Source organism: Escherichia sp. E1V33 (genome assembly GCF_004211955.1).
Lineage (GTDB): Bacteria > Pseudomonadota > Gammaproteobacteria > Enterobacterales > Enterobacteriaceae > Escherichia.
Map to the genome: position 1 here is coordinate 57672 of NZ_RHJI01000005.1, position 230686 is coordinate 288357.

The 230686-nt window shown below is 50.5% G+C and carries 209 protein-coding genes, 3 tRNA genes, 3 pseudogenes and 2 CRISPR repeat arrays (2 of these 217 only partly in view); of the genes and pseudogenes, 92 read left to right on the forward strand and 123 right to left on the reverse strand.

Features of this window, described 5'->3' with window-relative positions; genetic code table 11:
• From flgK to flgB, 10 genes are all read right to left on the reverse strand, one after another.
• A protein-coding gene (gene flgK / locus D9742_RS04780) for a flagellar hook-associated protein FlgK (RefSeq protein ID WP_130236155.1) crosses the window boundary here: on the reverse strand, nucleotides 1-647 show its beginning. It extends 997 nt beyond the left edge of the window; 647 of the gene's 1644 nt are visible here — the first part of the coding sequence; its start codon is at nucleotides 645-647; the stop codon falls past the left edge of the window.
• Nucleotides 648-712: 65 nt separating this feature from the next.
• A complete protein-coding gene (flgJ, locus tag D9742_RS04785) occupies nucleotides 713-1654 on the reverse strand; it encodes a flagellar assembly peptidoglycan hydrolase FlgJ (RefSeq protein ID WP_130236156.1) in 942 nt (313 codons plus the stop codon).
• Nucleotides 1654-2751 carry a flagellar basal body P-ring protein FlgI gene (flgI, locus tag D9742_RS04790; RefSeq protein ID WP_130236157.1) on the reverse strand — a complete coding sequence of 366 codons (1098 nt, stop codon included), beginning with the start codon at nucleotides 2749-2751 and terminating at the stop codon, nucleotides 1654-1656. The genes flgJ and flgI overlap by 1 nt, the downstream gene beginning before the upstream one ends.
• 11 nt (nucleotides 2752-2762) lie before the next feature.
• Complete coding sequence (gene flgH, locus D9742_RS04795; protein WP_130236158.1) at nucleotides 2763-3458, reverse strand: flagellar basal body L-ring protein FlgH; 696 nt, start codon at nucleotides 3456-3458, stop codon at nucleotides 2763-2765.
• A gap of 43 nt (nucleotides 3459-3501) precedes the next feature.
• Nucleotides 3502-4284, reverse strand: a complete 783-nt coding sequence (gene flgG / locus D9742_RS04800) for a flagellar basal-body rod protein FlgG (RefSeq protein ID WP_000625837.1) — start codon at nucleotides 4282-4284, stop codon at nucleotides 3502-3504.
• A 137-nt stretch (nucleotides 4285-4421) separates the two neighbouring features.
• Nucleotides 4422-5177: a flagellar basal-body rod protein FlgF gene (gene flgF, locus D9742_RS04805; RefSeq protein WP_130236159.1), complete on the reverse strand. Its 756-nt coding sequence runs from the start codon at nucleotides 5175-5177 to the stop codon at nucleotides 4422-4424.
• Between the two features lie 19 nt (nucleotides 5178-5196).
• A complete protein-coding gene (flgE, locus tag D9742_RS23210; RefSeq protein ID WP_130236160.1) occupies nucleotides 5197-6402 on the reverse strand; it encodes a flagellar hook protein FlgE in 1206 nt (401 codons plus the stop codon).
• 24 nt (nucleotides 6403-6426) lie between these two features.
• A complete protein-coding gene (flgD, locus tag D9742_RS23215; protein WP_064528545.1) occupies nucleotides 6427-7122 on the reverse strand; it encodes a flagellar hook assembly protein FlgD in 696 nt (231 codons plus the stop codon).
• Nucleotides 7123-7133: 11 nt separating this feature from the next.
• Nucleotides 7134-7538, reverse strand: coding sequence for a flagellar basal body rod protein FlgC (flgC, locus tag D9742_RS04820; protein WP_001196460.1), 405 nt, complete (start codon nucleotides 7536-7538; stop codon nucleotides 7134-7136).
• 3 nt (nucleotides 7539-7541) lie between these two features.
• On the reverse strand, nucleotides 7542-7958 hold the full coding sequence (gene flgB, locus D9742_RS04825) for a flagellar basal body rod protein FlgB (RefSeq protein WP_130216143.1): 417 nt from the start codon (nucleotides 7956-7958) through the stop codon (nucleotides 7542-7544).
• 155 nt (nucleotides 7959-8113) lie between these two features.
• On the opposite strand from flgB, the gene flgA reads away from it, so the two are divergent.
• The 3 genes from flgA to flgN all read left to right on the forward strand — a co-directional run bounded on the left by flgA (nucleotide 8114) and on the right by flgN (nucleotide 9563).
• Complete coding sequence (gene flgA, locus D9742_RS04830) at nucleotides 8114-8773, forward strand: flagellar basal body P-ring formation chaperone FlgA (RefSeq protein WP_130236161.1); 660 nt, start codon at nucleotides 8114-8116, stop codon at nucleotides 8771-8773.
• Nucleotides 8774-8848: 75 nt separating this feature from the next.
• A complete protein-coding gene (flgM, locus tag D9742_RS04835) occupies nucleotides 8849-9142 on the forward strand; it encodes a flagellar biosynthesis anti-sigma factor FlgM (protein WP_130236162.1) in 294 nt (97 codons plus the stop codon).
• A gap of 4 nt (nucleotides 9143-9146) precedes the next feature.
• Nucleotides 9147-9563 carry a flagella biosynthesis chaperone FlgN gene (gene flgN, locus D9742_RS04840; protein ID WP_130236163.1) on the forward strand — a complete coding sequence of 139 codons (417 nt, stop codon included), beginning with the start codon at nucleotides 9147-9149 and terminating at the stop codon, nucleotides 9561-9563.
• A 39-nt stretch (nucleotides 9564-9602) separates the two neighbouring features.
• Here the strand turns inward: flgN and murJ are convergent, their stop codons facing one another.
• The 4 genes from murJ to rimJ all read right to left on the reverse strand — a co-directional run bounded on the left by murJ (nucleotide 9603) and on the right by rimJ (nucleotide 13415).
• Nucleotides 9603-11138 carry a murein biosynthesis integral membrane protein MurJ gene (gene murJ / locus D9742_RS04845; protein WP_130236164.1) on the reverse strand — a complete coding sequence of 512 codons (1536 nt, stop codon included), beginning with the start codon at nucleotides 11136-11138 and terminating at the stop codon, nucleotides 9603-9605.
• Between the two features lie 109 nt (nucleotides 11139-11247).
• A complete protein-coding gene (locus D9742_RS04850) occupies nucleotides 11248-12171 on the reverse strand; it encodes a Gfo/Idh/MocA family oxidoreductase (RefSeq protein ID WP_130236165.1) in 924 nt (307 codons plus the stop codon).
• A gap of 1 nt (nucleotide 12172) precedes the next feature.
• Complete coding sequence (locus tag D9742_RS04855) at nucleotides 12173-12820, reverse strand: YceH family protein (RefSeq protein ID WP_130236166.1); 648 nt, start codon at nucleotides 12818-12820, stop codon at nucleotides 12173-12175.
• Nucleotides 12821-12830: 10 nt separating this feature from the next.
• The gene (gene rimJ / locus D9742_RS04860) at nucleotides 12831-13415 is read right to left on the reverse strand and encodes a ribosomal protein S5-alanine N-acetyltransferase (protein ID WP_130236167.1); all 585 of its coding nucleotides are present in this window, start codon (nucleotides 13413-13415) and stop codon (nucleotides 12831-12833) included.
• Between the two features lie 235 nt (nucleotides 13416-13650).
• On the opposite strand from rimJ, the gene mdtH reads away from it, so the two are divergent.
• The 10 genes from mdtH to D9742_RS04910 all read left to right on the forward strand — a co-directional run bounded on the left by mdtH (nucleotide 13651) and on the right by D9742_RS04910 (nucleotide 21077).
• Nucleotides 13651-14859, forward strand: a complete 1209-nt coding sequence (mdtH, locus tag D9742_RS04865) for a multidrug efflux MFS transporter MdtH (RefSeq protein WP_130236168.1) — start codon at nucleotides 13651-13653, stop codon at nucleotides 14857-14859.
• Nucleotides 14860-14922: 63 nt separating this feature from the next.
• The gene (gene grxB, locus D9742_RS04870; protein ID WP_130236169.1) at nucleotides 14923-15570 is read left to right on the forward strand and encodes a glutaredoxin 2; all 648 of its coding nucleotides are present in this window, start codon (nucleotides 14923-14925) and stop codon (nucleotides 15568-15570) included.
• Between the two features lie 133 nt (nucleotides 15571-15703).
• Nucleotides 15704-16264 (forward strand): lipoprotein, encoded by a 561-nt coding sequence (locus D9742_RS04875; RefSeq protein ID WP_032183927.1) that lies wholly within the window; start codon nucleotides 15704-15706, stop codon nucleotides 16262-16264.
• A 105-nt stretch (nucleotides 16265-16369) separates the two neighbouring features.
• Nucleotides 16370-17416: a dihydroorotase gene (gene pyrC, locus D9742_RS04880; protein WP_130236170.1), complete on the forward strand. Its 1047-nt coding sequence runs from the start codon at nucleotides 16370-16372 to the stop codon at nucleotides 17414-17416.
• A gap of 74 nt (nucleotides 17417-17490) precedes the next feature.
• The gene (dinI, locus tag D9742_RS04885; RefSeq protein ID WP_001217771.1) at nucleotides 17491-17736 is read left to right on the forward strand and encodes a DNA damage-inducible protein I; all 246 of its coding nucleotides are present in this window, start codon (nucleotides 17491-17493) and stop codon (nucleotides 17734-17736) included.
• Nucleotides 17737-18020: 284 nt separating this feature from the next.
• A complete protein-coding gene (bssS, locus tag D9742_RS04890) occupies nucleotides 18021-18275 on the forward strand; it encodes a biofilm formation regulator BssS (protein ID WP_000414435.1) in 255 nt (84 codons plus the stop codon).
• A 114-nt stretch (nucleotides 18276-18389) separates the two neighbouring features.
• Nucleotides 18390-19508 (forward strand): N-methyl-L-tryptophan oxidase, encoded by a 1119-nt coding sequence (gene solA / locus D9742_RS04895; RefSeq protein ID WP_130236171.1) that lies wholly within the window; start codon nucleotides 18390-18392, stop codon nucleotides 19506-19508.
• 47 nt (nucleotides 19509-19555) lie between these two features.
• Nucleotides 19556-19669: a YceO family protein gene (locus D9742_RS04900; protein ID WP_001253741.1), complete on the forward strand. Its 114-nt coding sequence runs from the start codon at nucleotides 19556-19558 to the stop codon at nucleotides 19667-19669.
• Nucleotides 19670-19931: 262 nt separating this feature from the next.
• On the forward strand, nucleotides 19932-20498 hold the full coding sequence (locus tag D9742_RS04905) for a cytochrome b (RefSeq protein WP_130236172.1): 567 nt from the start codon (nucleotides 19932-19934) through the stop codon (nucleotides 20496-20498).
• A 3-nt stretch (nucleotides 20499-20501) separates the two neighbouring features.
• Nucleotides 20502-21077 (forward strand): YceI family protein, encoded by a 576-nt coding sequence (locus D9742_RS04910; protein WP_130236173.1) that lies wholly within the window; start codon nucleotides 20502-20504, stop codon nucleotides 21075-21077.
• Nucleotides 21078-21118: 41 nt separating this feature from the next.
• Here D9742_RS04910 and D9742_RS04915 read toward each other — a convergent pair whose 3' ends face one another.
• Entirely contained in the window at nucleotides 21119-22171 is a 1053-nt protein-coding gene (locus D9742_RS04915) for a rhodanese-related sulfurtransferase (protein WP_130236174.1), read from the reverse strand.
• Between the two features lie 223 nt (nucleotides 22172-22394).
• On the opposite strand from D9742_RS04915, the gene lpxL reads away from it, so the two are divergent.
• The 3 genes from lpxL (at nucleotide 22395) to D9742_RS04930 (ending at nucleotide 25170) form a co-directional block, all read left to right on the forward strand.
• On the forward strand, nucleotides 22395-23315 hold the full coding sequence (gene lpxL, locus D9742_RS04920) for a kdo(2)-lipid IV(A) lauroyltransferase (RefSeq protein ID WP_130236175.1): 921 nt from the start codon (nucleotides 22395-22397) through the stop codon (nucleotides 23313-23315).
• 171 nt (nucleotides 23316-23486) lie between these two features.
• Nucleotides 23487-24713, forward strand: coding sequence for a multidrug efflux MFS transporter MdtG (mdtG, locus tag D9742_RS04925; protein WP_130236176.1), 1227 nt, complete (start codon nucleotides 23487-23489; stop codon nucleotides 24711-24713).
• 82 nt (nucleotides 24714-24795) lie between these two features.
• A complete protein-coding gene (locus D9742_RS04930) occupies nucleotides 24796-25170 on the forward strand; it encodes a MysB family protein (protein WP_064670271.1) in 375 nt (124 codons plus the stop codon).
• Here D9742_RS04930 and D9742_RS04935 read toward each other — a convergent pair whose 3' ends face one another.
• From D9742_RS04935 to mdoG, 3 genes are all read right to left on the reverse strand, one after another.
• A complete protein-coding gene (locus D9742_RS04935; RefSeq protein WP_064528511.1) occupies nucleotides 25171-25398 on the reverse strand; it encodes a YceK/YidQ family lipoprotein in 228 nt (75 codons plus the stop codon).
• A 172-nt stretch (nucleotides 25399-25570) separates the two neighbouring features.
• A complete protein-coding gene (gene mdoH / locus D9742_RS04940; protein WP_130236177.1) occupies nucleotides 25571-28114 on the reverse strand; it encodes a glucans biosynthesis glucosyltransferase MdoH in 2544 nt (847 codons plus the stop codon).
• Nucleotides 28107-29642 (reverse strand): glucans biosynthesis protein MdoG, encoded by a 1536-nt coding sequence (mdoG, locus tag D9742_RS04945; RefSeq protein ID WP_130236305.1) that lies wholly within the window; start codon nucleotides 29640-29642, stop codon nucleotides 28107-28109. The genes mdoH and mdoG overlap by 8 nt, the downstream gene beginning before the upstream one ends.
• Nucleotides 29643-30035: 393 nt before the next feature.
• On the opposite strand from mdoG, the gene mdoC reads away from it, so the two are divergent.
• Nucleotides 30036-31193 (forward strand): glucans biosynthesis protein MdoC, encoded by a 1158-nt coding sequence (gene mdoC / locus D9742_RS04950; protein WP_130236178.1) that lies wholly within the window; start codon nucleotides 30036-30038, stop codon nucleotides 31191-31193.
• A 7-nt stretch (nucleotides 31194-31200) separates the two neighbouring features.
• On the opposite strand, the gene clsC is transcribed toward mdoC, so the two are convergent.
• The 6 genes from clsC to csgB form a co-directional block, all read right to left on the reverse strand.
• Nucleotides 31201-32682, reverse strand: coding sequence for a cardiolipin synthase ClsC (gene clsC, locus D9742_RS04955; RefSeq protein ID WP_130236179.1), 1482 nt, complete (start codon nucleotides 32680-32682; stop codon nucleotides 31201-31203).
• Entirely contained in the window at nucleotides 32624-33157 is a 534-nt protein-coding gene (gene ymdB / locus D9742_RS04960; RefSeq protein ID WP_064528503.1) for an O-acetyl-ADP-ribose deacetylase, read from the reverse strand. The genes clsC and ymdB overlap by 59 nt, the downstream gene beginning before the upstream one ends.
• A gap of 93 nt (nucleotides 33158-33250) precedes the next feature.
• On the reverse strand, nucleotides 33251-33562 hold the full coding sequence (locus D9742_RS04965) for a type 1 fimbrial protein (protein ID WP_130236180.1): 312 nt from the start codon (nucleotides 33560-33562) through the stop codon (nucleotides 33251-33253).
• A gap of 117 nt (nucleotides 33563-33679) precedes the next feature.
• Nucleotides 33680-34012, reverse strand: a complete 333-nt coding sequence (gene csgC / locus D9742_RS04970) for a curli assembly chaperone CsgC (RefSeq protein ID WP_130236181.1) — start codon at nucleotides 34010-34012, stop codon at nucleotides 33680-33682.
• 73 nt (nucleotides 34013-34085) lie between these two features.
• On the reverse strand, nucleotides 34086-34547 hold the full coding sequence (csgA, locus tag D9742_RS04975; RefSeq protein ID WP_130236182.1) for a curli major subunit CsgA: 462 nt from the start codon (nucleotides 34545-34547) through the stop codon (nucleotides 34086-34088).
• Between the two features lie 40 nt (nucleotides 34548-34587).
• Nucleotides 34588-35043 (reverse strand): curli minor subunit CsgB, encoded by a 456-nt coding sequence (csgB, locus tag D9742_RS04980; protein ID WP_130236183.1) that lies wholly within the window; start codon nucleotides 35041-35043, stop codon nucleotides 34588-34590.
• A 757-nt stretch (nucleotides 35044-35800) separates the two neighbouring features.
• On the opposite strand from csgB, the gene csgD reads away from it, so the two are divergent.
• Genes csgD through csgG form a run of 4 tightly spaced genes read left to right on the forward strand, consistent with a single transcriptional unit; the run spans nucleotide 35801 to nucleotide 38143 of the window.
• Entirely contained in the window at nucleotides 35801-36451 is a 651-nt protein-coding gene (csgD, locus tag D9742_RS04985; protein ID WP_064528493.1) for a biofilm master transcriptional regulator CsgD, read from the forward strand.
• 4 nt (nucleotides 36452-36455) lie between these two features.
• Nucleotides 36456-36845: a curli production assembly/transport protein CsgE gene (gene csgE / locus D9742_RS04990; RefSeq protein ID WP_130205465.1), complete on the forward strand. Its 390-nt coding sequence runs from the start codon at nucleotides 36456-36458 to the stop codon at nucleotides 36843-36845.
• Nucleotides 36846-36867: 22 nt separating this feature from the next.
• Nucleotides 36868-37284: a curli production assembly/transport protein CsgF gene (gene csgF, locus D9742_RS04995; RefSeq protein WP_064528489.1), complete on the forward strand. Its 417-nt coding sequence runs from the start codon at nucleotides 36868-36870 to the stop codon at nucleotides 37282-37284.
• A 25-nt stretch (nucleotides 37285-37309) separates the two neighbouring features.
• Nucleotides 37310-38143, forward strand: coding sequence for a curli production assembly/transport protein CsgG (gene csgG, locus D9742_RS05000; protein ID WP_130205462.1), 834 nt, complete (start codon nucleotides 37310-37312; stop codon nucleotides 38141-38143).
• A 99-nt stretch (nucleotides 38144-38242) separates the two neighbouring features.
• Here the strand turns inward: csgG and D9742_RS05005 are convergent, their stop codons facing one another.
• The 4 genes from D9742_RS05005 to ghrA form a co-directional block, all read right to left on the reverse strand.
• Complete coding sequence (locus D9742_RS05005) at nucleotides 38243-38734, reverse strand: DUF1097 domain-containing protein (protein ID WP_130205460.1); 492 nt, start codon at nucleotides 38732-38734, stop codon at nucleotides 38243-38245.
• A gap of 101 nt (nucleotides 38735-38835) precedes the next feature.
• A complete protein-coding gene (gene ycdY / locus D9742_RS05010; protein WP_064528484.1) occupies nucleotides 38836-39390 on the reverse strand; it encodes a molecular chaperone YcdY in 555 nt (184 codons plus the stop codon).
• 21 nt (nucleotides 39391-39411) lie between these two features.
• Nucleotides 39412-40149, reverse strand: a complete 738-nt coding sequence (gene ycdX, locus D9742_RS05015; protein ID WP_130236184.1) for a zinc-binding phosphatase — start codon at nucleotides 40147-40149, stop codon at nucleotides 39412-39414.
• A gap of 54 nt (nucleotides 40150-40203) precedes the next feature.
• A complete protein-coding gene (gene ghrA, locus D9742_RS05020) occupies nucleotides 40204-41142 on the reverse strand; it encodes a glyoxylate/hydroxypyruvate reductase GhrA (protein ID WP_130236185.1) in 939 nt (312 codons plus the stop codon).
• Nucleotides 41143-41375: 233 nt separating this feature from the next.
• Between ghrA and D9742_RS05025 the strand changes: the two genes are divergently transcribed.
• From D9742_RS05025 to D9742_RS05035, 3 genes are all read left to right on the forward strand, one after another.
• Nucleotides 41376-41463 (forward strand) — tRNA-Ser (locus D9742_RS05025).
• 787 nt (nucleotides 41464-42250) lie between these two features.
• A complete protein-coding gene (locus D9742_RS05030; protein WP_130236186.1) occupies nucleotides 42251-42628 on the forward strand; it encodes a hypothetical protein in 378 nt (125 codons plus the stop codon).
• A gap of 208 nt (nucleotides 42629-42836) precedes the next feature.
• Nucleotides 42837-43697, forward strand: a complete 861-nt coding sequence (locus D9742_RS05035; RefSeq protein WP_130236187.1) for a hypothetical protein — start codon at nucleotides 42837-42839, stop codon at nucleotides 43695-43697.
• 113 nt (nucleotides 43698-43810) lie between these two features.
• Here D9742_RS05035 and phoH read toward each other — a convergent pair whose 3' ends face one another.
• From phoH to D9742_RS23120, 6 genes are all read right to left on the reverse strand, one after another.
• On the reverse strand, nucleotides 43811-44599 hold the full coding sequence (gene phoH / locus D9742_RS05040; RefSeq protein WP_205712866.1) for a phosphate starvation-inducible protein PhoH: 789 nt from the start codon (nucleotides 44597-44599) through the stop codon (nucleotides 43811-43813).
• Between the two features lie 620 nt (nucleotides 44600-45219).
• Nucleotides 45220-46491 (reverse strand): iron uptake transporter deferrochelatase/peroxidase subunit, encoded by a 1272-nt coding sequence (efeB, locus tag D9742_RS05045; protein ID WP_130236189.1) that lies wholly within the window; start codon nucleotides 46489-46491, stop codon nucleotides 45220-45222.
• A 5-nt stretch (nucleotides 46492-46496) separates the two neighbouring features.
• Nucleotides 46497-47624, reverse strand: a complete 1128-nt coding sequence (gene efeO, locus D9742_RS05050; RefSeq protein WP_130236190.1) for an iron uptake system protein EfeO — start codon at nucleotides 47622-47624, stop codon at nucleotides 46497-46499.
• A gap of 57 nt (nucleotides 47625-47681) precedes the next feature.
• Nucleotides 47682-48512, reverse strand: a complete 831-nt coding sequence (gene efeU / locus D9742_RS05055) for an iron uptake transporter permease EfeU (protein WP_097765881.1) — start codon at nucleotides 48510-48512, stop codon at nucleotides 47682-47684.
• A 219-nt stretch (nucleotides 48513-48731) separates the two neighbouring features.
• Entirely contained in the window at nucleotides 48732-50240 is a 1509-nt protein-coding gene (gene putP / locus D9742_RS05060) for a sodium/proline symporter PutP (protein WP_130236191.1), read from the reverse strand.
• A gap of 146 nt (nucleotides 50241-50386) precedes the next feature.
• Complete coding sequence (locus tag D9742_RS23120) at nucleotides 50387-50605, reverse strand: hypothetical protein (RefSeq protein WP_157912535.1); 219 nt, start codon at nucleotides 50603-50605, stop codon at nucleotides 50387-50389.
• A gap of 57 nt (nucleotides 50606-50662) precedes the next feature.
• Here D9742_RS23120 and putA point away from each other — a divergent pair, with 57 nt between their 5' ends.
• Nucleotides 50663-54625, forward strand: coding sequence for a trifunctional transcriptional regulator/proline dehydrogenase/L-glutamate gamma-semialdehyde dehydrogenase (gene putA, locus D9742_RS05065; RefSeq protein WP_130236192.1), 3963 nt, complete (start codon nucleotides 50663-50665; stop codon nucleotides 54623-54625).
• 39 nt (nucleotides 54626-54664) lie between these two features.
• Here the strand turns inward: putA and rutR are convergent, their stop codons facing one another.
• Entirely contained in the window at nucleotides 54665-55303 is a 639-nt protein-coding gene (gene rutR, locus D9742_RS05070; RefSeq protein WP_000191701.1) for an HTH-type transcriptional regulator RutR, read from the reverse strand.
• Between the two features lie 287 nt (nucleotides 55304-55590).
• Here rutR and rutA point away from each other — a divergent pair, with 287 nt between their 5' ends.
• Genes rutA through rutG form a run of 7 tightly spaced genes read left to right on the forward strand, consistent with a single transcriptional unit; the run spans nucleotide 55591 to nucleotide 61034 of the window.
• Nucleotides 55591-56682 carry a pyrimidine utilization protein A gene (gene rutA / locus D9742_RS05080; RefSeq protein WP_001612785.1) on the forward strand — a complete coding sequence of 364 codons (1092 nt, stop codon included), beginning with the start codon at nucleotides 55591-55593 and terminating at the stop codon, nucleotides 56680-56682.
• On the forward strand, nucleotides 56682-57374 hold the full coding sequence (gene rutB, locus D9742_RS05085) for a peroxyureidoacrylate/ureidoacrylate amidohydrolase RutB (RefSeq protein ID WP_001307708.1): 693 nt from the start codon (nucleotides 56682-56684) through the stop codon (nucleotides 57372-57374). Before rutA ends, rutB begins: the two co-directional genes overlap by 1 nt.
• Before the next feature lie 11 nt (nucleotides 57375-57385).
• Nucleotides 57386-57772 carry a 3-aminoacrylate deaminase gene (gene rutC / locus D9742_RS05090; RefSeq protein ID WP_001126780.1) on the forward strand — a complete coding sequence of 129 codons (387 nt, stop codon included), beginning with the start codon at nucleotides 57386-57388 and terminating at the stop codon, nucleotides 57770-57772.
• 7 nt (nucleotides 57773-57779) lie between these two features.
• On the forward strand, nucleotides 57780-58580 hold the full coding sequence (gene rutD, locus D9742_RS05095) for a pyrimidine utilization protein D (RefSeq protein ID WP_130236193.1): 801 nt from the start codon (nucleotides 57780-57782) through the stop codon (nucleotides 58578-58580).
• A 9-nt stretch (nucleotides 58581-58589) separates the two neighbouring features.
• Complete coding sequence (locus D9742_RS05100; RefSeq protein ID WP_130236194.1) at nucleotides 58590-59180, forward strand: malonic semialdehyde reductase; 591 nt, start codon at nucleotides 58590-58592, stop codon at nucleotides 59178-59180.
• Between the two features lie 10 nt (nucleotides 59181-59190).
• Entirely contained in the window at nucleotides 59191-59685 is a 495-nt protein-coding gene (gene rutF, locus D9742_RS05105; RefSeq protein WP_001028095.1) for an NADH-dependent FMN reductase RutF, read from the forward strand.
• Between the two features lie 20 nt (nucleotides 59686-59705).
• The gene (gene rutG, locus D9742_RS05110; RefSeq protein ID WP_130236195.1) at nucleotides 59706-61034 is read left to right on the forward strand and encodes a pyrimidine utilization transport protein G; all 1329 of its coding nucleotides are present in this window, start codon (nucleotides 59706-59708) and stop codon (nucleotides 61032-61034) included.
• 82 nt (nucleotides 61035-61116) lie between these two features.
• Here the strand turns inward: rutG and D9742_RS05115 are convergent, their stop codons facing one another.
• Complete coding sequence (locus D9742_RS05115) at nucleotides 61117-61290, reverse strand: general stress protein (protein ID WP_001273658.1); 174 nt, start codon at nucleotides 61288-61290, stop codon at nucleotides 61117-61119.
• Between the two features lie 372 nt (nucleotides 61291-61662).
• Here D9742_RS05115 and wrbA point away from each other — a divergent pair, with 372 nt between their 5' ends.
• The gene (wrbA, locus tag D9742_RS05120; protein WP_001151442.1) at nucleotides 61663-62259 is read left to right on the forward strand and encodes an NAD(P)H:quinone oxidoreductase; all 597 of its coding nucleotides are present in this window, start codon (nucleotides 61663-61665) and stop codon (nucleotides 62257-62259) included.
• A gap of 20 nt (nucleotides 62260-62279) precedes the next feature.
• The gene (locus tag D9742_RS05125; RefSeq protein ID WP_001143120.1) at nucleotides 62280-62507 is read left to right on the forward strand and encodes a YccJ family protein; all 228 of its coding nucleotides are present in this window, start codon (nucleotides 62280-62282) and stop codon (nucleotides 62505-62507) included.
• A gap of 38 nt (nucleotides 62508-62545) precedes the next feature.
• On the opposite strand, the gene agp is transcribed toward D9742_RS05125, so the two are convergent.
• The gene (gene agp, locus D9742_RS05130) at nucleotides 62546-63787 is read right to left on the reverse strand and encodes a bifunctional glucose-1-phosphatase/inositol phosphatase (protein WP_130236196.1); all 1242 of its coding nucleotides are present in this window, start codon (nucleotides 63785-63787) and stop codon (nucleotides 62546-62548) included.
• Nucleotides 63788-63936: 149 nt separating this feature from the next.
• Nucleotides 63937-65370: a gluconate:proton symporter gene (locus D9742_RS05135; protein WP_130236197.1), complete on the reverse strand. Its 1434-nt coding sequence runs from the start codon at nucleotides 65368-65370 to the stop codon at nucleotides 63937-63939.
• Nucleotides 65371-65642: 272 nt separating this feature from the next.
• Between D9742_RS05135 and D9742_RS05140 the strand changes: the two genes are divergently transcribed.
• The 5 genes from D9742_RS05140 to cbpM all read left to right on the forward strand — a co-directional run bounded on the left by D9742_RS05140 (nucleotide 65643) and on the right by cbpM (nucleotide 69653).
• Nucleotides 65643-66557, forward strand: coding sequence for a LysR family transcriptional regulator (locus tag D9742_RS05140; RefSeq protein ID WP_130236198.1), 915 nt, complete (start codon nucleotides 65643-65645; stop codon nucleotides 66555-66557).
• 50 nt (nucleotides 66558-66607) lie between these two features.
• Nucleotides 66608-67861, forward strand: a complete 1254-nt coding sequence (locus D9742_RS05145) for a D-amino acid dehydrogenase (RefSeq protein WP_130236199.1) — start codon at nucleotides 66608-66610, stop codon at nucleotides 67859-67861.
• Nucleotides 67858-68214: a RidA family protein gene (locus D9742_RS05150; RefSeq protein ID WP_130236200.1), complete on the forward strand. Its 357-nt coding sequence runs from the start codon at nucleotides 67858-67860 to the stop codon at nucleotides 68212-68214. The genes D9742_RS05145 and D9742_RS05150 overlap by 4 nt, the downstream gene beginning before the upstream one ends.
• Before the next feature lie 213 nt (nucleotides 68215-68427).
• Nucleotides 68428-69348, forward strand: a complete 921-nt coding sequence (cbpA, locus tag D9742_RS05155; protein ID WP_130236201.1) for a curved DNA-binding protein — start codon at nucleotides 68428-68430, stop codon at nucleotides 69346-69348.
• Nucleotides 69348-69653 carry a chaperone modulator CbpM gene (gene cbpM / locus D9742_RS05160; RefSeq protein ID WP_034167804.1) on the forward strand — a complete coding sequence of 102 codons (306 nt, stop codon included), beginning with the start codon at nucleotides 69348-69350 and terminating at the stop codon, nucleotides 69651-69653. Before cbpA ends, cbpM begins: the two co-directional genes overlap by 1 nt.
• Before the next feature lie 154 nt (nucleotides 69654-69807).
• Here cbpM and torD read toward each other — a convergent pair.
• Nucleotides 69808-70220 (reverse strand): annotated as a pseudogene (gene torD, locus D9742_RS05165) (molecular chaperone TorD); the annotation flags it as partial.
• 140 nt (nucleotides 70221-70360) lie between these two features.
• On the opposite strand from torD, the gene D9742_RS05170 reads away from it, so the two are divergent.
• Entirely contained in the window at nucleotides 70361-71434 is a 1074-nt protein-coding gene (locus D9742_RS05170) for a 4Fe-4S binding protein (RefSeq protein ID WP_130236202.1), read from the forward strand.
• A 48-nt stretch (nucleotides 71435-71482) separates the two neighbouring features.
• Here the strand turns inward: D9742_RS05170 and D9742_RS05175 are convergent, their stop codons facing one another.
• The 4 genes and pseudogenes from D9742_RS05175 to cspG form a co-directional block, all read right to left on the reverse strand.
• Nucleotides 71483-71656 (reverse strand): addiction module toxin, GnsA/GnsB family, encoded by a 174-nt coding sequence (locus D9742_RS05175; RefSeq protein WP_130205410.1) that lies wholly within the window; start codon nucleotides 71654-71656, stop codon nucleotides 71483-71485.
• Nucleotides 71646-71881, reverse strand: a pseudogene (gene ymcE / locus D9742_RS05180) (protein YmcE). Before ymcE ends, D9742_RS05175 begins: the two are co-directional and overlap by 11 nt.
• On the reverse strand, nucleotides 71850-72038 hold the full coding sequence (locus D9742_RS05185; protein ID WP_130236306.1) for a cold-shock protein: 189 nt from the start codon (nucleotides 72036-72038) through the stop codon (nucleotides 71850-71852). Before D9742_RS05185 ends, ymcE begins: the two are co-directional and overlap by 32 nt.
• A 10-nt stretch (nucleotides 72039-72048) precedes the next feature.
• Complete coding sequence (cspG, locus tag D9742_RS05190; RefSeq protein WP_000066493.1) at nucleotides 72049-72261, reverse strand: cold shock protein CspG; 213 nt, start codon at nucleotides 72259-72261, stop codon at nucleotides 72049-72051.
• A 284-nt stretch (nucleotides 72262-72545) separates the two neighbouring features.
• On the opposite strand from cspG, the gene cspH reads away from it, so the two are divergent.
• Nucleotides 72546-72758 (forward strand): cold shock-like protein CspH, encoded by a 213-nt coding sequence (gene cspH, locus D9742_RS05195; RefSeq protein WP_130236203.1) that lies wholly within the window; start codon nucleotides 72546-72548, stop codon nucleotides 72756-72758.
• Here cspH and D9742_RS05200 read toward each other — a convergent pair.
• The 10 genes from D9742_RS05200 to hyaA all read right to left on the reverse strand — a co-directional run bounded on the left by D9742_RS05200 (nucleotide 72746) and on the right by hyaA (nucleotide 82542).
• The gene (locus tag D9742_RS05200) at nucleotides 72746-74056 is read right to left on the reverse strand and encodes an AppA family phytase/histidine-type acid phosphatase (protein ID WP_130236204.1); all 1311 of its coding nucleotides are present in this window, start codon (nucleotides 74054-74056) and stop codon (nucleotides 72746-72748) included. The genes cspH and D9742_RS05200 overlap by 13 nt on opposite strands.
• 81 nt (nucleotides 74057-74137) lie before the next feature.
• Nucleotides 74138-74230, reverse strand: coding sequence for a cytochrome bd-II oxidase subunit CbdX (gene cbdX, locus D9742_RS05205; RefSeq protein ID WP_032161491.1), 93 nt, complete (start codon nucleotides 74228-74230; stop codon nucleotides 74138-74140).
• 12 nt (nucleotides 74231-74242) lie between these two features.
• Nucleotides 74243-75379 carry a cytochrome d ubiquinol oxidase subunit II gene (appB, locus tag D9742_RS05210; protein ID WP_130236205.1) on the reverse strand — a complete coding sequence of 379 codons (1137 nt, stop codon included), beginning with the start codon at nucleotides 75377-75379 and terminating at the stop codon, nucleotides 74243-74245.
• 11 nt (nucleotides 75380-75390) lie between these two features.
• Complete coding sequence (gene appC / locus D9742_RS05215; RefSeq protein WP_130236206.1) at nucleotides 75391-76935, reverse strand: cytochrome bd-II oxidase subunit 1; 1545 nt, start codon at nucleotides 76933-76935, stop codon at nucleotides 75391-75393.
• 136 nt (nucleotides 76936-77071) lie between these two features.
• Entirely contained in the window at nucleotides 77072-77929 is an 858-nt protein-coding gene (locus D9742_RS05220; protein ID WP_130236207.1) for a hydrogenase expression/formation protein, read from the reverse strand.
• Complete coding sequence (gene hyaE / locus D9742_RS05225) at nucleotides 77926-78324, reverse strand: hydrogenase-1 operon protein HyaE (RefSeq protein WP_130236208.1); 399 nt, start codon at nucleotides 78322-78324, stop codon at nucleotides 77926-77928. Before hyaE ends, D9742_RS05220 begins: the two co-directional genes overlap by 4 nt.
• Nucleotides 78321-78908, reverse strand: a complete 588-nt coding sequence (hyaD, locus tag D9742_RS05230) for a hydrogenase 1 maturation protease (protein ID WP_130236209.1) — start codon at nucleotides 78906-78908, stop codon at nucleotides 78321-78323. The genes hyaE and hyaD overlap by 4 nt, the downstream gene beginning before the upstream one ends.
• Nucleotides 78905-79615 (reverse strand): Ni/Fe-hydrogenase b-type cytochrome subunit, encoded by a 711-nt coding sequence (hyaC, locus tag D9742_RS05235; protein WP_130236210.1) that lies wholly within the window; start codon nucleotides 79613-79615, stop codon nucleotides 78905-78907. Before hyaC ends, hyaD begins: the two co-directional genes overlap by 4 nt.
• 18 nt (nucleotides 79616-79633) lie before the next feature.
• A complete protein-coding gene (hyaB, locus tag D9742_RS05240) occupies nucleotides 79634-81427 on the reverse strand; it encodes a Ni/Fe-hydrogenase large subunit (RefSeq protein WP_130236211.1) in 1794 nt (597 codons plus the stop codon).
• The gene (gene hyaA / locus D9742_RS05245; protein ID WP_130236212.1) at nucleotides 81424-82542 is read right to left on the reverse strand and encodes a hydrogenase 1 small subunit; all 1119 of its coding nucleotides are present in this window, start codon (nucleotides 82540-82542) and stop codon (nucleotides 81424-81426) included. Before hyaA ends, hyaB begins: the two co-directional genes overlap by 4 nt.
• Nucleotides 82543-82946: 404 nt before the next feature.
• On the opposite strand from hyaA, the gene D9742_RS05255 reads away from it, so the two are divergent.
• The 3 genes from D9742_RS05255 (at nucleotide 82947) to tusE (ending at nucleotide 84312) form a co-directional block, all read left to right on the forward strand.
• Nucleotides 82947-83034, forward strand: a tRNA-Ser gene (locus D9742_RS05255).
• Nucleotides 83035-83232: 198 nt separating this feature from the next.
• A complete protein-coding gene (gene yccA / locus D9742_RS05260; protein WP_000375136.1) occupies nucleotides 83233-83892 on the forward strand; it encodes an FtsH protease modulator YccA in 660 nt (219 codons plus the stop codon).
• 90 nt (nucleotides 83893-83982) lie between these two features.
• The gene (tusE, locus tag D9742_RS05265; RefSeq protein WP_000904443.1) at nucleotides 83983-84312 is read left to right on the forward strand and encodes a sulfurtransferase TusE; all 330 of its coding nucleotides are present in this window, start codon (nucleotides 83983-83985) and stop codon (nucleotides 84310-84312) included.
• Here tusE and yccX read toward each other — a convergent pair.
• Entirely contained in the window at nucleotides 84309-84587 is a 279-nt protein-coding gene (gene yccX, locus D9742_RS05270; RefSeq protein WP_000048252.1) for an acylphosphatase, read from the reverse strand. The genes tusE and yccX overlap by 4 nt on opposite strands.
• A gap of 94 nt (nucleotides 84588-84681) precedes the next feature.
• On the opposite strand from yccX, the gene rlmI reads away from it, so the two are divergent.
• Both rlmI and hspQ read left to right on the forward strand, forming a co-directional pair.
• Nucleotides 84682-85872 carry a 23S rRNA (cytosine(1962)-C(5))-methyltransferase RlmI gene (gene rlmI / locus D9742_RS05275; protein ID WP_130236213.1) on the forward strand — a complete coding sequence of 397 codons (1191 nt, stop codon included), beginning with the start codon at nucleotides 84682-84684 and terminating at the stop codon, nucleotides 85870-85872.
• 57 nt (nucleotides 85873-85929) lie between these two features.
• Nucleotides 85930-86247 (forward strand): heat shock protein HspQ, encoded by a 318-nt coding sequence (hspQ, locus tag D9742_RS05280; protein WP_130236214.1) that lies wholly within the window; start codon nucleotides 85930-85932, stop codon nucleotides 86245-86247.
• Nucleotides 86248-86291: 44 nt separating this feature from the next.
• Here the strand turns inward: hspQ and D9742_RS05285 are convergent, their stop codons facing one another.
• Nucleotides 86292-86705, reverse strand: a complete 414-nt coding sequence (locus D9742_RS05285; RefSeq protein WP_064528416.1) for a CoA-binding protein — start codon at nucleotides 86703-86705, stop codon at nucleotides 86292-86294.
• A 172-nt stretch (nucleotides 86706-86877) separates the two neighbouring features.
• On the opposite strand from D9742_RS05285, the gene D9742_RS05290 reads away from it, so the two are divergent.
• On the forward strand, nucleotides 86878-87540 hold the full coding sequence (locus tag D9742_RS05290) for a DUF2057 family protein (protein ID WP_130236215.1): 663 nt from the start codon (nucleotides 86878-86880) through the stop codon (nucleotides 87538-87540).
• Between the two features lie 95 nt (nucleotides 87541-87635).
• Nucleotides 87636-88094: a methylglyoxal synthase gene (gene mgsA / locus D9742_RS05295; RefSeq protein ID WP_130236216.1), complete on the forward strand. Its 459-nt coding sequence runs from the start codon at nucleotides 87636-87638 to the stop codon at nucleotides 88092-88094.
• Nucleotides 88095-88125: 31 nt separating this feature from the next.
• Here mgsA and helD read toward each other — a convergent pair whose 3' ends face one another.
• Nucleotides 88126-90180 carry a DNA helicase IV gene (gene helD, locus D9742_RS05300; protein WP_130236307.1) on the reverse strand — a complete coding sequence of 685 codons (2055 nt, stop codon included), beginning with the start codon at nucleotides 90178-90180 and terminating at the stop codon, nucleotides 88126-88128.
• Nucleotides 90181-90302: 122 nt separating this feature from the next.
• Here helD and D9742_RS05305 point away from each other — a divergent pair, with 122 nt between their 5' ends.
• Both D9742_RS05305 and yccS read left to right on the forward strand, forming a co-directional pair.
• Entirely contained in the window at nucleotides 90303-90749 is a 447-nt protein-coding gene (locus tag D9742_RS05305) for a YccF domain-containing protein (RefSeq protein WP_130236217.1), read from the forward strand.
• A 9-nt stretch (nucleotides 90750-90758) separates the two neighbouring features.
• Nucleotides 90759-92921, forward strand: a complete 2163-nt coding sequence (gene yccS / locus D9742_RS05310; protein WP_130236218.1) for a YccS family putative transporter — start codon at nucleotides 90759-90761, stop codon at nucleotides 92919-92921.
• On the opposite strand, the gene D9742_RS05315 is transcribed toward yccS, so the two are convergent.
• A complete protein-coding gene (locus D9742_RS05315; protein ID WP_130236219.1) occupies nucleotides 92884-93513 on the reverse strand; it encodes a TfoX/Sxy family DNA transformation protein in 630 nt (209 codons plus the stop codon). The genes yccS and D9742_RS05315 overlap by 38 nt on opposite strands.
• A 217-nt stretch (nucleotides 93514-93730) precedes the next feature.
• Here D9742_RS05315 and sulA point away from each other — a divergent pair, with 217 nt between their 5' ends.
• On the forward strand, nucleotides 93731-94240 hold the full coding sequence (gene sulA / locus D9742_RS05320; protein ID WP_130236220.1) for an SOS-induced cell division inhibitor SulA: 510 nt from the start codon (nucleotides 93731-93733) through the stop codon (nucleotides 94238-94240).
• 356 nt (nucleotides 94241-94596) lie between these two features.
• Complete coding sequence (ompA, locus tag D9742_RS05325; protein WP_064528817.1) at nucleotides 94597-95649, forward strand: porin OmpA; 1053 nt, start codon at nucleotides 94597-94599, stop codon at nucleotides 95647-95649.
• Nucleotides 95650-95723: 74 nt separating this feature from the next.
• Here ompA and matP read toward each other — a convergent pair whose 3' ends face one another.
• Nucleotides 95724-96176: a macrodomain Ter protein MatP gene (matP, locus tag D9742_RS05330; protein ID WP_064528401.1), complete on the reverse strand. Its 453-nt coding sequence runs from the start codon at nucleotides 96174-96176 to the stop codon at nucleotides 95724-95726.
• Nucleotides 96177-96361: 185 nt separating this feature from the next.
• On the opposite strand from matP, the gene D9742_RS05335 reads away from it, so the two are divergent.
• Together D9742_RS05335 and fabA are read left to right on the forward strand one after the other, a co-directional pair.
• A complete protein-coding gene (locus D9742_RS05335) occupies nucleotides 96362-98122 on the forward strand; it encodes a Lon protease family protein (protein WP_130236221.1) in 1761 nt (586 codons plus the stop codon).
• A 68-nt stretch (nucleotides 98123-98190) separates the two neighbouring features.
• Nucleotides 98191-98709 (forward strand): bifunctional 3-hydroxydecanoyl-ACP dehydratase/trans-2-decenoyl-ACP isomerase, encoded by a 519-nt coding sequence (fabA, locus tag D9742_RS05340; protein ID WP_000227926.1) that lies wholly within the window; start codon nucleotides 98191-98193, stop codon nucleotides 98707-98709.
• 69 nt (nucleotides 98710-98778) lie between these two features.
• On the opposite strand, the gene rmf is transcribed toward fabA, so the two are convergent.
• From rmf to rlmKL, 6 genes are all read right to left on the reverse strand, one after another.
• Nucleotides 98779-98946 (reverse strand): ribosome modulation factor, encoded by a 168-nt coding sequence (gene rmf / locus D9742_RS05345; RefSeq protein ID WP_000828648.1) that lies wholly within the window; start codon nucleotides 98944-98946, stop codon nucleotides 98779-98781.
• 255 nt (nucleotides 98947-99201) lie between these two features.
• Complete coding sequence (pqiC, locus tag D9742_RS05350) at nucleotides 99202-99765, reverse strand: membrane integrity-associated transporter subunit PqiC (protein WP_130236222.1); 564 nt, start codon at nucleotides 99763-99765, stop codon at nucleotides 99202-99204.
• Nucleotides 99762-101402, reverse strand: coding sequence for an intermembrane transport protein PqiB (gene pqiB / locus D9742_RS05355; protein ID WP_130205377.1), 1641 nt, complete (start codon nucleotides 101400-101402; stop codon nucleotides 99762-99764). The genes pqiC and pqiB overlap by 4 nt, the downstream gene beginning before the upstream one ends.
• A 4-nt stretch (nucleotides 101403-101406) precedes the next feature.
• The gene (pqiA, locus tag D9742_RS05360; RefSeq protein WP_130236223.1) at nucleotides 101407-102660 is read right to left on the reverse strand and encodes a membrane integrity-associated transporter subunit PqiA; all 1254 of its coding nucleotides are present in this window, start codon (nucleotides 102658-102660) and stop codon (nucleotides 101407-101409) included.
• A 205-nt stretch (nucleotides 102661-102865) separates the two neighbouring features.
• On the reverse strand, nucleotides 102866-104773 hold the full coding sequence (locus tag D9742_RS05365; protein ID WP_130236224.1) for an ABC transporter ATP-binding protein: 1908 nt from the start codon (nucleotides 104771-104773) through the stop codon (nucleotides 102866-102868).
• An 11-nt stretch (nucleotides 104774-104784) separates the two neighbouring features.
• On the reverse strand, nucleotides 104785-106893 hold the full coding sequence (rlmKL, locus tag D9742_RS05370; protein WP_130236225.1) for a bifunctional 23S rRNA (guanine(2069)-N(7))-methyltransferase RlmK/23S rRNA (guanine(2445)-N(2))-methyltransferase RlmL: 2109 nt from the start codon (nucleotides 106891-106893) through the stop codon (nucleotides 104785-104787).
• A gap of 242 nt (nucleotides 106894-107135) precedes the next feature.
• Between rlmKL and ycbX the strand changes: the two genes are divergently transcribed.
• A complete protein-coding gene (gene ycbX / locus D9742_RS05375) occupies nucleotides 107136-108245 on the forward strand; it encodes a 6-N-hydroxylaminopurine resistance protein YcbX (protein ID WP_130236226.1) in 1110 nt (369 codons plus the stop codon).
• On the opposite strand, the gene zapC is transcribed toward ycbX, so the two are convergent.
• The 9 genes from zapC to D9742_RS05420 all read right to left on the reverse strand — a co-directional run bounded on the left by zapC (nucleotide 108242) and on the right by D9742_RS05420 (nucleotide 116856).
• Nucleotides 108242-108784 carry a cell division protein ZapC gene (gene zapC, locus D9742_RS05380; protein WP_064528385.1) on the reverse strand — a complete coding sequence of 181 codons (543 nt, stop codon included), beginning with the start codon at nucleotides 108782-108784 and terminating at the stop codon, nucleotides 108242-108244. The two genes, ycbX and zapC, sit on opposite strands and share 4 nt — an antisense overlap.
• 173 nt (nucleotides 108785-108957) lie before the next feature.
• Nucleotides 108958-109968: a quinone-dependent dihydroorotate dehydrogenase gene (gene pyrD, locus D9742_RS05385; RefSeq protein WP_130236227.1), complete on the reverse strand. Its 1011-nt coding sequence runs from the start codon at nucleotides 109966-109968 to the stop codon at nucleotides 108958-108960.
• 110 nt (nucleotides 109969-110078) lie between these two features.
• A complete protein-coding gene (locus D9742_RS05390; RefSeq protein ID WP_130236308.1) occupies nucleotides 110079-110777 on the reverse strand; it encodes a fimbrial chaperone in 699 nt (232 codons plus the stop codon).
• On the reverse strand, nucleotides 110770-111282 hold the full coding sequence (locus tag D9742_RS05395; RefSeq protein ID WP_240780462.1) for a fimbrial protein: 513 nt from the start codon (nucleotides 111280-111282) through the stop codon (nucleotides 110770-110772). The genes D9742_RS05390 and D9742_RS05395 overlap by 8 nt, the downstream gene beginning before the upstream one ends.
• A 7-nt stretch (nucleotides 111283-111289) precedes the next feature.
• Nucleotides 111290-111832 (reverse strand): fimbrial protein, encoded by a 543-nt coding sequence (locus D9742_RS05400; protein ID WP_130236229.1) that lies wholly within the window; start codon nucleotides 111830-111832, stop codon nucleotides 111290-111292.
• A gap of 10 nt (nucleotides 111833-111842) precedes the next feature.
• Nucleotides 111843-112913 carry a fimbrial protein gene (locus tag D9742_RS05405; protein WP_130236230.1) on the reverse strand — a complete coding sequence of 357 codons (1071 nt, stop codon included), beginning with the start codon at nucleotides 112911-112913 and terminating at the stop codon, nucleotides 111843-111845.
• Nucleotides 112904-115504 (reverse strand): fimbrial biogenesis usher protein, encoded by a 2601-nt coding sequence (locus D9742_RS05410; protein WP_130236231.1) that lies wholly within the window; start codon nucleotides 115502-115504, stop codon nucleotides 112904-112906. Before D9742_RS05410 ends, D9742_RS05405 begins: the two co-directional genes overlap by 10 nt.
• A 24-nt stretch (nucleotides 115505-115528) precedes the next feature.
• Complete coding sequence (locus D9742_RS05415; RefSeq protein WP_130236232.1) at nucleotides 115529-116230, reverse strand: molecular chaperone; 702 nt, start codon at nucleotides 116228-116230, stop codon at nucleotides 115529-115531.
• Between the two features lie 86 nt (nucleotides 116231-116316).
• Nucleotides 116317-116856, reverse strand: a complete 540-nt coding sequence (locus tag D9742_RS05420) for a fimbrial protein (protein WP_130236233.1) — start codon at nucleotides 116854-116856, stop codon at nucleotides 116317-116319.
• Between the two features lie 354 nt (nucleotides 116857-117210).
• Between D9742_RS05420 and ssuE the strand changes: the two genes are divergently transcribed.
• The 5 genes from ssuE to ssuB are packed head-to-tail and all read left to right on the forward strand — an operon-like array spanning nucleotide 117211 to nucleotide 121447.
• Entirely contained in the window at nucleotides 117211-117786 is a 576-nt protein-coding gene (ssuE, locus tag D9742_RS05425) for an NADPH-dependent FMN reductase (protein ID WP_130236234.1), read from the forward strand.
• The gene (gene ssuA, locus D9742_RS05430; protein WP_130236235.1) at nucleotides 117779-118738 is read left to right on the forward strand and encodes an aliphatic sulfonate ABC transporter substrate-binding protein SsuA; all 960 of its coding nucleotides are present in this window, start codon (nucleotides 117779-117781) and stop codon (nucleotides 118736-118738) included. Before ssuE ends, ssuA begins: the two co-directional genes overlap by 8 nt.
• Complete coding sequence (gene ssuD, locus D9742_RS05435; protein WP_130236236.1) at nucleotides 118735-119880, forward strand: FMNH2-dependent alkanesulfonate monooxygenase; 1146 nt, start codon at nucleotides 118735-118737, stop codon at nucleotides 119878-119880. Before ssuA ends, ssuD begins: the two co-directional genes overlap by 4 nt.
• An 11-nt stretch (nucleotides 119881-119891) precedes the next feature.
• On the forward strand, nucleotides 119892-120683 hold the full coding sequence (ssuC, locus tag D9742_RS05440) for an aliphatic sulfonate ABC transporter permease SsuC (RefSeq protein WP_130236309.1): 792 nt from the start codon (nucleotides 119892-119894) through the stop codon (nucleotides 120681-120683).
• The gene (ssuB, locus tag D9742_RS05445) at nucleotides 120680-121447 is read left to right on the forward strand and encodes an aliphatic sulfonates ABC transporter ATP-binding protein (RefSeq protein ID WP_001090494.1); all 768 of its coding nucleotides are present in this window, start codon (nucleotides 120680-120682) and stop codon (nucleotides 121445-121447) included. The genes ssuC and ssuB overlap by 4 nt, the downstream gene beginning before the upstream one ends.
• Before the next feature lie 196 nt (nucleotides 121448-121643).
• Here ssuB and pepN read toward each other — a convergent pair whose 3' ends face one another.
• Nucleotides 121644-124256, reverse strand: coding sequence for an aminopeptidase N (gene pepN / locus D9742_RS05450; RefSeq protein ID WP_130236237.1), 2613 nt, complete (start codon nucleotides 124254-124256; stop codon nucleotides 121644-121646).
• A 265-nt stretch (nucleotides 124257-124521) separates the two neighbouring features.
• Between pepN and pncB the strand changes: the two genes are divergently transcribed.
• The 4 genes from pncB to aspC all read left to right on the forward strand — a co-directional run bounded on the left by pncB (nucleotide 124522) and on the right by aspC (nucleotide 130343).
• Nucleotides 124522-125724: a nicotinate phosphoribosyltransferase gene (gene pncB, locus D9742_RS05455; RefSeq protein ID WP_130236238.1), complete on the forward strand. Its 1203-nt coding sequence runs from the start codon at nucleotides 124522-124524 to the stop codon at nucleotides 125722-125724.
• Between the two features lie 168 nt (nucleotides 125725-125892).
• Nucleotides 125893-127293: an asparagine--tRNA ligase gene (gene asnS, locus D9742_RS05460; RefSeq protein ID WP_130236239.1), complete on the forward strand. Its 1401-nt coding sequence runs from the start codon at nucleotides 125893-125895 to the stop codon at nucleotides 127291-127293.
• Between the two features lie 605 nt (nucleotides 127294-127898).
• Nucleotides 127899-128969 (forward strand): porin OmpF, encoded by a 1071-nt coding sequence (gene ompF, locus D9742_RS05465; RefSeq protein WP_130236240.1) that lies wholly within the window; start codon nucleotides 127899-127901, stop codon nucleotides 128967-128969.
• A 183-nt stretch (nucleotides 128970-129152) separates the two neighbouring features.
• On the forward strand, nucleotides 129153-130343 hold the full coding sequence (aspC, locus tag D9742_RS05470) for an aspartate transaminase (RefSeq protein ID WP_130236241.1): 1191 nt from the start codon (nucleotides 129153-129155) through the stop codon (nucleotides 130341-130343).
• 49 nt (nucleotides 130344-130392) lie between these two features.
• On the opposite strand, the gene gloC is transcribed toward aspC, so the two are convergent.
• The 7 genes from gloC to cmoM all read right to left on the reverse strand — a co-directional run bounded on the left by gloC (nucleotide 130393) and on the right by cmoM (nucleotide 141150).
• On the reverse strand, nucleotides 130393-131040 hold the full coding sequence (gloC, locus tag D9742_RS05475) for a hydroxyacylglutathione hydrolase GloC (RefSeq protein ID WP_130236242.1): 648 nt from the start codon (nucleotides 131038-131040) through the stop codon (nucleotides 130393-130395).
• A 26-nt stretch (nucleotides 131041-131066) separates the two neighbouring features.
• Nucleotides 131067-131615, reverse strand: coding sequence for a YcbK family protein (locus D9742_RS05480; protein WP_130205347.1), 549 nt, complete (start codon nucleotides 131613-131615; stop codon nucleotides 131067-131069).
• 180 nt (nucleotides 131616-131795) lie between these two features.
• Nucleotides 131796-133643, reverse strand: a complete 1848-nt coding sequence (gene ldtD, locus D9742_RS05485) for a L,D-transpeptidase (RefSeq protein WP_130236243.1) — start codon at nucleotides 133641-133643, stop codon at nucleotides 131796-131798.
• A 257-nt stretch (nucleotides 133644-133900) separates the two neighbouring features.
• Nucleotides 133901-138361, reverse strand: coding sequence for a chromosome partition protein MukB (gene mukB, locus D9742_RS05490; protein WP_130236244.1), 4461 nt, complete (start codon nucleotides 138359-138361; stop codon nucleotides 133901-133903).
• Nucleotides 138361-139065: a chromosome partition protein MukE gene (mukE, locus tag D9742_RS05495; protein ID WP_010344468.1), complete on the reverse strand. Its 705-nt coding sequence runs from the start codon at nucleotides 139063-139065 to the stop codon at nucleotides 138361-138363. The genes mukB and mukE overlap by 1 nt, the downstream gene beginning before the upstream one ends.
• Nucleotides 139046-140368, reverse strand: coding sequence for a chromosome partition protein MukF (gene mukF / locus D9742_RS05500; RefSeq protein ID WP_064528351.1), 1323 nt, complete (start codon nucleotides 140366-140368; stop codon nucleotides 139046-139048). The genes mukE and mukF overlap by 20 nt, the downstream gene beginning before the upstream one ends.
• Complete coding sequence (gene cmoM, locus D9742_RS05505) at nucleotides 140365-141150, reverse strand: tRNA uridine 5-oxyacetic acid(34) methyltransferase CmoM (RefSeq protein WP_130236245.1); 786 nt, start codon at nucleotides 141148-141150, stop codon at nucleotides 140365-140367. The genes mukF and cmoM overlap by 4 nt, the downstream gene beginning before the upstream one ends.
• Nucleotides 141151-141285: 135 nt before the next feature.
• On the opposite strand from cmoM, the gene elyC reads away from it, so the two are divergent.
• Nucleotides 141286-142065, forward strand: coding sequence for an envelope biogenesis factor ElyC (gene elyC / locus D9742_RS05510; RefSeq protein ID WP_130236246.1), 780 nt, complete (start codon nucleotides 141286-141288; stop codon nucleotides 142063-142065).
• Here elyC and D9742_RS05515 read toward each other — a convergent pair.
• From D9742_RS05515 to D9742_RS05580, 14 genes are all read right to left on the reverse strand, one after another.
• Nucleotides 142042-142935, reverse strand: a complete 894-nt coding sequence (locus D9742_RS05515; protein ID WP_130236247.1) for a YcbJ family phosphotransferase — start codon at nucleotides 142933-142935, stop codon at nucleotides 142042-142044. The two genes, elyC and D9742_RS05515, sit on opposite strands and share 24 nt — an antisense overlap.
• 153 nt (nucleotides 142936-143088) lie before the next feature.
• Nucleotides 143089-143835 (reverse strand): 3-deoxy-manno-octulosonate cytidylyltransferase, encoded by a 747-nt coding sequence (gene kdsB / locus D9742_RS05520; protein WP_064528339.1) that lies wholly within the window; start codon nucleotides 143833-143835, stop codon nucleotides 143089-143091.
• Nucleotides 143832-144014, reverse strand: a complete 183-nt coding sequence (gene ycaR / locus D9742_RS05525) for a protein YcaR (RefSeq protein ID WP_000350058.1) — start codon at nucleotides 144012-144014, stop codon at nucleotides 143832-143834. Before ycaR ends, kdsB begins: the two co-directional genes overlap by 4 nt.
• A gap of 51 nt (nucleotides 144015-144065) precedes the next feature.
• Complete coding sequence (gene ycaQ / locus D9742_RS05530; RefSeq protein ID WP_130236248.1) at nucleotides 144066-145298, reverse strand: crosslink repair DNA glycosylase YcaQ; 1233 nt, start codon at nucleotides 145296-145298, stop codon at nucleotides 144066-144068.
• A gap of 36 nt (nucleotides 145299-145334) precedes the next feature.
• Nucleotides 145335-146321: a tetraacyldisaccharide 4'-kinase gene (gene lpxK / locus D9742_RS05535; protein WP_130236249.1), complete on the reverse strand. Its 987-nt coding sequence runs from the start codon at nucleotides 146319-146321 to the stop codon at nucleotides 145335-145337.
• Nucleotides 146318-148066: a lipid A ABC transporter ATP-binding protein/permease MsbA gene (gene msbA, locus D9742_RS05540; RefSeq protein ID WP_064528332.1), complete on the reverse strand. Its 1749-nt coding sequence runs from the start codon at nucleotides 148064-148066 to the stop codon at nucleotides 146318-146320. The genes lpxK and msbA overlap by 4 nt, the downstream gene beginning before the upstream one ends.
• A 36-nt stretch (nucleotides 148067-148102) precedes the next feature.
• Entirely contained in the window at nucleotides 148103-150367 is a 2265-nt protein-coding gene (locus D9742_RS05545; protein ID WP_130236250.1) for a ComEC family protein, read from the reverse strand.
• Between the two features lie 205 nt (nucleotides 150368-150572).
• Entirely contained in the window at nucleotides 150573-150857 is a 285-nt protein-coding gene (gene ihfB / locus D9742_RS05550; RefSeq protein WP_000167336.1) for an integration host factor subunit beta, read from the reverse strand.
• A 159-nt stretch (nucleotides 150858-151016) separates the two neighbouring features.
• Complete coding sequence (gene rpsA, locus D9742_RS05555; protein ID WP_000140327.1) at nucleotides 151017-152690, reverse strand: 30S ribosomal protein S1; 1674 nt, start codon at nucleotides 152688-152690, stop codon at nucleotides 151017-151019.
• 110 nt (nucleotides 152691-152800) lie between these two features.
• Entirely contained in the window at nucleotides 152801-153484 is a 684-nt protein-coding gene (gene cmk / locus D9742_RS05560; protein ID WP_000125014.1) for a (d)CMP kinase, read from the reverse strand.
• 172 nt (nucleotides 153485-153656) lie between these two features.
• Nucleotides 153657-154421, reverse strand: a complete 765-nt coding sequence (gene ycaL, locus D9742_RS05565; RefSeq protein WP_089571423.1) for a metallopeptidase YcaL — start codon at nucleotides 154419-154421, stop codon at nucleotides 153657-153659.
• Nucleotides 154422-154589: 168 nt separating this feature from the next.
• A complete protein-coding gene (gene aroA, locus D9742_RS05570; protein WP_130236251.1) occupies nucleotides 154590-155873 on the reverse strand; it encodes a 3-phosphoshikimate 1-carboxyvinyltransferase in 1284 nt (427 codons plus the stop codon).
• A gap of 70 nt (nucleotides 155874-155943) precedes the next feature.
• Nucleotides 155944-157032 carry a 3-phosphoserine/phosphohydroxythreonine transaminase gene (serC, locus tag D9742_RS05575; RefSeq protein WP_130236252.1) on the reverse strand — a complete coding sequence of 363 codons (1089 nt, stop codon included), beginning with the start codon at nucleotides 157030-157032 and terminating at the stop codon, nucleotides 155944-155946.
• A gap of 198 nt (nucleotides 157033-157230) precedes the next feature.
• Nucleotides 157231-157923, reverse strand: coding sequence for a DUF421 domain-containing protein (locus tag D9742_RS05580; RefSeq protein ID WP_130236253.1), 693 nt, complete (start codon nucleotides 157921-157923; stop codon nucleotides 157231-157233).
• Between the two features lie 129 nt (nucleotides 157924-158052).
• On the opposite strand from D9742_RS05580, the gene ycaO reads away from it, so the two are divergent.
• From ycaO to pflA, 4 genes are all read left to right on the forward strand, one after another.
• On the forward strand, nucleotides 158053-159813 hold the full coding sequence (ycaO, locus tag D9742_RS05585) for a 30S ribosomal protein S12 methylthiotransferase accessory factor YcaO (protein ID WP_130236254.1): 1761 nt from the start codon (nucleotides 158053-158055) through the stop codon (nucleotides 159811-159813).
• A 405-nt stretch (nucleotides 159814-160218) separates the two neighbouring features.
• The gene (gene focA, locus D9742_RS05590) at nucleotides 160219-161076 is read left to right on the forward strand and encodes a formate transporter FocA (protein ID WP_000642546.1); all 858 of its coding nucleotides are present in this window, start codon (nucleotides 160219-160221) and stop codon (nucleotides 161074-161076) included.
• Nucleotides 161077-161130: 54 nt separating this feature from the next.
• A complete protein-coding gene (gene pflB, locus D9742_RS05595; protein ID WP_001292820.1) occupies nucleotides 161131-163413 on the forward strand; it encodes a formate C-acetyltransferase in 2283 nt (760 codons plus the stop codon).
• A 191-nt stretch (nucleotides 163414-163604) separates the two neighbouring features.
• Complete coding sequence (pflA, locus tag D9742_RS05600; RefSeq protein ID WP_000111043.1) at nucleotides 163605-164345, forward strand: pyruvate formate lyase 1-activating protein; 741 nt, start codon at nucleotides 163605-163607, stop codon at nucleotides 164343-164345.
• 206 nt (nucleotides 164346-164551) lie between these two features.
• Here the strand turns inward: pflA and D9742_RS05605 are convergent, their stop codons facing one another.
• Both D9742_RS05605 and D9742_RS05610 read right to left on the reverse strand, forming a co-directional pair.
• The gene (locus D9742_RS05605; protein WP_130236255.1) at nucleotides 164552-165982 is read right to left on the reverse strand and encodes an amino acid permease; all 1431 of its coding nucleotides are present in this window, start codon (nucleotides 165980-165982) and stop codon (nucleotides 164552-164554) included.
• Between the two features lie 208 nt (nucleotides 165983-166190).
• Nucleotides 166191-167339, reverse strand: a complete 1149-nt coding sequence (locus D9742_RS05610; RefSeq protein ID WP_130236256.1) for an MFS transporter — start codon at nucleotides 167337-167339, stop codon at nucleotides 166191-166193.
• Nucleotides 167340-167652: 313 nt separating this feature from the next.
• On the opposite strand from D9742_RS05610, the gene ycaC reads away from it, so the two are divergent.
• Nucleotides 167653-168279: an isochorismate family cysteine hydrolase YcaC gene (gene ycaC, locus D9742_RS05615; RefSeq protein WP_012133028.1), complete on the forward strand. Its 627-nt coding sequence runs from the start codon at nucleotides 167653-167655 to the stop codon at nucleotides 168277-168279.
• A gap of 35 nt (nucleotides 168280-168314) precedes the next feature.
• On the opposite strand, the gene dmsC is transcribed toward ycaC, so the two are convergent.
• From dmsC to lrp, 8 genes are all read right to left on the reverse strand, one after another.
• Nucleotides 168315-169178, reverse strand: a complete 864-nt coding sequence (gene dmsC, locus D9742_RS05620; protein WP_130236257.1) for a dimethyl sulfoxide reductase anchor subunit DmsC — start codon at nucleotides 169176-169178, stop codon at nucleotides 168315-168317.
• Nucleotide 169179: 1 nt separating this feature from the next.
• On the reverse strand, nucleotides 169180-169797 hold the full coding sequence (gene dmsB / locus D9742_RS05625) for a dimethylsulfoxide reductase iron-sulfur subunit DmsB (RefSeq protein ID WP_000213094.1): 618 nt from the start codon (nucleotides 169795-169797) through the stop codon (nucleotides 169180-169182).
• A 10-nt stretch (nucleotides 169798-169807) separates the two neighbouring features.
• Entirely contained in the window at nucleotides 169808-172252 is a 2445-nt protein-coding gene (gene dmsA / locus D9742_RS05630; RefSeq protein WP_130236258.1) for a dimethylsulfoxide reductase subunit A, read from the reverse strand.
• 238 nt (nucleotides 172253-172490) lie between these two features.
• Nucleotides 172491-173783, reverse strand: a complete 1293-nt coding sequence (gene serS, locus D9742_RS05635) for a serine--tRNA ligase (protein ID WP_000886683.1) — start codon at nucleotides 173781-173783, stop codon at nucleotides 172491-172493.
• 90 nt (nucleotides 173784-173873) lie between these two features.
• Entirely contained in the window at nucleotides 173874-175217 is a 1344-nt protein-coding gene (rarA, locus tag D9742_RS05640; protein ID WP_130236259.1) for a replication-associated recombination protein RarA, read from the reverse strand.
• A 10-nt stretch (nucleotides 175218-175227) separates the two neighbouring features.
• Nucleotides 175228-175839, reverse strand: coding sequence for an outer membrane lipoprotein chaperone LolA (lolA, locus tag D9742_RS05645; protein WP_130236310.1), 612 nt, complete (start codon nucleotides 175837-175839; stop codon nucleotides 175228-175230).
• A 158-nt stretch (nucleotides 175840-175997) separates the two neighbouring features.
• Nucleotides 175998-180062: a DNA translocase FtsK gene (gene ftsK, locus D9742_RS05650; RefSeq protein ID WP_130236260.1), complete on the reverse strand. Its 4065-nt coding sequence runs from the start codon at nucleotides 180060-180062 to the stop codon at nucleotides 175998-176000.
• A gap of 134 nt (nucleotides 180063-180196) precedes the next feature.
• Nucleotides 180197-180691: a leucine-responsive transcriptional regulator Lrp gene (lrp, locus tag D9742_RS05655; RefSeq protein ID WP_000228473.1), complete on the reverse strand. Its 495-nt coding sequence runs from the start codon at nucleotides 180689-180691 to the stop codon at nucleotides 180197-180199.
• Between the two features lie 555 nt (nucleotides 180692-181246).
• On the opposite strand from lrp, the gene trxB reads away from it, so the two are divergent.
• The 6 genes from trxB (at nucleotide 181247) to D9742_RS05685 (ending at nucleotide 189825) form a co-directional block, all read left to right on the forward strand.
• A complete protein-coding gene (trxB, locus tag D9742_RS05660; protein ID WP_130205283.1) occupies nucleotides 181247-182212 on the forward strand; it encodes a thioredoxin-disulfide reductase in 966 nt (321 codons plus the stop codon).
• A 121-nt stretch (nucleotides 182213-182333) separates the two neighbouring features.
• Entirely contained in the window at nucleotides 182334-184100 is a 1767-nt protein-coding gene (cydD, locus tag D9742_RS05665) for a cysteine/glutathione ABC transporter permease/ATP-binding protein CydD (protein WP_130236261.1), read from the forward strand.
• Nucleotides 184101-185822 carry a cysteine/glutathione ABC transporter ATP-binding protein/permease CydC gene (gene cydC, locus D9742_RS05670; protein ID WP_130236262.1) on the forward strand — a complete coding sequence of 574 codons (1722 nt, stop codon included), beginning with the start codon at nucleotides 184101-184103 and terminating at the stop codon, nucleotides 185820-185822. It abuts the gene before it with no gap.
• 44 nt (nucleotides 185823-185866) lie between these two features.
• A complete protein-coding gene (aat, locus tag D9742_RS05675) occupies nucleotides 185867-186571 on the forward strand; it encodes a leucyl/phenylalanyl-tRNA--protein transferase (protein ID WP_130236263.1) in 705 nt (234 codons plus the stop codon).
• A gap of 283 nt (nucleotides 186572-186854) precedes the next feature.
• On the forward strand, nucleotides 186855-187073 hold the full coding sequence (gene infA / locus D9742_RS05680) for a translation initiation factor IF-1 (protein ID WP_001040187.1): 219 nt from the start codon (nucleotides 186855-186857) through the stop codon (nucleotides 187071-187073).
• Nucleotides 187074-187141: 68 nt separating this feature from the next.
• A CRISPR array of direct repeats spans nucleotides 187142-189394; the repeat unit is 28 nt; unit sequence TTTCTAAGCTGCCTGTACGGCAGTGAAC.
• 343 nt (nucleotides 189395-189737) lie between these two features.
• A tRNA-Ser gene (locus D9742_RS05685) sits at nucleotides 189738-189825 on the forward strand.
• A 667-nt stretch (nucleotides 189826-190492) separates the two neighbouring features.
• Here D9742_RS05685 and D9742_RS05695 read toward each other — a convergent pair.
• The 13 genes and pseudogenes from D9742_RS05695 to D9742_RS23340 all read right to left on the reverse strand — a co-directional run bounded on the left by D9742_RS05695 (nucleotide 190493) and on the right by D9742_RS23340 (nucleotide 208258).
• Nucleotides 190493-191506: a fimbrial protein gene (locus D9742_RS05695; RefSeq protein WP_130236264.1), complete on the reverse strand. Its 1014-nt coding sequence runs from the start codon at nucleotides 191504-191506 to the stop codon at nucleotides 190493-190495.
• An 11-nt stretch (nucleotides 191507-191517) separates the two neighbouring features.
• Nucleotides 191518-194004 (reverse strand): fimbrial biogenesis outer membrane usher protein, encoded by a 2487-nt coding sequence (locus D9742_RS05700; protein WP_130236265.1) that lies wholly within the window; start codon nucleotides 194002-194004, stop codon nucleotides 191518-191520.
• Between the two features lie 14 nt (nucleotides 194005-194018).
• Complete coding sequence (locus tag D9742_RS05705) at nucleotides 194019-194699, reverse strand: fimbrial assembly chaperone (protein ID WP_130236266.1); 681 nt, start codon at nucleotides 194697-194699, stop codon at nucleotides 194019-194021.
• 53 nt (nucleotides 194700-194752) lie between these two features.
• Nucleotides 194753-195298: pseudogene (gene yehD / locus D9742_RS05710) on the reverse strand (fimbrial protein YehD).
• 381 nt (nucleotides 195299-195679) lie between these two features.
• Nucleotides 195680-196234: a type I-F CRISPR-associated endoribonuclease Cas6/Csy4 gene (gene cas6f, locus D9742_RS05715; RefSeq protein ID WP_130236267.1), complete on the reverse strand. Its 555-nt coding sequence runs from the start codon at nucleotides 196232-196234 to the stop codon at nucleotides 195680-195682.
• A gap of 10 nt (nucleotides 196235-196244) precedes the next feature.
• The gene (csy3, locus tag D9742_RS05720; RefSeq protein ID WP_130236268.1) at nucleotides 196245-197246 is read right to left on the reverse strand and encodes a type I-F CRISPR-associated protein Csy3; all 1002 of its coding nucleotides are present in this window, start codon (nucleotides 197244-197246) and stop codon (nucleotides 196245-196247) included.
• 10 nt (nucleotides 197247-197256) lie between these two features.
• Entirely contained in the window at nucleotides 197257-198180 is a 924-nt protein-coding gene (gene csy2 / locus D9742_RS05725) for a type I-F CRISPR-associated protein Csy2 (protein ID WP_130236269.1), read from the reverse strand.
• Nucleotides 198177-199484, reverse strand: a complete 1308-nt coding sequence (gene csy1, locus D9742_RS05730) for a type I-F CRISPR-associated protein Csy1 (RefSeq protein ID WP_130236270.1) — start codon at nucleotides 199482-199484, stop codon at nucleotides 198177-198179. Before csy1 ends, csy2 begins: the two co-directional genes overlap by 4 nt.
• Before the next feature lie 326 nt (nucleotides 199485-199810).
• Nucleotides 199811-203044, reverse strand: coding sequence for a type I-F CRISPR-associated helicase Cas3f (gene cas3f / locus D9742_RS05740; protein WP_130236271.1), 3234 nt, complete (start codon nucleotides 203042-203044; stop codon nucleotides 199811-199813).
• Nucleotides 203041-204024, reverse strand: coding sequence for a type I-F CRISPR-associated endonuclease Cas1f (gene cas1f / locus D9742_RS05745; RefSeq protein ID WP_130236272.1), 984 nt, complete (start codon nucleotides 204022-204024; stop codon nucleotides 203041-203043). The genes cas3f and cas1f overlap by 4 nt, the downstream gene beginning before the upstream one ends.
• Before the next feature lie 171 nt (nucleotides 204025-204195).
• Nucleotides 204196-205244: a CRISPR direct-repeat array (repeat unit 28 nt; unit sequence TTTCTAAGCTGCCTGTACGGCAGTGAAC).
• Nucleotides 205245-205457: 213 nt separating this feature from the next.
• Complete coding sequence (clpA, locus tag D9742_RS05750; RefSeq protein WP_130222134.1) at nucleotides 205458-207734, reverse strand: ATP-dependent Clp protease ATP-binding subunit ClpA; 2277 nt, start codon at nucleotides 207732-207734, stop codon at nucleotides 205458-205460.
• A gap of 30 nt (nucleotides 207735-207764) precedes the next feature.
• Nucleotides 207765-208085: an ATP-dependent Clp protease adapter ClpS gene (gene clpS / locus D9742_RS05755; protein ID WP_000520781.1), complete on the reverse strand. Its 321-nt coding sequence runs from the start codon at nucleotides 208083-208085 to the stop codon at nucleotides 207765-207767.
• Between the two features lie 98 nt (nucleotides 208086-208183).
• On the reverse strand, nucleotides 208184-208258 hold the full coding sequence (locus D9742_RS23340) for a hypothetical protein (protein ID WP_214251107.1): 75 nt from the start codon (nucleotides 208256-208258) through the stop codon (nucleotides 208184-208186).
• A gap of 149 nt (nucleotides 208259-208407) precedes the next feature.
• On the opposite strand from D9742_RS23340, the gene cspD reads away from it, so the two are divergent.
• Nucleotides 208408-208632 carry a cold shock-like protein CspD gene (cspD, locus tag D9742_RS05760; protein ID WP_064530179.1) on the forward strand — a complete coding sequence of 75 codons (225 nt, stop codon included), beginning with the start codon at nucleotides 208408-208410 and terminating at the stop codon, nucleotides 208630-208632.
• Nucleotides 208633-208704: 72 nt separating this feature from the next.
• Here cspD and macB read toward each other — a convergent pair whose 3' ends face one another.
• A complete protein-coding gene (macB, locus tag D9742_RS05765) occupies nucleotides 208705-210651 on the reverse strand; it encodes a macrolide ABC transporter ATP-binding protein/permease MacB (RefSeq protein ID WP_130236273.1) in 1947 nt (648 codons plus the stop codon).
• Nucleotides 210648-211763, reverse strand: coding sequence for a macrolide transporter subunit MacA (gene macA / locus D9742_RS05770; RefSeq protein ID WP_130236274.1), 1116 nt, complete (start codon nucleotides 211761-211763; stop codon nucleotides 210648-210650). The genes macB and macA overlap by 4 nt, the downstream gene beginning before the upstream one ends.
• 151 nt (nucleotides 211764-211914) lie before the next feature.
• Here macA and D9742_RS05775 point away from each other — a divergent pair, with 151 nt between their 5' ends.
• A complete protein-coding gene (locus D9742_RS05775) occupies nucleotides 211915-212871 on the forward strand; it encodes a VirK/YbjX family protein (protein ID WP_130236275.1) in 957 nt (318 codons plus the stop codon).
• Here the strand turns inward: D9742_RS05775 and D9742_RS05780 are convergent.
• Complete coding sequence (locus D9742_RS05780) at nucleotides 212868-214526, reverse strand: ATP-dependent endonuclease (RefSeq protein ID WP_130236276.1); 1659 nt, start codon at nucleotides 214524-214526, stop codon at nucleotides 212868-212870. The genes D9742_RS05775 and D9742_RS05780 overlap by 4 nt on opposite strands.
• A 425-nt stretch (nucleotides 214527-214951) precedes the next feature.
• On the opposite strand from D9742_RS05780, the gene aqpZ reads away from it, so the two are divergent.
• The 8 genes from aqpZ to D9742_RS05820 all read left to right on the forward strand — a co-directional run bounded on the left by aqpZ (nucleotide 214952) and on the right by D9742_RS05820 (nucleotide 225322).
• The gene (gene aqpZ, locus D9742_RS05785; RefSeq protein ID WP_130236277.1) at nucleotides 214952-215647 is read left to right on the forward strand and encodes an aquaporin Z; all 696 of its coding nucleotides are present in this window, start codon (nucleotides 214952-214954) and stop codon (nucleotides 215645-215647) included.
• A 495-nt stretch (nucleotides 215648-216142) separates the two neighbouring features.
• A complete protein-coding gene (gene lysO, locus D9742_RS05790; RefSeq protein ID WP_130236278.1) occupies nucleotides 216143-217042 on the forward strand; it encodes an L-lysine exporter LysO in 900 nt (299 codons plus the stop codon).
• A 143-nt stretch (nucleotides 217043-217185) separates the two neighbouring features.
• A complete protein-coding gene (hcp, locus tag D9742_RS05795; RefSeq protein ID WP_130236279.1) occupies nucleotides 217186-218838 on the forward strand; it encodes a hydroxylamine reductase in 1653 nt (550 codons plus the stop codon).
• 11 nt (nucleotides 218839-218849) lie between these two features.
• Nucleotides 218850-219818, forward strand: a complete 969-nt coding sequence (hcr, locus tag D9742_RS05800) for an NADH oxidoreductase (RefSeq protein WP_130236280.1) — start codon at nucleotides 218850-218852, stop codon at nucleotides 219816-219818.
• 193 nt (nucleotides 219819-220011) lie between these two features.
• On the forward strand, nucleotides 220012-221730 hold the full coding sequence (gene poxB / locus D9742_RS05805; RefSeq protein WP_130236281.1) for a ubiquinone-dependent pyruvate dehydrogenase: 1719 nt from the start codon (nucleotides 220012-220014) through the stop codon (nucleotides 221728-221730).
• 36 nt (nucleotides 221731-221766) lie between these two features.
• Complete coding sequence (ltaE, locus tag D9742_RS05810) at nucleotides 221767-222768, forward strand: low-specificity L-threonine aldolase (RefSeq protein WP_130236282.1); 1002 nt, start codon at nucleotides 221767-221769, stop codon at nucleotides 222766-222768.
• Between the two features lie 10 nt (nucleotides 222769-222778).
• The gene (locus tag D9742_RS05815; protein ID WP_130236283.1) at nucleotides 222779-224209 is read left to right on the forward strand and encodes an SDR family oxidoreductase; all 1431 of its coding nucleotides are present in this window, start codon (nucleotides 222779-222781) and stop codon (nucleotides 224207-224209) included.
• A gap of 99 nt (nucleotides 224210-224308) precedes the next feature.
• Nucleotides 224309-225322, forward strand: a complete 1014-nt coding sequence (locus D9742_RS05820) for an NAD(P)-dependent oxidoreductase (RefSeq protein WP_130236312.1) — start codon at nucleotides 224309-224311, stop codon at nucleotides 225320-225322.
• On the opposite strand, the gene D9742_RS05825 is transcribed toward D9742_RS05820, so the two are convergent.
• Together D9742_RS05825 and D9742_RS05830 are read right to left on the reverse strand one after the other, a co-directional pair.
• The gene (locus tag D9742_RS05825; RefSeq protein ID WP_130236284.1) at nucleotides 225319-226149 is read right to left on the reverse strand and encodes an N-acetylmuramoyl-L-alanine amidase; all 831 of its coding nucleotides are present in this window, start codon (nucleotides 226147-226149) and stop codon (nucleotides 225319-225321) included. The two genes, D9742_RS05820 and D9742_RS05825, sit on opposite strands and share 4 nt — an antisense overlap.
• Entirely contained in the window at nucleotides 226146-226469 is a 324-nt protein-coding gene (locus D9742_RS05830; protein ID WP_001160732.1) for a heavy metal-binding domain-containing protein, read from the reverse strand. The genes D9742_RS05825 and D9742_RS05830 overlap by 4 nt, the downstream gene beginning before the upstream one ends.
• Nucleotides 226470-226594: 125 nt before the next feature.
• On the opposite strand from D9742_RS05830, the gene D9742_RS05835 reads away from it, so the two are divergent.
• The 6 genes from D9742_RS05835 to artJ form a co-directional block, all read left to right on the forward strand.
• Nucleotides 226595-227110: a lipoprotein gene (locus D9742_RS05835; protein WP_130236285.1), complete on the forward strand. Its 516-nt coding sequence runs from the start codon at nucleotides 226595-226597 to the stop codon at nucleotides 227108-227110.
• 217 nt (nucleotides 227111-227327) lie between these two features.
• Entirely contained in the window at nucleotides 227328-228056 is a 729-nt protein-coding gene (gene artP, locus D9742_RS05840; RefSeq protein ID WP_130236286.1) for an arginine ABC transporter ATP-binding protein ArtP, read from the forward strand.
• A 17-nt stretch (nucleotides 228057-228073) separates the two neighbouring features.
• Complete coding sequence (gene artI, locus D9742_RS05845; protein ID WP_105273391.1) at nucleotides 228074-228805, forward strand: arginine ABC transporter substrate-binding protein ArtI; 732 nt, start codon at nucleotides 228074-228076, stop codon at nucleotides 228803-228805.
• A gap of 6 nt (nucleotides 228806-228811) precedes the next feature.
• Nucleotides 228812-229528, forward strand: coding sequence for an arginine ABC transporter permease ArtQ (gene artQ / locus D9742_RS05850; protein ID WP_130236287.1), 717 nt, complete (start codon nucleotides 228812-228814; stop codon nucleotides 229526-229528).
• Complete coding sequence (gene artM, locus D9742_RS05855) at nucleotides 229528-230196, forward strand: arginine ABC transporter permease ArtM (RefSeq protein ID WP_000464489.1); 669 nt, start codon at nucleotides 229528-229530, stop codon at nucleotides 230194-230196. The genes artQ and artM overlap by 1 nt, the downstream gene beginning before the upstream one ends.
• A gap of 290 nt (nucleotides 230197-230486) precedes the next feature.
• Nucleotides 230487-230686, forward strand: the beginning of a protein-coding gene (gene artJ, locus D9742_RS05860; protein ID WP_130236288.1) for an arginine ABC transporter substrate-binding protein ArtJ. The gene runs 532 nt beyond the window's last position; the window shows 200 of its 732 coding nt (coding positions 1-200); it begins with the start codon at nucleotides 230487-230489; its stop codon lies off the right edge, out of view.

The following is a 230686-nucleotide window of genomic DNA, read 5'->3' on the forward strand; positions in this document are numbered from 1 at the left end:
TCAACGCCAACGATCTGGTTTAATTCACTCACCAGTTGATCGCGTTGATCAAGGAGATCATTGGGTGAAGCCCCTGCTCCCACACCTGTTAAACGGGAGATCTGATCGTTCAGGCTGGCGATTTGTTTGGCATAATTATTGATCTGGTCGACGCTGGCACCTATTGCGATATTGACCTGTTTGTCCTGGTCGCGCAGATACTGGTCGGTGGTTTTAAACTGATTCACCACACCTTCCGCCTTGCCAATCAGCGCCTGCCGCGCAGCCGGATCTTCTGCGTTACTGACCAGCGTTTGCAGACTGGTGAAGAAGTCCTGCATTTGCGTTGCCAGCGACGTGGTGCTGCCAGAGAGCATATTGTCGATTTTCGACATCTGCTCATAACGGGAAGTCAGGCCACTACTCTGAGTCTGCGCCGCACGTAACTGATTGGTAATAAACGCATCGTATTCACGCTGCACGCCAGAAACATAGACGCCATTGCCTACCCAACCGCCCGCACCTAACGTACTGTTAGCCTGCGCCATAATGGTGGTTTGTCGGGTATATCCGGCAACGTTATAGCTGGAAATATTATTACTCGCCGTATTTAACGCCGCCTGGGCAGCGTTAAGTCCGCTCATGGCGTTATTAATCAAGCTGGACATGGAGGTTCCTTATAAGCCTTCAATTACCAAGCATTATCGGCAGACACCCGCCGGACTTGAATTATTCAGAACAGATTATCGATACTCATACTGTAGGTTTTGCTCACCTTGTCGCTTACCGATTTCAATTGCTGAATCATATTGGTGAGTTTGCGGGCATACTCAGGATCGGTGGCATAACCTGCATCCTGTAATGCCTGCGCACCCTGCTCGGCGCTGGCCGCGCGAGTCACGGCGGCGTAGCGTGGATTACGGGTTAAAAGCCCAACGTAATCTGACAATGCTTCGAGATAAGAACTGTAAACACGAAACTTCGCCTTTACTTTCTTCGCTTCGCCGTTTTCATATTCGGTGGTAGTGATTTCAGTAACGGGTCCTTTCCAGTTACCTGACGCTTTTACACCAAACACGTTGTAGCTCGGCTCGCCGTTTTCGCGACGAATTTGCCGTTGTCCCCAGCCTGATTCCAGCGCAGCCTGGGCAAGGATAAGATGATGCGGCACACCGCTTTGCTGGCTTGCCAATTGAGCTGGCTGCGAGAGCTGTGCAAGGAACGCTTTGCTGTCACCAGGCAGCAAAGCATCGTAATTGCGCGGTACCGCTTTTTGCACCATCTGCTTGAGGGCTTTATTTTGAAAACTCATCACCGTTTCAAGTGGGAATTTCATTGGTCCCGCAGGCATCTCTTCTGCTGGCAGTGGCTGCTCTGGCGTCATCTGTTTTACCATCATCTCCGCAAGTCCCAGACCTTTGCCCGCCGTCATCTGTTGGGCTATCTGCTGGTCATACATGCTGGTGTAGAGCCGGGTGTTCTCGCTGCTGAACAGGCCATCTTTCGGTAAGGCTTCACGCATGCTTTTTAGCATCATCTGCACAAACATCCCTTCCACCTGGCGAGCTACCGGGCGAATATTTGCTGCTGGATCTTCGCCCGCCTTCGCTTTCAGATCGTTAAGTGATTGTGAATCCCAGGCGGCGCTCGCCAGCAGTTTACTGTCGCTAATCATCAGATGATTTCCAGTTTTGCCCGCAGACATCCCGCGCTTTGCATAGATTGCAGTATGGACATTAAATCCATTGGAGTGGCTCCCAAGGCGTTGAGCGCGCGCACCACGTTATTGAGGCTGGCGCTGGAACGTACGGTTTGCAGCGAACCGCCGCTCTGGCGTAAGTCGATCTGCGTTTGTGGCGTTACCACGGTCTGTCCGCCACCAAACGGTGTATCTGGTTGGCTGACATTGGCCTGACGATTTACCGTAACCGAGAGATTGCCCTGCGCCACCGCGCAGCTATCGAGGGTCACTTCACGATTCATCACCACCGAACCAGTGCGCGAGTTAATCACTACTTTGGCGTCCTGCGGGACGACATTGACCTGCATGTTCTGGATATCGGCAAGGAAACGTACCTGGGAGCTATTACCACTCGGCACGCGAACCTGAATAGTTCGGGCATCTAACGCCGTGGCACTACCGAATCCTCGGGTGCGGTTGATGGTATCGGCGATCTGCTGCGCCATCGCGAAGTCTTCGTCATTTAGCTGCAAATTGAGGGTATTGCCAGCGCCGAATTGGCTGGGCAATTCGCGCTCAATAATCGCACCGTTGGTAATCCGCCCACCATTCAGTTGGTTAACCTGGACGCTGCTGCCTCCCGCCGATGCCCCTGCGCCACCAACCAGAATATTGCCCTGCGCCAGCGCATAAACCTGGCTGTCGACACCCTTAAGTGGTGTCATCAACAACGTACCGCCACGCAGACTTTTGGCATTACCCATGGAAGAAACCACCACATCGATGGTTTGCCCCTGGCGTCCAAATGGCGGAAGTGACGCTGTCACCATCACCGCAGCGACGTTTTTTAGCTGCATATTGGTGCCAGTCGGAACGGTAATTCCCAACTGTGAGAGCATGTTATTAAGCGTTTGAGTGGTAAACGGCGTCTGGGTCGTCTGGTCGCCCGTACCGTCAAGGCCAACAACAAGACCATAACCAATCAGCGAGTTTTGCCGTACGCCCTGTACGCTGGTGAGATCGCGGATGCGGTCAGCCTGTGCAACGGTCGCGACCAGCAGAAGAATGAATACAGAGAGAAATTTAATCACCACAGCCTCACTTACATTGGCGACAGGTTAAGGAAGAAGCGCTGTAACCAGCCCATGTTTTGTGCTTCGTTAATGTAGCCATTGCCAACGTACTCAATGCGCGCGTCTGCCACCTGGGTTGACGGTACAGTGTTGCTGCCACTGATAGTGCGTGGATTGACCACGCCGGAGAAACGAATAAATTCAGTCCCCTGATTAATGGCGATCTGTTTTTCGCCCACCACATGCAGGTTGCCGTTGACCAGCACCTGATCAACCGTCACGGTCAAGGTGCCGCTAAAGGTATTGCTGGCATTAGCCCCGCCTTTGCCATTGAAGCTATTACCGCCAGAGGCATCGACATCGGCACGGGCATTACCGAACAGCCCTTGTAAATAGCGCGGCACAGTATCAAACCCGAAGTTAGTTTTTCCGTCACGACTGGCATTGGCGGACGAACTCTTGCTGGCGCTGACATTTTCCTGCAACACAATAGTCAGCGTATCGCCGATATTACGTGGTCGACGATCTTCAAATAACGGCTGATAACCATAATTAATCGACTGGGCAGACTGAAAAATGGAACCATTGGCGACGGGCGTCGGGCCGGGGACAGGTTGTGCCGTGGTCACTCCCTGCACCAACGGGGTAGACGGGATCCAGGCGCAGCCGGTCAGTGAAAGCACCAACAAGGTGGAAATGCCGTATTTTTTTCGCATGGCTATCATCTTCAAAAATCAATAAACCGGTAAGTTGCCCTACCGGTATGCTTTAGAGTTGCGTCAGTTTTTGCAGCATCTGGTCGGTGGTGGATACCGCTTTACTGTTGATTTCGTAGGCGCGCTGTACCTGAATCATGTTGACCAGTTCCTCCGCCACGTTGACGTTAGACGTTTCAACATATCCTTGATACAACAGCCCCGCGCCGTTCAGGCCTGGCGTACTTTCGTTCGGTGCGCCGGAGGATTGTGTTTCGGTGTAGAGGTTTTCACCAATGCTCTCCAGGCCAGTGTCGTTCATAAACGTGGTGAGATTGAGTTGTCCAACCTGGACCGGAGCGGCCTGGCCTTGCTGGGTAACACTGACCACGCCATCACGACCAATGGTAATGCTTAACGCATTCGCCGGAATGGTGATTGCTGGTTGCACCTGAAAACCGCCCGCCGTCACCAGTTGCCCGTTCTGATCCACCTGGAAAGAGCCGTCGCGGGTATAGGCTGATGAGCCATCCGGCAGCATGACCTGGAAAAAGCCCTGCCCTTTAATCGCCACATCTTTGCTGTTATTGGTTTGCGACAGGTTGCCCTGACTGTGTAAGCGTTCAGTGGCGACCGGACGCACCCCCGTACCGATTTGTAACCCGGATGGCAAGGTAGTTTGTTCGGAAGACTGTGCGCCAGGCTGGCGAATGGTTTGATAAAGCAGATCTTCAAACACCGCCCGCTGGCGCTTGAAGCCATTAGTACTGACGTTTGCCAGGTTGTTGGCAATGACGTCCATATTGGTTTGCTGGGCGTCGAGGCCCGTTTTGGCGATCCATAATGAACTGATCATAAAATGTCCTGTAGTGGATTGCTGACAAGCAGAACAGAAGCACGCGGCGATGCGAATTTCCCCTCACCCTAACCCTCTCCCCAAAGGGGCGAGGGAATAGTCCGCGCGCTTTTATTGCAATGTCATCAATCGTTCAATTAACTCATCGACAGCAGTTGGTTGGCGCGGCCAGCGTTATCATCGACGCTGCTTATTACTTTCATCTGCATTTCAAAACGCCGCGCACTGGCAATCATGTCGCTCATTGCCGAAACAGCATTAACGTTGCTACCTTCCAGCACGCCCGACATCACCCGTAACGTCGGGTCAGCCTGTAACACCGGACCACGCGTGGCCTGACTTTCCGCACTCAAACGGAAGATCCCGTCATCACCACGCTGCACTTCACTGCCCATGGCTTTCACCAGTTTCAACCGTCCCACTGGCGCAACGGTATTTGCCGGATCGCCCGGATTGAGCGCCGAAATGGTGCCATCGGCGGCGATAGTAATTTCCGCCCCTTCCGGCACGGCAATCGGCCCCGCCTCGCCAATCACCGGATACCCCTGAATCGTCAGTTGTCCACCAGGATCAACCTGAATGCTGCCGTTACGCGTATACCCCTCGCTGCCGTCAGCGGTTTGCACGGCCAACCAGCCGTCCTGTTGTAATGCAACATCCAGGGGACGCGAGGTGTAATCCATCTTGCCGGGCGTCATATCTGCACCAGGCGTAGATGCCGTCACGAGTGTGCGCGTGGGCAGAGAAAGTCCTTCAACCGGCACCGCACGTAAGGCGTTTAATTGCGCGCGAAAACCAGGCGTGGAGGCATTCGCCAGATTGCTGGCGGTCACCGCTTGTTGATTCAGCGTCTGACTGGCGGCGCCCATTGCGGTATAGATTGCGTGATCCATCGAGCTATCCCGTCAGCAATTAGCGTAAGTTAACCAGCGTGTTGAGGATCTGGTCCTGAGTTTTGATGGTCTGGGCGTTAGACTGATAGTTACGCTGGGCGACAATCATATTGACCAGTTCTTTGCTGAGATCGACGTTAGACGCTTCCAGGGCGCCGTTAGTCAGCGCGCCAAAATTGCCGGTCCCGGCGGTTCCCAATAGCGCTACACCAGAAGACTGAGTTGCAGACCAGACGTTGTCGCCCTCTGATGCCAGTCCTTCGTTGTTGGCAAAGTTAGCCAGCACAATCTGCCCCAGCAATTGGGTTTGTTCGTTCGAATAGTTCCCGACTACCGTGCCGTCATCGTTGATTTGATAACTCACCAGATCGCCCGGTTTGTAACCATTCTGGGTGGTCGCCACAATATTGTTGGCGCCAGTGTTTTGCTGCATAGAATTAAGGAAGCTGAGGGAAAATGTTGCAGGATCCGCGCCATTAATCGCGCCAGTGGTAATATCCTTTGTTGGATCCGACGTCAGAACACCATTGGCATCAAATTCCAGTGTTGTCGCTATCGTTGCAATGCTGTTTGGAGCACTACTATCCTGGGTGTAGACATTCCAGGTATTATCCTGGGTCTTCACAAAGTAGACGCTCATGTCATGGGCATTACCCTGACTGTCATACACCGTTACCGAACCTTTTTTGTTATAGCTATCGGCATCACTGACGCTGAATGGTGTCACGGTAGGAAGCGTATCACTGGAGTTAAGGTTAATCTGCATGGACGCCGTGGTCGTGGACTTCGCCGCCATCAAGGTATTTGGAATTGAAATACTGCCCGGATTCGCCCCTTGCTGGATGGTCGGAGGCGTACCGGTTGCCGGATACCCGGTCAACTGTAAACCTTGCATATTCACAAGGTTACGGTTTTCATCCAGTTTGAATTGCCCGTTACGGCTGTAAAACACCGAACCGTTACTGTCTACCAGACGGAAAAAACCGTTCTGGCTGATAGCGACGTCCAGGCCACGGCCAGTATTTGTGGTCGTGCCATCGGTAAAATCTTGAGTGATGCCAGCAACTTTTACCCCCAGTCCCACTTTCGAACCAGCAAACATATCAGCAAAAGAGGCCGTGCCGGATTTAAAGCCATAGGTGGCAGAGTTGGCGATATTGTTGCCAATAACATCGAGATTGGTGGCGGCAGCGTTTAATCCGCTAACCGCTTGAGAAAAGGCCATGACTGACTCCTGAAATGTGAAGGCTTAAATTATTTGCCGTACTTCGTCGAGGGTGGTGGTGCCGTAAGTGCCGAGATCCAGCGTGTTACCGTTATTGCCGCGAATCACGCCCTGTACCAGCGCAAACTGCAATGGCTGGGCAACCAACTGTGTACCGCCGTTGCTGGCACTAATTGCCACGTTATAAGAACCGTTCGGCGCGGTCGTACCATCAGTCAACGTGCCGTCCCAGGTGAAACTGTGGACTCCGGCGCTGAGTTCACCAATATCAATGGTGCGCACAACCGCGCCATTTTTATCGGTTATGGTTGCGGTCACTTTGTCTGCAGCTTGTTGCAGCTCAACACCAAACGGCGTGGTGGTGGTCACCGCCCCTTCTTCACTGCCAGTACCGGCAAGAATGGTGGTGCCGGGGATCATCACGCCGTGACCAATCAGGTTGCTGGCCTGTAGCGACTGGCTGTTATCAATCTGCCCGGAAATCGAACCGAGTGTGGTGTTGAGCTTTTCAATCCCGCTGACCGTGCTGATTTGCGCCAGTTGTGACGTCAGCTCATTGTTTTCCATTGGATTGGTCGGATCCTGGTTTTTCAGTTGCGCCACCAGCAAAGTCAGAAAGCTGCTCTGTAAATCTGCGGCGTTACTGCCCGTAATCGAACTACTGCTGGTGGTGCTGACGCCGGTATTTGTCGGATCGGTGGTGGTTACCGCAATGGACATGGCTTTCTCCTTTATTGACCGAGCGTGAGGGTTTTCAGCATCATGCTTTTCACCGTATTGAGTACTTCAACATTGGCCTGATAGCTGCGCGACGCCGACATGGTGTTAACCATCTCGCCTACCACATCGACGTTCGGCATTTTCACGTATCCCTTCGCGTCGGCCAGCGGATTACCCGGTTCATAGACCAGTTTGTCCGGGGCCTGACTTTCAATCACGTCAGCCACTTTGACTCCGCCCGTCGCAGCCCCTGGCGCGGCGTTCACCTGGAACACCACCTGTTTTGCCCGATACGGCTGACCATCTGGCCCCGTCACGCTATCGGCGTTGGCCAGGTTGCTGGCGGCCACGTTCAGACGCTGAGACTGAGCGGTTAACGCCGAACCGGCGATATCAAAAATATTCAGCAGTGCCATCCGTTAATTTCCGCTTTGTAATACGTTCATCATGCCTTTGATTTGCCCGCTCAACGCGCTAAGGCTCATCTGGTATTGCAGGCTGTTATCGGCAAACTGGGTGCGTTCGCGATCCATATCCACGGTATTGCCGTCCAGTGAAGGCTGGTCAGGAATACGGTATTGCAATTCGGTGGCTGGAGGTGATAATGCCTGTGCTGGAATATGCTGCGACGAGGTCAGCGTCAGCGCGACCACGCTGGTTTCATCCCTCCCGCGCTGCATCACTTTTTTAAGTTCACTGGCAAAATCCATATCGCGCGCCTGATAACCAGGGGTATCGGCATTGGCGATATTTGCCGCCAGCACTTCCTGACGCTGGGCGCGCAGATTGAGCGCCTCTTGTTGAAAACGTAAGGCGGCGTCGAGCTTATCGAGCATATCTCCTCCGCAGGTATCAAAATTCTGCCGTCAGCTTAAAGGCTTTACGCGCGCGTTATCGGCGGAATAAAAGCAAAATGGGTTGCTATTTATGCCGTTGATGGTCATTGCGTACGGGTACAATTCAGGCTGTAAAAATGGCTGGGGGGGCAAAAATGCTGACAATAATGCGCTGTGTGGCGATCGTCACGATGTTGTTTAGTCCATTTAGTGCGGCTGGCGATTTCCCCTCACAGTTGCAAACCTTTTTCGTTGCGCAACTGGCAGGGCTAAGTGATGAGGTCCTCGTCTCTATTCGTACCGCACCCAATTTATTGCCGCCGTGCGAACAGCCGCTGCTTTCCATGACTAATAACGCCCGACTGTGGGGCAATGTTAATGTGCTGGCACGCTGCGGCAACGATAAGCATTACGTGCAAGTGAATGTACAGGCGACAGGGAATTATGTTGTTGCAGCAACGCCTGTTGTGCGTGGGGGAAAGCTTGACGCTGGCAGTGTAAAACTTAAACGCGGCAGACTGGATACACTACCGCCGCGTACCGTTCTGGATGTTAATCAACTGGTTGATGCGGTTAGCCTGCGCGATTTGGTCCCCGAACAACCTATACAGTTAACAATGCTGCGTCAGGCCTGGCGGGTAAAAGCAGGACAACGCGTTAACGTGATTGCCAGTGGCGATGGGTTCAGTGCAAATGCTGAAGGTCTGACGCTGAATAACGCTTCCGTCGCGCAAAAGGTCCGCGTGAGAATGACATCGGGTCAGGTAGTCAGTGGCGTAGTGGATGCCGATGGGAATATTCTTATAAACCTGTAAGCTATTAAAGATTGCCCGTCCATTGCCGATAAATAAGCAACAAATGATAAAAGCGCCCTCAATGAGGAATAAACCATGAGTATTGACCGCACTTCCCCCCTGAAGCCTGTAAGCACCGTTCAGCCACGCGAAAGCAGTGACGCTCCGGTAGCCAATACCCGCGCAGCAAAAATGACGTCTACCGCCAGTACTAGCGTCAAGTTAAGCGATGCGCAGGCAACACTGATGCAACCGGGCAGCAGTGATATCAATCTTGAACGCGTTGAAGCATTAAAATTGGCGATTCGTAATGGTGAACTAAAAATGGATGTCGGCAAAATTGCCGATGCGCTGATCAACGAAGTGCAACAAGATTTAATGAGTAAATAATCAGATGCCGCGTCTTGCTGAGATTCTCAACCAGATGTCTGTGGTGCTTAACGATCTCAATTTAGTGATGGTCGAGGAGCAGCAACATCTCTCTATGGGACAGTTCACCGGTAGCCAGTTGCAACATATTACAGAACAAAAAAGCTCAATGCTGGCGACTCTGGATTACCTGGAACAGCTGCGTCGACAGGCACCGGATACAGAAATAAGTGAAGATATTGCGCAATGCTGGCAGGAAATCACCGAGAAAACGCAGCAACTGCGCCAGTTAAATCAGCATAACGGCTGGCTACTGGAAGGGCAGATTGAGCGCAATCAACAGGCGCTGGAAATGCTGAAACCGCATCAGGAGCCGACACTGTACGGGGCGAACGGTCAGACCTCAACACCCTGGCGCGGTGGTAAAAAGATTTCTATTTGAAGATTTTCTCCGGCCTGCGATGCAGGCCGGAATTCAATGTTAAGCAGTACGACGAGCAAATTCTTTCACTTTGAAGCCCAACACCGCCAGTGCGGCAAAGTATGCTGCAATTCCCGCGACAACGACAGCCATCAAACGCAGTAAACGCCAGGGCATCGTGCCCAACGACCAGTCCGGCATAATATGCAACATGCCTAAAAGCACACCTGACATCACCAGTACCGCCACAATTAAACGCAGCAGAAACGCAATCCAGCCGGGTTGTGGGGTAAAGATTTTCTGCTTACGCAACTGCCAGTAAAGCAGCGAAGCGTTCAGACACGCCGCCAGACCAATGGAAAGCGACAGTCCGGCATGTTTCAACGGGCCAATAAACGCCAGGTTCATCAATTGCGTCAAAATCAGCGTGACGATGGCAATTTTCACTGGCGTTTTAATGTCCTGCCGTGAATAAAAGCCCGGAGCCAACACTTTCACCACAATCAGGCCAATCAAACCTACCGAGTAGGCGATTAAAGCCCGCTGGGTCATCAGCGCATCAAAGGCGGTAAATTTACCGTACTGGAACAGCGAAACGGTTAACGGACCGGAGAGGATGCCCAGCGCTACTGCGCTTGGCAGCGCCAGCAGGAAACAAAGACGCAGCCCCCAGTCCATCAGACGGTTGTATTCATCGTGATTACCGCTGGCAAAACTTTTCGACAGCGACGGCAGCAAAATGGTCCCCAGCGCCACACCCAGCACACCGGACGGAAACTCCATCAAACGGTCGGCGTAATACATCCACGACACCGAGCCAGAAGCAAGAAATGAGGCAAAAATAGTGTTGATGATTAAGGAGATCTGGCTCACAGAGACGCCAAGAATCGCCGGCCCCATCTGTTTCACTACGCGCATCGCCCCGGCATCGTGGAAGTTAATGCGCGGCAATACCAACATGCCGATCTTCTTCAGATGTGGTAACTGATAAACCAGTTGCAGGATGCCACCCACCGTAACTGCCCACGCCAGCGCCAGCACCGGTGGATTAAAGTACGGCGCAGCAAACAGCGCAAAGCCAATCATGCTGATGTTGAGCAACGTCGGGGCAAATGCCGGAATCGAGAAACGGTTCCAGGTATTCAGAATCGCCCCCACCAGCGATGCCAGTGAAATCAACAAGATATAGGGAAAGGTAATCTGTAATAGCTGGGTGGTAAGCGCGAATTTGTCGGCAGTATCCGCAAAGCCCGGCGCGGTTACCATTATCACCCACGGCGCGGCGAGCATACCGGCGACCGTCACAACTGCCAACGCCAGCGTCAGCAGGCCAGAAACATAAGAGACAAAGACCCGCGTGGCATCTTCACCCTGCTTGCTTTTATATTCCGCCAGAATCGGCACGAAAGCCTGGGAGAATGCCCCTTCAGCAAAGATACGGCGTAACAAGTTAGGAAGTTTGAACGCGACAAAAAAGGCGTCGGTTGCCATCCCTGCGCCAAATATTCTGGCGACAATTGCGTCACGTGCGAAGCCAAGCACACGCGAAAACATGGTCATCGAGCTGACGGCGGCCAGCGATTTTAATAAATTCATCGGTGTTCTAATCCAGACCCACGGGCAAAACGCCTGCAAGGCAGGCGCTGAAAGAGGCGAATAGTCTACCTGGATTATAGTGAATTGCTACCGCCAGATGTTACAGGGTTTATTCACTCATCGCATCGCGCCAGAGCTTATCAACGATGCGCTGTGCCAGCACCGCCTGTTCACCAGCGGTTTGCGGAACTGTCTGATTTTGCACGCATTCAATGAAATGGCGCGCACAACCGACAAATCCACGCTGCTCGAGGGTACTTTGCCAGCCAGGAATCGGTTTATGCACCACGCCCTGCCCGCGCTCCTCACGCCATTCACGCATATCGGTGATGTCGATTAATGCCCCTTCAGTCACTGCCTGCAACGCTTCACGCTGACTTCCGGCACGGCGATGCATACAGGTGGTGATTTGTAACGGACCGACAGAAAAATGGTGCTCGGCAAACAGCATTTCGCCTGACTCATTGGTCAGCAACGTACCGCTTTCGAGAGTTGCATTGCCGCCAGACAACCATAGCGCGGTATCAACCACATGCAAATAATCATCCAGCAAGGTGAAATAAAGATCGTGTGGTCCGACGCTATTGGTACGATGTTTATCCATTCTTAGCGAGGACGCGCTGGCAAGCTGTGTTTTTAACTCACAATACAGCGGCGCGAAACGGCGGTTAAAGCCGACCATCAGTGTCAGTTTTTTGCGCGCTGCGAGTTCAACCAGTCGCTCGGCATCGCGCAGATTTTCCGCCAGTGGTTTATCGACACAGACATGTACACCTGCATTTAATAACGCACTGACCACATCAAAATGACTGGCGGTGCTGGAGTGGACAAATACCGCATCGCAACTGGCGGCAAGGTTAGATAACGAATCGGCGTAAGGAATGCGCCAGCTTTCACAAATTGAGATGGCTTTCTCACGCGTTGGCGACCACGCCCCCTGAAGCGTCCAGTCAGACGCCGCTGCCAGCACCGGCAGCCACGCTTTTTGCGCGATGCCACCCAACCCCACTACGCCGATACGTAATTTTTTCACGCTAGTCTCCCAGATGGGCCAGCAACGAATCAAGACGCAGTTTCAGTTCTGCCACCTCGATTTCCAGGGCTTCGACGCGGGATTGTAAATCGCCGCCAACCACGTCCGTCGTTTCCGTAAGCACTGGCTGATCATCCACCTCGCCACTGAAAAGATGCATATAGCGGCTTTCACGTTTACCCGGTTCGCGAGCCAGACGAACGACAAAAGGCCCATCTTCGCGATTAGCCAGTTGTTCCAGCGTCGTTTCTACTTCCGCCATATCGCTGAATTCATACATCCGCGCTGCGCGACTGCGCAGTTCACCCGGCGTCTGAGCGCCTCGCAACAACAAAGTGGTAATTAATGCGACTTCCGCGGCGCTAAGTTTCAGGTCACCAAACTCAGAGTTGCAGAAACGCTGTTCATATTTGGTGACTCGATTACCAAAGCCACTCACCGTGCGCAGATAATGGCGTTTTACCAGATTATCCAGTTGCTCCTGCACCTCGGATTCGCTCAGATTCATTACCGGTTCACGGTTTGTTTTCTGGTTACAGGCCGTTACCACGCCATTCACGGAAAGTGGGTATTGCTCCGGCGTCGTCACCTGTTTTTCCAGCAAACAGCCAATCACACGGGCTTCCAGTGCGGTAAGTTTATACTTCATGAAATTCTCCTTAGCGGCCGGGCGTCCAGTCCGGGGTGGTTAATGCCGTCAGTACGTGATCGCGCCATTTTCCATCAATCAACAAATAATCTTTCGCATAGCCTTCTTTTTCAAACCCCAACCGCGCCAGCAAATCACCGCTGCGTTTATTGTGCGGCATATAGTTGGCCATAATGCGATGAATATGTTGGGTACGTTGCATATAGCGAATGGCGGCGGTCAGAGCTTCAAACATCAGTCCTTTACCCTGCCATTTTTGTCCGATCGAATAACCGAGATAGCAGGCGTGAAAAGAGCCGCGTACCACATTGGAAAAATTGGCTACGCCAATTATTTCTTTCTCGTCCGGGTCGAGCAATGCAAAGTAAAAGGCAGAGCCCTGTTTATGAAATTCGTTAATCATGCTTAACCTGGCCTGCCAGCCTGAAGGATAGCAGTGGCTTTCATCGCGCACTGGCTCCCAGGGCTTCAGGAAATGGCGATTCTCTGCGTAATAATCCGCCAGTCGCCAGGCATCACGTTCATGCACCAGACGCACGACCAATCGGTCGGTGGTTAAGCGCACTTTTGGCACGTTACTGCGATAGCCAAACATTCTATACCTACTCCTTCCCGTAACGTCTTTAATACGCTGTAAGTATTACTATACCTGCGCAACCAAAGCCTGTGAAAAGTCCAAAATGCCATTTTCTGCATTATTCACATATTTGATAAAAACTCTCTATCAAAGCGACGTTTTGATAAAAAAATATTGTCCCCGATATGATGGGAAAAATCTTAGCGACAATGCAGAATAGAAAGTGCTCATCTTTTATTTCCCGGGAGGGGAAATGTCGCGCGTGTCGCAGGCGAGGAACCTGGGTAAATATTTCCTTCTCGTCGATAATATGCTGGTCGTGCTGGGGTTCTTTGTTGTCTTCCCGCTGATCTCAATCCGCTTCGTTGATCAAATGGGCTGGGCTGCCGTAATGGTTGGTATTGCCCTCGGTCTGCGTCAGTTCATTCAGCAAGGTTTAGGCATTTTCGGCGGTGCTATTGCCGACCGTTTTGGCGCTAAACCGATGATCGTTACCGGTATGCTGATGCGCGCCGCCGGATTCGCCACCATGGGCATCGCCCATGAACCCTGGATGCTGTGGTTTTCTTGTTTGCTCTCGGGCCTCGGCGGTACGTTATTTGATCCGCCGCGTTCGGCGCTGGTGGTGAAATTAATTCGTCCGGAACAACGGGGCCGTTTTTTCTCCCTGTTGATGATGCAGGACAGCGCTGGTGCGGTCATTGGCGCGCTGTTGGGGAGTTGGTTATTGCAGTACGATTTTCGCCTGGTCTGCGCCACGGGGGCAATTCTGTTTGTATTGTGTGCAGCATTTAACGCCTGGTTATTACCCGCGTGGAAACTCTCTACCGTTCGCACGCCAGTCCGCGAAGGCATGGCCCGCGTGATGCGCGATAAACGTTTTGTCACCTATGTCCTGACACTCGCGGGCTACTACATGCTGGCTGTACAGGTGATGCTGATGCTGCCGATTATGGTCAACGACGTTGCCGAAGCGCCCTCCGCCGTTAAATGGATGTATGCCATTGAAGCGTGTTTGTCGTTAACGTTGCTCTACCCTATCGCCCGCTGGAGTGAAAAGCGTTTTCGTCTGGAACACCGGTTGATGGCGGGGCTACTGGTGATGTCATTAAGCATGATACCCGTGGGCATGGTCAGTGGCCTGCAACAACTTTTCACCCTGATTTGTCTGTTTTATATTGGCTCGATCATTGCCGAACCTGCGCGTGAAACTCTTAGCGCCTCGTTGGCGGATGCACGAGCGCGCGGCAGTTATATGGGGTTTAGTCGGCTGGGCCTGGCGATAGGCGGCGCTATTGGCTATATCGGCGGCGGCTGGCTGTTTGACCTGGGTAAATCCACGCAACAACCGGAATTGCCGTGGATGATGTTGGGGGTTATTGGCATCATCACCTTCCTTGCGTTGGGCTGGCAATTTAGCCATAAACGTGCCGCGCGTCGGTTGCTGGAACGCGACGCCTGATTTGATACTCCCCCCTGACTCCTCCATACTGAAAGTGCACTGACAGCCAAATGGAGGAGTCACGTGAAGCTATATATCTACGATCATTGCCCTTACTGCCTCAAATCCCGCATGATTTTCGGCCTGAAAAATATCCCCGTCGAATTACATGTTCTGCTCAACGACGATGCGGAAACACCCACCCGGATGGTCGGTCAAAAACAGGTTCCTATTCTGCAAAAAGATGACAGCCGCTATATGCCAGAAAGCATGGACATTGTTCACTATGTTGATAAGCTCGACGGCAAACCGTTACTGACGGGTAAACGCTCCCCCGCCATTGAAGAGTGGCTGCGCAAGGTCAACGGCTACGCCAATAAACTGCTGTTGCCGCGTTTTGCCAAATCGGCTTTTGATGAGTTTTCTACTCCCGCCGCACGCAAATACTTCATCGACAAGAAAGAGGCCAGCACGGGTAATTTTGCCGAGCTTCTCTCTCATTCTGATGGGTTAATTAAAAATATCAGCGATGATTTACGTGCACTGGATAAACTCATCGTCAAGCCAAACGCTGTGAATGGCGAGCTTTCGGAAGATGACATTCAACTTTTTCCTCTGCTGCGTAACCTGACGCTGGTTGCCGGAATTAACTGGCCAAGCCGCGTCGCTGATTACCGCGATAACATGGCCAAACAGACGCAAATCAATTTGCTATCATCAATGGCGATTTAATCCTGACCTGCCGTGGCAGCCTGTATTCGCGGGTTGCCGCTGTTTTCAGTTTTTTCTGCTGGCGAGTTTATCGCTGGTGACACATGCTGCGTTGTGTCAGGATATTGACGCAGAATTCATGTCGAGGACTACCATGAACAAGTTTTTATTTGCCGCTGCATTGATCGTCAGTGGCCTGCTCGTTGGCTGTAATCAACTCACCCAATACACCATCACCGAACAAGAAATTAACCAGTCGCTTGCGAAACATAATAATTTCTCAAAAGATATCGGTTTACCCGGAGTGGCTGACGCCCATATTGTTCTGACAAACCTGACCAGCCAAATTGGTCGCGAAGAGCCGAATAAGGTTACCCTAACCGGTGACGCCAATCTGGACATGAACTCCCTGTTCGGTAGCCAGAAAGCGACCATGAAACTGAAGCTGAAAGCGCTGCCAGTGTTTGATAAAGAGAAAGGCGCTATCTTCCTGAAAGAGATGGAAGTGGTCGATGCGACGGTACAACCGGAAAAAATGCAAACGGTGATGCAAACGTTGCTTCCTTATTTGAACCAGGCATTACGCAATTACTTTAACCAGCAACCTGCTTACGTCCTGCGCGAAGATGGCAGCAAAGGCGAAGCAATGGCGAAGAAACTGGCGAAAGGCATTGAAGTGAAACCGGGTGAAATAGTCATTCCGTTCACTGATTAATCACGTGGGCGCATTTGCGCCCTTTATTTTTCGTGCAAAGGAAAACGTTTCCGCTTATCCTTTGTGTCCGGCAAAAACATCCCTTCAGCCGGAGCATAGAAATTAATGACTGCACCATCCCAGGTATTAAAGATCCGCCGCCCAGACGACTGGCACCTTCACCTCCGCGATGGCGACATGTTAAAAACTGTCGTGCCGTATACCAGCGAAACCTATGGTCGGGCCATCGTTATGCCCAATCTGGCACCGCCTGTAACAACAGTTGAGGCTGCAGTGGCTTATCGCCAACGCATTCTTGACGCCGTACCGGACGGACACGATTTCACCCCGCTGATGACCTGTTATTTAACAGACTCTCTGGACCCCAATGAGCTGGAGCGTGGATTTAACGAAGGCGTGTTCACCGCCGCAAAACTTTACCCTGCGAATGCCACCACCAACTCCAGCCACGGCGTGACGTCGGTTGAGGCGATAATGTCAGTACTTGAGCGCATGGAAAAAATCGGTATGCCGCTGCTGGTGCATGGTGAAGTGACCCATGCTGACATCGACATTTTTGACCGTGAAGCGCGTTTTATTGAGACGGTCATGGAGCCGCTACGCCAGCGCCTGACCGCGCTGAAAGTCGTTTTCGAGCACATCACCACCAAAGATGCTGCCGACTATGTTCGTGACGGAAATGAACTATTGGCCGCAACCATTACTCCCCAGCATCTGATGTTTAACCGTAACCATATGCTGGTTGGCGGTGTGCGTCCGCATCTCTACTGTCTGCCGATCCTCAAACGCAATATTCACCAGCAGGCGCTGCGTGAGCTGGTCGCCAGTGGTTTTGATCGCGTTTTTCTGGGTACCGATTCCGCGCCACATGCGCGTCATCGTAAAGAGAGTAGCTGCGGTTGTGCAGGTTGCTTTAATGCGCCAACGGCGCTGGGCAGTTACGCCACCGTATTTGAAGAGATGAATGCACTACAGCATTTTGAAGCATTCTGTTCTTTAAACGGGCCGAAATTCTATGGATTACCGGTCAATGAATCGTTTATTGAACTGATACGCGAAGAGCAGCAAATTGCTGAAAGCATCACTCTGACAGACGATACACTTGTTCCTTTCATGGCTGGAGAAACTGTACGCTGGTCTGTTAAGCAATAAAAAAACGTAGCCACCTGTTGTCTTTAGCTTATTTTACCTGTATAAATAACCAGTATATTCAACAGGGGGCTATTATGCGAATTGAAGTCACCATAGCGAAAACTTCTCCACTACCCACTGGCGCCATTGACGCTCTGGCGGGTGAACTTTCTCGCCGCATTCAGTATGCGTTTCCGGACAATGAAGGTCACGTATCGGTACGATATGCTGCGGCAAATAATTTATCGGTTATTGGCGCAACAAAAGAAGATAAACAGCGCATTAGCGAAATTCTACAAGAAACGTGGGAAAGCGCCGATGACTGGTTTGTTAGCGAATAATATGCAGTGATGTTTGTTTTTGCCGGGTCGCCCCGGCTTTTTTATATTTTAAGATTGTTCGTACAATTTTTACACTTCCTCAAAATAATTGCACAATATGCTAAAAAAATATGAATGACATGCTGTTTTATTGTTCATATAAATCTTAAAAGAAAAAAAATATCTCACTACCCCTTTAAAATTTCGGTGAATAGCCATATTTATTGATATACTGAAGTTGCTTCAGATAAAAACGCATTGAACCTCGAATAACGTTGTCTAGTAACACGAATTAGGGGGCCATGATGGAAAAAAACAATGAAGTCATTCAGACTCATCCGCTCGTAGGGTGGGACATCAGCACCGTTGATAGCTATGATGCGCTGATGTTGCGTTTGCACTACCAGACCCCAAATAAGTCCGAGCAGGAAGGGACTGAAGTTGGTCAGACACTCTGGTTAACTACTGATGTTGCCAGACAATTTATTTCGATATTAGAAGCAGGAATCGCCAAAATTGAATCTGGTGATTTCCATGTCAATGAGTATCGGCGTCATTAACATGACATGACCATCCACCCAAAAGGCACCTTACCGGTGCCTTTACCATTTCTGGGTTGTATATCGTTTGTTACTTATTTACTCTGCTTAAACCATGAGAGCAGAGAGAAAAAAATGAAATACGATCTCATCATTATTGGCAGCGGTTCCGTAGGCGCTGCAGCCGGGTATTATGCCACCCAGGCCGGTTTGAAAGTGCTGATGACCGACAGCCATATGCCGCCACATCAACACGGCAGTCACCACGGAGATACCCGATTAATTCGCCATGCTTATGGCGAAGGCGAAAAGTATGTCCCGCTAGTGCTCCGTGCGCAAACCCTGTGGGATGAACTCTCCCGTCACAACGAAGAGGATCCTATTTTTGTGCGCTCAGGGGTAATCAACCTCGGCCCTGCCGACTCCGAGTTTCTCGCCAATGTCGCTCACAGCGCCAAACAATGGCAACTCAACGTCGAGGAGTTGGATGCGCAAACCATTATGTCTCGCTGGCCGGAAATACGCGTCCCTGACAACTATATCGGGCTATTTGAGGCCGACTCTGGTTTTTTACGCAGCGAGCTGGCGATTAAAACCTGGATCAAACTGGCGAATGAAGCTGGCTGCGCACAACTGTTTAACTGTCCGGTCACCGCAATTCGTCATGACGATAACAGCGTAACTATTGAAACGGCGGACGGCGAGTACCAGGCGAAGAAAGCGATCGTCTGTGCAGGAACCTGGGTAAAAGAGCTGCTACCAGAACTGCCCATCCAGCCCGTTCGTAAAGTATTCGCCTGGTATCAAGCCGATGGCCGCTATAGCGTGAAAAATAAATTCCCGGCCTTTACCGGTGAATTGCCCAATGGCGATCAATACTACGGTTTTCCGGCGGAAAACGATGCCCTGAAGATTGGGAAACATAACGGTGGTCAGGTAATTCATTCAGCGGATGAACGTGTTCCGTTTGCGGAAATCGACAGTGACGGTTCTGAAGCATTCCCGTTCTTACGCAGTGTGTTGCCAGGTATCGGCTGCTGCCTGTATGGAGCTGCCTGCACCTATGATAATTCGCCTGACGAAGATTTTATTATCGATACCCTACCAGGGCACACTAATACGCTGCTGATTACTGGTCTGAGTGGGCATGGTTTTAAATTTGCTTCGGTATTAGGGGAAATAGCCGCTGACTTTGCGCAAGACAAAAAAATCGATTTTGATTTAACGCCATTCCGGCTTTCCCGCTTCCAATAATCATCATCACGGCCTCTAAGTTGAGGCCGTTTTTACAGGAACTTTTAATGCGTCGTCTTGTGAACTATCTCATCAATAATATTCGCGAACATCTCATGCTTTATCTTTTTCTCTGGGGGGTATTGGCGATTATGGATCTCATCTATGTGTTTTATTTTTAATCACCAGGCGCTGACACAAACTGACAAAAATTTAATTACCCTTTCATTTGGCGTGAAAAATTGAATAACCTTATTCCAGTTGCAACTGGCATTCACCAGACATCCCTCCCCCTGAAACCACTAAACTTATGAAGGTTCTTTCATTATTAAATCAAAATTATTGAAATAAAAATAAATATCATTCGGATTGTTATTTTTAGGTTGCAATTCATCTCATGACAGGCCATTTTCATTGCCTCGTGAATATGTTCTGGATGCAGTTATGCAATTCATAAATTCCCCTCAACGTTATGGTGTTATTTCTGCCGCTTTACATTGGCTGACGGCAATTATTGTCTATGGCATGTTTGCTTTAGGTTTGTGGATGGTAACGTTAAGTTATTACGACGGTTGGTATCACAAAGCGCCAGATTTGCATAAAAGCATCGGTATTTTGTTAATGATGGGGCTGGTTATTCGCGTTCTCTGGCGTTTAATTTCTCCTCCGCCTGGCCCACTGAAAAGCTATTCCCCCGGTATACGTTACGGAGCGAAAGCAGGCCATCTGGCACTTTATCTTTTGCTCTTTGCTATTGGCATGAGCGGCTACCTTATCTCGACCGCCGATGGCAAACCCATCAGCGTTTTTGGTTGGTTTGAAATCCCCGCAACGCTTGCCGACGCCGGTACGCAAGCTGACTTAGCAGGCGCTCTACATTTCTGGTTTGCCTGGAGTGTCGTCGTCCTGTCAGTTATGCACGGATTTATGGCGCTGAAACATCATTTCATCGATAAAGACGACACCCTGAAGCGCATGCTGGGAAAGTCGTCATCTGACTATGGAGTATAAAAAATGAAAAAAAGCCTGCTTGGTTTAACCTTCGCTTCCCTGTTGTTTTCTGCCGGTTCAGCTATTGCTGCCGATTACAAAATTGACAAAGAAGGCCAGCACGCCTTTGTCAATTTCCGCATTCAACATCTGGGCTACAGCTGGGTTTACGGCACTTTTAAAGATTTCGACGGTACTTTTACGTTTGATGAAAAGAATCCGGCGGCCGATAAAGTCAATGTCACCATTAACACCACCAGCGTGGATACCAACCATGCCGAGCGCGATAAACATCTGCGCAGCGCGGATTTCCTCAATACAGCAAAATATCCGCAGGCAATCTTTACATCCACTAGCGTGAAGAAAGACGGTGACGAGCTGGATATCACTGGTGACTTGACTCTGAATGGCGTAACTAAACCAGTAACGCTGGAAGCGAAGTTGATTGGTCAGGGCGACGATCCGTGGGGCGGTAAACGTGCTGGCTTCGAAGCTGAAGGTAAAATTAAGCTAAAAGACTTCAATATCAAATCAGATTTAGGTCCAGCCTCTCAGGAAGTTGATCTGATTATTTCGGTGGAAGGTGTACAGCAGAAATAATGCTGAAATGTTGCCGGATGACGCGCATCCGGCAATGATGTTCATTCCGCAGGATCAGGTATGCCCAGTGTCGTATTCAGGCGCCCCCGCGACTTATTAAAGATTTTATTGCCATTTTCTCGCCCGGCTCGACGGCGTCGTTGTTCTTCTGGCGGTAATGCGCTCTCTTCGCAGCAAATCTCACTACAACACCCCTTGAATTTCTCAGCACACGTCGGACACTGGATAAACAGCAAGTGACAGCCATCATTTTTACAGTTGGTATGGCTGTCGCATGGCGTGCCGCACTGATGGCAATGCGCAATAATTTCATCAGAGATGCGCTCGCCCATCCGTTCGTCAAAAACGAAATTTTTGCCAATAAAACGCACTGGCAAGCCTTGTTCACGCGCCTTACGGGCGTATTCAATAATGCCGCCTTCAATATGCCAGACTTTATTAAAGCCGTTATGCTTCATCCAGGCACTGGCTTTTTCGCAACGAATGCCACCAGTGCAGTACATGACGATTTTTTTATCTTTATGCGTCTGCATCATCTCAACCGCTTTCGGCAGTTGTTCACGAAAGGTATCAGCCGGAATTTCCAACGCATTTTCGAAATGGCCGACTTCGTATTCATAGTGGTTGCGCATGTCGATAAAGAGCGTATCGGGATCATCAAGCATGGCATTCACTTCCGCCGCTTGCAGATATTCCCCGACATTGGTGGCATCAAATTGAGGATCGTCAATTCCGTCGGCGACAATCCGCTCGCGGACCTTCATGCGCAGCACCCAGAAGGATTTCCCGTCATCATCCAACGCGATATTCAGGCGTAAACCATCTAACGCAGGATCAAAAGCATAAAGCTGTGCACGAAATGTCTCGACGTTGCTCGCTGGTACACTAATTTGCGCGTTGATCCCCTCATGTGCCAGATAGACCCGGCCAAAAACATTCAACGAGGCAAACAGCTGATATAAAGCATCGCGGGTCACTTTAGGATCGGCAATATGGAAATATTTATAAAACGAAATGGTGGTGCGCGGTTCACTCTCGGCCAGCATTTTGGCTTTCAGTGCGTCGTTGGAAATGCGGTTGTGTAACACTGGCATGGTGTACGGTTCCTGCGGGATGAGAAAGTAAAATCCGGCGCATGATATAGCAATTATCGCAAATTAACATCCATACATTTTACGCTACATTTGTGCATTAAAAATTATTAATGGTTTACATACGCGGCATTTTCGCCCAGTCTTCAGCCTCAAATTTTGGTTGAGGGCGAAAAAATGCGACAATACATACAATTGCCCGTATAGGTTGAAAGACAGGATTGATATGACGAATCTACCCAAGTTCTCCACCGCACTGCTTCATCCGCGTTATTGGTTAACCTGGTTGGGTATTGGCGTACTTTGGTTGGTCGTGCAATTACCCTACCCGATTATCTATCGCCTCGGCTGTGTGACAGGACGACTGGCGTTACGTTTCATGAAACGACGCGCCAAAATTGTGCACCGAAACCTGGAACTGTGCTTCCCGGAAATGAGCGAACAAGAGCGCCAGCAGATGGTGATTAAGAATTTTGAATCCGTTGGCATGGGACTGATGGAAACCGGCATGGCGTGGTTCTGGCCGGAACGTCGGGTTGCCCGCTGGACGGAAGTTATCGGCATGGAGCATGTCCGTGACGTGCAGGCGCAAAAGCGTGGCATCCTGTTAGTTGGCATCCATTTTCTGACGCTGGAACTCGGTGCTCGACAATTTGGAATGCAGGAGCCAGGCATCGGGGTTTATCGCCCGAATGACAATCCATTAATCGACTGGCTGCAAACCTGGGGCCGCCTGCGTTCGAATAAATCGATGCTCGACCGCAAAGATTTAAAAGGGATGATTAAAGCCCTGAAAAAAGGTGAAGTCGTCTGGTATGCGCCGGACCACGATTACGGTCCGCGCTCGAGCGTTTTTGTGCCGTTGTTCGCCGTTGAGCAGGCGGCGACCACTACCGGCACCTGGATGTTGGCACGGATGTCCGGCGCATGTCTGGTGCCATTTGTCCCTCGTCGTAAGCCGGACGGCAAAGGTTATCAGTTGATCATGCTGCCGCCAGAGTGTTCACCGCCTCTGGATAACGCTGAAACCACCGCCGCGTGGATGAACAAAGTGGTCGAAAAATGCATCATGATGGCGCCAGAACAGTACATGTGGTTGCATCGCCGCTTCAAAACGCGCCCGGAAGGCGTTCCTTCACGTTACTAACCTTCTTTATGCCGGATGCGCAGCATCGCATCCGGCACATCAGCATCAAATCCCCTGATTTAGCGATAAAAGCTCTCTGCATTGCGTCACTTATAAGTCAGGCGCATAATTAGTGTGCTTATCTTTTATTCTCTTGTTCATCGCGCCCTGGCGCACCAACAGCGGATTGCTATGTCACCCTCCGAAAATGACACTCCCATAAACTGGAAACGAAACCTGTTCGTTGCCTGGCTTGGCTGTTTTCTTACCGGCGCCGCCTTCAGTCTGGTAATGCCGTTCTTACCCCTCTACGTTGAGCAACTTGGCGTTACGGGCCACTCGGCACTGAATATGTGGTCAGGGATTGTCTTCAGTATTACCTTTCTATTTTCCGCCATTGCTTCTCCGTTCTGGGGAGGGCTGGCTGACCGCAAAGGTCGAAAAATTATGCTTCTGCGCTCTGCCCTCGGGATGGGCATCGTGATGGTGCTGATGGGAGTAGTGCAAAATATCTGGCAATTTCTGATCCTACGAGCATTGCTGGGTTTGCTCGGCGGTTTTGTCCCTAATGCCAACGCGCTAATCGCCACTCAGGTCCCGCGCAATAAAAGCGGCTGGGCGCTGGGTACGCTCTCTACCGGTGGGGTTAGCGGTGCGCTGCTCGGCCCCATGGCTGGCGGCTTGCTCGCCGATAACTACGGCTTACGCCCGGTATTTTTTATTACCGCCAGTGTGCTAATACTCTGCTTTTTCGTCACCCTGTTTTGTATCAAAGAGAAATTCCAGCCAGTCAGCAAAAAAGAGATGCTGCACATGCGGGAGGTCGTGACATCGCTTAAAAACCCGAAGCTGGTACTTAGCCTGTTTGTCACAACATTAATCATCCAGGTCGCCACCGGTTCAATCGCGCCAATCCTGACACTTTATGTCCGCGAACTGGCGGGGAATGTCAGTAATGTTGCTTTTATCAGTGGCATGATTGCCTCGGTCCCCGGCGTGGCTGCGCTACTTAGCGCGCCACGGCTTGGCAAACTGGGGGATCGTATCGGGCCTGAGAAGATCCTGATAACGGCGCTGCTCTTTTCTGTTCTGCTGTTAATCCCTATGTCTTACGTCCAGACACCATTCCAACTGGGGGTTTTACGCTTTTTACTTGGAGCCGCCGATGGCGCGTTACTCCCCGCGGTACAAACGCTACTGGTCTATAACTCAACAAATCAAATCGCCGGACGAATTTTCAGCTACAACCAGTCATTTCGCGATATTGGCAACGTTACGGGACCATTGATGGGCGCAGCTATCTCGGCAAACTATGGTTTCCGCGCAGTGTTTCTGGTCACCGCAGGAGTTGTGTTGTTTAACGCGGTTTATTCCTGGAACAGTTTGCGTCGCCGCCGATTGCCCCAAGTGACAGGCTGATTTTTCGCCTTTCATACTTGCAAAAGCGCATAATCAGCTATTCTTTCCCTGAATACATCATCAAATCAAAGGGAGAATCGTGATGACTATGTACGCAACGCTTGAAGAAGCCATTGATGCCGCACGGGAAGAATTTCTTGCTGACAACCCCGGAATCGATGCAGATGAAGCAAATGTGCAACAGTTCAATGTCCAGAAATACATTCTGCAAGATGGTGACATTATGTGGCAGGTTGAGTTTTTCGCTGATGAAGGTGAAGAAGGTGAATGTCTGCCAATGTTCAGCGGTGAAGCTGCACAAAGCGTCTTTGACGGCGATTATGATGAAATTGAAATCCGCCAGGAATGGCAGGAAGAAAATACTCTGCATGAATGGGACGAAGGCGAATTTCAGCTTGAGCCGCCTCTGGATACTGAAGAAGGACGCGCTGCCGCCGATGAATGGGATGAGCGTTAATTACTCATATGGCCCATGTTGAATATCAATGGGCAGCAGTAAGGTATCAAAGACGAGGGAGAACGGCAGATCGAGGATCGTAACATAGCGCCATGCGGAGTCACGAACATCCCATTGCACCCCAGGGTAATATTGGTTGCCATGTCCCTGCCCCGGTATAGTGCGGCTAATAATGCTGCCACAGCCACTCAGTAAGGTAACCATGATGCCTACCACAATGAAACGCATTTGATACCTCTTTCCTAAAAAAATACCGGCATTACGCCGGTATTTTTATTGGCTCGTTGTTTTTGCCGGACGCGGCGTGAACGCCTTGTCCGACCTACAATATTTTGCAAACTCAATATATTGCAGGAACGATGTAGGCCTGATAAGCGTAGCGCATCAGGCAACTACGTTTTTATTGCGAAGCCGCATCCGGGTTACGCAATGCCTGTGGATTCAGCTTTATCCCTTCATAGTAACTCACCCATGAAGAATATTTCTCTGGCGAGTTCCATATGCGAAAATGCAAACGTGCCATCGTTACCGGGTCGCTCAAAAGCACCAGACGACGATCGCGGTTCAGCTTCTCTGGCGTCTCGTTCAGCGCCTGTTCAACGTGGCGGTCACGGGCGATTTCCAGCACCTTACTGGCGCGGTGACGCGCGGTCGCCATTGCCGTTGCCAGGGCGTTAAACGACGGGTTAAACACCGCGTGCATAAAGCCATCGTCGAGAGAACGTTGACGGTTCATCTCAAGGAAACGATCGGTGTCGACCAGCACTTGCGGCGGTGAATACTCTTCCGGGATCAGGAACAGTTTCCAGCGTTTAGCACGCAGACCCACGGTCGCACGACTGGAGATCACCGAAACAAACGGTGACAGGATCAGCGAGAAGACAATCGGCGCCAGCCAGAACAGGAATCTCAGATCCAGCCATGCCATGCCAACCGCCCACACCAGGCCCAGTAAAAGTTGCGAGCCGTGACGTTTAAACGCTTCTCCCCAGGACGTGGAGTCATCATCACGTTGCGGTGAATTCCACACCACCTCCCAGCCGAGGAAAGCGCTGACCACAAATACCGTATGGAACAGCATGCGCACCGGCGCCAGCAGTACGGAGAACAGCACTTCCAGCAGCAGCGACAAAGTGACACGCCAGAAGCCACCATATTCTTTAGTCCCTTTGCACCAGATGAGCAAAATACTCAACAATTTTGGCAGGAACAGCAGCACCATTGTTGAGGCAAACAGTGCAATCGCCAGTTCAGGACGCCATTGCGGCCACACAGGGAACAACTGCCGTGGTTGCAGGAAGTATTGCGGTTCGGTCAGCGCATGCACTACCTGCAATGCGGTCGAGAGCGCGAGGAACATAAACCACAGCGGTGCAGAGAGATAAGACATCACCCCCGTCAGGAACACCGCACGGTGTACCGGGTGCATCCCTTTGACCAGGAACAGGCGAAAGTTCATCAGGTTGCCGTGACACCAGCGACGGTCACGCTTTAGCTCGTCCAGCAAGTTTGGCGGCAACTCTTCATAAGAGCCAGGGAGATCGTACGCAATCCATACTCCCCAGCCTGCGCGGCGCATCAGTGCTGCTTCTACAAAGTCGTGCGAAAGAATTGAACCTGCAAAAGAACCTTCACCCGGCAACGGCGCCAGCGCGCAGTGCTCGATAAACGGTTTCACGCGGATAATCGCGTTATGCCCCCAGTAGTGCGACTCGCCGAGTTGCCAGAAGTGCAGACCGGCAGTGAACAAGGGCCCATAAACACGGGTCGCAAACTGCTGGCAGCGCGCGTACAGCGTATCCATACCAGATGCTTTCGGCGAAGACTGGATAATCCCGGCGTTCGGGTTGGCTTCCATCAGGCGCACCAGGCCGCACAAGCAATCACCGGTCATCACTGAATCGGCGTCCAGCACCACCATATAGCTGTACTGACTGCCCCAGCGACGGCAGAAGTCATCGATATTACCGCTTTTACGCTTTACACGACGGCGGCGGCGGCGATAGAAAATCTGCCCTTCACCGCCGACTTCAGCGATAAGCTCCATCCAGGCTTTTTGCTCTGCGACGCAGATATCCGGGTTGTAACTATCACTCAGAATATAGACATCAAAATGTTTAGCATTGCCGGTGGCTTTTACCGATTCCCACGTTGCGCGCAAGCCTGCAAAGACGCGATTCACGTCTTCATTACAGATGGGCATGATCAATGCCGTACGATGCTCAGGGTTTAGCGGTTCATCGCCAACGGTCGACGCAGAAATACTGTATTTATCGCGACCAATGAGCAGTTGCAGGAATCCCATCAACGCGGTCCAGAAACCGGCAGACACCCAGCAGAAAAGAACAGCAAAGAGGATCAGAATGCCGGTTTGCAGCATATAAGGCAGGAGCTGCATAAAGGAAACCCACAGATCCTGATCGACCATATCAACCGGATTAATAAACGCCCACCCCTGATACGGCAGAATCGTCTTCATATACCAGGTGGCGACAACGGTTTGCGCCAGTGTCAGGATAAGCAGGATATAACGACGGATTGTCCCGACGGTTCGCCATTTTTGCTCGCTTTCCTGTTCTTCTTTGGTCAACCGAGCCAGATAGCGCGGTGTCACATCGCGCCCGCGCAGACGATCCCAGAATCGCCCTACCGGGTTAGTTCGCCACGGATCGGGAAACATAGAGGAGCGTTTTGCTTTCGGCATTGCCTGAAGCTGATCGCGTCCTTCGTCGTCTTTAATTAACTGCCCATCAGCCAGTGAATCTGGCCAGGCTTGTTCAAGACGAGCCTTCACCGACCCTTGCGGGGAGTCATCCTCCCGCGCCCAGGTACGGTGTTCGGCATCCAGCGCCTGATGAACGGCGCGGATATCGGTCTTCGGCAATGCCGCTTTCTCACTTGCTGAGATGGGCATTGCGTCAATGTACTCAGTTGTTTTATTCATTGGCAGGTAACTGGTAGCTCCAGGTTTCACTCAACGTCTGATCGGCATTCACCAGTGCAGCACGCATTTCGGTGGTTTTCTTGGCATCTTTCACTTTGACGCGCATTACCAGACGCCAGCCTTTGGTGACCGGGTTATAACGCACTGTACTCTCTACAATCTCACCATTATCACCAATACTGGTTTGTGCGGTGACTGGCGTATCCGCTGGCAGTTTTTTCATTTCTGCACCAGTAAAATCGACCACAAAGGCGATAGTACCGTCAGGTTGACGAATCAGGTTTGATTGTTTCACATCCCCCGTTGAACGACGCGTCTGCTGTACCCAGGCGTTATCTGGCGCATGCAATTTGTCTTCGTCCCGGCTGAAAGTAATGGTGTATTTAAAGTTCATCTCTTTACCCGGTTCCGGCAGCTGGTCCGGCGTCCAGTAAGCGACGATGTTATCGTTAGTTTCATCGTTAGTCGGGATTTCTACCAACTCAACGCTACCTTTGCCCCATTCCCCTTTCGGTGTTACCCAGGCGCTTGGACGCAGATCGTAACGGTCGTCGAGATCTTCAAAACGAGAGAAGTCGCGGCCGCGCTGTAACAGACCAAAACCTTGCGGATTCTCCATAGAGAAGCTGCTAACCGCCAGATGTTTCGGATTATTCAGCGGACGCCAGATCCACTCGCCGTTACCGGCATGGATAGACAAGCCGTTTGAGTCGTGCAATTCCGGACGATAGTTATTCGCCGGAGACGGCTGGTTCGGTCCGAACAGGAACATACTGGTTAGCGGCGCAACACCCAGTTTGCCGACTTTGTCGCGCAGATAAATTTTAGACTGCACATCAACAACCGTGTCACGTCCCGGCATAACCACAAACTTGTAAGCGCCAGTCGCACGCGGCGAGTCAAGCAATGCATAAATGGTTAAACGTTTATCAGTTGGTTTTGGACGCTCGATCCAAAACTCTTTAAAGCGCGGAAATTCTTCACCGGATGGCAACGCGGTATCAATTGCCAGGCCGCGGGCAGAAAGGCCATAAACCTGACCTGCACCAATCACGCGGAAATAGCTGGCCCCGAGCATGCTGACGATTTCATCGTTTTTATCTTTGCTGTTGATCGGGTAAAGCACTTTAAAACCGGCAAAACCAAGGTCTTTTACCGTGTCTTTGTCATGCTGAACATCGCCGAATGTAAAATAATCCGGACTGTATTTGATTCTTTTTACTGCCGTTGCAGTAACTTCATTGATTTTGACCGGCGTGTCGAAGTACATACCCTGATGGTAGAACTCGAGCTTGAATGGGGTCTTCAGATTGTTCCAGTAGGCTTTGTCATGATTAAACTGGATCTGCTGATAATCCGCGTATTTCATGTCGCGGAAAACGGAGGGCAAGTTGCTTTTAGGCGTCTCATAGCCTTTTCCGGCTAAGGATTGAGCTTGCTTTGCAACATCGTCAATGCTGAACGCCCAGCTTGAAGAGGTATACAGGGTTAACATTACTGCAGCACTCAACCAACGCATTTTCATCATTTGTAGTTTATGTTTCATAATAAGTAAGCACTTCCCCCTTTGTGTGCTTATATCGATCCGATCTATTTTAATGGATAACCAGCCATTACGACAACAGAATCCCGGTGTTATTCAGCATGCTGGCTCATGGATTAAGCACTTGATTGCGGCCATTTTCACTTTCCGTGCTTCTCCTAAAGACAGAAGCAGCGAGTTCGTGTAGGGTTTGCCAGCAAATTTATTTATCAACTGTCTTACAGACGCTTCCATTTTGGTTAGTGGTAGTGGCTATGCCGCGCAAAAACACCCGTGAAACCTGTGCCAGATGCGGCCAGGTCGATGTTGTTATGGCAAAAGCCTAAAGGCATTACCCGGCAGGGATAAGACGAAAAATCCGAGATTAGTTAACCATATATGAATCCAGTACCCGCGCAGCGTGAATATTTCCTCGACTCCATCCGCGCCTGGTTGATGTTGTTAGGGATCCCTTTTCATATTTCTTTAATCTATTCAAGCCACACCTGGCATGTGAATAGCGCAGAGCCGTCCTGGTGGCTGACACTTTTTAACGATTTCATCCACTCGTTCCGCATGCAGGTATTCTTCGTTATTTCTGGTTATTTTTCCTACATGCTTTTTTTGCGCTACCCACTGAAAAAATGGTGGAAAGTTCGCGTCGAACGCGTGGGGATCCCGATGTTAACGGCCATTCCTCTGCTGACCTTGCCGCAATTCATTATGCTTCAGTATGTCAAAGGCAAAGCAGAAAGCTGGCCTGGTCTGTCATTGTATGACAAATATAATACACTGGCCTGGGAATTAATTTCGCACCTGTGGTTTTTACTGGTATTGGTGGTCATGACGACACTTTGCGTATGGATATTTAAGCGCATCAAATATAATTTAGATAATTCTGATAATAAAAATAAAAAATTCTCAATGGCTAAACTATCGGTGATCTTCTTATGCCTCGGCATCGGCTATGCGGCAATAAGGAGAACGCTCTTTATCGTTTATCCGCCTATTTTAAGCGATGGCATGTTCAATTTTATTTTCATGCAGACGCTGTTTTATATGCCATTTTTTATCCTTGGGGCATTAGCATTTATTTTCCCTAATCTTAAAGCCTTGTTTACCACACCTTCTCGTGGTTGCACGCTCGCTGCAGCAATGGCATTTGTCGCATATTTGCTCAATCAACGTTACGGTAGCGGCGATGCCTGGATGTATGAAACCGAGTCGGTGATTACGATGGTACTCGGCCTGTGGATGGTGAATGTGGTTTTCTCCTTTGGTCACCGCTTGCTCAATTTTCAGTCGGCGCGGGTAACCTATTTTGTAAACGCATCGCTGTTTATTTATCTGGTTCACCACCCTTTAACGCTTTTTTTTGGTGCATATATCACTCCGCATATCACATCAAATCTACTGGGGTTCCTCTGTGGTCTGGTATTCGTGGTAGGGATTGCGATAATTCTGTATGAAATTCATTTACGCATTCCGCTGTTGAAGTTTTTGTTCTCTGGAAAACCGGCCATTAAGCGCGAGAATGATAAAGCGCCAGCCCGCTGAGCCACAATTACAATAGCCATTCAACGGGTAATATTGACGCTAGTCTGACCAAAACCCGCTTCCAGAAACTGGTTGCGGGTTCTTTTTTAAGAATAATGTCTTCCTTCCCGTGACGATCGACCCAGTTAATCCGCCCCCAGCGATCCAAACGCAACTGCCAGGCCGCATCATACTGACTTTGAATAAAGCGTTTATCGATCAGTTGCGCCAGCGTTTCGCTCTCTATTACCAGGCCCATTTCAGTATTGAGCAATGTTGAACGCGGATCGAAATTGAATGATCCAATAAACACGGTTTTGCCATCGATACTGAAGGTTTTAGCATGCAGACTGGCACCGGAATTCCCGGTTATTCCACGGTCGTGCAGTGTACCTGGTTGTTCCCGCGTCGGCTTCAGTTCATAAAGTTCCACGCCATAACGGAGCAATTTTTTGCGCCAGCGTGCGTAGCCAGCATGCACCACCGCGACATCGTTGGCGGCAAGTGAATTGGTTAAGATCGCTATCTTTACCCCTTTTCTTACCATCCGTAACAGTTGCGCCACGCCTGCACGCGTCGGCACAAAATAGGAAGAGATAATGTCAATCCGCTCGCCGGGCGACCCCATGATATCGAACAGACGCTGCGGCAGAAGGGAATGGCGTTTTGCTTTGCCCTCACCTTTCGCGGGATCATCACTTAATAAACGCGTTTTTGCCCAAATAAGCGGTAACCTACCCTCAACGAGTTGATTCATAAAAGGGCTGGATTCCAGTTTACGCAAATAACGATGCGTGATGCTGTCATTGTGCCAGGATGCGGGTAGCTCAATACGATCAGCCATTTCACCTTCGGGCACATCCAGAACATGCTGCAAGGGTGAAACTGATTTGCAATACCAGTAGCGGGTGAAATCATCAGCGACGTCCTCAACAACCGGCCCCATTGCCATTACATCTAAATCAGAGAAAAGCGGTTCTTCTCCTGCACCAAAATATGCATCACCGATGTTTCTTCCTCCCACCAGCGTCACCACCCCATCGACGGTAAAACTCTTATTGTGCATACGTCGATTGAGACGGGAAAAATCGGTGATATAGCCAAGCGGGCGCAATAAGCGAAATGAGAAAGGATTGAAAAGTCGAACTTCAATCCGCGGGTGACTATCAAGCAAGCGTAAAATGTCATCAAGTCCGGGAGTGTTGTTGTCATCAAGCAACAAGCGAACGCGAACGCCACGCTTCGCGGCGGCTAACAGCGCAGAAAACAATAACCGCCCCGACATATCGTCCTGCCAGATGTAATACTGAACATCCAGCGTATGTTCCGCCATTTCTGCCAGACGATAACGTGCGGCAAACGCATCCAGACCTTTATCAAGGGGGAAAATGCCACACAGTCCTGGATGTTGCGAACACAAGGGCAACACCGCGCTCGCCAGCCGGGGCAAATCATTCATCTCCTTGTTGGGTAAGGAGTCTTTCGTAGAGATGGGCGTTTTCTTCATCATAACAGACAAAGTATACCTGCTCGGGTAAAGCGTGACGGGTAATAAATTCCGAAACGGTTTTTACTGCAATTTCAGCCGCTGCAGCGCGTGGATATCCATAAACACCTGTACTAATGGCGGGGAAAGCTACCGATGTATAACTGTTCGCCGCCACCAGTCGCAGACTATTGAGATAGGCATCCTGCAATAGCTGATCTTCATTTTGTTCTCCACCGCGCCACACGGGTCCAACGGTATGTACAACAGCTTTGGCGGGGAGATCGCCTGCAAGGGTAATTACGGCGTGTCCCGTAGGGCAATCGCCCTGTTGTTGTCTGACTTTTAAACAGGCATCCAGCAGTGCCGGACCGGCAGCGCGATGTATAGCGCCATCAACGCCGCCTCCCCCCATCAATGATGGATTTGCCGCATTAACAATCACATCAACGGCCAGTTTGGTAATATCGCCCTGTACAACATGAATACGCGATTTCATAACGCCTCCTTACACCATCTTGTTTCTTAAGTGTACAGCAGGGTTTTTAGAGAAATCGCATTTTTCTTGTCGACTTCGTGGACGAATCTGGACTCACTTATATTCGATACTCATTACCGCTAATGTTTTTTGTTCATTAAGGTACTGCATTTTTACTGAGGCGATTTGCAGATTTTTTTGTACTCCGCTCATAAATCCTTTACTGGAGTAGAGTTTGGTGTGAACAGGACCATTTTGCATACAGGTCATTTCAACATCTGCTTGTACGGCACTGACTTCGCAGGGGGGCTCAACAATTTCACCACGAAAGCTTATTATGCCGCCTTGCGCAGAGCTCCCTGCAGAGGCCATAAAAGGCAAAACCAGACTACTGAGCATAAGGGAGTTTAAAACCGGTCTGAACATTTTTATATTTCCTCAATGATTAATCATCCTTGAGGGGTGTAATCCATGCATTCAGGTTGGCTGACTCAAATCAGACCACGCTCTCCCGATTCATGTTATGCTCGTTATATCAAAGCATTAAGACTTTTCTGAAGAGGGCGGCCATTGTTGTGATAAATGTAGTGACTGTCCATCAGAAACAGTAACAACAATTTTCACCCGATCGTCCGGGGAAATATTCAAACTCAATTTCGTCAAGGCAATGGGTTGATTAGCGGGCAATGAGAGGGTCTTTTCTTGTTTAGTCTGGCTTTGGCCTGAACTGCCTTCACGCAGAGACAATATTTGCACCCGGCACAAGCAAGATTGCGTCAGGGTAACTTCTGGAATAATGGTGTATATGTCACCTTGCTGGGTCGTATTAAAGGTTATTTGACTGGAAAGCGCCGCAAGGAGTAATAACGCGTTCATACTTTTCTCCTGATAAAAGTCTCCCGAAAAAAAACAGGGCTTCCGCCCTGTTTTCTGTAATACGTTTTATATATTAGTACTGATGGGCTGTAGCATTGTTACCAAAGCCAACCTGAGTTACGTTGACGCTGGAGTTAGATGCAGTTTGGTCAACCGCTGCACCGTTGCCGCCACCGAACTGTTTAACAGTCATTTCAGAGTTTTTACCGTTCCACTGATCCAGTGTCGCGCTGTTACCAAAGCCACGTTGGGTCAGTTCGATGGTGCTGTCATCAGAACCTTGACCAACATCTGCGCCGTTACCGCCGCCATGCTGGGTAATGGACAGTTCAGAGTTTCTGGCATCAGCCTGCAAAGCAACCGCTGAGTTACCGCCACCGGATTGGTAAATATTCAGTTCTGAGTTCGGGCCGCTGTTATTATTGCCGCCACCACCGTGGTTACCGCCGCCACCGCCGTACTGAGGAATAGAACCTGCCAGAGCGCTACCGGAGAATACGATTGCTGCAATTGCTGCTACTTTTAAAAGTTTCATGTAAAACCCCCATCGGATTGATTTAAAAGTCGAATGGAAATTAACGCTGTGTTACGCGAATAGCCATTTGCGACTGTCTCTGCACTACAATTGCCGTTTTTTGAGTACCATGCTGCGTAATATTTGCTTTATTACCAGAACCTTTCTGGATAATCATTGCAGTATTACCATATGCGCCTTGCGAAATACTGGCATCGTTGGCATTGCCCGCCTGATCAATATATGCAAGGTTATAATCTCCTGTCTGGTCAATCTTTGCCCGGTTGCTATTACCATCTTGCGAAACAACCGACAAAAGTTTAGAGCCTCCCTGCCGTAACTGTGCACTATTATTAGCACCAGCTTGACCAATTATGGCTGCCTGATTAAATGAAGACTTACTCAATTCATTTACCGCAAAGTTATACTCTGAATTAGCTAAATCATAACCTGCTGCGGCTGCAATCCCAGGCGCACCCAGTACTGTTAACATCATAAATAACAATCTGTTTTTCATGTTGTCACCCTGGACCTGGTCGTACATTTAAGAAATTTAAATCATTTCAACTTGGTTGTTAACGCAAACCGTTTTTTGTTAACGCTGCGTTACGATGGAAAGTATGTCTGCGGAAATATTTTTAATAACTCACCCGCGCGTTGTATTTTTCTTTTTTTGCTCATGCCAAAGTATTAAATCTCGCGTAAATACGCTGTTATTTACGCAAAAATTATTTTGTTTACTTTTGAACCGTCGTTTTTTGACCGTAAAAATTCGACAAACTATCTCGCCTCATGGGTCGCGAAGATTCTGTCGATATGTTTTCCTGACAAGCCGTCACAAACATCGTCTTTTTGCAGCAAAAATTTGTCCATGGAGAGAACCTGAAAAAGCAGACAATTTTGGCGCAACAAAAGGACCAGGGATAAATAAACTTTATTAAATTAATCATATAGATACGCATATTTGTATGATTTTTCAAAATTGTGCAATAAAAGCCATATGTACAACTTTTCTATCATTACCAAACTTAATAATTCCTTAATGTTAACAAATTTAAATACGTGATTACATTTTGTTACACGTTTAACACTTGATTTAAGATTTGTAATGGCTAGATTGAAATCAGATGTAATCCATTAGTTTTATTTTTTACCCATTTAGGGTTGATTTATTACTACACACAGCAGTGCAACATCTGTCAGTACTTCTGGTGCCTTTATTGAATAAAGGCAGCTGTCAGGTGTGCGATTAATAAAAAGAGCGGGGTTTCATCATGTTTAATGAAGTCCATAGTATTCATGGTCATACATTACTGTTAATCACTAAACCTTCCTTGCAGGCGACTGCGTTATTGCAGCATTTAAAACAATCGCTGGCAATTACAGGAAAACTACATAACATTCAACGTTCTCTGGACGATATATCTTCTGGCTGCATTATTCTGTTGGATATGATGGAAGCAGATAAAAAACTCATCCATTACTGGCAGGATACATTAAGCAGAAAACACAACAACATCAAAACACTGTTGTTAAATACTCCAGACGATTACCCGTACCGCGACATTGAAAACTGGCCTCATATCAACGGTGTTTTTTACGCCCTGGAGGATCAAGAACGCGTCATCAATGGGTTGCAAGGCGTCTTACGCGGGGAATGCTACTTTACGCAAAAACTTGCCAGCTATCTGATTACACATTCAGGTAACTATCGTTATAACAGCACGGAATCTGCCCTCCTTACTCATAGGGAAAAAGAGATCCTTAATAAACTGCGTATCGGCGCCTCCAATAACGAGATTGCTCGTTCGCTGTTCATCAGCGAAAATACGGTTAAAACGCATCTTTATAATCTTTTCAAGAAGATAGCAGTCAAAAACCGGACTCAAGCAGTCTCATGGGCAAACGATAACCTCAGGCGATAAAGCCATGAAACGTTATTTATGCTGGATTGTAGCAGCGAATATTTTCTTCGCTGCGGGGAATGTTCACGCCGTAGAGGTAGAAGTACCGGGATTGTTAACTGACCATACTGTTTCATCCATTGGACATGATTTTTATCGTGCCTTTAGTGATAAATGGGAAAGCAGCTATACCGGGAACTTAACGATTAATGAAAGACCCAGTGCACGATGGGGAAGCTGGATAACTATAACGGTAAATCAGGACGTTATTTTCCAGACTTTTTTATTCCCATTGAAAAGAGACTTCGAGAAAACTGTTGTTTTTGCACTGGCACAAACTGAAGAAGCACTGAACCGTCGACAGATTAGTCAGGCTTTACTGAGTACGGGCGATTTAGCGCCTGATGAATTTTAAATTAAATTGTCCGGAGGCTGCAATGCGTGTCAAACATGCAGTAATTCTACTCATGCTAATTTCGCCAATAAGTTGGGCCGGGAATATGACCTTCCAGTTCCGCAATCCTAATTTTGGTGGCAACCCCAATAATGGCGCTTTTTTACTAAACAGCGCCCAGGCACAGAACTCGTATAAAGACCCAAGCTATGATGATGACTTTGGTATTGAAACGCCCTCGGCGTTAGATAACTTCACCCAAGCCATTCAGTCGCAAATATTAGGTGGGCTGCTGACTAATATTAATACAGGTCAACCAGGACGAATGGTGACTAACGAATATATCGTCGATATTGCCAACCGGGATGGTCAGCTGCAACTGAACGTAACCGATCGTAAAACGGGTCAAACGTCCACGATTCAGGTTTCGGGATTACAAAATAACTCAACCGATTTTTAAGCCCCAGCTTTGTAAGGAAAATAATATGCAGCGCTTATTTGTTTTGGTTGCAGTCATGTTGCTGAGTGGATGCTTAACAGCACCACCAAAAGAAGCCGCCAAGCCGACATTAATGCCTCGAGCTCAAAGCTACAAAGATTTAACCCATTTGCCTTCGCCAACGGGCAAAATCTTTGTCTCGGTATACAACATCCAGGATGAAACTGGACAATTTAAACCCTATCCAGCTAGTAACTTCTCCACCGCAGTTCCGCAAAGCGCGACCGCAATGCTGGTCACCGCCTTGAAAGATTCGCGTTGGTTTGTACCGCTGGAGCGTCAGGGCCTACAAAACTTACTGAACGAACGTAAGATTATTCGTGCGGCACAGGAAAATGGCACCGTTGCGCTCAATAACCGGATCCCGCTACAGTCGCTGACGGCAGCCAATATCATGGTTGAAGGGTCGATTATTGGTTATGAAAGTAACGTGAAGTCGGGCGGTGCAGGGGCAAGATATTTCGGTATTGGCGCCGATACACAGTACCAACTTGACCAAATCGCGGTGAACTTGCGTGTAGTTAATGTCAGCACCGGTGAAATCCTGTCATCAGTGAACACCAGTAAGACCATTCTTTCCTATGAAGTCCAGGCCGGCGTCTTCCGCTTTATCGACTACCAGCGGTTACTGGAAGGGGAAGTAGGATATACCTCGAACGAACCCGTTATGCTATGCCTGATGTCTGCGATTGAAACCGGTGTTATCTTCCTGATTAATGATGGTATCGACCGTGGTCTGTGGGATTTGCAGAATAAAGCAGATCTGCAGAATGACATTCTGGTGAAATACCGCCATCTGTCAGTACCGCCGGAATCCTGATTCATAAAAAACTGCACCTTAATCAGTTGGGTGTCCAACTTTTGGGGTGCAGTCCATATTAATCCGGCTTTTACGTATTCACTATAAAGCGTGATTCTCTCACGCTTTATTTTTTACTTGTTGCTCATGGTTAGCGGTCTTAGCACTGCGCGCTGCCAACCAGAGCCCACTGTTTTTCATCGCGTAACCAAACACCAGCCCAAGCGCCAGAGACGGCAATACCAGCTTCCAGTTCCCCTGCGCAGCAAACGTCGCACACGCACCGATAAATGTACCCGGAACAAATGACAGCAATAGCTGTTTGGCCTGAATACACATCAGGAAAGCGACAATGCCTGTCATGACGTAGCCAACTATTTCCAGATGGGGTGCCAGCGCACTACCGTAAATAATGACCATTGCCCACACCACACCGCTAAGCAGCGTTGCAGCTGAGATCGCCAACCCTTTCAGGCCTCCTTGTGGACAGGCAAAGTAGGCCGTGCAGCCAAGGAAACCAGCCCAGCTAAGTAAACCAAGGGAAACGGCCACCCATCCCCAGATACCGGAGAGAATGCCCGTTGTGATTGCAATAGAGAGAAGTATGTTCATGCCGCGAATGATAACAGAAAACGCGCCCATGAATGAGATCGAGCACACATTTTATGCAACGTAGAGTTTGATGTTGCATTCACTAGTGATCACGATCACACTTATTCTTCTTTTTCTTCCTCAAGTTCATCCCACATTGCGCCGATAGCATCGCGGGTCAGTGGTGCCATAGTGCGCCAGAACGGCGTGGTTGCATGGGCCTCAATTTTACCGAGAAATGCGCCACACCACGGCAACAGATACTCGCTGAACAACGTTTCCAGTGCTTCGCTTTCATCTTCCGTTGACTGATCTTCCAGCCAGGAAGCCGCGAGCAGTAACGTGCCGATGTGATCTGCTGGCGTATCTGCTAACGGCATCCCGCGTTCTGAAAGAAAAGCCCGCACTTCCGCTTCCGTCGCGCCCTCAACCCAGGCGCTGCGGTAAGGCGGTACTGCACTTTCATCGCCGATAAACAGCGCATTGTAATCGGCAGATACTTGCGCCATATCACAACTTTTCTGCAAGCGCGCCAGCAACTCATCCTGCTCCAGAGGCCAGCTCGCTGCCAATTTTCCCTCACGAATCAGGGTAAACAGCGGAACCAGTAAAGGGTCCTGCGGTTGGCGGTAATAAAGTGACCCCAGTACACGACACAGGATAGAAAACTCGTTCATTTATTTATTTCCATAAAGCAATTAAAGTTCAGCAAATTCCGCAATCGGCGCCATACCGCGGGATTCCAGGAAGTTGAGTAAACGGCGCGGTGAAACATTCAAAATGCGTTCTTCTGGAAAATCAACCGCGTCGAGAATTTTACGACACTCTTCAAATTCACCCATAGTAAACGCGGTATGCGAATCCGAGCCTAACGCCACCCAACCGCCAGCATCGCGCACCGCAGCGGCAACTGCACGGCAGTTATCTTCACTGCCTTTGCGCGAGTGTAAGAAGGACGAATTATTGATTTCCAGCGCGACCTGGTGTTTCGCGGCAGCTTCCGCAACTGCTTTAAAATCAATGGGATATTTCGGGTTGCCCGGATGGCTTATTATGTGCACATTGCCGCTGGCGATAGTCGCGATCATCGCTTGCGTATTGGTCGCTTCATCATGTGGCGCAAAAACCGGTTCATGAAAACCAGCAATGATTAAATCCAGTGACTCAAACATTTTGCCGCTACAGTCAATTTCGCCGTCAACATTTTTAATGTTGGCTTCAATGCCGCGCAGGATCCCTACCCCATCAACCACTCGTGGCCAAATACGCATATTAATGAAATGCCAGTGATGCGGCGCATCTTCCATATCCGGTCCATGATCGGTAATTGCAAAAAGCTTGATTCCCTTCTGTTTAGCCTGGGCAATGTAATCACTTAATGTGCTGTATGCATGCGTGCTGGCAACGGTATGCATATGAAGGTCGACGGGATACATAACTCTCTCCTGTATTCAATTCTTGCCAAGGATAGCAGGAATCCTGGCGCTTTATTAGTAGCCTCGAACTCGGTCGACTTGCCCGCTAACGGCCTCACCTCTTTCTAGCTGAGAAATGGTGCGCGAAATATACTCGACGGCTTCAACGGGGCGAGTAATAGCTGCCACATGTGGTGTTATTGTGACGCGTGGATGTTGCCAGAGCGGGCTTTCCGGCGGTAAGGGTTCACGATTAAAAACATCCAGCATTGCTCCTTTAATCTTGCCACTTTCCAGCGCCGCGAGCAGGTCACCTTCCACCACATGAACGCCACGCGCCAGATTGAGAAGATACGCGCCATCTGGTAATTGATTGAATAATTGTTGATTAATAATGCCGACCGTTTCGGGCGTATTCGGTAACAGATTAATCAGTACCCGGCATTGACTCAGAAATGCCTTCAGCTCTTCAATTCCAGCAAAGCTTTGTACATCTGGCCAGGATTTACGACTGCGGCTCCAGCAACGCAGCGGAAAGCGCCATGTTTGTAGACTCTGTGCGACTTTACTGCCCAACACGCCAGCGCCCAGGATGCCAATTGTAAAATCTTCCCGATGATATTCAGGCAGCGGTTGCCAGTGCGAAGCATTTTGCTGGATTCGATAATCGTCAAAACGTCGGAACCAATGTAGAACCTGGCTGACAGCATATTCCTGCATTTGCTCGCCCATACCGGTATCTTCCAGGCGGAAAAGCGGAATGGAGGGTTTAAGCATTTCAGGGTGTGCCTGTAGTTTACTCAATATAGAATCCACACCGGCACCTAGTGCAAACACAGCTTTAAGATCGCGTCCTGCCAGCATTTCAACTGGAGGATGCCAGACTAACGCATAATCCGCGCCCTGGTTATCTCCGTTTTTCCAGGCTCTAACCCTGGCATGAGGTATCGCTTTACTCAGTGCGTTAATCCACCATTTTGTGTCAAAGGTTGGGTGATAAAAGATGATATCCATATTGACTCCCGAAAAGAGTTGAGCGGAATTTATTCGCGCTTATTGTTATGATCTGCAAGGAACATCAGAATAGCAAATCTGCTGTCGGTGGCAAAAAAAGCAAAACTTGCATATTTAAGCCGCAGATTGATTGAAGTTTGAATAAACGCACTTTTTTTTAAAAAAGTTTGTTGACCCGAAGCGACTATTTCCCTACATTAGCGCCCGTTCCAGCAAGACAGGAACGACAATTTGGTGAGGTGTCCGAGTGGCTGAAGGAGCACGCCTGGAAAGTGTGTATACGGCAACGTATCCGGGGTTCGAATCCCCGCCTCACCGCCATATTTAAAGAAGAGCTCGTACGAAAGTACGGGCTTTTTTTTCGCATGTTGCACAGGCTGGCGGGGGTGAGAAGCCCGGACCCGGGTTCGACAACTGGCGACAGCCAGTTGGACAGACCGCGAACGCAGTGAACGGGCTGCCCGCAGGGCGAGCGAAGCGAGTCAATCCCCGCCTCACCGCCATATTTAAAGAAGAGCTCGTACGAAAGTGCGGGCTTTTTTTTCGCATGTTGCACAGACTGGCGGGGGTGAGAAGCCCGGACCCGGGTTCGACAACTGGCGACAGCCAGTTGAACAGACCGCGAACGCAGTGAGTGAGCTGCCCGCAAGGCGACGAGGAATTTCCCAACATAGTCTCCTGTTGCGTTCAGATAGGATGGGGTGAGCGATACCTTGTTTTGCAAAATCATTTTTGCATTAGATAATACCGAAATAATATTTATTATTTACCAAGGCAAAAGCTGAATATAAATGTACAAAGTGATTCAATTCTAACTATTGTGGGTAAATGGATGGGAGTATCCTTTAATAACAGACAGCATGACTATGCTCTTTCGAAGCGAGCACAAGACAAAAGAGTTTCCGATATCGCTTTAGGAACTCTTGATACAAAAGATCCTGATGCTGATACTCACCTGCTTCTTGTTGAAGCAAAATAAATCTTAACTCTTACGAAACAGGTTGGCATTCAGGCACTCCAGACTCGCATATGTTCATGATCTACAAGCAAAGACTCAAGATGTCATATCTGCGATGAATTCTACATATTCTAAAATGGAGGATAAAGCATGAACTTAACTGAAATTTCAAAAGAAATTGAAAAAATAAAATACCATATAAGTATCCTTGGTGACATAATCGATTACCATAATCATCCCGTGGAGTCATTAACTATTTCAATGGATTGGAATGAAAGAAACATTAATCGTACACATGATATATTTGAAAAATACGATGAAAAATTAAGCAACAATGAAAAATTAAAATGGTATGAATTTGAAAACGACTTAAAAGATGAACTCGATATTGAATACCAAATGGTAAAACAAGTTATTCTTGCTTTTTACAAAAACCATCAGTGGAGAGATGTTTGTTATCAATATGCGCTGAGTTTTGGCCCCAACATACCTGCCGAGTTTTACCAAATTATTCGCCACAATAACTGATTGTTTATCTGGTAGTAGGCTAAATCTATTACCAGATAAATGCATTTGTTCATAATCATTTATTTATCAACTAATCTAATGCACAAACTGATATGGAATTGATTGGGTGATGAGGCAGTAAATTATATACGATATTAATAATAACCTTGCACATATATTAATATCAATCAGTATAGTTTTCATAGTAAATAAATTTAAGGATAGATCCATGTATAATACAAAGCGGATTGCCTGGCGCGCATATAAAAAAGGGTATCATACAGGGGAGAGTATAAAATGGTTTTCATATTTTCACTCAATTCTTACTGGAGCCTGCTTTACCTTTTTCATTGGGCTTTTTAGTGTCCCCCCTGTCAATATCGTCAATAGTTTTCCGCTGTGGTGGGCTACGTTAGGTTTCGCAATATCAACATTACTGAACACAGGCTTCTCATTATTTTACTTACTCGCAAGTGACGAGAGGGAATTCATTTTTGAACTACACTCATATAGTAAAGTTGGTAATTTATTGATTATGACTTCATTAGCACTGCCAGTAATTTCATTTATCATGTTACTTTTTTATTACTCCACATATATTGGAATGATTATTCTATTTGTTACAGCCATCATTTTATTGATAATAAAAAGAATGTTTTCTGAGATAAAATCAACAAAGGATAAAATAGAAAAGAGAAAATTATGGTCAATTGAAAATGATAAGTTTGATGATTATGATACAATATGTGAACAATATGACTTTCCAATTTTCACACCAGAAGAACAAACCCAGAGAAACATTGAGTTTTATTTCATTATAAAAATATGTAAAATCATAAAAAATTTTCAAGACAGCAATCCTCAAATCGACAACATGGATAATATTGATTTTTTTAATAACGAATTGCTCAACATTATTCATGAAATGTATAACAGCAGAAATTTCCACCCCGGAAATTTATCAAAAAAAACAAAGGAGCTGATTTTATTAACCATGACAGAAAACAATGAATTGAATAAAGAGAAAATCGCAGAAGAGTTGACAAAACTGAATGAATATATTGAGAACAGACTTTATTATTTAAAATAGCTATCCTGCATTGTAACTAAACCGGCTATAGGTAGTTTCAGATAAAATTGTAGTCCGGGCATAAACATCAAAAACAAAGCCCGGTTAGCCCGGGCTCTGCGCTTGTAATACGCTTAACTATAGGCATGTAGCGTACGTTGGCAAAGTGCGGAACGTACGCAATCATTTTTACCGAACCGGACGATCCCGACCATTTCATCTTCTTCGAAACGTTCCAGCGCGTCACTTAATCCAGAGCGCACGCCGCGGGGCAGATCGCATTGCGTGATATCACCGTTAACAATAACCGTCACGTTCTCCCCGAGGCGGGTTAAAAACATTTTCATTTGCGCGGCAGTCACATTCTGCGCCTCGTCAAGAATGACGACTGCATTTTCAAAGGTACGTCCACGCATATAGGCGAACGGTGCGATTTCGACCTTCCCTATTTCTGGTCGCAGGCAGTACTGCATAAAGGAAGCCCCTAAGCGCCGGACCAGCACGTCGTAGACCGGGCGAAAATAGGGAGCAAACTTTTCTGCGATATCACCAGGTAAGAAGCCAAGATCTTCATCGGCCTGCAGAACTGGACGGGTGACGATAATCCTGTCGACATCCTTATGTATCAGGGCCTCTGCCGCTTTTGCTGCACTGATCCAGGTTTTTCCGCACCCGGCTTCGCCCGTGGCGAATATCAGCTGCTTACTCTCAATAGCCTTTAGATAGTGCAATTGCGCTTCATTTCGCGCGAGGATGGGCGAAGTATCGCGACAGTCGCGGGCCATACCAATGGCTTCTACGCCGCTCATCTGCACAAGCGAGGTGACCGATTCTTCTTCACGCTGTTTATGGCTGCGTGAATCCCGTCTCAGCACACGTTTTGCTTCGCGACGAGCTTTGATCACTGCTTTTTGTCTTCCCATGGAGAGCACCTTGAGTTGTTTGTATTCATCACACGCGCCGTTGGCAGCGCGATTATGCGCACGAACATCAGAGGGTTGGCTTCCTTGTAAGCCATAGTTTGCTTTTGGATAAATTGCCGAAAAACGGCTACGCACACCGTTTGCGGCGTCGGTAACACGAGTAAAGAAAGGAAGTGAGAAAAATACAGAGTGACGAAGTTGCTACCGGAGGAGATATCTCCGCGAGTGGTGGAGCGTTGCTTAACAAAACATTGTCCAGAACAGGACGTTACCATCCGCGATCTCCATAGTGACTGACTATCACTGCCGGGAACTACCGCTGTTACATAATAAGTACAACAGATCTCTCATTCAATGCAACAATATATTCACTTATATTTAACGACAAACACCCATTTCGGTGACATTAGTTTCTACCGGAAAGATGACAGAGTGATGACAGTGATGAAAAAAGCTGTGTGCTTTCAGCAGGATTCGCATCAGGCATCAGTGCACGAACGCCGGATGCGGCGTAAAAGCCTTATCCGGCCTACGGATGGCGCGAGAATTTGTAGGCATGATAAGACGCGCAAGCGTCGCATCAGGCATCTGCGCACGAATGCCTTATCCGCCTAAATACATTAAACCCGCAATAACGCGCTTCCGAGATAATCATTTGCGTCCTTCACCCCCGGTAGCGCAAAGAAATAACCGCCGCCGATGGGTTTAACGTATTCCTCCAGCGCTTCGCCATTGAGCCTTTTTTGTACTGTCAGGAAACCTTTTTCCAGATCGTGTTGGTAGCAGACAAACAGCAACCCCATATCCAGTTGCCCGGAGTTGGTGACGCCCAGTGAATAACTGTAGCCACGACGCAGCATCAGGCTGGACTCGCTCTCCGGTGTACGGGGATTCGCCAGCCGGATATGACTGTCCAGCGCAATCACCTTCCCTTCCGGGTCGCTGGCATAATCCGGCACATCGTGCTCATGCTTCATCCCCAGCGGCGCACCGGTTTGCTTATCTCGACCAAATATCGTCTGCTGCTCTTTCAGCGGCGTTCTGTCCCAAAATTCCACCCGAAACTGAATCAAGCGCACCGCCTGGTAGCTGCCACCAATGGTCCATGCTGGTTCCTGTTGATCCGCCGTTATCCACACCACTTTTTGCATCAGCTTCGCATTCTGGCTGTCGGGATTGGCAGTGCCGTCTTTGAAACCCAGCAAATTTATCGGCGTCTCTTTGCCTTTACTACGCGCCGCGTGATCGGAAATAAACCCTTCCCGCTTCCAGCGTACGCTGAGCAAATCCGGCGTGTGTTTGATGATATCGCGTAGCGCATGGATCACCGTGTCCTGGGTATTGGCGCAAATCTGTAGCAACACATCACCATGACATAACACCGCATCCAGCGAATCGTTAGGGAAACGCGTCATCTTCTGCAACTTTTTCGGCATCTGTGGCGCAAGGCCAAAGCGCTCATCAAACAATGAATGGCCCACCGATAACGTGATGGTGAGATTATCGGGCGCAATGTAGCCGCCAAGAATGCCGGAATCGAGTGGTGGCAGGCGCGGATTTGGCGTTTCTGGTGCCACTCCGCCCTGAGTCAGAAAAGCAAAACGCTGAGTCAACAAGCGAAACAACCGCTCAAGATCGGCTTTATCGCTGGCAAGCACATCAAACGCCACCAGCATCATTGCAGCCTGTTGCGGCGTCAGGATCCCTGCCTGATGCTCACCATAAAACGGCTGTTTCTCATTGCGTGCATCCGGCGAAAGCGTGCCCGGCGCACTTTGCGGTTTTTGCGCATGAGCAACTGGACAACTTCCCGCCAGCGCCAGCGCACCAATCCCTTTCAGTAAACGTCGGCGTGACGGTTCATTCACGCCGTTTTCATCTTCATACTGCATAACGCTTAATCCAGTCCCAGCACACCGCGAAGTTGCGCCAGATCTTCCGCCAGCGCAGTAATCGGCCCTTTCAGCGCATTACGGTCGGCATCGGTCAATTTGTCATAAGTTTCAAAACCGTCTTTGGTACGGTATTTCGCCAGAATGGTATCGACCTTTTTGAAGTTGGCATCGACTTTTGCCAGCAGTTCCGGATTGGCTTTTTGCAGTTGTGGACGCAGCAGATCGACAATTTTCTGCGAACCTTCAACGTTAGCCTGGAAATCCCACAGATCGGTGTGGCTGTAGCGATCTTCTTCACCGCTGATTTTGCTGGCTGCCACTTCCTCAATCAGTCCGGCTGCACCGCCAACCACTTTTGAAGGTGGGAAAGCCAGTTCACTGATGCGTTTTTGCAAATCAACCACATCGGTATAAAGCTGGTCGGCATACTTATCCATCCCTTTGGTGGTGTTGTCGCCAAACAATGCTTTTTCCAGACGGTGGAAACCGGTGAATTTCGGATCGGCGGCTTTTTGCTCGTAATCATCTTCACGGGCGTCAATGCTGCCATCCAGGTCGGAGAACAGTTCGGCAATCGGTTCGATGCGCTCATAGTGCTGGCGCGTCGGCGCATACAGTGCTTTCGCTTTTTCGATATCGCCCGCTTTGATGGCGTCGGTAAAGGCTTTGGTGTCGGTCACCAGCTGTGTGGTTTCCGCCATGACATACGCTTTATATGCAGTAATTGCACCACCAAGACTTAACAGCGCATCACTTTGCGCCGCTTCCGCCGTTGCCTCACCTTTGACGATCAACTTCCCTTTCGGGTTAGTCAGCAGACCGCAGGTCATATCGTATTCGCCAGGCTGTAAATTCGCCGTCATTTTCTGGCTAAAACCAGGGGCGATATTTTCCCGCTCTTCCACCACCATCACGCCTTTGAGGATCTCCCACTCCAGCGCCTTCTGGCTGTGGTTCTGAATAATGAACTGTGTTTTCCCGGCGTTAACTGTAATGGTCATCGGTTCGCACTGCTTATCCGTCACGGTCACTTTGACCTGCGGCACATCAGCGGCGTTAGCCATAAAAGCAGAAGAAAACAGCGCAGCCACACTCAACTGCAATGCGTTACGGCGGAAGTTAATGGTCATGACGTGACTATCCCTTTAAAGTATGTTGTAACTAAGCAAGAATTTGCGTCGTATTCGTTATGCGGAGCGAGACGCAGTCGCTCCTGCACGAGGTGGCAGAGCAAATGCCACCAGCGCCGGGATGAGATAAATAAACCAGACGGCGACTTCGCTGACGCTCGGCGCTTCCTGATAACCAAAAATACCTTCCATTAGCGTGCCGAACAGCGAGTGAGTTGAGAGCACCGCGCTCATATCGAAGGCGATTTCCTGAAAGTGGTTCCACAAGCCGGCTTCATGAAATGCGCGAATGGCACCTGCAGCCAGCCCTGCGGCGACGAAGAGAATAAACAGGCTGGTCCATTTGAAAAATGCGCCAAGATTGAGGCGAATACCACCCCAGTAGAGCAGGAAGCCAAGTACAACGGCAGTAGCAAGACCGAGTATTGCCCCGAGCGGCGGCCAGATCCCGACATCTTGTTGAAATGCCGCCAGCAGGAAAAAAACCGACTCCAGCCCTTCCCTTGCAACGGCAAAAAAGACCATCATCACCAGCGCCCAGCCATGATGATTTCCACGCTGCAATGCGCTATCGACCGCCTGCTCCAGTTGTACTTTGACGTTGCGCGACACTTTGCGCATCCAGAAAACCATCCAGGTAAGGATCACCACGGCGATCACCGCCACGATACCTTCAAACAGTTCCTGTTCTTTTTGCGGAAATTCGCCGGTGGTTTCGTTAATGAAAATACCCAAGCCCAGGCACAACGCAGCAGCAAGCAACACGCCAATCCACATCACACCAATCCATCGGCCTCGCTGGGTACGCTTAAGATAGCTGGCAATCAAACTGACAATCAGCGCGGCTTCAAGTCCTTCGCGCAACATAATGAGAAACGGAACAAACATGCCACCCACCCTTAAACGTTTTTCTGAGTCAATCTATGCAAAGAAAAGTAAATCGCAGTGATAGCGATTATCATTACGGAGAAGAAAAATACAAGTGGAATGTAGTGATAATGATGTGGAAATGTAAAAATATTTTGAGAAAAAACGCAGAGGGCAATCACTGATTGCCCTCTGCCTGCTTCCTGTTATGACGTGAAATTTTCGGTAAAACGCCTTCCCTTAGCCTTCCTGCAACCGTGACGGCGGAGCCGAATGATAGTGCGCATCGGCCTCGGCAAAGCGTTTTTGCATCGCCGCTGACGGCGCTTTACCCAGCAAACTGAACACCACAATTCCAATGCTGCCGAAGATAAAGCCCGGAATAATTTCGTACAGCCCCAGCCAACCAAACTGTTTCCAGACGATAACCGTCAGCGCACCGATGATCATCCCCGCCAGCGCACCGTTGCGCGTCATGCGTGACCACATCACCGAAAACAGCACCACCGGACCAAACGCCGCGCCAAAGCCTGCCCACGCGTAGCTCACTAAGCCCAGCACGCGGTTTTCCGGGTTTGCCGCCAGCGCAATGGCCACCAGCGCCACCACCAGCACCATCACACGCCCTACCCACACCAGTTCTTTCTGGCTGGCATGTTTACGCAGAAACGCTTTGTACAAATCTTCGGTAATCGCACTGGAACATACCAGCAGCTGGCAACTTAAGGTTGACATTACCGCCGCCAGAATCGCCGACAGCAGAATCCCGGCAATCCACGGGTTAAACAGAATTTGCGCCAGTTCGATAAACACGCGCTCGGCGTTCTGGTTTACCGCACCAGCTACCGACGGGTGCTCATTAAAGTAAGCAATACCAAAGAAGCCGACAGCCACCGCCCCTGCCAGGCAGAGGATCATCCAGGTCATACTGATACGACGCGCATGGACAATGCTGTGGTGAGAATCCGCCGCCATAAAACGCGCCAGGATGTGCGGCTGCCCGAAGTAGCCCAGTCCCCAGCCCATCAGTGAGATAATGGCGATAAAATTCAGCCCTTTGAGCATATCCACGTTTTCGATGCTCTTTTGTTTGATCACTTCCAGAGAGTCGCCAAAGCCACCGACACTGATAATGACGATAACCGGCGTCAGGATCAGGGCAAAAATCATCAGGCTGGCCTGTACAGTGTCAGTCCAGCTCACCGCCAGGAAACCGCCAATAAAGGTGTAAAGGATCGTCGCCGCAGCTCCCGCCCACAGAGCCGTTTCGTAGCTCATGCCAAAGGTACTTTCAAACAGACGCGCGCCTGCCACAATGCCCGAAGCGCAATAAATGGTGAAGAACAGCAAAATAACCAGCGCGGAGATAATGCGCAAAATGCGGCTTTTATCTTCAAAGCGCCCGGTGAAATAATCCGGCAGAGTCAAGGCGTTATTGTTGTATTCGGTATGAACACGCAACCGTCCGGCCACCAGCTTCCAGTTAATCCACGCGCCTAATGTCAGGCCAATGGCGATCCAGCTCTCGGAAATCCCGGAAAGAAAAACCGCGCCTGGCAACCCCATTAATAACCAGCCGCTCATGTCCGACGCGCCTGCCGATAATGCCGTCACGAATGGCCCAAGGCTGCGACCGCCCAGAATATAGTCGTCGAAGTTTTTGGTTGATCGCCAGGCGATAAACCCAATCAATATCATGCCAAAGATATAGACACAAAATGTCACCAACATCGGTGTGCTAATAGCCATCTAAAGTCTCCAAAAAATTATTATCGGCAATGTCGAAACTTGCCGTTATATCTGCCACCGGAACGGGGTAACAGAGTTTATGTATTACCAGGGCGACCGTATCCTGCCGGAAGTGCTGGTTATTCACAATCGATTTAACACATCATTTACATCAAATTTTGTTGCCCAGCGATACTATTTTTCATCAGGTTGCACTTCCTCACATTTTTCGCGGTTGCACCTTTCAAAAATGTTAACTGCCGCAGAGAAAAAGTCTGCATTACTTTTTTAATCCCCGTCATATCGAATTCTTTTATTAACATTTCATTCATTTTTAAGCTTGCTACGTAAGTCACATTTAACGTGGTTGCACAAAGTTGCAACATAATAGATATTTCACGATAACGTTAAGTTGCACTTTTCAGAACAACAGGAGTAATGGCATGGGAACCACCACCATGGGGGTTAAGCTGGACGACGCGACGCGTGAGCGTATTAAGTCTGCCGCGACACGTATCGATCGCACACCGCACTGGTTAATTAAGCAGGCGATTTTTTCTTATCTTGAACAACTGGAAAACAGCGATACCTTGCCGGAGCTGCCTGCGCTGCTTTCTGGCGCGGCCAATGAGAGTGATGAATCGCCGACTCCGGCAGAGGAACCACACCAGCCATTCCTCGACTTTGCCGAGCAAATTTTGCCCCAGTCGGTTTCCCGCGCCGCGATCACCGCGGCCTATCGCCGCCCGGAAACCGAAGCGGTTTCTATGCTGCTGGAACAAGCCCGCCTGCCGCAGCCAGTTGCTGAACAGGCACACAAACTGGCGTATCAACTGGCCGATAAACTGCGTAATCAAAAAAATGCCAGTGGCCGCGCAGGTATGGTCCAGGGGTTATTGCAGGAGTTTTCGCTGTCATCGCAGGAAGGCGTGGCGCTGATGTGTCTGGCAGAAGCGTTGTTGCGTATTCCCGACAAAGCCACCCGCGACGCGTTAATTCGCGACAAAATCAGCAACGGTAACTGGCAGTCACACATTGGTCGCAGCCCGTCCCTGTTTGTTAATGCCGCCACCTGGGGGTTGTTGTTTACTGGCAAACTGGTTTCCACCCATAACGAAGCCAGCCTCTCCCGCTCGCTGAACCGCATTATCGGTAAAAGTGGTGAACCGCTGATCCGCAAAGGTGTGGATATGGCGATGCGCCTGATGGGCGAGCAGTTCGTCACGGGCGAAACCATCGCGGAAGCGTTAGCCAATGCCCGCAAGCTGGAAGAGAAAGGTTTCCGTTACTCTTACGATATGCTTGGCGAAGCTGCACTAACTGCCGCAGATGCACAAGCGTATATGGTTTCCTATCAGCAGGCGATTCACGCCATTGGTAAAGCGTCCAATGGTCGTGGCATCTATGAAGGTCCGGGCATTTCAATCAAGCTGTCGGCGCTGCATCCGCGTTACAGCCGCGCCCAGTATGACCGGGTAATGGAAGAGCTTTACCCACGTCTGAAATCACTCACCCTGCTGGCGCGTCAGTACGATATTGGTATCAACATTGACGCCGAAGAGGCCGATCGTCTGGAGATCTCCCTCGATCTGCTGGAAAAACTCTGTTTCGAGCCTGAACTGGCTGGCTGGAACGGCATCGGTTTTGTTATTCAGGCTTATCAAAAACGCTGCCCACTGGTGATTGATTACCTGATTGATCTCGCCACCCGCAGCCGTCGCCGTCTGATGATTCGCCTGGTGAAAGGCGCGTACTGGGATAGTGAAATCAAGCGTGCGCAGATGGACGGCCTTGAAGGTTATCCGGTTTATACCCGCAAGGTGTATACCGACGTTTCTTATCTCGCCTGTGCGAAAAAGCTGCTGGCGGTGCCGAATCTAATCTACCCGCAGTTCGCGACGCACAACGCCCATACGCTGGCGGCAATTTATCAACTGGCGGGTCAAAACTACTACCCGGGTCAGTACGAGTTCCAGTGCCTGCATGGTATGGGCGAGCCACTGTATGAGCAGGTCACCGGGAAAGTTGCCGACGGCAAACTGAACCGTCCGTGTCGTATTTATGCCCCGGTTGGCACACATGAAACGCTGCTGGCGTATCTGGTGCGCCGCCTGCTGGAAAACGGTGCTAACACCTCGTTTGTTAACCGTATTGCCGATACCTCTTTGCCACTGGATGAACTGGTCGCCGATCCGGTCACTGCTGTAGAAAAACTGGCACAACAGGAAGGGCAAACTGGATTACCGCATCCGAAAATTCCCCTGCCGCGCGATCTTTACGGTCACGGGCGCGACAACTCGGCAGGGCTGGATCTCGCTAACGAACACCGTCTGGCATCCCTCTCTTCTGCCCTGCTCAATAGTGCACTGCAAAAATGGCAGGCCTTGCCAATGCTGGAACAACCGGTAGCGGCAGGTGAGATGTCGCCCGTTATTAACCCTGCGGAACCGAAAGATATTGTGGGCTATGTGCGTGACGCCACGCCGCGTGAGGTAGAACAGGCGCTGGAAAGTGCGGTTAATAACGCGCCAATCTGGTTTGCCACGCCTCCGGCTGAACGCGCGGCGATTTTGCATCGCGCTGCCGTGCTGATGGAAAGCCAGATGCAGCAACTGATTGGTATTCTGGTGCGTGAAGCCGGAAAAACCTTCAGTAACGCCATTGCCGAAGTGCGCGAAGCGGTCGATTTTCTCCACTACTACGCCGGACAGGTGCGGGATGATTTCGCTAACGAAACCCACCGTCCATTAGGGCCAGTGGTGTGTATCAGTCCGTGGAACTTCCCGCTGGCGATTTTCACCGGGCAGATCGCTGCCGCACTGGCGGCAGGTAACAGCGTACTGGCAAAACCGGCAGAACAAACGCCACTCATTGCCGCGCAAGGGATCGCCATTTTGCTGGAAGCGGGTGTACCGCCAGGCGTGGTGCAGTTGCTGCCAGGTCAGGGGGAAACCGTGGGCGCGCAACTGACGGGTGATGATCGCGTACGCGGGGTGATGTTTACCGGTTCAACCGAAGTCGCTACGTTACTGCAACGCAATATCGCCAGCCGCCTGGACGCTCAGGGTCGCCCTATTCCGCTCATCGCTGAAACCGGCGGCATGAACGCGATGATTGTCGATTCTTCAGCACTGACCGAACAAGTCGTAATAGATGTGCTGGCCTCGGCGTTCGACAGTGCAGGCCAGCGTTGTTCGGCGCTGCGCGTGCTGTGCCTGCAAGATGAGATTGCCGACCACACGTTAAAAATGCTGCGCGGCGCAATGGCCGAATGCCGGATGGGTAATCCGGGTCGCCTGACCACCGATATCGGTCCGGTGATTGATAGCGAAGCCAAAGCCAATATCGAGCGTCATATTCAGACCATGCGTAGCAAAGGCCGTCCGGTGTTCCAGGCGGTGCGGGAAAACAGCGAAGATGCCCGTGAATGGCAAAGCGGCACCTTTGTCGCCCCGACGCTGATCGAACTGGATGACTTTGCCGAATTGCAAAAAGAGGTCTTTGGTCCGGTGCTGCATGTGGTGCGTTATAACCGTAATCAGCTGCCGGAGCTGATCGAGCAGATTAACGCTTCCGGTTATGGTCTGACGCTTGGCGTCCATACACGTATTGATGAAACCATCGCCCAGGTCACTGGCTCAGCCCATGTCGGTAACCTGTACGTTAACCGTAATATGGTGGGCGCAGTGGTGGGTGTGCAGCCGTTTGGCGGCGAAGGGTTGTCCGGTACCGGGCCGAAAGCAGGCGGTCCGCTCTATCTCTACCGTCTGCTGGCGAATCGCCCGGAAAGCGCGCTGGCGGTGACGCTCGCGCGTCAGGATGCAGAGTATCCGGTCGATGCGCAGTTGAAAGCCGCATTGACTCAGCCGCTAAATGCACTGCGGGAATGGGCGGCAAATCGTCCAGAATTGCAGGCGTTATGTACGCAATATGGCGAGCTGGCGCAGGCAGGAACACAACGATTGCTGCCAGGGCCGACGGGTGAACGCAATACCTGGACGCTGCTGCCGCGTGAGCGCGTGTTGTGTATTGCCGATGATGAACAGGATGCGCTGACTCAGCTTGCCGCCGTGCTGGCGGTGGGCAGCCAGGTGCTGTGGCCGGATGACGCGCTGCATCGTCAGTTAGTGAAGGCATTGCCATCGACTGTCAGCGAGCGTATTCAACTGGCGAAAGCGGAAAATATTACCGCTCAACCGTTTGATGCGGTGATCTTCCACGGTGATTCGGATCAGCTTCGCGCATTGTGTGAAGCCGTTGCTGCGCGGGATGGCGCAATTGTTTCGGTGCAGGGTTTTGCCCGTGGCGAAAGCAATATCCTTCTGGAACGGCTGTATATCGAGCGTTCGCTGAGTGTGAATACCGCTGCCGCTGGCGGTAACGCCAGCTTAATGACGATCGGTTAAACAGGTAGCCGGAGGATGTTACACCTTCCTCCGGCATCATTAGCGTGGTCGAATCCCCTCAATAATAATCCGCTGCACGTTTTCAACCGTTTGATTGAAAAATACCTCATCGCGCAACGTTGCGCCTGTCACCGCCTCCACCTGAGGGGCGAAATCGGCGTAATGTTGAGTGGAAGCCCAAATCATAAAAATCAAATGCTGCGGATCAATCGGCGCGAGTTTGCCGCTTTTGACCCAACCGGCAATCAGCGCCGATTTCTCATCAATTAATGCCTTCAAATCGCCCGTCAGTTCATCCATTAACAGCGGCGCGCCTGCCAGCATCTCCATACAGAACAGGCGCGAAGCCTGCGGATAATCGCGTGAGACTTCCAGCTTCAGACGGATGTACTCTTTGATCGCCGCCAGCGGGGCGAAATCTTCACGAAACGCTTTTAACGGTGCCAGCCAGATATCGAGAATCTGCCGCAGCACGGCAATATACAGCGCCTCTTTTGACGGAAAGTAATACAGCAGATTGGTTTTTGAAACACCCGCCAACTCTGCGATCTGCTCCAGCCGTGTGCCGTGAAAACCGAATTGTGAAAAAGTGTCCAGTGCTGCGCTAAGAATCGCTTTTTTCTTCGCGCTTACTGCGCGCGAACGTTTACCCGTTGTTTTCACTGCGCCTTGCGTCATGCGCTCTCCCCTCTTGTAGATTGGCAACAGGATAGCAAAACCCCCGCCCGGCCTCGACCTTCTGCACTCTCATCGCGCACAGATGCATGTTTTATGTGCAACTGTTTTGACCGTTTAGTCCACTTTTTACCAGACATTTTAGATAACGCGATGTTAACACATTAATAACACTCCCTTTTTAAAAACTGGCATCCGCTTTGCAAACAAGCCAATACGCGGCTGAAAAGGATATGCAGGATGCAGCGCCCCGTCTGACTTTCACTTTACGAGACGAAGAGAGGTTAATGATGAAAATTGGCGTATTCGTACCTATTGGCAACAACGGCTGGCTCATTTCGACCCACGCGCCGCAGTACATGCCGACCTTTGAACTGAATAAAGCCATCGTGCAAAAAGCGGAGCACTACCATTTCGATTTCGCCCTGTCGATGATCAAACTGCGTGGCTTTGGCGGCAAAACTGAGTTCTGGGATCACAACCTTGAGTCGTTCACCTTGATGGCGGGACTGGCAGCCGTGACCTCGCGCATTCAGATTTACGCCACTGCCGCCACCTTAACGTTACCTCCGGCAATCGTCGCCCGTATGGCGGCAACCATCGACTCCATCTCTGGCGGGCGTTTTGGCGTCAACCTCGTGACTGGCTGGCAAAAGCCCGAGTATGAGCAGATGGGTATCTGGCCTGGCGATGACTATTTCTCCCGTCGTTACGACTATCTCACCGAATATGTTCAGGTGCTGCGCGACCTGTGGGGCTCGGGGAAAAGCGATTTTAAAGGCGATTTTTTCACCATGAATGATTGTCGCGTCAGTCCGCAACCGAGTGTACCCATGAAAGTGATCTGCGCCGGGCAAAGCGACGCTGGCATGGCGTTCTCCGCCCAGTATGCCGATTTCAACTTCTGTTTCGGCAAAGGCGTAAATACGCCCACGGCTTTCGCCCCGACCGCTGCGCGGATGAAACAGGCCGCAGAGCAAACCGGGCGCGACGTTGGCTCTTATGTGTTGTTTATGGTGATTGCCGATGAAACCGACGATGCCGCTCGTGCCAAATGGGAACACTACAAAGCGGGCGCGGATGAAGAGGCGTTAAGCTGGCTAACCGAGCAAAGTCAGAAAGATACCCGCTCCGGTACTGACACCAACGTCCGTCAGATGGCCGATCCCACTTCGGCAGTAAACATCAATATGGGGACGTTAGTCGGTTCTTACGCCAGTGTCGCGCGCATGTTAGATGAAGTCGCAAGCGTGCCTGGTGCCGAAGGCGTGCTGTTAACCTTCGACGATTTTCTGTCGGGAATCGAAACCTTCGGCGAGCGCATTCAACCACTGATGCAGTGCCGCGCCCATCTCCCTGTGCTGACTCAGGAGGTGGCATGATGACAACCTTAACCGCTCGACCGGAAGCCATTACCTTCGATCCGCAGCAAAGTGCGCTGATCGTGGTGGATATGCAAAACGCCTATGCCACGCCAGGCGGCTACTTAGATCTCGCCGGGTTTGATGTCTCAACCACTCGCCCGGTCATTGCCAACATTCAAACCGCCGTGACCGCAGCGCGAGCGGCAGGGATGTTGATCATCTGGTTTCAAAATGGCTGGGATGAACAGTATGTCGAGGCTGGCGGCCCCGGCTCACCGAATTTTCATAAATCGAACGCCTTGAAAACCATGCGTAAGCAGCCGCAGCTACAGGGGAAATTGCTGGCGAAAGGCTCCTGGGATTATCAACTGGTGGATGAACTGGTGCCGCAACCTGGCGATATTGTGCTGCCGAAGCCGCGCTACAGCGGTTTCTTCAATACGCCGCTGGACAGCATTTTGCGCAGCCGCGGAATACGCCATCTGGTTTTCACCGGCATCGCTACCAACGTCTGCGTCGAATCGACGCTACGCGATGGCTTTTTTCTGGAGTATTTCGGCGTGGTGCTGGAAGACGCAACACACCAGGCGGGGCCGGAATTTGCACAGAAAGCCGCGTTGTTCAATATCGAAACCTTTTTTGGCTGGGTCAGCGACGTCGAAACGTTCTGCGACGCGCTTTCTCCCACGTCCTTTGCTCGTATCGCTTAAGGAGTTTAACGATGCCAAAATCCGTAATTATTCCCGCTGGCAGCAGCGCACCGCTGGCCCCCTTCGTTCCCGGCACGCTGGCTGATGGCGTGGTGTATGTCTCCGGTACGCTGGCTTTTGATCAACATAATAACGTGCTGTTTGCCGATGACCCAAAGGCGCAAACCCGCCACGTTCTGGAAACTATCCGCAAGGTGATCGAGACGGCGGGTGGCACGATGGCGGATGTGACCTTCAACAGCATCTTTATTACCGACTGGAAAAATTACGCCGCGATTAACGAAATCTATGCCGAGTTTTTCCCGGGTGACAAACCGGCGCGATTCTGCATTCAGTGCGGACTGGTAAAACCTGACGCGCTGGTGGAAATCGCCACGATTGCGCATATCGCCAAGTGAGGCCGCGATGAAACTTTCACTCTCACCTCTCCCTTATGCTGATGCGCCCGTAGTGGTGTTGATTTCGGGTCTTGGCGGTAGCGGCAGTTACTGGTTGCCGCAACTGGCAGTGCTGGAGCAGGAGTATCAGGTAGTCTGTTACGACCAGCGCGGCACCGGCAATAATCCCGACACGCTGGCAGAAGATTACAGTATCACCCAGATGGCAGCGGAACTGCATCAGGCGCTGGTAGCCGCAGGGATTGAGCATTACGCAGTGGTCGGCCATGCGCTCGGTGCGCTGGTGGGAATGCAGCTGGCGCTGGATTATCCCGCATCGGTCAGAGCACTGGTCAGCGTTAACGGCTGGCTACGAATAAACGCCCATACGCGCCGCTGTTTTCAGGTTCGCGAACGATTACTGTATAGCGGCGGCGCGCAGGCATGGGTGGAAGCGCAGCCGTTGTTCCTCTATCCCTCCGACTGGATGGCGGCCCGCGCACCTCGCCTGGAAGCAGAAGACGCGCTGGCACTGGCGCATTTTCAGGGCAAAAATAATTTACTGCGTCGACTTAACGCCCTCAAACGCGCTGACTTTAGTCACCATGCGGATCGCATCCGCTGCCCGGTGCAAATCATCTGCGCCAGTGATGATCTGCTGGTGCCATCAGCATGTTCCAGTGAACTTCATGCCGCCCTGCCCGATAGCCAGAAAATGGTGATGCGCTATGGCGGACACGCCTGCAACGTGACCGATCCCGAAACGTTTAATGCTCTGTTACTCAACGGGCTTGCCAGCCTGTTACATCACCGTGAAGCCGCCCTGTAAGGAATTGCTATGAACGAAGCCGTTAGCCCAGGTGCGCTTAGCACCCTGTTCACCGATGCCCGCACTCACAACGGCTGGCGGGAGACACCCGTCAGCGATGAGACGTTACGGGAGCTTTATGCCCTGATGAAATGGGGGCCGACATCAGCTAACTGTTCTCCGGCACGTATCGTGTTTATCCGCACTGCAGAAGGAAAAGAACGTCTGCGCCGGGCGCTTTCCAGCGGCAATCTGCAAAAAACCCTGACCGCGCCCGTCACCGCTATCGTCGCATGGGACAGTGAATTTTATGAACGATTACCGCAACTGTTTCCTCACGGCGATGCCCGCATTTGGTTTACCTCCAGCCCACAACTTGCCGAAGAAACAGCGTTTCGCAACAGTTCCATGCAGGCGGCTTATCTGATCATCGCCTGCCGTGCGCTGGGACTGGATACCGGCCCGATGTCGGGTTTTGATCGTCAACACGTAGACGACGCTTTTTTTGCAGGCAGCACGCTGAAGAGCAATCTGCTGATTAATATCGGCTATGGCGATAGCAGCAAACTTTTTGCGCGCCTGCCACGTCTGTCCTTTGAAGAAGCCTGCGGGCTGTTGTAAGGAGCAAACTATGAACATAGTTGATCAACAAACCTTTCGCGATGCGATGTCCTGTATGGGCGCGGCGGTCAATATCATCACCACGGACGGTCCAGCCGGGCGCGCCGGGTTCACCGCCAGCGCGGTCTGCAGCGTGACCGATACGCCGCCCACATTACTGGTGTGCCTGAATCGTGGGGCGTCCGTCTGGCCGGTATTCAATGAAAATCGAACGCTGTGTGTAAATACACTTAGCGCCGGGCAGGAGCCGCTTTCAAACCTTTTTGGCGGCAAAACGCCCATGGAACACCGCTTTGCCGCCGCCCGCTGGCAGACTGGTGTGACCGGATGCCCGCAACTGGAAGAGGCGCTGGTTTCGTTTGACTGCCGTATCAGCCAGGTGGTGAGCGTCGGCACCCACGACATTTTGTTTTGCGCCATCGAAGCGATTCATCGTCACGCCACACCCTACGGGCTGGTGTGGTTCGATCGCAGTTATCACGCGCTGATGCGCCCTGCTTGTTAACCTCCTTAAGGAGACAGCTGATGGCAATGTTCGGTCTTCCTCACTGGCAGTTAAAATCGACCTCTACAGAGAGCGGCGTGGTCGCGCCGGATGAACGATTGCCGTTTGCTCAGACGGCAATAATGGGCGTTCAACACGCGGTGGCGATGTTTGGCGCGACGGTGTTAATGCCGATTCTGATGGGGCTGGATCCCAATCTTTCCATTTTAATGTCGGGGATCGGCACGTTACTGTTTTTCTTTATTACCGGAGGACGCGTTCCCAGTTATCTCGGTTCCAGCGCGGCTTTTGTTGGTGTGGTGATTGCTGCAACGGGCTTTAACGGCCAGGGGATTAACCCGAATATCAGCATCGCGCTGGGCGGGATTATCGCCTGTGGGCTGGTTTATACCGTCATTGGCCTGGTGGTGGTGAAAATCGGCACGCGCTGGATTGAACGGCTAATGCCGCCGGTGGTGACGGGTGCGGTGGTGATGGCGATTGGCCTGAACTTAGCGCCTATCGCGGTAAAAAGTGTATCGGCTTCAGGCTTTGATAGCTGGATGGCGGTAATGACGGTGCTGTGTATTGGGCTGGTGGCGGTGTTTACCCGTGGCATGATCCAGCGGTTATTGATTCTTGTAGGATTAATTGTCGCCTGTCTGCTGTATGGCGTGATGACCAACGTTTTAGGGCTGGGAAAAGCCGTCGATTTTACTCTCGTCAGCCATGCTGCCTGGTTCGGTTTGCCACATTTTTCCACTCCTGCTTTTAATGGTCAGGCAATGATGCTGATTGCGCCCGTGGCGGTGATTCTGGTGGCGGAAAACTTAGGTCATCTCAAGGCGGTCGCCGGGATGACCGGACGCAATATGGATCCGTATATGGGACGGGCATTCGTCGGTGATGGGCTGGCGACGATGCTTTCTGGTTCTGTCGGTGGCAGCGGCGTAACCACCTACGCCGAGAATATCGGTGTAATGGCCGTGACAAAAGTCTACTCGACGCTGGTGTTTGTCGCTGCTGCCGTCATCGCCATGCTATTGGGCTTTTCACCGAAATTTGGCGCGCTGATTCATACCATTCCGGCCGCGGTGATTGGCGGTGCATCAATTGTTGTGTTCGGGCTGATTGCCGTCGCAGGCGCGCGGATCTGGGTACAAAACCGTGTGGATTTAAACCAGAACGGTAATTTGATAATGGTCGCGGTAACGTTAGTGCTGGGCGCGGGTGATTTTGCTCTCACGCTGGGCGGTTTTACGTTGGGAGGGATCGGTACAGCAACCTTTGGCGCGATTTTACTCAATGCGTTATTAAGCAGAAGGTTGGTTGACGTTCCACCGCCAGAAGTTGTTCATCAGGAGCCATAAACAGAAAACCGCCGGGATTACCGGCGGTGATGACTTTTTGACGAGCTTAAGAAAAAAATGCATTCGTCATTGATTAGCCCGGCTAGTTGTCGCTTTTGCCGTGACTGCTCTTGCCACCTTTTTTACCTGCTTCAGATGCGCGCTGCGGATCATTCTTGAAATTACCCCCGCTGTGCTGTCCACCTTTTTTACCTGCTTCTGATGCTCTTTCGCGGTCTTCTGCAAAATTGCCGGAACCGCCTCGATGGTTTGCCATTACTGACCTCCGTCTGGGTATAGACATCATATTGCATAGAATTAACGCGGCGTATGGCGGCTGCCATATTTTCGCTACGTGGGTCTAAGCTTAGTGAACTGACGCGGGTGGACCCGCGTTTGGTAATATCCTGCAACAGGTTCTGAGCGAGAATAGATATCATTTCCAATAATTATCCATAAGCCTCTCTTATGATTAAAAAAACGCTATGGGATAAAAATGTATCATTTTGCGACAAATTTACGCGCTTGTGAAAATTGTTATAAATCAAATAAGTGGTTGTGAAATTTGCACTCTGAAAAGGACGTCTTATCTTTAAAAGAGTGGTAGCGAATCGCTACGGAATAGAGATAACACGAGGAGTGGTTAGAAATGGCTAAAGTTCTGGTGCTTTATTATTCCATGTACGGACATATCGAAACGATGGCGCGCGCAGTTGCTGAAGGCGCAAGCAAAGTCGATGGCGCAGAAGTTGTTGTTAAGCGTGTACCGGAAACCATGCAGCCGCAATTATTCGAAAAAGCAGGCGGTAAAACACAAACTGCCCCCGTTGCAACTCCGCAAGAACTGGCCGATTACGACGCCATTATTTTTGGTACGCCAACCCGCTTTGGCAATATGTCCGGGCAAATGCGTACTTTCCTCGACCAGACTGGCGGCTTATGGGCTTCTGGCGCGCTGTACGGCAAACTGGCGAGCGTCTTTAGCTCTACCGGCACCGGCGGCGGTCAGGAACAAACCATCACATCCACCTGGACGACACTTGCGCACCACGGCATGGTGATTGTCCCTATTGGCTACGCAGCGCAGGAACTTTTTGACGTCTCGCAGGTTCGCGGCGGAACGCCGTACGGCGCAACCACCATTGCAGGCGGTGACGGTTCACGCCAACCCAGCCAGGAAGAGCTTTCTATTGCACGTTATCAAGGGGAATATGTCGCTGGTCTGGCAGTTAAACTTAACGGCTAATCTTCAACAGGAGGATACGCATGCCAACTCAAGAAGCGAAGGCTCATCACGTGGGTGAATGGGCATCTCTGCGCAATACGTCGCCGGAAATAGCCGAGGCCATTTTTGAAGTCGCCGGGTATGACGAAAAAATGGCGGAAAAAATTTGGGAAGAAGGTAGCGATGAAGTGTTAGTCAAAGCCTTTGCTAAAACCGATAAAGATTCGCTTTTTTGGGGCGAACAGACCATCGAACGTAAAAACGTTTAATCCTGAAACTCCCCCGCTTCTCGCGGGGGAGTGTTCCGTTATTTCACCGCTTCATTTAATACGCTATCAAACTTATCCATCGGGCAAAAACCGTTGGCATCTATCGGGCAGCCGGTAAGTTCAAGCGTCACGCGCTGAGCCGGAGCCTGCAACGTTAACGCGTCGGCATTACGCAACTGTTCCGAACTCTGGTACACATACTCGATTTTCATCAAATCACGATTGGCTTTGCTGTCATGCCAACGCTGGAAAACGATTTTGCCGCCAATCGGCGTGCGTTCGTTCTGGTCATGCAACTGGTACGGTTTGAAATCCAGCGCCGTTAACAGAGAGGCAATGTTTGAGTCGTGTCCAACCAACACCGTGATTTTTGGTGCACTGGCGCGATCTGTCACCAGCGCTTTGTCGATATAACTGACCAGCGGTTTCGCAACATTGCGCGCCACTTCCGGTGAGGTAAACAGGCTATCCTGGTAGCCGTTTTTCAGCTTCGACAATACCTTCCACTGCTGGTCAGATTTGATTTCTCCCCACGCCACCTGATCCATCGGGAAACCTTCGTAGTATTGCAAAGTAAACGCATCTACCAGCGAGTTGCCGACTTTCAGCGGCCCGGAAACACCTGGTTCTTGTTGATACTTCGCGCTAAAGGTATTTTTGCCATCCACCAGAGAACACTGTTGCTTCTCTTTACAGGCAGGGGAATCTTTATAGTTAACGATTTTTTCCAGTAACTGGTAGCTGTCGGTAAGCTGGAGTTTACTAAGCTCTTTCTCCATTGCCGCTACTGCCTGCTCACTGAAGGCGGCAGAATCATCGGTAATTACCGGATTAAAGGTTGGGTCCATGGTGCCCATTTTTTCCTGGTGATGGACAGGAATGTCACACCCCGGAAATGCACCTGTGATAAAAAATTGTGCAGTAGCGACGGTACGTTGCAAGCTATTGGCGTAAGCGTAAACAGTATCTGCTGGCGGGCATTCACCCGTTTTCACTATTCCCTGCTCTGCCAGCCACTCACGCATGTAATGACCCATATACACTTCCAGCACGCCGCCTTTGGTCGTGAGTTGTCCACCAGGAACATCCCACTCCGGCCATTTATTCGGCGTCGACTGCTCAAGCACACTGCCATTATTTGCCAGAGGCGCACGTAAGTTATGACGGCTCATGAGTAGCACTTGCTGTAGCTGATAGCCTTCCGGTGTGGTCTGGGCCTGCGCATTCGAAGAGAGTAAAACCATCCCTGCCACAGCTGCGGCGATTACTGTTTTTTTCATTCCTCGCACCTCTTTTGTCATCAATGATTAAAGAGTGTGACAGAAATATGACATTTTTCCGGGAACAGGTTCGCAAATTGGCAGATGACGAGGCGGGAAACCGTCAGGCGATAACGGACAGTAGTCGCGCTATCGCCTGGTTTGTATCGTTAAACTAATACCTGAAACAGCAAGGCAAAAAGAATGATATTGGCAATGACAATGGCCCAACCGTTATAAAGCATATATTTCAGGTGAGTAGATTGCGCCAGGCCCATTTGACCAAACATATCTGATGAAGGGAAAGGCCCAAACCAGTCCACTTGCGATGAGGCTAATAATACCGCCGTTGTCCCCTGTGGCGGCACACCCGCAGCCATCAACATCGGACCAAATATTTTATGCGTGAAGGTCATCTGAGCAACAGCAGCACCTGGCACATGACCGATAATGTTAAAGGCAAAAATACAAAAGCAAAGCCATGCCGGAGATATCCCGTTTAACAGTGGTTGGGTGTATTCGAGCAATCCCTGATACGCCTGCAGGCTATCCATAAGTTCCAGAATCGGGTTGTACAGCCAGTAGAGCAGAAACATCCACACCAGTCTGCCACAACCTTTATACAGCGCTTGCAGGATCCCGGTTGGGCTTAATCCGCCCACCAGCCCGGTGATCAACGCCACCAACAGCATAACGATAATGGCAAAACTAAAACCTGCTTTTATCACTACACCGATAATCGCCATCACAATAATGGTTGCCGCAAATGCCAGGGCACTGAGTTTGCGACGACGATCGCGGGCAGGATCTTCTTCATCCTGAGTTTTCTCTGAGAGATCCACTTCGTAGTGTAATTTTCCTTCCGTCATCTTCTGAATTCGCCCGGCCATGATCCAGCCAGCAAATAATGTCACGGCGCTCATAGGTAGCCCGACGTACATCAGGTATTGCGGATAAGTCAGGCCGCCGAGTTGTAAAATCGTTACAGTGCTGGGAGTAAATGGCCCGGTAAACAATCCCACAGACCCCGCCGTCATCATCAGTGCTGCCACCGTCGGCGGTGTCAGCCGTACTGCCGCCGCGACAGGAATAATCACTGCAACAATAATGGCATTACCACCTGCCATTGTGCCCAGCGCGCCACAGATGAGAATGGATGAGACGACGATGCCAAATTTGACCCGTGTCTGGCTGGAAAGCCCGATACGATGCACCACAAATTTGACCAGTTCAACGGCGGCTCCGGTACGTGTTGCCACTTCTCCGACACCGGCGCCAAGCATGATGATCAGACCAACAGTGGCGATAAATGATCCTGTCGATTTTGCCAGCATGGTGCCCATTTCAGGTAAGCCGGTGGAGGTCATTATCATCGCAATAATAATCGATGAAATAACTGCAAGAACAATATCGACGCCTATCAACGAGAGTACCGCTAACGCCACCAGTGGTGTAAAACCAAGCAGTCCGAGTTCATTACCTGGACGCCCCTGACACCAGAACGCTGTCAGTAAAAATGCAATCAACAACAAGCCAATAATGACATTCTTTTTGGTGATATTTTGTCTGGTTAGCGAACCACCAGCGAGCATTGAGTCACTCATATAACTCCTTAACCCCATCGAATCGACTTTCAATATCAGCCGATATATTTGGACAGCTCAGAAAATATCCCCCCTCGTTATTATTGTTAGCAAAATGCACTGAGGGTTTGTCCGGGTACTACAGGTATTATTCTGAGTTCGTAATTAACCCCTTTAGGTGGGCATATAACACATTGTTACCAGAACAGGCGTTACAGATTAAATTTATGTTAACTTAGTGTTACCATGAAATGACTTTTTATCTACCGTCTATAACTCTGGGTTAACTCTTAATGAAACTGCGCCACCTGGAAATCTTCTATGCCGTGATGACATGCGGGACACTTTCACGGGCAGCGGAATCGCTGAATATTTCCCAGCCAGCCGCCAGTAAAGCGTTAAAAAACGCTGAGCAAAAACTCGGTTTTCAGCTCTTTCAGCGAGTACGTGGCAAGCTTCTTCCGACCAGCGAAGCGATCACACTTTTTGAAAAAGCGCAGTCGATTTATCACGAACTCGACAACCTGCGACTACTGGCCGATAACCTGACGCGAGATCCGCGAGCCAGAATAGCCCTGGGATGCCTGCCAAGCCTGGGATTAAGTCTGGTGCCAGAAATAGTCACTACGTTTTACCAGCAGAATGCGAATCTGATAATGACACTGACGACAGAGCACACTGAAACGCTGGTTAAGAAACTTGATCTGCGTGAGATTGATCTGGCCCTGACGCTACAGCCGATTCAACAGGGGGAAATTATGACGACGTTGATAGCTGAAGTTCCGCTGGTTTATATAGACCGGGACTATCGCCAGGGCGCAGTAGAAATAGACAAGATTGACCAACAACGCTGGATTTCTCCCGGCCCTCATTCCCTTTCCGATGCAATAGCTAAACGACGTGATTTTTTGACGACGCGCCTGAATGTCCAGACCTATTACATGGCCACGGAATTTGTAAAACGGGGAATGGGATGCAGTATTACCGATATTTTCTCTGCCCGTCATAACCTCCCGGCAGAGACGATTCACCCCATCGAACCTCCAATGAAAATTGATCTTTGCTTGCTACGCCGTGCCGACGTTTCACTTAGCCCTATTACACAAAAATTTGTCGATTTCCTTTGTCAGCAATTACGTCTCCAGCTGCGAGCCATTAACCTTGAGTTATACCCTGAAAATAAAAAGTCAATTGCTCCTCAGACCTAAATGCTTTGACATAACCCCAACGCATTTATTAGCGGTGGATATCTCAGGTGATGAAAAAACGCATTGTAATTATTGGCGGTGGGGTAATTGGTCTGGCGACAGCCTGGGTGCTGGTAAAACAGGGCCATCAGGTGCAATTGTTAGAACGCAACAGTCAGGCAGGTGTCGCCACCAGTTTCGCTAATGGTGGGCAGCTCAGTTATCGCTACGTTGCTCCTCTGGCGGACAAAGGCGTACCGATGCAGGGGCTTAAATGGATGGGGAAAAGCAACTCTCCCCTGAATATGCGTTTGCGCATGTCATTTAGCCAGTGGCGCTGGTTGCTGGAATTTTTACTGGCCTGCAATAGCCGGACAAATAAACTCAATGGCGATCATATATTACGTTTATCACTGTTAAGTCGTCAGGTCATGGAAGAGTGGCTGCTGGAGGACAATCTTGATGATTTTCACTGGCGCCGTTCTGGCAAACTGATTATTCATCGCCGCCCGCAAGATTTAGCCAAAGCGGCAAAAGGCATTAATCCGCAATTTCAACAGGCTTTATCACGCGAAGAGTGCGTTCACCTTGAACCAGCACTAAAACATATTGGTCATTCATTGTGTGGCGGTATTTACTCCCCCGGCGATGAAACGGCGGACTGCTATAAGTTCTGCCAGGCATTACTTGCCAAACTTAATGCCAGCACAAATTTTTCGCTACAAACCGATTGTGAAGTTTTGCAGTTGAATAAAAAAGGCGAGCGCATTGATTCCATTACCACCAGCACAGGAACGCTGGTTGCGGATGATTATGTCGTTGCCGCGGGTAATGGCAGTAAGCATTTACTTGCCGAAACCGGGACTCACGTACCGATCTGCGGTCTGAAAGGTTACAGTCTGACGCTCCCCTTTCCACAAGAAATGGGGATCGCCCCGCAAATCAGTGTCACCGACTATGGTCATAAAATTGTCTATGCCCGTCTCGGTGAGCGGTTACGTATCGCCGCTATGGTCGATATTGGCTATGACGGTAATGAACTCCGCCCCGAACGCATTGACGCCTTAAAACAGATCGTAGCTTCCAGTTTTCCGCAACTACAAGGCATCGATGATGCCGAATTATGGACTGGGATGCGTCCATCCACCCCTGCGGGTCCGCCACTATTAGGACGGACGAAGTATCAAAATCTGTGGATGAATCTTGGTCAGGGCAGTCTGGGCTTTACGCTGGCGGCGGGTAGTGCCGTGGTGTTAGGCGCTCTGCTGTCGGGCGAAGATCCCGCAATTTCACTTGATGGACTGACATGGAGCCAATCAGCTTGAATATCAAACGTAATAACCCACAACCTCGTCTTGCTGCCAGTGTGGAATATGGCAATCTTGTATTTCTCTCCGGCCAGACACCGAAGAGCAATACTCCTGACATCGCGCAACAAACGCGCGAAGTGCTGGAGAAAATCGACGCATTACTTGCTGAAGCTGGCAGTGATAAATTTCATCTCTTGTCCGCTCAGGTATGGCTAAAAGATATCACCCGCGATTTTGCCGATTTCAACGACGTATGGGTAAGCTGGCTGCCAGAAGGACATAGCCCGGCTCGCGCTACCGTACAGGCTGAGATGGCCCGCCCGGAGATTCTGGTTGAAGTGATGATCACTGCGGTAAAAGCAGGATAAGTCACCATTTTTAGCCCCCTGACAACGTCGTCATGGGGCATCTATGAAGGTTAAACGTCCCCTCTTTTACCTGCCAAAATTCAGGCTGAAAATATCATTTTTAGTTATGTTTTTATCACTGGCCTACGATTTTTTCTGATTTCCCCTACACTTAACGCTGATACCTTGTCAGGGGTTTCCCTTTGTCTGTATTGATTTACGCGAGATAACGCTATGGAATTAAAGGATTATTACGCCATCATGGGCGTGAAACCGACGGACGATCTCAAGACAATCAAGACCGCCTATCGTCGACTGGCCCGCAAATACCATCCTGATGTCAGCAAAGAGCCCGATGCCGAAGCCCGCTTCAAAGAGGTCGCTGAAGCCTGGGAAGTGTTAAGCGATGAACAGCGTCGCGCTGAGTATGATCAGATGTGGCAGCATCGCAACGATCCACAATTCAACCGTCAATTCCATCATGGTGATGGGCAAAGCTTTAATGCCGAAGATTTTGACGATATTTTCTCGTCGATCTTTGGTCAACATGCTCGCCAGGCACGTCAACGTCCGGCTACGCGTGGCCATGATATCGAAATTGAAGTGCCCGTTTTCCTTGAAGAGACACTCAGCGAACATAAACGGACTATCAGTTATAACCTGCCTGTCTACAATGCCTTTGGCATGGTCGAGCAGGAGATCCCGAAAACTCTCAATGTAAAAATTCCGGCAGGCGTTGGCAACGGTCAACGTATTCGTCTGAAAGGCCAGGGCACTCCAGGTGAGAATGGCGGACCAAATGGTGATTTGTGGCTGATTATTCATATCGCTCCCCATCCCTTGTTTGATGTTGTAGGTCAGGATCTGGAGATCGTAGTGCCTGTTGCGCCCTGGGAAGCCGCTTTAGGGGGCAAAGTTACGGTTCCAACATTGAAAGAGAGCATTCTGCTGACTATCCCGGCGGGTAGTCAGGCCGGACAACGTTTACGTGTGAAAGGCAAAGGTCTGGTAAGCAAAAAACAGACTGGTGACTTGTATGCGGTACTGAAAATCGTCATGCCGCCGAAACCGGATGAAAATACTGCCGCGCTGTGGCAACAACTGGCAGACGCCCAGTCGTCTTTTGATCCACGCAAAGATTGGGGGAAAGCATAATGGCTCATGTTACGGTGACTTTTACCATTACCGAGTTTTGCCTGCATACCGGCGTTTCTGAAGAGGAGTTGAATGAAATAGTCGGCTTGGGCGTGGTTGAACCGCGCGAGATTCAGGCTACATCCTGGGTGTTTGATGATCATGCCGCGACCGTTGTACAACGGGCGGTACGGCTGCGTAATGAGCTGGCGCTGGATTGGCCGGGGATCGCGGTGGCGCTGACATTAATGGATGATATTGCGCATCTGAAACAGGAAAACCGCCTGCTGCGCCAGCGGCTTTCCCGGTTTGTTGCTCACCCGTGAGTGTGTTTGCCGGAACTGGCTGCCGGATGCGATGCTGACGCATCTTATCCGGCCCACAAAGATCATTGTTCCCGTAGGCCGGATAAGGCGTTCACGCCGCATCCGGCGACGGTGCCATAATGCCTGATGTGACGCTTAACGCGTCTTATCAGGTCTACCAATCGGCATTATCTCTGTTGGTTATCGCAAGCAATAACTGGCTTAGTGCGGCGTAAAAACCAAAGCTGTCATACTGATGGCAACGCACAGCAAACTCCGGTAACCATTGCCGCAGCGCCGTCAGTGTTTTTTGCCGCAACTTGTCAACTCTTTGTGCTGATATAACCCCTCTCCCCGAGCAAAATGCAGATGACTCAACAACTCAAGATAAATCGCCAGATGATCTGCTGGTTCGTTGAAATTGTCACTGGTGTCCATCCCAGCCTCAGCCAGTAAGCCTTTGATCACCTGTGGGTCCTGCTGATACGCCGAAGCATACGGCAGCGCCGCCTGCTTGTCGGTCATCAGAAACAAGCTGCAAAAGTCCGCAGCCAGCTCCAGGCAGGCATCTTCACGTACCGTCAACGCGAAGAAATTACTCGTAGCATCGCGGCCCTGGAACAGTGGCTGAATAAGAACGCCCCGAACCCGATGTGAATCAATATCATCCCGTTAAGAAAACTTAGAATAGTGGCATTTGGTATGCAACTTAACGGGCGGGCAAAATTATGACAGAGAAAAAAAGAATCCGCTGGCAGCGACGGCCAGGCACGACGGGCGGTAAATTACCGTGGAATGACTGGCGCAATGCCACGACCTGGCGTAAAGCGACGCAATTATTACTGTTGGCAATCAATATTTATATTGCCGTCACCTTTTGGTACTGGGTGCGCTATTACGAAACGGCAGGTAATACGGCATTTGTCGCCAGACCGGGTGGCATTGAAGGTTGGCTGCCGATTGCTGGTCTGATGAATCTGAAATACAGCCTTGCAACAGGTCAGTTACCTTCCGTACACGCCGCCGCGATGCTGTTATTGGTCGCTTTTATCATTATCAGCTTACTGCTGAAAAAAGCCTTTTGTTCGTGGCTATGCCCTGTTGGTACGCTCTCTGAATTAATTGGCGATCTCGGAAAAAAACTGTTTGGTCGGCAATTCGCCCCTCCCCGCTGGCTGGATATTCCTCTACGCGCGGTGAAATATTTGCTATTAAGCTTTTTTCTTTATATCGCGTTATTCATGCCCGCCCAGGCGATTCACTATTTTATGCTATCGCCTTATAGCGTGGTGATGGACGTTAAAATGCTCGATTTCTTTCGCCATATGGGGAAAGCGACATTAATCAGTGTGACGGTTTTGCTGATTGCCAGCCTGTTTATTCGCCATGCCTGGTGTCGTTATCTCTGCCCGTATGGCGCGCTAATGGGACTGGTTTCGCTATTATCGCCGTTTAAGATTCGTCGCAATGCCGAAAGCTGTATCGACTGCGGTAAATGTGCGAAAAATTGCCCATCACGGATCCCGGTCGATAAATTAATTCAGGTACGAACGGTGGAATGTACCGGTTGTATGACCTGCGTGGAGTCGTGCCCGGTGGCCTCTACATTGACCTTTTCGCTGCAAAAACCTGCAGCAAATAAAAAGGTCTTTGCCTTGTCTGGCTGGCTCATGGCACTACTGGTCTTAGGCATTATGTTCGCGGTGATTGCTTATGCGATGTATGCGGGAGTATGGCAAAGCCCAGTGCCAGAGGATTTGTACCGACGCTTAATTCCACAAGCGCCAATAATTGGTCACTAAATTAGCAACAAGCGGAACATCACCTCGCACGGGGTGATGTTCGCAAAATCACATTATTTTGATTTTGACATCATAACTTTCAAGCCCGGTCATTTTCTCCCGCGCGGTGAAGCGAATTTCAGAGACTTCTTTCCCTGTGTTCTTGTTAAACTCGGCGATTTTTTGCGCGATAAAATCTGAGATTTCCGTTTCGGCTTGTTTTTTTAGCTCTTCAATATTCACTGTTAACCTCTTCTGGTCTTAAAAGACAGCAACACGCCAGTAAGGTGTTGGTTCCCGGTACCTGGTCAGGTAAGAAATGTTATAAGCCATCTCCCTGAAAGATTCAATAATCAACAGGTTATCGCTTATTATACATACAGAGTTGAGGAAAAATAAGCCAGATATAAAAAAGGCTCCACAAGGGAGCCTGATATTATTTGGTGAAATCCAGTGGTGCCTGGTCAGTGCGTATTTGCAATGCGATGTTATCAAACGTGATCATCGTCGATTTGCAGAAAATACACTTTGCACCTAAAGGGTTTCGCTCCGTCACATCAAATGCTGATGTGCGGTACTGTGAACCATGACAACATGGACAGCGGAAATGGAGATGCTGAGTAATAACGGCAACCTTAGAGCGTAACAACGTTCGCTGCCGAGGGACCGCGTTGCCCCTGCTCAATAGAAAATTCGACTTTCTGATTTTCGTTCAGCGTGCGGAATTCATTGCTCTGGATGGCGGTGAAATGGACGAAAACGTCCTTGCTGCCATCATCAGGAGTGATAAATCCGAAACCTTTATCTGCGTTAAACCATTTTACTAACCCAGTCATTTTATTAGACATATTTACTTCCTTCATTTTGGGCCTTTCGGCAAACAGGGCTTTAATACAGAAACTACTTAGTGTTCAGGAGAGAGACTCAAAAGAAGGGGATAATGCCTGATAATGAGAACTGCTTTAGTAAACTACTTTGTATGCTGTCTGTCTTTCAAACCGACGCAGCTATTAACGCATGATAAATAAGATTAAGCAAACTTTATTTTGGCCGTCCAGCGGTCTTAAATAAAACTGGCTTTATTTTATTTAGACCGTATAGTGCAGCGCAGATTTATCAGTAAGGAATTTGTTTGTCCCGTAAAATGACAGGAATTGTCAAAACCTTTGATCGCAAAAGCGGCAAAGGATTCATCATCCCCTCCGACGGTCGTAAAGAAGTCCAGGTCCATATTTCCGCATTCCCCCCCCGCGACGCAGAAGTGCTCACCCCAGGGTTACGCGTGGAATTTTGCCGCGTCAATGGCCTGCGTGGCCCCTCAGCGGCAAATGTTTATTTGTCCTGATGGAGAGAGCATGCCGGAATGCCTGCTTCATTCACAATTTGCGTAAAACCTGCCAACGAACACATGCCCTGCGCGTTTCTTTCGCCACACTCGGCCAACGTTAGCTTCACTTCACCCGGCGGTGTTTTTAGCGACAGCGGAGTTTTGTCACGCATCTGCTGTAGGGTCTGGAATACCAGCGATACCTGAATCCACTGGCTGTTATCACTAAGTCGCCGCCAACGTTCAAAAACCAGCTCGCCCCCCGGTGGGGTATTATCCGGCTGACCTGGTAGCGTCCAGCTAAGCTCTAACGCGCCCCCCAGATTCGCCAGATTAGTGTCGTGTCCGGCAATAAATAGCAGTGAAGTGGGTAATGTCACGCCATAAACCTGTTCTTGCGTGTTATTTGGCGTCAGCGCCATCAGAACCAAATCCAACAACGGCGTGGCGCGACTACGGGCAACCTCTGGTGTCCGTTGCAGCAAATAAAACTGCGCATTATGCAGACTTAGCAAGGTGTTCCACTGGTGTGAATCCGTAATTCGCCCCCAGCCAGGTTCCGGCATTCCCTGCGCCTGTTGCAGGAGAAATATCTCCGTCAGCATTGAAGCCAGGCTTACCGCACCGGTCAGAGTTACATTGTCATCACTCACTTTGAGTTCGGACGGCAATGCCTGAGTCAGCGTACAACTTTCGTCCTGATTGTCTTGTTTCAGGCACAGTTTTGATTGTTGGAAATTGAGAACCTGCTCCAGTTCGCGAAATGCTGTTTGCCGATGCTCGGTAAACTCAGCTATCGATCCCCCTGCTCTACTGAGAATAGTCGCGGTAACGTTGGTCTTATCCAGTTGGCAAACGCCAGTTTTAAGGGGATTAAACAGGGGATCGGGCTGGGAAGTATTTGGCTGGGTATGGACTGTAATCCTACAGTTGGGTGCCAGCCCGGCAGCAAAGGCTTCTCCTGTTTTACGCGTACGTTCATCGACATCCGCAATAATCGCAACCTGATCAGGTTTCGGGCAGCCATTTTTTGCCAGCAAACCGTCAGCGACCAGGCGTTGGCGTTGATAATGCCCAAGATAAGTGACCAGTTCACCGCCACGCGGGGTCAGCCAGCCCAATTTCACCGGCCAGTCAGGCCATGTGTCTGGAGTGACATCCTGCATGAGTGGCGTGGCTTTAGTGGGCGCACGCACGCCATGACGGCTGACAATCACTACTCGCTCCAGCTTCAGTTCCGACTCACTCTGAGCGAATGCAGAGGGCGAGGTTAACGGAATCAGAAGAGATAAAAATGGGATCAAGATCGCTTTCATCGATATGTTTCCGTTGTTCATATCCGACATTATTGCCTGATGCGACGCGTCGCATCAGGCCTAAGTTCGTTGTGCGCCAAGTCATCCCTTCAGGCGCGGATCCAGCCATACCAACACAACGGTAGAGAGCGAACACATCAACAAAATGCCGACGAACCACAATAGATACCACATTGTTCATGCTCCTTAGTACAGCTCATGATCGTGACGGCGAAGAGTTTCAGTCGTCATACGACCCCACATTTTGTAGTAGCTCCATAGAGTGTAGAGCAACACTATTGGCAAAAATATCAGTACAATTACTAACATAATGCTAAGTGTCAGTTGGCTGGAGGTACTGTCCCACACGGTCAGGCTGGATATCGGACTGATACTCGAAGGCATAACAAATGGAAACAACGTAACGCCAGCGGTGAAAATCACGCCAAATTGCATCAATGACGCCATCAGAAATCCCCAACCGGGGCGGCCACGATAAATTGCCATCGCCGTCAGTAACGGGCAGAAGAAACCGAGCAGTGGGAAGATCCACAAGACAGGTGATTCGACGAAGTTATTCATCCAGGCGCCTGGCAATACCGCCACCATTTTCATCAATGGGTTGGACGGACCGTTGACATCCTGGGCGAGTAACACAAAGCCATCAATACCGACCCACAGCCAGTAACCCGCCAGCAAAAAGCAGAGCATCACCAGCAGCGCGGCGCGTTTGGTCGCCAGTTGTGAACGCAGATGAATAGCGCCGACGGTTTTCAGCTGTAACCAGACGCCCCCTTGCAAAATCACCATACCCAGACTGAGCAAGCCGCATAATAAGGGGAATGGCGTCAGCAACTGCCAGAAGCTACCGAGATACTCCACGCGTAATTGTGGCGTGAAGCTAAACGGCACGCCAAGTAACAAGTTACCGAACGCAATACCAAAGACCACTGGCGGGACCAGACTACCAATGACCAGACCGGCATCCCACATTTTGCGCCAGCGGGCATCTGCTATTTTGCCGCGATAATCAAAAGCTAACGGGCGGAAGAACAGCGAGCACAGCACCAGGATCATCGCCACATAAAAGCCAGAAAACGCCGCTGCATAGACTCTGGGCCAGGCGGCAAATAATGCCCCACCTGCAAGGATTAGCCAGACCTGGTTGCCTTCCCAGTGAGCGCCAACGCTGTTGATCACTATCCGGCGTTCATCATCGTCACGCGCCACCAGTGGCAGCAGACAACCGATCCCCATATCAAATCCGTCGGTGACCATAAAGACCACCAGGATGACGCCCATCAGCAGCCACCAGATGAACCGTAATGTTTCATAATCAAACATGACTCTCTCCTTTACCCCTGTTGCTGCGCGGGTTGTTCACTCTGCATCGCACTCGGCCCCAGACGGGCGTATTTCTGCATCAGGTAGACTTCGGCGATTAAGAACAGGGTGTAAAGCCCTACGATCATGATCAGTGAGAAAGCCAGTTGGCCCGTGGTTAATGCAGAGTGCGCGGAGTAGGTCGGTAAGATGTCCTGAATCGCCCACGGCTGACGACCAAACTCGGTCATAAACCACCCGGCTTCAATGGCTATCCACGGCAGCGGCAAACTCCAGAGCGCCATTTTCAGCACCCAGCGACGTTGGTCGATTTTGCCGCGCAGCGTCTGGACGAGCGCAATCAGCATCACCAGTAACAGCAACGAACCACAACCAACCATGATGCGGAAACTCCAGAATACCGGCGCAACCTGCGGGATTGCGCCACGCATCGCCGCCTGGTACTGCGCAGCAGTGACATGATTCATATCCGATGCATAGCGGGAGAGCAGCATGCCGTAACCGAGATCGCCCTCTAACTCGCGAAACGCCTGTAGTACATGCGGCTCGCGGTTGCCCTGCGATATCTCCTGCATTAACAGCCAGGCTATGCGTCCGCGTTGCAGTCGTGGGTAGGTTTCGGCCATCAAATTTTTCAACCCGGGAACAGGTTTATCCAATGAATGAGTGGCGAGGATCCCTAACAATGCCGGGATTTTAATGGCAAAAGCGTTGCGTTCTTGATCCTGTTCTGGCCAGGCAACGAGATGGAACGGCGCGGGCGCCGGTTCGGTTTGCCACTCCCCTTCCATCGCCGCCAGTTTTACTGGCTGTACTCGTGCGACTTCATATGCCGAGCTGTCTCCGAGTTGCAGCGCGCCTATTATCGCCAGGGTCCCGAAGACAGAACCGATGGCAAACGAGCGGAGTGCAACGTCGCGCTCCCGCCCACGCAGCAAATACCACGCACTGATCGCCATAATGAACATCGCCCCGGTCACATAACCTGCCATCACCGTGTGCACAAATTTCACCTGGCTTACAGGGTTAAAAACCAGATCGCTGAAGCTGGTCATCTCCATACGCAGAGTATCGATATCAAAATACGCTCCGGTCGGGAACTGCATCCAACCATTGGCATTCAAGATCCACAATGCGGAGATATTTGAACCGAATGCCACCAGCCAGGTCACCAACAGGTGTTGGTATTTATTCAGGCGTTGCCAGCCGAAGAAGAACAGACCAACAAAAGTGGATTCGAGGAAGAAGGCCATTAATGCTTCCATCGCCAGCGGTGCGCCGAAAATGTCGCCCACATAGTTGGAATAGAATGACCAGTTAGTACCAAACTGGAACTCCATCGTCAGGCCGGTGGCCACACCGAGAGCAAAGTTGATACCGAAGAGCTTACCCCAGAAACGCGTCATATCGCGGTAGATTGTTTTGCCGGTAACCACGTAAATAGTTTCCATGATGGCCAGCAAAAAAATTAGCCCCAGGGTAAGGGGCACAAATAAAAAGTGATACAGCGCGGTCAGCGCAAACTGCCAGCGCGATAAGTCAATTACATCCCACATGCGAACTCCTGTAGGCGAAGAGAGAGGGTAATAACCCTTTAATAGTAGAACCCTCTTTTTATCCTTACAGTTTGTAGGTACTTGTATTCGCTAATTGCGATATTCACAGGACCGAAAGCGATATTTGCCGCCATTTTTACTGTTGCGCGCTTTCCGTCAGCCACTGGCAAACCTCGCCGAGACGCTGTGCAGAGTCCACCAGATCTTCCGGCGCTGCCAGTACAACTTCGGGTATCGGGCAGATTTCATAACTCTCAAGCAGAGGGCCTTTTAAGGTGTCCATACAGCGTAAATGCCAGACATGGCGTAATCCTGTGGCATTGATATAGCTCTCGCCGTAGCCAATGGTCCGAATCTGAATATTGCCCGGTCCGCAAAGACGTGACAGAAAAAGCCGGTCAGCTTCGCTGATGGGTAACTGCGTCAGGTTAATACTGTGCGGCTGCGCATCAGGGTTACGTACATGCGCCAGTAACTCATGGGCCAGCGGTAAGCCATTCATCAGGCCATCGATGGGGGGCGGTAATAGCGAATCTGTCGGCAGCGCGTTTTGCGTTGCCGCCTGCCACAACGCCAGCGGCGCGCAGCCAGCCTCCAGTTTGTCCTCCAGCAACTGTTCGCCGCGACGTCTGCGTACACGCCATAATCCACAGAAGATCGCCTCCTGAATTTCACTTTCACTGCCGTCAGCGTGCTGGATGCGCACTGACACTTCCCCTTCCCCAAGCAGCGTATTGATGAAATGACGATCGTCGGCGTTGAGATTTAACAGCTCGACTGCCAGCACCTCGCCCAGCGGCGGCTGGCGTTGGCTTAGTTGATGTTGCAACTCGTTTAACAGCGCAATCACTTGCGGGCTATGCACACACTGCTCCAGTGCCGCCATACTCGGTTCATCATTCACCAGACAGGTAATCGGCAGTGGATTCATACTGAAACTGTCGTCGCCAGGTTGTGTTCCCGGCCCCAGCAGATGGAAGAAAGTGTCGCTCATGAGGCACGCTCCTGTTGCGGTTCGACAAGCCCGCGCATCAGGTTTATCAGCTCCGCCCACGGGTGAATGCCGTTCAACACGCCGCGATAACTACCACCAGTAAACACCAGGGTGGCGGGAAAGCGAAAAACACCAAAGCGATCGCCAATGGCTTCGCTCTGCTCAAGGTCAGCAATCGCCACCTTCCACGCATAGTCGGGAAACTCGCGCAGTAGCTCGCCGATCATTACCGGATTGTCGCTGACTTCAGGCGTACGTTTTGGGTCACTGCTTAACAACACCACGCTGTCTGGCGTTTGCGCAAGCCAGTCATCAAGACTGGATTCACTGACTGGCGTCCAGCCTCGCGCCAGCATTCGTTGCCACAACGCATTAAAAGGAGAGTCATTGCTCATCCCTGCTCCTCCAGCCTCATCCGATACTGGCGCAAACGAACGCCTTCATAATTTTCCATCGACAGACAGTCATAATTGAGGCAGCGCAACTCCTCAGTCGGTTGCGGCACAATACCCCAGGCCGCCAACTGTACCAGCGCCGCCTGTTCCGCAGCGGGCAGTTGCTTCCGCGCCAGTTCGCTCAGGCTGCCGCCGTAGTCGTCGAGCATCGCGGGTTGCAGGCCGACGAGAGCAATATGTGCTGGCAGATGCCCGCGAATATCCGCCAACGCCAGCACTTCAGAGAAACTATTCTGGTGCAGGCTCATTTTCTTCGCGCTGAGATATGCCGGAATACGCTCTCCGGCATAGGTTCGTAGCGTTCCTGGCTCCAGCCCGTAATCAATGGCATCGAGAATCAACAAATGGCTGGCGCTTTCGACATAGCCCAACAGGTTCAGTCCTTGGGTGCCGCCATCAACAATCTCGACTTCATCGGGCCAGTGGTAATGGGCATACAACCGCTCTGCCACCCGCACGCCGAAACCTTCATCGGCCCACAGCAGATTTCCCAGTCCCATCACCACCACACGTTGCTCACTCATGAACGCCCCTTGTTGCTTTTGACTTTAAAAAATTTGTGGCTGCGGTAGCCGTTCACCATGGTGGAGATCACCGTGTCGTCAGACATAATGTCTTCACGCAGCGCCATATAGACATGACCAATCACAAAAGCGCCAATTAGCCACATCCCCAGCCGATGCCAGCTGTGAATATCCATTGAGTTGCCGCCCGTCCAGTAGAAAAACTCCACCACGTAACGGAACGGTGTGAAGATAGCGAATTGACTATGTTCGCTGAACAGCGCAAAACCGGTGACGATCATAAAAACAGACATCAGGAAATAGCCGAACATCGCGGCCTGGGCGATGGGGTTATGACCAATATCAGTACTCGGGCGTTTTGCCAGAAACAGATACCAGCGGATTTCATACCACACGCCCAGCCACCAGCTTTTACGCCATACGGGCACGATGAACAGCTCCCGTGAGTAGCGATTACCAACAAATGCCCAGTAGATCCGCATCAGCAAGACTACGGTAAAAATCATCCCGGCACTGAAGTGAATTAACCTGATGTACCCCATATAGAACAGATACGTCGCCTCGCCGCTGACCGAAGGCAGCGGTTTGCCGATAAAGTAGCCAGTAACCATCAACACTGCCATGCACAGCACTGTCAGCCAGTGCCATATCCGTACAGGCGCTTCAAAGACATAGTGGCTGACAACGTTGTCGCTTTTCTCTTGCATGATGATTCTCCTTCGCTGTTAACGCACCTGCACGGAGATAAGCTCGCTGCCATCGTCGCCCAGCACGTGAGTTGAACAGGCGAGGCACGGGTCGAAGCTGTGCAAAGTACGCAGGATTTCCAGCGGCTGTTCAGGAATAGCCATTTTGGTGTTCATCAGCGCCGCTTCGTACGCACCAATTTGCCCTTTGGGATCGCGCGGGCTGGCGTTCCAGGTGGTCGGCACCACACACTGATAGAGATCAATCTTGCCATCGCGAATGGCGGCCCAGTGACCTAACGCCCCGCGCGGCGCTTCGGTAAAGCCGACGCCCCTGCACTCTTTCGGCCAGGTAGCAGGCTCCCATTTGTCAGTGGAGGCGGTGGCGAGGTTGCCGTTTTTCAGGTTGGTCATCAGCTTGTCGAAGAAGTATTGCAACTTACCTGCAGCCCACTGCGCTTCGTGTGCGCGGCACAGAATGCGGCCCAAAGTTGACTGGATGCCGGTAAGCGGCAGGTTCAGTGCCGACATCATACGATCGACAGACTCAACGGTTGCCGCATCACCTTTGTGGTAAGCGATCAACGTGCGCGCCAGCGGCCCCACTTCCATCGCATGACCGCGCCAGCGTGGTGCTTTGATCCACGAGTAGCGTTCCTGTTCATTCAGTTGCTGAATGTTAGTATCACTGCCTTTGACATCGCCGGGGTTGTACCACGGATCAGTAATACCATCGAACGGATGACGCCCGACCCGATCGTCGGGATAACGATACCAGGCGTGATCGACAAATTCCTGCACCTGCTGCGGATCCACTAAATCTACTGGCAACACGTTTTTGAAGTCGCCATTAATTACTGCGCCGCCAGGCATCAACAAACTTTTCTCACCAAAGTCGTTGGCGATATCGGGGAACGCGCCGTAGCTGAGGACGCATTGATCCGAAAGGCCCGTGCCGATTTCGCTCCACGGTTTGTTGAACTGACCGATAGCTAAGGCATCGGGGATCATCACGTTGTTAATAAAGTCTGCCGTACGGGTAATGATCGACTGCACCAGGTTCAGGCGTTCCATATTGACCGCCCCGACCGCGCCGCTTTCATCAATGTTAATTGCGCATGGCATCCCGCCGACAATCCAGTTCGGATGCGGGTTTTTACCGCCGAAGACCGCGTGGATTTTGACAATTTCGCGCTGGAAGTCGAGGGCTTCAAGATAGTGAGCAAAGCCCATCAGGTTGGCTTCTGGCGGCAGTTTGTACTGCGGGTGGCCCCAGTAACCGTTGCGGAAGATCCCTAACTGCCCGCCTTCAACAAATTTCTTCAGTCGGTTTTGTACGTCGAAGAAATAGCCAGGGGATGATTTCGGCCATGAGGAGAGACTTTGCGCCAGTTCGGACGTTTTGCGCGGATCGGCTTGCAGTGCGTTTAGCACGTCGATCCAGTCCATCCCGGCGAGTTGATAGAAATGCACCAGATGATCGTGGCACCAGAGAGTCGCCAGCATAATGTTGCGGATAATATTGGCGTTGTCAGGCACTTTAATACCAATGGCATCTTCGATGGCGTAAACCGAGGCCAGGGCGTGTACGCCGGTGCAGACGCCGCAAATACGTTCAACGAACGCCCACGCATCGCGTGGATCGCGCCCTTGCAGGATGATCTCCAGCCCGCGAAACATCGTGCCGCAGGAGACGGCATTGGTTATCACATTCTGATCGTTGATATTTACTTCACAGCGCATATGGCCTTCGATGCGCGTAATCGGGTCAACCACCAGGCGGCGTCCGGCATTGTTGATGGTGTATCCCTGAGTTTCGTACTGAGTGCTCATGCCTGTTTATCCTCGTTGCCCGGCTGTTGTTCTGCTTCTGCAAGTTGCTGGTTATGACGTCTACGCTGGTCAACGGCGCTGGCGACGGCATGTACGCCAACAGCCGCAGCCACCACGCCAAGCGCGGTTAAACCGACGGTATCGGCGGTGGAGTGAGTCCCCATTTGCGGAATATCAACCACGCGGCTGTAGAACGAACCGCGATCCCAGAAGCCATTTTCAGAACAACCAAGACAGCCGTGACCAGACTGGATCGGGAAGGAAACGCCATCGTTCCAGCGGGTAGAGGAACAGGCGTTATACGTAGTTGGCCCTTTACAGCCCATTTTGTACAGGCAGTAACCTTTGCGCGCTGCGTCATCATCCCAACTCTGCACAAACTCACCGGCATCGAAATGGGCGCGGCGGTAGCATTTATCGTGAATACGCTGACCATAGAACATCAACGGACGACCCATTCTGTCGACATCCGGCAGGCGATCGAAGGTCACCATGTAGGTAATGATGGCACTCATCACATCCGGGATCGGCGGGCAACCTGGTACTTTGATAATGGGTTTGTCGGTAATGACTTTGTCGATAGGCGTGGCCTGTGTCGGGTTAGGTCGCGCAGCTTGTACGCAGCCCCAGGAAGCGCAGGTTCCCCAGGCAATTATCGCACTGGCCCCAGCCGCTGCGCGTTTCAGTTTTTCAATAAACGGTCGGCCACTGCTGATGCAGAACATCCCCTGCTCGCCCAGCGGCGGATTGCCTTCTACCGCGAGGATATATTTGCCGTGGTATTGGGTAATGATGTCTTCAAAGACTTCTTCTGCCTGAGTTCCGGCGGCAGCCATCAGAGTATCGTCGTAGTCGAGAGAAATAAGGGAAAGAATGACATCCTTCGCCAGTGGGTGAGCGGAGCGGATAAAAGATTCGGTACAGCAGGTGCATTCCAGACCGTGGATCCACACCACCGGAATGCGCGGTTTATTTTCCAGCGCCCAGGCAATCTTTGGCGCCATCCCCGCACCTAACCCCAGCGAGGTTGCAGCCAGACTGCAATATTTGAGAAAGCTGCGCCGGGTGACCCCCTGACGCCGCATGGCCTGGTAAAATGTCTCCTCGTTATTCATATCGCACGTCTCTTCTCCTTGCGACACCAGCAGGACGCCGGGCGCTTATGGTCGGCAAGCGACGTCCCTGTAGCAAGGCAAACCATCGTTTTACGTGAGAGGCTGAAAACGAAAGCTCATCCTTCTGCACTGGCGCACGTCGCCAGAAAGTATTGTTAATAAAGCGTAGTGAAACTTTTGCACAAAACAATACAAACTGTGTGGATTTGTCTTTTAGCGATAAAAATGGACCTTATTTTCCTTAAGGTCTGGCGCAGAAGGATTACGAGCCCATTTTTATGGCGATAGAATGTGCAAATTGCTGTTATTTCACACGATCAACACGCATTTGTCTGTTTTTCAAGCAAACAAACAAATTAGGGGTTTACACGACGCATCGGGATGTTTATAGTTCGCGTCATTCCGGAAGTGTGGCCGAGCGGTTGAAGGCACCGGTCTTGAAAACCGGCGACCCGAAAGGGTTCCAGAGTTCGAATCTCTGCGCTTCCGCCAAATAAGATAAGGGGTTAGCTAAATGCTAACCCCTTTTTCTTTTACCTGTCAAAATGCTATACCCCATTCAGTGGCTTAACCATCCTCTGCTAAACCTGTTTCAGATCAAATGCGTAAAGATGGGTAAAACCTCTGGGTAGCTTTCAGCATTATCATTATGCTGCTTCATTAATTACATCTGTCATAGAGAGTGACTCAATGGATCGTATTGTTAGTTCTTCACATGACCGTACATCGCTGCTTAGCACCCATAAGGTGCTGCGTAATACCTATTTTCTCCTGAGCCTGACACTGGCCTTTTCGGCGATTACCGCGACGGCCAGTACGGTTCTGATGCTGCCATCTCCGGGACTGATCCTGACGCTGGTGGGTATGTATGGTTTGATGTTCCTGACCTATAAAACGGCGAATAAGCCAACCGGGATTATCTCCGCGTTCGCGTTTACCGGTTTTCTGGGTTATATCCTCGGGCCAATTCTGAACACCTATCTGTCTGCCGGAATGGGTGATGTAATTGCCATGGCGTTGGGCGGTACGGCATTAGTGTTCTTCTGCTGCTCTGCGTATGTGCTGACCACTCGCAAAGATATGTCGTTCCTCGGCGGTATGCTGATGGCAGGTATTGTTGTTGTCCTGATCGGGATGGTAGCGAATATCTTCCTGCAACTACCTGCTCTGCATCTGGCGATCAGCGCTGTGTTCATTCTGATCTCCTCTGGTGCAATTTTGTTTGAAACCAGCAACATCATCCACGGCGGTGAAACGAACTACATTCGTGCCACTGTGAGCCTGTATGTGTCGCTGTATAACATCTTCGTAAGCCTGTTGAGCATTCTGGGCTTCGCCAGCCGCGATTAATCTCACCCGCTAACACTGTCATAGCCTCGCTTTATGCGGGGCTTTGTTTTTTGTTACACTGCCGGCAGTCTGATTAAGGTAGTAATAATTATGCTGATCTTCGAAGGTAAAGAGATAGAAACCGATACCGAAGGCTATCTCAAAGAGAGTAGCCAGTGGAGCGAACCACTGGCGGTGGTCATTGCAGAGAACGAAGGTATTACACTGTCGCCAGAACACTGGGAGGTGGTGCGTTTTGTGCGTGACTTCTACCTGGAATTTAATACCTCTCCGGCAATTCGTATGTTGGTTAAAGCGATGGCGAATAAATTTGGTGAAGAGAAAGGCAATAGCCGCTATCTGTACCGACTGTTCCCGAAAGGTCCGGCAAAGCAAGCCACCAAAATTGCTGGCCTGCCTAAACCGGTAAAATGCATTTAACGGATACGAAAATCCGTTAACTCCCCGGAGGGATGATGCGGCTCGCTAAGCACCCGTTCCACACGCGCTGAACGCGGGCCGCCGCTTTTTAACCACTGCATTAATTTTTCCACCTGCCCTTCTTCACCGCAGGCAACGACTTCCACGCTGCCATCGTCAAGATTTTTGGCGTAACCAGTTAATCCCAATCTTTTCGCTTCGTACTGGGTGGTATAGCGAAACCCTACGCCCTGAACCCGGCCATAAACCCAGGCAATTATGCAGACTTTCGACATGACTGCTCCCCTTATCCTTAATGGACGCGTTGCAAATCCATGGAAAACTCCGGACAATGGCGCCCATTTCTTTGCATCGACAGAATAGTTAATTATGAGTGTACGTTTAGTGTTAGCCAAAGGGCGCGAAAAATCATTACTTCGTCGCCATCCGTGGGTCTTTTCCGGGGCCGTTGCCCGCATGGAAGGTAAAGCCAGCCTCGGAGAAACCATCGATATTGTTGATCATCAGGGAAAATGGTTAGCACGCGGCGCTTATTCGCCAGCTTCGCAAATCCGTGCGCGCGTCTGGACGTTTGACCCGTCAGAATCCATCGACATTGCCTTTTTTACTCGCCGTTTACAACAGGCGCAAAAGTGGCGTGATTGGCTGGCGAAAAAAGATGGCCTCGACAGCTATCGTTTAATCGCTGGTGAATCTGATGGCCTGCCAGGCATTACTATCGATCGCTTCGGCAATTTTCTGGTGCTGCAACTGCTGAGTGCTGGCGCAGAGTATCAGCGCGCGGCATTAATTAGCGCCCTGCAGACGCTCTATCCGGAGTGCGCTATTTATGACCGCAGCGACGTCGCGGTACGTAAAAAAGAAGGTATGGAACTGACCCAGGGTCCCGTTACCGGCGAGCAGCCGCCTGCCCTGCTACCGATTGAAGAACACGGTATGAAGCTGCTGGTGGACATTCAGCACGGCCACAAAACAGGCTACTACCTGGACCAGCGTGACAGCCGCCTGGCTACCCGCCGCTACGTTGAAAATAAACGCGTACTCAACTGTTTCTCCTATACCGGTGGTTTCGCCGTCTCGGCATTAATGGGTGGATGCAGCCAGGTAGTCAGCGTCGATACTTCGCAGGAAGCCCTGGATATCGCGCGGCAGAACGTTGAGCTGAACAAGCTGGATCTGAGCAAGGCTGAGTTTGTCCGTGATGACGTATTTAAATTGCTGCGTACCTATCGCGATCGCGGTGAAAAATTTGACGTTATCGTGATGGACCCACCGAAGTTTGTTGAGAATAAAAGCCAGTTGATGGGCGCATGCCGTGGCTATAAAGACATCAACATGCTGGCCATTCAGTTGTTGAATGAGGGCGGAGTTCTCCTGACTTTCTCATGTTCTGGCCTGATGACCAGCGATTTATTTCAGAAAATCATCGCGGATGCCGCAATTGATGCCGGTCGTGATATACAATTTATAGAGCAGTTCCGTCAGGCCGCCGATCACCCGGTGATCGCTACCTACCCGGAAGGGCTATATCTGAAAGGGTTTGCCTGTCGCGTCATGTAACTTGAAATGTGGAATTTTACCCTTATATCAAAGGTAAAGATTTCCCGGGAGGTGACTATGATTGCCAGCAAATTCGGTATCGGCCAGCAGGTCCGCCATTCCCTGTTAGGTTATCTCGGAGTGGTCGTGGATATCGACCCGGTTTACTCGCTCTCTGAACCGTCGCCTGATGAGCTGGCGGTGAATGACGAGCTTCGCGCCGCTCCGTGGTATCACGTGGTGATGGAGGACGACAACGGCCTACCGGTTCATACCTACCTGGCTGAAGCCCAGCTAAGTAGCGAATTGCAGGATGAACATCCTGAGCAGCCATCCATGGATGAGCTGGCGCGGACCATCCGCAAACAGCTCCAGGCCCCGCGTCTGCGTAACTAATCCCTGAACAAATCCCCGGAAGGTTTTTGCCTTCCGGGGATTTGTTATTTAGCCAGACCCAGACGAGGGATCTCAATCGCCGGGCAGCGATCCATCACCACGTTTAGCCCTGCGTCACGCGCCAGCACTGCCGCCTGTTCATTTATCACACCCAGCTGCATCCATAAAGTTTTCGCACCAATAGCGATCGCCTCCTGTGCCACACCCCATGCGGCTTCTGAATTACGGAAGACATCAACCATATCCACTTTTTCCGGAACCTCCGCCAGCGTGCCGTAACCTTGCTGACCTAACAGCGTTTTACCGGCGACCTTTGGCGAGACTGGAATAACGTGATAGCCCTGATCGAGCAGATATTTCATTACGCGATAACTTGGACGATCGGGTTTGTCACTTGCTCCCACCAGCGCAATGGTGCGAGTGGACGTTAAAATGCCTGCAATATCGGTTTCTTTCATCATTTCCTCCAGACTATTTACCAAAGTGTACGACAATCCCGACACGCCAACCATGTAGCTACTACGAATGTATGAGAGCAAAAGCGGAAAATATGTCTATATGTTAGTAAGTATGATTAAAGAAAAATTTTGATACATTATTAGTCGGGCGGTCTTTGGACAGGAGCTACCTATGAAAACCGGCATTATGACCACCTTGATTGCACTGTGTTTGCCGGTATCCGTTTTTGCCACCACACTGCGGCTGTCCAGCGATGTTGATCTCCTGATACTCGACGGTAAAAAGGTTTCCAGTTCTCTGCTTCGCGGTGCTGACAGCATCGAACTGGATAATGGACCACATCAGTTAGTGTTTCGCGTTGAAAAAACAATCCATCTCGCCAGTAACGAAGAACGACTTTATATCTCCCCGCCGCTGGTCGTTAGTTTTAATACCCAGCTCATTAGTCAGGTGAATTTTCGCCTCCCTCGCCTGGAGAATGAACGAGAAGCTAACCATTTTGACGCCGCGCCGAACCTTGAATTGTTAGATGGCGATGCGACGCCGATACCAGTGAAGCTGGATATTCTCGCCATTACCTCTACCGGAAAAACAATCGATTATGAGCTGGAAGTCGAACGCTATAACAAATCCGCAAAACGCGCTTCGCTACCGCAATTTGCCACTATGATGGCGGATGACAGTACACTGCTCTCCGGCGTTTCGGAACTGGATGCAATTCCTCCGCAGTCACAGGTGCTCACGGAACAACGGCTGAAGTATTGGTTTAAATTGGCTGACCCGCAAACGCGTAATAACTTTCTGCAATGGGCGGAAAAACAACCTTCTTCCTGAGATTTTTGTGCCTGTGCGCAGGCTTTTTTGGTCTTTATCTTGCAGCGATAAGTGCTTACAGTAGTCTGTAGGAAAGTTAACTACGGATGTAAATTATGGAACTGACGACTCGCACAATGGCGGCGCGTAAACATATTGCGCTGGTGGCACATGATCACTGCAAGCAAATGCTCATGAACTGGGTGGAACGGCATCAACCGCTTCTGGAGCAGCACGAACTTTATGCAACGGGCACCACGGGTAACTTAATTTCCCGCGCTACCGGAATGAACGTCAACGCGATGCTGAGTGGCCCGATGGGAGGCGATCAGCAGGTTGGCGCATTGATCTCAGAAGGGAAAATTGATGTGCTGATTTTCTTCTGGGACCCGCTGAATGCTGTACCACACGATCCCGACGTGAAAGCGTTGCTGCGTCTGGCGACAGTGTGGAACATTCCGGTTGCCACTAACGTGGCAACGGCTGATTTCATCATCCAGTCACCACATTTCAACGATGCTGTAGATATTCTGATCCCGGATTACCAGCGTTATCTCGCTGAACGCCTGAAATAAATTCGCACAGGCGGCACTCGCCGCCTGTTTCTTACGGTTTCCTTGCTACCGGTACATCCAGTTTTTTCAGGTCGTCCACAAAGGAAGAAGGATTCTCTTTGCTGAACAGTACCCATACCCGATGCCGTGCACGAGTGAGCGCAACGTACATCAATCGCCGTTCTTCGGCGTCCGGGTAGTCCTCTACCGGCGGCAGTAGCGCCTCTTCCATAATTGACTCACGCGCCACAGCCGGGAAGCCATCACTCCCCTCCTGCAAACCAACGATGATGACATAGTCGGCCTGTTGCCCTTTGCTGGCATGAATGGTCATAAAGTCGATTTGCAGCTTCGGCCAGCGCGTCGTGGCTTTCTCCAGGCTAACGGGCTTCAAATGGTGGTAACGCGCCAGTACCAGAATGCGCTCTTCGGGTTTGACATAACCAGATAGTTTGTCCAGTAAAGCGTCGAGCTGACTCTCGTCCAACAAGGTAACGGCCTTTTTGTCGCCATTCGTTAAGCTATTCAGCGGTTTTTTCAACTGGTTAGGGTTCTGCTGAATAAAACGGTTTGCTACCTCTCCGATACGGCTATTGAAACGGTAAGTAGTATCTAAATCACAGCGATCGCCTTCACCGAAGTTTTCATGAAAGGCGGTGGTGAGCGACATTTGTGCGCCGCTGAAGCGGTAAATGGCCTGCCAGTCATCGCCAACGGCAAACAACGTTGTCTGACTGTTTTGTTTACGCAATGCTGCCAGCAAGGCCGCGCGCTGTGGGGAGATATCCTGGAATTCATCAACCAGAATATGTTTCCACGGGCTGATAAACCGCCCTTTCTCAAGGAGAGCAATCGCCTGATGAATAAGACCTGAAAAATCGACGGCATTTTCCGCTTTCAGCGCACCTTTCCAGGCTTTCAGCAACGGCGCCATCAATTTGATTCGTTTACTGAAAAGATCCCGAATCTCTTCAGGCGCATTGGCAATCATTTCAGCCTGTGCGCCGCCGTGCATCCGCATCAGACTGACCCAGCGATCGAGGCGAGATGCGAGACGACGCTGCAATTTTTCATCATCCCAGAAATTGCCTTCTGGCACTGACCACTGCAGTTCTTCCATCAACCATTGTCTCCAGCCCTTCGCCTGTGCTTTCTTTTCACTACACTGCTTGCGCCACTCAGCAATAAAGAGTTCATGGCGGGCTGCGGTGTCATTTTCCAGGTTGCTGACTGTCGGTACTTTTTTGCTGCCTTGCTGAATAATATGCAGAGCCAGAGAATGAAACGTGCGCGCGGTAATCTCTTCGGTATGCAACCGTTCGCGGATCCGCTCGTCCATCTCTTCCGCCGCTTTTCGGCCAAACGCCAGCAATAAAATTTGCTCGGGTGATGCTTCACCGCGCGCCAATAACCAGCCAGCTCGCGCCACCAGCACAGACGTTTTTCCGCTTCCTGCGCCAGCCAGTACTAACAGGGAATGCTCACCATTAACCACCGCCCGGGCCTGCGCCGGATTTAGCGGTGAAGACTCAACCTGACGGAAAAAATCCGCATATTCGTTAAGCATGGTTTCGGTATACGCCTGATTATGCTGCAACCGACTGCCTTCAATATCTTTCAGCCAGGCCTGACATTTGCGCCACGCCTCACGACAGTTATCAAATTCCTCCAGGCGATTAACCGGTAATGGCAACGCTGACAAGGCCTGACGTATTTGTTGCTGTACCCCAGTGGTTTGCTCCCGCGTCAGCCATTTATTTTCTCCAGTGCGGGCAGCAATAAGATCCAGTTGTTGCTGTAATACGCCAGCGGCAATTTCGCTCATTTCCTCGCTCCAGCGCCGCCAGTGAGCATCAAGATGATGGTGAAAACGCTGCGTCTCTGCCCATTCAGTGCCATGCAGACGCACGACTTTTTCATCAGGCAACACAAATTCCAGCTCACCCCATACCAAACCACGCTTGCAGTGAATAGCCAGTAATTGATTGAAAGGAATAAGGTATTCGTGGCGATCGCCGGAAACTTTTATCCCGGCATTGAGGATCACCGCCCGATCGTAAGGGTGCTGTGCCAGACGTTTGCCAAGAGTTGTCGCTTTCAGTTCCATGTCTCTGTAGATCCACACGATGTCATTTCTTATCAGTGTAACCGCCAGAGAAAACGTGCTCCAGCCCAAAAAAACGTTACAATTGCCGCCCATTACTGAAAACCACAGTAAAGCGAGGTTTTATGCGTACCGTTTTGAACATTCTGAACTTTGTGCTTGGCGGATTCGTCACCACTCTTGGCTGGCTGTTAGCGACCCTGGTCAGCATTGTGCTGATTTTTACCTTACCGCTGACTCGATCCTGCTGGGAGATAACCAAACTGTCTCTGCTGCCTTATGGCAATGAAGCTATTCATGTCGATGAACTAAACCCGGCAGGCAAAAATGTGCTGCTTAACACTGGCGGTACTGTGCTGAATATTTTCTGGCTGATTTTCTTCGGCTGGTGGCTATGTCTGATGCATATCGCAACAGGTATCGCGCAATGCATTTCCATCATTGGTATTCCGGTTGGCATTGCGAACTTTAAAATTGCCGCTATTGCACTGTGGCCGGTCGGACGCCGCGTCGTATCGGTAGAAACAGCTCAGGCTGCGCGTGAAGCCAATGCACGTCGCCGTTTCCAATAATCCAACATCATGGCCTTTATGCTAAGTCCTTTGCTCAAACGCTATACCTGGAACAGCACCTGGCTGTATTACGCGCGCATTTTTATCGCACTTTGCGGCACTACTGCGTTTCCGTGGTGGCTGGGTGATGTAAAACTTACCATTCCGCTGACTCTCGGAATGGTAGCGGCAGCACTGACCGATCTCGACGACCGACTGGCGGGACGTCTGCGTAATCTCATTATTACGCTGTTCTGTTTTTTTATTGCCTCGGCTTCAGTAGAGCTTTTATTTCCGTGGCCCTGGCTGTTCGCCATTGGTTTAACGCTCTCCACCAGCGGCTTCATTTTGCTCGGCGGTCTGGGTCAACGCTATGCGACCATCGCTTTCGGTGCATTGCTGATTGCCATTTACACGATGCTGGGAACCTCCCTGTATGAGCACTGGTATCAGCAGCCTATCTATCTGCTTGCTGGTGCGGTTTGGTACAACATCCTGACGCTCATTGGTCATTTACTGTTCCCTGTCCGCCCGTTGCAGGACAACCTGGCACGTTGTTATGAACAACTGGCGCGGTATCTGGAACTCAAGTCACGTATGTTTGATCCTGATATTGAGGATGAAAGCCAGGCACCGCTGTATGATCTGGCGCTCGCCAACGGGCAACTCATGGTGACGCTGAACCAGACGAAAATCTCGTTGCTGACTCGCTTACGCGGCGACCGCGGTCAGCGGGGAACGCGTCGTACACTACATTACTATTTTGTAGCGCAGGATATCCATGAGCGGGCGAGCTCTTCACATATTCAGTATCAAACGCTGCGAGAACATTTTCGCCACAGCGACGTGCTGTTCCGCTTCCAGCGCCTGATGTCGATGCAGGGACAAGCTTGCCAACAATTGTCACGCTGTATTTTGCTGCGCCAGCCTTATCAGCACGATCCACATTTTGAACGCGCTTTTACGCATATTGACGCCGCACTTGAGCGGATGCGCGACAACGGTGCGCCCGCCGATCTGCTAAAAATACTGGGATTCCTGCTGAACAATTTACGTGCCATTGATGCCCAACTGGCGACTATTGAATCAGAACAAGCCCAGGCGCTGCCCCACAATGCAGACGAAAATGAGCTCGCCGACGACAGCCCTCGCGGGTTTAGCGATATCTGGCTGCGTCTTAGCCGTCACTTAACGCCAGAATCCGCCCTCTTCCGTCATGCGGTAAGAATGTCGCTGGTGTTGTGCTTCGGTTACGCCATCATTCAGATTACCGGAATGCATCACGGGTACTGGATCTTGCTGACAAGTCTGTTTGTCTGCCAGCCAAACTATAACGCCACGCGCCACCGTCTGAAGTTAAGGATTATTGGTACGTTAGTAGGTATTGCTATTGGTATTCCTGTGCTGTGGTTCGTTCCTTCACTGGAAGGGCAACTGGTGCTGCTGGTGATTACCGGCGTGCTCTTTTTTGCCTTCCGTAACGTGCAATACGCCCATGCAACAATGTTCATTACGCTTCTGGTGCTACTGTGCTTCAACCTGCTGGGTGAAGGTTTTGAAGTCGCACTGCCTCGCGTAATCGATACGCTGATCGGGTGTGCAATAGCATGGGCGGCGGTGAGCTACATCTGGCCCGACTGGCGGTTTCGTAATTTGCCGCGAATGCTTGAACGCGCGACGGATGCTAACTGCCGTTATCTCGATGCCATTCTTGAGCAATATCATCAGGGGCGTGATAATCGTCTGGCGTATCGTATTGCCCGTCGCGATGCACACAACCGTGATGCTGAACTGGCGTCGGTGGTGTCAAATATGTCCAGTGAACCGAACGTCACACCGCAAATTCGCGATGACGCATTCCGTTTACTGTGCCTTAATCATACGTTTACCAGCTATATTTCTGCCCTCGGCGCGCACCGCGAGCAGTTAACCAACCCTGAAATTCTGGCGTTTCTTGATGACGCAGTTTGCTATGTTGATGACGCGCTACATCATCAACCTGCCGATGAAGAACGCGTCAATCAGGCATTAGCTGGCCTGAAACAGCGGATGCAACAACTTGAGCCGCGGGCAGACAGCAAAGAACCTCTGGTCGTACAGCAAATCGGGTTACTGATTGCATTACTGCCAGAAATTGGCCGTCTGCAACGTCGGATTACTCAAGTTCCTCAGGAAACTCCTGTTTCGGTGTAATAGAATCTGCCCATTCTGCAAGCTCCTGGCGGCGTGCCACCGGGAGCGCAGCTTCATGAATACCGATAATTGCGCCTTCAAGCATGAACAGAATCTTTTCTGTCACCAGACTGTTATGCTGCCGTAGTCGCAACCAGCACATTTTCGCCCCAAGTATACGTAGCGCCCGAACATCCTTAATCCCCACTTCCCCGAGAATCGCTTCCAGGTGATAAGACATATTGGGCAAATCTTTCAGCCGTTGCTGGATGCCGCGCGTACTTTTCTCTTTAAGCGCAGCGTCCAGCGAATATTTCGACAACTGCACCAACTTCTGTTGATTCCGCCATAAGCTTTCATCAACCCGGTAGTAATTGAGAGTAACGGGGCGACCACACTTTCTATATGTCAGCCAGACTGGCGGATGTTTTACACAGTACTGTGCGCTTTGCTCACAAGCCCGAAGATACAACTCACCATCAGAAACCATCGCAAACACTGTATCGTCAACGGTCAGACTGTAACTGCCAAACAATGATCGATATTCAATAGTGCCTAACGTCGACAGGTATTCTTGTGACTTATAGATCCGCTTATAGGAGAGGCTTTTCATAAAATTCCTTTTAAAATCATAATATAAAAGAATGATTCACATTAACGGATCCGTTAAATACGAAAATAGGCAACTTATTCTCAAGGGGCAAGATTAATTTAAGTTTTCAGGTCACTAACGACAAAAATTGCGAGGCTCTTTCCGAAATTTGTGTTGATCTTTGTTGTCACTGGATGTACTGTATATTCATACAGTAACTCACAGGGCTGGATTGATTATGTACACTTCAGGCTACGCAAATCGTTCTTCGATGTTCTCCTCCACAGCAAGCAAAATTGCGCGTGTCTCTACGGAAAACACTACAGCCGGGCTAATTAGTGAAGTTGTCTATCGCGAAGATCAGCCCATGATGACGCAACTCCTACTTTTGCCATTATTGCAGCAGCTAGGCCAACAATCGCGCTGGCAACTTTGGTTAACGCCGCAACAAAAACTAAGTCGTGAATGGGTTCAGGCAGCGGGGCTACCCTTAACTAAGGTGATGCAGATAAGCCAGCTTTCCCCTTGTCACACCGTGGAATCAATGGTTCGTGCTTTGCGTACGGGAAATTACAGCGTAGTGATCGGTTGGTTGGCAGACGATCTGACAGAAGAAGAACATGCTGATCTTGTCGATGCCGCCAATGAAGGTAACGCAATGGGGTTCATTATGCGTCCAGTAAGCACCCCCTCTCACGCCACGAGACAACTTTCTGGGCTAAAAATTCACTCAAATTTGTATCATTAAGTAAATTTAGGATTAATCCTGGAACTTTTTTTGTTAACCCGTAGACGCTTTCGCTCGTCACTAATTTTACTTGTGGAGGCTTGTCTGAAGCGGTTTCCGCGATTTTATCCTGTAAAGTATCGTTAACAAAAAAGGTTAAACGTACCTTATACAAGTCTTTTTTTTCATATGCCTGACGGAGTTCACACTTGTAAGTTTTCAACTACGTTGTAGACTTTACATCGCCAGGGGTGCTCGGCATAAGCCGAATTTATCGGCAGAGTTACAATTGAGCAGATCCCCCGGTGAAGGATTTAACCGTGTTATCTCGTTGGAGATATTCATGGCGTATTTTGGATGATAACGAGGCGCAAAAAATGAAAAAGACAGCTATCGCGATTGCAGTGGCACTGGCTGGTTTCGCTACCGTAGCGCAGGCCGCTCCGAAAGATAACACCTGGTACACCGGTGCTAAACTGGGCTGGTCCCAGTATCATGACACTGGTTTCATTCCTAACAATGGTCCGACCCACGAAAACCAACTGGGTGCAGGTGCTTTTGGTGGTTACCAGGTTAACCCGTATGTTGGCTTTGAAATGGGTTACGACTGGTTAGGTCGTATGCCGTACAAAGGCGACAACATCAACGGCGCATACAAAGCTCAGGGCGTTCAGCTGACCGCTAAACTGGGTTACCCAATCACTGACGATCTGGACATCTACACTCGTCTGGGTGGTATGGTATGGCGCGCAGACACCAAGGCTAACGTACCTGGTGGCCCATCCTTTAAAGACCACGACACCGGCGTTTCTCCGGTATTCGCAGGCGGTGTTGAGTACGCGATCACCCCAGAAATCGCTACTCGTCTGGAATACCAGTGGACCAACAACATCGGTGACGCTAACACCATCGGTACTCGTCCAGACAACGGTCTGCTGAGCCTGGGTGTTTCCTACCGTTTCGGTCAGGGCGAAGCAGCTCCAGTAGTTGCTCCGGCTCCAGCTCCGGCACCGGAAGTACAGACCAAGCACTTCACTCTGAAGTCTGACGTTCTGTTCAACTTCAACAAAGCAACCCTGAAACCGGAAGGTCAGGCTGCTCTGGATCAGCTGTACAGCCAGCTGAGCAACCTGGATCCGAAAGACGGTTCCGTAGTTGTTCTGGGTTACACTGACCGCATCGGTTCTGACGCTTACAACCAGGGTCTGTCCGAGCGTCGTGCTCAGTCCGTCGTTGATTACCTGATCTCCAAAGGTATCCCGTCTGACAAGATCTCCGCACGTGGTATGGGCGAATCCAACCCGGTTACTGGCAACACCTGTGACAACGTGAAACAGCGTGCTGCACTGATCGACTGCCTGGCTCCGGATCGTCGCGTAGAGATCGAAGTTAAAGGCATCAAAGACGTTGTAACTCAGCCGCAGGCTTAAGTTCTCGTCTAATAAAAAACCCCGCTACTGCGGGGTTTTTTTTCATCTGTAGTAAAGTGAATGACCTTCGCCAGTTATTCCTTACCAAGTAATGCCTGCAAATCCTGCTTCAAAGAAGACATTTTATTCGCATACTTCTCTTTGTTTTCCGCATCTTCAATCAGCTGGACAATCGTTTCGGATAGCGTTTTACCACGACGTTGTGCAAGCCCTGCTAACCTTTGCCAGACAATAAATTCCAGATCGATAGATTTCTTGCGCGTATGCTGATGCTCCGCATTAAAGTGCCGTTTTCGTCTGGCCCGAATCGTCTGTTTCATGCGATTAAGCAGCTCTGGATTCATGTGTTTTTCAATCCAGCCATTTACGAGTACAGGTTCGTTCTCCAGCGATAGCAACACATCGACGGCTTCCTGGGCGGCACTGGCCTCTATGTAACGGGTGATCAACTCACCTTCACGGTGCTTCTTCACCAGATATTTCCATTTCCAACCACTTTCAAGATTTTCAAGTTGTTGATATTTCATAGCGATCTCAATGTTACCGTGTAACTCTTTACAGAATATCAGCTTTTTACCTGCGTGATGAAAAGAATCTCTGTCCTGTGAGCTTTAACGCGCATGCCGGGACTTTTGTCGGTGCTTTCTACGTGTGCTGCAGTGCCGGTTACGGTATAATCGCGCCTTTGACAACAGACTAAAAAACATCGACTTTGACCATTACGAAACTTGCATGGCGTGACCTGATTCCTGATACCGAAAGCTATCAGGAAGTATTCGCACAGCCACATTTGATTGACGAAAACGATCCTTTATTCAGTGACACTCAACCGCGACTGCAATTTGCGCTTGAGCAGTTGCTGCACGCGCGGGCATCATCCTCTTTTATACTGGCGAAAGCGCCGGAAGAATCCGATTATCTGAATCTTATAGCCGATGCTGCACGCGCGCTACAAAGCGATGCAGGCCAACTGATGGGCGCTCACTATGAGATTTCCGGCCACACCATACGCTTACGGAACGCAGTTAGCGCTGACGATAATTTTGCAACCTTAACCCAGGTTGTTACTGCTGACTGGGCTGAAGCCGAACAGCTTTTTGGCTGTCTGCGCCAGTTTAATGGCGACATTACCTTGCAGCCAGGACTGGTACATCAGGCCAATGGCGGCATTTTGATTATCTCCTTGCGTACACTGCTAGCCCAGCCACTGCTGTGGATGCGTCTGAAGAACATCGTCAACCGCGAGCGCTTCGATTGGGTAGCATTTGATGAGTCGCGCCCTCTCCCCGTCTCTGTACCTTCGATGCCATTGAAGCTGAAAGTCATTCTGGTAGGCGAACGTGATTCATTGGCCGATTTCCAGGAGATGGAGCCAGAACTGTCTGAACAAGCTATCTATAGCGAATTTGAGGATACTCTGCAGATAGTCGATGCCGAATCCGTAAGCCAGTGGTGTCGCTGGGTGACTTTTATCGCCAGACATAACCACTTGCCAGCGCCAGATGCCGACGCATGGCCGGTACTTATCCGCGAGGCAGTACGTTATACCGGTGAGCAAGAAACGCTGCCACTTAGTCCGCAGTGGATCCTCCGCCAGTGTAAAGAGGTCGCTTCATTGTGCGAAGGTGATACCTTCTCCGGCGAGCAGCTAAACTTAATGCTACAGCAGCGGGAATGGCGCGAAGGTTTCCTCGCCGAGCGCATGCAGGATGAAATCCTTCAGGAGCAGATCCTGATTGAAACCGAAGGTGAACGCGTCGGTCAGATAAACGCCCTTTCGGTGATCGAGTTTCCAGGCCATCCACGCGCATTTGGCGAGCCTTCGCGCATTAGCTGTGTCGTACATATTGGAGATGGTGAATTTACCGACATCGAACGAAAAGCGGAACTTGGTGGCAACATTCACGCTAAAGGGATGATGATCATGCAGGCGTTTTTGATGTCGGAACTTCAGCTTGAGCAACAGATCCCTTTCTCGGCGTCACTGACCTTTGAGCAATCTTACAGTGAAGTAGATGGTGACAGCGCATCAATGGCCGAACTCTGCGCTCTGATCAGCGCCCTCGCTGATGTCCCGGTGAATCAGAGTATCGCCATTACAGGTTCAGTGGATCAGTTCGGTCGCGCCCAGCCTGTGGGCGGTCTGAATGAGAAAATCGAAGGCTTCTTTGCTATCTGCCAGCAGCGTGAGTTAAGTGGGAAACAAGGTGTGATTATCCCCAGCGCTAACGTTCGCCATTTAAGTCTTCACAGTGAACTGGTGAAGGCGGTAGAGGAAGGCAAATTCACTATCTGGGCAGTGGACGATGTGACTGATGCACTCCCGTTATTATTAAATCTGGTGTGGGACGGCGAAGGCCAGACGACGCTGATGCAAACTATCCAGGAACGTATCGCGCAAGCATCGCAACAGGAAGGGCGTCACCGTTTTCCGTGGCCACTACGTTGGCTGAACTGGTTTATTCCGAACTGATCGGACTTGTTCAGCGTACACGTGTTAGCTATCCTGCGTGCTTCAATAAAATAAGGCTTACAGAGAACATGGTAGATAAACGCGAATCCTATACAAAAGAAGACCTTCTTGCCTCTGGTCGCGGTGAACTGTTTGGTGCTAAAGGCCCACAATTGCCAGCACCGAACATGCTGATGATGGACCGTGTGGTCAAAATGACTGAAACGGGTGGTAACTTCGACAAAGGGTATGTAGAAGCAGAGCTGGATATTAATCCGGATCTGTGGTTCTTCGGTTGCCACTTCATCGGCGATCCGGTAATGCCGGGCTGCCTGGGCCTGGACGCCATGTGGCAGCTGGTAGGGTTCTACCTCGGCTGGCTGGGCGGCGAAGGTAAAGGCCGCGCCCTGGGCGTTGGCGAAGTGAAATTCACAGGCCAGGTGCTGCCGACGGCGAAAAAAGTGACCTATCGTATTCACTTTAAACGCATTGTTAACCGTCGTCTGATTATGGGCCTGGCGGATGGCGAAGTGCTGGTTGATGGTCGTTTGATCTATACCGCCAACGACCTGAAAGTAGGCCTGTTCCAGGATACGTCTGCATTCTGATTTTAATCAGACAGAGTATAAAAAGGCGAAACCTCCGCAATGCGGAGGTTTCTTTTTAAAGAGACAGAATCAGGCCATTACTACCCTGTCCGCCATGGCTTCTCGCCAGCCTCCCAGCCATTGTGACCTTTGATTCAGCGTCTGATAGGGACACATTTCTTTTGAGCGTCCGGCGATGCCGGCCTGATAACCACGTTGATGTGCCCGTTCCAGGCGATCTCGTTTTTGTCTCTTCATGCCTCGTTTCCCTCATACTGGTTTCTGGTGGAAAAGAAAACAGTGATTACTAAATGTGCAATCACAGTTAAGCAATACCGCGAATCATAACTGCCGTCAATGCGCAAAATTCACGCCACTGCCATATTTGTGAGCTACACGGGCATGTCGGTTGTACAAAAAATGTGAAGCGGAACAAGTTTTCCCATGGCTTATAAACAAAAAAACCGCCTCAGGCTACATACCGGAGACGGTTATATTTACAAATTTTTATAATTAAGGTAAACGCTTTATCTCTTGCGCAATAGTAGCGGCTTCCTGACTCCAGACACTGGCCAGCACTTTGACCATTTCATCGTAGCCATCCTGATTCTGCACTCCTTCCACGCGGAACGGACGTTTTATCAGTTGTCCCTGATGGTTTAGTAGCCACTCGCCACTCACAATCACCTTACCATCGTAACGGCCATTAAACTCCGTCACAGTCACATTAAGCGTGTCCTGGGTGCTTCCCAAAGGCTGGGAAGCTACGACCCAACCGGGCAGTTGCGCACTGAGGTTAGCGACCAGAGTATTGCGCAACTGTTGATCCAGCGGGCTGGCCCACAGATTGTTATTGGCAATCACATACTTCACATCACTGGTCTGGTATACCACGCCATTCCCTGCCAGATAATCAGGTACGGAAACCTGCTCGACCCATAGCAGGCGGTTACCCTGGCTGGAGGTGCTTTGCGTACCGCTCTGCACCACAGGCAATTGGTAATAGTTTTTGTTAATTTCACCGGAGCTGCATCCGGCCAGCCACAGTGCCGCTATCGTCACTAGCCACTTTTTCATTGTTTCGCCCTCTTCGGCTCTGGATCTTTTTTATCCTTCGCTTCAAATACCAGCGCGTTGCTCTTCTCGTTGAGCGTTTTCAGAACCGGTTGCAGTTCACGCAATACCTGATCAAGACGCTGCATATCCGCCACCATCTTGTTATATGCTGCGGAACCCGGCTGGAAGCCCTGCATGCTGCGGTTCAATTCGCGCAGTGTCGACTGCATATCCGTCGGCAACTGTTGCATCGACTGGCTGGCAAGGATCTTGTTCATACTATCCAGCGTAGTCTGCAGATTTTTCATCGTGCGCTGACTTTCCGACAGCGTACTGGTCGCCTGTTCAATCATCGGGTTCAACGGCAGTTTGTTAATCTTATCCAACGCTTCCATCAGGCGTTGCTGGATTTGCGCCAGGCCACCGCTAACGGTAGGGATTATCTGGTAGCCATTAAATTCACGCACACCGGTAATTGCCGGAGCATTTGGATAGAAGTCGAGATCAACGTACAGCGCCCCCGTGACCAGATTCCCGGTTTTCAGTGAACCGCGTAAACCGCGCTTCAGCAATTCGGCCAGGTGTTCTACCACATCAGCATTCTCACCTAACTGCATTTTCAGTCGTTCTGGTTCAATCCGCACCATGACTGGAATACGATAATCATCGTTAAAGACCTGACGCATATTCGGCGCAAAGAATGGCACTTTGCTTACCGTACCGAGACGAATACCGCGGAACTCCACGGGCGCGCCTGGTTGCAGACCGCGTACCGAATCTTTAAAGAACATCAGGTAATCAATGTGATCTGTGTACAGTGAATCCTGGATGCTCTTCTGATCATCATACAAAACGAATGACGTTTTTGGCGCAACCGGCTGTCCCAAGTCCAGCCCTTCAGGCACGTCAAAGCTGACACCACCGCTTAGCAACGTCGTCAATGACCCCATCTCTACGCGCATCCCCGCCGAGGTCAGATCCACCGCTATGCCGCTATCTTTCCAGAAGCGAACGTTGCTTGTTACCAGGCGGTCATAAGGCGCGTTGATAAACAGTTGATAACTGATATTACGCTTCTGGGTATCGAAGGTGCTGGTTTCAACCGACCCTACGCGATAGCCACGAAACAGCACGGGATCTCCCGCCGTGAGCTGCCCAGCTTTGTTGCTGTCAAGAATGACACGGATCCCTTTGGCATCTGGTGGGGCCAATGGTGGAGAATCAAGCAAATCATATTTTGTTTGCTTGCTGCCTGCAGCCCCCGGTTGCAACTCGATATACACCCCGGAAAGCAACGTACCAAGACCACTAATGCCTTCACGACCAATTTGTGGTTTCACTACCCAAAAGACGGTGTCTTTGTGCAGCAGTTTTTCCATTCCGGCGTTGAGACGCGCTTTGATTTCAACATGCGTTAAATCATCAGCCAGCGTGGCACTTTCGACCACACCGACGTCTACGCTACGGCTTTTAATGGTAGTTTTGCCGCCTTCTATTCCTTCCGCATTAGCAGTGATCAGGGTAACTTCCGGCCCTTGATGACTGTAATGATAAAAAAGTACCCAGGCCCCGATGAGTGCCGTAACGATGGGAAATATCCACACAGGGGACCAGTTCTTCACTTTCTGGATTTTGGCTTCCCCACTATTAGATTCCATACTGTCAGGACTCCTCATGCTCTGGTTCAGGTTGACGATCCCACGACAAACGCGGATCAAACGTCATCGCAGAAAACATTGTCATTATGACGACTAAAGCAAACATTAATGCACCCATTGCCGGATAAATACTCATTAAGCCTCCCATACGCACCAGCGCCGAGAGCACCGCAATCACGAAAACGTCAATCATTGACCAGCGGCCTACAAACTCAACAACTTCGTAAATCAAATGCATTCTTTCACTATCACGCTTGCCGTGCCCTTTCGCATCCCAGCACAGCCAGGCTATAGCGATCATCTTTAAAGTCGGCACCATAATACTGGCTAAAAAGATGACTGCGGCAACCGGATAAGAGCCTTCGCTCCATAATAAGATGACCCCAGCGAGAATAGTGGACGGCATCTTAGAACCTAAAAAATCGGTCACCATAATGGGTAAGATGTTCGCCGGGAGATATAACATGATCGACGTAAAAAGCAGTGCCAACGTCCATTGCAGGCTGTTTTTGCGTCGAACATATCCTTTGGTGCCACAGCGCGGACACACTGGATCATCGGCAGGAAGAATTGCCGTACAGCATGAGCAAGAGCGCAGTCCCTGACGTATTCCCGTAATGCCGGGTTTCAGCGTCTGACGAAGCTCTGGCATCGGGGCAATGTCATCCCATAACCAGCGGCGATCAACGCACTGAAAGGCGCGTAATTGCAGCACACAAAACAAACACCAGGGAATAAAACTACTGCCCACGCCAATGCTGCCGTAAGCCATCAGTTTGACAAAACTGACCAACACACCGGCAAGGAAAATCTCCGCCATTCCCCAGGTTTTGAGCTGAAAAAGCACCCGTCCCAGTTGTTCTTTCAATCGAACAGGTATTTCCGCGCGATTAACCAACAGTAAAATGGTAATCAGGCAAAACGCGGGAACCAGTTGCACAAACAACAGGAAAAAAGTGCCGAGACTGGCATAGTCCTCGGAAAACAAAACGCCCGGGATTTCCAGCAACGTAATCTCACTGGTTACCCCCGCAACGTTCATATTCACAAAAGGGAACAGGTTGGACAGCAGCAGCATGAACAGTGCAGCCAACGCATAAGCGGTAGGACGCTGTCGAGGGGCATCCCACGCAACAGTTAACGTTGTGCCACACCGAGGACATGCCGCCTTCTGACCATGCTCAAGGTGGGGTAAAACCACCAGCATGTCACACTGCGAGCACAGGATGTGCTTCGCGGCATGATGATGTTCGCACATTGGTACTCCTTAATGATGCGCTATTCTACAGAATGCTGACATAGCACTCGCTTTTTAATGCCGGATGCAGCACTACCGCATTGTCCGGACAGGGAGCTCGTGGAAACGCAATAAATTGACGTTTCCACCCAGGCCAGATAAGCGTAGCGCATCAGGCAATTTGGCCGTTGTCAGCAGTCTCTTTTTTCACTTAACTGATTAGCGATCAGCCACCATTTTTCAACGCTTCAAGATACTCCCAACGTTCAAAAGCCTGCTCCAGTTCCTGTTCAGCGGCAGTCAGATCAGCGAGCACTTTTTGCGTATGCTCATGGGGCTGGCTGAAGAAAGAGGCATCTGCCACCTGCGCCTGTAAGGCTTCCAGTTTTGCTTCCAAATCTTCAAGCAGTTGCGGTAGCTGTTCTAATTCGCGCTGCAATTTATAGCTTAGTTTGCTACTGCTGCGTTTTACAGTTTCTGCTTTCGGCGCAGCCACTTCTTCGTTTTTTTTCACCGCAGGCTGTTTTAACGCCACATACTGTTCTTGCTGTCCGCGCGCGTCGTGATAACCGCCGACATAACGGCCAATTTTGCCGCCACCTTCGAAGATCCAGCACTCTGTTACGGTGTTATCGACAAACTGACGATCGTGGCTAACCAGCAATACCGTACCCTGGTAGCTGTCGATAAGCTCTTCAAGCAGTTCCAGCGTTTCAACATCGAGATCGTTGGTGGGTTCGTCGAGGATCAGTAAGTTACTGGGTTTCAGGAACAGACGCGCCAAAAGCAGACGATTACGTTCCCCGCCAGAGAGCGCGCGCACCGGCGTCATCGCCCGTTTCGGATGGAACAGGAAGTCCTGCAAATAACCCAGCACATGGCGCGGCTTGCCGTTAACCATCACTTCTTGCTTACCTTCGGCAAGGTTATCCATCACCGTTTTATCGGGATCCAGTTCCGCGCGGTGCTGATCGAAATAAGCCACTTCCAGTTTGGTGCCAACGTGAATACGCCCGCTGTCCGCTTGAAGCTGACCGAGCATCAGTTTCAGCAGCGTGGTTTTGCCGCACCCATTCGGACCAATCAGGGCAATTTTGTCGCCACGTAGAACCTGGGCCGAAAAGTCTTTCACCAGTTGCTTACCATCAACCTGATAGCAAACATCTTCCATTTCAAAGACGATCTTACCGGAGCGACTGGCCTCTTCCACCTGCATCTTTGCAGTACCCATTACCTCACGACGTTCACCGCGTTCGCGACGCATCGCTTTCAGCGCACGCACGCGGCCTTCATTACGGGTACGACGGGCTTTGATCCCCTGGCGGATCCACACTTCTTCCTGTGCCAGTTTGCGATCAAACTCGGCATTTTGCAGCTCTTCCACGCGCAGGGCTTCTTCTTTTTCCAGCAGATACTGGTCGTAATTCCCCGGATAGGTCACCAGTTTGCCGCGATCAAGATCGACAATGCGCGTCGCCATATTGCGAATAAATGAGCGGTCATGGGAGATAAAAATAATCGTCCCATTGAAGGTTTTGAGGAAGCCTTCCAGCCAGTCGATGGTTTCGATATCCAGGTGGTTAGTCGGTTCATCGAGCAGCAACACGCGCGGGTTACTCACCAGCGCACGTCCTAATGCCGCTTTACGCAACCAGCCGCCGGAAAGCGACGACAGCGCAACATTAGGATCTAACCCAAGCTGCGCCAGTACTTCGTTGATGCGGTTTTCCAACTGCCACAGGTTATGGTGATCCAGCAGTTCCTGCACTTTCGCCAGTTCATTGAGATTCTTCTCGCTCGGATCGTTCATCACCAGGCGCGAAATATCATGATAGCGTTTCAGGTATTCCGCTTGTTCCTCAATGCCTTCGGCAACGAAATCATAAACGCTGCCTTCAACGTTACGCGGAGGATCTTGTTGCAGACGAGCAACGATCAAATCCTGCTCGTAAATAATGCGTCCGTCATCCAGTCCCTGTTCACGGTTGAGGATCTTCATTAACGTCGATTTGCCCGCGCCATTACGGCCTACCAGACAAACACGTTCGTTATCTTCGATATGCAGTTCTGCGTTATCGAGAAGCGGCGCGTCGCTGAACGACAGCCATGCGCCATGCATACTGATTAATGACATTACTATTCCTTTCAGGCTGCGGTAATCAGCCAGCAGTTGTGGATCTGGCGGTTACGGGCAAAATCCTGGGAGAGCGTTTTTTGCGTAATTTCTTGTGCTTTCAGTCCCAGTTTTGCCAGGCCGTCGAGATCCATACGGAAGCCACGTTTGTTGTTCGAGAACATGATCGTCCCACCTGCACGCAGCAGACGTTTCAAATCTTTCATCAGCGCCAGATGATCGCGCTGAACATCAAACGCATCTTCCATTCGTTTCGAGTTAGAGAAGGTTGGTGGATCGATAAATATCAGATCGAACTGTTCATTTGCCTCACGCAGCCACGCCAGGCAATCGGCCTGAATCAGGCGATGCGCTCGGCCAGTTAAGCCATTCAGACGCAGGTTGCGTTCTGCCCACTCCAGATAAGTACGCGACATATCCACCGTAGTGGTGCTGCGCGCGCCGCCTAACCCCGCGTGCACGGTGGCGCTACCGGTATAGGAGAACAGGTTGAGGAAATCTTTGCCTTTGCTCATCTGACCAAGCATACGACGAGCGATACGGTGATCGAGGAACAAACCGGTATCAAGATAATCCGTCAGGTTCACCCACAGGTGAGCGTTATATTCGGTGACTTCGAGAAACTCGCCCTTCTCGCCCAGTTTCTGGTACTGATTTTTGCCCTTCTGGCGTTCACGGGTTTTCAGCACCAGTTTGTTTGGCGCAATCCCCAATACAGAAATGGTTGCAGCGATAATATCGAACAGACGTTGACGCGCTTTGTGCGCATCAATAGTTTTTGGCGGCGCATACTCCTGCACCACCACCCAGTCGGCATAACGGTCAACGGCAACGTTATATTCCGGCAGATCGGCGTCATACAGACGGTAGCATTCAATGCCTTCCTGGCGTGCCCACTTCTCAAATTTTTTGAGGTTCTTGCGCAAGCGGTTGGCGTAGTCTTCCGCTACCATTGCCGGTTTGCTATCTGGTGTGCTTTCGGCAACGTGGTAATTTTTCTGTACGCAGTCCAGCGGGCCGTTTTTCGCCTTGTACTGTTTGTCTGCACGCAGCTGCAGGCAACTTAACAGATCCGGCGAGGCACTGAATAAAGAGAGATTCCAGCCGCCGAACTGGTTTTTCATAATTCGCCCCAGCAGACTATGCAACGCAATCAGCGCCGGTTCGCTGTCCAGACGTTCGCCGTAAGGCGGGTTGCTCAACACAGTACCGTAAGGCCCTTTCGGCAGCGGATTGGTCAGTTGCGCAACATCTTTCACCTCAAAAGTGATCAGTTCGCCAATCCCCGCGAGACGGGCGTTAGTGCGCGCACGTTGAATCACCCGCGCATCGCTGTCGGAACCGTAGAAATGAGAGCTGTACTCTGCCAGACCTTTACGGGCGCGGGTTTGCGCTTCCGCTTTCACTTCCTGCCAGATAGCTTCATCATGTTGCGCCCAGCCGCTAAATCCCCAGCGTCCCCGGTGCAAGCCTGGCGCGCGATCGGTCGCCAGCATCGCCGCTTCAATCAGCAACGTACCGGAACCACACATCGGATCAAGCAGCGGCGTTCCTGGCTGCCAACCGGAACGCATCACAATTGCCGCCGCCAGGGTTTCTTTGATCGGCGCAATACCAGCACGATCACGATAGCCACGCAGATGCAAACCATCACCACTTAAATCGAGAGCGATGCTGGCGGTTTCTTTATGTAGCCAGACGTTCACGCGGATATCCGGCGCATCGCGATCGACATTCGGACGCGGCAGATTTTTGCGGGTGAAGGCATCAACGATCGCATCTTTGACTTTCATCGCGCCGTACTGGCTGTTGCGGATGGTGTCATTCAGACCGCTGAAGTGGACAGCAAAGGTCGCTCCAGGATTAAACATCTCTGTCCAGTTGATCGCCTGAACGCCGAAATAAAGGTCTAAGTCGCTGTAAACCTTGCACTCGCCCAGCGGCAACATAATACGCGAGGCCAGGCGACTCCACATCAGGCTCTGGTAAACAAGCCGCGTGTCGCCCTTGAAATGGACCCCACCCTGAACCACCTGGCATTCAACGGCCCCCAGGTTTTCGAGTTCAGTTTTTAACAGCTCTTCCAGCCCACGGGCCGTACTGGCAAACAGAGAATTCATATCGTCACTTTTACTCTAAGGCCTACCGCAGTAGGCGTAATTGTTGCAGTCAGTTTGGACATGGACAGCGCGGAGAAACCGGCGCGTACACAAGTACGTGAGGATTTCGCGCACTGCCCAGGGCTAAACTGACAAATAAAATAGCCTAATGGGATAGGCACTAAGAAAATTGTTGCGCATTATAGCTAATAAGCGCGTCATGTCATAAAGTTGAGGGCTTATTTTCATTTGAGGACCGCACCGTGACGACATTAACCCGGCTTTTTATTCATCCTGTTAAATCGATGCGCGGCATCGGTCTGACACATGCTCTGGCTGATGTCAGCGGTCTGGCCTTCGATCGCATCTTTATGGTCACAGAACCTGACGGGAAGTTTATTACAGCCCGCCAGTTTCCACAGATGGTGCGGTTTACCCCTTCGCCCGTGCATGACGGCTTACATCTCACCGCGCCAGATGGCAGCAGCGCATACATCCGTTTTGCTGATTTCGCTATGCAGGACGCACCAACCGAAGTGTGGGGTAACCATTTTACTGCGCGCATTGCGCCAGATGAGGTCAACAAATGGTTAAGCGGATTTTTCTCCCGTGAAGTGCAATTGCGCTGGGTAGGGCCGCAAATGACGCGACGCGTAAAACGCCATAACACTGTACCCTTGTCGTTTGCTGATGGCTATCCGTATCTGCTCGCTAATGAAGCCTCACTGCGTGATGTGCAGCAACGCTGTCCGGCCAGTGTAAAAATGGAGCAGTTCCGCCCCAATCTGGTGGTTTCCGGCGCGGCGGCCTGGGAAGAGGATACCTGGAAAGTGATTCGCATTGGCGATGTGGTGTTTGATGTGGTTAAACCTTGTAGCCGCTGTATTTTCACCACCGTCAGCCCAGAAAAAGGGCAAAAACATCCGGCAGGCGAACCGTTAAAAACGCTGCAATCATTCCGCACTGCCCTGGATAATGGCGATGTCGATTTTGGTCAGAATTTAATTGCCCGCAATAGTGGCGTTATTCGTGTTGGTGATGCAGTGGAAATTCTTGCAACTGCACCGGCGAAAATCTACGGCGCGGCAGCCGCAGATGATACTCTCCCGACAACGCAGCAAATGGATGCAAATGTAGATATCGACTGGCAAGGGTTGGCATTTCGCGGTAATAATCAACAGGTATTGTTGGAACAATTAGAAAATCAAGGGATTCGGATCCCCTATTCTTGTCGCGCGGGCATATGTGGAAGTTGTCGGGTTCAGCTTCTGGAAGGCGAAGTCACCCCGCTGAAAAAATCAGCTATGAGCGACGACGGGACAATTCTTTGCTGTAGTTGTGTACCGAAGACTGCATTGAAACTGAAAGGTTAAACGGCCTGTTCAAGGCTGAAGCTGTCATAACTCATATGAGGTTTCAGCCTGTCATTCATAATTTTGATGGCGTCACCCAGTTGCATGGCGCGACCGGCGATGACCACACAAGGCTGCGCAAGGAGACACAGCGCGGCATTTTCGCCAGATTCAACAACCAGCAGGCTGACTTGTTCATTGGTATCGCTTAACCAGACACAGGCTGCATCACCCGGGACTGGCGACCACATTTCACCATGAGAAACAAAATGCCAGCTTTTCGGCATTTGCGGTTTGAGATAACGAACTGCCACCAGCGCATTAAGCACCAGTTCAGCTTTTTGTTCTTTTGATAAGTTAAGGTCGCGGCATTTTTCTTCAAACGAGAAATAGAGCGCGGCGTCATCAACGCAGAATCCCGCTGGAGAAAAGGCGTCTGGTGTCAACATTTTGCGCGCAAAACGTGAGCGAAATAGCATGCCATTGGCTAAATCAAGCATCATTCGATCATGCTCTTCATCATAATACCAACGCCAGTTATCGTCTGGTTTAATTCGCATATGCATCTCCTCTACCCTATAAATCCACTGCAACATATTCCATTGTCGCTTCGCTTAATAACCTCAACAAGAAAAGTACAAAATGTCTAAATAAGTAACAGCAATGAATATAAAACAACCAGGGCTGAAAATAAAGCCCTGATTATCTTATAAAGAGAAAATGAAAGAAATAATTAGATATGGTTAACGATTTCTTTAATCAGCGGCGGACCTTTAAAAATAAAACCGGAATAAATTTGCACCAAAGAAGCCCCCGCAGCAATCTTCTCGCGAGCAGCGATTACCGAGTCAATACCACCAACACCAATAATCGGTAAGCGGCCGTTTAATTCCTGCGACAAGCGACGAATAATTTCCGTACTTTTTAATTGTAAGGGACGACCACTTAAGCCACCGGTTTGATCACAATTTTTCATCCCCTGAACCAAAGAACGATCGAGCGTCGTATTAGTTGCAATGACGCCATCAATATTATGACGAACTAAACTATCGGCAACCTGGATCAACTCTTCCTCAGAAAGATCCGGCGCGATCTTCACTGCTATTGGTACATATTTATGGTGGATTGCTTGCAGATCATTTTGTTTATTTTTAATTGCCGTTAATAAATCATCCAGTGCTTCGCCATATTGCAGAGTGCGTAATCCCGGGGTATTTGGTGATGAAATATTGATGGCAATATATCCTGCATAGGCATAGATTTTTTCCATACAAATCAGATAGTCATCTTTGCCTTGCTCAACCGGCGTATCTTTATTTTTGCCGATATTGATTCCCAGAACACCATCGTAGTGGGCTTTTTTGACGTTCTCTACGAGGTTATCAACGCCGAGGTTATTAAAGCCCATACGGTTTATTAAACCTTCAGCATCTACCAGGCGAAAAAGACGGGGTTTGTCGTTTCCTGGTTGTGGACGCGGGGTGACAGTACCGATCTCGATCGATCCAAATCCCATTGCACCAAGGGCATCAATACACTCCCCGTCTTTATCAAGACCGGCAGCCAGACCAAGCGGATTTTTAAAAGTCAGTCCCATACAGTTAACTGGCTTCGCTGGAACATTTTGCCTAACAAGTGCTTCAAACGGTGTTCCGGTTATGCGGCGTAATTGCTGAAAAGTAAACTCGTGCGCGCGCTCTGGATCGAGCTGGAAAAGGGCTTTACGAACGAAGGGGTAGTACATGAACTCTCCTGGATTCCCGGTGTGCAAACCGGGGGCGTATTATGTGCGAGTTCACAGCAAAAGGGAATTGACCTGCGGCAAAAAAAGCGCAAACGTTTTCCGAACCTGTTTCAGGGAAGATTTTGCTCCGTCTTTGCACTCAAACCGCCGTAATCATTTATCGCCCGCCATGCGACATAACACGGTGCCCTTGACTGACACCAGCTTGTCTGACGCTGGCTTCTGGGTGGCACAACTCCCGCATTACTTAACGCTTTACCATTTACGCTCACCTGAATCAGGTTAATGTAGTAAGGCGTAGGGTTTGTGAGTTGCACACCCTGCAAATTCCTTGACCAGCGTAATTGTTGATAAGCTTCCAGCGGGTCACCCGGCAAACCTTCGGGTCGCCAGAACAGTTTAAATACCGAGCGCATCGCTACCTTTACGCTCTGATTTTCTACTTTGCCGGATGGCACGCTGGCGATGGTTAATTCAAACAGAGTCTCGCGATCTTTTGGTAAAGAATCACTTGTTATTTTCAACAGGCGTAAGGTCCCTGTTGCACCGGGTTGTAAAAGGAGAAGTGGAGGCGCTGCTAAAATCGGAACCGCGGCAGAATGAGCCTTCACGCCAGGCCAACGTGCAGGTTGATTAATTTTCGTGTTGATGAGCCAGGCTTCCTGGCTGGTATTCGTCAGTAAGATCGGCATAGACTCTCTTTCTGCCGGAAATACAAACCGAGTACCACCAACGACAACACCCGCATGCAGTTCAGCCGCCACCAACAACAATGTGAGAAGAAGAAAGTTGATTTTTATATTAGTCATAATGGAGAACAAAGGTGGCACTGGCATTCACATTACCCGACTGCACATTGCCACTGGATGGTCGCAATTGCGCGTAAAAAGCCATGGGTATATCACCAGTACGCAGCGTGTAGTCCTTGCTTGCCTGATTGAGTGGGATCAACATTTTTGCCTCATCAAGAATAGCAATGGCTAACCCGCTGGCTGCACTGGCACCGTTATCGATGGCCAGCATGTTAGTCTGCGTAGCGTCTGGTGTACCAGAAAATGTAACATCAACCGTGCTAACATCCGTTCCGCAATCTTGTAGATTGATGTGAAACGCAATCTCTGGCCCGTAATGACCTTGCGAAAAACGACTTAACGAAACGTCGCCCAACGATACATTAATCTGCCTGCTATCCTGCGCCAAAACGCAGGTATTACTGCGAAATGATCCACTAATATTCACAGTACCGTTATGGGCCTGTAGCGTAAAACTGTTAAATACCAGCAGGCAATATATCCAGAATTTCCGTTTCAACACGGCTCCTTTACTGATACACCAGATCAAAATAGAGTACCGCGGACGCATTACCGCCTGTCGCACCCGCCTTGGTTGATTTGTAACGCAATTGGTAATTCAACGTGTTGTCACCTGCTTTTAAAGGGTAAAGCGACGTAACCTGATTAAGCGGTATTTCTTGCTGGGTGTGAGCATCAAGGATCTGCACCGCGATCCCCGTCGCCATCCCGCCGCTGCCACCGGTGTCAGTCAATTTCAACAATGTCGGCGCAAGCGAGTCCGGTTCACCGCTAAAATAAACCTCCGCGCCCTTAATTCCGGCGGCACACCCCGTAATATCAATGTTCAGGTCAGCCGCGGCACTAACAGTATTTGCAGCCTGGAAATCACTGATATTAAAATCGCCTATATGGATGGTTTGTTGCGCGCTGCGTGTCGTGACATCACACCCCTGATCAATGACATTACCGTAAATATGCATATCAACCTGATCGGGGCCTGCCCAGCCTGTCTGTACCAACAACAATGCAAATGCCAGACTTCCCCATCGCCACATTAACTTTGTTTTCATCAATCCCCCATCAGTCAAAGTTAATGCGCACTGTTGCCGTCGCCTCAAAACGTCCGGTTTCTGGTGGCACACCAGTAGTGCTAACGGGATACACGTTCATCCGTGCAAAACTATCCTCATCATCCGGGATAGAAAGCGGAAGAGTTCCGCCTGTCGGAGAAACAATGTTGTTCTGGCTATCGGTCACCACAACACCTACGCCAGGGCGTGAAGTTTTAATCGCCTGGGGATAGTTTGGATCACTGGTCGCAGACAGACTTAACGTCACGTTGACCAATCCTGAATTCCCGGTGTTACACCTGACCGGTATTGAAAGCTCAACTTCCTCGGCACCGAGGGGCTTTTGGCCAACCACCCGGAAATTGGCGGCAAATACATCGCCTAAGTCAACCTCAATAGACTCACCGGCGTTAACGGAGCATGAACCCAGTGAATTAATCGTACCCGATAAGTAATAAACCAGTACCGGAGTTCCTGTCGCCGTGCAGCTACTGGATGCCGGGATGTTGTAACACTCATACAGGTTCGCCAGGACGATTTGAGGAATGACGACAGTACCCACAAAAGGTTGCAAGATTTTCAATGAAAAACTTCCACTGTTTCCACTGGCCCCTGTTCCACCCAAGCGTTGGCCTCCGGGGTCACAAATGTGCCATCGCGTATCATCGCTGGTACTGATATCTTCAAAAGGTACCGCCGAAGGCGTATTACCTTTCACTCCCAAAAGTACTTTCGCGGCAAGATAGTCGTTAATTTTGTACCAGTTATCGCCCAACCAGGGTAAGGGAGAATCTGAAGCAAAAGCCCATAACCCACTTCTGACATTGTCCTTATCGCAATCGCAGGAGACATAGTAGTCATTGGATGCGTTCCATTGATAAAAATTATCTTTGACGACACCCGCCGTATTGTCTTCTTCTGCCAGCGTCCTGACACCAAAGTTGACGCCGATAGTAGGATCTCCCTGGGTTGCATGACATTTACCGGTATAAGCGGTTGCCTGAGCCCCCCAGCATAAGATCAAAGTGACCAAAAGCAATCGTAGCAATAACACGCTATTTTCTCCGCCTATCACTGACATATCGCATCCATTCGTGTAATTGGTGCTTTCATTTGCTGTTCAGTGAGTTGATAGTTAATCCGACACGCTTGTTCGGCCGCACGCCCCCAGCGTACGGTTATTGAGCCCTGCATGGGTAACCCAGCCATATAAAGCGAACCATCATCATCAATAATGCCGTTATTGGTCTGCTCGCCATCAAGCGTCGCCATTGAACCAAACCGCAGTGGCTTGCCCTGTTTTATTGTTTTGAGTAATACCCTGGCGCCGGTATGCGCTTTAAATTGCGCCATCACTAACGCACCTTTGGTAGGAACAACGTCCACTACTGCGTTTTCAACATCTACATTACGTTTCAACGATGCTGCATCCAGTGCGATGCGGTTTTCCCGGTAAGATGTGGCATAGGGAAGGATGGTATATCCACGCCAGTCAGTTTTTATCCCGGTATTGTTTTCCACCCGGGTATTTTCTGCCCCCGGCGCAGCAATCAGGACATTAGTTTCACCCAGAGACTGCCCCAGCGTAATACCGTGTGAATGGGCAACTAAGCTGCCTGAAAGGGCGTAATTAAACTGCTGTTGTCTGGCATTATCGCTATAGTTGTAACCCAATCGGGCATCGCCAAACGCGCCTTTGTAATCCATGCTGGCGCTACCATTTGCTGTTTTACCTGCACTGGCATAACCCTGTTGCAGGCTGTAACTTAAGTTACCGTCATCCAATAACGTCCCCGTCACGCCCATGTTTTGCGTTGCGTGACCTTTATTATCGATACTGGTATTTGAGGTCATCCAGGCATAATTTCGTTTCGCGGTAGAGCTATCCTGGCTTTGTGGCAGCCACAAGTTGAAGGGCAACGAGACATTCAGCGCAAAAACCTGGTCGGCATTGGGCTGACCACGAGATTTACTGTAGTTCCATGACAATCCCAGCGAAATGTCTTTAACCTGAGTGTTATAGCCAAATTGTAGTAATCGATCTTGTTGATTTGTATGCCAGTAAGTTTGCTGACTACCACTCAAATAAAAGGAGCCATAGTTCCCCAGTTGCTGGGATATATTGATCTGCAGACGCCCCCGTTTGGTGTAATACAGGTTGTAGTATCGCGACCACAGAGGCGTATCTTCATCATCGTCATCATTGAATTCATAGCCGTCCATGTGCTGGTACATAGTGTCTGAGAGCGTGTAGAATCCCGCGGTTGAATAGCGATACCCCATCAACTGAAAGTTAGTACCAAGTTGATTGAGCGTTTTTGCATAAAGAAAACGGTATGACTGCCCTGTATGTTCGCTCTTGTCGGCCAGCGTACTTTTCGCTTCAGTGGCATCAACCGAAATTGCCCCCATATCGCCGAGATTGAACCCCATACCAAACATGGCGGCACGATAATAATCAGCATATTGCCCACCACCATACCAGGTAACGCCCCATGGACCGCCCCACTGCAGAGTGACCTGAGCAAACTTTTTTTCAAGCTGATCGTCACTGTTGGCCCGATACTTAGCCAGCGTCACTGCATATTTGAGACGCCCCTGGCGCTGAAGTAACGGCACGCTGGAAAAAGGAACGGTATAGCTGTTGATGCTGCCATCAGCTTCTTTGATTTCGATCTGTAAATCGCCGCTTGATGACGTGGAATAAAGATCGCTGATTTCGAAAGCACCCGGAGCCACGTAGGTTTGGTAAACCGTGTTGCCATTTTGCTTAACCGTAACTTGTGCATTACTTTTCGCAATCCCCCGAACCACCGGCGCAAAGCCTTTCAAACTGTCTGGTAACATGTTGTCATCTGATGCCAGTTGAATGCCGCGAAAAGTCACACTGTCAAAAAAATCACCTGCTGTGTAATCGTCGCCAACGGTAAGTTCACTTTTTAAGGGGATCACCGCCCGCTGCATATAACTGCTAATGTTATTCCACTCGGCAGCCTGATCATTACTTCGACTCCATGTCGAATTATTACGTAAACGCCATGGCCCTAAATTCACGCCACCGGTTAAATTAAGAAAATAGCTGCTGCCATTGTCACTGTCGGTACTGCTACGAATACTGTTAGCTCCGCTGAATGAGTAACCCAGAAGTAAAGCATTGATCCCTTCATCCCAGCGTTCAGGAGGTACATAACCACGCGCATTACTCTTGATAGCAATTTGCGGAACAGAGATTTCCAGACGAAGTTTGTTAAGGTCAAAATTCACACGCGCATCGGGGATAATTTCTGTTAACGGTGCACAGGCTTGCTTATCCAGTTGTTTAAACGCCGGAAACGCGGAAATGTTAACCCCCATCGCCTCCAGGTTATCTGACGTCAGACACGCAACAACGCCTTTCTCTGGCGTCAGCTCAACAAAATTGATATTTCGGGTATCAATGATGGTTTGATTCAGAGCGATATCAACACGATAAACGCCAGGAGTGATTTTTTGCCCTTTTTCGAAGCGCGATAAATCAGCCACCATTGAAGGATCATCTTTAAAAAAAGCAGGATCGAACCAGGTTTCAGCCCGTGCATTGAATGCCGTCGACGCAAACACCACCAGGCCACCGATAAATGATGGCACGCCACGCAGAAGTAGCGGACGGTGTTGTCGATGATATCTTTGCATCTCATTCACTTAACGGAAAACAGCTTACAACTTACAGCTGAGCTGCGGTGTTTCAGCCCCGTAATCATTGATTGTGCGATATGTTACACCGTTGCTTTTTGCCCCCTTTGGCAGAGAAAACTGATATTTATCGAAGGGGGAAATCATCTGATTTTTAACTAATTTCCCACCTATTTTCAGGTCTGTTAGGGTAATGAAATAAGGCGTTGGATTATTGACCGTAACCGTGTCGACTGACGAGGAACAACGCAGTTTCGCTGGAGCCTCACTGCTGGAATACGATAAACCTTTTGGTCGCCAGAACAGTTTTATGACACTTTGTGTGGCAATTTTCAGGCTATTGCCCTCTTCCTGCTTTTTGGTCGCAGGGACGGCACGTACGCTCGCATAGAACAGAGTTTCTCGATCTTTCGCCAGCGGTGCACCGACATACATAATGCGCAATAAGTTCTCATTCGTGGGATTCAGAACAAAAAGCGGCGGTGTCACAATAAAATCCGCTGATTTTTTATTATCTGGCGTCATAACCCATGACTGAATAAGAAAAGGCACATCAGGGCTGGTATTACGCACCCCCAGAGAAATTTGCTCATCATTTTCAGAATAAACAAGACGTGTAGCCGCAAGTCCTACGCCCCCTTTACTGGCCCCCCAGGAGGAAGACATGCTTAGTAATATTGCCGTTAAACTTACGGTCACAATTCCTTTTGCTATGCAAGTTTTCATAAATAGTTACTCTTATAAAAATGTGAATATCCCCATCAGTAATATATAGATGGGGATAATATTAATGAAACAGCTATTAACGATTATTAATAATAGTTAATATGGAAATTCGTCACTGCGTTGACATTACCTGAAGTCGCTTTACCCGTCGCCACATAGTCAACCTTAAAGGTCAGCGTTTGTGAACCATCCTGCAGTTGAATGTATCCAGTTTCAGTCCCAGGAGTGAGGGTCGTTGAACCATCCGGCATATACATTTGCAGTGCAACATTGGTTGCTGCATCTGTTGTCGCCTGATTAGCGAATGCAGTGATGATACCGATATCAGCATCACCATCAAAGGTAAAGGCTGCATTTTTCGTCACAGTAATATCACAATCTTCTAGTTCAATAGGTACCGCAGTTTGTACGCCGGAAACCTCACCACTGGTTTGTAATTTTGTCGCACTCACATCGGGTAAAGTAACCGTCGAATCTTTAGTTGCCGCTACCAGAGTACAGGCAGGAGCAATGACTTTACCATTAAACGTAACGGAGCCGTCCGTGGTGGCATTATCATCAGCAGCCATCACGCTGGAAGACGCAAACGCCACTGTGAATAGCGTCATTAATACACTCTTTTTCATAGTTATCATCCTGATTTTCGTAAATATGATAATGCCGGTGCATGACATTAATTTAAATAATACCAACAAATAACCGCCATTTAAAATAATCAAAATTAATGTGAGAGTTTACAAATCATTAATTAATAGATTTCATGAATGATATTTTATGTCTATTGTTGACAACACATTGATCTCACATGATGTGAAACACTAATAAATAAATTAACGTGATATTTAAAGATCATTCCTTAGTGCATTTTCAGATAATCATACACAAAAATTATATTTGGCATTTGACTAACTCTCCGACAGACTGGCACCAATTGTTATCAATGTTAACGAAATAAGAACAATTGGTTATAAGGAGAGAGTATGCGTGTCATCACCCTGGCAGGAAGTCCTCGCTTTCCTTCTCGCTCAAGTTCCTTACTGGAATATGCTCGAGAAAAACTAAATGGCCTGGATGTAGAGGTTTATCACTGGAATCTGCAAAACTTCGCCCCGGAAGATTTGCTCTATGCCCGCTTCGACAGTCCGGCGCTGAAAACCTTCACCGAACAGCTACAAGAGGCCGATGGGCTGATTGTCGCTACACCAGTCTATAAAGCCGCCTATTCGGGCGCGCTGAAAACCCTGCTCGACCTGCTGCCAGAGCGCGCTTTGCAAGGCAAAGTGGTACTGCCGCTGGCGACGGGCGGCACGGTGGCCCATCTGCTGGCGGTCGATTACGCCCTTAAACCGGTTTTAAGCGCACTGAAAGCCCAAGAGATCCTGCACGGCGTGTTTGCCGATGACTCGCAGGTGATTGATTACCACCACAAGCCACAGTTCACGCCGAATCTGCAAACCCGTCTTGATACCGCGCTTGAAACTTTCTGGCAGGCATTGCACCGCCGCGATGTTCAGGTTCCCGATCTTCTGTCTCTGCGAGGTAATGCCCATGCGTAACATCATTAAACTGGCGTTAGTAGGATTACTTAGCGTCTCTACACTTGCGATTGCTGCAAAGTCGTCTCCAGAAGCGTTACGTATTGGCTACCAGAAAGGCAGCATTGGTATGGTGTTGGCAAAAAGCCACCAGCTACTGGAAAAACGCTATCCGCAAACAAAAATTTCATGGGTAGAATTCCCTGCTGGCCCGCAGATGCTGGAGGCACTGAACGTCGGTAGTATCGATCTGGGCAGTACGGGAGATATTCCGCCAATTTTTGCTCAAGCCGCCGGGGCTGATTTGGTGTACGTGGGCGTCGAGCCACCGAAGCCAAAAGCCGAAGTGATTCTGGTACCAGAAAACAGCCCAATCAAAACCGTAGCCGACCTTAAAGGTCACAAAGTTGCCTTTCAGAAAGGTTCCAGCTCGCACAACCTTCTGCTACGTGCGCTGCGCCAGGCCGGACTTAATTTTACCGATATCCAACCCACTTACCTGACGCCCGCCGATGCCCGCGCCGCATTCCAGCAAGGTAACGTCGATGCCTGGGCTATCTGGGATCCCTACTACTCCGCTGCATTGCTACAGGGCGGAGTGAGGGTGCTGAAAGACGGCACCGATCTCAATCAAACCGGATCGTTTTATCTGGCAGCCCGTCCCTATGCAGAAAAAAACGGCGCATTTATTCAGGGTGTGCTGACAACCTTTAGCGAAGCCGATGCGTTAACCCGCAGTCAGCGGGAGCAAAGCATCGCTTTACTGGCAAAAACGATGGGCTTACCGGCACCGGTGATTGCCTCTTATTTAGATCATCGTCCCCCTACCACTATAAAACCGGTGAGCGCTGAAGTTGCCGCCTTACAACAGCAAACGGCAGATCTGTTTTATGAAAACCGTCTGGTTCCGAAAAAAGTCGATATTCGCCAGCGCATCTGGCTGCCCACTCAACTGGAAGGAAAACAATTATGAGTCTGAATATGTTCTGGTTTTTACCGACCCATGGAGACGGTCGTTATCTGGGAACGGAAGAAGGTTCACGCCCGGTTGATCACGGTTATCTGCAACAAATTGCGCAAGCGGCGGATCGTCTGGGCTTTACCGGCGTGCTGATCCCAACGGGGCGTTCGTGCGAAGATGCGTGGCTGGTGGCGGCGTCGATGATCCCGGTGACGCAGCGGCTGAAGTTTCTTGTCGCCCTGCGCCCTAGCGTAACCTCACCTACCGTTGCCGCCCGCCAGGCCGCCACGCTTGACCGTCTCTCTAATGGACGTGCGTTGTTTAACCTGGTCACAGGCAGCGCTCCACAAGAACTGGCAGGCGACGGCGTGTTCCTTGATCATAGCGAGCGCTACGAAGCCTCGGCGGAATTTACCCAGGTCTGGCGGCGTTTATTGCTGGGCGAAACCGTCGATTTCAACGGTAAACATATTCATGTACGCGGAGCCAAACTGCTCTTCCCGCCGATTCAACAGCCTTATCCTCCGCTTTACTTTGGCGGATCTTCAGACGTCGCCCAGGAGCTGGCGGCAGAACAAGTTGATCTCTACCTCACCTGGGGCGAACCGCCAGAACTGGTTAAAGAGAAAATCGAACAAGTGCGGGCGAAAGCTGCCGCGCATGGACGCAAAATTCGTTTCGGTATTCGCCTGCATGTGATTGTGCGCGAAACCAACGATGAAGCGTGGCAGGCCGCCGAACGGTTAATCTCCCATCTTGATGATGACACCATCGCCAGAGCTCAAGCCGCTTTTGCACGGACGGATTCCGTGGGGCAACAGCGAATGGCAGCGCTGCATAATGGTAAGCGCGACAATCTGGAGATCAGCCCCAATTTATGGGCGGGCGTTGGTTTAGTACGCGGCGGTGCCGGGACGGCGCTGGTGGGCGATGGTCCTACGGTCGCCGCGCGAATCAACGAATACGCTGCACTTGGCATCGATAGCTTTGTCCTTTCGGGCTATCCACATCTGGAAGAAGCGTATCGGGTCGGCGAGTTACTGTTCCCACATCTGGATGTCGCCATCCCGGAAATTCCCCAGCCGCAGCCGCTGAATCTGCAAGGTGAAGCGGTGGCGAATGAGTTCATCCCACGTAAAGTCGCGCAAAGCTAAGGTATAAGATGATGGCAACGCCAGTGAAGAAGTGGTTATTGCGCGTTGCCCCCTGGTTTTTACCGGTGGGCATCGTGGCGGTGTGGCAACTGGCCTCCTCGGTTGGCTGGTTGTCGATGCGTATTTTGCCCTCTCCGGAAGGAGTGGTGACGGCGTTCTGGACGCTCTCCGCCAGCGGCGAACTATGGCAACATCTGGCGATCAGTTCCTGGCGGGCGCTGATTGGCTTTTCAATTGGCGGATCGCTGGGCTTGATTCTGGGACTGATTAGCGGACTGTCGCGCTGGGGTGAGCGGCTGCTGGATACCTCAATTCAGATGTTGCGCAACGTGCCGCATCTGGCGCTGATCCCGCTGGTGATTTTGTGGTTTGGCATTGATGAATCCGCAAAAATCTTTCTGGTGGCGCTCGGTACGCTGTTCCCCATTTATATCAACACCTGGCACGGCATCCGTAATATCGATCGCGGGCTGGTGGAAATGGCGCGTAGCTATGGCTTATCAGGCTTACCACTGTTTATCCATGTGATCCTGCCTGGTGCCCTGCCCTCAATTATGGTCGGCGTACGTTTTGCGTTGGGCCTGATGTGGCTGACGCTGATTGTTGCCGAAACCATTTCTGCCAATTCCGGCATTGGTTATCTGGCGATGAATGCGCGGGAGTTTTTGCAAACGGACGTGGTGGTGGTCGCCATTATTCTTTACGCCCTGCTCGGCAAACTTGCTGATGTCAGCGCGCAGCTGTTAGAGCGCCTCTGGTTGCGCTGGAACCCGGCTTATCATTTGAAGGAGGCCACGGTATGAATACTGCTCGTCTGAACCAGGGCACACCGTTGTTGCTCAATGCAGTAAGCAAACATTACGCGGAAAATATCGTGCTGAACCAACTGGATTTGCATATTCCTGCAGGTCAGTTTGTAGCGGTGGTAGGCCGCAGCGGCGGTGGTAAAAGTACCCTATTGCGCCTGCTGGCTGGGCTGGAAACGCCAACCGCAGGCGATGTGTTAGCGGGCACCACACCGCTGGCTGAGATTCAGGACGATACGCGAATGATGTTTCAGGATGCGCGTCTGCTGCCGTGGAAATCGGTGATTGATAACGTTGGGTTAGGTCTTAAAGGCCAGTGGCGCGATGCCGCGCGTCGGGCACTGGCTGCGGTAGGACTGGAGAATCGCGCCGGGGAATGGCCTGCTGCGCTTTCTGGCGGGCAGAAACAACGTGTGGCGCTGGCTAGGGCGCTGATTCATCGACCTGGTTTATTGTTGCTTGATGAACCACTCGGGGCGCTGGACGCCTTAACGCGGCTGGAGATGCAGGATTTGATTGTGTCACTTTGGCAGGAGCACGGCTTTACCGTTTTGCTGGTGACGCATGATGTGAGCGAAGCGGTGGCGATGGCTGACCGGGTGCTGTTGATTGAAGAGGGAAAAATTGGTCTGGATTTGACGGTGGATATTCCTCGTCCGCGCCGATTAGGGTCGGTAAGATTAGCGGAGCTGGAAGCGGAAGTATTGCAGCGAGTGATGCAGCGTGGGCATTCTGAACAACCAATTCGGCGTCATGGTTAATATGCCGGATGCGGCGCACAAGACCAGCATTTTCAACGGACTTGTAGGCCTGATAAGACGCGTCAAGCGTCGCATCAGGCAGTTGGGCACGGCTGCCGGATGCGGCGTAAACGCCTTATCCGACCTACAAAACCAGCATTTTCAACGGATTGTAGGCCTGATAAGACGCGTCAGCGTCGCATCAGGCATGTTTGTATTAAGCCAGCGCTTTAGTTATCTTCTCGTACAAATCGCCAGAGAGATTTTCCAGCCCTTTCAACTGCTCCAGCGCCGCACGCATTTTCTCCTGACGTTTGGCATCGTAACGTTTCAGGCGAATCAGCGGCTCAATCAGACGTGAAGCCACCTGCGGGTTACGGCTGTTGAGGTCGGTAAGCATTTCCACCAGGAACTGATAACCACTGCCATCTTCGGCATGGAACGCTGCCGGGTTACTGCCCGCAAATGCGCCAATCAACGAACGAATACGGTTCGGGTTACTCATGGTAAATGAGCGATGCTGCAACAGACCACGCACCGTCTCCAGCACGTTCGCCGCCGGGCTGGTGGCTTGCAGGATAAACCATTTATCCATCACCAGTCCGTCCTGATGCCACTTATCGTCGTATTCCTGCATCAACTTGTCACGACATGGCAGCTGTGCGGCAACCGCCGCGGAAAGCGCCGCCAGCACATCAGTCATATTGTTTGCTTCGTGGAACTGCTTGCTCACCAGCACATCAGCCAGATGCGTGTCACCAAAAGCGAGGAAGCGCAGGCAGGCATTACGCAGAGTGCGTTTTGCAATATCTTCATGCTCAACGCGGTACTCGCTCTGGTAATTCGCGTTGTAAATAGCCAGCAGCTCATCCGCCAGTTCAGTCGCCAGAGTACGAGTGAGTGCTTCGCGTACTTCGGCAATAGCAATCGGGTCGATGATATCGAACAGTTCAGCCATTTCATTGACGGATGGCAGAGTCAGAATTTCTGCCGCCAGCGCCGGATCGATTTTTTCATCGAGCAGCACCGCGCGGAAAGCATCGGCAACATGTACCGGCAGAGACAGCGGCTGCCCTTGCTGATGACGGGCGACGTTCAGCTTGATGTAGGTTGCCAGCAGGCTTTGCGCCGCATCCCAGCGCGAGAAATCATTACGCGCATGACGCATCAGGAAGGTCAGTTGCTGATCGCTCCACTTATATTCCAGTTTCACCGGCGCGGAGAATTCGCACAGCAGCGCAGGCACCGGCTGGAAGTAGACGTTATCAAAGATAAAGGTCTGTTCCGCTTGAGTAACATTCAGCACGGAATTCACCGGATGACCGCCTTTCTGCAACGGGATCACTTTACCTTCGTTATCATACAGTTCGATGGCAAACGGAATATGCAGCGGCTGTTTTTCTGCCTGATCCGGCGTAGCAGGCGTACGCTGGCTGATGGTCAGCGTGTACTGCTCAGTTTCTGGATTGTAGTCGTCTTTGACGGTCACAACCGGCGTACCGGACTGGCTGTACCAACGGCGGAAATGGGAGAGATCGATATTCGACGCATCTTCCATCGCCTGAACAAAATCGTCGCAGGTCGCTGCACTGCCATCATGGCGCTCAAAATAAAGCTGCATCCCTTTCTGGAAGTTTTCTTCGCCCAGCAGAGTGTGGATCATACGGATCACTTCCGCGCCCTTCTCGTAAACGGTCAGGGTGTAGAAGTTGTTCATCTCAATCACCATGTCCGGGCGGATTGGGTGCGCCATCGGGCTGGCATCTTCCGCAAACTGCAATCCGCGCATGGTGCGCACGTTGTTGATACGGTTTACCGCGCGGGAACCAAGGTCAGAGCTGAATTCCTGATCGCGGAACACGGTTAAACCTTCTTTCAGGCTGAGCTGGAACCAGTCGCGGCAGGTCACACGGTTACCGGTCCAGTTATGGAAATATTCGTGACCAATAACGCGTTCAATATCGAGGTAGTCTTTGTCGGTCGCGGTGTCGGTGCGGGCCAGCACATACTTGGAGTTAAAGATATTCAGACCTTTATTCTCCATCGCGCCCATGTTGAAGAAATCTACTGCGACGATCATATAGATGTCGAGGTCATACTCCAGACCGAAGCGTTCTTCATCCCATTTCATGGAGTTTTTCAGCGAGGTCATCGCCCACGGCGCGCGATCGAGGTTGCCGCGATCGACATACAGCTCCAGCGCCACTTCGCGACCAGAACGCGTGGTGAAGGTATCACGCAGTACATCAAAGTCGCCTGCCACCAGCGCAAACAGGTAGCACGGTTTCGGGAACGGGTCCTGCCATTGTACCCAGTGACGTCCGTTTTCCAGTTCGCCTTGCGCAACGCGGTTACCGTTGGAAAGCAGGAACGGGTATTTGGTTTTATCGGCAATAATTTTGGTGGTAAAACGCGCCAGTACATCCGGGCGGTCGAGATAATACGTAATATGGCGGAAACCTTCGGCTTCACACTGGGTGCAAAGCGCATCGCCTGACTGATAAAGCCCTTCCAGCGCAGTATTCGCCGCCGGGCTTATTTCATTCACAATCTTGAGCGTAAAACGCTCCGGTAAATTACTGATGACCAGTGCGCCCTCTTCTTCCTTCCAGGCGGTCCACGGCTCATCATTAATATGAACAGAAACCAGTTTAAGATCTTCGCCATCAAGACGAAGCGGAGCATCTGATGCACCATGACGGACAGCCTGGCTGACCGCGGTAACGACCGTCTTTTGCGCGTCGAGGTCAAAGGTCAAGTCAATATCAGTAATCTGGTAATCCGGCGCACGATAATCGTGACGGTATTTGGCTTGTGGCTGTTGAGTCATAAATAACCTTTAGCATCTTTTATAGAGTCTGGTGTTCAGTCTATTCCTGTTGCGTAAATCTCGCTACGCAGAATCTTCATCTTTTCAGGTACAAACGCTTTTATTGCTACATTTGTATAACATACAGCGCGCAACGCTATCGACCATAAAGGTGGCATATGGTGTGATCGGGGTTCAATAAATTGCGAAACAAGGTATACTCCAGCAGTTTCCTAAGATGTTTATTGTACTAAACGCTCCCGTAAGAGGACGCTACTGCGCACCTATGACACAATTCGCTTCTCCTGTTCTGCACTCGTTGCTGGATACAGATGCTTATAAGTTGCATATGCAGCAAGCCGTGTTTCATCACTACTATGATGTGCATGTCGCGGCGGAGTTTCGTTGCCGTGGTGACGATCTGCTGGGTATTTATGCCGATGCTATTCGTGAACAGGTTCAGGCGATGGAAAACTTGTGCCTGCGGGATGATGAATATCAGTGGCTCTCTGCCCTGCCTTTCTTTAAAGCCGACTATCTCGACTGGCTGCGTGAATTCCGCTTTAATCCGGAACAGGTCTCTGTTACCAACGATAACGGTAAGCTGGATATTCGTTTAAGCGGCCCGTGGCGTGAAGTCATCCTATGGGAAGTCCCTTTGCTGGCGGTGATTAGTGAACTGGTACATCGCTATCGCTCACCGCAAGCCGACGTTGCGCAAGCCCTCGACACCCTGGAAAGCAAATTAGTCAACTTCTCGGCGTTAACCGCCGACCTTGATATGTCTCGCTTCCATCTGATGGATTTCGGCACTCGCCGCCGCTTCTCCCGTGAAGTCCAGGAAAGCATCGTTAAACGCCTACAACAGGAAAAGTGGTTCGTTGGCACCAGTAATTACGATCTGGCGCGTCGTCTTTCCCTTACGCCAATGGGAACCCAGGCTCACGAGTGGTTCCAGGCACACCAGCAAATTAGCCCGGTTCTTGCCAACAGCCAACGTGCCGCTCTTGCTGCCTGGCTGGAAGAATATCCCGATCAACTGGGGATTGCGTTAACCGACTGTATTACGATGGATGCATTCTTACGTGATTTCGGCGTGGAGTTTGCCAGCCGCTATCAGGGCTTGCGCCATGACTCTGGCGACCCGGTAGAATGGGGCGAAAAAGCGATTGCACATTATGAGAAACTGGGAATTGACCCGCAAAGCAAAATACTGGTTTTCTCCGACAATCTGGATTTACCTAAAGCGGTTGAGCTTTATCGCCACTTCTCTTCTCGCGTGCAATTAAGTTTTGGCATTGGTACACGCCTGACTTGTGATATTCCTCAGGTAAAACCCTTGAATATCGTGATTAAACTGGTGGAGTGTAACGGTAAACCGGTGGCGAAACTTTCTGACAGTCCTGGCAAAACTATCTGCCATGACAAAGCGTTTGTCCGCGCGCTACGTAAAGCGTTCGACCTTCCGCATATTAAAAAAGCCAGTTAATATCATCAGGGAGCCATCGAGGCTCCCTTTTTTGCCTTTTATTCTGAAATCTTTCGCCGCATCTGCGAATTCTGCTTGTCTGATTGCAGATGCCAGGTAACATAGGTATCCCCCCACTGACGGGTGGACAAGTGTTTATTTTTTCCGACTATTAACAGAGAGAATATTATGAGCGTTGTGCCTGTAGCCGACGTACTCCAGGGCCGCGTAGCCGTTGACAGCGAAGTCACCGTGCGCGGATGGGTACGTACCCGCCGAGATTCAAAAGCTGGCATCTCCTTCCTCGCCGTTTATGACGGTTCCTGCTTTGATCCTGTACAGGCTGTCATCAATAATTCTCTGCCCAATTACAATGAAGACGTACTGCGTCTGACCACCGGTTGCTCGGTTATTGTGACGGGTAAAGTCGTGGCATCGCCAGGCCAGGGGCAACAATTTGAAATTCAGGCCAGCAAGGTTGAGGTAGCAGGTTGGGTTGAAGATCCCGATACTTATCCGATGGCCGCAAAACGCCACAGTATTGAATATCTGCGTGAAGTCGCTCACCTGCGTCCGCGCACTAACCTGATTGGCGCAGTAGCACGCGTTCGCCATACGCTGGCGCAGGCGCTGCATCGCTTCTTTAACGAGCAGGGCTTCTTCTGGGTTTCTACGCCGCTTATTACCGCGTCTGATACCGAAGGCGCTGGCGAAATGTTCCGCGTTTCAACGCTGGATCTGGAAAACCTGCCACGTAACGATCAGGGTAAAGTCGATTTCGATAAAGACTTCTTTGGTAAAGAGTCTTTCCTGACCGTATCTGGTCAGTTGAACGGCGAAACCTATGCCTGTGCGCTGTCGAAAATTTATACCTTCGGCCCGACCTTCCGTGCTGAAAACTCCAACACCAGCCGTCACCTGGCGGAATTCTGGATGCTGGAGCCAGAAGTCGCGTTTGCTAATCTGAACGATATCGCCGGTCTGGCTGAAGCAATGCTGAAATATGTCTTCAAAGCCGTTCTCGAAGAACGTGCTGACGACATGAAATTCTTCGCTGAACGCGTGGACAAAGATGCTGTAAGCCGCCTGGAGCGTTTCATTGAAGCAGACTTCGCCCAGGTTGATTACACCGAAGCAGTCACCATCCTTGAAAACTGCGGTAAGAAATTTGAAAACCCGGTTTACTGGGGTGTAGATCTCTCTTCCGAGCATGAGCGTTATCTGGCGGAAGAACACTTTAAAGCACCGGTAGTGGTGAAAAACTATCCGAAAGACATTAAAGCGTTCTATATGCGCCTTAACGAAGACGGTAAAACCGTTGCCGCAATGGACGTTCTGGCGCCGGGTATCGGTGAGATCATTGGTGGTTCGCAGCGTGAAGAGCGTCTGGACGTGCTGGACGAGCGCATGCTGGAGATGGGCCTGAACAAAGAAGATTACTGGTGGTATCGCGATCTGCGTCGCTACGGTACTGTTCCACATTCCGGTTTCGGTCTTGGCTTTGAACGCCTGATTGCCTACGTGACCGGCGTACAGAACGTGCGTGACGTGATTCCTTTCCCACGTACTCCGCGTAACGCCAGCTTCTAATTCATCACTTCCTGAAAGAGTCAGCGCACGCTGGCTCTTTTTTATCCCCTTCTGTCAAGTTATCTGTTTGTCAAGTCAATCAATCTATTTGCAACCCCTCAAGCCCCCTCTTCCTGTTACGGAATATTTCTCTGAAATATTTGCGAACAAAAAATTAACCCACAGTCTTATTGCGGATTAGCAATTTCTTAGCTGATAGCACAATTTTTATACTTATTTTTGGCTTTCTGGACGCCTGAAAGCGTGATTCAGCGAGACGGCGGGGAAAAATGATCAGAAAGAAAATTTCCGTTTAGTTAATTTAAATATAAGGAAATCATATAAATAGATCAAATCCACTGCAAATATCATTAAAGCCCAATGGAAATATGACGGCGTTCACAAAGTTCCTTAAATTTTACCTTTGGTTACATATTTTTTCTTTTTGTAACTATATCTTTATCTTTGTAGCACTTTCACGGTAGCGAAACGTTAGTTTGAATGGAAAGATGCCTGCAGATACATAAAACACCAAACTCTCATCAATAGTTCCGTAAAGATTCATTGACAGAATTTATTGGCGGCAGTGGCAGGTGTTATAAAAAAAACCATGAGGGTAATAAATAATGATGAAGCGCAATATTCTGGCAGTGATTGTCCCTGCTCTGTTAGTAGCAGGTACTGCAAACGCTGCAGAAATCTATAACAAAGATGGCAACAAAGTAGATCTGTACGGTAAAGCTGTCGGTCTGCATTATTTTTCCAAGGATAACGGTGAAAACAGTTACGGTGGCAATGGTGACATGACCTATGCCCGTCTTGGTTTTAAAGGGGAAACTCAAATCAATTCCGATCTGACCGGTTACGGTCAGTGGGAATACAACTTCCAGGGTAACAACTCTGAAGGTGCTGACGCTCAAACTGGCAACAAAACCCGTCTGGCATTCGCTGGTCTGAAATACGCTGACGTAGGTTCTTTCGATTACGGTCGTAATTACGGTGTTGTTTATGACGCACTGGGCTACACCGATATGCTGCCAGAGTTCGGTGGTGATACCGCATACAGCGATGACTTCTTCGTAGGTCGTGTAGGCGGCGTTGCTACCTACCGTAACTCCAACTTCTTTGGTCTGGTTGATGGCCTGAACTTCGCAGTTCAGTACTTGGGTAAAAACGAGCGTGACACTGCACGTCGTTCTAACGGCGACGGTGTTGGCGGTTCCATCAGCTACGAATTCGAAGGCTTTGGTATCGTTGGTGCTTATGGTGCAGCTGACCGCACCGACCTGCAAGAAGCTCAGCCTCTCGGCCAGGGTAAAAAAGCTGAACAGTGGGCAACTGGCCTGAAGTATGATGCAAATAACATCTACCTGGCAGCGAACTACGGTGAAACCCGTAACGCTACCCCGATCACTGGCGGCTTTGCCAACAAAACGCAAGACGTTCTGTTAGTTGCGCAATACCAGTTTGACTTTGGTCTGCGTCCGTCCATCGCTTACACCAAATCTAAAGCGAAAGACGTAGAAGGCATCGGTGATGTTGATCTGGTGAACTACGTTGAAGTGGGCGCAACCTACTACTTCAACAAAAACATGTCCACCTATGTTGACTACATCATCAACCAGATCGATTCTGACAACGCGCTGGGTGTAGGTTCTGATGATACCGTTGCTGTAGGTATCGTTTACCAGTTCTAATAGCAGACCTCTTTGTTAAATGCCGAAAAAACAGGACTTTGGTCCTGTTTTTTTATGCCTTCCAGAGCAATCTCACGTCTTGAAAAAACAGCCTGCGTTTTCATCAGTAATAGTTGGAATTTTGTAAATCTCCCGTTACCCTGATAGTGGACTTCCCTTCTGTAACCATAATGGAACCTCGTCATGTTTGAGAACATTACCGCCGCTCCTGCCGACCCGATTCTGGGCCTGGCCGATCTGTTTCGTGCCGATGAACGTCCCGGCAAAATTAACCTCGGGATTGGTGTATATAAAGATGAGACGGGCAAAACCCCGGTATTGACCAGCGTTAAAAAAGCTGAACAGTATCTGCTCGAAAATGAAACCACCAAAAACTACCTCGGCATTGACGGTATTCCTGAATTTGGTCGTTGTACTCAGGAACTGCTGTTTGGTAAAGGTAGCGCCTTAATCAATGACAAACGCGCACGTACAGCCCAGACCCCAGGTGGTACCGGTGCATTACGTGTAGCTGCCGATTTCCTGGCAAAAAATACCAGCGTTAAGCGTGTGTGGGTGAGCAACCCAAGCTGGCCAAACCATAAGAGCGTATTTAACTCTGCGGGTCTGGAAGTTCGTGAATACGCTTATTACGATGCGGAAAATCACACTCTGGACTTCGACGCTTTAGTTAACAGTCTGAACGAAGCTCAGGCCGGTGACGTTGTCTTGTTCCACGGTTGCTGCCATAACCCTACCGGCATCGATCCTACACTGGAGCAATGGCAAACACTGGCGCAACTTTCTGTTGAGAAAGGCTGGCTGCCGCTGTTTGACTTCGCTTACCAGGGTTTCGCCCGTGGTCTGGAAGAGGATGCTGAAGGTCTGCGCGCTTTCGCAACTCTGCATAAAGAGCTGATCGTCGCCAGTTCCTACTCTAAGAACTTTGGCTTGTACAACGAGCGTGTTGGCGCTTGTACTCTGGTTGCCGCAGACAGTGAAACTGTCGATCGTGCATTCAGCCAGATGAAAGCAGTAATTCGCGCAAACTATTCTAACCCACCGGCTCACGGGGCTTCGGTTGTTGCCACAATTCTCAGCAACGATGCTTTGCGTGCAATCTGGGAACAAGAGCTGACCGATATGCGCCAGCGTATTCAGCGTATGCGTCAGTTGTTTGTTAATACGCTGCAGGAGAAAGGCGCAAACCGCGACTTTAGCTTTATCATCAAACAGAATGGTATGTTCTCCTTCAGTGGCCTGACTAAAGAACAGGTACTGCGTCTGCGCGAAGAGTTTGGCGTGTATGCAGTTGCTTCTGGTCGAGTGAACGTAGCCGGAATGACACCAGATAACATGGCGCCGCTGTGCGAAGCGATTGTGGCAGTGCTGTAAAAACTAGTTAAACGAAGCCCGCTGTAAAAGCGGGCTTTTTTATGCGCTTTTACCAGACGGGCATTTCGTCTTGCAGGAAGGGATTATGCAGGCGCTCGTAACCAAGAGTGGACAATGGTCCGTGACCCGGAATAAATGTTACGTCATCGCCAAGTGGCAGCAGTTTATCCTTGATAGAGGCAATCAGTTGATTGTGATCGCCTCGTGGGAAGTCACTGCGCCCTACTCCGCCTTTGAAAAGGACGTCGCCAGAAATCAACAGTTTTGCCTGATTATCAAAGAAAACCACATGGCCTGGGGTATGCCCTGGGCAATGTAACACCTGTAAAGTCACATTCCCTATGCTGATAGTATCGCCTTCATTCAGCCAGCGATCTGGTGTTAATGGCTGACACTCTTCAAGGCCAAACATACGACTCTGCGCAGGCAAGCCTTGCAGCCAGAACTCATCTTCTTTTTCCGGGCCAAGCACTGGCACACCGTAGTGTTGTGCCAGTTCCGCCGCTGCGCCAACGTGGTCCAGATGACCATGCGTCAGCAGGATCTGCATTAGCGTCAGGCCGCTGGCGTCAACTTCCTGTTTGATTTTTTCCGCATCGCCGCCAGGATCGACCAGTGCGGCCAGGCGAGTTTGCTCACACCAGATCAATGAACAGTTCTGGGAAAATGCGGTGACCGGAATAATACGATAGTTCATACTGCCCCTGTTTCGTTAAGCGATTGTTACCAGTGCCGCGCAGGCCCGGTATCAATATGCACAAAGTTACTGCGTGGGTAATATCCTACACCACCTGCGCGCATAGATAACGCAGCTTTGCGTATATTGCTTAACGCAATACCTTCAATATGGAAGTCCATCGCCTGCCCTTTAGTGTGATAGCTTTTCTTTGCTACTCCACGGCTGTGGGCGCGTAATTCATTATTGGTGTCAATAGAACGGTAGCCAGAAATGAGCTGTACCGGTTTGCGGGTGCCTAACAACCCTTGCAGGCGATATAACTGGTCGAATAATCCTGGGTCGATGGACCTTATTTTGTTCGCGCGGAAATCGCGGAAAAAATGGTTTAGTTTTGCCAATTCTTCCTGAATATAGCCTCTGCCATCGAAAAACTCCGCCTTAATTGACTCTCCGGTGTGGAGATTGTTAAGTGTCAAAATGCGCGGACGTGGGGTAGAGAGTGTCGCAAATGAAGGCGTCGGCAGGATGGCGGCACCAAGTGCAACGCCACCAAGCGCCAGCAATTTGCGGCGATTAGCGTCGAATTTGTCCATGATAATCAAGTCTACAGGTCAATGTTATCGTTTATATGCACTTCTGGCGCACAAGAGGCACCTTAACCGCCCATAAAGCTGACGTCAAGATGACTCACCCCCAGCAGTGACGGGGGCTACAGAGAATAGCCCCCGAACATGCCAATTATTACGACAACAGATTTTCCCGAACTACTTCATTTACCTGATTAATTGTTCCGCTTTTGAGACAATTTGCGAGCTGGATCGTGCAGGCAGATCATAATTGTAAATATCTGTACGATATTGGGTACGACCATCTGCACCAACAAAGGCGGTCAGATAGTAAAGATTAACCGGTATCGATTGACGGATATTGACGTAACGGGTATCCCCCCGCTTCAGAGCATCGGAGATTCGCTTGTCATTCCAGCCAGCATCCTGCAGCAGCATATTTGCCAGATCCGACGCCTTATTCACCCGCACACAGCCAGAACTCAACGCGCGAGTATCACGTTTGAAAAGATTGTGATTCGGCGTGTCATGCAAATAGATAGCGTCTGAGCTCGGCATATTAAATTTATACCGCCCTAGCGAATTTCGCGGGCCAGGAGCTTGCTGGAAGCGGAACGGCAAATTCGATGCGGTTATCGTCGACCAGTCAATCTGCCACGGGTCAAGCGCATCTTTGCTGTTCCAGCCGCGCATAACCGTATAGCCATGGCTTTCAAGATAACCTGGATCGTTACGCACCTTTGGCAGAATATCTTTGCGTGCCAGCGTCGGCGGTACGTTCCACGGCGGGTTTACCACCACATTGTTTAAAGCACTGCTCATCATCGGCGTTTTGCGATCGGGACGACCGACAATGACCCGAGAATCCAGCACCTGATTGCCGTTCTGATAATAGACCAGCGAATAGGCCGGAATATTAACCATGATGCCAGTAGAAAGCCCGGAGGGAAGCAAGCGCAATCGCTGGATATTGAGCGCCAGCACGCCCGCACGCTGTGCAGGCGTGACATTTAACCAGTCTCGCGTTGCCGGGCCAATAGCGCCATCTGCCCCTAAGCCTTGCCATGCCTGAAAACGTTTCACGGCTTCCACCAGCTCATTATTATAGGCAGCTCGGACAGCTGGCGCAGGTTTACTGCGAGCTGTAGTTTGCTTATCCATCGGCTTAGTTTCGGCTGTTTCGATTGCAGTGGCAGACGGGCTAACTACCGCGCCTGCCGATGTTTCATCGCCCGGCAGTGCTATTTTCGGCCCACCTTCGAGCATGCCCGTACGCTGCAAAATCTCGCGCAGCGCCGGGACGTCGTTACTCCATTGACCAGGGCGCAGCGTTGCTTTACCGGTCAGTTGCGGCCACGGTTTGGAATCACTCAATAAGGTCAGTAAAGATTCATGCATTGCTGAATATTGCGGATGCTGTGGTGCCAACCCTGTGACAAACGTGGTCAGTTGACCGTTATCCAGCGCCACCTGCCAATGGTTAATGACCGAGAGCGGCGGTGTTGAGAGCGCATAAGGTTTACTGCTGTACAGCCAGCGAGTACCTTTGACCGGAATGTTTGCAACGAAATGGAGATACCCCATCATTGCATCCGATAGCACCACATCGCGCGCCATACCGTTAACGCCAGGGTCGGTCAATAACTCCACCCATTTGTTAAACTGCGGTTGAAAACCGGCAATCGCCACTTCCGCCAACTGCTGCTGGAAAGCTTTAACTGCATCACGATTTTCCCACATCGGCTGCATATCGCGTGCGGCATACAAGAGTTGAAGCTGGTTAAGATAAACCGGCTTATAACCTGCAGGTAATTGTGATTCAATTTGTGTGCGGGCCTTTTCTGCCGCACCTTCAGGTAGCGGTTGAATCCCCGCCATTATTGCCGTGGCTTGCGCCTGCGGCAGTACATCTCCCTGTTCACTTACAGCCACCGGGCTGTCACCAGGGATAACTTCAGGCTCATCAGCCTGCACACTGAACAGTGGAGCGAATGTTACGGCCAGGCACAAACTGATTGCCGAAAGCCGACGACCACACATCATGTTAAGCAACATCCCTTGCCCCCTGTTTTTATCATACTCTGAATAGCCAGGCTGTTTTATCTTAACTGCCTTTACAACGCCAATACTCATGAAAGTATGACGAGCAAGCCTGTTACTTATCAGGCTTACCTTCAGTATATAAACGTCGGTACGTTTTTACACAACCTAATGTAAAGAAGTTTAAAGAAAAGCGCGCCATAATGCGGCATTTTTTTAGTGCAGAAACGGAGTTTTTCGAAAAAAAAGGCGGCATCGCTGCCGCCTTAAACTTAACTTGCCTGAGAAGGCGCTTCGTCCGTTCCTGGAAGCGTTTCAGGGAGTTGCGGCGCAAATCCTCGCAGGCCGACTACGTGAACGTGTTCGGTATTCTGGAAGACTTTACGCACCAGCTTATAGGTGGTGCCTTTCTCCGGGCTGATATTTTCAGGTGCCGCGATGATGAGCTGCATTTGCAAACGTTCACACAATTCAAACAGCGTGGCGATAGAACGGGCGTCCAGTCGCGCAGCTTCATCAAGGAACAGCAGGCGGCAAGGAGAGATATCTTTACCACGCAGGCGGCGAGATTCATCTTCCCAGCTCTGTACTACCATCACCAGAATCGACATACCAGTACCGATAGCCTCACCGGTCGACAGTGCGCCAGACTCCGCGCGCAGCCAGCCATCGGAACCACGGTTAACCTCAACTTCCATCTCCAGGTAGTTACGGTAATCCAGAAGTTCTTCACCAATGGTCTGCGGCGTGCGCTGGCCCATATCAATTTGTGGGTTAAGTCGCTGATACAGTTTTGCCAGAGCTTCCGAGAAGGTCAGACGGTTGCTCTTGAACAGATCCTGATGTTGCTCATGCTGTTCTGAAAGCACGTCAAGCAGCATAGCGTGGGTTTCACGCACGTTCACGTTCAGACGCACGCTGTTTACCTGACCGAACGATACGCTCTGCAAGCCCTGGTTAAGCATGCGGATACGGTTCTGCTCGCGCTGAATGGTTTTACGAATGATGTTCGCCACGCTGCGGGAGCTGATCGCCAGTTTCTGTTCGCGAGAAGTTAATTCTTCGGTCAGACGGCTGAGTTCGATTTCCATCTGCTCGATAGCTTCCACCGGATCATCGGTACGAATAATATCCTGGCGAATACGTTCGCGCAGATGTTGGTAAACCGCCACGAAGAACTGTATTTTGCGCTCAGGTCGTTTTGGATCTTCCGACATCCGCAGCACGTCGCGCAGATGTTCGTTATCCGCCACCGCCAGACGCAGCGCACCTAACGCCTTATCCGACATGGAACGTAAATCGTCAGCAGAGAGATAAGCCAGCTCACGACGGTGCAGACGGCGTTCAACGCCATTATCTTTCACCATGCGCATTACCGCGCACCAGCCCGCTTTGGCAGTCACCACCTGCTCGCGCATCTCAAAGTAATCACGTTCCAGCTTGCGCAGTTTGCGGGTCAGGTTGTCCATCTCCGCTTCGCAGAAGGTAAGTGCTTTTTCCAGTTGGTTGCGACGTGCACGGTTATTGCTCAGTTGTGCATGCAGCTCGTCACGGCGAATACGCGCCCGCTCCTCTGCCCCGCTATCGGCACGCACGCCGATATCCTGCAGTTCTCGTTGTAGATCGTTAAGCAGCTCTTTTTTGGTATCGTAAGAACTTTTCAGCGAAGCCAGTACCTGGTTGTACTGACTCAACTGCGCGGCGTGACCGCGCAACGCTTCACGAGCACGAGTACGTTCCGCTTCCGCCTGCTCCAGACGTTGGCGCAGTTTTTCGTTGAGATCGCTGTTCCCACTAAGCATTTCAGCCGAGTCAGAGTAGCTAAAGTGCGCACGACGCTGTACCACTTCAGTCAGGGCGAATGCCTGTTGACGGGCATCGCGCTGCATCTGCTGGGAGTATGCATAATCTTCTTTTAATTGCTCAAACTGTTCAGGGTCGCTCTGCAACACAGAAACGATCGGCTCCAGTTTCGCCAGTTGATTACCAAACTGCTGAACAAAACGCGCGGCTTCCTGAGCTTCATCAAGACGTTCGCGGATTTCATCGACACGATCCGCCAGTGAGTCATCCGCCAACAGGTTGAGACGCGGCAGGATACGGTTCAGTGCCGCAACGCCCTCTTTCGCCTGCTCAAACTGAATGCGCTGCTGCTGGTTATCATTTTCATGATTACTCAACGCCCGCTCCAGTTCGACACGACGGCTGTTCAGTTGGCGAATTTCGGCTTCCGGATCGGACTCAAACGCCACTGCCAGATGGCTGCCAATAAAGCGGCTGAATGCCTGATGCAGTCGCTGGGTTTTCTGTACATCAAAGGAGAGCGTTGCAAAGCGTTCAGAGAGCAATTCGCGCTCGGCGTGCAGGCTTTCGATCCGGCTTTCGCGCGCCGCGCGACCAAACAGCGGCACTTCCGGGAAGCGCGAGTAACGCCACTGACGCTCGGCGGTTTTCACCACCACTGCTTTTTCCAGCTCATCGACGTTGAACACGCTATCATCGAACGACTGTGGATCTCCCTCGATCAAGTAGAGGTCTTCCGGACAATCGGTTAAGCCTTCCAGCTGTTCGGCCACCTGTGACAGATCCGGCACCACAATGGCGTGGCGAGACGGGCCATACAGCGCCGAGAAGTACGGCGCATCTTCCAGGCTAACGTCGTCATAAATTTCTGACAGCAGCACGCCGCCAAAGCGCTCCGCCAACGCATTCAGACGCTGGTCTTCGGAACCGCCTGGCTGGCTTAAACGTTCGATCTCTTCATCGACAGCGTTTTTGCGCGCGCCCACTTCATCACGTTCAACAATCGCTTCGCGCTCACGCTCCAGCAGTTGTTGCAGATATTCGGTGACATCCTGGCTGCAGGTGAACTCTTCACCACACTGCTCACTCAACTGATTGAGGCTGTTCTGCGCTGCCAGCCAAACCGGTGCACGCTGCATCAGACCCTGGATACGGGATTGCAGCTGTTCCTGTTCCTGACGCAGCGCCATGCGCTCTTCATGGGCGTTGGATACGCTGTCAGAAAGAGAGGCAATGCGCGCTTCCAGTTCCTGGTGCAAGGCTTCCAGTTCGTCGATATCGAAATTCTTGCCCTGACGTTTGCAGAAATCTGCCAGCAGACGCTCAGCTTCTTGCTGCTCGCGCAGACGCTGTTCCAGTTCGCTTAAGCGCATCCGCAGTGGCTGAACCTGTTCTGCCAGATGACGCTGATCGACCCCTTCGCGCAGGAGTTCGCGGGCAACATCCCACGCTTCGTTACGCGCCAGTGGGCCGTTAATTGCGACCACCAGCTGATAAGCCTGCTCAAACTGACTGTGCGCGGTTTGCGCCATACTCATTTTCTGCTCGAGAGAGAGCATTGTTTCGGTCGCTTCCAGCTCTTTCGCCTGGAAGGTTTCCAGCCATTCGGCAGCGCTGTCGGCGGTTAAGTCAGGTAGATGACACAATTCTTTGGCGCGATTAAGCGCAGCAATCGCCTGGTTGTACTGGATCGCGCGCGTTTGCTGGACGTCCAGCGCCTGCTGGTAGTCAGCAAGCTGACTTTTCAGCTCGTCCACTTCCAGTTCGGCGGCTTCCGCGCGCGCTTCGTTATCTTCCTGACGCTCGATGGCTTCTGCCACCACTTCATTTTGCTCTTCGAGACGGATCTGCAATTCATCAAGGTCCGCTTCGTAGCGTTCGATTTTCTCCTGCTGACGCAAAGCGGTTTGCACCAGGTTCAGATGATCGCTGGCGGCCTGATAATCCGCTTCCAGATCGCCTTCGGCACCGTTGTGCTCTGCCAGTTCGCGCGCCATATCGACGTGTTTGTACTGCTCCGCCGCCAGTTGCTGACGCGAAGTATGTAGCTCTCGACGAAACTCCAGCGCTTTGTCGAGATGGACACGGCGCTCGTTGGCGTGACGCATGTAGTCTGCCGCGACGTAGTTGGTGGCTTCGCTGATCAGATGCTTAAACAGGTCACGGTCAGACTGGGTGACGCGAATCGCTTCCAGCGTCATACGGTTTTCACGCAGCGCCGCTTCCATGTCCTGGAACGCTTTACGCACGCCGCTGTTTTCCGGCAACAGGTAGTCGCGCAGAGAACGGGTAATGGCACTGGAGATACCACCGTACAGCGAAGCTTCGATCAGACGATAGAATTTGCTACGGTCAGACGCCGAACGCAGACGACGCGCAATGATGCCCAGATCGAACATCAATGAGTGGTAATCGGTAATGGAGTTGAACTGCTTAAACTGCACGCCTTCCATCGCCTCGAGCTTGTCTTTCAGCTCGTTAAGCGGCAGCACGCGCGCCTGGCGTTCGTTCAGGGATTCGGTCACCAGCTGCGTCGGCTGCACCGACATCGGCAGTCCCTGAATGGCAAACGGCTTGATATCAACTTTACGATCGCGCCCGGCAACCTGTTGCAGACGCACGCCGACCACCACGCGCTGGTGACGCGAGTTAATGGTGTCGAGCATCGAATAACAGACACCTGCTTTCAGCTTACCGTGTAGACCTTTATCGCGCGAACCGCTGGTAGCCCCGGCTTCCGTGGTGTTACGGAAATGCAGCAGGGTCAAGTCGGGAATGAGCGCCGTAACAAACGCCGCCATCGTGGTGGATTTACCCGCACCGTTACCGCCGGAAAGCGTCGTGACCAACTCATCTAGGTCAAAGGTGCGAGCAAAAAAGCCGTTCCAGTTAATCAGCGTCAGTGAGCGAAATTTACCGCGTTCAATCATTATTCTTCCTCTCCGCTATCTGGCTGATTCTCTTCTGTTTCGTCATTGAGTTGCAGGTGATTTTCCAGCGACATTGCTTCGCCATCGCGAATCAGACGACGTTGTGCTTCACGCGGATCGTCGCCCGCACGCACATCGGCACCAAAGCGGAACACAGATTCGGTAATGCGGAACTTGCTGCTGTCGTGGCCCATAAACCACACCATGCCTAAGCGACGCAGACGATTGAGCGAAGAGCGCACTTTTTCCTGCAACTTCTGGCGGTCAACGTCTGAACCAGTAGAACGATTGTTCACCAGTTTCAGCAATTTTGCTTCATCAGCCAGGGTGAGCAGTTCGTCATACAGTTCCTGCTGGGTAAAGATCCCCTCGTTCGCCAGCCGTTCCGGGCTGAGATAGAGATAACAGAGGATTTTCCCGACCATCATGTCCAGTTCAGACAATACGGAACGTGGGATGATGGTGGTGGAACGTGGACGTAAATAGAAGAAACCTTCCGGCGCGCGGATTAGCTCCACGTTATAACGCGCGTAAAATTCTTCCAGATATTCCTGAAAATCCATCAGGAAAGCATGATTATCCAGTTCGTCGAGGCCAATATGGCGGCCTGAACGTAAGGCGCTATCCAGCGCCGGAAATAACGGATTCGCCAGCGCCTGCGCCAGCTTAACCGGCATCACTTGTTCAATATTTGTCGATGACATGCGCCTGTACCTTGGCTCCGTAATCATTAATCGGCTGCCATTTCGCTGGCAGTCCGGTGAAGTCTGCTTGCGCTACGCCGAGGCGTACCGCCTGATCAATAACAATACGCGCGACGTCAAAGTGACGCGCACGCGGATACTGCGCCAGATATTCGCGTACCACCAGACCAAGATCCAGTGGCACTTGTCTGGTTTTATAGACGGCGAGCTGCTCTTCGATAATCGCTGCGAGTTGTTCGCGGATTTCGTTAAACTCTTCGTACTCTAAATCTGGCGGAAGTTCCCCGGTCACTTCTTCATCGCGCAGTGCCATCTCTTCGTCACGCATATCCAACAGACGATCGGCATTGGCGTAAGTCAGTGCCCACGGGTCATCAAAATAGGTTTGTACCGACTGACGTAAACGCTGGGCAAAGACGCGGTTTTTATCCATATCGATAGCAGTACGGATAAATTTATGTACGTGGCGGTCGTAGCCAATCCACAAATCGATGGACTGCTGCCCCCAGCTGATAATACGGTCGAGCTTACTTTGCAGATCGAACACCAGACGATCGACAAAATGCAGGTCGTCATGGGTCATAGTGGCATCCTGAATGCGCAACAGATTAGCCTGCAATTTGTCGCCTGCCGCTTCCAGCGTATCCTGCAATTCACGCAGCGTTCCGGAAGTTTCCGAAAGCAACAATTCACAGCTGGAGATCGCCGCCCGCCAGTCTTTGTTCAACAACTGCGCGATATCGTCCTTCACCTGCTGCTGCTGTTCGTCCATCAGACGTTGCGTCAGGTCGATGCTGTCGAAAATTTCCGCCACCGAATATTTCAGCGGAGCATAGACGTTGCGGTGCCAGTGAAACTCATCACCACCTTCTTCGGCGGCATCGGCTGCACGTTTTAACTCACCCGCCACAATCGACAACTGCATAGAAAGACGCAGCGTAGAAAACTCACGCTGACGGATGTAGTAGTCAGTAATGCCGATGCCGAGCGGCGTCAGGCGATAAATAGCATTCCCTTCCGCCTGCTCGCTGGTAAAGCGGTTCAGCAGACGTTGACGTACCATATCGTTGATCGCGTTGTTGGCGCGCACGCCGATGGTTTCGCTGGTTTGCTCAAACGCATCACTCACATGGCGGAACGCATCCACCAGTTCGCCTTCACTCATCTCACCATCAAGACGCTCGCCATTCAGCGTGGCAACAGCCAGCAGAAAAGAGAGACGGTCTACCGGCAACGAGATGGAGAAGTCATTTTTTCTGGCCCAGGCAACCAGTTCGGGGACTGTCTGGGATAATTCACTCATACTTTATCCTTGCTCTGCGGTTTGCGCGCGGTGACATGAATATAACGCCCCAGGTTAATATACGGTTCCTGGCGGCAATAACGCGTTTCTAATTCAAGTAATGCTTCGTAGCTGTCGCGCTGTTGGTGCTTTTCACGCAGATAATCATGAAACACGCGAACGCCGGTCTTGCCGGTTATTTGCCAGCCAGCTTCTTCCAGCCACAGATAAACCTGCGCCGGATCGCGCGGATAGTCTGGCGAAAGCGTCCGTTTTTTCTTCTTCGGCATTCCCGCTTGCACGTAATCAAAGTTCCCTGCAACCATGTTGTGGATCAGCAAGCCATGCGCATTGTAGAACATTAACGATAACACACCGCCAGGACGCAACACTGACCACAGCGTCTTTAATACACTACGGGGCTCGGCCACCCACTCCAGTACTGCATGGAACAATATCAGATCAACGGGCGTTTCCAAATGCGAAGCAACGTCCTGAGCGGCGCAATGTATAAATTGCATGTTGTCGCTCACACCTTTCGCTTCTGCCGCCTGTTTTGCGCGTTCGATCATCTGGGCAGAAAGATCGCACAAAATGACCTGATGTCCGCGCTCGGCCATTTTGATTGCGGTCTGCCCTTCACCGCCACCGGCATCCAGCACACGCAGTTTTTGCGGGCCCATTTCTGCCAGTATACGATCGAGATCTTGCCACAGAATAGCCTGTCGAAGCTGCCCTTTGGTGGTGCCGTAGATGTTACGGGAAAACTTTTCCGCAATATCATCAAAATTGCGATCCTGCATTGCTTTCTCCACCGGTTGGCTAAGACGTTATCTGATAAAGACGCTATTTTGTCACAGCCACGGCGAGAATGAACCAGTCTGGTGTAATATCGCTGGCGATCCCTTGCTATATGGTTAAAAAAGGAACCAGAAAGGATGCTTTTTACACTGAAAAAAGTGATTGGCGGAATGCTGCTGCCACTCCCGCTGATGTTGCTGATTATTGGCGTTGGGCTGGCGCTGCTATGGTTTAGCCGTTTTCAAAAAACCGGGAAGATATTTATTAGCATTGGGTGGCTGGCGCTTTTGTTATTAAGTTTGCAACCGGTAGCCGACCGCCTGCTGCGTCCCATCGAAAGCACCTATCCAACATGGAATAATGCACAAAAAGTGGACTATATTGTGGTGCTGGGCGGCGGTTACACCTGGAACCCGCAGTGGGCGCCAGGCTCTAATTTAATCAATAACAGTCTGCCTCGCCTGAACGAGGGCGTTCGTCTGTGGCGCGCCAATCCTGGCGCAAAGTTAATCTTTACTGGCGGAGTGGCGCAAACCAATACGGTCAGCGCGGCGGAAGTGGGAGCCAGAGTTGCGCAATCACTGGGCGTGCCGCGCGAGCAAATTATCACTCTGGATTTGCCGAAAGATACCGAAGAAGAAGCTGCGGCAGTGAAACAGGCAATTGGCGACGCTCCTTTCCTGCTGGTGACTTCTGCGTACCATTTGCCACGCGCGATGATCTTTTTTCAGCAGGAGGGGCTAAATCCACTGCCAGCCCCGGCGAACCAGTTGGCAATCGACTCGCCGCTTAATTCTTGGGAGCGAGCAATCCCCTCGCCGCTCTGGTTGATGCATAGCGACCGCGTTGGCTATGAAACGCTTGGCCGCATCTGGCAGTGGTTAAAAGGTGCGTCAGGCGAGCCAGGGCAGAAGTGATTTAGTCGCCAGATCAAAGTTGCTACGGTTAAACCGCCCGGTATTTACCAGTTGCGCAACTTCATCCCATAACACATACAGCCAACGCCGCCAGATGAACGACTCCGCCACTGGCGCGCGTTGTAGGTAACTCCAGAGCAAATCTTCCGCCAGGGTATTATCCATCAACCGGAATAATTCATACTCACGCGGCGCCCAGAGCATTAACCCCGGTCCGACCATCGCCAGGAGCTGATCGCTACGGGAATCTTTCAGCATGCTGCGCAAACAGAAATTGCCGTGAATGAGCACACAATTATCGTTAAAACCTTCAAATAACACCGGCAGACATTCACGGGTGCGAAACAGGATCCGCTTATCCTGCATGGTTAAACCAGTGTTATTGAACTGATTGAGCGTCGCCCATAGCATTTCAACGTGCTGGCGATACCAGGAAGGCCAGAAATTTTCCTGGGTATTATCTACTGCGCCAACACATCCGCGGCTGTCCTGACGGTGCCAGGCCAGCAACGCTTCAACAATTTGATCTTTCAGATGTTCCCAACGTTCTGGTGTTCTTGCGGGAGCTTCCACAGAAACACCGCGCATCCGCTCCAGCAACAGGACATCGGGGCCGGGATGTTCTTCATGGGTCATCACGCCATAGATAGTCGGCATGCGAACAGTCCCGCTCCGGGCCAGCATGGTGGTTTTCCATGCCAGCTGTCTGGCCTGCCCCGGGGTAGAAAAACTTCGCGCCATGAGTGGCATCGGGTTTCCCTGGCTGTCATACAACGCCCATAGAGTAGTGTCTACCTTTTCATTCACACACTCTATACGACTCAATCTTTCGCCCAGTAAATGGCTTAGTTCGGCACGCAGCTGTTCCATTCAGATTACCCTCATAAAAGCTACTGCTTTCATAATGAGCGCCAATGTAAAAGATGTCACCTGAATGAGATCAATTGTTGAAGGGAAAAAATACAGAGAATCGTAACGCTACGACACTCCTCCCAAAATTGGATGGAGTGTCGTGGAGATAAATTAAGCCATTTCAGCGCGAACACGCTCAAGATCTTCGGGAGTATCTACACCTGTTCCAGGAACCTCCTGGGCGACAGCAACATGGATTTTTTCTCCATACCACAGCACACGAAGTTGCTCTAACATTTCGATATGTTCTAACGGGCTTGGCTGCCAGTTAACATAGCGGCGGATAAAACCTGCACGATAACCATAAATACCGAGATGGCGCAGGAAGTTATCGCCAACGGTTTCCAGACCTTTCGCAAAACGGTCACGATCCCACGGAATGGTGGCGCGCGAGAAGTAGAGCGCATAACCTTCGGCGTCGAGAACGACTTTAACCGCATTCGGGTTAAAGGCTTCTTCCGCACTGTGGATAGGCACAGCCAGAGTCGCCATTCCAACCTGACGCTGGGCAAGGTTATCGGCAACCTGACGAATGATTGTCGCGGGGATCATGGGTTCATCACCCTGCACATTCACAATCACCGTATCGTCGCTGAACGCGCATTTTTCGACAACTTCCGCCAGGCGTTCTGTACCTGACTGATGATCGGCACGCGTCATGCATACTTCACCGCCAGCAGCTTCAACAGCGCGGGCGACATCCTCATGATCGGTTGCGACGATGATGCGCTCGGCACCTGATTCGCGCGCGCGTTCAAGCACATGAACAATCATGGGTTTACCGTTAATATCGACCAGCGGCTTACCTGGCAGACGCGTGGAAGCGTAGCGCGCGGGAATAATGACCACAAAACTCATGATTTACTCTCATCAGCAGTCAGCACGCGGGCTTCCGTTTCCAGCAGCACTGGAATGCCATCGCGCAGCGGGAAAGCCAGGTTGTCCAGTTTGCAAATAAGTTCTTGTTTTTCCTGGTTATACCAAAGTTTGCCGTTGCAAACAGGGCAGGCAATGATTTCAAGCAGACGATGATCCATAGTTCCTCCAGATGGATCGGGTTATGAATGCATAAATCTTATCATAATCATTTATGCGTCGGGGTCTATTTCCCAGCCGGTGCGGCAATCGGTAAAGAAACCGTGCGGGCAGCGCCCTATTGTTACTCGCGTTGCCTGCTGCCAGTGAGCAAAATCAGTAATCGCCTGACGCAGCCCTTTTTGAAGGGTCACTGTTGGTTTTACGCCATCCTGTAACCAGAGTGAAAGCACTTCAAAAATGCCAGTCTGGCGATGCATCTTAGAATCCATTCGTCCAACTAATTGCCCACGATGCAATAACGGTAGAACGAAATAACCATACTGGCGTTTGGGCGCTGGCGTGTAGCACTCCAGTCGGTAGCTAAAATCAAAAAGTTGTTCTGCCCGTTTACGATCCCAGACAACAGGATCAAAAGGTGACAGCACGGTGCTATGTGTTGCTGTTAGCTTACCCACAAGCGCACGCTCGAGCAGCGGTAACAAATCGGCATGTAGCCAAAGTCGCCCTAATTTCTCCACATTTACGGCGATGATTTGCCGCTGTTCAGCTCTCACATCACGCCACGCCGCCAGCGCTGGTCGTTTCAGCCGGTAGTAATCCGCCAGCCACTGTTCGCGAAATATTCCCAGGCTGCGCGCACTGTTATCCAGCATGATGATTTCTGCTTCCTGCTGCGAAAGCAGATCCCGCTCGTCATTCCAGTACGGCATGACGCGATGGGTTAAATCATAAACGCGCTGGAAATTGCGTCGTTCAACCACCATCACCTTTCCGGCGGTAAAGAGCCCTTCCAGATGACGTTTATGTGGCTTCCACTCCCACCAGCCGCTCGCCCCTTTACGAGGATGCTCAAAATCGGCTGAACGTACCGGCCCGTTATTCTGAATATGCTGAATTAACTGTGCAATTTCCGCCGCATGTTCCTGCATCCAGGCATCTTTGTATTTCCAGCCCATTTTTTCAGGTGCCAGCATGCGGTGGCGAATTAGTTGAAAATCGCTACGCGGCATAAAACTAGCCTCATGCGCCCAGTATTCCATTAATTCACCACGCGCCAGCGATTCATCCAGCCACTGCGGCGGATAATGACCAAGACGACTGAAAAGCACCAGATAAGGGCTGCGGGCAACGATATTAATGGTGTCGATTTGCAGCAAGGACATGCGAGAAATGGTAGCCAGAATATCTTCCGGCAACGCGCGACGACGGGGCTTGTTTAATAGCCCTTGCGCAGTGAGATGCAGATTTCGCGCATCGGTGAGGGAGAGATAAGGCAGCGTCATTCATTGCTCCATCAATTAAACGCTGCCGTGGCGGAATTAGTTGCCAGAAGCCAGCGAGGAAAGTTGTACGAGCAGTCTTTCTGGTTCATCGCCCGTAAGCTGTGCGTCAACGGGCAAATACCACCAGTTTTCTTCCGCAAAAGCCCGACATTTCACCGCATCTTTTTCAGTCATGACGAGTGTTTGCCCGGCGCTTACTAGTGCGCTGACATCCGCATGATTCAAAGATTGATGATCAGCCAGCGGCACACATTTTTCCGGTTGTATACCGCACATCTTTAGTGTGGCAAAAAAGCGCGGCGGGTGACCAATACCAGCCATCGCTACCACATGTTTAAGTTGTGTAACGTCACAACGAGCGCCGGTAAGCAAATTCACTGCCTGACCCGGAATTAAATTCATCGGAATTTCACCGTGACGCGGTACGCCGCCATTAATGATTACCGCATCAACCGATTTTAAGCGCCCTGCGCGCTCGCGCATTGGCCCCGCTGGCAACCACCAGCCATTGCCAAATCGACGCACACCATCGATAACAACGATTTCCACATCACGCGCCAGACGGTAATGCTGTAAACCGTCATCAGTTACGATGATCTGCACATCAGGGTGTTGTGCCAGAATGGCTTTTACCGCATCTGAACGGACGGGAGAAACTGCAACAGGCGCACCGGTACGTTGATAAATCAGCACCGGTTCATCACCCGCCTGTGCAGTGGTGGTATCTGCCGACAATAACAGCGGATACGACTCAGCTTTACCACCATAGCCCCGGGACACTACGCCAACACAAATACCGCGTTTTTGTAGTTGTTCCACCAGCCAGACAACCACCGGGGTTTTCCCGTTACCGCCCGCGGTGAGATTACCGACCACGACAACCGGCACGGGAGCACACCATGCGCGTTTGAGTTTCAATTTGTAGCAAAGACGGATTGCGCCACTCACCAGGCCATACAGCCAGGAGAGTGGCAGCAGCAGCCGCCACAAAGGCGACTCACCGGACCAGATTTTTTCGATCATTGGCCAAACTGCATTTTATGAAGTTGTGCGTAGACTCCACGGTGCTCAAGCAAATCGTTATGCGTACCGCGTTCCACAATGACACCATCCTCAACAACCACAATTTCGTCTGCCTTTTCAATGGTAGACAAGCGGTGGGCAATCACCAGTGAGGTACGGTTTTTCTGCAACTCGTCCAGCGCCGCCTGAATCGCACGTTCGGATTCGGTGTCCAGCGCCGAGGTGGCTTCATCCAGAATTAGAATTGGGCTATCACGCAGCAAGGCACGGGCAATGGCAATACGCTGACGCTGACCGCCAGAAAGCAACACGCCGTTTTCACCAATCACCGTATCAAGACCGTTATCCATCTTATTGATAAAGTCCATGGCGTAGGCCATACGTGCCGCTTCTTCAATTTGCTCACGGCTGTACTGTTCAGTACGGGCATAAGCAATGTTGTTGGCAACCGTGTCATTAAACAGATGGACATTCTGCGACACCAGAGCAACCTGGTTACGTAACGACGCCAGGGTATACTCGCGCAGATCGTGACCATCCATCAGGATCTCGCCTTCATCGATATCATAAAAACGGGTTATCAGGCTGGCGATGGTCGATTTACCCGAGCCTGAACGCCCTACCAGAGCCACTGTTTTCCCTGCCGGGATCTTCAGGTTGATATTACGCAGCGCAGGGACTTCACGCCCCGGATAGGTAAAGGTGACATTACGGAATTCGACGTCGCCGGTAGCACGCTCAATCTCGCGTTTACCTTCGTCTTTCTCCTGTTCACTATCCAGAATGGTAAACAGCGTCTGACACGCCGCCATCCCGCGTTGGAACTGGGCGTTAACGTTGGTCAGCGATTTCAGCGGACGCATCAGTGCAATCATCGAAGAGAAGACGACAGTAATCGTACCGGCAGTCAGGCTATCCATCACGCTTGGGAAGCTCGCAGCGTAGAGAACAAATGCCAGCGCCAGAGAGGCGATCAGCTGAATGATCGGGTCAGAGATGGAAGAGGCAGAAACCATCTTCATCCCCTGCAAACGCATCTTGTTGCTGACCTTATCAAAACGCTTCGTTTCTACTTCCTGGCCGCCAAAAATCAATACTTCTTTGTGGCCTTTCAGCATCTGTTCAGCACTGGTGGTCACCTGCCCCATAGTGTTTTGCATGTTTTTACTGATGCTGCGAAAACGCTTCGACACGATACGAATCGCAATCGAGACGATCGGCGCCAGCACAATCAGTATGATCGACAGCTGCCAGCTGTAATAGAACATCATGGCGAACAGACCGATAATGGAAGCACCTTCACGCACCACCGTAATCAGCGCGCCAGAAGACGACGAAGCAACCTGTTCAGAATCGTAAGTAATACGTGAAAGCAGTGTCCCGGTTGACTGTTTGTCAAAAAATGACACTGGCATTCCCATCATGTGGCCGAACAGACGTCGACGCATGGTCATGACCACTTTTCCTGATACCCAGGAGATACAGTAGCTGGAGATATAACTGGTGATACCACGTAAAATCATCAGGCCGATAACCACCAGCGGCATCCACATCAGCACGGAGCGATCTGTTTTACCAAAGCCATCATCGAGAAGCGGCTTAAGGAGCGATAACATGAAGGTATCGCTGGCTGCGTTGAGAATTAACGCTATGCCCGCCACGATCAGACCCGCTTTAAAAGGCGCAATGGTTGGCCACAGTCGGCGGAATGTCTGCCACGTAGAGAGATCTTTGTCGTTATGCATTCAAAAAACCAGCATTTGTTGAAATAGCCGCATATTCTACCCGTTATCCACTGGCACGCCAAACCACTGATGATACCAACGAGGTAAAATTTGCTCCCTTAGGCTGCTGACCCGCCAGCCTTGCGCTGAAAAATCGACCGTTATTTGCCCCTGATGTGGAGTGTCAACCCATTGATATCCCTGTAGTTGATAGCGACGTTTAACTTTACTGGAAGGCAGTCGCCATGCGTTATAGCGCGATGCTGATGCCAGTGCCATTTTTCCATTTACGCGCTGAATTAATGGCACAGATGACGAGGTATTACTGCCGTGATGCGGTACCTGAATCAAGGTTGCCTGCACCTGCTGCCAGTAACGACTTAACATTTTTTGTTCAGCCGGCGCTTCAATATCGCCAGTCAAAAGAATGCTATGTGTTCCGTCATCAACCTTAATCACACAGGAATGGTTATTTCCCTTTTCGTTACTCACTTGCAAAGGCCAGTGCACGCTAAACTGCAATCCTTGCCACTGCCACGCTTCGCCACGCACGCAGGGCTGATGGTGTTCCCAGTTTAAAGGGCTTCTTACCCATAACGTCGGCCAGGCATGTAATATCGAGTCCAGTCCCCCCCGGTGATCAAGATGTTCATGACTAAGAATAATGCCTTTCGGTTCAAGATCATGCCAGCGGAGCCAGGGAATAATCAGTTGTTGCCCACTGTCCCCCTCCGGCCAGGCAAGCCCTGTATCATAGAGAACCGCTTTACCGTTTCGAGCGATCACCATTGCCAGCCCTTGCCCGACATCAAGCATATATACCTGCCACTCGTCAGGCCGTGGTTTTTGCCACAGTGGCCAACACATTATAATTCCTCCAGCTATACACACCGCAGGCAACGTTCGCCATGCGTTTAGTCGCCCTATCACCAGTAATAACCAGGGCGAAAATGATAGCCATTGCCAACGTTCAGCAATATTTATCCACCCTTCAGGCAAACTCTTTAACACCCCAAAAAGTAAAGCCAGGGACCAATCGGCAAGAAACCACAATCCTTGCTCCAGGATTAATGGCCCGCTTAAATGCACAACCATTGCGGCGAGGATCAACGGAACCGAAATAAATGTCACTAAGGGAATGGCGAACAGATTTGCCAGAAATGAAGTCAGACTAACGCCATGAAATATGACTATTTGTACTGGCATTAGCAGGAGTGTTATACCTAGTTGCAGATGGATGAGTGAAACAGTAGCTCGCAATACAGGCGGCAACGACCAGACCGGACAGGGAAACCACTGATACCAAAATATCAGCGCCGCCACCGCTGCGGCAGAGAGCCACAAACTTTGCGACAGGATAGCGACAGGGTCCATCAGTAGAATTGCCGCCAGGCAGCATATCCACACATCCCAGCCACTCCATTGCCGACCGCTCAATTTGAGCGCTCCCCAGGTCGCAAGTGCCACCACGGTACGCAATGCGGGCGGCTGCATACCGGTCAGCCAGGCATAAAAAGCAGCGCAGCAAACTCCGCCTATTAATGGCATCTGCCAGTAGATCCAACGCCCGGGGAGAAAAATTTGCCCACCGCGAATTAGCCCCGCAGCCAATAGTGCTGCAAAGGCGATGTGTAAACCCGATATCGCCATTAAGTGTGCCGTACCGGTATCGCGCATTATATTCTTAACTTCTTTAGATACCGATAACCGTTCACCCATTCCTAAACCGAGCATCACCGTCTGCCATGAATACGGTTGCAGCGTCGTTTGCAGAGATGCCAGATATTGCGCACGCAGGCTACAATCGGGTTCAATGACGTTTGCTTGCAGAAAACGCCCGGTAAGTGGCTGATGCTGGGCAATGGCATAACGCTGGCTGTCAAAGCCGCCATCATTAAGTTGACCATGAACAGCACGCACTTTGAGTTTCATCGACCATCGTTGCCCGGCGCATACCGCTTGTGGCAAATATTCGCCATATAGCGCGATGCCTGGCGCGGGAAATAACCGTCGCCCTTGTAGATGGGTAATTTTCCCGTAATGCGTGGTCATGCCATCAGTAGCGGTAATCTCTACGATTGCATCCTGCGTCGCGCCAGCTAAGTTTTCCCCTGCCCACAGAATTTGCTTCGCCGCCAACACGCCCCAAAGAAAAAAAAGCAGTGTCAGCGTGAAATAACGGACGGCTTTAACAGGAATAAATACCAGTAAGCAGGCGAATACAGTCAGACTTGCGAGAGTTAATGTCCCAGGCAATTGCGGCAAAATCAGCAACGGGAAAATTCCGCAAATTATGCATAGGCTAACCGTCGTTATTTTCATGCACTCCTCCCTGTTTTTGGAAAGTGTGCAACTTTGTTGAGTTGTTGTCTGGCGGGAGTTTTACGTTGCCCGAGGCACGTTCAGAAGAATTTAACAGGATGATGAAAACTATACACAACTCTGCGAGACAGCTTCCAGAATCATATTGCAGAAATGAAAAAAGCACCCGACAGGTGCTTTTTCCGCGTTCAAGTTTTACTAAAACTCAACCGTAAATATTGGCGCGATCGCGCAATTCTTTACCGGGTTTAAAGTGAGGAACGTATTTTCCTTCCAGCTCTACTTTATCGCCAGTCTTCGGATTACGTCCGGTACGCGGTGCGCGGTAGTGCAAAGAGAAACTGCCGAAACCGCGGATTTCAATACGCTCGCCCTGCGCAAGAGTCGAGGCCATATGCTCCAGCATCTCTTTTACTGCATCTTCAACCGTCTTGGCGGGAATGTGCGATTGCTGGGTGGCAAGTCTTTCTATCAATTCTGACTTGGTCATGATTCCTCCGGTTCCTTAAAGGCAAATTTAACGGCTGCTGTTGCTGCATTGATTAAGGGCGGCCGTAGCCGCCCTTAGTGCTTGATTACAGGACGAAACCTGCAATCTGTCAAGTAAACTCAGCAAACTTCGGAATAAAAATCCCGAAGAGTCAGAGAATTACTCGCCTTTAGCTGCTTTGAAAGCTTCAGCCATTGCGTTGTTGGAGAAGTTTGCATCTTCCTGTTTGTTAACAGTTGCGATTGCATCTTTCTCGTCAGCTTCGTCTTTCGCACGAACAGACAGGCTGATTGCGCGGTTTTTACGATCAACGCCGGTGAATTTAGCTTCAACTTCGTCGCCAACGCTCAGAACCAGGGTAGCGTCTTCAACGCGGTCACGGGATGCTTCAGAAGCACGCAGGTAACCTTCAACGCCGTCAGCCAGTTCTACGGTTGCGCCTTTAGCGTCAACTGCAGTTACTTTACCGGTTACGATAGCGCCTTTCTTGTTCAGAGCAACCCAGTTGTTGAACGGATCTTCTGCGAGCTGTTTAACGCCCAGGGAGATACGTTCACGTTCTGCGTCAACCTGCAGAACAACTGCAGCGATTTCGTCGCCTTTTTTGTATTCACGAACTGCTTCTTCGCCTGCAACGTTCCAGGAGATGTCAGACAGGTGAACCAGGCCATCGATGCCGCCATCCAGGCCGATGAAGATACCGAAGTCAGTGATAGACTTGATTTTACCTTCAACACGGTCGCCCTTGTTGTGGGTTTCCGCGAACTGCTGCCACGGGTTAGCTTTGCACTGTTTCAGACCCAGGGAGATACGACGACGTTCTTCGTCGATATCCAGAACCATAACTTCCACTACATCGCCAACATTAACAACTTTGGACGGATGGATGTTTTTGTTGGTCCAATCCATTTCGGAAACGTGTACCAGGCCTTCAACGCCTTCTTCGATTTCAACGAAGCAGCCGTAGTCGGTCAGGTTGGTCACGCGACCAGTCAGTTTGGTACCTTCCGGATAACGTTTAGCGATAGCTACCCACGGATCTTCGCCCAGCTGTTTCAGGCCCAGGGATACACGGGTACGTTCGCGGTCGAACTTCAGCACTTTAACAGTGATTTCGTCGCCCACGTTGACGATTTCGCTCGGATGCTTAACGCGTTTCCAGGCCATGTCAGTGATGTGCAGCAGGCCGTCAACGCCGCCCAGATCAACGAATGCACCGTAGTCAGTGAGGTTCTTAACGATACCTTTAACTTCCATGCCTTCCTGCAGGTTTTCCAGCAGCTGATCGCGCTCTGCGCTGTTTTCGGATTCGATAACGGCACGACGAGAAACAACAACGTTGTTGCGCTTCTGATCCAGCTTGATTACTTTGAATTCAAGCTCTTTGCCTTCCAGGTGCAGAGTGTCACGCACCGGACGAACGTCTACCAGTGAACCTGGCAGGAACGCACGAATACCGTTCAGCTCAACAGTGAAGCCGCCCTTAACTTTGCCGTTGATAACACCGGTAACAGTTTCAGCATCTTCGTAAGCTTTTTCCAGCGTGATCCAGGCTTCGTGACGTTTAGCTTTCTCACGGGACAGCAGAGTTTCACCGAAGCCGTCTTCTACTGCGTCCAGAGCAACGTCAACTTCGTCACCTACCTGGATTTCCAGCTCGCCCTGGGCGTTTTTGAACTGCTCAGCCGGGATGGCAGACTCAGATTTCAGACCAGCGTCAACCAGTACTACGTCTTTGTCGATAGCAACAACAACGCCACGAACGATAGAACCCGGGCGGGTTTCGATTTCTTTTAAGGACTCTTCAAAGAGTTGAGCAAAAGATTCAGTCATGTTTAATCTTCAGGTTTATATTTAACGTCCACCTGGCTCCGTGCCGGATGGGGTTGTTTAACATACCCGCTGTCATTCCATTGCAACGGGGGTACTGCAAATTCGGTCGCTTATGCGAGAGCCAATTTTTGGCGCGCGTAGTGTAACGCTTTTTCAATCACTTGCTCAATGCTTAAGGTGGTGGAATCCAACACTAAAGCATCGGCTGCCGGAACCAGGGGCGCTACCGCGCGATTACGATCGCGGTCATCGCGTTCTTTGATCTCGGCCAAAAGGCGCTCAAAGTTAACACTAAAGCCCTTCTCCTGCAACTGTAGCATGCGGCGATGCGCACGTTCTTCCGAAGAGGCGTCAAGGAAAATTTTTACTGGTGCATCAGGGAATACCACTGTCCCCATATCGCGACCATCAGCTATCAAACCGGGTAACTCCCGGAATGCGCGTTGGCGACGCAAAAGCGCTTCACGAACGCGCGGGAACGCCGCCACTTGTGACGCGGCATTCGCTACTTCCTGGGTCCGAATTTCGCCGCTGACATCTTCCCCTTCGAGGATGACTTCCAGATTGCCATTGGTCGAAACAAAACGTACATCCAGATGAGATGCCAGCGGCACCAGGGCATCTTCCGAGGCCACATCAACATGGTGATGTAATGCCGCCAGTGCCAGTACGCGATAAATTGCACCCGAGTCCAGCAGATGCCATTGCAACGCTTCCGCCATAGCCTTACACAAGGTGCCCTTCCCTGCACCGCTTGGGCCATCAATGGTAATAACCGGGGCAATTGCCGTCATCTTTATCTCCTTAAAACAGGCGTACCGTTAACATAACCGCGCGCATTATACGCTTCAGGGCCACAAATCGTTAACGTTGTGTGCAAAAACTCGTTTTGTCTGTATTCAGGTGGGGATTTATTGCGCAATTATAGCGGGCTGGCAGAAGACCAGCCCGAAAGATGACAATGATTTACTTACCAGAGGCGATACGATCACGGATGTGTTGCGCACGCTCTGTTGATGGTGGGTGGGAGTCAAACATAGACTGGGTACGGCCGCCATCCAGGCTCGCCAGTTTTTCAAAGCTACCTACCAGGCCCTGGGTGCTGATGCCACGTTTCTTCAGCAGATCAAAGGAGAAATCATCAGCTTCGGACTCTTTATCGCGGGAGTACTTAGCATTGATAGCGCCTTCTGCGATATCCCCCAGTTGCGAACGAGAAAGCTGGGAAGCAACACCGCTGGTGGCGGAGATTGCATCGCGTGCGGCAACGATCGCATAAGAGGCTTTCATTTCAGCCAGTGAGTGACCCAGCGCGACGTGACCCAGTTCATGGCCCAGAACGCCTTCAATTTCGTTGTCGTTCATCATGTCCATCAGGCCGCTGTAGACACGAACACAACCGTTGGCCATCGCCCATGCATTGACGTCGCTGGTCATATAAACCTTATAGTTGACCGGCGTACCGTTAATGTTGTTACCCAATGCTTTGGCGATTTTCGCCAGACGTTTACCATACTTACTGGATTTGCTTGCTACTTGATTGCCGCTGTCCATTTCGGCACAGCCCTGATTTGCAATGGCTTTTGCATCGGCATCGCTTAACGTCGCGGCTTTATAGGCATTTAAACCGGAGCTGATAGCCATATTGGTATCAATACCGAGCGTATTTTGACACCCTGTCAATAATGCTGCAGAGGTCGCAATCGCCAGCAGTAATTTAGTATTCTTCATGTGAATCATCCGTTGATTAATCATATATAAATATTATATATCAACAAGTTACATTGACATCCAACGCTACCATCTATAAAAGTGACTCACAAGGTCCGAAAAAAAACGCCGACATTGTGTCGACGTTTTGATAAAGAAAGTTTTGTCTATTTATCGCCCGATGTTCATTCAGGCGGGTTGGCTAATTCGCGCCAGTTGCTCGAAGTAATCCGGGAAGGTTTTGGCCGTACATTTTGGATCAAGAATCGTCACCGGTGTATCTGACAACGCCACCAGCGAAAAACACATCGCCATCCGGTGATCGTTATAAGTCGCAATCTCGGCGAATTTCAATTTTTCAGGCGGAGTGATACGAATAAAATCATGTCCTTCTTCTACTTTCGCACCGACTTTACGCAACTCTGTCGCCATCGCGAACAGACGATCCGTTTCTTTTACGCGCCAGTTATAAATATTGCGCAGCGTGGTGGTTCCTTTCGCAAAAAGCGCAGTCGTAGCAATGGTCATCGCTGCATCCGGAATATGGTTCATATCCATATCAATGGCGTTCAGTTCGCCACGCGTGCAGGCAATATAATCATCGCCCCAGCTAATGGTCGCCCCCATTTTTTCCAGCACATCAGCAAAGCGAATATCACCCTGCATACTGTTGCGTCCAATACCGGTCACTTTTACCGTGCCGCCTTTGATTGCTGCTGCTGCCAGGAAGTAAGAAGCCGAAGATGCATCGCCTTCGACCAAATAAGTACCCGGAGACTGATAAGACTGCCCGCCTTTTACGACAAATTGTTGATAGTGCTGATTTTCAATTTCAACACCAAACGTCTTCATCAAATTGAGTGTGATGTCGATATAAGGTTTAGAAACCAGGTCGCCTTTAATACGAATAAACGTATCTTCCGGCGCCAGCGGCGCAGTCATCAATAGTGCGGTGAGGAACTGGCTGGAAACGGAGCCATCAACGTCAACGTTGCCGCCAGTAAAGCCACCCTGTAAACGCAATGGCGGATAATTTTCTTGTTCCAGGTAAGTGATCTTCGCCCCGCCCAGGCGCAGCGCATCCACCAGATGACCAATCGGGCGCTCTTTCATACGCGGTTCACCGGTCAGCACAATATCATTGCTACCCAGACAAAGAGCTGCCGCCAGAGGACGCATTGCCGTTCCGGCGTTACCAAGAAACAACTCCAGGGCACTTTCTGCGTGTAATGGACCGCCGTTACCGATAATTTCGCAACGCGTACGATCGGCTGAGAGCGTATAGCTTACCCCTAACGCCGTTAATGCATTCAGCATATGGCGCACGTCATCGCTATCCAGCAGATTGGTTAATACTGTTTTGCCGTGTGCTAATGCCGCCAGCAATAAAGCGCGGTTAGAAACGCTCTTGGAACCGGGCAGATTAATAGTGCCATCGACACGGGCGATGGGTTGTAACGTCAGGGATTCCATGAACTCAACTCTCTACAACAGAAATAAAAACCCCACAGTCTGGCTGTGGGGATTATGCAAAATTTCGGCATTAGCCATGACGACGTTCGAACTCAACCATGAAGTCTGTCAGCGCCTTAACGCCTTCCAGCGGCATGGCGTTATAAATAGAAGCGCGCATTCCGCCGACTACACGGTGGCCTTTCAGCGCATGTAAGCCCGCAGCGAAAGACTCTTCGAGGAACAATTTATCAAGCGTGCTGTCCGCCAACTGGAACGGCACGTTCATCCGCGAACGGTTTGCTTTCGCCACGTCATTGCGATAGAAGTCGCTGTTATCAATCACCCCATACAGCAGTTCTGCTTTTTGCTGATTGATTTTATCCATTGAAGCCACACCGCCGTTCGCTTTCAGCCATTTGAAAACCAGACCAGATAAGTACCAGGCAAATGTCGGCGGCGTGTTGAACATGGAGTCGTTATCATTGAGGATGGAGTAATCCAGAATCGATGGGCAGGCGATATTCGCTTTACCCAGCAAGTCTTCGCGAACAATAACGATCGTCAGGCCAGCCGGACCGATATTTTTCTGCGCGCCAGCGTAAATCACACCATAACGGCTGACATCAATTGGACGAGAAAGAATTGTTGAAGAGAAGTCGGCAGCGACCACCACGTCTTTACCGAAGTCTGGTGTTTCATCGATAGCGATACCATCGATGGTTTCGTTCGGGCAGTAATGCATATAAGCAGCATTATCAGAGAGTTGCCATTCACTCATTGGCTTAACTGCGCGAAGACCATCAACGGTCACTTTCGCATCAAACACATTTGGTGTGCAGTATTTTTTCGCTTCTTTGATAGCACTTGCTGCCCAGTAACCCGCATCAACATAATCTGCAGTGGTTTTATCACCAAGAATATTCAGCGGTACAGCAGCAAACTGACCGCGACCACCGCCATGGCAGAACAATACTTTGTAGTTGGAGGGGACGTTAAGAAGATCGCGAAAATCCTTCTCGGCTTCCTCTGCAACCTGAATGAACTCTTTGCCACGGTGGCTCACTTCCATCACCGACGTACCAAGACCGTTCCAGTCGCGCAGTTCCTGTTGAGCCTGTTTGAGCACCTCTGCCGGTAGCATTGCCGGACCAGAACTAAAATTGAAGATTTGAGCCATTTCCCCTCACCACGTTGCGTTGCTATTAACCCGCGGTCAATCGATTGCGACCACAGGCAATACATTATTCCTGTGGCTATCGGTTTTATCATTCAGTGACACGCATCGCAATGAGTAAAACCGTTGAGGGCAAAAATGTGGCTTGCATCACACAAAAGAATCTCTCGGATTATTTGCAAAAAAACGATGTTTTTGCTGTCAGGTTACCCGTTTTGCCCGACTTGCCTTCGTCCATTCTGGATTTGCACAGCGCGGACATAATTGTTTTTCACCCGCGTTCATATGAATGATTTCACTGCAACGGATGCAGGCATAGTCCGCCGACTCCGGCACCACTTTAAAACGCTGGGTACAGTCACTGGGTAAAATAAGCAAGCCCGGTTTTACTTTGTCATTTTCAAAGAAATAGACGCTGATTTGGCCATTGGTTTCGAGAATAGCCAGACGCACCTGCCCCAGTTGTTCCACGCCACGCAACCGTAGTTCCATAAAGAACTCAAATTCCGTCATGTTGGAGTTATTGAGTTTCGACCAGGCCAGCTCGCCATCTTCGATAATGACAACCGGTTTACCTTCCAGTAAATCTTCCAGTTTTTCACTGTGCGCCATCAGCCACATCACCAGGCGGTATAACAACGCCAGGGTAATAAAGACGATAAGCACCGGGACCATCGGCACATCGTCATAAAACGCCACATCCCCCGCCGCCGACCCCAGCGTCAGAATGATTAATACTTCAAATAGCGACATTTGCCGCACACCGCGTCTCCCCGTCATTTTGAGGAACAAAAAGACCAACACAAAGGTATAGAGACTGCGGAGGGCAACTTCGCCAAGGAAATCAAAAGGCACTTTATCGAATGCCATACGGTGGAGATCGAACGCCTTCATTTTTATGCTCTTATCGTAGTTTATCCGCTAAAAGCATAGCTAACAGTTCATCGGCGTGGCGGCGGTGATAGCACCTTTGAGATAAAACCCGTATTATTGCGCGCTTTCCGTACGACTAAAGTGATTTTCATGACGCAAACATTTATCCCCGGCAAAGATGCCGCTCTGGAAGATTCCATCGCTCGCTTCCAGCAAAAACTCTCCGACCTCGGTTTTCAGATTGAAGAGGCCTCCTGGCTGAATCCGGTGCCTAACGTCTGGTCGGTACATATTCGCGACAAAGAGTGCGCCCTTTGTTTTACCAACGGTAAAGGCGCAACCAAAAAAGCAGCGCTGGCTTCTGCACTCGGTGAATATTTCGAGCGTCTGTCTACCAACTACTTTTTTGCCGACTTCTGGCTGGGCGAAACCATCGCCAACGGTCCGTTCGTTCATTATCCCAACGAAAAATGGTTCCCGCTGACCGAAAATGACGACGTGCCAGAAGGCCTGCTCGATGACCGTCTGCGCGCGTTTTACGATCCGGAAAATGAACTGACCGGCAGCATGCTAATTGATCTGCAATCCGGTAACGAAGATCGCGGAATTTGCGGCCTCCCGTTTACTCGCCAGTCCGACAATCAGACCGTTTATATTCCGATGAATATCATTGGTAACCTGTACGTCTCCAACGGTATGTCCGCAGGTAATACCCGCAACGAAGCGCGCGTTCAGGGATTGTCTGAAGTTTTCGAACGCTACGTTAAAAACCGCATTATTGCTGAAAGCATCAGCCTGCCAGAGATCCCGGCAGACGTGCTGGCGCGTTATCCGGCTGTTGTTGAAGCGAATGAAACGCTGGAAGCGGAAGGTTTCCCGATTTTCGCTTATGACGGTTCGCTTGGCGGTCAGTATCCGGTTATCTGCGTGGTACTGTTCAACCCAGCTAACGGCACCTGTTTTGCCTCTTTCGGCGCGCATCCTGATTTTGGCGTTGCACTGGAACGTACCGTAACCGAACTGCTTCAGGGGCGTGGTCTGAAGGACCTGGATGTATTTACTCCGCCAACCTTTGATGATGAAGAAGTGGCTGAACATACTAACCTCGAAACGCACTTTATCGACTCCAGCGGTTTGATCTCCTGGGACCTGTTCAAACAGGATGCCGATTATCCGTTTGTGGACTGGAACTTCTCCGGCACCACAGAAGAGGAGTTCGCCACGTTGATGGCTATCTTCAAAAAGGAAGATAAAGAAGTTTATATTGCCGATTACGAGCATCTGGGTGTCTACGCTTGCCGAATTATCGTACCAGGTATGTCCGATATTTATCCGGCTGAAGATTTATGGCTGGCAAATAACGGTATGGGCAGCCATTTACGGGAAACAATTCTGTCACTGCCCGGGAGTGAGTGGGAAAAAGAAGATTATCTGAACCTCATTGAACAACTGGATGAAGAAGGTTTTGATGACTTTACCCGCGTACGTGAACTGCTGGGGCTGGCGACCGGGCCAGATAATGGCTGGTATACCCTGCGTATCGGTGAACTGAAAGCCATGCTGGCGCTGGCTGGCGGCGATATGGAACAGGCTCTGGTCTGGACCGAATGGACGATGGAATTTAATTCATCGGTGTTCAGCCCTGAACGCGCCAACTATTATCGCTGCCTGCAAACTTTATTGCTGCTTGCTCAGGAAGAAGATCGTCAACCGCTACAATATCTGAATGCATTTATTCGTATGTACGGTGCAGATGCGGTTGAGGCTGCCAGCGCAGCAATGAGTGGCGAAGCCGCGTTTTATGGCCTGCAGCCAGTGGATAGCGATCTACACGCGTTTGCCGCGCATCAGTCGCTGTTGAAAGCCTACGAAAAACTGCAGCGCGCCAAAGCAGCATTCTGGACAAAATAAAATCAAATAGCCTACGCAATGTAGGCTTAATGATTAGTCTGAGTTATATTACGGGGCGTTTTTTTAATGCCCCGCTTTACATATATTTGCATTAATAAAATAATTGTAATTATAAGGTTAAATATCGGTAATTTATATTTAATAAATATGATCGATATTGTTACTTTGTGTGCCTGATGCCCCCTTTTAATTAACTGTTTTAGCGGAGGATGCGGAAAAAATTCAACTCATTTGTTAATTTTTAAAATTTATTTTTATTTGGATAATCAAATATTTACTCCGTATTTGCATAAAAACCATGCGAGTTACGGGCCTATAAGCCAGGCGAGATATGATCTATATCAAATTCTCTTCTATAATGCTTTGTTAGTATCTCGTCGCCGACTTAATAAAGAGAGAGTTAGTGTGAAAGCTGACAACCCTTTTGATCTTTTACTTCCTGCAGCAATGGCCAAAGTGGCCGAAGAGGCAGGTGTCTATAAAGCAACGAAACATCCGCTTAAGACTTTCTATCTGGCGATTACCGCCGGTGTTTTCATCTCAATCGCATTCGTCTTCTATATCACAGCAACCACTGGCACAGGCACAATGCCCTTCGGCATGGCAAAACTGGTTGGCGGCATTTGCTTCTCTCTGGGGCTGATTCTTTGTGTTGTCTGCGGTGCCGATCTCTTTACTTCCACTGTACTGATCGTTGTTGCCAAGGCGAGCGGGCGTATCACTTGGGGTCAGTTGGCGAAAAACTGGCTAAATGTCTATTTTGGCAACCTGGTCGGCGCGCTGCTGTTTGTACTTTTAATGTGGCTTTCTGGCGAATATATGACCGCGAATGGTCAATGGGGGCTGAACGTCCTACAAACCGCCGACCACAAAGTGCACCATACTTTTATTGAGGCCGTCTGCCTCGGTATCCTGGCAAACCTGATGGTATGTCTGGCGGTATGGATGAGCTATTCTGGCCGCAGCCTGATGGACAAAGCGTTTATCATGGTGCTGCCGGTCGCGATGTTTGTTGCCAGCGGTTTTGAGCACAGTATCGCAAACATGTTTATGATCCCTATGGGTATTGTAATCCGCGACTTCGCATCTCCGGAATTTTGGACCGCAGTCGGTTCTGCACCGGAAAATTTTTCTCACCTGACCGTGATGAATTTCATCACTGATAACCTGATTCCGGTTACGATCGGCAACATTATCGGTGGTGGTTTGTTGGTTGGGTTGACATACTGGGTCATTTACCTGCGTGAAAACGACCACCATTAATGGTTGTCGAAGTACGCAGTAAATAAAAAATCCACTTAAGAAGGTAGGTGTTACATGTCCGAGCTTAATGAAAAGTTAGCCACAGCCTGGGAAGGTTTTACCAAAGGTGACTGGCAGAATGAAGTAAACGTCCGTGACTTCATTCAGAAAAACTACACTCCGTACGAGGGTGACGAGTCCTTCCTGGCTGGCGCTACTGAAGCGACCACCACCCTGTGGGACAAAGTAATGGAAGGCGTTAAACTGGAAAACCGCACTCACGCGCCAGTTGACTTTGACACCGCTGTTGCTTCCACCATCACCTCTCATGACGCTGGCTACATCAACAAGCAGCTTGAGAAAATCGTTGGTCTGCAGACTGAAGCTCCGCTGAAACGTGCTCTTATCCCGTTCGGTGGTATCAAAATGATCGAAGGTTCCTGCAAAGCGTACAACCGCGAACTGGATCCGATGATCAAAAAAATCTTCACTGAATACCGTAAAACTCACAACCAGGGCGTGTTCGACGTTTACACTCCGGACATCCTGCGTTGCCGTAAATCTGGTGTTCTGACCGGTCTGCCAGATGCATATGGCCGTGGTCGTATCATCGGTGACTACCGTCGCGTTGCGCTGTACGGTATCGACTACCTGATGAAAGACAAACTTGCACAGTTCACCTCTCTGCAGGCTGATCTGGAAAACGGCGTAAACCTGGAACAGACTATCCGTCTGCGCGAAGAAATCGCTGAACAGCACCGCGCTCTGGGTCAGATGAAAGAAATGGCTGCTAAATACGGCTACGACATCTCTGGTCCGGCTACCAACGCTCAGGAAGCTATCCAGTGGACTTACTTCGGCTACCTGGCTGCTGTTAAGTCTCAGAACGGTGCTGCAATGTCCTTCGGTCGTACCTCCACCTTCCTGGACGTATACATCGAACGTGACCTGAAAGCTGGCAAGATCACCGAACAAGAAGCGCAGGAAATGGTTGACCACCTGGTCATGAAACTGCGTATGGTTCGCTTCCTGCGTACTCCTGAGTACGATGAACTGTTCTCTGGCGACCCGATCTGGGCAACCGAATCTATCGGTGGTATGGGCCTCGACGGTCGTACCCTGGTTACCAAAAACAGCTTCCGTTTCCTGAACACCCTGTACACCATGGGGCCGTCTCCGGAACCGAACATGACCATTCTGTGGTCTGAAAAACTGCCGCTGAACTTCAAGAAATTCGCCGCTAAAGTGTCCATCGACACCTCTTCTCTGCAGTATGAGAACGATGACCTGATGCGTCCGGACTTCAACAACGATGACTACGCTATCGCTTGCTGCGTAAGCCCGATGATCGTTGGTAAACAAATGCAGTTCTTCGGTGCGCGTGCAAACCTGGCTAAAACCATGCTGTACGCAATCAACGGCGGCGTTGATGAAAAACTGAAAATGCAGGTTGGTCCGAAGTCTGAACCGATCAAAGGCGATCTCCTGAACTACGATGAAGTGATGGAGCGCATGGATCACTTCATGGACTGGCTGGCTAAACAGTACATCACTGCACTGAACATCATCCACTACATGCACGACAAGTACAGCTACGAAGCCTCTCTGATGGCGCTGCACGACCGTGACGTTATCCGCACCATGGCGTGTGGTATCGCTGGTCTGTCCGTTGCTGCTGACTCCCTGTCTGCTATCAAATATGCGAAAGTTAAACCGATTCGTGACGAAGACGGTCTGGCTATCGACTTCGAAATCGAAGGCGAATACCCGCAGTTTGGTAACAACGATCCGCGTGTAGATGACCTGGCTGTTGACCTGGTAGAACGTTTCATGAAGAAAATTCAGAAACTGCACACCTACCGTGACGCTATCCCGACTCAGTCTGTTCTGACCATCACTTCTAACGTTGTGTATGGTAAGAAAACCGGTAACACCCCAGACGGTCGTCGTGCTGGCGCGCCGTTCGGACCGGGTGCTAACCCGATGCACGGTCGTGACCAGAAAGGTGCAGTAGCGTCTCTGACTTCCGTTGCTAAACTGCCGTTTGCTTACGCTAAAGATGGTATCTCCTACACCTTCTCTATCGTTCCGAACGCACTGGGTAAAGACGACGAAGTTCGTAAGACCAACCTGGCAGGTCTGATGGATGGTTACTTCCACCACGAAGCGTCCATCGAAGGTGGTCAGCACCTGAACGTTAACGTGATGAACCGTGAAATGCTGCTCGACGCGATGGAAAACCCGGAAAAATATCCGCAGCTGACCATCCGTGTATCTGGCTACGCAGTACGTTTCAACTCGCTGACTAAAGAACAGCAGCAGGACGTTATTACTCGTACCTTCACTCAATCTATGTAATTAGATTTGACTGAAATCGTACAGTAAAAAGCGTACAATAAAGGCTCCACGAAAGTGGGGCCTTTTTTAGCAAGAGAGCCTTTTTTGTCAGCTATCTATACTTTAAGGTAACTGCCAAAACAGACTCGACGTAGCCTTCGAGCTGCGCACCAACACGGCCTCAGATGGGCCACATCTGGAGAAACACCGCAATGTCAGTTATTGGTCGCATTCACTCCTTTGAATCCTGTGGAACCGTAGACGGCCCGGGTATTCGCTTTATCACCTTTTTCCAGGGCTGCCTGATGCGCTGCCTGTATTGCCATAACCGCGACACCTGGGACACGCATGGCGGCAAAGAAGTTACCGTTGAAGATTTAATGAAAGAGGTGGTGACCTATCGCCACTTTATGAACGCTTCCGGCGGTGGCGTTACCGCATCGGGCGGCGAGGCTATCCTGCAAGCCGAGTTCGTTCGCGACTGGTTCCGCGCCTGCAAAAAAGAAGGCATTCATACTTGTCTCGATACCAACGGTTTTGTTCGTCGTTACGATCCTGTAATTGATGAATTGCTGGAAGTAACCGATCTGGTAATGCTCGATCTCAAACAGATGAACGACGAGATCCACCAGAATCTGGTCGGCGTTTCCAACCATCGTACGCTGGAGTTCGCTAAATATCTGGCGAACAAAAATGTTAAAGTCTGGATCCGTTATGTCGTTGTACCTGGCTGGTCTGACGATGATGATTCTGCTCATCGTCTGGGTGAATTTACCCGCGATATGGGCAATGTTGAGAAGATCGAGCTTCTCCCCTACCACGAGCTGGGCAAACACAAATGGGTGGCAATGGGTGAAGAGTACAAACTCGATGGTGTCAAACCGCCGAAGAAAGAGACGATGGAGCGCGTGAAAGGTATTCTTGAGCAGTATGGCCATAAGGTGATGTTCTGATTTCCCCCGTTAAGCGGCAACTCAATAAAGTTGCCGCTTTGTTATTCCGCGCTTCATTCTGCATGAGTTAATTCAGCACATCGTTTTAACGCATCTTATAGTGCATCAACCTATTACCCAAACCACCAATACACGGCCTGCGGGCTTTTCTCGATTATGTAAAAACAGGCCAGCTCTGTACGAGTCTGCAGAACTAACCACAATGATTAGTTCGTATTCGCTTTACGTGCCAACAGCGGAAATATCAACCCCAGCCCCACCAGCACAAATGGCGTGGCTATATTCAGCGCTAACTGGAAGGTCCACTCTGCAGTGAAGGCTTCCATTTTCGGGAAGATCCCAGTCAAACAGGCAAAAGCAGTAAAGGCAAAACACCAAATCCCAACAGTCATCGCCAGAGACTTATTACGAATAAAGACATATTCCGGCTTATATTTCTGCGCCAGGCGAACTACTGCAATAAATGCCACGAACACCCACAAATAACGCAGTGGCATCACGACTGAGTTCAGATTGAGCAGCCATTTGTAGAGATTATTCATATCACCAATACCCAGCGTTGGCAGCATAATCAGAATCGCCACCAGAACCAGGGTCAGCAGATAACCATTAACCGGTGTACCTGAATCATTGGTACGACACAGTTTGGCAGGAATATATTTACTATCCGCATCACCTAATAACACTTTCAAAGGAGCATCGATGGAGAACACCAGGGCGGCGACTTGTCCCAGGGTATTTGCAATGGCGTAAATCACCATTAGGGTATTACCCATGTTGTAATACTCGCCCAGCTTCTGAAAAGCGTAATACTGACCGTTAGTCATTAAGTCATCCGGGATATTACGCGAGTCAAACATCATCCCCATTGCGAGTGAGCCCAGAATGGCACAAATCGCAACCATCACCGCCAGGCATAGCATCCCTTTTGGAAATTCTTTTCCTGGGTTGCGCGTTTGATTAACGTAGGGAGAAATTTTCTCTGCACCGCCAACCGCGAAAACCAGCATTGAAATAGTGGTAATGTAGGTAAAATCGATATGGGGAATGAACGTTTCCCAGGTAATGTTCGTGGTCGCAATATGCACCTCAGTAATCGCAGGCGCGGTTACTGCCATCGCCACATACAGGAGCGACATGATAAACATCGCAATCCCGGCCACAGAACCGACGATTTTCAGCGATTTCATACCGCGTGAAGCAACCCACATAAAGAAGACAAACAGCACCAGCGTTAACCCCTGTAACGCTACGACTGAATATTCTTTGATTAACGAACCGTCGCCTTTCATCGCCCAGCCGAGCGCAATCAGAATAGCCTGTGGTTTTTGTGCCAGATAGGGTATATGCACCACCCAATAGGTCCACGCGGCGAGATAAGCCAGTCCGGGGCCCATTGTATGTTTAATCCATGTACTGACTCCGCCTTTCCCATCTTTAAAGGTCGACCCCAACTGACCGACAATCAACGCATATGGTGTAAAATAGAGCGCAAATATAAACAGCCATGAAAAAACAACGACCAACCCCTGGTTGGCATAGTTATTAACAACGTTGCCAAAGCCCCAGACGGTAATAAAAGACATCAGTGCAATGTTGTACCAGCGCAACTGTTTTTCCTGAACGTTCCCAGCCATAGATCGATCCTTCGTCATTTTTTAATAGATATCTGTAAAACGAGGGATTATGCGCGGCTAACAAGAAGTACGAAAATGGCGCAATGCAAAATTATAACCTGCTGCACAATTTATTTTTCCATAAATGAAATTTGGTAAAAGCAAGTTATATAGAGGAAACAAAAAAACAGAGTGCGATACAGCATGTTCACACTCTGGACTAATTCATTTACACATGAGCGACAGGTTTGGGGGTATGACCGGCGTTACGCAGCAGCATCAACAAGTAGATAAATGACACACTGGCAATCATAATAAATAACAGTTTATCGGAAAAATTCTGCATTAGTATGGCGGTAAAAGACGGACCAAGCAGGCTACCGACCGTATAACTCAACAGTAAAGCCTGATTCATCGCCACTAGTTGATGATGTTCAACCTTCTCACAAGCCCAGGCCATCGCTACTGGATACAGCGTAAACCCCGCAGCACCGAGAATAAACAATGAAGGCGCCATCGCCGCCTGGCTTAACATTGCAATACTACCAAGAATGACAACAAAAACCTGAACTCGCAGTACCAGTAAGCGACCAAATTTATCCGCCAGACGCCCAATAGGCCACTGCCCAAGGATTCCTGCGCTGACCAGTACAGCCATCCAGAAACCGATACTGGCGTTATTGATCCCCTGATGGTTAAGATACAATGGCATCAGACCATACAGAGAACCAAGGACAATCCCGGAGATAATACAGCCATTGACCCCAAGCCGGGCCTGGCGGAGTTTAAGCATTGATGTAATCGGCGTAGCCGGATGTTTTTCCGTTTGCTGATTCAGAATACGAGTAAACAACAACGGTAAGATACCTGCCAGTATCAGCCCCGTTGCCCACGGTAACACGGTCATCAGCTCAGTCGACACTTTGCTGACCAGTAACTGGCCTAAAAACGTCCCCACGTAATAAACCATCATATACGCAGCAAGCAGCCGTCCACGGTTGCGGGACGTCCCACTGCACATCAGCGCGCTTTCAACCACAACCCAAATCATGGCGCAACCAACGCCTGCCACGAAACGCCAGGCAAGCCAGCTCCAGAAGCCAATCATAAGGCCAAGCCCGGCACATCCAGCAGCAAAAATAAACGAAGCCAGGTAGTAGCTACGATTAAACCCAAATCGTTTAATGACATACCCTGTTAGCAAGGTACCAACCAGGTTACCAGTAAAATATGACGAGCTAACAACGCCGACTTGCCATGTGGGCAAGTGTTCCTGAGCGAGCCATAGAGGCACGAGCGTATTCAGCACCGCGATCGCCAAAGTCAACAAAAGCAGGCCAGACAGCAAGAGCATGACAGGCCGGGTATACGTGGACATGAATTAAAACCGTGAGGAATTTCAAATTTCATGCGCATCATGCCACCAACCAAAACATTGTCAATGGGGGAAAATGCATCATAGCGCAGCGGCTCTATTATCGATTTATATTATTCATTCATAACACTAATAAAGAAGAAATAATTAATATCATCTGCTTGTTTTTATTGATCTAATACAATCTTCATGTGTTTATTTCAGTCGAAATTTTTCATGGTCATAGCAAATCTGGATTTCCCATCTACGCTTTCAAGGCAACGCATCGCGCCTGAACACTTTCAGGCGTGCTACAGAGTCTCAAAAGGAGAAGAGAATGACCAAACCGTATGTTCGTCTCGATAAAAATGATGCTGCTGTTTTGTTAGTTGATCACCAGGCCGGTTTGCTTTCCCTTGTGCGGGATATTGACCCCGACAAATTCAAAAATAACGTGCTGGCGCTGGGTGACTTAGCAAAATATTTCAATCTCCCCACCATTCTCACCACCAGTTTTGAAACCGGCCCTAACGGCCCATTAGTCCCTGAGCTGAAAGCACAGTTTCCAGACGCACCTTATATTGCGCGTCCTGGAAATATTAACGCCTGGGATAACGAAGATTTTGTCAAAGCAGTTAAAGCGACAGGGAAAAAACAACTGATTATTGCAGGGGTGGTAACTGAGGTTTGCGTAGCATTCCCGGCACTTTCAGCTATTGAGGAAGGGTTTGATGTCTTTGTGGTAACCGACGCTTCTGGAACCTTTAACGAGATTACCCGGCATTCAGCGTGGGATCGTATGTCACAAGCAGGCGCTCAATTGATGACATGGTTCGGTGTGGCTTGTGAGCTGCACCGCGACTGGCGTAACGATATTGAGGGACTGGCGACGTTGTTCTCTAACCACATTCCTGATTATCGTAATTTGATGACCAGTTATGACACGTTAACGAAACAGAAATAAAAGATAACCGGGGCCGAAACCCCGGTTATTACACCTTAACTGGCAACGGCCATGCCAACGGTCATATGCAAACCGTAGAATACCCCGCGGCCGATTAACTCCCCTGCGAGAAGCAGGATGAATGATACGGAAAGCAGAGGCACCGCAGGCTGAAAGCCTTTCACCTGCGGTGCAATCCACAAGCACAGTGCCACGGCCACAAGCACAATCCGCCAGGACATCAGAGCACCATAGTCAGGCACCAGTGAGGCAGCCTGTTGCACTGAACTATGAATGGTCGCCAGTTCTGCGCCCTGCATTACTGACATCACGCCACTCACCACCAGTGCCAACACGGAAATTGCAGGCAGCAGACGCATCGCCCATCCGTCGACGCCAGCCAGACTCAGCAACAGGTAACCCAGTAACGGGCCGCCCATAAACATGGTCAGGAAGAAGCCCATCGGCGTCCAGATGCTGTACCAGGTCGGTACGGTATCGATGCTGTTATAGACGCGCACCATCATCCAGACAAAGACCACGCCGAGAACCATTGTCACCACCAGCCAAAGTGTACGTAATGCCGGTGACAATTTTTTCAGCATCGCCAACAACCAACCGATTCCGCCTACGGCAAAAAAGATCGAACCGCTGGCGATTTCGTTACTCAATGCTGAAGCCCCCACCCGGTTAAGCGAGTTAAAGGCGCGCATTGGTGAGCCAAGATGGAGCATAGAGGCGATAAACCCAATACCCATCAGAACCCATAAGCCAAACATGCAGGCGATAACGCGCTGCTGGGCTTCTGCTCGCAGGTCAGCTTTGAGCAGCGCCAAAGCCAGAACGATAAAACCGCCCGCCACACATTGCCCAAAGACCGTGAAGATCATCAGCGGCCATTCATGCCATCCACTTCCCATCTCACACCTCCTTCGGGTTTGCCAGATAGCCAGTGGTATCCCCGGTTGGGCGGCTATTGGCGTTAGGTTTGATCACAATATTCGGTTTGGTGAAGTGCGCACGCGGCAACGGCGCAACAGCCGCCAGATCGCCGTGTTTTTTACGCAGCTCGTCGATAGGGCCGAAATCCAGCGCCCGTAGCGGACAAGACTCGACGCAGATCGGTTTTTTACCTTCCGCGACGCGGTCATAGCAACCATCACATTTGGTCATATGACCTTTGGTTGCGTTGTACTGTGGGGCGCCATACGGGCAGGCCATATGGCAGTAACGACAGCCAATACACACATCTTCATCGACAACGACAAAACCATCTTCACGTTTATGCATCGCACCGCTTGGGCAGACTTTGGTACAAGCCGGATCTTCACAGTGGTTGCATGAAATCGACAAATAGTAGGCAAATACGTTCTGATGCCAGACGCCGTTATCTTCCTGCCAGTCTCCGCCAGCATATTCATAAATGCGGCGGAAACTAACTTCCGGCGTCAAATCTTTGTAGTCTTTACAGGCCAGCTCGCAGGTTTTGCAACCGGTGCAACGGCTGGAATCAATAAAAAATCCATACTGGGTTGTCATCGGTTACTCCTTACACCTTTTCAACCTGAACAAGGTTCGTATGTGATGGATTCCCCTTGGCAAGAGGAGACGGACGTTGAGTGGTCAGTACGTTAATACAACCGCCCTTATCGACACGTTTCGCATCCGGGTCATACCAGGCACCTTCGCCCAATGCGACCACGCCCGGCATCATTCGTGGCGTCACTTTCGCCTCAATATGGACTTCACCACGATCGTTAAAGATCCGCACCTTATCGCCGTTGCTGATACCGCGTTTTTGCGCATCGAGTGGATTGATCCACATTTCCTGACGGCAGGCCGCTTTCAGCACGTCTACGTTGCCGTAAGTGGAGTGAACGCGGGATTTGTAATGGAAACCCGTAAGCTGCAGCGGATACTGTTTGTTCAGCGGATCCTGATAACTTTCAAAGCCTGGTGTGTAGATCGGCAGCGGATCGATCACATCGCCCTCCGGCAATTCCCAGGTGGCGGCAATGTCAGCCAGCGCCTGTGAATAGATCTCAATTTTGCCCGATGGCGTGGTCAATGGATTAGCCTGCGGATCTTCACGGAAGGCTTTGTAAGCAACGTGATGCCCTTGCGGATCGCGCTTTTTAAAGATCCCTTGTTTGCGGAACTCTTCAAAGGTTGGCAGTTCCGGAATCGCTTCGCGCGACTGAGCATACAGATGACGCATCCACTCTTCCTGGGTTCGACCTTCTGTAAACTGTTGCTCAACGCCAAGACGTTTTGCCAGCTCACTGGTCATCTCATAGATGGTCTTACATTCAAAGCGCGGTTTAATCACCTGGTCGTTGAAGATAACGTAAGACATATTCCCGCAGGAAGCATCCAGCGCAAAGTCCATCTGTTCGGAGGCAGTGCAGTCCGGCAGCAGGATGTCAGCATATTTCGCCGATGAGGTCATGTGGCAATCGATAACCACAATCAATTCGCACTTCTTATCATCCTGGAGGATTTCATGAGTACGGTTGATTTCCGAATGCTGATTAATCAGGCAGTTACCGGCATAGTTCCAGATCATCTTGATTGGAACATCCAGCTTATCTTTCCCGCGCACACCGTCGCGCAGCGCCGTCATTTCCGGGCCACGTTCAATGGCATCGGTCCACATAAACATGGAAATACTGGTCTGAATCGGGTTTTCCAGGGTAGGCATTCGCACAAACGGTAAGCTGTATGAACCTTCTCGCGCACCGCTGTTACCGCCGTTAATACCGACGTTCCCGGTGAGGATTGCCAGCATCGAAATGGCACGCGTGGCGATTTCACCGTTGGCATGGCGCTGCGGCCCCCACCCCTGGCTGATAAATGCCGGTTTGGTGCTACCGATTTCACGAGCAAGTTTAATGATTTTATCTGCCGGGATACCGGTAATTTGCGAGGCCCATTCCGGAGTTTTGGCTACACCGTCTGGCCCGTCCCCCAGAATATACGCTTTGTAGTGACCATTTTTCGGCGCGCTGGCAGGCAACGTTTTTTCGTCGTAGCCGACACAATATTTGTCGAGGAATTCCTGATCAACCAGGTTTTCGGTGATCATGACATACGCCAGACCGTTAACCAAAGCAGCATCTGTTCCCGGACGAATCGGGATCCATTCATCTTCGCGTCCAGCGCCTGTATCGGTATAGCGCGGATCGATAATGATCATACGTGCATTTGATTTTTGCCGCGCCTGCTCCAGGTAATAGGTCACCCCGCCGCCGCTCATACGCGTCTCGCCAGGGTTGTTACCAAACAGCACCACCAGTTTGCTGTTTTCAATATCTGACGGGCTGTTGCCATCGGCCCAGCCGCCATAGGTATAGTTCAGACCTTCGGCTATTTGTGCGGAGGAGTAGTCACCATAATGGTTCAGATAACCGCCGCAGCAGTTCATCAAACGCGCTACCAGGGTATTTCCCGGCGGCCAGGAACGGGTCATGGTGCCGCCCAGCGTACCGGTACCATAGTTCAGATAGATGGATTCGTTGCCGTACTCTTTAATCAGGCGCTGCATATTCGTGGCGATGATATCGTAGGCTTCTTCCCAGCTAATACGCTCGAATTTGCCTTCGCCACGAGCACCGACTCGTTTCATCGGATATTTCAGGCGGTCGGGATTGTAAACGCGGCGACGCATAGAACGCCCACGCAGGCATGCGCGCACCTGGTGCAGTCCGTCGTAATTGTCATCCCCGGTATTATCCGTTTCGACATATTTGATTTCACCGTCCACTACATGCATACGCAGCGGACAGCGGCTACCACAGTTAACTGTACAAGCGCTCCATATCACCTTTTCGTCTGAATTTGCCGGAGCGACGCTATTAGCAGCGTGCGCAATCCGGCTAAAGGGTAATGTTAACGCGCTGCTGGCCATCGCCAGGCCGCCGATCGCTGTCGTTTTTACCAAACCACGGCGACTCACCTCAGCAGCCAATACCGCATCAGGAATTTTCGTTTTCATAATGGCTCACTCAAGCTTGCTTACGATTGATTCCAGTAACAAACCGTCTTGTGTAATTATTTTCATAGCGGTGCGCTATATAGGTTTGTATACATCGAATAATTTGAAAATCAACGGGATAGGTAGATTTTAACTCGAAAGTAGTATTGCGCTTAAGTCAGCTGTAATTATTGTTTGGTATCAAAGGGAGATAAAAAAAGCGCCCGCAGGCGCTTTTTAGATTCAGAATAGTTGGATATTAGCCGATATATTCCAGTCCGTTCATATACGGGCGCAGAACTTCTGGTACTTCAATACGACCATCAGCCTGCTGATAGTTTTCCATTACCGCAACCAGCGTACGACCAACAGCCAGACCAGAACCGTTCAGGGTATGAACCAGACGGGTTTTCTTGTCAGACTTACTGCGGCAACGTGCCTGCATACGACGAGCCTGGAAATCCCAGACGTTGGAGCAGGAAGAGATCTCGCGGTAGGTGTTCTGTGCCGGGATCCATACCTCCAGGTCGTAAGTTTTGCAAGCGCCAAAACCCATGTCGCCAGTGCAAAGGATGATTTTGCGGTACGGCAGCCCCAGCAGTTGCAGGACTTTTTCCGCATGACCAGTCATCTCTTCAAGTGCCGCCATTGAATCTTCCGGACGCACGATCTGAACCATTTCAACTTTGTCGAACTGGTGCATACGAATCAGACCACGGGTATCACGACCATAAGAACCGGCTTCAGAACGGAAGCATGGGGTATGAGCGGTCATTTTGATCGGCAGATCATCTTCATCGATGATTTCACCGCGTACCAGGTTGGTCAGCGGAACTTCTGCAGTTGGGATCAGCGCGTAGTTACTGGTATCAGCTTCTTCTTCCAGCGGACGAGTATGGAACAGATCGCCAGCAAACTTCGGCAACTGACCCGTACCGTACAGCGTATCCTGGTTAACCAGGTACGGAACATAGTTTTCACTATAGCCATGCTGCTCGGTGTGCAGGTCCAGCATAAACTGCGACAGTGCGCGGTGCATGCGAGCGATCTGCCCTTTCATCACCACAAAGCGCGAACCTGTCAGCTTAACCGCTGCCGCAAAGTCGAGGCCGGAGTGCATTTCACCCAGCGTCACGTGGTCACGAACTTCGAAGTCAAATTCACGCGGGGTACCCCAGCGGCTAACTTCAACGTTGTCATTTTCATCTTTACCAACCGGCACTTCATCTGCAGGCAGGTTAGGGATTGTCAGCGCGATATCGCGAATTTCAGCCTGTAAAGCATCCAGCTCGGCTTTTGCTGCATCCAGCTCTTCGCCCAGTTTGTTCACTTCCAGACGTAAAGGCTCGATATCTTCCCCGCGCGCTTTCGCCTGGCCGATGGATTTCGATCGAGAGTTACGCTCTGCTTGCAGGTTTTCCGTTTTAACCTGCAATACTTTACGACGCTCTTCAAGAGCGCCCAGCTTATCTACATCCAGCTTAAAGCCCCGGCGTGCCAGTTTTTCAGCGACTGCGTCTGGCTCATTACGCAGCAGATTGGGATCGAGCATGCTTATCCTGTGCTTATCGAATTAAATGGGAGATGTGGCCACAGCCTGCGACCACAGGGATACGGTAACAACATTACCGCAACGATAACATTAACGGTAGCGTTTTATGGGGCTATTTTGATCCTGTTCAGCCAGCCAGGCGAGCTTTTCGCCAATTTTGCCTTCAAGGCCTCTGTTTGTCGGGAAATAATAGCGCGTTTGTGCTATTTCCGGCGGGAAGTAAACCTCACCGGCAGCATAAGCGTTTGTTTCATCGTGGGCGTAACGATATTCCTGCCCGTAGCCCATTTCCTTCATCAGTTTGGTTGGTGCATTACGCAGGTGTACCGGCACGTCATAATCCGGACGTTCACGGGCATCAGCTAACGCGGCTTTAAATGCGGTGTAGACAGCGTTACTTTTTGGCGCGCAAGCGAGATAAACAATCGCCTGGGCAATGGCCCGTTCACCTTCTGCCGGACCTACGCGGGTAAAGCAATCCCAGGCAGCAATCGCCACCTGCATCGCCCGCGGATCGGCATTGCCAATATCTTCTGAAGCAATCGCCAGGCAGCGACGTGCGACATATAAAGGATCACCGCCCGCAGTAATAATCCGCGCATACCAGTACAGTGCTGCATCGGGTGCGCTACCGCGCACTGATTTATGCACCGCTGAAATCAGATCGTAAAAGCGATCACCTTTGTTATCGAAACGGGCGCTACGCTCACCAGCAATTTCGGTGAGTAATTCAGGCTTCAGGACACGTTTGCCGCTGTGATCAACTTCGGCCATATCCGCCATCATTTCCAGCGTATTTAACGCCCGCCGCGCGTCGCCATTCACCAGTTCAGCAATAGCTCGTCGCGTCGCGTCTGGTAAAACAATATCCTGCCCGCCATAACCGCGGGTTTTATCTTCCATCGCCTGAGTCAGTACCCGTTCAATATCCTCGGTGGTCAGGGACTTGAGCAAATAGACACGAGCACGCGAAAGCAAAGCTGAGTTAAGCTCAAATGACGGGTTTTCGGTTGTTGCACCAATAAACGTGATGGTGCCATCTTCAATGTGCGGCAGAAACGCATCCTGCTGGCTTTTATTAAAGCGATGCACTTCATCGACAAACAGAATGGTACGGCGACCGGCATTGCGATTTTGCCGCGCGCGCTCTATCGCTTCGCGAATTTCTTTCACACCAGAGGTAACAGCAGAAATACGTTCCACATCAGCATTTGCATAACGGGCGATCACTTCCGCGAGGGTCGTTTTACCGGTACCCGGCGGCCCCCAGAGGATCATGGAATGCAGATGTCCGGCTTCGATAGCGCGCGGCAACGGCTTCCCCGCGGCCAGCAAATGTTGCTGGCCGATATACTGTGCTAAATTTTCTGGCCGCATACGTGCGGCCAGAGGTTGAAAAGTATTATCCGAAAAATCGAGCGACAGATTGCTCACTCAAGTGCCTCTACTTACGTTGATCATCTACCGTTACGCCTTGCGGCGGGGTGAAGGTAAATTTCGCTGCATCCACAGCCCCATTTTGCTGGGATTTCAGCTGATAACTGCTGCGTTGATCGTCCTGTTCCACCGCGCTGAACTGATGGATGGTGCCATCACGGCCCACGTTAATAGTGAACTGCTTCAGGTTGCCATTGCTGGTTTTAGGGGTCAGGACAAAATCATCACCGTTCTGTTTGATGTTGTACTGCTGCCAGTCGCTGGACTGGTTACGAGCGATCAGCATAAATGGCGTATTCCCGGTGGCATCTTTAAGCCAGGTCGCCGTAGCTTGCTCAACGAACGGGTTATAGAACCACAGTGTTTTACCGTCGGAAACCAGAATGCTTTCATCAGGTTGGGTCATATGCCAGTTGAACAAATTAGGGCGTTTGACCCACAAATCACCTTGGCCTTCCTGTACCGCAGCACCGCTGCCGTCAGTTACTTTTTGGGTGAAGCTGGCATGGAAGCTGCTGACTTTATCCAGGCGGCTTTTCAGATCGCTTGCGGCATCAGCCCAAACGCTGCTTGCTACTAAGCTTGAGAGTAATGCACAGGTGATGGCAATTTTTTTCATCATTGTTCCTCAAATTACGTCACTCCCGATCGGGAGTTCCCTCTACTCTCTATTCCAGGCTAATAATCAGCTTGAGGAAAGAAGAAAATACTGAATTTTCAGTTGATAAAGTGCCGGATGCAACGCTATTGCGTCTTATCCGGCCTACGATGCACTTATTAGTCAAACGGCGGCGGTGCCAGAACTTCACGATTACCGTTGTGGCCCTGTTCGCTAACGATCCCCTGCGCTTCCATCTGTTCAACGATACGCGCCGCACGGTTATAACCAATGCGGAACTGACGCTGAACGCCGGAAATCGACGCTTTGCGTTTTTCAGTGACAAACGCCACGGCCTGATCGAACAGCGGATCCAGTTCTTCAGCGCCATCGTAACCGCCCGCGCCACCTTCGCTTTCACTGTCGGAGGTGATGCCATCAACATACTGTGGGCGACCACGCGCTTTCCAGTCCTGCACCACAGCATGGACTTCCTGATCGCGAACAAAAGCACCATGAACACGTACCGGCATGGTTGAGTTCGGTCCGGAGTAGAGCATATCCCCCATACCCAGCAGTGATTCCGCGCCAGCCTGATCAAGAATGGTGCGAGAGTCAATCTTACTGGATACGGTAAAGGCGATACGGGTCGGAATGTTCGCTTTAATCAACCCCGTAATAACATCCACTGAAGGGCGCTGCGTTGCCAGCACGAGGTGAATACCTGCAGCACGGGCTTTTTGCGCCAGACGCGCAATCAACTCTTCCACTTTTTTACCTACCGTCATCATCAGGTCGGCAAATTCATCCACCAGCACCACAATGTACGGCTCTTTTTTCAGCACTGGATGCTGGGCATCCATACTGTCACCTGGCTTCCAGTACGGGTCCGGAATCGGACGCATCATTCGGTCCGCTTCAGCAATTTTTTCGTTATACCCAGCCAGATTACGCACACCCAAGGCCGACATCAGCTTATAACGACGCTCCATTTCATTTACGCACCAGCGCAAAGCGTTAGCCGCATCTTTCATGTCGGTAACGACTTCTGTTAGCAGATGCGGGATGCCTTCATAAACCGAAAGCTCCAGCATTTTCGGGTCGATCATAATGAAACGAACATCTTCCGGCTGCGCTTTATAGAGCATGCTCAGGATCATGGCGTTTACACCCACCGACTTACCAGAACCAGTGGTCCCCGCAACCAGCAAATGAGGCATTTTAGCCAGATCGGCTACGACCGGATCGCCTGCAATATCTTTACCCAAAACAATCGTCAGCGGCGATGGGTTATCGCGGAACTTCGCGTTATCCAGCACTTCACGCAGATAAACGGTTTGTCGTTTTTTGTTCGGCAACTCCAGACCTACGTAAGGTTTGCCTGGAATGACTTCAACCACACGCACCGCCACGGTCGACAATGAACGGGCAAGGTCGCGTGACAGGTTAGAAATACGTGCGGCTTTTACGCCCGGCGCCAGGTTCAACTCAAAACGGGTGATTACAGGCCCTGGTGAATAATTGACCACATCAGCTTTAATGCGGAAATCGGCCAGCCGTGCTTCTACCAGACGCGCCATTTGCTCAAGTGCAAAGGTATCTACTGGCTCAACTTCGCTTGGCGGTGGTGTCAGCAAATCCAGCGAGGGTAGTGGCGTCGTTGGTTTATGCAACGGACGGCTATCACCGTTGCGCATTAGCAACGGATGAAGCAGAGTATCCTGCGGCGCTACCGGCTGCTGTGGCGGCTGATATTGCGGCTGCGGCGCTACCGGATGCTGCGACGGCTGATATTGCGGCTGTGGCGCTACCGGCTGCTGCGACGGCTGATATTGCGGCTGTGGCGCTACTGGCTGCTGCGGCTGATATTGCGGCTGCGGCGCTACCGGTTGCTGCGGCGGCTGATACTGCGGCTGCGGCGCTACCTGCTGCTGTGGCGGCTGATATTGCGGCTGTGGCGCTACCGGCTGCTGCGACGGCTGATATTGCGGCTGTGGCGCTACCTGCTGCTGTGGCGGCTGATATTGCGGCTGCGGCGCTACCGGCTGCTGCGACGGCTGCGACTCAACTATGGGCGTAAACAGCGGCTCGTGTGGGCCATCATCCACTAACGCTTTCATTGGTGAAAATTCAAAATCATCCAGCGAGAATGGATTTGCCCCCGCAGGTTGTTCACCGGAATAACGTTGCTGTTGGGTTTGGGCAAACTGACGAGCCAGTTCAGCCTCTGTCGCTGCATCTTCATCTTCAGGATTAGCTGGCGCATCATGCTGATACTCTTCGCCATAGCGTTGCTGCTGTGCCTGGGCGAACTGACGTGCCAACTCATCTTGCTGCATCGCATCGATTTCATCATCGTTATACTGATCGCCAGAATCGTATTGATTGCGCTGCGCTTCGCGAGCTTTCTCTTCGGCGGCTCGTTGTGAAGGTAGTTTAATGCCATACGATGCCAGTTCACGACGAGTCGGAACACGAATACGCTTTGGTCGTGGTAACTGCGGGCCTATGCCCTCTTTCACTTGTGGTCGAGGTCCACCGCTATTTGCCAGGCTAAAAACAGGTGCTGCAACCGTTGCGGCGGCTCCCGTCGCCAGTGTCGCTTTCTTCACGCCCGATGCCAGCGGCGAAACAGCAGCCACGGCTTCTACCGGAGGGACTGCGGCAGTAGTCGGCGATGACTGAACAGATTTAGCTGACTGAACAGGTCTAACAGGCTCAGGTTCTTTAACTGGTTCAGGAATAGGCTGATACCAGGCGGCGAGCTGCTCACGTTCGCGCGCACGCTTCTCTTCAACTTCTTCAAAATAGTAAAGCGGCGGACGCGCAGGTTTTGTTTCTTCAACAACCGGTTCAGGCTCCACAACAGGAGGCTGCTCAAGCGGTTGCGGCTGTTGACGCAACGTCTCCTGAACGGCTTGCTGCTGGTAGGTTTGCTCAGGTTGGTATGTAGACTGCGCCGCAAAAGTGGATTGCGCCCCTTCGGCTTGCCATGCGTTTTCAGCTACTGGCTGTTCAGGCACTGGCGCATAATAAGGTTGTTGAACAGGTTGCTCCGCAGCAGGCGCATAATATGGCTGCTGTGACTGCACAGGTTGTTGCGGATAACCTTCCGGCGATGGGGCAATGACCGGTTCGCCCGTTTGCGGCCCTGACACAGGCTGCCAGGCCACAGCAGGTTGAGCAGGTGGAACATCAACAGGCGCAACAGGCGGCGTCTGAGTAACAGGTTCAACCGGAGCAGCCCAGCTTTGCGTCGCCGTGGTAGCAGCAGCTGCCGCAGCAACAGGCCCGGTAATTGGTGCGCCGTTTAATAATGGATCGTATTCGTCATATTCTGGCTGCGTTGCACGGTTGCCCGAAAAGAGGACATCATCAGGATCAGCGGCTACGCCGCGCGCAGTGTAGGTAACGTCGTCTTCATCATCCATCCGCTTACCGGAGAACAATGCAGCGTCTGTTTGTCGCCCCATCGGATTGATGAATTTTTCCGCCAGACGTTTACGACGCGCTAACGCGCCACGAAGAATACGAGCGCGGCGCGATTCATGCTGTTTGCCGCTCTTCTCGTCTTCATACTCTTCGTCGTCTTCATACTCTTCTTCATCAACCCAGGTATCATCGCGACGAGTGCGGTTACTGGCGAAAGTGAGGATGTTTAAAATCCAGCCCCCCAGTTTTTCGGCAATGGTCACCCAGGACCAGCCGGTAAACAGCGTCAGGCCAGCCGCCCAAACACAGAGTAGCGCAATGGTCCCGCCACTGCTGTGCAACAGCGGTTGCAGCGTTGTGCTTAATAAACTACCGATTACACCACCGGAGGCAAAATACCAGATGTCGTCCGCGTTGATTGCCGCAAGGCCGCAGGACGTAAGGATAAGCGCCAGCACGCCAATAATTCGTAGCGAAACGGCGAAATAGTCAACGTACTCATCGCTGGACTGATGACGCCAGGCAAACCAACAGCCGCCAACAATAATGACCGGGATGGTGTAAGCCATCACGCCAAAAATGAAGAACAGCGTATCTGCCAGCCACGCGCCAGGCGTCCCGCCTAAATTATGGATAGGCTCATGCCAGGCCGTTTGCGACCAGCTGGGGTCCGAAGGGTTAAAGCTTAATAAGGCTGCCATCAACCAGACGGCAAACAGGACAATAAGGATCAGCAACGCCTCCAAAAGTCGGCGCCCGCTGCTTAACTTTGTCAATGTGACTTCTTTGTCTTCAGTGTATTCCTGGCTCAAGAAAGGCTCTCCAGGTTACAGGCGTTTCCTGCCCGATGCTAAAACGGACAACAGCACCAGGTTACCCCAGTACTGTTGCTGTATGGATTAACAGGAGTGTAATCAAAATACGCTTATTTTGCACCTGTTCCGTGTTAGCGCGTCTTAATAACCAGACGATTACTCTGCTTGACTTCTTCCATAACAACGTATGTCCGTGTGTCATTGACGCCTGGCAGACGCAGTAGGGTTTCCCCTAGCAGTTTACGATAGGCTGACATATCCGGCACGCGTGTTTTCAACAGGTAGTCGAAATCACCGGATACTAAATGACACTCCTGAATTTCTTCAAGTTTTTGCACAGCAGTATTGAATTGTTCAAACACATCCGGAGCGCCACGATTCAGAGTAATCTCAACGAATACCAGAAGTGATGCATCCAGATAATGCGGGTTCAACAGCGCCGTATAGCCCTGAATAAACCCTTGTCTTTCCAGCCGACGCACACGCTCAAGGCACGGCGTTGGGGAAAGTCCCACACGTTTAGAAAGCTCGACGTTAGAAATACGCCCATCCTTTTGCAACTCATTAAGAATGTTACGATCGATACGGTCGAGATCTTTGCCAGGGCGCTTCTTGCTATCTACCATTATTATTGTCTCTCTGTATTCCTTCCCTACTCCTGTCTGACCCTGAAGACATCACTGTTCAGAGTCGCTACCTGTCACGATAGACCGAAATCATTAAGATTCACGGCTCGCAATGCCTGGGTCTACGGTGAGAAGACCGTTGCCTTGAGGCAGCTATCGACATCACGAATGGCGTCTGTCCACGCCATGCGTAGATTTCACTAGCACGGTAAACATGGTATTTACATGCATGATTATGCGCACATAACAATACTGTTTTTTTCTTCCTCGAATGTTTTCGCAAAACACCAGGTGATTGTCAAAGCAAAACATCGTTTTTTAGTACAACATGCCAGTTATTCATTAACAGTGACGTTTAATCATCATTTAATCGGCTTATAAACCGGAAAAATTAAGTAGCAGGCGTGATAATGACGGGAGAATGACAGGAGAATTTGACATGTTTATCGCTTTTGACGATTGCACAAATCGTTAACAAAATCGTCATACTCTTTTTTTACGTCTGTAAATTCCCTACAATCCTGCCCATTGTCTGCCAACAACTATGGGGATCTCATGGGCACGACCAAACACAGTAAACTGCTTATCCTGGGCTCAGGCCCGGCAGGATATACCGCTGCTGTCTACGCGGCACGCGCCAACCTGCAACCGGTGCTGATTACCGGCATGGAAAAAGGCGGCCAACTGACGACGACCACTGAAGTAGAAAACTGGCCTGGCGATCCAAACGATCTGACCGGCCCGTTGCTCATGGAACGCATGCATGAGCATGCTACCAAGTTTGAAACTGAAATTATTTTTGACCACATTAATAAAGTGGATTTGCAGAATCGTCCGTTCCGTCTGACTGGCGATAACGGCGAATATACCTGCGATGCGCTGATTATTGCCACCGGGGCTTCTGCACGCTATCTCGGCCTGCCCTCTGAAGAGGCATTTAAAGGTCGTGGTGTCTCAGCCTGTGCGACTTGCGATGGATTCTTCTATCGTAACCAAAAAGTGGCGGTCATCGGCGGCGGTAATACTGCGGTTGAAGAGGCGCTGTATCTGTCTAACATCGCTTCCGAAGTACATTTGATCCACCGTCGCGATGGTTTCCGTGCGGAAAAAATCCTCATTAAGCGTCTTATGGACAAAGTGGAGAACGGTAACATTATTCTGCACACCAACCGTACGCTGGAAGAAGTGATCGGCGATCAGATGGGCGTCACTGGCGTTCGTCTGCGCGATACGCAAAACAGCGATAATATCGAGTCTCTCGATGTTGCTGGTCTGTTTGTTGCTATCGGTCACAGTCCGAACACGGCTATTTTTGAAGGACAACTGGAACTGGAAAACGGCTACATCAAAGTGCAGTCTGGTATTCATGGCAACGCCACCCAGACCAGTATTCCGGGCGTTTTTGCCGCAGGTGACGTGATGGATCACATTTATCGGCAGGCCATAACCTCTGCCGGTACTGGCTGTATGGCGGCGCTGGATGCCGAGCGCTATCTCGACGGTTTAGCCGACGCAAAATAATTTTACATATCAGCAACAAAAGTAAAAAAGGCGACACCATGCGACTATGGGTCGCCTTTATTTTTTCCCCGTTGTAACATTGCCCTGCAAAAATTCTGATAACTCACCTGCTAAGCGTGCAATGAATAAATCCCGTCAAAAAGAGTTAACCCGCTGGTTAAAACAGCAAAGCGTCATCTCCCAACGTTGGCTGAATATTTCTCGTCTGCTGGGCTTTGTGAGCGGCATATTAATAATTGCCCAAGCCTGGTTTATGGCGCGAATTCTGCAACATATGATCATGGAGAACATTCCCCGAGAAGCCTTGCTGCTTCCCTTTACCTTGCTGGTGATGACCTTTGTGCTGCGTGCATGGGTGGTCTGGTTACGCGAACGGGTGGGCTATCACGCCGGGCAACATATTCGGTTTGCCATCCGCCGCCAGGTTCTTGACCGTTTGCAGCAGGCGGGGCCAGCCTGGATTCAGGGCAAACCTGCGGGGAGTTGGGCGACGCTGGTGCTTGAGCAAATTGACGATATGCATGATTACTACGCTCGCTACCTACCGCAAATGGCGTTGGCAGTCTCTGTACCACTACTGATTGTCGTCGCAATTTTCCCTTCTAACTGGGCCGCGGCACTTATTTTACTCGGCACTGCACCGTTAATTCCGTTGTTTATGGCTTTAGTTGGGATGGGGGCTGCCGATGCTAACCGACGCAACTTTCTCGCGCTTGCTCGCTTAAGTGGTCATTTTCTTGATCGTCTGCGCGGCATGGAAACCCTGCGTATTTTTGGTCGCGGCGAGGCTGAAATTGAAAGTATCCGTTCGGCTTCGGAAGATTTTCGCCAACGGACGATGGAAGTGTTACGCCTGGCGTTTTTATCCTCCGGTATTCTTGAATTCTTTACCTCGCTGTCGATTGCCCTGGTAGCGGTATACTTTGGTTTCTCTTATCTGGGCGAGCTGGATTTCGGTCACTACAGCACGGGAGTGACGTTGGCGGCGGGCTTCCTTGCGTTGATCCTAGCCCCTGAGTTTTTCCAGCCTTTACGTGATCTCGGCACGTTTTATCATGCCAAAGCCCAGGCAGTTGGCGCGGCTGACAGCCTGAAAACATTTATGGAAACGCCGCTCGCCCATCCACAGCGTGGTGAAGTTGAGTTAACGTCTACCGAACCAGTGACCATTGAAGCCAAAGATCTGTTCATCACATCGCCTGAAGGTAAAACGCTGGCTGGCCCGCTGAACTTTACACTACCTGCAGGCAAACGTGCGGTACTGGTGGGACGAAGCGGATCCGGGAAAAGCTCACTATTGAATGCGCTTTCCGGTTTTCTCTCCTATCAGGGCTCGCTGCAGATCAACGGCATTGAATTGCGGGAGTTATCTCCGGAATCATGGCGAAAACATCTCTCCTGGGTTGGCCAGAATCCGCAATTACCCGCGGCAACAGTAAGAGACAATGTGCTGCTGGCGCGGCCGGATGCCAGCGAGCAAGAGTTACAAACAGCTCTGGATAACGCCTGGGTCAGTGAGTTTCTGCCACTCCTGCCGCAAGGTATCGATACTCCCGTGGGCGACCAGGCAGCCCGTCTTTCCGTAGGTCAGGCACAACGTGTAGCAGTAGCGCGTGCATTGCTTCATCCCTGCTCACTGTTATTACTGGATGAACCTGCAGCCAGCCTCGATGCTCACAGCGAGCAGCGTGTGATGCAGGTGCTAAACGCTGCCTCGCTGCGCCAGACAACGCTGATGGTCACTCACCAATTAGAAGATCTCGCTGACTGGGACGTCATTTGGGTGATGCAGGACGGCCAAATTATCGAGCAAGGTTGTTACGCTGATTTAAGCGTGGCTAACGGTCCATTCGCCACGTTGCTGGCCCACCGTCAGGAGGAGATTTAGATGCGCGCGTTGCTTCCTTATCTGGCTCTATATAAGCGTCATAAGTGGATGTTAAGCCTTGGTATTGTGCTGGCAATTATCACACTGCTCGCCAGTATCGGCTTGTTAACGCTTTCCGGTTGGTTCCTCTCCGCTTCGGCAGTGGCGGGAGTTGCAGGACTGTACAGCTTTAACTATATGCTGCCTGCCGCAGGGGTACGTGGCGCGGCAATCACCCGCACCGCCGGGCGTTATTTTGAACGCCTGGTGAGTCACGATGCGACTTTCCGCGTGTTGCAGCATTTGCGCATTTACACCTTCAGCAAGCTGTTGCCTCTCTCCCCTGCCGGGCTGGCCCGCTATCGCCAGGGCGAGTTACTCAACCGCGTCGTCGCCGATGTTGATACGCTCGATCATCTTTACCTGCGCGTTATCTCACCGCTGGTAGGGGCTTTTGTGGTGATTGTGGTGGTGACTATCGGGTTAAGTTTTCTTGATTTCACCCTCGCCTTCACGCTGGGCGGGATTATGTTGCTGACACTGTTCCTGATGCCGCCGCTGTTTTACCGAGCGGGTAAAAGCACCGGGCAAAATCTTACCCATCTTCGCGGTCAGTATCGCCAACAGTTAACCGCCTGGCTACAAGGGCAAGCTGAACTGACCATTTTTGGTGCCAGCGATCGTTATCGCACGCAGTTAGAGAACACCGAAATTCAGTGGCTGGAAGCACAGCGTCGTCAGTCCGAACTGACTGCGCTCTCGCAGGCAATTATGCTGTTGATTGGCGCTCTGGCGGTGATTCTGATGCTCTGGATGGCCTCCGGCGGCGTTGGCGGTAATAGCCAGCCAGGTGCGTTAATTGCGCTGTTTGTCTTCTGTGCATTGGCTGCATTCGAAGCCCTGACTCCGGTGACAGGCGCATTTCAGCATCTGGGGCAAGTTATTGCTTCTGCCGTGCGTATCACTGACTTAACGGACCAAAAACCAGAAGTGACCTTCCCGGATACTCAGTCCGCTGTTCCCGAGCAGGTTTCACTGACGTTACGGGATGTTGCGTTCACTTATCCGGAACAATCCCAACAAGCGCTTCAAGGGATTTCTCTTCAGGCAAACGCCGGCGAACATATTGCGATTCTCGGGCGAACTGGATGCGGAAAATCAACGCTGTTACAACTGCTAACCCGCGCATGGGACCCGCAACGGGGTGAGATTTTGCTTAACGGCAGCCCGATCGCTGACCTGAATGAATCGACATTGCGCCAGACCATCAGCGTTGTGCCGCAGCGAGTGCATCTGTTTAGCGCCACACTGCGCGATAATCTGTTACTCGCCGCACCTGGCGCTACAGATGACACTCTAGCTGAAATTCTCCGTCGCGTTGGTCTGGAGAAACTTCTCGAAGACACAGGGCTCAACAGTTGGTTGGGAGAAGGTGGACGTCAGCTTTCCGGCGGCGAACTGCGTCGTCTGGCTATCGCCCGTGCGCTATTGCACGATGCACCGTTGGTATTACTGGATGAACCAACCGAAGGCTTAGACGCCACGACTGAAAGTCAGATCCTCGAATTGCTGGCCGAAATGATGCGTGAGAAAACGGTATTAATGGTTACACATCGCCTGCGTGGGCTTTCACATTTTCAGCAAATAATAGTGATGGACAACGGGCAAATTATTGAACAAGGTACTCATGCAGAACTGCTTGCCAGACAGGGGCGTTATTACCAGTTTAAGCAGGGTTTGTAAGCTATTATTGAACGATCCGACTTGCGTAGTGGAGTTTTGCAGTCATGCGCCTGGTTCAACTTTCTCGCCATTCAATAGCCTTCCCTTCCCCGGAAGGCGCATTACGTGAGCCTAACGGTCTGCTGGCGCTGGGAGGCGATCTTAGCCCTGCGCGGCTGCTCATGGCTTATCAGCGCGGTATTTTCCCGTGGTTTTCTCCGGGCGATCCTATTCTCTGGTGGTCGCCTGATCCACGAGCGGTTTTATGGCCAGAATCACTGCATATCAGCCGCAGCATGAGACGTTTTCATAAGCGCTCTCCCTATCGCGTCACGCTGAATTTCGCGTTTGGTCAGGTTATTGAAGGCTGCGCCAGCGATCGCGAAGAAGGGACCTGGATTACGCGTGATGTCGTCGAAGCCTACCATCGCCTTCACGAGTTGGGCCATGCCCATTCCATAGAAGTGTGGCGTGAAGGCGAACTTGTCGGCGGCATGTACGGCGTGGCGCAGGGAACTCTGTTTTGTGGCGAGTCGATGTTCAGCCGCATGGAGAATGCCTCTAAAACGGCGCTCCTGGTTTTTTGTGACGAATTTATCCGTCACGGCGGCAAGCTTATCGACTGCCAGGTATTAAATGACCATACGGCCTCGCTTGGCGCCTGTGAAATTCCTCGCCGGGATTACCTCAATTATCTCAATCAAATGCGCCCCGAACGGTTACCAAATAATTTCTGGGTACCACGGCGATTGTTTTCACCACAAGAATGAATGTTTTCGGCACATTTCTCCCCAGAGTGTTATAATTGCGGTCGCAGAGTTGGTTATGCTCATTACTCCGCTGCCGATAAGGAATTTTCGCGTCAGGTAACGCCCATCGTTTATCTCACCGCTCCCTTATACGTTGCGCTTATAGTGCGGCTTAGCCGTGTGTTTTCGGAGTTATGTGCCAAACCTGTTTGTTGCGAATTAGCGCACAAATCTTTACTTATTTACAGAACTTCGGCATTATCTTGCCGGTTCAAATTACGGTAGTGATACCCCAGAGGATTAGATGGCCAAAGAAGACAATATTGAAATGCAAGGTACCGTTCTTGAAACGTTGCCTAATACCATGTTCCGCGTAGAGTTAGAAAACGGTCACGTGGTTACTGCACACATCTCCGGTAAAATGCGCAAAAACTACATCCGCATCCTGACGGGCGACAAAGTGACTGTTGAACTGACCCCGTACGACCTGAGCAAAGGCCGCATTGTCTTCCGTAGTCGCTGATTGTTTTACCGCCTGATGGGCGAAGAGAAAGAACGAGTAAAAGGTCGGTTTAACCGGCCTTTTTTGCGTTTGAAAACTGCCTGTACGGCAGTGAACATTGTCTGAAGATTATCGGCTCTGGCCATGAATTTCTAAGCTGCCTGTACGGCAGTGAACCCAGTAATCTGACCTCCACCAGCTCGCGACACTTTCTAAGCTGCCTGTACGGCAGTGAACAAAAGAACCTTATGGTCAAAGCGATATAGTTCTTTCTAAGCTGCCTGTACGGCAGTGAACGACATAATGAAGGAGCCTGACGAGACTACTGATTTCTAAGCTGCCTGTACGGCAGTGAACATTTTGAGGACGGCGGCTGGTTTGTCTGCGGCTTTCTAAGCTGCCTGTACGGCAGTGAACTTCGCGCTACGAAATCGACTAATGATTTATGATTTCTAAGCTGCCTGTACGGCAGTGAACTATAACACGCTGTTTGGACCCGGCGAACTACCTTTCTAAGCTGCCTGTACGGCAGTGAACTCCATAGTTGTGGCAGTTTTGCCGTTTCCATGTTTTCTAAGCTGCCTGTACGGCAGTGAACGCAAACGAGGTGCGCCTGATGTGCAACCAGGACTTTCTAAGCTGCCTGTACGGCAGTGAACCTTACGTCATGTTTGATCTATTTAATACAATATTTCTAAGCTGCCTGTACGGCAGTGAACGACATAATGAAGGAGCCTGACGAGACTACTGATTTCTAAGCTGCCTGTACGGCAGTGAACGTTTTATTCAGGTTGGCATTGGTGTGTATGGATTTCTAAGCTGCCTGTACGGCAGTGAACTTTGGTGATGGCATCAGCTATGAACTGGAAATTTTCTAAGCTGCCTGTACGGCAGTGAACGTAACGGCGTGTTTTCAATTGATGGACTGATGTTTCTAAGCTGCCTGTACGGCAGTGAACCTAACTGACATCCTCAACGGCTCATTCCAAAGTTTCTAAGCTGCCTGTACGGCAGTGAACCAATTTGATACATCTGCAACAGCTAACACAGTTTTCTAAGCTGCCTGTACGGCAGTGAACTTAGCCAGCAGGCGTGGTTGCGCTATTGCTACTTTCTAAGCTGCCTGTACGGCAGTGAACCGGCATCAGTTACCTCCCCAGCCGTTATCGTTTTTCTAAGCTGCCTGTACGGCAGTGAACATCTGCCAGAACATCACGCAACCACAGCACCGTTTCTAAGCTGCCTGTACGGCAGTGAACCAGGATGATAACGAGTGGCTGCATATGTGCCTTTTCTAAGCTGCCTGTACGGCAGTGAACCAAAGAACGCTGTTACCGCTTCCCTGTGCGCCTTTCTAAGCTGCCTGTACGGCAGTGAACACGACAGACGCAACAGAGAGCGTTTATCGCTGTTTCTAAGCTGCCTGTACGGCAGTGAACAGCCCTGGTAGTCAATTTTGAACGCGTATTCATTTCTAAGCTGCCTGTACGGCAGTGAACATGACCACGGTCTTTTACCGTAGCCTGAAGTCGTTTCTAAGCTGCCTGTACGGCAGTGAACGAATACAGCAACCAGTACCAGTTCATGGCCCATTTCTAAGCTGCCTGTACGGCAGTGAACATATTATGACATTCGATGAATTGGCAGAAAAATTTCTAAGCTGCCTGTACGGCAGTGAACAATCTACGACAGCACAGCTACAGATTCCGCGCTTTCTAAGCTGCCTGTACGGCAGTGAACGGTTCATCGGTTTCTATTTTTTTAGTTGCAATTTTCTAAGCTGCCTGTACGGCAGTGAACACAACGTGCCGTATATTCCGTTCTCTGGCACCTTTCTAAGCTGCCTGTACGGCAGTGAACGATTAGGGTGCAAGTCCGGGCGCAGTTCGTGCTTTCTAAGCTGCCTGTACGGCAGTGAACGTAGTGCGCGCGGTAGCCAAGATTCGTAAACGTTTCTAAGCTGCCTGTACGGCAGTGAACAATAGTTTCCTGCCGTCGCCTTATTTTTTTGATTTCTAAGCTGCCTGTACGGCAGTGAACAATACCACGACACCGACTAATTCACAGCCAGCTTTCTAAGCTGCCTGTACGGCAGTGAACACGATACCCGCCGCGAATGCCTTAAATTCGAACTTTCTAAGCTGCCTGTACGGCAGTGAACTGGGCTGCCAGTGGCTTCCAGGTTGCGGACCATTTCTAAGCTGCCTGTACGGCAGTGAACATCGGTCTGATTTGCCATGCGCTGCTGTTCAGCTTTCTAAGCTGCCTGTACGGCAGTGAACGCTTCCTCATACACGCGCACCGTTCCGGGGATTTTCTAAGCTGCCTGTACGGCAGTGAACTGAAATAATAGCAGACTATCCGATTGATTTACTGTTAAAACTTACAAAATCACAGTTTCAAACCCTTTTTCCAGACTTCAAAATAGCAATAAACAAAATCAATGAGTTACATTACAACCTAGAAAAAGGGTCGGTTTGGTACTCCTTCAAACTCATATTTTCTGCATAGATTTTGATAAACAATTGATCAGAACACACACGATCATAATCTCCATAGCGCGAACAGTATGTTCATTGCGTAACCAAACGAATCAATCTCTATAAATTCTTCTTGACCGTTTTACTCCAACTCCCTATAGTAGCGCCCCGTTGCCCCCCATGAGGTCAGGCAGCAAAACAATTTGGTGAGGTGTCCGAGTGGCTGAAGGAGCACGCCTGGAAAGTGTGTATACGGCAACGTATCCGGGGTTCGAATCCCCGCCTCACCGCCATATTTTAAGAAGAGCTCGTACGAAAGTACGGGCTTTTTTTCGCATGTTGCACAGACTGGCGGGGGTGAGAAGCCCGGCCCCGGGTTCGACAACTGGCGACAGCCAGTTGGACAGACCGTGAACGCAGTGAACGGGCTGCCCGCAGGGCGAGCGAAGCGAGTCAATCCCCGCCTCACCGCCATATTTTAAGAAGAGCTCGTACGAAAGTACGGGCTTTTTTTTCGCATGTTGCACAGACTGGCGGGGGTGAGAAGCCCGGCCCCGGGTTCGACAACTGGCGACAGCCAGTTGGACAGACCGTGAACGCAGTGAACGGGCTGCCCGCAGGGCGAGCGAAGCGAGTCAATCCCCGCCTCACCGCCATATTTTAAGAAGAGCTCGTACGAAAGTACGGGCTTTTTTTTCGCATGTTGCACAGACTGGCGGGGGTGAGAAGCCCGGACCCGGGTTCGACAACTGGCGACAGCCAGCTGGACAGACCGTGAACGCAGTGAACGGGCTGCCCGCAGGGCGAGCGAAGCGAGTCAATCCCCGCCTCACCGCCATATTTAAAGAAGAGCTCGTACGAAAGTAGGGGCTTTTTTTTCGCATGTGACCCGTCCTGAATAAAAAACACGTACTTCCTCTTCGAAAGTACGTGAAAATCAGTGGCTGATTACCATACCCATTAGTCGTAGGAGACGGCAAATATGGCTTTGCTTTGGACTTCTCCTGGCTGTAGTGCTTCCTCCTTCACGCGGACATATTTCGCGGTAATCGGGAAGGTGTACTGATTCTCAATGGCCACCATTTTAGTTAGTTTGTTCATCAGAGTATCGCCCAGCTTTAACGGTGTCGTCGCGTTGCCATTATAAATCTGGAACCCAACCCCCTTAGCACCATTAAGCGATGTATTTTTCAGAATGGTACCACTATCATCCCATTCACCGCGCGCAACTTTAAAAGTCACTGGATTAGTCGTGACGTTATAAACACTGTCACAATTTAAAACCAGATCTATAGAACCTGATTTTGTATTATTGGCAGATTGCATCTCACTTATCGTTGTTTCTGGCATTCTTATTTCGTAAGTCGGTTGCGAGAAACTACAGGTTGTAGGTTTATGTTTGATGCTAAATTCTATATTCTGTGCATAAGAAACATCACTATTTAGTCGCCCAGTAATCCAACATAAAAACCATGATACGATATTATTATTGCAAGAGTTATCTGTTAGTATGCTAATAGCGGGGCGCGGAATGGTTATCTTGTCGATATTGGTGGTTATTGTATGGTCTGCTTTACTCGTTGGTCCAACATATTCTGCCTTAAGAGTGAACGGCTTGGTATTTATAACGTCCTGAGTGTTATATTCTTTTGGAGAAGCACTCAAGGAATCAGTTCCTGTAGAAACAGGAAAAGCACTACTCTCAAGGTTAAATTTCATAAAAATTGATTTCTGTGAACTAGACTCTTTAAGTTCAACAATATAATCTTTTAACGGTGTTGCATAATACATTTTATCGCTTGTTGCATTACATGTGAACGTATCAACTAAGTTTGTATTAATTACAGCCGTTACCGTTTCCTGTGCCATATCTAGTTCTATCGTTTGACTTGCTGTTGTATTCGGCCCCAAGGTACATTTAGCCTGTCCCAAAAATGGCAAAGCCAGTAAAAACAAAAACCAATATTTCTTCATAAACAAATCCTTTAACGACAAATATAAACTTTATTCTCATCAATAACGTTATCAAAAGTAATAGTGCAGAATTGTTCCTGCTGTTTATTAACCGAGACGCGAATCGACGCGGGAACATCATTGGTGCGAATAAATATCCGACTTCCCTGTCCTACTAAGCCCACATTATTGCCGCTTTCATCTTCAACCTCATAACCAAACGGCAACGGAGAGCCATCAGGGCGTTGGGAGATGAAATACCAGGGCTTGCGTTCATCAGTCTCAAACTGCGTCATCACTACCGCACCACGATAAGGAACGGTGTTTTTACGGTTACCCAGTAGCGCCACATCGCTTTTACTGTCGGCAATATCCAACATCAACGTATTTTCACGATACGGCGTCAGGTTGTCATAAATAGCGTAGCCTCTGCTATCCGTGGTCAGGTAACGATACCCCTGCACCGCCGCTCCCTCCAGTCCCGGCGCTTTGACAATGGCGAACGTATCGGAAAGTCTGGGAGCCAGTGCCACCCCGTCCGACCACGCGACTAAACCGCCTTGAATATTACCGCTAATCTGCTGATATCTTTTCGACTCGCTATAGCTGCCACCAATAGTCGCCAATGGCGCACGCCAGGTCAGGTTTCCACCTGCTGTTGTTTCGCTGCCCTGTTGTTGATGGCTTAAGTTAGCCCCGTAGCTGAACTGATCGCGACTCCCCGCTACACCGCTGAGGCTGGTATTATTCGACCGATAGCCGTCTTTATCAAAAGTGGTCGAGTTAGAAACAAATAAATCTCGTCGTTTTTCAGTGATTCCATCGCCCCACGAGAAGGGAATTGAGAAATATAAGTTAATGCGTCTATCTTCGCGGTTATCTTCATCGTAGGTCTGGCTAACAGACAAGGTATAACTAAGGCGTTCCCAGGAGTTCGAATAGCTGAGTTGATAATCTTTCCCTGTCCCGCTACGTTCCCAATAATCCCGCCATTGACCACTAACTGATAAATACCCCCACTTTTCCGGTAATGACTGGTTTATATTTACAGAAAAGCTGTTCTTACGACCAAAGTCGTACTGATAATAGTCGGCGATATCATAAACTGAGTTATCTTCTCGATTATAGCTTTTCCTGTTATTTGCCCACACGTGATCGTTAAAAGTACGATAATCCCGAGAAGAATAACGCCAGGCCGCCAGCGAAAATTGCGTTCCACTTTGAGAGAGATATTTGTTCCAGGCAACCTGATAACTTTGACCATTAAACACATCACCGTTATCTTGCTCACTGTGTGAATGGGTAAAATCAACCGATACCGCACCAATCGGTGTATTCCATCCTGTGCCGAGAACAAATGATGAGTAATTATCAGACAGCTGTGTGCCGCCATAGAGTGTCAGCAAATTATTAAGGCCATACTGATAGCTTCCCTGAATAAAATCTGACTGTTCGCTGGCGCCCTCAATACGGCTACGTCCGGCAGCAAATTCATATTTCGAAACGCCCGGTTGCAACATATTTGGTACCGATGAATAAGGTACACGATAACGCGACACCGAACCGTCAGCTTCTTTAACGGTAACTTCCAGATCTGCACCACCACCAGCAAGTTGCAAATCATCAATGGCGAATGGACCTGGCGGAACCTCTTTCTGGTAAACCACAAAGCCATTTTGTTCGATAGTGACAAGTGCGTTACTCTGGGCAACTCCACGCACCACAGGAGTAAAATTCTGTTTAGAGTTCGGCAACATCTGCATATCACGCCAAAGGCGTACACCGCGAAAACGCACGGAGTCAAAAACATCGGAGCCAGTATACATTTCACCAGCACGCAACGTACCGAGAATTTGTGGAATTCCCCGCTCCAGATATAACGTGTTACTCTTCCATTTACCGCTGCTCTCGTCACTTTTCGTATAATTGGCATTTGAATGCAATTGCCAGCCCAAAAGATTTAAACCACTATTCAGATTTAAATAGCTACTTTTATTATCTCCTCCGTGCTTATAATTACTGTAATACTGACTGGCATAATAAGAAGTATACAATGCGTTAATCCCGCGATCCCATGCCTCAGGCGGGACATATCCGCGTTCATACTCAACGACATAGGCCTGAGGTACACTTAACTTCAGGTTAAAATGCCCAATATCATAGTCAACGCTGCCGCCCTGTACTGCATCACGAAGTGGTACGCATTCTACACCTTTATCAATATTAATTCCTTCAGTGAGGATACCTATTTGCTTTAACTGCTCCCAGGATAAACAAGTCGCATCCGGATCGTCTTTAATATCGACATTATAGTGTCCGCGCCACTGATTATTCAGGTAAACATCCATGTCATAAATACCAGGCATCGGCTTATCACTATCAATATGATAGTCAGAAATTTTTTCCCCATTTAATCCGCCAATCATAAAATGGGTGTCAAATGTTTCATCTTCCGCCCATGCAGGCGAAGTAGCCAACACCGACAGGATAGCCAGCGTAATAGAATTAAGTTTAGACATAATCAACCCCTGATCTATTTGACGGTTTTTACTTTTTCACTCAAATAGTTTCCATTATCATCAATAAGTGTAATTGTATATTGATTGATGGCTGAGGCTGTGGTGACAGTCTTATCTGACCAGGGGGCTAATAACAACGTTTCCTTATTTATCTTTGCATTCCCGGTAAACTCAGGAATAGTTATCCAGTTTGCGGAGTTGTTTTTGATATTAACACCGCCATTGGCATGTTTAATACTCAGACGACGAAAACTTTCTTTATCCACGCCAGTAAGCCCTTCAGGGCGGTAGATAAATTTAATACGGTTTTGCATGGCGAATTTAATGCCATTCTTATCTTCTAATTCGGGGCAATTAGGTGGGATGTCTAGCACATTGAGGAAGAACAGGCTTTCGCGATCTTTAGGTAGTGTATTCGCCAATTTTTTGATTTTGAGTTGTTGCCCTTCCCCCCCTTTCACGTGAGCGACCGGTGGCGTCAACACAAACGGAACATGAATTTTTTCTGGGGGTAGGCTAGTATCGCCATCATCAATCCATGACTGAACCAGGGCGCTACGATTACCTTCATTCATTAATTGAACGGTAATCTCTTTTTTCTGTTCTGGATAAATAACGCGAGTGCCGTAGATATAGACGCCACTCCACGCAGGCGTGACCACGCCGGCCAGCAAGAAGGCTATTAATTTTTTCATTAAACTTTCCTTGTTTGAGAAATCGGCGGCCGAAGCCGCCGATAAACACGGTATTAATCTGTCACGACAGTCATTGTCAGAGCAGAGTTAACCGGGCCAGCAGTCACCACATCACCTGATTGAGCGTATTTAGCACTGAAATTTAATGTATATTCATTAGAGCTGTTTTTTTCTAACTCAATACTTTTATCACCTTCAATATTTTGAATTTTCCCATCTGCACTCTCATAGTAGACAGCAAAACCAGCACCATTTTGTATTGCCGAAGTATTAATGGTGATATTGCTACGATTTGCATCAAACTGACTTCTGGAAAATGTAATTCTGGGGGTCTTGCCTGGTGAACATTTAACCGTCAGCGGTACGGTTATTTTATTTGAATAACCATCATAAATAAATCCGGCACTTTGATCTTTAAATTGATCTTCACCAATCTCGTTCATAGCAATAGTAGCCTAGCTATTCCCGATAAATTGGCAAGTAGTTCCAACCACATTACCGGTAATAATCAACTCGCCCTGTTGATTCCCTTCGGCAACAGCCCCTGCACTCATAAAAAGAGAAGATAATACTGCAACTGCAATAATTGAACGTTTCATAGTCTATTCCTTAACTAATTTATTCCAGGTGATTAAGAGTCTCTGTCCTCTCGGAAATGAATTTCGCAAATTACATTTGCTATCGCAATGTAAACAAGTTGTTTTCGTGATTTAAATCAAATTATCAAAAACAAATAACAGACAAGAAAATACCTATAAAAATGTTTTCCTTGTTTACTATTCGGCATTATTTGATGTCATTACAAGGTAGATTAATACATATAATTAATTGCAGATTTTTTATTTTAAATAAATATTCATATACTAATGAAAGTGTAGGGCATTGAATTCTTTATTCTATTTCCAGCCAGAAATAGGCTTTTCAATAGACAAAAAGACCTGACGGTAAGGCCAGGTCTTTTATACATTACAACTTACTAATCAAAACCAAGGAATAGTAGCGGTTGCGCTTAATCCATAACTACTGAATACCCCTTTAACCGGTTCTGTACGCAACTCTCCGTGTCGGATAAACAATTTGAACTGTTGCTGACTCGACAAACTTTTCATATTAAGAAAAGGTAAGTCGGTCCGCTGTTCAGCTTGCGTCGCCAGTCGCTCAATGGCCTGTTCTTCTGTAAGCCAGCCTTTTTTCACTGAACGCCTTAACAGACGCTGGGGGTTACTTTTAACCTGCACACGGCTTACTACTCGCCAGCCCTTTATTTCTGGAACGGGAGTGACAGGTGAACATTGGCAATAATCCGTAAGCCCTTTACGCCACGTTGAGGCTTCAAGCGCCTGCAATGCCTGGGCGCTACCATGCAAGCGTAAACGCGCGCCAGGCATAACATTTACGTCAGGGAAACTCACACCGATATCGCCTTGCCCTCTTGCACCTAATGCCCGATGCAGTTTGGCAAATAACGCCGCCATCAACATTTCGCTCGAAAATTCTGGATCTGGCAGAACGCGGATCTCAAGGTAGTGATCCATTGGCAGCTCCTTATTCCGATTTCTCACCAAAAACACCGCCACGAATCAGCACAGCCATCACGTAGTGCTGCTGCTCAACTTCTGGTTTCATCCCTTTAGTCACCCAATTGTCCAGTAAGGTATAAAAATCGAGTTTTTCTTTCGGTTGACGGCAGGCTACACCGCGACTGGTTACAGAACCGTAAGGTTCCACAGCGATAGCCCCCAATTCATCAACTTTTGGATGCCAGGTATCGATGGTACGTAAAGCATTGCCAATTTTCTGAGAGTGGATACCGGCAATGCCAGCCACCTGATATAACACGCGACTTTTGCTACTGTTGCTGTCGAGTACCAGCTCCTGCGACGGGAAAACTTCTTGCCCGGCACCAAAACGAACCTGCGCTTCAACGGTAAGCATTACCCACTCTTTTCCGCTCAATCCTTGTTCAATCGTTGCTGCCAGCTTCGTGACGCTACTTTGGCCCTGATCAAATTGACGTAAGGAGAAGTCATGGCTGTTAAAAGTCCATGATTTGTCGTTAGCGGTGACTTTCACCTGAATTTGCTCGGCACCGATACGGTTACGCCACAGAAAACGACCATTTGCCAGATTCAGGGCATAGCGAAGCGCCAGCTCTTTAAAGCCATGTTCGCTGATATAACCTTCAATAACGTCGGAAAGCGCCTCCTGGTAAGCCATATCATTACATACTGACGGTGTGGATAAATTACCCAGCACACGCAGCGTAAACACCACCTTTAACGTATCCGCATCTACCGGAAGCGCAGCCACATCCACCCGTTGCAGGTTGGCTTTTTGGATTTCAGCATCCAGTTTTGTGGGATCGCTGACAATGGCATTTTTCAGGCGATTAGAGATGGTTCCGCGGACCGCTTTCTCCTGAATCTCAATGGGTTGCCATTCATTTCCTTGCCAGTTACCTGCGTACATTACCGCGTCAGAGGTTGCCAGTTTGCGCTCAAATGCCAGTACCGACGCCGTTTTTATTGCTACAGGAGCCTTTGCCATAATTATGTCCTTATTCTGTATCGTCATCTTCATTAGTAGTAGGGTCGTCAACGACTGGTATTGCCGAGCAATAGTAACCAGTGTCCGTTGTACGGTAACGCCACATCAGCGGTTGCAAGCTAGTAATACGATGTAATCCGCGCCATTCGCCAATGCCATAAACTGCTTCGGCAAAGGCAAATGGTGTCGAGGTATCGCGCGCATTTTCAACTTCACCGGGTGCGTAAACAGGAGAAATGCGTTGGTAGCCACACATTAGCGGTACCAGGAAACCAGGCATTGGCTTCGGCTGGTATACCCATTGTGCGCTGTTATCTTCTGCCGGAGATTCGGCCTGATATTTAATCGCGGCAAAATCAAGCCAGGCATCAAGCAACGATATATCGGGATGTTGTTGGTGATGTTCAGCCAGCCATTCACTGCGGTCGTAAAGCGCATAGCCAGGCATTAAACGCCAGATGATTTTACGCAGTTGCTTTTCATCTTCAGGCGCATGAAAAAGCTGCGGTTCGCGCATGTCAACAATGCTGCCGCCCGCCAGTTTGTGGCACTGGCAGAGCATTTTCAGATGGTCGCAAAAGGCTGTTCTGCCATATTCACCATTGGTAATTTCTCCATTACATTCAATCAGCAGAGAAACCGTCAGGTGCATGCGGCCCTCTTCATTGAACGAGGCGGTTTTACCTTCTCTGGTTAATGGGTTACGGGTGAGAGCGAATTGAAAATCGCGCCCGGAGCTGTACGCCTGAATATGCTGTTCATGGCTTACTACCGCACAACCGTCAAAACTTACGCCAAATTCATCCGCCACTTTGCGAGAAAGCGCATGAACATAACCGAGAAAATGGGTCATCGACGGGAATCCCCAGGTCAACCCGGAGACGGCGTTAGCGTTTTCGATGCGTACATGGGGTAACAAGAGCAGATAACTCATTTCAGCGCCTCCTGCAGAACAGCTTCCATTTCACGCATCCGTTGAGTAAACAGGGACTGACTGCGCCACTCTCTTTGCTCGACAGCACCGACATCGAAACGGGCTTTTTTCAGGCGATAGTTCAGCCAGCGCGCGAAATCATCGGCGACTGTCCCTTGCCAGTCGTTTTTCTCACGTTCCAGCTTGAAAGTCTCATCTGAGAGGCTTCGCCACGGGTCCAGCCAAAGTTGTTGGTGGCGAGGTAAGTCTGGTGATTGCGCGGACCAGCCCTGCCATTTTTCTTGCTGAAAAGAGGATGCCTGCATGAACAGCAGATCGATCAACTCGTCAATATATTTCGCCCGCGCAGTACGGATATGAACATTGTTTATGTCAACCTTCAGCAGGTAAGTCATCCGGGCTATGATGCCCGAAGCTGCCCGATTGAAATCACCGCGTAAGGCAAAAATACTGAGCATGTTTTGTGGTGCGCGATCCAGCGTCGCCCATGTAGGCGGCATTGATGGCAACAGCCAGACACGACCACCACGCACACTATTGAGCAGAGAAATATTCTGCGGTTTTGTGCCGCCAAAATGCATTTCGGCAAGATTAGGAAACCGGATATCTGGCTGGGAATGCCATTTTCCTGCTTTGCGCGCATCGCGAATGGCTTTCGATTCCTCGCTAAAGCGCACGGCGGTTAGCTTTTCATACATCACCTGCGCCAGCGAACTGGAAAACAGTGGGCAGAGCAGGTGATAACCATCCGCAACTGGGAAATAGATTTGTTTTGCCAGTTTATGGCTGGCAGGCCGCCCAGTTGTCCATGCCTGGCTAAACCCAGCTACCCACTGCTCCAGTTGCGCTTTATCCTCTGCAAACGTACTTAATACTTGATAATCACCACGCTTCATGCTGGCAAGCAGTGAATCTCCATTGACATCGGTTTGTAGCAGTTTTGCGACGTCCAGTGCGGCGGCATTACCAATCGCGTCAGTAGCGATATTCGCCAACGATGCCGTGTTTAAATAGCTTTCGGTAGCGGATGTTTCCAGATAAAAGCTGCTGGCCTTAGAATCACCATGACTGAATTTAGCGCCATGAGTGACTAATTTGATTTGCCCGGCACGCTTTGCTGCATCCGTTAACCAGTGACGAGGCAGGTAGCGTGCTTCAAGTTCCTGTCGCTCCAGAGCGATAACGCTGGCGTCCTCGCCCTGTTCCAACCGCTTTGCTGCTTCTTTTTCAAAGGCATCTATTTTGGGTTGCCTTCGCGAAGCGATGTAGTCAGTGATAAATTGTATTAGCGCCGTTTTTTCCATCTCGGCTCCTTTCATTAATCCATCAAATTGAAGTTGCTCCCTGACTTCACTGAAAAATCTCCGTAGCCCAACATGGCTTCAGTACAACGACGCATACAGCAAAAGGGGCAACGCCCGTGGTGATTAACATGAATTATCATCCTAGAGTTATCTTCGGTTTAATTTAACTACGTCACATGTAATCACCTTGAGTTACATTAACATAATTCACTATTTGCCACACAATGATTTAATAGCTAACATTCACGCACTGCCATCGGCAGCTTAGAAATAGAGGTATCTCCGGATACGGACTTGTAAACTGCCGTACAGGCAGCTCGCCCCCATCACAGGTTGCGAAACACCCCAAGCCATGGGTGATAACGCCAGTCATCGACCGCATCTTCTTCACTGGCCGGTACTCTCACTTCAGCAAACATTTCGCCAACACGCTGTATTTCACAACGTTGCTTATCAGCTAACTTCAACAAAACGTGCCGGAAATCCATCACGCCCCAGCAAGCGACGCCGCTGGCGCATCTCACCTCTTCTCGCCTGAAATTCCCTTGCGCTTTACGCTCGTTGTCGTCCGTACGGGAATAGAAACGCGCTTCGCTTTCTTCATCATCCATATGCAGAAAAAACACCGCCTCCGGCAAAGGGGAATATCGAAACGGCGTCTGGCGTTGCATCCAGCCGTTCCAGCTTAGCGGTGCACGCCACCATTGCGCCGCCACCACATGTTTGCTTTTACTGCTCATCAATTCAGCGGATAAACGACTATGTTCAAGCTCCGCCAGTTTGTTGTCATTATTGGCAGACAGGATCCGCGGCAAGGCGTTAATCGTCCGGTAGTCCGCGATCGGAATCAGTTCGCAAATATCGTGGCTATTCAGCAAGTGTTCTTTTGTTTCGAAACCTGGTTTACAAAATGCGGGGGCTTTTTTCTGCAATGCCTTAATATTGCTACGTAAAATAACCAGATTCTCACTGGTCGGCACATTTCTACGGTGGCGCTGAATACGTCCGGCAAACTGGATAATCGAACGCATGGAGCTTGGTTCGATAATTCCCCAGTCCGCATCCCAGTCACGCCCCACTTCTATAACCGATGTCCCCAACACCACAAACAGATGGTGCGATTCCGGACGGTTATGTAAGGCTTCAGCGATATCTTCGTTGTTCCAGAAATCGAGTTCGTTATGACGAGTAAAAGCGCGATCCAGTCGCTTCTCAATATCTGAACGCACCGCCAAAGGGTGTCGGGAGTGGTAAACACAGTAATGAATGCAGACATCTTCTGGTGAAGGAATGGCAATCAGGGCTTTGGTCACCGCAACCAGTGGATTGATATTCGCGAAGCGCACCAGGCCCAGCGAAACGGTTTTACCGCTTTCGTGTCGCTGGCGATGCGCCTGATGCAACTTCAGCATTTGCGTATGTACCGTCTGGGCCACACTTTCGGTAACGTCATGTATCGCACCCGATGCAGATGAAACCGAAGCTACACGCCCGAAATGCAGTCGCTCTTTTTCAGCCAGCATCACCGCTCGTCGTGCAACAAATTTGGCATGAGCATCACGAAACCCAGACCCGTCGCAAATTTGCGTTGCATCAGCATCTTTTTCATCAAACCAGGCACAGCAGATATTGACGGGTCTGCCGTTGGTACCACAAGACGCCTGCCATATTTTACGCCCAGCAAGATAAGCCGCGAACAGCGCCTGAATCAGCCCTGGCGGTAGCGTCGCCGAGGAGAGTAATACCCGCGTTCCCAGCATCCCGGCCCAGTTCATCAAACGACATACCGCATGAAGATCGGCAATATCAAAGTCATCAGGTTCGTCGAGCACTAAATCGCTGGTTAACAGGCGCAACATCGCCGGAAGCTGTTTCCCGCCACGCACACCCTCGGTCGCGGAAATAAGGTGATCAATCGTCGCGACCAGAATCGGCGCGCTCACTAACTCCTTAAGTTTGCTGTCATCCTTCAACCATTTTTCCAGCGCCCCGGTATGCAGGCTGCCTTCGTACTTCACGAACTGTTGCTCCTCTGCTGGCGACTCTTGCGAAGCACTTCCGCAATCATTGTCGATTTTTTCCTGCTGCCAGAGTTGCTTAACTGCCGCCGAACCAATCAGTACCGCCAGCTCATCCTCACCCAATCCAAGCCGACTGCGCAGAGCATCGCCGGTTTGCAAAGTCAGCGTGCGTAATCCCAGCGCAACGGTAAAGCGGCACCCTTCTCGCTCGTCGGCAAGTGCATACATAATGCGGGCGTTCGCAAAGGTTTTACCACACCCCGTCGAGGCCATATTGACGCCGAAAAATCCCTCTTCACGACTTCGTTCACGTAACGCTCGCGCCACATCCCAGGCTTTATCTTGCCAGCGATATTTCGTATCTGCGGCCCGCTGGCTAAAACCTTTATGTCGGGCAATTGCCGGAAGCGATGCCCGTGTGTGCATCAGTTGCCGCCCAAGCAGATACGCATGATGCGCGACGCCCACAAGATGCTCGTCTAGCCGTTGTTTGAGCGTGCCGCTTTGACGATCGCTATTTGCCCAGACGATATATTCCGGGTCTTGCCATTTTTGCTGCGCGTCATTAGATGAATAATTGTGATCGGCAAGCATCAGGCAAAAACGCGCCATATGTAATGGAAACAGTTGCTCCATCTGTCCCCATTCCTTTAAACCGTTAGCGTTACGCGCCCGGCGGGCTATCTGACGCGCTTTTTCTCGCCAGCTTGCGCTTTGAAGCGGCGTTCCAGACGGAAACTGCCAGACGTGCTCAAAATCCTGTTGCGTCCAGTCATTTTTGCGGTGGTTGACGGCATTCCAGTCAGCATTGAGTTGCTTCTCGAGCCAACTTTCACACCCTTTGCATGATTGTTCCGGTTGTGGAGAAAGATTCTCCGGCATTCGATGATGGGAAAGGATCAGCCAACCTATCGTTTTGGCTAGCGGTTGCAGCGAACTGAATGGACTATTTGAAAAATGAGGCGTGTCTTTTTGCAGGCGCTCAAGAATCGCGGTTTCATCATCTGCCGTTAATTCCCCGAGTTTCTCCAGCCACACATCGTCTGGCTGTTCACCAACAAACGCCTGGAAAAGCCGCAGTGAGATCCATTCATGCCGATAAGGTTGATAACTGCGGGCATTCTTTTGGGTCAGGCTTTGCTGAAAACTGCGTCCGGATTTTCCAAAATCATGAAATAACCCCGCGATGGCTGCCAGCAACGCAATGCTTTCCGCACATTGCCAGCGGTTTTCTTCTTTGTTCACCAGGCTGGTTTGCGTTGTTCGATTTGTGGGAACGCGCCCCTGAGCATTAAAACGACGAATATTGCCCACAATCCACATCAACTCCATTTGCCCGTTCTTTTTCAGCCAGTGACATGCCACCGCGGTATTTCGCCTGGCTGTTTTGCGCAGTAAGCGGCGTAAAGTGTTAACACCTTCCTGAGTAATCACCGTTTGCCATGCGGCATCACCAGTACGTTCGGCAAATTGGTCAATAATGCGGCAGCTTTCTACGCGAGCATTTTTCGTACAGCGAGAGATAATAAGGACATTCATTGGTCAGCCTTAGCCAGTGCCTGGGCCGTATCTTGCAAGGAGGTGATCATGACATCCAGAGCATCTGCTTGTTGAAAGACATTGATGCAGCGTTGACGAAACTCCTGAGCATCTTCTCCCGCCATTGCGGCAATAAATGCTTGCGGCATAACCAGGGCATCTTTAATCAGATCGGCAAGGTCAAAAACGAGGCCGCCGCGACGTGTCTTACCGTGCATTACTGCTAAACCGTGCGGGATCCCGGTTATCCACGCCGCCACTGCCGCCAGCCCATAAGCCAGATAATTACCCTGATCGAGGAAGCGGTTAGCCATATCAACTCCACCTCCCCGTTTTGCGCGGGTAAAGTCGCCATAGCCTACGGTTTGGCTCACCATTTTGTAGAGTGCTTTGGTCAATTTGGCCTCTACGAGCATAAGCTGCGTATGGTTTTCTGCCGCCTCTATTTCTTCACGAGTACGATTTAGCAGGGTCTGCAGCGCATTAGCCTCAGGCTGAAAGGCGTGTTCACGCTGCATTTTCGCGCTGGTCCAGTACTTATCGATATGTGTCAGGCGGATTAACTGAAAACGTTTCGCGGCGGCAAGTCGTTTATCTTCAACAAACCAAAAAGAAACCCACTGCTGAAGATATTCAGTAGGACGATATTCGCTTTGCGGACTGAGCCAGGAGACATCAACATCAACTTCATTTGCCGAATACAGCGGCGTACCATCCGTACCACAAAAGCCCACCATCACCCCGGCATGGGCGAATTCACGCATCGCCGCCTGAGTAACGGATGTTCCCATTCCCAACATCAATGCCGTGGTATTCGCAATGGGGATATTCCAGTAGTACGACTCCTTACCTTCACTGGTAACATATTCCACTCGCCCACCGTTCACCTGTACCCGGCATTTTTCCAGATAATAAATATTGGCGCGTTTAGAGTGGAGAATGGTTTTGAGATCGGAAGGCGTAAGGTAATTCGAAGACATAAACACATCCTGTGATTATTTTTGTTTGAAGGAGTCAGGATTAGTACAGCATTGATTTCTGTGCGAGAAATTGATTTTTATCGCAATTATCACAATTGTTATTGTGTGTTGCAGCTAATGGTTCGGAGTTGAGAACGCCATAATGCAGCTAAATTTCTGCCATCATCGTATTTGTGAAGCTGCCTGTACGGCAGTGAACCAGCCGAAATATCACTTTTCGCCATCTCTTCCTTTCTAAGCTGCCTGTACGGCAGTGAACATACCGCATGAAGATCGGCAATATCAAAGTCATTTCTAAGCTGCCTGTACGGCAGTGAACGGATTGTTGAACGCAGTCAGCAGGCGGAACGATTTCTAAGCTGCCTGTACGGCAGTGAACCTATTTTTTCAGAAATGGCCTTTTCCATTTCTTTTCTAAGCTGCCTGTACGGCAGTGAACTCTGTAGCCAGCCCGCACTCGATGGCCAGATTTTTCTAAGCTGCCTGTACGGCAGTGAACAATTACACAGACTTAACGAATTGTTACGGGCATTTCTAAGCTGCCTGTACGGCAGTGAACCGTACCGGAGATAATGCCACGTTTGTTATCGTTTTCTAAGCTGCCTGTACGGCAGTGAACTTGGGATTGAAGAAAAGCCAGGGTGTTTCGGTTTTCTAAGCTGCCTGTACGGCAGTGAACGTACTATGCAAATGCTCGGGGGACGTCCTTCATTTCTAAGCTGCCTGTACGGCAGTGAACCGTGATCCGCGCGGAATGCCTGGCTGTTTGCATTTCTAAGCTGCCTGTACGGCAGTGAACTCTGCCACTCAAGCGGCAGATGCTCAGACTCTTTTCTAAGCTGCCTGTACGGCAGTGAACACTTCTCGTCAATCCACTCCTGATGTTCATCATTTCTAAGCTGCCTGTACGGCAGTGAACTAACGCTCGGTGGCGGATTCTTTAGAGGTTGATTTCTAAGCTGCCTGTACGGCAGTGAACAATAAGACAATCCGTTCAATCGTCGCTTCCTGTTTCTAAGCTGCCTGTACGGCAGTGAACGGTAAAACCGCCATTGCAGCGTTTATTACAGATTTTCTAAGCTGCCTTTACGGCAGTGAACTTTGTATGATACGCGTAATACCTGCTTATGATTTTCTAAGCTGCCTGTACGGCAGTGAACATTAACGCGCCCATCAGCACCGCGCAGGATCATTTCTAAGCTGCCTGTACGGCAGTGAACTCAAATACTACACGTTTAGCCCGTTGTTAATAAAGCAAAACCATCTCATTTTCCTGCTGCCACCCTTTTTTATCCTTACCTTCCAGCAGCACTAATTATCAACAACTTACCATCATCATCAAAAAAAGGGTCTGAACCTCCTCCACCCCATAAATAAAAAGTCCGTAACCCCTGACGAGATTACGGACTTCATCAACCTACCTAAAAATCTGATTAATGCGCGGCTTCCGGTTTATGCTTTTGTGCACTCTGGAACCCGTAGGTCAGCTCATTTTTCTCTTTATCCAGCGCGACGGTCACCTGGCCACCATCCACCAGCGAACCAAACAGCAATTCGTTAGCGAGCGGTTTTTTCAGGTTGTCCTGAATGACGCGTGCCATCGGACGTGCGCCCATCGCCCGGTCGTAGCCTTTCTCGGCCAGCCAGTTACGCGCTTCCTGACTCACTTCCAGAGAAACACCTTTCTGATCCAACTGAACCTGCAACTCGACGATAAACTTATCCACTACCTGGTGGATCACGTCTGTAGAGAGATGATCGAACCAGATAATGTTGTCGAGACGGTTACGGAACTCCGGCGTAAAGATCTTCTTGATCTCTTCCATCGCATCGGTGCTGTTATCCTGCTGGATAAGACCAATGGATTTACGCTCGGTTTCACGTACCCCGGCGTTGGTGGTCATCACCAGCACCACGTTACGGAAGTCCGCCTTGCGCCCGTTGTTATCGGTCAGCGTGCCGTTGTCCATCACCTGCAACAGAATGTTGAACACGTCCGGATGCGCTTTCTCGATTTCGTCCAGCAGCAGCACCGCGTGCGGATGCTTGATGACGGCATCGGTCAGCAGACCGCCCTGATCAAAACCAACGTATCCTGGAGGCGCACCAATCAAACGACTAACGGTATGACGTTCCATATATTCGGACATATCAAAGCGCAGAAGCTCAATACCCAGTGCTTTGGAAAGCTGTACCGTCACCTCGGTTTTCCCGACCCCGGTTGGACCAGCAAACAGGAATGAACCAACTGGTTTATGTTCGTGACCTAAACCCGCACGCGCCATCTTGATGGCCTCGGTAAGCGCTTCAATGGCTTTATCCTGACCGAAGACCAGCATTTTCAGGCGATCGCCAAGGTTTTTCAGCGTATCGCGGTCACTCTGAGACACGCTCTTCTCAGGGATACGTGCAATACGAGCTACCACGGACTCGATATCCGCCACATTCACCGTTTTCTTGCGCTTGCTTACCGGCATCAAACGTGCGCGAGCGCCCGCTTCGTCGATAACGTCAATCGCTTTGTCCGGCAGATGACGATCGTTAATGTATTTCACCGCCAGCTCCACCGCCGCACGCACCGCTTTCGCGGTATAACGCACATCGTGGTGCGCTTCGTACTTCGGTTTCAGTCCATTGATAATTTGAACAGTTTCTTCGATCGACGGTTCAGTAATATCGATTTTCTGGAAGCGACGCGCCAGAGCACGGTCTTTCTCGAAAATGTTGCTGAACTCCTGATAAGTCGTCGATCCAATCACGCGAATTTTACCGCTGGAGAGCAACGGTTTGATCAGGTTGGCTGCATCTACCTGCCCGCCAGACGCTGCGCCCGCTCCAATGATGGTATGGATCTCATCGATAAACAGGATGCTGTTAGTATCCTGTTCCAGCTGCTTGAGCAACGCTTTAAAACGTTTTTCAAAGTCGCCGCGATATTTGGTGCCTGCTAACAGGGAGCCGATATCGAGAGAGTAAATCGTACAGTCAGCCATGATTTCCGGCACATCGCCCTGAACAATTCGCCAGGCAAGACCTTCAGCAATCGCCGTTTTACCGACGCCAGACTCCCCAACCAGCAGCGGGTTGTTTTTACGGCGACGGCAGAGAACCTGAATGGCGCGCTCCAGTTCCTTCTCACGACCTATCAGCGGGTCAATTCCGCCCACGCGTGCAAGCTGGTTCAGGTTAGTCGTGAAATTCTCCATACGGTCCTCCCCACCAGCTTGTTCTTCACTGCCCGGCTGGTTTCCTGGTTCAGAAGACTGAGATGGCTCGTCTTTACGCGTGCCATGAGAAATAAAGTTCACCACATCAAGACGGCTGACTTCATGTTTGCGCAACAAATACGCCGCCTGCGATTCCTGTTCGCTAAAGATAGCGACCAGAACATTCGCACCGGTAACTTCACTGCGACCGGAGGACTGAACATGGAAGACCGCACGCTGCAATACACGCTGAAAACTCAAGGTCGGCTGCGTGTCGCGCTCCTCTTCACTGGCGGGCAGAACAGGTGTGGTTTGTTCAATAAAGGCTTCCAGTTCCTGACGGAGCGCAACCAGGTCCACGGAACACGCTTCCAGCGCCTCCCGGGCCGATGGGTTACTGAGCAATGCCAGTAACAAGTGCTCGACGGTCATAAACTCATGACGGTGCTCGCGCGCTCTGGCGAAAGCCATGTTTAAACTGAGTTCCAGTTCTTGATTGAGCATAGGCACCTCCCCCAATTTTTATACCTGCATTCAGGCTTTTTCCAGCGTACACAGCAATGGATGCTCGTTCTCCCTTGCGTACTTGTTCACCATCGCCACTTTGGTTTCTGCAACCTCAGCGGTAAAGACTCCGCAAATGGCCTTCCCCTGGTAGTGAACAGCAAGCATCAATTGCGTTGCACGTTCTACATCATAAGAAAAGAATTTTTGTAACACGTCAATAACAAACTCCATTGGAGTGTAATCATCATTGACTAATATCACTTTATACATAGATGGCGGTTTTAGCGCGTCGCGAACTTTTTCTTCCGCCAGTTGATCAAAGTCCAGCCAGTCGTTCGTTTTACCCATTGTCAGTTATCATCTTCGGTTACGGTTACCGGCAGAACGCTCTGCCGCTGACAAGAGCGTATTTGCCTGACCAATCTACTCCACATGATAGATAATTATCATCTATCGTTGGTATAAGCGACATCAGTGACATTACTGTCAATAGCGTTAACTGCTTCAAATTTTTGATGCATACCTACCCCCTGGCCCCTGTCAAACGCTTGACGACTCGCCCCATTTCTCTAAATTGTATTTCTAGAGTTGGCGAGGTTTTGAACTGCCCCCTCTCTGACCCCGGTTTATTCCATCTTACTTGTATAAGATTTGCGAAGGATGTCGAAGCATGGAAAAGGGTACTGTTAAGTGGTTCAACAATGCCAAAGGGTTCGGTTTCATCTGCCCTGAAGGCGGTGGCGAAGATATTTTCGCTCATTATTCCACCATCCAGATGGATGGTTACAGAACGCTAAAAGCTGGGCAACCCGTTCAGTTTGATGTCCACCAAGGGCCAAAAGGCAATCACGCCAGTGTTATTGTGCCCGTCGAAGTAGAAGTAGCAGTCGCATAGCTCTTCTGTCTCATTGTGTACATCCTAAAGGCAAAATGCCAGCCCGATCGGCTGGCATTTTTATCTCAAAAATCACTCTCGCGCCAAAGCATCCACTGGATCCAACCGTGCCGCATTTCGTGCAGGTAGCCAGCCAAATAAAATGCCCGTAACGGTTGAGCATAAAAACGCCAGCAGCAACGCTAGTGGAGAAAAGCCTATCTCCCAGCCGGGTAAAAAAAGCTGTAAAGTGAAGGCAATTAACAGCGACAGCATTATCCCCATCGCGCCGCCCACCAGACAAACCAGCACGGCTTCAATCAGAAATTGTTGCAGAACATCGCTGGCACGCGCGCCAACGGCCATGCGAATACCAATTTCCCGCGTCCGCTCGGTTACTGACACCAGCATAATATTCATAACGCCAATGCCGCCTACCACCAGCGAAATAACCGCTACCAGCGTCAAAAACAGTTGTAAAGTCCGTGTGGTTTTCTCAACTGTTTTCAAGACGCCGTCCATGTTCCAGGTAAAGAAGTCTTTTTTGCCGTGGCGCAGCGACAACAATCGGGTGAGTTGTTGTTCCGCTTCGCTGCTGTCATAGCCTTCTTTTACTCTCACAGTGATGGAGTTCAGCCACGACTGCCCCATAACCCGCCCTGACATGGTGCTGTAAGGCAACCAGACGCGCAGCACTTTACTACTGCCGAACATCGACTGTTTCTCTTCCGCCACGCCGATGACTCTCGCAGGCATATTACCAACCAGAATGACCTCGCCAATCACATCGGCCTTATGCGGGAAAAGCTGGCGACGGGTGTTGCTGTCGAGAACCACCACCTGTGCGCGGCCGTTCAGTTGCTCCTGATTAAAGGTATTCCCTTCGCTGAAGGTCATGCCGTAGACATTGAAATAATCGCCGCTCACACCGTTGGCGCTGGCGGCAACATCAACATTGTTATAACGCAGACGCAGGTTTTGCGAGACGGCGGGCGTGGCAGAGGCGACCCACGGTTGTTTTTGTATGGCGACTAAATCGTCGTACTTTAGCGCCTGCTGATATTGCGGATCGTCATCGCCAAAATCTTTCCCGGGATAGACATCAATGGTGTTGGTGCCGATAGAGCGAATATCTGCCAGTACCATTTGTTTAGCCGCGTCGCCTACTACGACGATAGAAACCACCGACGCAATACCAATAATAATCCCCAGCATGGTCAGTAAGGTGCGCATTTTATTCGCTGCCAGCGCCCGCCACGCCATCGTCAGCGCCTCATTAAAACCGCTGACGAACTGCCGCCAGCCAGACACCGTTTTGACTATCGGTTCCGTCCTCGTGGCGGTATTCATCTTTTCAATAGCAGGAGGATTACGCACAATTTCGCCGTCACGAATTTCGATCACCCGCTCCGCCTGAGACGCAACCTGTGGATCGTGGGTAACGATAATCACCGTGTGTCCGCGATCGCGCAACTGATGCAATATCGCCATCACCTCTTCGCCAGAATGGCTGTCCAGTGCGCCGGTAGGTTCATCGGCGAGGATCACCTGCCCGCCGTTCATTAACGCACGAGCAATACTGACACGCTGCTGCTGGCCACCGGAAAGCTGGGCGGGGTAATAATCCAGCCGTTCTTCCAGTCCCAGTCGTTGCAGCAACTCCTGAGCGCGCAGCAATCGCTGTTTACGCTCAAGTCCGGCATAGACGGCGGGAACTTCGACGTTTTGCTCGGCGGTTAAATGTGAAAGCAAGTGGTAACGCTGGAAAATAAAGCCGAAATGCTCGCGACGAAGCTGCGCCAGCGCATCGGCGTCCAGCTTGGCAACATCCTGGCCGGCAACGCGATAGGTTCCACTGGTCGCTTTATCCAGGCAGCCGAGGATATTCATCAGGGTCGATTTACCGGAGCCCGAAGCGCCGACAATTGCCACCATCTCACCGGCATAAATATCCAGGCTGATGCCCTTTAGCACTTCAACCTGCTCGTCTCCAGCGGGATAGCTACGGCGAATATCCTTTAGTTCGAGCAAGGGCGTCATTGTGCAGCTCCTGGTTTGGCCTCACCAATCACTACTTCATCGCCCGCTTCCAGCCCTTTGACAATCTCAACATCGGTGTCGTTACGCGCGCCAATCGTCACTTCGCGCTCGCGTATTTCGCCATTACGCAGCAGTTTGATTTTATAACGGTTATCGCCAACCGAATCCCCCAGTGCCGACAACGGAATGGTGAGTACGTTTTTCACGTCAGCGAGTTGAATGTGGACCTGCGCAGTCATATCCAGGCGCAGTAAACCATTGGGGTTTGGCACTTCAAAACGGGCGTAGTAGAAAATGGCGTCGTTGACCTTTTCTGGCGTTGGCAGCACATCTTTAATCTGCCCTTCGTAGCGCGTCAGCGGATCGCCGAGCACGGTGAACCAGGCTTTTTGACCTGGTTTCAGGTGAATGACATCCGCTTCCGACACCTGTGCTTTCACCAGCATGGTACTCATATCCGCCAGGGTCAGAATGTTTGGCGCTTGTTGTGCGGCAATTACCGTCTGCCCTTGCAGAGTGGTGATTTGCGTGACTTCACCTGCCATCGGAGCAACGATGCGGGTGTAATCGAGATTCGTTTTCGCCGTGTCGAGAGACGCCTGATTCCGTTTGATTTGCGCGTCGATTGTACCTATTTGCGCCTGTTTAACTGCCATCTCCGTCGCTGCGGTGTCGAGATCCTGTTGCGAAACCGCCTGCGTTTGCGCCAGTCGTTGCTGGCGTGAGTATGTCACCCGTGCCAGTTTCAGTTCTGCTTCTGCCTGTTGCCTTTGCGCACGCAACTCCATCAGTGTCGCTTCCACTTCCTTGATCTGGTTTTCTGCCTGTTCAGGATCAATAACCCCTAAAAGCTGATCTTTTTTTACTTTATCGCCAATCGCCACCGACAGCGTTTTCAACTGCCCGCTGACCTGCGCACCTACATCAACCTTTCTTAGCGCGTCCAGTTTTCCGGTCGCCAGCACGCTTTGCTGCAAATCACCGGGGCGCACAATCAATGTCTGATAAGTCGGCACTGGCGCATTGAGTGTTCTCCACAACGCAATCAGCGCGACGATGACGATCGCCAGCGCAATAACGTAACGCTTCTTAAGGTTTTTTCGCTTTTTCATAAATATTCTGAATGCTCCATATGCGCGTAAGGGGCTGCCAACTTCAACGAAACATCAACAAAAATATAAAATTTACGTTAGTAATCACACGATTGATGTTTGGTTAAGATGCCCGATGGTGAAATCGGCGTTACGTATAATCATTGATTTTATGAATATGTCTCAGTTCACTGAACGAGCATTTACACCATCTGAATCTCTTAGCAGCATGTCTCTTTTCCTTAGTCTGGCAGGGGGTCAGTGGCGGCCGGGTAAATTCTGGCATCGCCGTCGGTTTCGCCAGAAATTTTTACTGCGCTCTTTGATTATGCCGCGTTTAAGCGTTGAGTGGATGAACGAACTCTCCCACTGGCCTAACCTCAGGACGCTGTTAATGCGTCAGCCGCGCTTACCGGTTCGCCTGCATCGCCCTTACCTTGCCGTGAATATGACCCGTAAGCAATTGCTGGAGGCGTTACGTTACCATTATGCGTTGCTGCGCGCGTGCATGTCGGCGGAAGAGTTCAGCTTATATTTGAACACCCCGGGACTGCAACTTGCGAAGCTGGAAGGAAAAAACGGCGAGCAGTTCACCCTTGAACTGACCATGATGATCTCAATGGATAAGGAAGGTGACAGCACAATTCTGTTCCGCAACAACGAAGGTATTCCTCTGGCGGAGATCACATTCACACTGTGTGAGTATCAGCGGAAAAGGACGTTATTTATAGGCGGGCTGCAAGGTGCGAAATGGGAAATTCCGCACCAACAGATCCAGAATGCGACGAAAGCCTGCCACGGGCTATTTCCCAAACGACTCGTGATGGAAGCGGTCTGCCTCTTTGCGCAACGCTTACAGGTCGAACAAATTATTGCTGTCAGCAATGAAACACATATTTACCGCAGCCTGCGTTATCGCGATAAGGAAGGAAAAATCCATGCTGACTATAACGCGTTCTGGGAGTCGGTTGGCGGCAAATGCGATGCAGAGCGGCATTATCGGCTTCCTGATCAAATAGCGCGAAAAGAGATTGCGGAGATCGCCAGTAAAAAGCGGGCTGAATACCGCCGACGCTACGAAATGCTCGACGCTATTCAGCCTCAGATTGCCATGATGTTTCGCGGTTAATCAGCCCGACCACGAGCCAACCATAGCACGCGCGAGAACATTTTTTTCAGCAACGTAGGCACTGATTCCACACCGCGCCGTCCGGCCTCCATGGCAACTTCAATGGCAAGGTCAGGCTTGGAAGAGCGATGGATCGCTTTTGAAATAACTTTGCGCAAATTCATCGGCACGTTTTCCGGGATCTGCGCCACGCGATGGAACACGTCGGAAAACCCCTGACGATACATAAAATGTTCCATATCCAGCGCCGGTAACGTTGTCAAATGTTCACGTTCAGCTTCGCGATCGTTATTCAGCAGGCTGCGCACCGTTGCGGCATATTTCTTCCCGGCTTCATCGCCATCGACCAGCACATGCCACTCAATCCCCATCCGCCGGGCAAATTTAACCAGTGGTTTTAGCCCGGACTGGGCAAACTCAATGACCTTAATCCCTTCGGCATCGAAATGGTGCCCACACTGGCGCGCCAGTTCGTTGATAACCCAGGTTTCCGTTTCCCCTTCCACCAGCAACCAGCAGCGAGCAAACAGCGATGACGGACGATTAAAACGAATGTGAAAAGAGATGCGGCGACTGTCTTCGGTGCTCAAGCCACTTGGCCCCAGACGCCAGGCGGCAACGCGGGAAGATTCACGCACCAGACGGCAAACATGTTCCACTGGAGTTAACGAAAGTAGCTCGCCAGAGTTGGTGGTAGCAATGCGTTGTAAAGGCAAAAGATTCAACAGATGCCAGGCAACTGAAAGCATAATCGGATGCAGGCGGGTTTCTGGATCTTCTATTAGCAATAATGGACGCGCGTCTTTATCCAGCCGCAATGTCCCTTTTGCCTGCAATAAAGTGGCAAACAGGCCGAGTAAAATGACCCGATACGAGCGCCCTCCAGGTCTGTCAATCATCCGGTTGATGATATCGAGATAACGCCAACTCCGTTGCTCATTGCTGGCTCGCCGACGCATTAAGCGATATCTCGCCTGCCCGGCCCCTTGCTCCGAGAAATAATGCTCAAGCAGTTGCACCATTGCCGAAAGCCCTTGGCGAATCTGTCCATCGGAGAGATTTTGCGGGTGTGAGGATAACTCGCGGGCGAGAAAATCTAACTGCCGCGCGGTGACCTCCACATTAGGTACATTTGGTACAGTTCCATTGCGAATGCGGCGCATAAAGCGGGCGTCACGCAAACGCAGAACTGGCATCAACCGCACCAGGTGACGTGCCTGATCGTTAATATCTTCGACATCAATCGAATGCCCGTCTTTATCAAGAAAGCTGCGTAGTGTCATCACGCTGCCATCTTCCGCACTCTCCCCTTCAAGACGGTAAAAAATGCGGTGATACCCATCGGTACAGGGTGTCCAGCATGCCTCAAGCGGGCGATAACGGCGTACACGATGCCGTCCTGGCAGCGACTCGCGAAAGGTCAGAATGATATGCAGATGGTGTTCCCGGCCATTGATATCACCTGGCGGAAACCAGAAATCATCGCGATCAAAATGGTAGAGGTCTGACTCTGGCGATAACAGCAGGGTTAAGGCGTCCAGCAAGCTGGATTTACCCCACGCGTTCTCCCCAATCAGGACGTTGTTTTGCTCCAGCATCAAAGACAATCGGTTGATACCGCGAAAGCCCACAATTTCAACGCGCTCAAGAATCATATCCCCTCCAGAAATATGTTACTTTTCCTTTACTCTGGCAGTATAACGGGAAAGGCCGAGACAATACGTGACGACATCACAATTAAGCATGGCAAATGTCTGAAAAATGAGCGAATAATTGTGTTATACGTCTTTATGTTGCCTCTCCTTAAAAAAACAATAGAATCAAATAATTAACCTTGTAAATTATTTTTTATTACCTCTAAAGGCTTATTTCAGCCGTTTGCACTACACTGTCAATCAGGCAAATGACTATATGGGGGAACTGACTGTTGCCCTAAATCAAAATTACTGGATTTATTTATCTGGCGAATGGTTCGCCTTCGTTTTTAAAATACCAATGCATTATTTCTGTCGTCATTTTTTACGACGACCCTATAAAACGACCATATTTTTCACAGGGTCAATTTTTAATTGAGGTGGATATGTTCAGAAAATTAGCAGCTGAATGTTTTGGTACTTTCTGGCTTGTATTTGGTGGCTGCGGTAGCGCCGTGCTGGCGGCAGCGTTCCCGGAATTAGGCATTGGCTTTGCCGGTGTCGCGCTGGCGTTTGGTCTGACCGTGCTGACGATGGCCTTCGCTGTCGGTCATATCTCCGGTGGCCACTTTAACCCGGCGGTCACTATTGGTTTATGGGCTGGCGGCCGTTTCCCGGCAAAAGAAGTGATTGGTTACGTAGTAGCCCAGGTTATCGGCGGTATTGTTGCGGCAGCACTGCTGTATTTAATCGCCAGCGGTAAAGCTGGGTTTGATGCGGCAGCAAGCGGCTTTGCTTCTAACGGTTATGGCGAGCATTCACCGGGCGGCTATTCCATGCTTTCTGCACTGGTGGTTGAACTGGTATTGAGTGCGGGCTTCCTGTTAGTGATCCACGGTGCAACCGACAAATACGCTCCGGCAGGTTTTGCGCCGATCGCTATTGGTCTGGCCTTAACCCTGATTCACTTAATCAGTATTCCGGTGACTAACACTTCCGTTAACCCGGCGCGCAGCACCGCGGTTGCCATCTTCCAGGGCGGCTGGGCATTAGAACAACTGTGGTTCTTCTGGGTGGTGCCAATTGTCGGTGGCATTATCGGTGGTCTAATTTACCGGACTCTGCTGGAAAAGCGTAATTAATTAACGCAGAAGGCCTGGCGTAATGTCAGGCCTTTTTTTAAGATGTTGTTATATGTTGATTCATCATCTTGTTGCGCTCCTTTCATGAGCTAAACCACATATTGCCACTGGCGCAAGGAGCGCGCAGGGGGCGGCCAATCGCCGCCGCCCCCTGCACCCCCGGGCTCTGGCGAACAAAATCGCCGCTGCGCGGTGCCCTCGACTTATCCCTTACGGCTACCGGGTCGGGCGCGAGGTAACATCCCTGTAAAACGCGCCCTCAGCCCACATCCATGTGGGCTGCCCCGGCCTTCAGGGAACGCCTCGGCGATTTTGACGCCACCAACATCGGTGCAGTTTGTAATTAAAGCGCAAGAATATCTTTAAATGAAAACGAATACTCTACTGCTCCTTATGCATAACATTTCCTTTTAATTGCAACTTTACTCGTCCTTCCGCTTTCAGTAGTGTGTCATCGCGCATTTCGACTTCTTTCTTTGCAAGGGCTGGGTTTTCATGTTTTCTGGGTTGTTAATCATTCTGGTTCCCCTGATTGTGGGCTACCTCATTCCGCTTCGCCAAAAAGCTGCGTTAAAACGCATTAACCAGCTATTAAGCTGGATGGTTTACCTCATTCTCTTTTTTATGGGTATCAGTCTGGCGTTTCTCGATAACCTCGCCAGTAACCTGTTGGCGATTCTGCATTATTCTGCCGTCAGTATTACCGTTATTTTACTGTGTAATATTGCCGCCTTACTGTGGCTGGAACGCGGTTTGCCATGGCGCAATAGCCACCAGCAAGAGAAATTGCCGTCGCGTATTGCAATGGCACTGGAGTCCCTCAAACTCTGCGGTGTGGTGGTGATTGGTTTTGCTATTGGCCTTAGCGGATTAGGTTTCTTGCAACACGCTACGGAAGCCAGCGAATACACGTTAATTCTGTTACTTTTCCTCGTCGGTATTCAGCTGCGTAACAATGGCATGACCTTAAAGCAGATTGTCCTTAATCGCCGTGGAATGATTGTCGCCGTGGTGGTGGTTGCCAGTTGTTTAATTGGCGGTTTAATTAATGCCTTTATTCTTGACCTTCCCATCAATACCGCGCTGGCAATGGCCTCCGGGTTCGGCTGGTATTCTCTTTCAGGGATCTTATTGACCGAATCTTTTGGTCCGGTAATCGGGAGCGCGGCGTTTTTTAATGATCTGGCCCGTGAGCTGCTTGCTATTATGTTGATTCCAGGGCTAATTCGCCGCAGCCGCTCTACTGCTCTGGGTTTATGTGGTGCCACATCAATGGATTTCACCCTGCCCGTTCTTCAACGTACAGGCGGGCTGGATATGGTCCCGGCGGCGATTGTTCACGGCTTTATTCTTAGCCTGTTAGTACCGATTCTCATCGCCTTTTTCTCCGCATAATACCTCTCTGGCGGTAGATCCCTGCCGCCAAAATTGCGCTAAATCAATCTCCCTTAAAGTTGCACTAAAAATCCCTTTTATCCCCGCGTTAAGCGTCTTAACCTTAAACATGTATATTAAATATAACTTTAAAAGGTGTGATCATGTTTTGTGTGCAATGTGAACAAACTATCCGTACTCCGGCAGGAAACGGCTGCTCATACGCGCAGGGGATGTGTGGTAAAACGGCGGAAACCTCTGACCTTCAGGATTTACTCATTGCAGCGCTGCAAGGGCTTTCTGCCTGGGCGGTAAAAGCGCGTGAATACGGCATCATCAACCACGATGTAGACAGCTTCGCGCCACGCGCATTTTTTTCAACCCTGACCAACGTTAACTTCGATTCTCCGCGTATTGTCGGCTATGCTCGAGAAGCAATTGCCCTGCGCGAGGCGCTGAAAGCACAATGCCTGGCTGTAGATGCAAACGCCCGCGTCGATAACCCGATGGCTGACCTGCAACTGGTGAGCGACGATCTCGGCCAGCTGCAACGTCAGGCAGCAGAATTTACCCCTAACAAAGATAAAGCGGCGATTGGCGAAAACATTCTCGGCCTGCGTCTGCTCTGCCTGTATGGCCTAAAAGGTGCGGCGGCCTATATGGAACACGCACACGTTCTCGGTCAATACGACAACGATATTTACGCCCAGTACCATAAAATCATGGCGTGGCTGGGGACCTGGCCTGCCGATATGAACGCGCTTCTCGAGTGTTCAATGGAAATCGGCCAGATGAACTTCAAAGTAATGAGCATTCTGGATGCAGGCGAAACCGGTAAATACGGTCACCCAACGCCAACTCAGGTCAACGTCAAAGCGACGGCGGGTAAATGCATCCTGATTTCCGGTCACGATCTTAAAGATCTCTACAACCTGCTGGAACAGACCGAAGGCACGGGCGTTAATGTCTACACCCACGGCGAAATGCTGCCTGCGCACGGCTACCCGGAGCTGCGTAAATTCAAACATCTGGTCGGTAACTACGGCAGCGGCTGGCAGAATCAGCAAGTTGAGTTCGCTCGCTTCCCTGGCCCCATCGTGATGACCTCGAACTGCATCATCGATCCAACCGTAGGGGCTTATGACGATCGTATCTGGACCCGCAGCATCGTTGGCTGGCCGGGCGTGCGTCATCTGGACGGTGATGATTTCTCTGCGGTCATTGCCCAGGCGCAACAAATGGCAGGCTTCCCATACAGCGAAATTCCGCACCTGATCACCGTGGGCTTTGGCCGCCAGACGCTGCTTGGCGCAGCGGATACGCTGATTGATCTGGTGAGCCGTGAAAAACTGCGTCATATCTTCCTGCTTGGTGGCTGTGACGGCGCACGCGGCGAACGTCACTACTTCACCGATTTCGCCACCAGCGTGCCGGATGACTGCCTGATCCTGACTCTCGCCTGTGGTAAATATCGCTTTAACAAACTTGAGTTTGGCGACATCGAAGGTCTGCCGCGTCTGGTGGATGCAGGTCAATGTAACGATGCTTACTCAGCGATTATTCTGGCGGTGACGCTGGCAGAAAAACTGGGCTGCGGTGTCAACGATCTGCCGCTGTCGCTGGTGCTCTCCTGGTTTGAACAGAAAGCGATTGTCATTCTGCTGACGCTGCTTTCTCTGGGCGTGAAAAATATCGTCACCGGCCCGACTGCACCTGGTTTCCTGACACCAGATCTGCTGGCGGTGCTGAACGAGAAATTCGGCCTGCGTTCTATCACCACTGTTGAAGAAGACATGAAGCAACTGTTGAGCGCGTAAGGAGTTAGCAGATGACGATGCCAACGAATCAATGCCCGTGGCGGATGCAGGTTCATCACATTAAGCAAGAAACGCCGGATGTGTGGACGATTTCCCTGATTTGCCACGATTACTACCCATATCGCGCCGGGCAATATGCACTGGTCAGCGTGCGTAACTCAGCGGAAACGCTGCGTGCTTATACCATCTCCTCCACGCCAGGCGTGAGTGAATATATCACCCTGACTGTGCGGCGGATTGATGACGGTGTCGGCTCCCAGTGGCTGACCCGCGATGTAAAACGTGGTGATTATCTCTGGCTTTCGGACGCGATGGGGGAATTTACCTGCGACGATAAAGCAGAAGATAAATTCCTGTTGCTGGCGGCAGGCTGCGGCGTCACGCCGATTATGTCGATGCGTCGCTGGCTTGCGAAGAACCGTCCACAGGCCGATGTGCAGGTGATCTACAACGTGCGTACGCCGCAGGATGTTATTTTCGCCGATGAGTGGCGTAACTATCCGGTAACGCTGGTGGCAGAAAATAACGTTACAGAAGGCTTTATCGCTGGTCGTCTCACTCGCGAACTGCTGGCAGGTATCCCTGACTTAGCTTCACGTACCGTGATGACCTGTGGCCCGGCTCCGTATATGGATTGGGTAGAGCAGGAAGTGAAAGCGCTCGGCGTGACGCGTTTCTTTAAAGAGAAATTCTTCACCCCAGTAGCGGAAGCGGCGACCAGCGGTCTGAAATTCACCAAACTGCAACCGGCGCAAGAATTTTACGCCCCGGTTGGCACCACGCTACTGGAGGCGCTGGAAAGCAATAACGTTCCGGTTGTCGCCGCCTGCCGTGCGGGTGTTTGCGGCTGCTGTAAGACTAAAGTGGTTTCCGGTGAATATACGGTGAGCAGTACAATGACGCTGACCGACGCCGAAATCGCTGAAGGTTACGTACTGGCCTGCTCCTGCCATCCGCAGGGGGATTTGGTTCTCGCGTAATCACATTACTTCTGGAGCGGGCTTTTCCCCTCACCCTAACCCTCTCCCCAATGGGGAGAGGGGACCGCCCGCGCTCGTTTCATCCATTCCTTGTCTGCAAGGAACCGTTCGCACTCATTTTCCCCTCTAACCTTCCCCCTCCGTCAGATGAACTAAACTTGTTACCGTTATCACATTCAGGAGATGGAAAACCATGAAACAAACGGTTGCAGCTTATATCGCCAAAACGCTCGAATCGGCAGGGGTCAAACGCATCTGGGGAGTCACGGGCGACTCTCTTAACGGCCTTAGCGACAGTCTTAATCGCATGGGCACCATCGAGTGGATGTCCACCCGTCATGAAGAAGTTGCGGCCTTTGCCGCTGGCGCTGAAGCCCAACTTAGCGGGGAACTGGCGGTCTGCGCCGGATCGTGCGGGCCAGGCAACCTGCACTTAATCAACGGCCTGTTCGATTGCCACCGCAATCACGTTCCGGTACTGGCGATTGCCGCTCATATTCCCTCCAGCGAAATTGGCAGCGGCTATTTCCAGGAAACCCACCCACAAGAGCTATTCCGCGAATGTAGTCACTATTGTGAGCTGGTTTCCAGCCCGGAGCAGATCCCACAAGTGCTGGCGATTGCCATGCGCAAAGCGGTGCTAAACCGTGGCGTTTCCGTTGTCGTGTTACCGGGCGACGTGGCGTTAAAACCTGCGCCAGAAGGGGCTACTACCCACTGGTATCACGCCCCCTTGCCCGTTATCACCCCGGAAGAAGAAGAGTTACGTAAACTGGCGCAACTGCTGCGTTACTCCAGTAATATCGCCCTGATGTGCGGCAGCGGCTGCGCAGGGGCGCATAAAGAGTTAGTTGAGTTTGCAGCGAAAATTAAAGCGCCTATTGTTCATGCCCTGCGTGGTAAAGAACATGTCGAATACGATAATCCATATGATGTTGGAATGACCGGGTTAATCGGCTTCTCGTCAGGTTTCCATACCATGATGAACGCCGACACGTTAGTGCTGCTCGGCACCCAGTTCCCCTACCGCGCGTTCTACCCGACCGATGCCAAAATTATTCAGATTGATATCAATCCTGCCAGCATCGGCGCTCACAGCAAGGTGGATATGGCACTGGTCGGCGATATCAAATCGACTCTGCGTGCATTGCTGCCGCTCGTGGAAGAAAAAACCGATCGCAAGTTTCTGGATAAAGCGCTGGAAGATTACCGCGATGCCCGCAAAGGGCTGGACGATTTAGCTAAACCGAGCGAGAAAGCCATTCACCCGCAATATCTGGCGCAACAAATTAGTCATTTTGCCGCCGATGACGCCATCTTTACCTGTGACGTCGGCACGCCAACGGTGTGGGCAGCACGTTATCTGAAAATGAACGGCAAGCGTCGCCTGTTAGGTTCTTTTAACCACGGTTCGATGGCTAATGCCATGCCTCAGGCACTGGGCGCGCAGGCAACAGAGCCGGAACGTCAGGTGGTCGCCATGTGCGGCGATGGCGGTTTCAGTATGTTGATGGGCGATTTCCTCTCGGTGGTGCAGATGAAACTGCCGGTGAAAATTATCGTCTTTAATAACAGCGTGCTGGGCTTTGTGGCGATGGAGATGAAGGCCGGAGGCTACCTGACAGACGGTACTGAGCTGCACGACACCAACTTTGCCCGTATCGCCGAAGCGTGCGGCATTACGGGTATTCGTGTAGAAAAAGCCTCTGAAATCGATGAAGCCCTGCAACGCGCCTTCTCTATCGATGGTCCGGTGTTGGTGGATGTGGTGGTCGCCAAAGAAGAGTTAGCCATTCCACCGCAGATCAAACTTGAACAGGCCAAAGGTTTCAGCCTGTATATGCTGCGCGCAATCATCAGCGGACGCGGTGATGAAGTGATCGAACTGGCGAAAACGAACTGGCTAAGGTAAAAAGGGTGGCATTTCCCGTCATAATAAGGACATGCCATGATTGATTTACGCAGTGATACCGTTACCCGACCGAGCCGCGCCATGCTCGAAGCGATGATGGCCGCCCCGGTTGGAGACGACGTTTACGGAGACGACCCTACCGTTAATGCTCTGCAGGACTATGCGGCAGAGCTTTCCGGTAAAGAAGCCGCCATTTTTCTGCCTACCGGCACTCAGGCCAACCTGGTCGCTCTGCTCAGTCACTGCGAACGCGGCGAAGAGTATATTGTCGGTCAGGCCGCGCATAACTATCTGTTTGAAGCCGGTGGCGCAGCCGTGCTGGGCAGTATTCAGCCGCAACCCATCGACGCGGCTGCTGACGGTACGCTACCGCTGGATAAAGTCGCCATGAAAATCAAACCCGACGATATCCATTTCGCCCGCACCAAATTACTCAGTCTCGAAAACACCCACAACGGCAAAGTGCTGCCGCGTGAATACCTTAAAGAAGCATGGGAATTTACCCGCGAGCGCAATCTGGCGCTGCATGTTGACGGCGCGCGCATCTTTAACGCCGTGGTGGCTTACGGCTGCGAACTGAAAGAGATCACGCAATATTGTGATTCGTTCACCATTTGCCTGTCGAAAGGTCTTGGGACGCCAGTCGGTTCATTACTCGTCGGTAATCGTGATTACATTAAACGTGCCATTCGCTGGCGGAAAATGTCAGGTGGCGGGATGCGCCAGTCCGGCATTCTGGCAGCCGCCGGGATGTATGCGCTGAAAAATAACGTCGCTCGCTTGCAGGAAGACCACGACAATGCCGCCTGGATGGCAGAGCAACTGCGTGAAGCAGGCGCGGATGTGATGCGTCAGGACACCAATATGCTGTTTGTCCGCGTCGGGGAAGAAAATGCTGCCGCGTTAGGCGAATACATGAAAGCGAGAAACGTGCTGATTAACGCCTCGCCGATTGTCCGCCTGGTGACCCATCTTGACGTCTCGCGTGAACAACTGGCTGAAGTCGCCGCCCACTGGCGCGCTTTCCTGGCGCGTTAAGGAGGGAGACGTGCCGCAACGCATTTTAGTTCTCGGTGCCAGTGGCTACATTGGTCAGCATCTGGTGCGGGCACTCAGCCAGCAGGGGCATCAGATCCTGGCGGCGGCACGTCATGTCGACAGGCTTGCAAAGCTGCAACTGGCAAACGTCAGTTGCCATAAAGTTGATCTTAGCTGGCCGGATAATCTTCCGGCCCTGTTGCAGGGTATCGATACCGTCTATTTTCTTGTGCACAGCATGGGCGAAGGCGGTGATTTTATCGCTCAGGAGCGCCAGGTTGCTCTCAACGTCCGTGATGCGCTGCGCGAAGTGCCAGTTAAGCAATTAATTTTTCTCAGTTCGTTGCAGGCTCCGCCACATGAGCAGTCAGACCATCTGCGCGCCCGTCAGGCTACGGCGGACATTCTACGTGAAGCGAATGTACCGGTGACCGAATTACGTGCCGGAATTATCGTTGGTGCAGGTTCCGCAGCGTTCGAAGTGATGCGCGATATGGTTTACAACCTGCCAGTGTTAACGCCGCCACGCTGGGTACGCTCACGCACCACGCCCATCGCGCTGGAAAACCTGCTGCACTATCTGGTGGCGCTGTTAGACCATCCAGCCTGCGAACATCGCATCTTCGAAGCCGCCGGGCCAGAGGTGCTCAGTTATCAACAACAATTTGAACATTTTATGACCGTGAGCGGTAAGCGCCGCTGGTTGATTCCCATTCCCTTTCCCACCCGCTGGATTTCGGTATGGTTTCTCAACGTGATTACTTCCGTACCGCCCACCACCGCCAAGGCGTTGATTCAGGGGCTGAAACACGATCTGCTGGCAGATGACACCGCGTTACGTGCGCTCATTCCACAACCACTGATCGCTTTCGATGACGCGGTACGTAGCACGTTGAAAGAGGAAGAAAAACTGGTCAACTCCAGCGACTGGGGATATGACGCGCAGGCTTTTGCTCGCTGGCGACCAGAATACGGTTATTTCGCCAAACAGGCCGGTTTTACGGTTAAAACTTCCGCCAGCCTTCAGGCGCTATGGCGGGTGGTCAATCAAATCGGCGGTAAAGAGCGTTACTTCTTTGGCAATATTTTGTGGCAGACCCGGGCACTGATGGACCGTGCGATCGGTCATAAACTGGCGAAAGGTCGCCCTGAGCGGGAATATTTGCAGACGGGCGATGCGGTAGATAGCTGGAAAGTGATTGTCGTTGAACCGGAAAAACAACTTACGTTGTTATTTGGTATGAAAGCGCCGGGGCTGGGACGACTTTGTTTTACGCTGGAGGATAAAGGCGACTACCGCACCATAGACGTTCGCGCTTTCTGGCATCCGCACGGCATGCCAGGCCTGTTTTACTGGCTTTTCATGATCCCTGCACATCTGTTTATTTTTCGCGGCATGGCAAAACGAATCGCCAGACTTGCAGAACAAATCACAGATTAATCGAAAAAAACCTGCGTGATTCTTTCATGTTTCCCATTGCATCAAGGGGGAAATCACGAAAGAATGCGCACGTCGTCTTATCAACAACAGTGGAATGATATGAAGGTACTGGTTACCGGCGCCACCAGCGGCTTAGGTCGGAACGCGGTTGAATTTTTATGCCGGAAAGGCATCAGCGTGAGAGCGACCGGTCGCAACGAAGCGATGGGCAAATTGCTGGAAAAAATGGGCGCAGAGTTTGTCCGGGCGGATCTGACCGAACTTGTCTCCTCACAGGCTAAAGTGATGCTCGCAGGCATTGATACGCTTTGGCATTGCTCCAGCTTTACCTCGCCCTGGGGAACGCAGCAGGCTTTCGATCTAGCCAACGTTCGCGCCACGCGTCGCCTGGGCGAATGGGCGGTTGCCTGGGGAGTGCGTAACTTTATTCATATTTCTTCGCCTTCACTGTACTTCGATTATCATCACCACCGGGATATCAAAGAAGATTTTCGCCCTCATCGCTTCGCCAACGAATTTGCCCGCAGTAAGGCCGCCAGCGAAGAAGTGATCAATATGCTCTCCCAGGCGAATCCACAAACACGCTTTACTATTCTGCGTCCACAAAGTCTGTTTGGGCCACACGATAAAGTGTTCATCCCCCGCCTGGCACATATGATGCACCACTACGGCAGCATTCTGTTACCGCACGGTGGCAGTGCGCTGGTCGATATGACCTACTACGAAAATGCCGTACATGCCATGTGGCTGGCGAGCCAGGAAAACTGCGACAAACTGCCTTCCGGCAGAGCATACAACATTACCAATGGTGAGCATCGTACACTGCGCAGCATCGTGCAGAAGCTCATCGACGAACTGAATATTGATTGCCGTATTCGTTCAATTCCCTACCCGATGCTGGATATGATCGCCCGCAGTATGGAGCGTTTAGGCCGCAAATCAGCGAAAGAGCCGCCGCTAACTCACTACGGCGTCTCCAAGTTGAATTTTGACTTTACGCTGGATATTACGCGTGCGCAGGAAGAGTTAGGTTATCAGCCTGTCATCACGCTGGATGAAGGGATCGAGAAAACTGCCGCCTGGTTACGCGATCACGGAAAACTGCCGCGCTAATCCTGACCGTATTTCTCCAGCAACGCTTGTGCGATGGCCAGGGTTTCTGCATCCGCTTCGCCGTTATATAACGTCGGGCGGAAGTGCATCTGGAAAGCCATAATCACTCGTTGCTGTTCTCCTGGAGTCATCTCTGGTTTCACGTCGTAGCCGTAACGGGCCAACATTTCCAGCAATGAGGCGGTATCTACCGGTGTGTGCGGCACACGCCCGGCAAGATAAAAGTTCACCCGCTGCGCATCAGGCCAGGCACCAATCCCCTGTTGCGCCAGTTGCTGCCACGGAAATAACGGCCCGGGATCATCTTTGCGCTGTGGCGCAATATCTGCATGAGCCACTACGTTTTCCGGTTTGATGTGATAGCGGGCGATAATATCCTTCGCCAATGGAATGAGCGCCTGAATTTGTGCCGGTTCAAATGGCGCAAAATATTTCACCCCTGCTGATGTTTGCCAGCCACGATTTTCCAGCTCAATACCTATAGATGTGTCGTTAATTCGTGTCGCTCCACGCCAGGCGCTGATCCCCGCATGCCAGGCCAGTTCCTGTTCTGGTACCAATTGCCAGATACGCGGCTTACCGTTGTAAAGTGGTGGCACGGCAGGAATCAGATAATGCGAACTCACGTGCTTATCGGTCAGTGTCGCCAGTGACGTATCAAAGTCCTCTGCCGTGTAGTGGATAACCAGCACTTTGATACGAGGATACGCCGCCTGCGCCAGGCGTCGGCTATCGAGTTGGTAGCCCTCTTTCTCTACAATACCTTTTTCGCCTGCGCATCCTGCCAGGAACAAAGCGGCGGCAGCCAGCCAGAAGACTCTGCTCATCGACGCGTTTTCACCGCCGTTCCGCTGACGCTAACCATCAGCATACTGCCGTTTTGCCCGACCGTTTCGTAGTCGATATCAATGCCGACCACGGCGTCAGCCCCCAGCGCTCGCGCCTGCTCACCAAGTTCCTCAAAGGCTATCTCCCGCGCTTTACGCAGTTCTTTTTCATACGCACCGGAACGTCCGCCAACGATATCGCGGATCCCCGCAAAGAAATCGCGAAAAATGTTAGCACCTAAAATCGCTTCGCCGGTCACCACACCGCAATATTCAACGATGGTCTGGCCTTCAAGTGTTGGGGTTGTGGAAAATTGCATGATCGATCTCCTTGTTTGCTAAGCCTTCGATCTTCAAAGCATTATCGGACTGATACGCTATTATTGAAAGGATATCATTATTATCGTAGAACGCTTTCAGAGCGACCGCTTATAAGGAAATGATTATGCGCTACAGCAAATTGACCATGCTTATCCCTTGCGCACTGCTACTCAGTGCTTGTACCACCGTCACACCTGCCTATAAAGATAATGGCCCCCGTACGGGCTCTTGCGTCCAGGGCGGGCCTGACAGCGTGGCCCAGCAGTTTTATGACTACCGCATTTCGCACCGCAGTAACGACATTACTGCTCTGCGCCCATATTTAAGTGACAAACTGGCAACTTTGCTGAGTAATGCCAGCCGCGATAACAACCATCGCGAATTATTAAGCAGCGATCCGTTCTCCAGTCGTACCACCTTGCCTGACAGTGCACAAGTTGCCAGCGCCTCCACCATCCCAAATCGCGATGCGCGCAATATTCCGCTGCGGGTAGAGCTGAAACAAGGCGACCAGAGCTGGCAGGATGAAGTGTTGATGATTCAGGAAGGACAGTGTTGGGTGATCGACGATGTGCGCTATTTAGGTGGCAGCGTACACGCATCTGCCGGCACTCTGCGCCAGTCCGTTGAGAACCGCTAAAACCTTGATTAAACGATAACCCCCGTAAATTGTCTGGCATTCTGTGAAGAATGCCGACATTTATGCTCGCCGCCCTTCGCCGCCGTTATTTTGTGCTATGTTTATTGAATAATGCGCTTTGCTTTTAACTTTTAAAGCAGAAATATTGCATAATTATTCTGTCAAAGGTACTATCTTCGACTTCAATAGCTATCCGACTGCCAGTATACGAGTGTCAATGAGTATTCAATTAAACGGCATTAATTGCTTCTACGGCGCACATCAGGCGCTGTTCGATATCACGCTGGATTGCCCGCAAGGCGAAACGCTGGTGTTACTTGGCCCCAGTGGCGCGGGGAAAAGCTCGCTGCTGCGTGTACTCAATCTGCTTGAGATGCCGCGCTCCGGTACGCTCAACATTGCAGGCAACCATTTCGATTTCACTAAAACGCCCTCAGACAAAGCGATTCGCGATCTGCGTCGTAACGTCGGCATGGTGTTTCAACAATACAATCTGTGGCCGCATCTTACGGTGCAGCAAAACCTGATTGAAGCGCCCTGCCGCGTATTGGGGTTGAGTAAAGATCAGGCGCTGGCCCGTGCAGAAAAATTGCTGGAACGTCTGCGTCTGAAACCTTATAGCGATCGTTACCCGCTGCACCTTTCTGGTGGTCAGCAACAACGTGTTGCTATCGCCCGCGCGCTGATGATGGAACCGCAGGTACTGCTGTTTGATGAACCGACCGCCGCGCTGGACCCGGAAATTACCGCACAAATCGTCAGCATTATTCGTGAGCTGACGGAAACAAATATTACCCAGGTGATCGTCACCCACGAAGTAGAAGTGGCGCGTAAAACCGCCAGTCGTGTGGTGTATATGGAAAACGGTCACATCGTAGAACAAGGCGACGCGAGCTGCTTTACCGAGCCGCAAACCGAAGCATTTAAAAACTATCTCTCTCACTAAGATTCGGGATAACAACAATGAAAAAAGTTCTGATTGCCGCGTTAATTGCAGGTTTTAGTCTTTCCGCCACAGCTGCCGAAACCATTCGTTTTGCTACCGAAGCCTCTTATCCTCCGTTTGAATCGATGGACGCGAATAACCAGATCGTCGGTTTTGACGTCGACCTGGCGCAGGCATTGTGTAAAGAGATTGATGCAACCTGTACTTTCTCTAACCAGGCGTTTGACAGCCTGATCCCAAGCCTGAAATTCCGTCGCGTAGAAGCGGTAATGGCCGGGATGGATATCACCCCGGAACGTGAAAAGCAGGTACTGTTTACCACGCCGTACTATGACAACTCTGCCCTGTTTGTGGGTCAGCAGGGTAAATACACCAGCGTTGATCAGCTGAAAGGCAAAAAAGTCGGCGTACAGAACGGTACGACTCACCAGAAATTCATTATGGATAAGCATCCGGAAATCACTACCGTGCCATATGACAGCTACCAGAACGCAAAACTGGATCTGCAAAACGGTCGTATCGACAGCGTATTTGGCGACACCGCAGTGGTAACCGAATGGCTGAAAGATAACCCGAAACTGGCGGCAGTGGGCGATAAAGTGACCGATAAAGATTACTTCGGTACTGGTCTCGGCATCGCAGTACGCCAGGGCAACACTGAGCTGCAGCAGAAATTCAACACTGCGCTGGAAAAAGTGAAGAAAGATGGCACTTACGAAACCATCTACAACAAATGGTTCCAGAAGTAATTCCTGATGAATGAATTTTTTCCTTTAGCAAGCGCCGCCGGGATGACCGTCGGCCTTGCCGTCTGTGCATTGATTGTCGGACTGGCGTTGGCGATGTTCTTTGCGGTGTGGGAGTCTGCAAAATGGCGTCCTGTCGCGTGGGCAGGTTCAGCGCTGGTAACCATTCTACGTGGCCTGCCAGAAATTCTGGTGGTGCTGTTTATCTATTTTGGCTCCTCACAGCTGCTGCTGATGCTTTCGGATGGCTTCACCATCAATCTTGGGATCGTACAGATCCCGGTGCAGATGGACATCGAGAACTTCGACGTTAGCCCGTTCCTTTGTGGTGTCATCGCTCTGTCGCTGCTGTATGCCGCCTATGCCTCGCAAACGCTGCGCGGCGCGTTGAAAGCGGTACCGGTGGGCCAGTGGGAATCTGGTCAGGCGCTGGGGCTGTCGAAATCGGCTATCTTTTTCCGTCTGGTGATGCCGCAGATGTGGCGTCATGCGCTGCCTGGCCTCGGTAACCAGTGGCTGGTGCTGCTGAAAGATACCGCGCTGGTCAGTTTGATTAGTGTGAATGATTTAATGCTACAAACCAAAAGCATCGCTACCCGTACCCAGGAACCATTTACCTGGTACATTGTGGCGGCGGCGATTTACCTGGTGATCACCCTGTTGAGTCAGTACATTCTCAAACGCATTGACCTGCGCGCGACACGTTTTGAGCGGAGGCCTGGCTAATGTTTGAGTATTTACCCGAACTGATGAAAGGGCTGCACACCAGCCTGACGCTGACGGTTGCCTCGCTGATTGTGGCGCTGATTCTGGCGTTGATTTTTACCATCATCCTGACGCTGAAAACGCCGGTGCTGGTGTGGCTGGTGCGTGGTTATATCACACTGTTTACCGGCACGCCTCTGCTGGTGCAGATCTTCCTGATTTACTACGGGCCGGGCCAGTTCCCGACGTTGCAGGAATATCCGGCACTGTGGCATTTGTTGTCAGAACCGTGGTTATGTGCGTTGATTGCGTTATCGCTGAACAGTGCGGCGTATACCACGCAGCTGTTTTACGGTGCCATTCGCGCGATCCCGGAAGGTCAATGGCAATCCTGTAGCGCTCTGGGAATGAGTAAAAAAGATACGCTGGCGATCCTGCTGCCGTATGCCTTTAAACGCTCACTCTCTTCTTATTCCAACGAAGTGGTGCTGGTGTTCAAAAGTACCTCTCTGGCTTACACCATTACGCTGATGGAAGTGATGGGTTACAGCCAGTTGTTGTACGGGCGCACCTACGATGTGATGGTATTTGGCGCGGCGGGGATTATTTACCTGATCGTTAACGGCCTGCTGACGCTGATGATGCGTCTGATCGAGCGTAAAGCGCTGGCATTCGAACGGCGGAATTAATGTGGCTGCGTACATTCGCCGGGGGTTTTGTAGGTCTGATAAGACGCGCCAGCGTCGCATCAGACATCAGCACGGTGCCTGTGCCGGATGCGGCGTGGACGCCTTATCCGGCCTACATAGTGCATAAATTCTTATAATAAAGACGGACAACTCACTAAGTTGTCCGTCTTTTTTTATTTCATGCAAATTATTTAATCATATTTATTGCATATAAATTCACTTGATGGCATTGTTATCCCATGCCGCAGACACGGCCAATAATCATAAGATTGACAGACGGGAGTTCCATCATGAAAAAGTTAGTTCTTGCCGCATTACTGGCATCCTATGCGTTCGGCGCTTCTGCCGCAGAGAAAATCAATTTTGGCGTATCAGCGACCTATCCGCCGTTCGAGTCGATGGATGCCAATAACCAGATCGTCGGCTTTGATATCGACCTGGCAAAAGCGTTATGCAAACAGATGCAGGCAGAATGTACTTTTACCAATCA

Coding starts and splice junctions, on each gene's coding strand:
- flgJ (WP_130236156.1), bottom strand. CDS start 1,654: ATGATTAGCGACAGTAAACTGCTGGCGAGCGCCGCCTGGGATTCACAA.
- flgH (WP_130236158.1), bottom strand. CDS start 3,458: ATGATAGCCATGCGAAAAAAATACGGCATTTCCACCTTGTTGGTGCTT.
- flgG (WP_000625837.1), bottom strand. CDS start 4,284: ATGATCAGTTCATTATGGATCGCCAAAACGGGCCTCGACGCCCAGCAA.
- flgF (WP_130236159.1), bottom strand. CDS start 5,177: ATGGATCACGCAATCTATACCGCAATGGGCGCCGCCAGTCAGACGCTG.
- flgE (WP_130236160.1), bottom strand. CDS start 6,402: ATGGCCTTTTCTCAAGCGGTTAGCGGATTAAACGCTGCCGCCACCAAT.
- flgD (WP_064528545.1), bottom strand. CDS start 7,122: ATGTCCATTGCGGTAACCACCACCGATCCGACAAATACCGGCGTCAGC.
- flgC (WP_001196460.1), bottom strand. CDS start 7,538: ATGGCACTGCTGAATATTTTTGATATCGCCGGTTCGGCGTTAACCGCT.
- flgB (WP_130216143.1), bottom strand. CDS start 7,958: ATGCTCGATAAGCTCGACGCCGCCTTACGTTTTCAACAAGAGGCGCTC.
- flgA (WP_130236161.1), top strand. CDS start 8,114: ATGCTGACAATAATGCGCTGTGTGGCGATCGTCACGATGTTGTTTAGT.
- flgM (WP_130236162.1), top strand. CDS start 8,849: ATGAGTATTGACCGCACTTCCCCCCTGAAGCCTGTAAGCACCGTTCAG.
- flgN (WP_130236163.1), top strand. CDS start 9,147: ATGCCGCGTCTTGCTGAGATTCTCAACCAGATGTCTGTGGTGCTTAAC.
- murJ (WP_130236164.1), bottom strand. CDS start 11,138: ATGAATTTATTAAAATCGCTGGCCGCCGTCAGCTCGATGACCATGTTT.
- D9742_RS04855 (WP_130236166.1), bottom strand. CDS start 12,820: ATGAAGTATAAACTTACCGCACTGGAAGCCCGTGTGATTGGCTGTTTG.
- rimJ (WP_130236167.1), bottom strand. CDS start 13,415: ATGTTTGGCTATCGCAGTAACGTGCCAAAAGTGCGCTTAACCACCGAC.
- mdtH (WP_130236168.1), top strand. CDS start 13,651: ATGTCGCGCGTGTCGCAGGCGAGGAACCTGGGTAAATATTTCCTTCTC.
- D9742_RS04875 (WP_032183927.1), top strand. CDS start 15,704: ATGAACAAGTTTTTATTTGCCGCTGCATTGATCGTCAGTGGCCTGCTC.
- pyrC (WP_130236170.1), top strand. CDS start 16,370: ATGACTGCACCATCCCAGGTATTAAAGATCCGCCGCCCAGACGACTGG.
- dinI (WP_001217771.1), top strand. CDS start 17,491: ATGCGAATTGAAGTCACCATAGCGAAAACTTCTCCACTACCCACTGGC.
- bssS (WP_000414435.1), top strand. CDS start 18,021: ATGGAAAAAAACAATGAAGTCATTCAGACTCATCCGCTCGTAGGGTGG.
- solA (WP_130236171.1), top strand. CDS start 18,390: ATGAAATACGATCTCATCATTATTGGCAGCGGTTCCGTAGGCGCTGCA.
- D9742_RS04900 (WP_001253741.1), top strand. CDS start 19,556: ATGCGTCGTCTTGTGAACTATCTCATCAATAATATTCGCGAACATCTC.
- D9742_RS04905 (WP_130236172.1), top strand. CDS start 19,932: ATGCAATTCATAAATTCCCCTCAACGTTATGGTGTTATTTCTGCCGCT.
- D9742_RS04910 (WP_130236173.1), top strand. CDS start 20,502: ATGAAAAAAAGCCTGCTTGGTTTAACCTTCGCTTCCCTGTTGTTTTCT.
- D9742_RS04915 (WP_130236174.1), bottom strand. CDS start 22,171: ATGCCAGTGTTACACAACCGCATTTCCAACGACGCACTGAAAGCCAAA.
- lpxL (WP_130236175.1), top strand. CDS start 22,395: ATGACGAATCTACCCAAGTTCTCCACCGCACTGCTTCATCCGCGTTAT.
- mdtG (WP_130236176.1), top strand. CDS start 23,487: ATGTCACCCTCCGAAAATGACACTCCCATAAACTGGAAACGAAACCTG.
- D9742_RS04930 (WP_064670271.1), top strand. CDS start 24,796: ATGACTATGTACGCAACGCTTGAAGAAGCCATTGATGCCGCACGGGAA.
- D9742_RS04935 (WP_064528511.1), bottom strand. CDS start 25,398: ATGCGTTTCATTGTGGTAGGCATCATGGTTACCTTACTGAGTGGCTGT.
- mdoH (WP_130236177.1), bottom strand. CDS start 28,114: ATGAATAAAACAACTGAGTACATTGACGCAATGCCCATCTCAGCAAGT.
- mdoG (WP_130236305.1), bottom strand. CDS start 29,642: ATGATGAAAATGCGTTGGTTGAGTGCTGCAGTAATGTTAACCCTGTAT.
- mdoC (WP_130236178.1), top strand. CDS start 30,036: ATGAATCCAGTACCCGCGCAGCGTGAATATTTCCTCGACTCCATCCGC.
- clsC (WP_130236179.1), bottom strand. CDS start 32,682: ATGATGAAGAAAACGCCCATCTCTACGAAAGACTCCTTACCCAACAAG.
- ymdB (WP_064528503.1), bottom strand. CDS start 33,157: ATGAAATCGCGTATTCATGTTGTACAGGGCGATATTACCAAACTGGCC.
- D9742_RS04965 (WP_130236180.1), bottom strand. CDS start 33,562: ATGTTCAGACCGGTTTTAAACTCCCTTATGCTCAGTAGTCTGGTTTTG.
- csgC (WP_130236181.1), bottom strand. CDS start 34,012: ATGAACGCGTTATTACTCCTTGCGGCGCTTTCCAGTCAAATAACCTTT.
- csgA (WP_130236182.1), bottom strand. CDS start 34,547: ATGAAACTTTTAAAAGTAGCAGCAATTGCAGCAATCGTATTCTCCGGT.
- csgB (WP_130236183.1), bottom strand. CDS start 35,043: ATGAAAAACAGATTGTTATTTATGATGTTAACAGTACTGGGTGCGCCT.
- csgD (WP_064528493.1), top strand. CDS start 35,801: ATGTTTAATGAAGTCCATAGTATTCATGGTCATACATTACTGTTAATC.
- csgE (WP_130205465.1), top strand. CDS start 36,456: ATGAAACGTTATTTATGCTGGATTGTAGCAGCGAATATTTTCTTCGCT.
- csgF (WP_064528489.1), top strand. CDS start 36,868: ATGCGTGTCAAACATGCAGTAATTCTACTCATGCTAATTTCGCCAATA.
- csgG (WP_130205462.1), top strand. CDS start 37,310: ATGCAGCGCTTATTTGTTTTGGTTGCAGTCATGTTGCTGAGTGGATGC.
- D9742_RS05005 (WP_130205460.1), bottom strand. CDS start 38,734: ATGAACATACTTCTCTCTATTGCAATCACAACGGGCATTCTCTCCGGT.
- ycdY (WP_064528484.1), bottom strand. CDS start 39,390: ATGAACGAGTTTTCTATCCTGTGTCGTGTACTGGGGTCACTTTATTAC.
- ycdX (WP_130236184.1), bottom strand. CDS start 40,149: ATGTATCCCGTCGACCTTCATATGCATACCGTTGCCAGCACGCATGCA.
- ghrA (WP_130236185.1), bottom strand. CDS start 41,142: ATGGATATCATCTTTTATCACCCAACCTTTGACACAAAATGGTGGATT.
- D9742_RS05030 (WP_130236186.1), top strand. CDS start 42,251: ATGAACTTAACTGAAATTTCAAAAGAAATTGAAAAAATAAAATACCAT.
- D9742_RS05035 (WP_130236187.1), top strand. CDS start 42,837: ATGTATAATACAAAGCGGATTGCCTGGCGCGCATATAAAAAAGGGTAT.
- phoH (WP_205712866.1), bottom strand. CDS start 44,599: ATGGGAAGACAAAAAGCAGTGATCAAAGCTCGTCGCGAAGCAAAACGT.
- efeB (WP_130236189.1), bottom strand. CDS start 46,491: ATGCAGTATGAAGATGAAAACGGCGTGAATGAACCGTCACGCCGACGT.
- efeO (WP_130236190.1), bottom strand. CDS start 47,624: ATGACCATTAACTTCCGCCGTAACGCATTGCAGTTGAGTGTGGCTGCG.
- efeU (WP_097765881.1), bottom strand. CDS start 48,512: ATGTTTGTTCCGTTTCTCATTATGTTGCGCGAAGGACTTGAAGCCGCG.
- putP (WP_130236191.1), bottom strand. CDS start 50,240: ATGGCTATTAGCACACCGATGTTGGTGACATTTTGTGTCTATATCTTT.
- D9742_RS23120 (WP_157912535.1), bottom strand. CDS start 50,605: ATGTTGCAACTTTGTGCAACCACGTTAAATGTGACTTACGTAGCAAGC.
- putA (WP_130236192.1), top strand. CDS start 50,663: ATGGGAACCACCACCATGGGGGTTAAGCTGGACGACGCGACGCGTGAG.
- rutR (WP_000191701.1), bottom strand. CDS start 55,303: ATGACGCAAGGCGCAGTGAAAACAACGGGTAAACGTTCGCGCGCAGTA.
- rutA (WP_001612785.1), top strand. CDS start 55,591: ATGAAAATTGGCGTATTCGTACCTATTGGCAACAACGGCTGGCTCATT.
- rutB (WP_001307708.1), top strand. CDS start 56,682: ATGACAACCTTAACCGCTCGACCGGAAGCCATTACCTTCGATCCGCAG.
- rutC (WP_001126780.1), top strand. CDS start 57,386: ATGCCAAAATCCGTAATTATTCCCGCTGGCAGCAGCGCACCGCTGGCC.
- rutD (WP_130236193.1), top strand. CDS start 57,780: ATGAAACTTTCACTCTCACCTCTCCCTTATGCTGATGCGCCCGTAGTG.
- D9742_RS05100 (WP_130236194.1), top strand. CDS start 58,590: ATGAACGAAGCCGTTAGCCCAGGTGCGCTTAGCACCCTGTTCACCGAT.
- rutF (WP_001028095.1), top strand. CDS start 59,191: ATGAACATAGTTGATCAACAAACCTTTCGCGATGCGATGTCCTGTATG.
- rutG (WP_130236195.1), top strand. CDS start 59,706: ATGGCAATGTTCGGTCTTCCTCACTGGCAGTTAAAATCGACCTCTACA.
- D9742_RS05115 (WP_001273658.1), bottom strand. CDS start 61,290: ATGGCAAACCATCGAGGCGGTTCCGGCAATTTTGCAGAAGACCGCGAA.
- wrbA (WP_001151442.1), top strand. CDS start 61,663: ATGGCTAAAGTTCTGGTGCTTTATTATTCCATGTACGGACATATCGAA.
- D9742_RS05125 (WP_001143120.1), top strand. CDS start 62,280: ATGCCAACTCAAGAAGCGAAGGCTCATCACGTGGGTGAATGGGCATCT.
- agp (WP_130236196.1), bottom strand. CDS start 63,787: ATGAAAAAAACAGTAATCGCCGCAGCTGTGGCAGGGATGGTTTTACTC.
- D9742_RS05135 (WP_130236197.1), bottom strand. CDS start 65,370: ATGAGTGACTCAATGCTCGCTGGTGGTTCGCTAACCAGACAAAATATC.
- D9742_RS05140 (WP_130236198.1), top strand. CDS start 65,643: ATGAAACTGCGCCACCTGGAAATCTTCTATGCCGTGATGACATGCGGG.
- D9742_RS05145 (WP_130236199.1), top strand. CDS start 66,608: ATGAAAAAACGCATTGTAATTATTGGCGGTGGGGTAATTGGTCTGGCG.
- cbpA (WP_130236201.1), top strand. CDS start 68,428: ATGGAATTAAAGGATTATTACGCCATCATGGGCGTGAAACCGACGGAC.
- cbpM (WP_034167804.1), top strand. CDS start 69,348: ATGGCTCATGTTACGGTGACTTTTACCATTACCGAGTTTTGCCTGCAT.
- D9742_RS05170 (WP_130236202.1), top strand. CDS start 70,361: ATGACAGAGAAAAAAAGAATCCGCTGGCAGCGACGGCCAGGCACGACG.
- cspG (WP_000066493.1), bottom strand. CDS start 72,261: ATGTCTAATAAAATGACTGGGTTAGTAAAATGGTTTAACGCAGATAAA.
- D9742_RS05200 (WP_130236204.1), bottom strand. CDS start 74,056: ATGAAAGCGATCTTGATCCCATTTTTATCTCTTCTGATTCCGTTAACC.
- cbdX (WP_032161491.1), bottom strand. CDS start 74,230: ATGTGGTATCTATTGTGGTTCGTCGGCATTTTGTTGATGTGTTCGCTC.
- appB (WP_130236205.1), bottom strand. CDS start 75,379: ATGTTTGATTATGAAACATTACGGTTCATCTGGTGGCTGCTGATGGGC.
- appC (WP_130236206.1), bottom strand. CDS start 76,935: ATGTGGGATGTAATTGACTTATCGCGCTGGCAGTTTGCGCTGACCGCG.
- D9742_RS05220 (WP_130236207.1), bottom strand. CDS start 77,929: ATGAGCGACACTTTCTTCCATCTGCTGGGGCCGGGAACACAACCTGGC.
- hyaE (WP_130236208.1), bottom strand. CDS start 78,324: ATGAGCAATGACTCTCCTTTTAATGCGTTGTGGCAACGAATGCTGGCG.
- hyaD (WP_130236209.1), bottom strand. CDS start 78,908: ATGAGTGAGCAACGTGTGGTGGTGATGGGACTGGGAAATCTGCTGTGG.
- hyaC (WP_130236210.1), bottom strand. CDS start 79,615: ATGCAAGAGAAAAGCGACAACGTTGTCAGCCACTATGTCTTTGAAGCG.
- hyaB (WP_130236211.1), bottom strand. CDS start 81,427: ATGAGCACTCAGTACGAAACTCAGGGATACACCATCAACAATGCCGGA.
- hyaA (WP_130236212.1), bottom strand. CDS start 82,542: ATGAATAACGAGGAGACATTTTACCAGGCCATGCGGCGTCAGGGGGTC.
- yccA (WP_000375136.1), top strand. CDS start 83,233: ATGGATCGTATTGTTAGTTCTTCACATGACCGTACATCGCTGCTTAGC.
- tusE (WP_000904443.1), top strand. CDS start 83,983: ATGCTGATCTTCGAAGGTAAAGAGATAGAAACCGATACCGAAGGCTAT.
- yccX (WP_000048252.1), bottom strand. CDS start 84,587: ATGTCGAAAGTCTGCATAATTGCCTGGGTTTATGGCCGGGTTCAGGGC.
- rlmI (WP_130236213.1), top strand. CDS start 84,682: ATGAGTGTACGTTTAGTGTTAGCCAAAGGGCGCGAAAAATCATTACTT.
- hspQ (WP_130236214.1), top strand. CDS start 85,930: ATGATTGCCAGCAAATTCGGTATCGGCCAGCAGGTCCGCCATTCCCTG.
- D9742_RS05285 (WP_064528416.1), bottom strand. CDS start 86,705: ATGAAAGAAACCGATATTGCAGGCATTTTAACGTCCACTCGCACCATT.
- D9742_RS05290 (WP_130236215.1), top strand. CDS start 86,878: ATGAAAACCGGCATTATGACCACCTTGATTGCACTGTGTTTGCCGGTA.
- mgsA (WP_130236216.1), top strand. CDS start 87,636: ATGGAACTGACGACTCGCACAATGGCGGCGCGTAAACATATTGCGCTG.
- helD (WP_130236307.1), bottom strand. CDS start 90,180: ATGGAACTGAAAGCGACAACTCTTGGCAAACGTCTGGCACAGCACCCT.
- D9742_RS05305 (WP_130236217.1), top strand. CDS start 90,303: ATGCGTACCGTTTTGAACATTCTGAACTTTGTGCTTGGCGGATTCGTC.
- yccS (WP_130236218.1), top strand. CDS start 90,759: ATGGCCTTTATGCTAAGTCCTTTGCTCAAACGCTATACCTGGAACAGC.
- D9742_RS05315 (WP_130236219.1), bottom strand. CDS start 93,513: ATGAAAAGCCTCTCCTATAAGCGGATCTATAAGTCACAAGAATACCTG.
- sulA (WP_130236220.1), top strand. CDS start 93,731: ATGTACACTTCAGGCTACGCAAATCGTTCTTCGATGTTCTCCTCCACA.
- ompA (WP_064528817.1), top strand. CDS start 94,597: ATGAAAAAGACAGCTATCGCGATTGCAGTGGCACTGGCTGGTTTCGCT.
- matP (WP_064528401.1), bottom strand. CDS start 96,176: ATGAAATATCAACAACTTGAAAATCTTGAAAGTGGTTGGAAATGGAAA.
- fabA (WP_000227926.1), top strand. CDS start 98,191: ATGGTAGATAAACGCGAATCCTATACAAAAGAAGACCTTCTTGCCTCT.
- rmf (WP_000828648.1), bottom strand. CDS start 98,946: ATGAAGAGACAAAAACGAGATCGCCTGGAACGGGCACATCAACGTGGT.
- pqiC (WP_130236222.1), bottom strand. CDS start 99,765: ATGAAAAAGTGGCTAGTGACGATAGCGGCACTGTGGCTGGCCGGATGC.
- pqiB (WP_130205377.1), bottom strand. CDS start 101,402: ATGGAATCTAATAGTGGGGAAGCCAAAATCCAGAAAGTGAAGAACTGG.
- pqiA (WP_130236223.1), bottom strand. CDS start 102,660: ATGTGCGAACATCATCATGCCGCGAAGCACATCCTGTGCTCGCAGTGT.
- D9742_RS05365 (WP_130236224.1), bottom strand. CDS start 104,773: ATGTCATTAATCAGTATGCATGGCGCATGGCTGTCGTTCAGCGACGCG.
- rlmKL (WP_130236225.1), bottom strand. CDS start 106,893: ATGAATTCTCTGTTTGCCAGTACGGCCCGTGGGCTGGAAGAGCTGTTA.
- zapC (WP_064528385.1), bottom strand. CDS start 108,784: ATGCGAATTAAACCAGACGATAACTGGCGTTGGTATTATGATGAAGAG.
- pyrD (WP_130236227.1), bottom strand. CDS start 109,968: ATGTACTACCCCTTCGTTCGTAAAGCCCTTTTCCAGCTCGATCCAGAG.
- D9742_RS05390 (WP_130236308.1), bottom strand. CDS start 110,777: ATGACTAATATAAAAATCAACTTTCTTCTTCTCACATTGTTGTTGGTG.
- D9742_RS05400 (WP_130236229.1), bottom strand. CDS start 111,832: ATGAAAACAAAGTTAATGTGGCGATGGGGAAGTCTGGCATTTGCATTG.
- D9742_RS05405 (WP_130236230.1), bottom strand. CDS start 112,913: ATGTCAGTGATAGGCGGAGAAAATAGCGTGTTATTGCTACGATTGCTT.
- D9742_RS05410 (WP_130236231.1), bottom strand. CDS start 115,504: ATGCAAAGATATCATCGACAACACCGTCCGCTACTTCTGCGTGGCGTG.
- D9742_RS05415 (WP_130236232.1), bottom strand. CDS start 116,230: ATGAAAACTTGCATAGCAAAAGGAATTGTGACCGTAAGTTTAACGGCA.
- D9742_RS05420 (WP_130236233.1), bottom strand. CDS start 116,856: ATGAAAAAGAGTGTATTAATGACGCTATTCACAGTGGCGTTTGCGTCT.
- ssuE (WP_130236234.1), top strand. CDS start 117,211: ATGCGTGTCATCACCCTGGCAGGAAGTCCTCGCTTTCCTTCTCGCTCA.
- ssuA (WP_130236235.1), top strand. CDS start 117,779: ATGCGTAACATCATTAAACTGGCGTTAGTAGGATTACTTAGCGTCTCT.
- ssuD (WP_130236236.1), top strand. CDS start 118,735: ATGAGTCTGAATATGTTCTGGTTTTTACCGACCCATGGAGACGGTCGT.
- ssuC (WP_130236309.1), top strand. CDS start 119,892: ATGGCAACGCCAGTGAAGAAGTGGTTATTGCGCGTTGCCCCCTGGTTT.
- ssuB (WP_001090494.1), top strand. CDS start 120,680: ATGAATACTGCTCGTCTGAACCAGGGCACACCGTTGTTGCTCAATGCA.
- pepN (WP_130236237.1), bottom strand. CDS start 124,256: ATGACTCAACAGCCACAAGCCAAATACCGTCACGATTATCGTGCGCCG.
- pncB (WP_130236238.1), top strand. CDS start 124,522: ATGACACAATTCGCTTCTCCTGTTCTGCACTCGTTGCTGGATACAGAT.
- asnS (WP_130236239.1), top strand. CDS start 125,893: ATGAGCGTTGTGCCTGTAGCCGACGTACTCCAGGGCCGCGTAGCCGTT.
- ompF (WP_130236240.1), top strand. CDS start 127,899: ATGATGAAGCGCAATATTCTGGCAGTGATTGTCCCTGCTCTGTTAGTA.
- aspC (WP_130236241.1), top strand. CDS start 129,153: ATGTTTGAGAACATTACCGCCGCTCCTGCCGACCCGATTCTGGGCCTG.
- gloC (WP_130236242.1), bottom strand. CDS start 131,040: ATGAACTATCGTATTATTCCGGTCACCGCATTTTCCCAGAACTGTTCA.
- D9742_RS05480 (WP_130205347.1), bottom strand. CDS start 131,615: ATGGACAAATTCGACGCTAATCGCCGCAAATTGCTGGCGCTTGGTGGC.
- ldtD (WP_130236243.1), bottom strand. CDS start 133,643: ATGTTGCTTAACATGATGTGTGGTCGTCGGCTTTCGGCAATCAGTTTG.
- mukB (WP_130236244.1), bottom strand. CDS start 138,361: ATGATTGAACGCGGTAAATTTCGCTCACTGACGCTGATTAACTGGAAC.
- mukE (WP_010344468.1), bottom strand. CDS start 139,065: ATGTCATCGACAAATATTGAACAAGTGATGCCGGTTAAGCTGGCGCAG.
- mukF (WP_064528351.1), bottom strand. CDS start 140,368: ATGAGTGAATTATCCCAGACAGTCCCCGAACTGGTTGCCTGGGCCAGA.
- cmoM (WP_130236245.1), bottom strand. CDS start 141,150: ATGCAGGATCGCAATTTTGATGATATTGCGGAAAAGTTTTCCCGTAAC.
- elyC (WP_130236246.1), top strand. CDS start 141,286: ATGCTTTTTACACTGAAAAAAGTGATTGGCGGAATGCTGCTGCCACTC.
- D9742_RS05515 (WP_130236247.1), bottom strand. CDS start 142,935: ATGGAACAGCTGCGTGCCGAACTAAGCCATTTACTGGGCGAAAGATTG.
- kdsB (WP_064528339.1), bottom strand. CDS start 143,835: ATGAGTTTTGTGGTCATTATTCCCGCGCGCTACGCTTCCACGCGTCTG.
- ycaR (WP_000350058.1), bottom strand. CDS start 144,014: ATGGATCATCGTCTGCTTGAAATCATTGCCTGCCCTGTTTGCAACGGC.
- ycaQ (WP_130236248.1), bottom strand. CDS start 145,298: ATGACGCTGCCTTATCTCTCCCTCACCGATGCGCGAAATCTGCATCTC.
- lpxK (WP_130236249.1), bottom strand. CDS start 146,321: ATGATCGAAAAAATCTGGTCCGGTGAGTCGCCTTTGTGGCGGCTGCTG.
- msbA (WP_064528332.1), bottom strand. CDS start 148,066: ATGCATAACGACAAAGATCTCTCTACGTGGCAGACATTCCGCCGACTG.
- D9742_RS05545 (WP_130236250.1), bottom strand. CDS start 150,367: ATGAAAATAACGACGGTTAGCCTATGCATAATTTGCGGAATTTTCCCG.
- ihfB (WP_000167336.1), bottom strand. CDS start 150,857: ATGACCAAGTCAGAATTGATAGAAAGACTTGCCACCCAGCAATCGCAC.
- rpsA (WP_000140327.1), bottom strand. CDS start 152,690: ATGACTGAATCTTTTGCTCAACTCTTTGAAGAGTCCTTAAAAGAAATC.
- cmk (WP_000125014.1), bottom strand. CDS start 153,484: ATGACGGCAATTGCCCCGGTTATTACCATTGATGGCCCAAGCGGTGCA.
- ycaL (WP_089571423.1), bottom strand. CDS start 154,421: ATGAAGAATACTAAATTACTGCTGGCGATTGCGACCTCTGCAGCATTA.
- aroA (WP_130236251.1), bottom strand. CDS start 155,873: ATGGAATCCCTGACGTTACAACCCATCGCCCGTGTCGATGGCACTATT.
- serC (WP_130236252.1), bottom strand. CDS start 157,032: ATGGCTCAAATCTTCAATTTTAGTTCTGGTCCGGCAATGCTACCGGCA.
- D9742_RS05580 (WP_130236253.1), bottom strand. CDS start 157,923: ATGAAGGCGTTCGATCTCCACCGTATGGCATTCGATAAAGTGCCTTTT.
- ycaO (WP_130236254.1), top strand. CDS start 158,053: ATGACGCAAACATTTATCCCCGGCAAAGATGCCGCTCTGGAAGATTCC.
- pflB (WP_001292820.1), top strand. CDS start 161,131: ATGTCCGAGCTTAATGAAAAGTTAGCCACAGCCTGGGAAGGTTTTACC.
- pflA (WP_000111043.1), top strand. CDS start 163,605: ATGTCAGTTATTGGTCGCATTCACTCCTTTGAATCCTGTGGAACCGTA.
- D9742_RS05605 (WP_130236255.1), bottom strand. CDS start 165,982: ATGGCTGGGAACGTTCAGGAAAAACAGTTGCGCTGGTACAACATTGCA.
- D9742_RS05610 (WP_130236256.1), bottom strand. CDS start 167,339: ATGTCCACGTATACCCGGCCTGTCATGCTCTTGCTGTCTGGCCTGCTT.
- ycaC (WP_012133028.1), top strand. CDS start 167,653: ATGACCAAACCGTATGTTCGTCTCGATAAAAATGATGCTGCTGTTTTG.
- dmsC (WP_130236257.1), bottom strand. CDS start 169,178: ATGGGAAGTGGATGGCATGAATGGCCGCTGATGATCTTCACGGTCTTT.
- dmsB (WP_000213094.1), bottom strand. CDS start 169,797: ATGACAACCCAGTATGGATTTTTTATTGATTCCAGCCGTTGCACCGGT.
- dmsA (WP_130236258.1), bottom strand. CDS start 172,252: ATGAAAACGAAAATTCCTGATGCGGTATTGGCTGCTGAGGTGAGTCGC.
- serS (WP_000886683.1), bottom strand. CDS start 173,783: ATGCTCGATCCCAATCTGCTGCGTAATGAGCCAGACGCAGTCGCTGAA.
- lolA (WP_130236310.1), bottom strand. CDS start 175,839: ATGAAAAAAATTGCCATCACCTGTGCATTACTCTCAAGCTTAGTAGCA.
- lrp (WP_000228473.1), bottom strand. CDS start 180,691: ATGGTAGATAGCAAGAAGCGCCCTGGCAAAGATCTCGACCGTATCGAT.
- trxB (WP_130205283.1), top strand. CDS start 181,247: ATGGGCACGACCAAACACAGTAAACTGCTTATCCTGGGCTCAGGCCCG.
- cydD (WP_130236261.1), top strand. CDS start 182,334: ATGAATAAATCCCGTCAAAAAGAGTTAACCCGCTGGTTAAAACAGCAA.
- cydC (WP_130236262.1), top strand. CDS start 184,101: ATGCGCGCGTTGCTTCCTTATCTGGCTCTATATAAGCGTCATAAGTGG.
- aat (WP_130236263.1), top strand. CDS start 185,867: ATGCGCCTGGTTCAACTTTCTCGCCATTCAATAGCCTTCCCTTCCCCG.
- infA (WP_001040187.1), top strand. CDS start 186,855: ATGGCCAAAGAAGACAATATTGAAATGCAAGGTACCGTTCTTGAAACG.
- D9742_RS05695 (WP_130236264.1), bottom strand. CDS start 191,506: ATGAAGAAATATTGGTTTTTGTTTTTACTGGCTTTGCCATTTTTGGGA.
- D9742_RS05700 (WP_130236265.1), bottom strand. CDS start 194,004: ATGTCTAAACTTAATTCTATTACGCTGGCTATCCTGTCGGTGTTGGCT.
- D9742_RS05705 (WP_130236266.1), bottom strand. CDS start 194,699: ATGAAAAAATTAATAGCCTTCTTGCTGGCCGGCGTGGTCACGCCTGCG.
- cas6f (WP_130236267.1), bottom strand. CDS start 196,234: ATGGATCACTACCTTGAGATCCGCGTTCTGCCAGATCCAGAATTTTCG.
- csy3 (WP_130236268.1), bottom strand. CDS start 197,246: ATGGCAAAGGCTCCTGTAGCAATAAAAACGGCGTCGGTACTGGCATTT.
- csy2 (WP_130236269.1), bottom strand. CDS start 198,180: ATGAGTTATCTGCTCTTGTTACCCCATGTACGCATCGAAAACGCTAAC.
- csy1 (WP_130236270.1), bottom strand. CDS start 199,484: ATGGAAAAAACGGCGCTAATACAATTTATCACTGACTACATCGCTTCG.
- cas3f (WP_130236271.1), bottom strand. CDS start 203,044: ATGAATGTCCTTATTATCTCTCGCTGTACGAAAAATGCTCGCGTAGAA.
- cas1f (WP_130236272.1), bottom strand. CDS start 204,024: ATGTCTTCGAATTACCTTACGCCTTCCGATCTCAAAACCATTCTCCAC.
- clpA (WP_130222134.1), bottom strand. CDS start 207,734: ATGCTCAATCAAGAACTGGAACTCAGTTTAAACATGGCTTTCGCCAGA.
- clpS (WP_000520781.1), bottom strand. CDS start 208,085: ATGGGTAAAACGAACGACTGGCTGGACTTTGATCAACTGGCGGAAGAA.
- cspD (WP_064530179.1), top strand. CDS start 208,408: ATGGAAAAGGGTACTGTTAAGTGGTTCAACAATGCCAAAGGGTTCGGT.
- macB (WP_130236273.1), bottom strand. CDS start 210,651: ATGACGCCCTTGCTCGAACTAAAGGATATTCGCCGTAGCTATCCCGCT.
- macA (WP_130236274.1), bottom strand. CDS start 211,763: ATGAAAAAGCGAAAAAACCTTAAGAAGCGTTACGTTATTGCGCTGGCG.
- D9742_RS05775 (WP_130236275.1), top strand. CDS start 211,915: ATGAATATGTCTCAGTTCACTGAACGAGCATTTACACCATCTGAATCT.
- D9742_RS05780 (WP_130236276.1), bottom strand. CDS start 214,526: ATGATTCTTGAGCGCGTTGAAATTGTGGGCTTTCGCGGTATCAACCGA.
- aqpZ (WP_130236277.1), top strand. CDS start 214,952: ATGTTCAGAAAATTAGCAGCTGAATGTTTTGGTACTTTCTGGCTTGTA.
- lysO (WP_130236278.1), top strand. CDS start 216,143: ATGTTTTCTGGGTTGTTAATCATTCTGGTTCCCCTGATTGTGGGCTAC.
- hcp (WP_130236279.1), top strand. CDS start 217,186: ATGTTTTGTGTGCAATGTGAACAAACTATCCGTACTCCGGCAGGAAAC.
- hcr (WP_130236280.1), top strand. CDS start 218,850: ATGACGATGCCAACGAATCAATGCCCGTGGCGGATGCAGGTTCATCAC.
- poxB (WP_130236281.1), top strand. CDS start 220,012: ATGAAACAAACGGTTGCAGCTTATATCGCCAAAACGCTCGAATCGGCA.
- ltaE (WP_130236282.1), top strand. CDS start 221,767: ATGATTGATTTACGCAGTGATACCGTTACCCGACCGAGCCGCGCCATG.
- D9742_RS05820 (WP_130236312.1), top strand. CDS start 224,309: ATGAAGGTACTGGTTACCGGCGCCACCAGCGGCTTAGGTCGGAACGCG.
- D9742_RS05825 (WP_130236284.1), bottom strand. CDS start 226,149: ATGAGCAGAGTCTTCTGGCTGGCTGCCGCCGCTTTGTTCCTGGCAGGA.
- D9742_RS05830 (WP_001160732.1), bottom strand. CDS start 226,469: ATGCAATTTTCCACAACCCCAACACTTGAAGGCCAGACCATCGTTGAA.
- D9742_RS05835 (WP_130236285.1), top strand. CDS start 226,595: ATGCGCTACAGCAAATTGACCATGCTTATCCCTTGCGCACTGCTACTC.
- artP (WP_130236286.1), top strand. CDS start 227,328: ATGAGTATTCAATTAAACGGCATTAATTGCTTCTACGGCGCACATCAG.
- artI (WP_105273391.1), top strand. CDS start 228,074: ATGAAAAAAGTTCTGATTGCCGCGTTAATTGCAGGTTTTAGTCTTTCC.
- artQ (WP_130236287.1), top strand. CDS start 228,812: ATGAATGAATTTTTTCCTTTAGCAAGCGCCGCCGGGATGACCGTCGGC.
- artM (WP_000464489.1), top strand. CDS start 229,528: ATGTTTGAGTATTTACCCGAACTGATGAAAGGGCTGCACACCAGCCTG.